This is a genomic window from Lacipirellulaceae bacterium (genome assembly GCA_040218535.1).
Classification (GTDB): Bacteria; Planctomycetota; Planctomycetia; order Pirellulales; family Lacipirellulaceae; genus Adhaeretor.
Genome location: JAVJRG010000005.1, coordinates 288,358 through 519,043 on the forward strand (window position 1 = coordinate 288,358; position 230,686 = coordinate 519,043).

At 55.7% G+C, this 230,686-nt stretch carries 185 protein-coding genes and 3 tRNA genes (1 of these 188 cut by a window edge); 110 read left to right on the forward strand and 78 right to left on the reverse strand.

Translation table 11 applies throughout. The annotated features are described in order from the left end of the window. Both RIB44_01385 and RIB44_01390 read left to right on the forward strand, forming a co-directional pair. On the forward strand, window positions 1–1,039 hold the 3' portion of the coding sequence (locus RIB44_01385; protein MEQ8615224.1) for a hypothetical protein. The gene continues 467 nt to the left of window position 1, outside the view; 1,039 of the gene's 1,506 nt are visible here — the last part of the coding sequence; the start codon falls outside the window, past its left edge; the stop codon is at window positions 1,037–1,039. A 190-nt stretch (window positions 1,040–1,229) separates the two neighbouring features. After that, entirely contained in the window at window positions 1,230–2,159 is a 930-nt protein-coding gene (locus tag RIB44_01390) for a lipase family protein (protein ID MEQ8615225.1), read from the forward strand. Window positions 2,160–2,166: 7 nt separating this feature from the next. Here the strand turns inward: RIB44_01390 and ppk1 are convergent, their stop codons facing one another. The 5 genes from ppk1 to leuS all read right to left on the reverse strand — a co-directional run bounded on the left by ppk1 (window position 2,167) and on the right by leuS (window position 9,870). Continuing rightward, window positions 2,167–4,368 (reverse strand): polyphosphate kinase 1, encoded by a 2,202-nt coding sequence (gene ppk1, locus RIB44_01395; protein ID MEQ8615226.1) that lies wholly within the window; start codon window positions 4,366–4,368, stop codon window positions 2,167–2,169. Window positions 4,369–4,569: 201 nt separating this feature from the next. Further along, the gene (locus RIB44_01400; GenBank protein MEQ8615227.1) at window positions 4,570–4,881 is read right to left on the reverse strand and encodes a Dabb family protein; all 312 of its coding nucleotides are present in this window, start codon (window positions 4,879–4,881) and stop codon (window positions 4,570–4,572) included. A 45-nt stretch (window positions 4,882–4,926) separates the two neighbouring features. After that, a complete protein-coding gene (locus RIB44_01405) occupies window positions 4,927–5,664 on the reverse strand; it encodes a toxin-antitoxin system YwqK family antitoxin (protein ID MEQ8615228.1) in 738 nt (245 codons plus the stop codon). 225 nt (window positions 5,665–5,889) lie between these two features. After that, the gene (locus RIB44_01410) at window positions 5,890–7,179 is read right to left on the reverse strand and encodes a glucose-1-phosphate adenylyltransferase (GenBank protein MEQ8615229.1); all 1,290 of its coding nucleotides are present in this window, start codon (window positions 7,177–7,179) and stop codon (window positions 5,890–5,892) included. A 42-nt stretch (window positions 7,180–7,221) separates the two neighbouring features. Next, complete coding sequence (gene leuS, locus RIB44_01415) at window positions 7,222–9,870, reverse strand: leucine--tRNA ligase (GenBank protein ID MEQ8615230.1); 2,649 nt, start codon at window positions 9,868–9,870, stop codon at window positions 7,222–7,224. 260 nt (window positions 9,871–10,130) lie between these two features. Here leuS and RIB44_01420 point away from each other — a divergent pair, with 260 nt between their 5' ends. The 3 genes from RIB44_01420 to RIB44_01430 all read left to right on the forward strand — a co-directional run bounded on the left by RIB44_01420 (window position 10,131) and on the right by RIB44_01430 (window position 14,566). Beyond that, window positions 10,131–11,438 carry a homoserine dehydrogenase gene (locus RIB44_01420; protein MEQ8615231.1) on the forward strand — a complete coding sequence of 436 codons (1,308 nt, stop codon included), beginning with the start codon at window positions 10,131–10,133 and terminating at the stop codon, window positions 11,436–11,438. A gap of 44 nt (window positions 11,439–11,482) precedes the next feature. Beyond that, window positions 11,483–12,715: a cofactor-independent phosphoglycerate mutase gene (locus RIB44_01425; protein MEQ8615232.1), complete on the forward strand. Its 1,233-nt coding sequence runs from the start codon at window positions 11,483–11,485 to the stop codon at window positions 12,713–12,715. Between the two features lie 69 nt (window positions 12,716–12,784). Further along, a complete protein-coding gene (locus RIB44_01430) occupies window positions 12,785–14,566 on the forward strand; it encodes an aspartate kinase (GenBank protein MEQ8615233.1) in 1,782 nt (593 codons plus the stop codon). A gap of 51 nt (window positions 14,567–14,617) precedes the next feature. Here RIB44_01430 and RIB44_01435 read toward each other — a convergent pair whose 3' ends face one another. From RIB44_01435 to RIB44_01455, 5 genes are all read right to left on the reverse strand, one after another. Next, window positions 14,618–15,022: a bifunctional nuclease family protein gene (locus RIB44_01435; GenBank protein ID MEQ8615234.1), complete on the reverse strand. Its 405-nt coding sequence runs from the start codon at window positions 15,020–15,022 to the stop codon at window positions 14,618–14,620. Window positions 15,023–15,350: 328 nt separating this feature from the next. Next, window positions 15,351–17,021: an SPFH domain-containing protein gene (locus RIB44_01440; GenBank protein ID MEQ8615235.1), complete on the reverse strand. Its 1,671-nt coding sequence runs from the start codon at window positions 17,019–17,021 to the stop codon at window positions 15,351–15,353. A gap of 148 nt (window positions 17,022–17,169) precedes the next feature. Then, the gene (locus RIB44_01445) at window positions 17,170–17,862 is read right to left on the reverse strand and encodes a hypothetical protein (GenBank protein ID MEQ8615236.1); all 693 of its coding nucleotides are present in this window, start codon (window positions 17,860–17,862) and stop codon (window positions 17,170–17,172) included. A 122-nt stretch (window positions 17,863–17,984) separates the two neighbouring features. Continuing rightward, window positions 17,985–18,485, reverse strand: a complete 501-nt coding sequence (locus tag RIB44_01450; protein MEQ8615237.1) for a hypothetical protein — start codon at window positions 18,483–18,485, stop codon at window positions 17,985–17,987. A gap of 253 nt (window positions 18,486–18,738) precedes the next feature. Further along, window positions 18,739–19,581 carry an IS1 family transposase gene (locus RIB44_01455; protein MEQ8615238.1) on the reverse strand — a complete coding sequence of 281 codons (843 nt, stop codon included), beginning with the start codon at window positions 19,579–19,581 and terminating at the stop codon, window positions 18,739–18,741. Between the two features lie 96 nt (window positions 19,582–19,677). Between RIB44_01455 and RIB44_01460 the strand changes: the two genes are divergently transcribed. Continuing rightward, window positions 19,678–20,730: a P63C domain-containing protein gene (locus RIB44_01460; GenBank protein MEQ8615239.1), complete on the forward strand. Its 1,053-nt coding sequence runs from the start codon at window positions 19,678–19,680 to the stop codon at window positions 20,728–20,730. On the opposite strand, the gene RIB44_01465 is transcribed toward RIB44_01460, so the two are convergent. The 5 genes from RIB44_01465 to cimA form a co-directional block, all read right to left on the reverse strand. Then, a complete protein-coding gene (locus RIB44_01465; GenBank protein MEQ8615240.1) occupies window positions 20,723–20,929 on the reverse strand; it encodes a hypothetical protein in 207 nt (68 codons plus the stop codon). The genes RIB44_01460 and RIB44_01465 overlap by 8 nt on opposite strands. Before the next feature lie 238 nt (window positions 20,930–21,167). Then, on the reverse strand, window positions 21,168–23,567 hold the full coding sequence (locus tag RIB44_01470; GenBank protein MEQ8615241.1) for an SHD1 domain-containing protein: 2,400 nt from the start codon (window positions 23,565–23,567) through the stop codon (window positions 21,168–21,170). Window positions 23,568–23,593: 26 nt separating this feature from the next. Next, the gene (locus RIB44_01475; GenBank protein ID MEQ8615242.1) at window positions 23,594–25,210 is read right to left on the reverse strand and encodes a hypothetical protein; all 1,617 of its coding nucleotides are present in this window, start codon (window positions 25,208–25,210) and stop codon (window positions 23,594–23,596) included. 210 nt (window positions 25,211–25,420) lie between these two features. Continuing rightward, window positions 25,421–28,618 (reverse strand): valine--tRNA ligase, encoded by a 3,198-nt coding sequence (locus RIB44_01480; GenBank protein MEQ8615243.1) that lies wholly within the window; start codon window positions 28,616–28,618, stop codon window positions 25,421–25,423. A 149-nt stretch (window positions 28,619–28,767) separates the two neighbouring features. Then, on the reverse strand, window positions 28,768–30,333 hold the full coding sequence (cimA, locus tag RIB44_01485) for a citramalate synthase (protein ID MEQ8615244.1): 1,566 nt from the start codon (window positions 30,331–30,333) through the stop codon (window positions 28,768–28,770). Between the two features lie 288 nt (window positions 30,334–30,621). Between cimA and RIB44_01490 the strand changes: the two genes are divergently transcribed. Further along, window positions 30,622–32,226, forward strand: coding sequence for an SPFH domain-containing protein (locus RIB44_01490; protein ID MEQ8615245.1), 1,605 nt, complete (start codon window positions 30,622–30,624; stop codon window positions 32,224–32,226). Window positions 32,227–32,382: 156 nt separating this feature from the next. On the opposite strand, the gene RIB44_01495 is transcribed toward RIB44_01490, so the two are convergent. The 7 genes from RIB44_01495 to truB all read right to left on the reverse strand — a co-directional run bounded on the left by RIB44_01495 (window position 32,383) and on the right by truB (window position 42,708). Further along, window positions 32,383–33,102 carry a DUF1080 domain-containing protein gene (locus tag RIB44_01495; protein ID MEQ8615246.1) on the reverse strand — a complete coding sequence of 240 codons (720 nt, stop codon included), beginning with the start codon at window positions 33,100–33,102 and terminating at the stop codon, window positions 32,383–32,385. 54 nt (window positions 33,103–33,156) lie between these two features. After that, a complete protein-coding gene (locus RIB44_01500; protein ID MEQ8615247.1) occupies window positions 33,157–34,695 on the reverse strand; it encodes an aldehyde dehydrogenase family protein in 1,539 nt (512 codons plus the stop codon). Next, window positions 34,692–35,864 (reverse strand): saccharopine dehydrogenase C-terminal domain-containing protein, encoded by a 1,173-nt coding sequence (locus RIB44_01505; protein MEQ8615248.1) that lies wholly within the window; start codon window positions 35,862–35,864, stop codon window positions 34,692–34,694. Before RIB44_01505 ends, RIB44_01500 begins: the two co-directional genes overlap by 4 nt. Window positions 35,865–35,891: 27 nt before the next feature. Beyond that, window positions 35,892–36,704, reverse strand: coding sequence for a DUF1338 domain-containing protein (locus RIB44_01510; GenBank protein MEQ8615249.1), 813 nt, complete (start codon window positions 36,702–36,704; stop codon window positions 35,892–35,894). A 43-nt stretch (window positions 36,705–36,747) separates the two neighbouring features. Then, window positions 36,748–37,677 (reverse strand): protein kinase, encoded by a 930-nt coding sequence (locus RIB44_01515; GenBank protein MEQ8615250.1) that lies wholly within the window; start codon window positions 37,675–37,677, stop codon window positions 36,748–36,750. Between the two features lie 474 nt (window positions 37,678–38,151). Further along, a complete protein-coding gene (locus RIB44_01520; GenBank protein MEQ8615251.1) occupies window positions 38,152–41,454 on the reverse strand; it encodes a DNA translocase FtsK 4TM domain-containing protein in 3,303 nt (1,100 codons plus the stop codon). 378 nt (window positions 41,455–41,832) lie between these two features. Next, window positions 41,833–42,708, reverse strand: coding sequence for a tRNA pseudouridine(55) synthase TruB (gene truB / locus RIB44_01525; GenBank protein MEQ8615252.1), 876 nt, complete (start codon window positions 42,706–42,708; stop codon window positions 41,833–41,835). 185 nt (window positions 42,709–42,893) lie between these two features. Between truB and rsmG the strand changes: the two genes are divergently transcribed. The 3 genes from rsmG (at window position 42,894) to RIB44_01540 (ending at window position 45,167) form a co-directional block, all read left to right on the forward strand. Further along, window positions 42,894–43,571, forward strand: a complete 678-nt coding sequence (gene rsmG, locus RIB44_01530) for a 16S rRNA (guanine(527)-N(7))-methyltransferase RsmG (protein MEQ8615253.1) — start codon at window positions 42,894–42,896, stop codon at window positions 43,569–43,571. Between the two features lie 113 nt (window positions 43,572–43,684). Beyond that, window positions 43,685–44,050 carry a DUF3467 domain-containing protein gene (locus RIB44_01535; protein MEQ8615254.1) on the forward strand — a complete coding sequence of 122 codons (366 nt, stop codon included), beginning with the start codon at window positions 43,685–43,687 and terminating at the stop codon, window positions 44,048–44,050. 172 nt (window positions 44,051–44,222) lie between these two features. After that, window positions 44,223–45,167 (forward strand): hypothetical protein, encoded by a 945-nt coding sequence (locus tag RIB44_01540; protein MEQ8615255.1) that lies wholly within the window; start codon window positions 44,223–44,225, stop codon window positions 45,165–45,167. A 104-nt stretch (window positions 45,168–45,271) separates the two neighbouring features. Here the strand turns inward: RIB44_01540 and RIB44_01545 are convergent, their stop codons facing one another. Continuing rightward, window positions 45,272–45,610, reverse strand: a complete 339-nt coding sequence (locus RIB44_01545; protein ID MEQ8615256.1) for a tetratricopeptide repeat protein — start codon at window positions 45,608–45,610, stop codon at window positions 45,272–45,274. A gap of 293 nt (window positions 45,611–45,903) precedes the next feature. Between RIB44_01545 and lpxA the strand changes: the two genes are divergently transcribed. Continuing rightward, a complete protein-coding gene (gene lpxA, locus RIB44_01550; protein MEQ8615257.1) occupies window positions 45,904–46,755 on the forward strand; it encodes an acyl-ACP--UDP-N-acetylglucosamine O-acyltransferase in 852 nt (283 codons plus the stop codon). A gap of 35 nt (window positions 46,756–46,790) precedes the next feature. Here lpxA and RIB44_01555 read toward each other — a convergent pair whose 3' ends face one another. Continuing rightward, window positions 46,791–47,507: a hypothetical protein gene (locus tag RIB44_01555; GenBank protein ID MEQ8615258.1), complete on the reverse strand. Its 717-nt coding sequence runs from the start codon at window positions 47,505–47,507 to the stop codon at window positions 46,791–46,793. A gap of 28 nt (window positions 47,508–47,535) precedes the next feature. Continuing rightward, the gene (gene ppdK, locus RIB44_01560) at window positions 47,536–50,205 is read right to left on the reverse strand and encodes a pyruvate, phosphate dikinase (protein ID MEQ8615259.1); all 2,670 of its coding nucleotides are present in this window, start codon (window positions 50,203–50,205) and stop codon (window positions 47,536–47,538) included. A 221-nt stretch (window positions 50,206–50,426) separates the two neighbouring features. Between ppdK and RIB44_01565 the strand changes: the two genes are divergently transcribed. The 4 genes from RIB44_01565 to RIB44_01580 all read left to right on the forward strand — a co-directional run bounded on the left by RIB44_01565 (window position 50,427) and on the right by RIB44_01580 (window position 52,182). Then, window positions 50,427–51,011 carry a CPBP family intramembrane glutamic endopeptidase gene (locus tag RIB44_01565; protein ID MEQ8615260.1) on the forward strand — a complete coding sequence of 195 codons (585 nt, stop codon included), beginning with the start codon at window positions 50,427–50,429 and terminating at the stop codon, window positions 51,009–51,011. A 167-nt stretch (window positions 51,012–51,178) separates the two neighbouring features. Then, entirely contained in the window at window positions 51,179–51,553 is a 375-nt protein-coding gene (locus tag RIB44_01570) for a hypothetical protein (protein ID MEQ8615261.1), read from the forward strand. A gap of 39 nt (window positions 51,554–51,592) precedes the next feature. After that, on the forward strand, window positions 51,593–51,961 hold the full coding sequence (locus RIB44_01575) for a hypothetical protein (protein MEQ8615262.1): 369 nt from the start codon (window positions 51,593–51,595) through the stop codon (window positions 51,959–51,961). Beyond that, a complete protein-coding gene (locus tag RIB44_01580) occupies window positions 51,958–52,182 on the forward strand; it encodes a hypothetical protein (protein MEQ8615263.1) in 225 nt (74 codons plus the stop codon). The genes RIB44_01575 and RIB44_01580 overlap by 4 nt, the downstream gene beginning before the upstream one ends. A 221-nt stretch (window positions 52,183–52,403) precedes the next feature. On the opposite strand, the gene RIB44_01585 is transcribed toward RIB44_01580, so the two are convergent. Then, complete coding sequence (locus tag RIB44_01585) at window positions 52,404–53,894, reverse strand: MATE family efflux transporter (GenBank protein MEQ8615264.1); 1,491 nt, start codon at window positions 53,892–53,894, stop codon at window positions 52,404–52,406. A gap of 437 nt (window positions 53,895–54,331) precedes the next feature. On the opposite strand from RIB44_01585, the gene RIB44_01590 reads away from it, so the two are divergent. Next, window positions 54,332–55,393 carry a hypothetical protein gene (locus RIB44_01590; protein MEQ8615265.1) on the forward strand — a complete coding sequence of 354 codons (1,062 nt, stop codon included), beginning with the start codon at window positions 54,332–54,334 and terminating at the stop codon, window positions 55,391–55,393. 227 nt (window positions 55,394–55,620) lie between these two features. Here the strand turns inward: RIB44_01590 and RIB44_01595 are convergent, their stop codons facing one another. Continuing rightward, window positions 55,621–57,150 carry a hypothetical protein gene (locus RIB44_01595; GenBank protein ID MEQ8615266.1) on the reverse strand — a complete coding sequence of 510 codons (1,530 nt, stop codon included), beginning with the start codon at window positions 57,148–57,150 and terminating at the stop codon, window positions 55,621–55,623. A gap of 456 nt (window positions 57,151–57,606) precedes the next feature. Here RIB44_01595 and RIB44_01600 point away from each other — a divergent pair, with 456 nt between their 5' ends. The 9 genes from RIB44_01600 (at window position 57,607) to RIB44_01640 (ending at window position 66,915) form a co-directional block, all read left to right on the forward strand. After that, window positions 57,607–58,293 carry a redox-sensing transcriptional repressor Rex gene (locus tag RIB44_01600; protein ID MEQ8615267.1) on the forward strand — a complete coding sequence of 229 codons (687 nt, stop codon included), beginning with the start codon at window positions 57,607–57,609 and terminating at the stop codon, window positions 58,291–58,293. Between the two features lie 100 nt (window positions 58,294–58,393). Next, a tRNA-Gln gene (locus tag RIB44_01605) sits at window positions 58,394–58,465 on the forward strand. A gap of 61 nt (window positions 58,466–58,526) precedes the next feature. Continuing rightward, entirely contained in the window at window positions 58,527–59,522 is a 996-nt protein-coding gene (locus RIB44_01610) for a 3'(2'),5'-bisphosphate nucleotidase (protein ID MEQ8615268.1), read from the forward strand. Window positions 59,523–59,699: 177 nt separating this feature from the next. Continuing rightward, window positions 59,700–60,482, forward strand: coding sequence for a 30S ribosomal protein S2 (rpsB, locus tag RIB44_01615; GenBank protein MEQ8615269.1), 783 nt, complete (start codon window positions 59,700–59,702; stop codon window positions 60,480–60,482). Between the two features lie 151 nt (window positions 60,483–60,633). Beyond that, window positions 60,634–61,500 (forward strand): translation elongation factor Ts, encoded by an 867-nt coding sequence (tsf, locus tag RIB44_01620; GenBank protein MEQ8615270.1) that lies wholly within the window; start codon window positions 60,634–60,636, stop codon window positions 61,498–61,500. A gap of 230 nt (window positions 61,501–61,730) precedes the next feature. Beyond that, window positions 61,731–62,465, forward strand: coding sequence for a UMP kinase (gene pyrH / locus RIB44_01625; GenBank protein MEQ8615271.1), 735 nt, complete (start codon window positions 61,731–61,733; stop codon window positions 62,463–62,465). Window positions 62,466–62,765: 300 nt separating this feature from the next. After that, window positions 62,766–63,326 (forward strand): ribosome recycling factor, encoded by a 561-nt coding sequence (gene frr, locus RIB44_01630; GenBank protein MEQ8615272.1) that lies wholly within the window; start codon window positions 62,766–62,768, stop codon window positions 63,324–63,326. 251 nt (window positions 63,327–63,577) lie between these two features. Continuing rightward, window positions 63,578–65,509, forward strand: coding sequence for a peptidylprolyl isomerase (locus tag RIB44_01635; protein MEQ8615273.1), 1,932 nt, complete (start codon window positions 63,578–63,580; stop codon window positions 65,507–65,509). Window positions 65,510–65,691: 182 nt separating this feature from the next. Further along, on the forward strand, window positions 65,692–66,915 hold the full coding sequence (locus RIB44_01640; GenBank protein ID MEQ8615274.1) for an aminotransferase class I/II-fold pyridoxal phosphate-dependent enzyme: 1,224 nt from the start codon (window positions 65,692–65,694) through the stop codon (window positions 66,913–66,915). A gap of 14 nt (window positions 66,916–66,929) precedes the next feature. On the opposite strand, the gene RIB44_01645 is transcribed toward RIB44_01640, so the two are convergent. From RIB44_01645 to RIB44_01665, 5 genes are all read right to left on the reverse strand, one after another. Next, a complete protein-coding gene (locus RIB44_01645; GenBank protein ID MEQ8615275.1) occupies window positions 66,930–67,919 on the reverse strand; it encodes a sigma-54 dependent transcriptional regulator in 990 nt (329 codons plus the stop codon). Window positions 67,920–68,179: 260 nt separating this feature from the next. Further along, window positions 68,180–69,031, reverse strand: a complete 852-nt coding sequence (locus tag RIB44_01650) for a PEP-CTERM sorting domain-containing protein (protein ID MEQ8615276.1) — start codon at window positions 69,029–69,031, stop codon at window positions 68,180–68,182. 146 nt (window positions 69,032–69,177) lie between these two features. Next, window positions 69,178–69,948, reverse strand: a complete 771-nt coding sequence (locus RIB44_01655; protein ID MEQ8615277.1) for a PEP-CTERM sorting domain-containing protein — start codon at window positions 69,946–69,948, stop codon at window positions 69,178–69,180. Between the two features lie 109 nt (window positions 69,949–70,057). Continuing rightward, window positions 70,058–70,882 (reverse strand): PEP-CTERM sorting domain-containing protein, encoded by an 825-nt coding sequence (locus RIB44_01660; protein MEQ8615278.1) that lies wholly within the window; start codon window positions 70,880–70,882, stop codon window positions 70,058–70,060. 289 nt (window positions 70,883–71,171) lie between these two features. After that, window positions 71,172–71,693, reverse strand: coding sequence for a response regulator (locus RIB44_01665; protein MEQ8615279.1), 522 nt, complete (start codon window positions 71,691–71,693; stop codon window positions 71,172–71,174). A gap of 515 nt (window positions 71,694–72,208) precedes the next feature. Between RIB44_01665 and RIB44_01670 the strand changes: the two genes are divergently transcribed. The 4 genes from RIB44_01670 (at window position 72,209) to carA (ending at window position 76,678) form a co-directional block, all read left to right on the forward strand. Next, a complete protein-coding gene (locus RIB44_01670; GenBank protein ID MEQ8615280.1) occupies window positions 72,209–72,628 on the forward strand; it encodes a GntR family transcriptional regulator in 420 nt (139 codons plus the stop codon). After that, window positions 72,625–73,587, forward strand: coding sequence for an ABC transporter ATP-binding protein (locus RIB44_01675; GenBank protein ID MEQ8615281.1), 963 nt, complete (start codon window positions 72,625–72,627; stop codon window positions 73,585–73,587). The genes RIB44_01670 and RIB44_01675 overlap by 4 nt, the downstream gene beginning before the upstream one ends. Before the next feature lie 19 nt (window positions 73,588–73,606). After that, window positions 73,607–75,166, forward strand: a complete 1,560-nt coding sequence (locus RIB44_01680) for a hypothetical protein (GenBank protein MEQ8615282.1) — start codon at window positions 73,607–73,609, stop codon at window positions 75,164–75,166. A gap of 396 nt (window positions 75,167–75,562) precedes the next feature. Then, window positions 75,563–76,678 (forward strand): glutamine-hydrolyzing carbamoyl-phosphate synthase small subunit, encoded by a 1,116-nt coding sequence (gene carA / locus RIB44_01685; protein ID MEQ8615283.1) that lies wholly within the window; start codon window positions 75,563–75,565, stop codon window positions 76,676–76,678. 88 nt (window positions 76,679–76,766) lie between these two features. Here carA and RIB44_01690 read toward each other — a convergent pair whose 3' ends face one another. Further along, a complete protein-coding gene (locus RIB44_01690; GenBank protein MEQ8615284.1) occupies window positions 76,767–79,079 on the reverse strand; it encodes a VIT domain-containing protein in 2,313 nt (770 codons plus the stop codon). A gap of 205 nt (window positions 79,080–79,284) precedes the next feature. Here RIB44_01690 and RIB44_01695 point away from each other — a divergent pair, with 205 nt between their 5' ends. From RIB44_01695 to RIB44_01755, 13 genes are all read left to right on the forward strand, one after another. Next, window positions 79,285–80,595 carry an adenylosuccinate synthase gene (locus RIB44_01695; protein ID MEQ8615285.1) on the forward strand — a complete coding sequence of 437 codons (1,311 nt, stop codon included), beginning with the start codon at window positions 79,285–79,287 and terminating at the stop codon, window positions 80,593–80,595. Between the two features lie 34 nt (window positions 80,596–80,629). Further along, window positions 80,630–81,436: an isoprenyl transferase gene (locus tag RIB44_01700; GenBank protein ID MEQ8615286.1), complete on the forward strand. Its 807-nt coding sequence runs from the start codon at window positions 80,630–80,632 to the stop codon at window positions 81,434–81,436. Between the two features lie 9 nt (window positions 81,437–81,445). Continuing rightward, on the forward strand, window positions 81,446–82,375 hold the full coding sequence (locus RIB44_01705) for a phosphatidate cytidylyltransferase (protein MEQ8615287.1): 930 nt from the start codon (window positions 81,446–81,448) through the stop codon (window positions 82,373–82,375). 285 nt (window positions 82,376–82,660) lie between these two features. Continuing rightward, entirely contained in the window at window positions 82,661–83,596 is a 936-nt protein-coding gene (locus RIB44_01710) for a PhoH family protein (GenBank protein ID MEQ8615288.1), read from the forward strand. 116 nt (window positions 83,597–83,712) lie between these two features. Beyond that, window positions 83,713–85,983: an HDIG domain-containing protein gene (locus tag RIB44_01715; GenBank protein MEQ8615289.1), complete on the forward strand. Its 2,271-nt coding sequence runs from the start codon at window positions 83,713–83,715 to the stop codon at window positions 85,981–85,983. 55 nt (window positions 85,984–86,038) lie between these two features. After that, complete coding sequence (ybeY, locus tag RIB44_01720) at window positions 86,039–86,635, forward strand: rRNA maturation RNase YbeY (protein MEQ8615290.1); 597 nt, start codon at window positions 86,039–86,041, stop codon at window positions 86,633–86,635. Further along, the gene (locus tag RIB44_01725) at window positions 86,632–87,930 is read left to right on the forward strand and encodes a hemolysin family protein (GenBank protein ID MEQ8615291.1); all 1,299 of its coding nucleotides are present in this window, start codon (window positions 86,632–86,634) and stop codon (window positions 87,928–87,930) included. Before ybeY ends, RIB44_01725 begins: the two co-directional genes overlap by 4 nt. Before the next feature lie 223 nt (window positions 87,931–88,153). Then, window positions 88,154–89,533, forward strand: coding sequence for an outer membrane protein assembly factor BamD (gene bamD / locus RIB44_01730; protein ID MEQ8615292.1), 1,380 nt, complete (start codon window positions 88,154–88,156; stop codon window positions 89,531–89,533). After that, the gene (gene lptE / locus RIB44_01735) at window positions 89,511–90,047 is read left to right on the forward strand and encodes an LPS assembly lipoprotein LptE (GenBank protein MEQ8615293.1); all 537 of its coding nucleotides are present in this window, start codon (window positions 89,511–89,513) and stop codon (window positions 90,045–90,047) included. The genes bamD and lptE overlap by 23 nt, the downstream gene beginning before the upstream one ends. Window positions 90,048–90,065: 18 nt before the next feature. Beyond that, window positions 90,066–90,944: a dihydropteroate synthase gene (gene folP, locus RIB44_01740; protein MEQ8615294.1), complete on the forward strand. Its 879-nt coding sequence runs from the start codon at window positions 90,066–90,068 to the stop codon at window positions 90,942–90,944. 146 nt (window positions 90,945–91,090) lie between these two features. Next, a complete protein-coding gene (locus RIB44_01745; GenBank protein ID MEQ8615295.1) occupies window positions 91,091–92,395 on the forward strand; it encodes a glutamate-5-semialdehyde dehydrogenase in 1,305 nt (434 codons plus the stop codon). 39 nt (window positions 92,396–92,434) lie between these two features. Next, complete coding sequence (fliM, locus tag RIB44_01750) at window positions 92,435–93,469, forward strand: flagellar motor switch protein FliM (protein MEQ8615296.1); 1,035 nt, start codon at window positions 92,435–92,437, stop codon at window positions 93,467–93,469. Between the two features lie 360 nt (window positions 93,470–93,829). After that, window positions 93,830–94,222: a hypothetical protein gene (locus tag RIB44_01755; GenBank protein ID MEQ8615297.1), complete on the forward strand. Its 393-nt coding sequence runs from the start codon at window positions 93,830–93,832 to the stop codon at window positions 94,220–94,222. An 83-nt stretch (window positions 94,223–94,305) separates the two neighbouring features. Here RIB44_01755 and RIB44_01760 read toward each other — a convergent pair whose 3' ends face one another. Then, window positions 94,306–96,192 carry a carbon starvation protein A gene (locus RIB44_01760; protein ID MEQ8615298.1) on the reverse strand — a complete coding sequence of 629 codons (1,887 nt, stop codon included), beginning with the start codon at window positions 96,190–96,192 and terminating at the stop codon, window positions 94,306–94,308. A 133-nt stretch (window positions 96,193–96,325) separates the two neighbouring features. Here RIB44_01760 and RIB44_01765 point away from each other — a divergent pair, with 133 nt between their 5' ends. From RIB44_01765 to asnS, 3 genes are all read left to right on the forward strand, one after another. Further along, the gene (locus RIB44_01765; protein ID MEQ8615299.1) at window positions 96,326–97,375 is read left to right on the forward strand and encodes a thioredoxin-disulfide reductase; all 1,050 of its coding nucleotides are present in this window, start codon (window positions 96,326–96,328) and stop codon (window positions 97,373–97,375) included. A gap of 87 nt (window positions 97,376–97,462) precedes the next feature. Beyond that, window positions 97,463–99,205, forward strand: coding sequence for a divalent metal cation transporter (locus RIB44_01770; GenBank protein MEQ8615300.1), 1,743 nt, complete (start codon window positions 97,463–97,465; stop codon window positions 99,203–99,205). 71 nt (window positions 99,206–99,276) lie between these two features. Next, the gene (asnS, locus tag RIB44_01775) at window positions 99,277–100,683 is read left to right on the forward strand and encodes an asparagine--tRNA ligase (GenBank protein MEQ8615301.1); all 1,407 of its coding nucleotides are present in this window, start codon (window positions 99,277–99,279) and stop codon (window positions 100,681–100,683) included. A 55-nt stretch (window positions 100,684–100,738) separates the two neighbouring features. Here asnS and RIB44_01780 read toward each other — a convergent pair whose 3' ends face one another. Beyond that, the gene (locus RIB44_01780; protein ID MEQ8615302.1) at window positions 100,739–101,656 is read right to left on the reverse strand and encodes a rhomboid family intramembrane serine protease; all 918 of its coding nucleotides are present in this window, start codon (window positions 101,654–101,656) and stop codon (window positions 100,739–100,741) included. A gap of 97 nt (window positions 101,657–101,753) precedes the next feature. After that, complete coding sequence (locus RIB44_01785; GenBank protein MEQ8615303.1) at window positions 101,754–102,125, reverse strand: hypothetical protein; 372 nt, start codon at window positions 102,123–102,125, stop codon at window positions 101,754–101,756. Window positions 102,126–102,417: 292 nt separating this feature from the next. Between RIB44_01785 and RIB44_01790 the strand changes: the two genes are divergently transcribed. After that, window positions 102,418–102,780 carry a hypothetical protein gene (locus RIB44_01790; GenBank protein ID MEQ8615304.1) on the forward strand — a complete coding sequence of 121 codons (363 nt, stop codon included), beginning with the start codon at window positions 102,418–102,420 and terminating at the stop codon, window positions 102,778–102,780. A gap of 17 nt (window positions 102,781–102,797) precedes the next feature. On the opposite strand, the gene RIB44_01795 is transcribed toward RIB44_01790, so the two are convergent. After that, window positions 102,798–103,292 (reverse strand): RNA methyltransferase, encoded by a 495-nt coding sequence (locus RIB44_01795; GenBank protein ID MEQ8615305.1) that lies wholly within the window; start codon window positions 103,290–103,292, stop codon window positions 102,798–102,800. Between the two features lie 122 nt (window positions 103,293–103,414). Between RIB44_01795 and RIB44_01800 the strand changes: the two genes are divergently transcribed. From RIB44_01800 to RIB44_01810, 3 genes are read left to right on the forward strand one after another with little or no spacing between them, the layout of a single operon-like run. Next, window positions 103,415–105,331 carry a peptide ABC transporter substrate-binding protein gene (locus RIB44_01800; GenBank protein ID MEQ8615306.1) on the forward strand — a complete coding sequence of 639 codons (1,917 nt, stop codon included), beginning with the start codon at window positions 103,415–103,417 and terminating at the stop codon, window positions 105,329–105,331. Next, window positions 105,331–106,248 (forward strand): ABC transporter permease, encoded by a 918-nt coding sequence (locus RIB44_01805; GenBank protein ID MEQ8615307.1) that lies wholly within the window; start codon window positions 105,331–105,333, stop codon window positions 106,246–106,248. Before RIB44_01800 ends, RIB44_01805 begins: the two co-directional genes overlap by 1 nt. A 21-nt stretch (window positions 106,249–106,269) precedes the next feature. Continuing rightward, window positions 106,270–107,511 carry an ABC transporter permease subunit gene (locus tag RIB44_01810; GenBank protein ID MEQ8615308.1) on the forward strand — a complete coding sequence of 414 codons (1,242 nt, stop codon included), beginning with the start codon at window positions 106,270–106,272 and terminating at the stop codon, window positions 107,509–107,511. Between the two features lie 71 nt (window positions 107,512–107,582). Here RIB44_01810 and RIB44_01815 read toward each other — a convergent pair whose 3' ends face one another. The 3 genes from RIB44_01815 to RIB44_01825 all read right to left on the reverse strand — a co-directional run bounded on the left by RIB44_01815 (window position 107,583) and on the right by RIB44_01825 (window position 111,143). Continuing rightward, on the reverse strand, window positions 107,583–108,899 hold the full coding sequence (locus tag RIB44_01815; protein MEQ8615309.1) for an amidohydrolase: 1,317 nt from the start codon (window positions 108,897–108,899) through the stop codon (window positions 107,583–107,585). A gap of 171 nt (window positions 108,900–109,070) precedes the next feature. Beyond that, complete coding sequence (locus RIB44_01820) at window positions 109,071–109,706, reverse strand: non-canonical purine NTP pyrophosphatase (GenBank protein MEQ8615310.1); 636 nt, start codon at window positions 109,704–109,706, stop codon at window positions 109,071–109,073. Between the two features lie 210 nt (window positions 109,707–109,916). After that, on the reverse strand, window positions 109,917–111,143 hold the full coding sequence (locus RIB44_01825; GenBank protein ID MEQ8615311.1) for a hypothetical protein: 1,227 nt from the start codon (window positions 111,141–111,143) through the stop codon (window positions 109,917–109,919). Window positions 111,144–111,483: 340 nt separating this feature from the next. Between RIB44_01825 and sppA the strand changes: the two genes are divergently transcribed. Continuing rightward, on the forward strand, window positions 111,484–113,334 hold the full coding sequence (gene sppA, locus RIB44_01830; protein ID MEQ8615312.1) for a signal peptide peptidase SppA: 1,851 nt from the start codon (window positions 111,484–111,486) through the stop codon (window positions 113,332–113,334). Window positions 113,335–113,407: 73 nt separating this feature from the next. On the opposite strand, the gene serS is transcribed toward sppA, so the two are convergent. Continuing rightward, window positions 113,408–114,691 carry a serine--tRNA ligase gene (gene serS / locus RIB44_01835; GenBank protein MEQ8615313.1) on the reverse strand — a complete coding sequence of 428 codons (1,284 nt, stop codon included), beginning with the start codon at window positions 114,689–114,691 and terminating at the stop codon, window positions 113,408–113,410. 47 nt (window positions 114,692–114,738) lie between these two features. Next, entirely contained in the window at window positions 114,739–116,115 is a 1,377-nt protein-coding gene (locus RIB44_01840) for a dipeptidase (GenBank protein MEQ8615314.1), read from the reverse strand. A 200-nt stretch (window positions 116,116–116,315) separates the two neighbouring features. Here RIB44_01840 and RIB44_01845 point away from each other — a divergent pair, with 200 nt between their 5' ends. Together RIB44_01845 and mtaB are read left to right on the forward strand one after the other, a co-directional pair. Beyond that, complete coding sequence (locus RIB44_01845; protein ID MEQ8615315.1) at window positions 116,316–116,687, forward strand: ATP-dependent Clp protease adaptor ClpS; 372 nt, start codon at window positions 116,316–116,318, stop codon at window positions 116,685–116,687. Between the two features lie 11 nt (window positions 116,688–116,698). Beyond that, window positions 116,699–117,967, forward strand: a complete 1,269-nt coding sequence (gene mtaB / locus RIB44_01850) for a tRNA (N(6)-L-threonylcarbamoyladenosine(37)-C(2))-methylthiotransferase MtaB (GenBank protein ID MEQ8615316.1) — start codon at window positions 116,699–116,701, stop codon at window positions 117,965–117,967. Here the strand turns inward: mtaB and glmM are convergent. Further along, window positions 117,964–119,325 carry a phosphoglucosamine mutase gene (gene glmM / locus RIB44_01855; protein ID MEQ8615317.1) on the reverse strand — a complete coding sequence of 454 codons (1,362 nt, stop codon included), beginning with the start codon at window positions 119,323–119,325 and terminating at the stop codon, window positions 117,964–117,966. The genes mtaB and glmM overlap by 4 nt on opposite strands. 55 nt (window positions 119,326–119,380) lie before the next feature. On the opposite strand from glmM, the gene RIB44_01860 reads away from it, so the two are divergent. Both RIB44_01860 and RIB44_01865 read left to right on the forward strand, forming a co-directional pair. Next, complete coding sequence (locus RIB44_01860; GenBank protein MEQ8615318.1) at window positions 119,381–120,544, forward strand: FAD:protein FMN transferase; 1,164 nt, start codon at window positions 119,381–119,383, stop codon at window positions 120,542–120,544. 151 nt (window positions 120,545–120,695) lie between these two features. Further along, window positions 120,696–121,376, forward strand: a complete 681-nt coding sequence (locus RIB44_01865) for a DedA family protein (GenBank protein ID MEQ8615319.1) — start codon at window positions 120,696–120,698, stop codon at window positions 121,374–121,376. 33 nt (window positions 121,377–121,409) lie between these two features. On the opposite strand, the gene RIB44_01870 is transcribed toward RIB44_01865, so the two are convergent. Both RIB44_01870 and RIB44_01875 read right to left on the reverse strand, forming a co-directional pair. Further along, window positions 121,410–123,008: a DUF1598 domain-containing protein gene (locus tag RIB44_01870; protein ID MEQ8615320.1), complete on the reverse strand. Its 1,599-nt coding sequence runs from the start codon at window positions 123,006–123,008 to the stop codon at window positions 121,410–121,412. A gap of 404 nt (window positions 123,009–123,412) precedes the next feature. Then, on the reverse strand, window positions 123,413–123,841 hold the full coding sequence (locus RIB44_01875; protein ID MEQ8615321.1) for a hypothetical protein: 429 nt from the start codon (window positions 123,839–123,841) through the stop codon (window positions 123,413–123,415). Window positions 123,842–124,445: 604 nt separating this feature from the next. On the opposite strand from RIB44_01875, the gene RIB44_01880 reads away from it, so the two are divergent. Then, complete coding sequence (locus RIB44_01880; protein ID MEQ8615322.1) at window positions 124,446–124,766, forward strand: Hpt domain-containing protein; 321 nt, start codon at window positions 124,446–124,448, stop codon at window positions 124,764–124,766. Window positions 124,767–124,853: 87 nt separating this feature from the next. Here RIB44_01880 and RIB44_01885 read toward each other — a convergent pair whose 3' ends face one another. After that, the gene (locus tag RIB44_01885; GenBank protein ID MEQ8615323.1) at window positions 124,854–125,051 is read right to left on the reverse strand and encodes a hypothetical protein; all 198 of its coding nucleotides are present in this window, start codon (window positions 125,049–125,051) and stop codon (window positions 124,854–124,856) included. Between the two features lie 371 nt (window positions 125,052–125,422). Here RIB44_01885 and RIB44_01890 point away from each other — a divergent pair, with 371 nt between their 5' ends. Beyond that, on the forward strand, window positions 125,423–125,905 hold the full coding sequence (locus RIB44_01890) for a type II toxin-antitoxin system VapC family toxin (protein ID MEQ8615324.1): 483 nt from the start codon (window positions 125,423–125,425) through the stop codon (window positions 125,903–125,905). Then, a complete protein-coding gene (locus tag RIB44_01895) occupies window positions 125,895–126,071 on the forward strand; it encodes a hypothetical protein (protein ID MEQ8615325.1) in 177 nt (58 codons plus the stop codon). The genes RIB44_01890 and RIB44_01895 overlap by 11 nt, the downstream gene beginning before the upstream one ends. Here RIB44_01895 and pgk read toward each other — a convergent pair. Next, window positions 126,061–127,461 carry a phosphoglycerate kinase gene (gene pgk / locus RIB44_01900; GenBank protein ID MEQ8615326.1) on the reverse strand — a complete coding sequence of 467 codons (1,401 nt, stop codon included), beginning with the start codon at window positions 127,459–127,461 and terminating at the stop codon, window positions 126,061–126,063. The two genes, RIB44_01895 and pgk, sit on opposite strands and share 11 nt — an antisense overlap. Before the next feature lie 178 nt (window positions 127,462–127,639). Beyond that, window positions 127,640–129,100, reverse strand: a complete 1,461-nt coding sequence (locus RIB44_01905) for a redoxin domain-containing protein (GenBank protein ID MEQ8615327.1) — start codon at window positions 129,098–129,100, stop codon at window positions 127,640–127,642. 231 nt (window positions 129,101–129,331) lie between these two features. Between RIB44_01905 and RIB44_01910 the strand changes: the two genes are divergently transcribed. Together RIB44_01910 and RIB44_01915 are read left to right on the forward strand one after the other, a co-directional pair. Beyond that, complete coding sequence (locus RIB44_01910) at window positions 129,332–130,576, forward strand: lactate racemase domain-containing protein (protein MEQ8615328.1); 1,245 nt, start codon at window positions 129,332–129,334, stop codon at window positions 130,574–130,576. A gap of 44 nt (window positions 130,577–130,620) precedes the next feature. Then, complete coding sequence (locus RIB44_01915) at window positions 130,621–131,475, forward strand: glycine cleavage T C-terminal barrel domain-containing protein (protein MEQ8615329.1); 855 nt, start codon at window positions 130,621–130,623, stop codon at window positions 131,473–131,475. A gap of 98 nt (window positions 131,476–131,573) precedes the next feature. Here RIB44_01915 and RIB44_01920 read toward each other — a convergent pair whose 3' ends face one another. The 3 genes from RIB44_01920 to RIB44_01930 form a co-directional block, all read right to left on the reverse strand. Next, on the reverse strand, window positions 131,574–132,056 hold the full coding sequence (locus RIB44_01920; GenBank protein ID MEQ8615330.1) for a hypothetical protein: 483 nt from the start codon (window positions 132,054–132,056) through the stop codon (window positions 131,574–131,576). A 79-nt stretch (window positions 132,057–132,135) separates the two neighbouring features. Continuing rightward, window positions 132,136–133,824, reverse strand: a complete 1,689-nt coding sequence (locus RIB44_01925) for an HD-GYP domain-containing protein (GenBank protein ID MEQ8615331.1) — start codon at window positions 133,822–133,824, stop codon at window positions 132,136–132,138. A 267-nt stretch (window positions 133,825–134,091) separates the two neighbouring features. Beyond that, a complete protein-coding gene (locus tag RIB44_01930; GenBank protein MEQ8615332.1) occupies window positions 134,092–135,138 on the reverse strand; it encodes a hypothetical protein in 1,047 nt (348 codons plus the stop codon). A 158-nt stretch (window positions 135,139–135,296) separates the two neighbouring features. Here RIB44_01930 and RIB44_01935 point away from each other — a divergent pair, with 158 nt between their 5' ends. Further along, complete coding sequence (locus tag RIB44_01935; protein MEQ8615333.1) at window positions 135,297–135,845, forward strand: NUDIX hydrolase; 549 nt, start codon at window positions 135,297–135,299, stop codon at window positions 135,843–135,845. 730 nt (window positions 135,846–136,575) lie between these two features. Here the strand turns inward: RIB44_01935 and RIB44_01940 are convergent. Further along, window positions 136,576–137,592 (reverse strand): sugar nucleotide-binding protein, encoded by a 1,017-nt coding sequence (locus tag RIB44_01940; protein ID MEQ8615334.1) that lies wholly within the window; start codon window positions 137,590–137,592, stop codon window positions 136,576–136,578. 233 nt (window positions 137,593–137,825) lie between these two features. Between RIB44_01940 and RIB44_01945 the strand changes: the two genes are divergently transcribed. Genes RIB44_01945 through RIB44_01955 form a run of 3 tightly spaced genes read left to right on the forward strand, consistent with a single transcriptional unit; the run spans window position 137,826 to window position 141,480 of the window. Further along, window positions 137,826–139,145, forward strand: coding sequence for a glycosyltransferase family 2 protein (locus tag RIB44_01945; GenBank protein MEQ8615335.1), 1,320 nt, complete (start codon window positions 137,826–137,828; stop codon window positions 139,143–139,145). A gap of 2 nt (window positions 139,146–139,147) precedes the next feature. Next, on the forward strand, window positions 139,148–139,864 hold the full coding sequence (locus tag RIB44_01950; protein ID MEQ8615336.1) for a class I SAM-dependent methyltransferase: 717 nt from the start codon (window positions 139,148–139,150) through the stop codon (window positions 139,862–139,864). After that, complete coding sequence (locus RIB44_01955; protein MEQ8615337.1) at window positions 139,861–141,480, forward strand: hypothetical protein; 1,620 nt, start codon at window positions 139,861–139,863, stop codon at window positions 141,478–141,480. Before RIB44_01950 ends, RIB44_01955 begins: the two co-directional genes overlap by 4 nt. A gap of 50 nt (window positions 141,481–141,530) precedes the next feature. Here RIB44_01955 and kdsB read toward each other — a convergent pair whose 3' ends face one another. Further along, window positions 141,531–142,292, reverse strand: a complete 762-nt coding sequence (gene kdsB / locus RIB44_01960; protein ID MEQ8615338.1) for a 3-deoxy-manno-octulosonate cytidylyltransferase — start codon at window positions 142,290–142,292, stop codon at window positions 141,531–141,533. Between the two features lie 272 nt (window positions 142,293–142,564). Here kdsB and glmS point away from each other — a divergent pair, with 272 nt between their 5' ends. The 3 genes from glmS to RIB44_01975 all read left to right on the forward strand — a co-directional run bounded on the left by glmS (window position 142,565) and on the right by RIB44_01975 (window position 146,557). Next, window positions 142,565–144,430 carry a glutamine--fructose-6-phosphate transaminase (isomerizing) gene (gene glmS, locus RIB44_01965; protein ID MEQ8615339.1) on the forward strand — a complete coding sequence of 622 codons (1,866 nt, stop codon included), beginning with the start codon at window positions 142,565–142,567 and terminating at the stop codon, window positions 144,428–144,430. A 91-nt stretch (window positions 144,431–144,521) separates the two neighbouring features. Next, window positions 144,522–145,253 carry a polyprenol monophosphomannose synthase gene (locus RIB44_01970; protein ID MEQ8615340.1) on the forward strand — a complete coding sequence of 244 codons (732 nt, stop codon included), beginning with the start codon at window positions 144,522–144,524 and terminating at the stop codon, window positions 145,251–145,253. 17 nt (window positions 145,254–145,270) lie between these two features. Then, window positions 145,271–146,557 carry an alpha/beta hydrolase-fold protein gene (locus RIB44_01975; protein MEQ8615341.1) on the forward strand — a complete coding sequence of 429 codons (1,287 nt, stop codon included), beginning with the start codon at window positions 145,271–145,273 and terminating at the stop codon, window positions 146,555–146,557. Here the strand turns inward: RIB44_01975 and RIB44_01980 are convergent. Then, window positions 146,511–147,098 carry a hypothetical protein gene (locus RIB44_01980; protein ID MEQ8615342.1) on the reverse strand — a complete coding sequence of 196 codons (588 nt, stop codon included), beginning with the start codon at window positions 147,096–147,098 and terminating at the stop codon, window positions 146,511–146,513. The genes RIB44_01975 and RIB44_01980 overlap by 47 nt on opposite strands. 198 nt (window positions 147,099–147,296) lie before the next feature. Here RIB44_01980 and RIB44_01985 point away from each other — a divergent pair, with 198 nt between their 5' ends. Continuing rightward, window positions 147,297–148,529, forward strand: a complete 1,233-nt coding sequence (locus tag RIB44_01985; protein ID MEQ8615343.1) for an ATP-dependent 6-phosphofructokinase — start codon at window positions 147,297–147,299, stop codon at window positions 148,527–148,529. 54 nt (window positions 148,530–148,583) lie between these two features. Further along, window positions 148,584–149,447: a hypothetical protein gene (locus RIB44_01990; GenBank protein ID MEQ8615344.1), complete on the forward strand. Its 864-nt coding sequence runs from the start codon at window positions 148,584–148,586 to the stop codon at window positions 149,445–149,447. Here RIB44_01990 and acs read toward each other — a convergent pair. Beyond that, entirely contained in the window at window positions 149,444–151,411 is a 1,968-nt protein-coding gene (gene acs, locus RIB44_01995; protein ID MEQ8615345.1) for an acetate--CoA ligase, read from the reverse strand. The genes RIB44_01990 and acs overlap by 4 nt on opposite strands. Before the next feature lie 185 nt (window positions 151,412–151,596). Between acs and RIB44_02000 the strand changes: the two genes are divergently transcribed. The 9 genes from RIB44_02000 (at window position 151,597) to RIB44_02040 (ending at window position 161,136) form a co-directional block, all read left to right on the forward strand. After that, window positions 151,597–154,089, forward strand: a complete 2,493-nt coding sequence (locus RIB44_02000) for a DUF1553 domain-containing protein (protein MEQ8615346.1) — start codon at window positions 151,597–151,599, stop codon at window positions 154,087–154,089. A 118-nt stretch (window positions 154,090–154,207) separates the two neighbouring features. Further along, window positions 154,208–155,611: a DUF1501 domain-containing protein gene (locus tag RIB44_02005; protein ID MEQ8615347.1), complete on the forward strand. Its 1,404-nt coding sequence runs from the start codon at window positions 154,208–154,210 to the stop codon at window positions 155,609–155,611. A gap of 71 nt (window positions 155,612–155,682) precedes the next feature. Next, on the forward strand, window positions 155,683–156,381 hold the full coding sequence (locus tag RIB44_02010) for a pirin family protein (GenBank protein MEQ8615348.1): 699 nt from the start codon (window positions 155,683–155,685) through the stop codon (window positions 156,379–156,381). A gap of 14 nt (window positions 156,382–156,395) precedes the next feature. Next, window positions 156,396–156,806 (forward strand): DoxX family protein, encoded by a 411-nt coding sequence (locus tag RIB44_02015; protein ID MEQ8615349.1) that lies wholly within the window; start codon window positions 156,396–156,398, stop codon window positions 156,804–156,806. Window positions 156,807–156,987: 181 nt separating this feature from the next. After that, window positions 156,988–157,734: an SDR family oxidoreductase gene (locus RIB44_02020; GenBank protein MEQ8615350.1), complete on the forward strand. Its 747-nt coding sequence runs from the start codon at window positions 156,988–156,990 to the stop codon at window positions 157,732–157,734. A gap of 49 nt (window positions 157,735–157,783) precedes the next feature. Continuing rightward, window positions 157,784–158,005, forward strand: coding sequence for a DUF2945 domain-containing protein (locus tag RIB44_02025; protein ID MEQ8615351.1), 222 nt, complete (start codon window positions 157,784–157,786; stop codon window positions 158,003–158,005). Window positions 158,006–158,012: 7 nt separating this feature from the next. Continuing rightward, entirely contained in the window at window positions 158,013–158,858 is an 846-nt protein-coding gene (locus RIB44_02030) for a fumarylacetoacetate hydrolase family protein (GenBank protein ID MEQ8615352.1), read from the forward strand. Between the two features lie 144 nt (window positions 158,859–159,002). Continuing rightward, window positions 159,003–160,226 carry a nucleotidyltransferase gene (locus RIB44_02035; protein ID MEQ8615353.1) on the forward strand — a complete coding sequence of 408 codons (1,224 nt, stop codon included), beginning with the start codon at window positions 159,003–159,005 and terminating at the stop codon, window positions 160,224–160,226. A 421-nt stretch (window positions 160,227–160,647) separates the two neighbouring features. After that, a complete protein-coding gene (locus RIB44_02040) occupies window positions 160,648–161,136 on the forward strand; it encodes a hypothetical protein (GenBank protein ID MEQ8615354.1) in 489 nt (162 codons plus the stop codon). 35 nt (window positions 161,137–161,171) lie between these two features. Here RIB44_02040 and RIB44_02045 read toward each other — a convergent pair. The 3 genes from RIB44_02045 to RIB44_02055 all read right to left on the reverse strand — a co-directional run bounded on the left by RIB44_02045 (window position 161,172) and on the right by RIB44_02055 (window position 164,054). Beyond that, window positions 161,172–161,245 (reverse strand) — tRNA-Ile (locus RIB44_02045). Between the two features lie 87 nt (window positions 161,246–161,332). After that, window positions 161,333–162,268: an SDR family oxidoreductase gene (locus tag RIB44_02050; protein ID MEQ8615355.1), complete on the reverse strand. Its 936-nt coding sequence runs from the start codon at window positions 162,266–162,268 to the stop codon at window positions 161,333–161,335. A gap of 55 nt (window positions 162,269–162,323) precedes the next feature. After that, a complete protein-coding gene (locus tag RIB44_02055; protein ID MEQ8615356.1) occupies window positions 162,324–164,054 on the reverse strand; it encodes an AAA family ATPase in 1,731 nt (576 codons plus the stop codon). A gap of 229 nt (window positions 164,055–164,283) precedes the next feature. On the opposite strand from RIB44_02055, the gene RIB44_02060 reads away from it, so the two are divergent. From RIB44_02060 to RIB44_02080, 5 genes are all read left to right on the forward strand, one after another. Beyond that, window positions 164,284–164,964: a phosphoribosylanthranilate isomerase gene (locus RIB44_02060; GenBank protein ID MEQ8615357.1), complete on the forward strand. Its 681-nt coding sequence runs from the start codon at window positions 164,284–164,286 to the stop codon at window positions 164,962–164,964. Window positions 164,965–165,225: 261 nt separating this feature from the next. Next, window positions 165,226–166,587 carry an adenosylhomocysteinase gene (ahcY, locus tag RIB44_02065; protein MEQ8615358.1) on the forward strand — a complete coding sequence of 454 codons (1,362 nt, stop codon included), beginning with the start codon at window positions 165,226–165,228 and terminating at the stop codon, window positions 166,585–166,587. A gap of 180 nt (window positions 166,588–166,767) precedes the next feature. Beyond that, the gene (locus tag RIB44_02070) at window positions 166,768–168,084 is read left to right on the forward strand and encodes a hypothetical protein (protein MEQ8615359.1); all 1,317 of its coding nucleotides are present in this window, start codon (window positions 166,768–166,770) and stop codon (window positions 168,082–168,084) included. Between the two features lie 177 nt (window positions 168,085–168,261). Beyond that, window positions 168,262–169,038, forward strand: a complete 777-nt coding sequence (locus RIB44_02075) for a PEP-CTERM sorting domain-containing protein (GenBank protein ID MEQ8615360.1) — start codon at window positions 168,262–168,264, stop codon at window positions 169,036–169,038. A 191-nt stretch (window positions 169,039–169,229) separates the two neighbouring features. Next, on the forward strand, window positions 169,230–170,582 hold the full coding sequence (locus tag RIB44_02080; protein ID MEQ8615361.1) for a DUF1015 domain-containing protein: 1,353 nt from the start codon (window positions 169,230–169,232) through the stop codon (window positions 170,580–170,582). Between the two features lie 205 nt (window positions 170,583–170,787). Here RIB44_02080 and RIB44_02085 read toward each other — a convergent pair whose 3' ends face one another. After that, window positions 170,788–171,765, reverse strand: coding sequence for a hypothetical protein (locus tag RIB44_02085; GenBank protein MEQ8615362.1), 978 nt, complete (start codon window positions 171,763–171,765; stop codon window positions 170,788–170,790). A gap of 199 nt (window positions 171,766–171,964) precedes the next feature. On the opposite strand from RIB44_02085, the gene RIB44_02090 reads away from it, so the two are divergent. From RIB44_02090 to RIB44_02115, 6 genes are all read left to right on the forward strand, one after another. Further along, window positions 171,965–172,711: a ParA family protein gene (locus tag RIB44_02090; GenBank protein MEQ8615363.1), complete on the forward strand. Its 747-nt coding sequence runs from the start codon at window positions 171,965–171,967 to the stop codon at window positions 172,709–172,711. Beyond that, window positions 172,704–173,744 carry a ParB/RepB/Spo0J family partition protein gene (locus tag RIB44_02095; GenBank protein MEQ8615364.1) on the forward strand — a complete coding sequence of 347 codons (1,041 nt, stop codon included), beginning with the start codon at window positions 172,704–172,706 and terminating at the stop codon, window positions 173,742–173,744. The genes RIB44_02090 and RIB44_02095 overlap by 8 nt, the downstream gene beginning before the upstream one ends. 185 nt (window positions 173,745–173,929) lie before the next feature. Next, window positions 173,930–174,004 (forward strand) — tRNA-Pro (locus tag RIB44_02100). 126 nt (window positions 174,005–174,130) lie between these two features. Continuing rightward, a complete protein-coding gene (locus RIB44_02105) occupies window positions 174,131–175,882 on the forward strand; it encodes a choice-of-anchor Q domain-containing protein (protein ID MEQ8615365.1) in 1,752 nt (583 codons plus the stop codon). 181 nt (window positions 175,883–176,063) lie between these two features. Next, window positions 176,064–177,077, forward strand: a complete 1,014-nt coding sequence (locus tag RIB44_02110; GenBank protein ID MEQ8615366.1) for a DUF1559 domain-containing protein — start codon at window positions 176,064–176,066, stop codon at window positions 177,075–177,077. 256 nt (window positions 177,078–177,333) lie between these two features. Beyond that, window positions 177,334–178,833: an FMN-binding glutamate synthase family protein gene (locus tag RIB44_02115; protein ID MEQ8615367.1), complete on the forward strand. Its 1,500-nt coding sequence runs from the start codon at window positions 177,334–177,336 to the stop codon at window positions 178,831–178,833. A gap of 127 nt (window positions 178,834–178,960) precedes the next feature. On the opposite strand, the gene RIB44_02120 is transcribed toward RIB44_02115, so the two are convergent. The 5 genes from RIB44_02120 to RIB44_02140 form a co-directional block, all read right to left on the reverse strand. Further along, entirely contained in the window at window positions 178,961–179,365 is a 405-nt protein-coding gene (locus tag RIB44_02120) for a CARDB domain-containing protein (GenBank protein ID MEQ8615368.1), read from the reverse strand. Between the two features lie 195 nt (window positions 179,366–179,560). Beyond that, entirely contained in the window at window positions 179,561–179,830 is a 270-nt protein-coding gene (locus RIB44_02125; GenBank protein MEQ8615369.1) for a hypothetical protein, read from the reverse strand. A gap of 173 nt (window positions 179,831–180,003) precedes the next feature. Then, window positions 180,004–181,086: an alkene reductase gene (locus RIB44_02130; GenBank protein MEQ8615370.1), complete on the reverse strand. Its 1,083-nt coding sequence runs from the start codon at window positions 181,084–181,086 to the stop codon at window positions 180,004–180,006. Window positions 181,087–181,169: 83 nt separating this feature from the next. Beyond that, window positions 181,170–181,649, reverse strand: a complete 480-nt coding sequence (locus RIB44_02135) for a flavin reductase family protein (GenBank protein MEQ8615371.1) — start codon at window positions 181,647–181,649, stop codon at window positions 181,170–181,172. A gap of 20 nt (window positions 181,650–181,669) precedes the next feature. Further along, window positions 181,670–182,014, reverse strand: coding sequence for an MTH1187 family thiamine-binding protein (locus RIB44_02140; protein MEQ8615372.1), 345 nt, complete (start codon window positions 182,012–182,014; stop codon window positions 181,670–181,672). Between the two features lie 250 nt (window positions 182,015–182,264). Here RIB44_02140 and RIB44_02145 point away from each other — a divergent pair, with 250 nt between their 5' ends. The 5 genes from RIB44_02145 to RIB44_02165 all read left to right on the forward strand — a co-directional run bounded on the left by RIB44_02145 (window position 182,265) and on the right by RIB44_02165 (window position 186,803). Further along, the gene (locus RIB44_02145; GenBank protein ID MEQ8615373.1) at window positions 182,265–183,392 is read left to right on the forward strand and encodes a DUF1207 domain-containing protein; all 1,128 of its coding nucleotides are present in this window, start codon (window positions 182,265–182,267) and stop codon (window positions 183,390–183,392) included. 287 nt (window positions 183,393–183,679) lie between these two features. Next, window positions 183,680–184,318 carry a methyltransferase domain-containing protein gene (locus RIB44_02150; GenBank protein ID MEQ8615374.1) on the forward strand — a complete coding sequence of 213 codons (639 nt, stop codon included), beginning with the start codon at window positions 183,680–183,682 and terminating at the stop codon, window positions 184,316–184,318. Next, window positions 184,315–185,367, forward strand: coding sequence for a tRNA (adenosine(37)-N6)-threonylcarbamoyltransferase complex transferase subunit TsaD (tsaD, locus tag RIB44_02155; protein ID MEQ8615375.1), 1,053 nt, complete (start codon window positions 184,315–184,317; stop codon window positions 185,365–185,367). The genes RIB44_02150 and tsaD overlap by 4 nt, the downstream gene beginning before the upstream one ends. A gap of 63 nt (window positions 185,368–185,430) precedes the next feature. Beyond that, a complete protein-coding gene (locus RIB44_02160) occupies window positions 185,431–185,898 on the forward strand; it encodes a hypothetical protein (protein MEQ8615376.1) in 468 nt (155 codons plus the stop codon). Window positions 185,899–186,098: 200 nt separating this feature from the next. Further along, on the forward strand, window positions 186,099–186,803 hold the full coding sequence (locus tag RIB44_02165) for a hypothetical protein (protein MEQ8615377.1): 705 nt from the start codon (window positions 186,099–186,101) through the stop codon (window positions 186,801–186,803). Between the two features lie 89 nt (window positions 186,804–186,892). Here the strand turns inward: RIB44_02165 and RIB44_02170 are convergent, their stop codons facing one another. The 4 genes from RIB44_02170 to RIB44_02185 form a co-directional block, all read right to left on the reverse strand. Continuing rightward, window positions 186,893–187,657, reverse strand: coding sequence for a flagellin (locus tag RIB44_02170; GenBank protein MEQ8615378.1), 765 nt, complete (start codon window positions 187,655–187,657; stop codon window positions 186,893–186,895). Window positions 187,658–187,982: 325 nt separating this feature from the next. After that, the gene (locus RIB44_02175) at window positions 187,983–188,561 is read right to left on the reverse strand and encodes a hypothetical protein (protein ID MEQ8615379.1); all 579 of its coding nucleotides are present in this window, start codon (window positions 188,559–188,561) and stop codon (window positions 187,983–187,985) included. Window positions 188,562–189,053: 492 nt separating this feature from the next. Further along, window positions 189,054–190,238: a trypsin-like peptidase domain-containing protein gene (locus tag RIB44_02180; GenBank protein ID MEQ8615380.1), complete on the reverse strand. Its 1,185-nt coding sequence runs from the start codon at window positions 190,236–190,238 to the stop codon at window positions 189,054–189,056. 162 nt (window positions 190,239–190,400) lie between these two features. Beyond that, a complete protein-coding gene (locus RIB44_02185; protein MEQ8615381.1) occupies window positions 190,401–192,368 on the reverse strand; it encodes an SLC13 family permease in 1,968 nt (655 codons plus the stop codon). A gap of 667 nt (window positions 192,369–193,035) precedes the next feature. Here RIB44_02185 and RIB44_02190 point away from each other — a divergent pair. Then, the gene (locus RIB44_02190) at window positions 193,036–197,205 is read left to right on the forward strand and encodes a VWA domain-containing protein (GenBank protein MEQ8615382.1); all 4,170 of its coding nucleotides are present in this window, start codon (window positions 193,036–193,038) and stop codon (window positions 197,203–197,205) included. A 16-nt stretch (window positions 197,206–197,221) separates the two neighbouring features. Here RIB44_02190 and rph read toward each other — a convergent pair whose 3' ends face one another. The 4 genes from rph to argB form a co-directional block, all read right to left on the reverse strand. Further along, the gene (gene rph, locus RIB44_02195; GenBank protein ID MEQ8615383.1) at window positions 197,222–197,938 is read right to left on the reverse strand and encodes a ribonuclease PH; all 717 of its coding nucleotides are present in this window, start codon (window positions 197,936–197,938) and stop codon (window positions 197,222–197,224) included. 60 nt (window positions 197,939–197,998) lie between these two features. Beyond that, the gene (gene argF, locus RIB44_02200) at window positions 197,999–198,916 is read right to left on the reverse strand and encodes an ornithine carbamoyltransferase (GenBank protein ID MEQ8615384.1); all 918 of its coding nucleotides are present in this window, start codon (window positions 198,914–198,916) and stop codon (window positions 197,999–198,001) included. Window positions 198,917–199,068: 152 nt separating this feature from the next. Then, window positions 199,069–200,283: an aspartate aminotransferase family protein gene (locus RIB44_02205; GenBank protein ID MEQ8615385.1), complete on the reverse strand. Its 1,215-nt coding sequence runs from the start codon at window positions 200,281–200,283 to the stop codon at window positions 199,069–199,071. Window positions 200,284–200,346: 63 nt separating this feature from the next. After that, the gene (argB, locus tag RIB44_02210; protein MEQ8615386.1) at window positions 200,347–201,252 is read right to left on the reverse strand and encodes an acetylglutamate kinase; all 906 of its coding nucleotides are present in this window, start codon (window positions 201,250–201,252) and stop codon (window positions 200,347–200,349) included. A 183-nt stretch (window positions 201,253–201,435) separates the two neighbouring features. On the opposite strand from argB, the gene RIB44_02215 reads away from it, so the two are divergent. The 10 genes from RIB44_02215 (at window position 201,436) to RIB44_02260 (ending at window position 215,720) form a co-directional block, all read left to right on the forward strand. Next, the gene (locus tag RIB44_02215; GenBank protein ID MEQ8615387.1) at window positions 201,436–202,200 is read left to right on the forward strand and encodes an NTP transferase domain-containing protein; all 765 of its coding nucleotides are present in this window, start codon (window positions 201,436–201,438) and stop codon (window positions 202,198–202,200) included. A 66-nt stretch (window positions 202,201–202,266) separates the two neighbouring features. Next, window positions 202,267–203,211: a ribose-phosphate pyrophosphokinase gene (locus RIB44_02220; GenBank protein MEQ8615388.1), complete on the forward strand. Its 945-nt coding sequence runs from the start codon at window positions 202,267–202,269 to the stop codon at window positions 203,209–203,211. 187 nt (window positions 203,212–203,398) lie between these two features. After that, window positions 203,399–204,034: a 50S ribosomal protein L25 gene (locus tag RIB44_02225; protein MEQ8615389.1), complete on the forward strand. Its 636-nt coding sequence runs from the start codon at window positions 203,399–203,401 to the stop codon at window positions 204,032–204,034. A gap of 96 nt (window positions 204,035–204,130) precedes the next feature. Beyond that, window positions 204,131–204,700 carry an aminoacyl-tRNA hydrolase gene (pth, locus tag RIB44_02230; GenBank protein MEQ8615390.1) on the forward strand — a complete coding sequence of 190 codons (570 nt, stop codon included), beginning with the start codon at window positions 204,131–204,133 and terminating at the stop codon, window positions 204,698–204,700. Window positions 204,701–204,748: 48 nt separating this feature from the next. Continuing rightward, window positions 204,749–205,144, forward strand: a complete 396-nt coding sequence (gene rpsF / locus RIB44_02235; protein ID MEQ8615391.1) for a 30S ribosomal protein S6 — start codon at window positions 204,749–204,751, stop codon at window positions 205,142–205,144. Window positions 205,145–205,190: 46 nt separating this feature from the next. Next, on the forward strand, window positions 205,191–205,655 hold the full coding sequence (ssb, locus tag RIB44_02240; protein ID MEQ8615392.1) for a single-stranded DNA-binding protein: 465 nt from the start codon (window positions 205,191–205,193) through the stop codon (window positions 205,653–205,655). 58 nt (window positions 205,656–205,713) lie between these two features. Then, window positions 205,714–206,250 carry a 50S ribosomal protein L9 gene (rplI, locus tag RIB44_02245; GenBank protein MEQ8615393.1) on the forward strand — a complete coding sequence of 179 codons (537 nt, stop codon included), beginning with the start codon at window positions 205,714–205,716 and terminating at the stop codon, window positions 206,248–206,250. Between the two features lie 199 nt (window positions 206,251–206,449). After that, window positions 206,450–207,886, forward strand: coding sequence for a replicative DNA helicase (dnaB, locus tag RIB44_02250; GenBank protein ID MEQ8615394.1), 1,437 nt, complete (start codon window positions 206,450–206,452; stop codon window positions 207,884–207,886). A gap of 310 nt (window positions 207,887–208,196) precedes the next feature. Further along, window positions 208,197–212,351, forward strand: a complete 4,155-nt coding sequence (locus RIB44_02255; protein ID MEQ8615395.1) for a hypothetical protein — start codon at window positions 208,197–208,199, stop codon at window positions 212,349–212,351. A 165-nt stretch (window positions 212,352–212,516) separates the two neighbouring features. Then, a complete protein-coding gene (locus tag RIB44_02260) occupies window positions 212,517–215,720 on the forward strand; it encodes a BamA/TamA family outer membrane protein (GenBank protein MEQ8615396.1) in 3,204 nt (1,067 codons plus the stop codon). An 83-nt stretch (window positions 215,721–215,803) separates the two neighbouring features. Here RIB44_02260 and RIB44_02265 read toward each other — a convergent pair whose 3' ends face one another. The 3 genes from RIB44_02265 to RIB44_02275 all read right to left on the reverse strand — a co-directional run bounded on the left by RIB44_02265 (window position 215,804) and on the right by RIB44_02275 (window position 220,089). Beyond that, complete coding sequence (locus tag RIB44_02265) at window positions 215,804–216,664, reverse strand: RNA polymerase sigma factor RpoD/SigA (GenBank protein ID MEQ8615397.1); 861 nt, start codon at window positions 216,662–216,664, stop codon at window positions 215,804–215,806. A 532-nt stretch (window positions 216,665–217,196) separates the two neighbouring features. Next, entirely contained in the window at window positions 217,197–219,116 is a 1,920-nt protein-coding gene (locus RIB44_02270) for a 30S ribosomal protein S1 (protein MEQ8615398.1), read from the reverse strand. Window positions 219,117–219,606: 490 nt separating this feature from the next. Continuing rightward, window positions 219,607–220,089: a hypothetical protein gene (locus RIB44_02275; GenBank protein ID MEQ8615399.1), complete on the reverse strand. Its 483-nt coding sequence runs from the start codon at window positions 220,087–220,089 to the stop codon at window positions 219,607–219,609. Window positions 220,090–220,498: 409 nt separating this feature from the next. Between RIB44_02275 and RIB44_02280 the strand changes: the two genes are divergently transcribed. The 4 genes from RIB44_02280 to RIB44_02295 all read left to right on the forward strand — a co-directional run bounded on the left by RIB44_02280 (window position 220,499) and on the right by RIB44_02295 (window position 225,507). Beyond that, a complete protein-coding gene (locus RIB44_02280; GenBank protein MEQ8615400.1) occupies window positions 220,499–221,209 on the forward strand; it encodes a hypothetical protein in 711 nt (236 codons plus the stop codon). 19 nt (window positions 221,210–221,228) lie between these two features. Beyond that, complete coding sequence (locus tag RIB44_02285) at window positions 221,229–223,256, forward strand: S8 family serine peptidase (protein ID MEQ8615401.1); 2,028 nt, start codon at window positions 221,229–221,231, stop codon at window positions 223,254–223,256. A 428-nt stretch (window positions 223,257–223,684) separates the two neighbouring features. Then, window positions 223,685–224,710, forward strand: a complete 1,026-nt coding sequence (locus RIB44_02290; GenBank protein ID MEQ8615402.1) for a hypothetical protein — start codon at window positions 223,685–223,687, stop codon at window positions 224,708–224,710. 164 nt (window positions 224,711–224,874) lie between these two features. Next, the gene (locus RIB44_02295) at window positions 224,875–225,507 is read left to right on the forward strand and encodes a PEP-CTERM sorting domain-containing protein (protein MEQ8615403.1); all 633 of its coding nucleotides are present in this window, start codon (window positions 224,875–224,877) and stop codon (window positions 225,505–225,507) included. A gap of 54 nt (window positions 225,508–225,561) precedes the next feature. Here the strand turns inward: RIB44_02295 and RIB44_02300 are convergent, their stop codons facing one another. Continuing rightward, window positions 225,562–225,921, reverse strand: a complete 360-nt coding sequence (locus RIB44_02300) for a carbonic anhydrase (protein MEQ8615404.1) — start codon at window positions 225,919–225,921, stop codon at window positions 225,562–225,564. Between the two features lie 534 nt (window positions 225,922–226,455). After that, window positions 226,456–227,010 carry a hypothetical protein gene (locus RIB44_02305; GenBank protein ID MEQ8615405.1) on the reverse strand — a complete coding sequence of 185 codons (555 nt, stop codon included), beginning with the start codon at window positions 227,008–227,010 and terminating at the stop codon, window positions 226,456–226,458. 243 nt (window positions 227,011–227,253) lie between these two features. On the opposite strand from RIB44_02305, the gene RIB44_02310 reads away from it, so the two are divergent. Together RIB44_02310 and RIB44_02315 are read left to right on the forward strand one after the other, a co-directional pair. After that, complete coding sequence (locus RIB44_02310; protein ID MEQ8615406.1) at window positions 227,254–228,756, forward strand: hypothetical protein; 1,503 nt, start codon at window positions 227,254–227,256, stop codon at window positions 228,754–228,756. 144 nt (window positions 228,757–228,900) lie between these two features. Then, window positions 228,901–229,518, forward strand: a complete 618-nt coding sequence (locus RIB44_02315; GenBank protein MEQ8615407.1) for a hypothetical protein — start codon at window positions 228,901–228,903, stop codon at window positions 229,516–229,518. Between the two features lie 800 nt (window positions 229,519–230,318). On the opposite strand, the gene RIB44_02320 is transcribed toward RIB44_02315, so the two are convergent. Next, complete coding sequence (locus RIB44_02320; GenBank protein MEQ8615408.1) at window positions 230,319–230,684, reverse strand: hypothetical protein; 366 nt, start codon at window positions 230,682–230,684, stop codon at window positions 230,319–230,321. Window positions 230,685–230,686 lie beyond the last annotated feature (2 nt).

Genomic DNA, 230,686 nt, shown 5'->3' on the forward strand with positions numbered 1-230,686 from the left:
AGTCACGATGGAATGGACTGAACGTGGCAGGAAGAAGTCTCAGAAAGTGCCCAAGGGATTTCAAGCCGTCACTGAGACCGTGCCCTCATGCGGTCCTTGGGCGGAATATGATCGCAGTAAGACCGGCGGGCTGCTGACACTGGAAACGAACTTAAGGAACCCCAGTGATCCCACCGATGTCGATGGCCCTTACGTCGTGGGCGATGCCACGGCTTGGTTGCTGCCAGTTTGGCTGGCTGAGGACAGGCTCTCCGCCATCATGGTCATTGATCGGTATTCACAGGGTTTTGGAAAAAACGCGAATGAGTTTCAAGGACGCTTGCCGGATCGAAAGCGCTTCCCCGGGAAGCTTGGCTACGGTCGCTGGTGCGAACACATTTACCATCATGCATTGAATTGTGGAATCTACCTTGCACCAGCCGCGGGTAGCGGTAGCGGGGCTAATGGTAATGCGATCGGAGCCAATCGTACCTACGTCCAACTAGAAGATTATCAAGGGCAAGCGGTTGACGAGCAATTCGACAAAGAGAGTTGGCTTAACATGTTCTATCAAGGGCGTGTGTTCGTCACGAATGGTCCGCTCCTCCGCACAATGGTTGATGGAGATCCTCCAGGGAACGTCACCGTTCTCTCGAAAGGAGAACAGCGAGACTTTCAGATAGCCCTCAACTTGGCCTTCTACGAGGCCACTCAAGTCGAATACCTAGAAATCCTCAAAAACGGCAAAGCGATCCACCAGGTTCGTCTTGACGAATTGGCAAAGCAAAAGGGCCGGCTCCCGAAAGTTCCCTTTGACGATAGTGGCTGGTTCGCCGTACGGGCGGTGACCAATAATACGGAGTTCTACCAGTACGCCCACACGGGGCCCTACTTCGTTGAGAAGGATTCGAAGCCACTAGTCCAGCGGGAGAGCGTGCAATTCTTCATCGATTGGCTCGACGCCGCCGAGGAGGAGTTTGCCGGTGATGAACCGACGCTAGCAAAGATCGAATCGGCTAGGCCGTTCTGGACCGAGTTGCTCAAGCAAGCGAGGCCTTAATCGTGTCATTCCGACGGGAGGCTCGCCGACCGAGGAATCCGGATTGGGAGCTTGAGAGAGTTTAGGCTAGATTTCTCGGTCGCTGTCGCTCGGTCGAAATGACATGCGGGCGAACGGATTTTCAACTCGCACACAACTTCCTATAATCGCCGTTCGACTCATCTGAATTGGCTATCGGAGGTTGTGAACGATGGAACTGAAGTCGCCCGCACGCGAAGTGGAGTTGAGCGATGTCCCGGCGGAAGCCGTCGCAGAGCTTCCGCATCTGTGGAAGTCGCAACCTCTTGAGGAACCAATCGAGAGTTTGACACTGCTTGAGAAGTCACTCTTGTTCGCAGAACTTTCAGACATCGCCTACTACCAAAACGATGTCGTCGTGAAGCTCGCCGAACTAATCGGCATGCCGCGGGTTCGTTACTTTGAGTCAGACGGCGCGCAGGCTTATCTGTTTTCCAACGAATACGATGCGGTGATCGTCTTTCGCGGCACGGAAGCCGACGATTGGAACGACATCAAGGCCGACCTGAATGCCCTAAGTGCAGTCGCCGAAACAGTAGGTCGCGTGCATCGGGGCTTTAAGCAGGAGGTCGACGATCTTTGGCCACAGCTCGAAGAAGAATTGGTCAACAACGCGAAAACCCTCTGGATGACGGGCCACTCCTTGGGTGGGGCGATGGCAACGATAAGCGCCGGGCGGTGCAAGCTCTCCCACATTGAGTCCGATCCAGCAGGGCTGTTCACCTATGGCTCCCCTCGCGTCGGTAACAAGCGGTATGTGAACTATTACAACCTCGATCATTATCGCTGGGTCAACAACAGCGACATCGTCACTCGCACGCCCCCAGCATGGATGGGCTATCGCCATACCGGACGGATGCTTTACTTCAACGCCCGTGGCAAGCTGAAACGAATCTCCGGCTGGGCACTCACGGCTGATCGCCTCCGGGGAACTTTCAGGGGGCTGCTGAAGTTCAAGTTCGACCCGCTCACCGATCATTTACAGACGGCCTACATCGATCAGATTCACGCTTTGGTGGAAGAAGAAAAGCAGGGGGTCGATGTCTTCGCCAAGGCGGAGCCGTTGCTGAAGAGGGCCGTTCGACGCGTGAGCGGAAACTAAAGAAAAATTAGCGGGCCTTACTTGTTGATTTTTTCTTGGAAGGTTTCGAGCGACGTTTCTTCTTCTCCGTAGCCTTCCCATTGGCAAGCGGCGCTTCGCTTGCGTTGCCCTTTGAGGCGTCAAGCAGCAAGTCGCGTTGAGCACGGTACTCAGGTTGCTTACCCTCGGAGGTGGCACGCACATAAGATCCGTCGGACTGAAGGATGCGCGCTCGTGTGTTGTCGCGAAGATAGGAGGGAATGATTTCCTCGACCACCCGCTTCCTCAATTCGGGCGCTTCGATCGGGAACATCACTTCGACCCGACGCTCAAAATTGCGCGGCATCCAGTCGGCGCTTGCCATGTAGACTTCTGCTTTCGCACCCTCGCCAAAAACGAATACCCGACTATGTTCGAGGAATCGGTCAACGATGCTGCGGACGCGAATATTTTCGGATATTCCGCGGAGGCCGGGTCTCAGGCAACAGATGCCACGGATGACTAAGTCGATTGGCACTCCCGCTTCGCTCGCTCGGTAGAGGGCTTCGATCGTGTTGCGATCGACGAGAGAATTGAGCTTCGCAAAGATGCGTGCTGATTTGTTCTCTTTGGCACGGGCCGTTTGTTCGTCGATCAACTCCAGCGTGCGTTGATGGAGCTTCTGGGGAGCGACGACCAGCTTCTGCCACTGGTGTCCCTGGGAATAACCGGTCAGGAAATTAAACAAAGCCGTGGCATCGTCGGCGATCTGTTTGTTGGAGGTGAAGAGAGCCGTATCTGTATAAAGCGCAGCGGTCGAAGGATTGTAGTTGCCGGTACTGAGATGAACGTAGCGACGGACTTTCTTGTTCTCCTGCCGTACCACCATGGACGCCTTGCAATGGGTCTTCAAGTCCATGAAGCCGTAAACGACGTGCACTCCGGCACGCTCCATGATACGCGACCAACTGATGTTGTTGGCTTCATCAAACCGCGCTTTCAGCTCGACCAGGGCCGTCACATGCTTGCCGTTTTCTGCCGCCTGAATCAACGCCCGCACAATCGGACTATCGCCGCTGGTGCGATAGAGCGTTTGCTTGATGGCCAACACGTGCGGATCCTCGGCAGCAACTTGCACGAATTGCACGACGGGGTCGAACGAATCAAACGGGTGGTGCAGCAGAATGTCGCGTTCGGCGATTTCGGCGAAAAGGTCTTTCGTCGGCTCAAGTCCCGAGGGAATACGTGCCTCGAAGGGGGGCTCTCTCAGTTCTTCTTTGCCGGGAACGCTTACCAACTCCCAAAGGCAAGTCATGTCGAGCGGACCCTCGACGACATACACTTCCTGGTAGGGACGCCCATCGACCTCAACGCCTTGATGCAGAACTTCTTGCTCGGTGATCATAGAGCGGAGTTCGCTGGTTGCTCCTTTGGCGATCTCCAACCGCACGGCTTCGCTGTGTTGCCGTGCTCGCAAACGCGATTCAATGGCGCGGAGCATGTCGTCCCCCTCTTCATCAAGAAGGTCGACGTCCATGTCCCGCGTCACGCGGAAGGTTGTATGCTGCGAAATCTTATAGCCGCCAAAGAGCTCCGGCAGTTTTGAAGCCAAGACATCTTCAAGCAGCACAAAGGTCGTCTCGCCTGGATCGCCGACAGGAACAAAACGAGGCAGCACTTGGGGAAGTTGAACCACAGCGGCCATGTTTGCCGGCCCTAGTCCGCTCACGCGTTCTAACGTCGCCGCCAGGTAAACTCCCCGATTATGGAAACGGGGGCTGGGGTGGCTGGGATCGATCGCCATCGGAGTGAGGATCGGAAACGCGCGTTTCTGGAAGAAATCAGCAACGGCCTTTTTTTGAGGCTTGTTCAGCTCTTCTATCTGAAGAATTCGGATGCCCTCCTGCGCTAAGCCGGGCAGGACCACTTCGTTCCAACAGTCGCACTGATCGTCGATGAGTTGCTGGGTGCGCTCTGAAATCTTTTGTAACTGTTCAATGGGAGAGTACCCATCAGCAGCCACATCCTGAGCCGCCACACCCCCGAAAGCCTGTTCTCGAAGCCCCGCCACCCTCACCATGAAGAACTCATCAAGGTTCGAGCTAAAGATCGCCAGGAATTTTAGGCGGTCGAGTAGTGGATTCGTCGTATCCTGTGCCTCCTCCAGGACACGCTTATTGAACTCCAGCCAACTCAACTCACGGTTGATGAAGTGCTCAGGCTGAAACGTCTTTTGCGAAGTGGTGACCATGAGTCGAAAATGCGAGCAATGCTTCGTCCGAGAGGGGCGAATTCCAAACGTAGCGGTTACGACGATTAAGCGGAGATAGTGAACTACGAAAGTATATCTTACCAGAGATTCCAGCGCGAGAATCTGGCTGAGAATAGGAACCCAAAATCCCGAGTCGTGCTGCACAGCGCGAGAAACGCGGTTCTACGGCTTCCGCAGCCACTAGCCAAGGACGTCGAAGACGCGCACCTGGCTCCAATTTGCCGCCTGCTCGGCTAAGAACTGCTTGTGGCGGTCAGAGACCTGATAGGTGTCGTGAGCGGCTTCACTCTCGAAGACGGCAACCACGGCGACATCGAAGTCGCGATCGTTGACCGGGCGATCGTACTTTTCTGCCAGTGTCCCGATCGTGCAATGCGTGCAGCCTGGGTGGCCGGTGAGAAACTCATTGCAAGCCGCCAGAAACTGATCCCGACTTTCAGGAGAGCGGTCCTTTAGAGTGAAGTAGACAGAGTGTGTGAGTGGTTCGGACATGACAGGCGGGGAGTGAAAGAAGGCAGAACTGAAACGCGAGACGGATTACTGAAGGAGCTTCCCTTCATCGTAGTTGCGGACGGTCGGGTTTCCCTCTTCATCCCAGTAAGTCATCTTGCCGTGACGTTTGCCATTCTTGAAATTCACTTCAACGAGCTTTCGTCCTGATTCGTCCCATTCCGTAAGGGTCCCTTCCGGCTGGTTGTCAATGTAACTGCCGCGTTGTCGCTCTTGTCCGTTCTTGTAGTAGGCGACACGTTCGCCCGACAGCTTTCCCTCTTTCAGATTGAACTGGATCTTGATCTGCTTGCCGTCAGGAAAATACGTGATCCACTGGCCGTCTCGAACACCGTTCTTGTAGGTTTTTTTCGCCGTGAGCTTCCCCTTTTCGTTATAGACCTTCCAGGTTCCATCGGGCTTTCCCTTGTTGAAGGTCACTTTTTTGCACTGCTCACCGTTCTCGTGCCAGTAGGTCCACTCACCGTGGTGGATTCCCATTTTGAAGGTGCCCTGCGCGAACTTGTTGCCGTTGCGATAGTACTCCGTGTAGTCGCCATCGTTGATGATCTCGTCGTTGGACATCCGCACATAGTCGCTTTCGGAATGGACGGTACCATCGGAGTATTTGGTGGCTTGGTCCTGATAGCGACGGACTTCCTTGGGAGGAGGCTCCGGCCGCCCCTCATCCAGGAGAATTCGCTCTTCCTGGGCGAAAGAAGGAAGCGCAATAAAGACCGTGCAGAGAGAAACGGCGAGGATTACAAGCGAAATAGCGTTTTTCATGGCGAGAAACGATAAAAAGGACCAAGAGATTGTTGAGTTACTATTGAGTATCGCCGGAATCGCAACGAAGGCAAGTCCGCAGGGAGTCTTCCATAGACGCGCAACCGTAGGATGGCCACTCTTGGCCGTCATGGGGATTGTCGCTAGGCGATAGATTTTCAATAAACTGGCAGGAGTGCCCGTCCTACGAGTTGGTTGGATCGTCGCTGCTAAACCGACGGCACGCTAACTCTGCCACCCCTCAAGAAAATGGGCATCTTTACAGGCTACGAGAATGCCGTCGCGGATTGAACAGAACTCGCCCGCCTCGCCCTCGTCGACATTATGCCGATTGACGAGCTGTGCCCCCGGACCGATGCGACAGTTCTTATCGATAATCGCCCCATCGATCACAGCGCCGTCGCCGATGCCGATCGGCGGCAGATTGTCAGCCTTACCTGCCGCCAAACGCACGGGAGATTCGTAATAGTCGGCCCCCATGAGCACCGAATTCTTGATCACCACATCGCGGCCAATCCGGCATCGCAGCCCGATGACACTGTTCTCAATCTTCGCCCCCGGTTCAATCACGCAACCGTCCGCCACCAAGCTATTGTCGATGGAGGCTCCGTCGATGCGGGTAGGGGGCAGATATCGCGCCCGAGTGTAAACGGGGGCCGTCGCGCTATTCAAATCGAAAGGCGGATTCTTCTGGCAGAGCTGCAAGTTGGTGTCGTAGAAAGAGCGAATCGTTCCGATGTCTTCCCAGTAACCATCGAAGGGGTGCAGCTGAACTCTCCGTTTACCAATCGAAGAAGGGAACACTTCCTTGCCAAAGTCCTTGTGATTAGTCTCTTCGAGCGCTTCGATGAGCGTATCTCGCTTAAAGAGATAAATTCCCATACTGGCGAGGCAATCGCGGCCGTGGCTTTCGATGCCTTGCTTTTCGATCCAACCCGCGTCCATCCGCACCTGATCGATCTCTTCGGTGGTCTTGGGTTTTTCCACGAATCCAGTGACTTCGCCCGTGCCATCGACTTTCATCACGCCCAAACCTTGGGCCTCGTGATCGTAGACCGGCTTGGCGGCAATCGTGACATCAGCGCCTGAATCTCGATGTGTTTGCACCATCTTCCTGAAATCCATCCGGTAGAGTTGGTCGCCGGAGAGAATCAAGACTTCGTCGATCCCTGGCTGCGTGAGGTAACGCATGTTCTTTCGGACAGCGTCGGCCGTGCCCTGGAACCAATCGGTCCCTTCGGTCATGGTCTGCTGAGCCGCCAAAGCGCGTACGTAGCCACCGCTGAAGTGATCGAACGAGTACGTGCTGCTGATATGACGATGCAAGCTGACGGAGAGGAACTGCGTGAGCACATAGATGCGATTCAGGTCGCTGTTGATGCAGTTCGAGAGCGGGATGTCGATCAGGCGATACTTCCCTGCGAGCGGAACGGCTGGTTTCGAGCGAAACTCAGTGAGCGGTCGGAGTCGTGATCCCTGCCCACCCCCTAAAACCACAGCGACCACGTTACGCATACGTTCGTTCCTTTCGATTTTCTGAGAGAAGAGTGGGGACCGTTAGCCCTTGACCACAATATTAACCATCCGGCCCGGCACCACCACTATTTTCACGATATTTTTTTCGCCGATAAACTCTTGGACTTTCGGTTCTGCCAGTGCCGCGGACTCAATGGTTTGATTGTCGGCACCGGCGGCAACCTGAATCTTTGCCCGAACCTTACCACCGATCTGAACGGGAATCTCGACCGTCGATTCCACGAGAATGCTCTCATCGAACTGCGGCCAAGGCTCATAGGCAAGCGTCTGCTCGTGCCCCAGCAATTGCCAAAGTTCCTCGGCGATGTGAGGGGCAAATGGTGAGAGCAACAGCATGAACGGTTCGACGCAAGCCTTGGGGCGCGACTCCTGCTTCGTGAAGAAGTTCACGAACTCCATCATCCGGGCAATCGCCGTGTTGAAGGAGAGCTTCTCAATGTCCTCGGTGACGGCTTTGATCGTCTTGTGAAGCGTTTTGAGTTGTTCCTCAGTCGGATCAGCTTCAGTGAGTTGTTCGTTGAGCTGTGGCGACTCCGCTCGCTCATCGACGATCATCCGCCAAGCTCGTCCAAGGAAATTGTAGACGCCGTTCACGCCTTCCATATTCCAAGGTTTGGTTTCCGTGAGCGGCCCCATAAACATCTCGTAAAGCCGCAAGGAGTCCGCACCGTATTCGCTTACCACGTCATCCGGGTTGATGACGTTGCCGCGGCTCTTGGACATCTTCTCGTTGTTCTCACCAAGGATCATTCCCTGGTTGACCAGCTTCTGGAACGGTTCAGCCGTACTGACCACGCCCCGGTCATAAAGCACCTTGTGCCAGAAGCGGGCGTACAAAAGATGCAACACGGCATGTTCCGCACCGCCGACGTACAGGTCGACCGGCATCCAAGCCTTTTCGATTTTTGGATCAATCGCGGCCTTGTCGTTCTTCGGGTCGAGGAACCGTAAATAGTACCAGCAACTCCCTGCCCACTGTGGCATGGTGTTCGTTTCCCGTTTGTAACGCTTGCCGTCGATCTCAACGAACAGCCATTCGTCAGGCGCTTTGTCCAGCGGCGGCTCGGGGCGACCGTGTGGCTTGAAATCCTCAAGGTGTGGAAGATCGACCGGCAGTTGGTCCTCGGGCACGGGGATCACGTTGCCCGTTTTGTTTCCCGCGTCGTCAAGTTCATGCAAGATCGGGAACGGCTCACCCCAGAACCGTTGGCGGCTAAAGAGCCAGTCGCGGAGTTTGTAGTTGACGGCTTCCTTAGCTAAGCCGCGAGCGGCTAGGTGCTCGGTAATTTTCGTTTTGAATTCAGCGGTCGGGGTTCCTTCAAACTCGCCGGAATTGACCGCGGTGCCAAGCCCTGAGAAGACTTCCTCGCCTGCGAGCACTTTCTCGCGATCTACTTCTGCGCTTGCGTCTTCGCCAGGATCAACGACGCACTTGATCGAAGTCCCAAACTGCTGCGCAAACTCAAAGTCTCGCTCATCATGCGCCGGCACCGCCATAATCGCACCCGTGCCGTAGCTGATGAGTACGTAGTCAGCGATCCAAATCGGTACCTTCTCACCATTGACGGGGTTAATCGCGTGGGAGCCCGTGAACACGCCAGTCTTTTCCTTAGCAAGCTCCGTGCGATCAAGGTCGCTCTTGAGTGCCGCCTGCTGAACATAATTCTGAACGGCCTCAGAATTCTCCTCTGTGGTGAGTTTCTCCACGAAAGGGTGTTCAGGAGCAATCACCATGTAGGTCGCTCCATAAAGCGTGTCGGGCCGCGTTGTGTAAACGCGCAGCGTGTTTTCATCCGGCTTTGTGGGGAACATTCCACCGGGACGCTGAAGCGACCCGGCCTGAGCGGATTCCAAAAGGAAATCGACTTCTGCTCCTGTGCTTCTTCCGATCCAGTTCTTCTGGAGTGCTTTTACACCCGGGGACCAATCGAGCCCTTCGAGATCGTTCTCCAGCCGATCGCCATAAGCCGTGATCCGCATCATCCATTGACGCAAGGCGCGACGTTCCACGGGGTGACCGCCCCGTTCACTCTTGCCGTCGATTACTTCTTCATTGGCGAGCACCGTCCCTAGGGCAGGGCACCAGTTCACCGGAGCATCGCTTTGGTAGGCGAGCCGTTGCTCATCGACCCACTGTTTGGCGGCGTCCTCGCCGAGCGATTTCACGTCGTCGGGAATGACCAGTTCTGAGATCGGTCGCCCCCGTTGCTGCTCGTGGTCAAACCACGTGTCGTAGATTTGCAAGAAAATCCACTGCGTCCAGCGGAAGTAATCGACATCAGTGGTGGCGATTTCCCGCGACCAGTCGTAGCTGAACCCCAGAGACTTCAACTGACGCCGGAACGTGGCGATGTTCTTCTCGGTCTGCACCCGCGGGTGCTCACCCGTCTTGATGGCGTGTTCTTCCGCAGGCAGTCCGAACGAGTCAAACCCCATCGGGTGGACCACCGCCTTCCCCTGCATCCGCGCCGCCCGGCAAACGATATCAGTGGCCGTGTAGCCCTCAGGATGCCCCACGTGGAGCCCATCGCCGCTGGGGTAGGGAAACATATCCAGAGCGTATAATGTCTCCGCTTGCGGCTTAGCCGTGACTTCCTGGGAGAAGGTCTGGTGTTCCTCCCAATAGCGTTGCCAACGAGGCTCGATTTCGGCGGGGTTATATCGGGGCATTGTGAAAGGATGAAGGTAGAGGGATGAAAGATGATGTTCCAACCGGGACCGCGAGCCAGGGCGTCCCCGCCCCGTTCGGCCTACAAGACAAGCATCCTACTCCCCGACAGCAACAGCGCAAACCACCGCGGCAGTTGACCTTGGGCCGTTGACCACCGGATTGGACGCCAATTACGATGGTAGGTTCGCCTCGGCTTGCCAAAGCCAAATATGGACCGCCTTTCCCGACCAGAAGAACCCGGCCCTGCCCGATCAGAAACATGCCCGATCTAGAAAAAACCAAAGTCGCGATAATCGGTTTGGGAACCGTCGGCAGCGGCGTGGCGAGGCTACTGCTCGACCACGGCGATCGCACCGCTCGGCACGCTGGCAGGGTCCTCTGGCTCGAAAAAGCGGTCGTCCGCGATTTGAAGAAGCCTCGCGATTGCGATCTACCGGAGACGGTCGCCCTCACCGACCAAATCGAAGCGGTCGTCAATGATCCGAACATCCAAGTCGTCGCCCAACTCATCGGCGGCTTGGAGCCCGCTCGCACGATCATGCTGCAGCTCCTCGAAAGTGGCAAAGACATCGTCACCGCTAACAAAGCGTTGTTGGCTGAACACGGAGCGGAGCTGTTCGACCGTGCCCGCGAACTGGGCCGCTCGATTGCCTTCGAGGCGTCGGTCGCCGGCGGTATCCCCATCATCGCCAATGTCAGCCAGTGCCTCTCCGCCAATCAGATCACTTCGCTGCACGGCATCCTCAACGGCACCAGTAACTTCATCCTCAGCAAGATGCACGAGGATGGGGCGAGCTACGAAGAAGTCTTGCCCGAAGCACAACGCCTTGGCTACGCGGAAGCCGATCCGACGATGGATGTCGACGGTTCTGACGCAGCACAGAAGTTGGCGATTCTCGCTCATCTCGCCTTTGGTGCCCGGGTTCACTGGAAAGAGATTCCCCGCACCGGCATCGATACCCTCGATTTGGCCGATGTCCGCTACGCCGAAGAGATGGGCTACAAAATCAAACTGCTGGCCGTGGCCGATTTGGTCGACGAAGGCCTGGAACTTCACGTCTCACCGACGTTAGTTCGCACTGGCAGCCCGCTCGCTGAAGTCGGCGGACCGATGAATGCCGTCCGCGTTGACGGCGATGCCGTGGGGCGTGTGATGTTCTACGGCCCAGGAGCTGGGCAAATGCCGACAGCTTCGGCAGTTGTTGCTGATCTGATCGATACGGCGGTGGGGCGCACCGAACTGACGTTCAAGACGCTCGAACTCTGGTCGAACCGCCAGGCAAGAGTGGACGCGAGCGACTACGCGAATGCTCGCGGAAGGTTTTATTTGCGAGCAACCGTCGAGGATCACCCGGGCGTCCTCTCAGAAGTGACCTCGGCACTCGGAACGGAAGACATCTCGATCGCCTCGGTCCTCCAACACGAACCGCTAGCTGGCGAGGATGTCATCCCGCTCGTAATCATGACCCACGAAACGACTGAAGGAGCGGCAGCCAAAGCCTGCGCGACGATCGACCAACTCAAAGCCGTCCGCGGCGAAACGGTTCGCATGTGGGTTCGTGATTGAGCCGTACTCAAAGCAGAGAACGATACAGCTTAGAAGGCAATTCCATGAAATACGCCATCATCATCCCCGACGGTGCCGCCGACGAGCCGCAAGAGGCGCTCGACGGCAAGACGCCCCTCGAAGCCGCCAAGACCCCTGCGATGGATGCGCTCGTGGCCGAAGGCGTGATCGCCAGCGCTTGCCACACGCCGCACTCGCTCCCTGCTGGTTCCGAAGTTGGGAACATGAGCCTCTTAGGCTACGACCCACTGAAAAATTTTACGGGCCGTGCCCCCATCGAAGCAGCTGCCCAAGGGATCGAGCTTGGCCCCAACGATTGGGCGATTCGCTGCAACCTAGTCACCATCGAAGACCAAATGATGCGCGACTTCACGGCAGGTCACATTGATGATGAAGCAGGGGCCGCCCTCCTGGCGACTTTGCAAGAGGAAGTCGCCAGCGATGAGAAATACGCAGGGGCATTGGAGTTCATCCCTGGAGTCAGCTACCGTAACCTGCTGATTTGGCGCGGGGAAGCGCTAGATCCCCCCTTCACGATGGACATGAAGCACACGCCGCCACACGATCTGACGGACAAGTCGGTCATCAACGACTTTCCACGTGGTCCCGGAAGCGATGTGCTGGTCGAGCTCATGGAAGCCTCGCAGCAAGTGTTCGGCAACCATCCGGTGAACGCTGCCCGTGTTGCTGCTGACAAGCTCCCAGCAACGAACGTCTGGCTCTGGGGCATCGGACTCGCCCCCAAACTGGCACCTTTTACCGAGGCTTACGGACCACGCGGTGCCATGATCACGGCAGTTGACCTGCTTCGTGGCTTGGCGAATCTGGTCGGCTGGCAGAACATCAATGTCCCGGGGGCCACCGGCTACCTCGACACCGATTACGCCGCCAAAGGGAAGTACGCGATCGACGCCCTCGACGAGCATGATCTCATCTGTGTCCACGTCGAAGCACCCGACGAAGCCTCACACGAGGGACGCTGCGACGAGAAAGTCAAAGCGATCGAAGAAATCGACACGCACGTCGTCGGTCCTTTGGTAGAAGCGTTGAAATCAAGAGCCAGTGATGTTGATGATGGCTGGCGAGTGATGATCTCCCCCGATCACCCCACGTTCCTCAGCACCAAAACCCACACTCACGGAAACGTCCCCGTGGCGATGGCTGGCAAAGGAATCGAGGCAGACAGGTTCACGTCATATGGCGACACGAATGCCGCGAACTCCGAGCTGGCATTCGAGAAAGGTTGGCGGTTGATGGAATGGTTTATAAAAAAATGACGAAATCCGAATGACGAATGACGAAATTTCTGTTCGTCATTTGTCATTCGTCATTCAGGAATTCTTTAGATGTCTTTAATCGTTCAAAAGTTCGGCGGCACGAGCGTCGCCAATAGTGAGAAAATTGTCGAAGCGGCACGCAAGGCCGTGCGGGCTCAGCAGCAAGGCCATCAAGTGGTGATGGTCGTCAGCGCGATGGGTAAGAATACCGACGCGTTGGTGGAACTCGCGGGCGAAATCACCAGCACGCCAGCGGCTCGCGAAATGGACATGCTCCTCTCCACTGGCGAGCAGGTGAGCGTCGCCCTCATGGCCATGGCCATTCACGAGCTGGGCAGCGAAGCAGTCAGCCTCACTGGAGGGCAGATTGGCATCAAGACTGATAGTTCGCACACGCGGGCTCGTATCCAGTCGATTACTACCGAGAGAATGCAGAAGCACTTGGACGACGGCAAAATCGTAATCGCCGCCGGTTTCCAAGGCATCGACGACGACCTGAACATCACCACGCTTGGCCGCGGTGGAAGCGATACCACAGCCGTGGCTCTCGCTGCCGTGTTAGGTGCCGAAGCCTGCGAGATTTACACCGATGTGGACGGTGTCTTCACGACCGACCCTCGGGTGGTGGCGCAAGCTCGCAAGATGGATCGGGTCAGCCATGACGAAATGCTCGAGATGGCCAGCCTCGGTGCCGGCGTGATGCACAGCCGTTCGATTGAGTTCGGCAAGAAGTTTTCCGTGCCCATCCACGTCCGCAACAGCGGCAGCTTTAGTGATGAACCTGGCACCGTCATCGGCCCGCTCCCTGAGAGTGCTGACCGAGCCGTCAGCGGCGCGGCACTTACCAAAGACGAGGCCCGCATTACCGTCGCCGGTGTGCCCGACCGTCCGGGGCTCATGCATCAACTTTTTGCAGCCATCGCCGAAGAAAGCATCGCCGTGGACATGGTCGTGCAAGATGTCGGTCATGACGGCAAGGCCGACATCGCATTTACCGTACTCGAAGGAGAACTTGCGACAACACTGAAGGCAGTCGAAGAGTTTGTGGCCGAATTCCCGGAAGCCGAAGTCACGCACGAGGCGAACCTCTCCAAGGTTTCGGTCGTTGGTCTCGGCATGGCTACCCAAACCGGTGTAGCCGACCGCATGTTCCGAGCGTTAGCTGATGCAGAGATTAACCTGAAGGCGATCACGACAAGCCAAATCAAAATTTCGGCCCTCGTGGAACGCTCGAAAGGGCTTGAAGCTCTTCGCGCGGTGCATAGCGAGTTCGAGCTTGATCGGGCCCCGGAGTCACGCTCTCGATTTGATGACGAATCCAAAACCGTTGCGAAAGCCGATGCGATCGACATTGTATCGCGGCTGCAACGCATGGAAGACCTCACGATCGAAGATGTGCAGCTCGACGATACGCAAGGTCGCGTGACGATCTCCGGCGTCGCCGACAAGCCAGGTATTGCTGCTGAGATCTTCGAAGCCGTCGCTGCTCAGTCACTGCTGGTCGATATGATCGTCCAGGGCACGGGAACCGATGGCCTGGCGAATATCAGCTTCACTGTGCCTAGTGATTCAGTCGCAGCCGCGGTTGAAGTCGCGACTAAGGTTGCCAAACTGCACGATTGCGGCCCTGTCACTAGCGAAAAGCAAATCGCCATCCTCAGCGTCTTCGGCATTGGTATCCGCACCCATGTGGGCGTGGGCGTGCGTATGTTCGAGGCCCTGGCCAGCGCAGGGATCAACGTCGATATGATCAACACAAGCGAAGTTCGCGTGAACGTCGTCGTCGACGCCGACAAAGGCGAAACCGGCTTGAAGGCGTTGCAGGAAGCCTTCGCAGACGTGATTTGCTAGAGTCACCTATTCAGCCGCAGAGCTCGCTCCGCGCTGTTAGCGATACTCGAGTCACTCCCCCGCCACATCGTGCAGCACATCTTCGCTCACATAAATGGGAAGCTGCGGATCACAAGTCACCGCCACGGTGATCGCGTCGCTGGGGCGGGCGTCGATTTCGATGAGCTCTCCTTCGTGCCGTACGCGTAGCACGGCATAGTAAGTGTGTTCACGAAGTTCGCTGATGATCACATCTTGGAACTCGCCCCCCAGAGCTTCGACCGCTCCGACCAGCAGATCATGAGTCAACGGACGGGCCGAAGGTTCGTGCTTCACACGACGGTCAATACTGGTCGCCTCGAACACGCCGATGAGAATCGGAAACGTTCGGTCCCCGTCGATCTCTTTCAGATAAATGACTTGCTCGGGATTAATCTCGCTAATAATGATGCGAGCAAGCTCCATCGCAACGGGCATGGCGGGGGCGTCCTTGAGGCTGACAACTAGATGAACAAACTGAGCAGCCTATATTATAGCAAGCAGAGTAAGCCGAGGAACGAGGCATACCTAATTGCCTAGCCACGGATGACACGGATTCCACAGATAAAAGAAAACAGGAGGAAACGGAGATCACAGAGAAACGCTTGTTCTAGCGACTCTGCTTCCTCCGTTTCCTCCTGTTTAGAAATCCTTGCGATCCGTGTCATCCGTGGCTAAAAAATCTGGCCAGTCACTTCTCTGTTCCCAACTCGAGTACAGACCAGATTCCTCGGTCGGCGAGCCTCCCGTCGGAATGACAGAAGGGTCAGACTTCCTGCACCGGATTCTCACTCGCCGGCCGATCCTCACTAGGGACGGTCGTCGCCCGTGAGCCGTTGCTTTCGGCTTTCGCCTTGCCGCCGGTCGTTTCTTCGCCCGCGAGCTTTGCGAGACTCTCGGGGATTTCAATGCCACCGATGTCACGCATCACCTGCATCATCGGGGGCAGCGTGCCGGCCATCTTATTGAGGAAGTCTCCGGTATTGCTGCGGCCATTCGCGCCGCCGTTCTCCCAGACAACCACCTTATCGAACTTGATGTTGCTGATCGCCTTCGCACTGCTTTCGGCGAGATTGTCGAGATGCTCAAGCATCATCAGCTGGAACGCTTCCTTAGCACCGCCGCAGGCCTCGACGATTTGCTTCAGGCCGTCACCCTTCTTGGCGAGGATTTCGTACTGGCCACGGGCTTCCGCTTCCAACTTGGCGTAGATCGCCTTCGCTTGGCCTTCCGCTTCGAGTCGTCGCTTCTCAGCCTCGGCTTCCGCGTCGACCAAGATTTTCGCCTTTTGAGCGATCGCCGGAGCTTCGACTTTCGCCCGTTGTTCCGCCTCGATCCGCTCTGCTTCCGCAAGGGCCGCTTTGGCCATCGCACGGTTTTGAATTTCGATAACCGCGGCTTCCGCCTCACGCTTGCGCGCTTCACCCTTCTCGTAAGCTTCCGCTTTTTCAACGAGCAACGTCGCTTGCGATGCGGCGATCTTCGCTTCGGCGATGTTTTCACCGTCGACCGCCTTCGCGTTGGCATCGGCAACGGAGATACGCATTGTTTGCTCCGCTTCCTTCACCTGCATTTCACGAGCGAAGGCCGCTTGTTGCTCACCAACGGTTTGTTCTTTCTCCAGTTCGGCCACGCGAACCGCTTGTTCACGCTGAGCTTCGCGAGTACCGATCTCTCGTGCTTTCGTGGCGTTGGCCACTTGCACGGCCTTTTCCTTCTCAGCGTCGGCAACGCGGATTTCACCTTGCTTCTCTTCGTCGGCCACGTCACCACGGGCTTGTTGAATCGCCTGCGAAGCGGCCTTTTGGCCGATTGCGTCGATGTAGCCGCTTTCGTCGGTGATATCCGTGATGTTCACGTTGATCAGCACGAGGCCGATCTTCGAAAGCTCCGGCTCGACCGACTGCTGAATATGCTGCAGGAACGCATCGCGGTCACGGTTGATATCCTCGATGCCCATCGAAGCGACCACTTGCCGCAACTGACCGAAGATGATTTCTTCCGCCTGTTGGCGAATCTCTTGCGTGCTAAGGTCCAACAAGCGAATCGCCGCGTTGGTCATCACATCCGGTTGCGTACCGACCGCGACCGTGAACACACTGGGCACGTTCACGCGGATGTTCTCAATCGAAAGAGCACCACGCAGGGGGATCTCGATCTGAATCGGTTCCAGACTCAGGTAGCGGTAGTCTTGAATCAACGGCCAAATAAACGCCGCACCGCCGTGGACCGTTTTCGCGGCCTGTCCCTTGGCTGTCTTACCGAAGACGACCAGCACTTGGTTACTGGAGCAGCGCTTATAGTTCTTCACCAAAAGGATGATGAACGACAGCAACAAGATCGCCGTGGCGACGATGATCCCGATCACCAAGACGGGCGTTGGTATGCCGAAGAAATCTGCGAGCGGCAGCGAGCTTATTCTGATAGGGAGGTTCATAGCTTGGTCTCTCCAAAAAAGGGGAGTAATGCTCCGGTACTGAACCCCAGGCTTACGCCTGGGGCTAGAGGGATATATGAGTGGTGGAATCGTACTCCGACAACCACTCTAGCCCCTAGCGCAAGCTAGGGGTTAGCATCTGAAGGAACTAAACAGCCGCCATGCTCTCGGCGCGGCGGACTTCCAAAGTGTCGCCGCTGGTGACGGAAATCACTTCTACCGCGTCACCGGTCTTGAGGGGTTCAGCATCTGCCGTGACCGCCTTGAACTCGACGATCCGGTTTTGCATGGATAACTGTACCTTACCCATGCCGCCCTGAGCGGCAGGAATGGGCACATAAACGGTGGCCGATTGGCCCACAGCGTTAGAGATATCCTCATTGCCCGAGCTGTCGAGTTTGGTGATCGACTGCATCAGGTAGAAAGTCCCATACATGGCGGCAAATCCGCCCGCTAAGGCGATCAAGATCGAAGGCGCAGGGCCTATTTCCGCGGATCGGGCGGCAGCGCCGGTCATGCCGAAAAAAGCGATTGCAGCGACCATGGTTCGGAACGAAACGATCTTGAACACACCTGAACTATCAGGGTGTGAAACATCGGGGTCGTCCGCTTCGGACCAATGGGTTTGGTGATCGCCATCGACGTCCCCACCGTCAGCGTCTCCCAAGTCTCCGGATACGTCTCCGCCAGTGTCAAAGTCCGCGCCGACTTCTGCGTCGGCTGAGAAATCACCCGCACCGTCGACTTCATCCCCGGCGAGCCCCATCACAGTAAGGGCAAACTGGCACACCATGACGGTGCCACCCACGACGGCAGTGATCAGAAAAATCGTGTTCAACATGGCAGCAACCCTCCAACGTAAGAGAAACGAAGAGCCGCACTTTTATACCTTATTCGAGTGTCGGTTCGCGAGTAATTCGCCCGCGGGCAGTGGTTCACTTTGAATCAGATTTTTTTGAACCCTTACTTTATTCCATCAACACTGATATTTGACGGGCGAGGATCAACGTAGAAAATGCCGTGAGATTCCAGTCGGTGCATTGCCCCCGCCACTTTGCCCCAATGAACGTCAAACCTTTCCCGCCACTCCGCATAGGCATTACTTCGCATTTGAGGATCACGCCAATACGGGGGCGGTGAGTCGATATACACTTTACCAAAGTCAAGAATGTAGGGCGGCTGAACGATTTCCATCTCAATAATCATTAGCTGGTCATCGAAGCCAATAAGCCTTGGTACAGCGAATACTCCAATCCGATCAACTTCTCCAGCGGCCAACCTCCTGTAGCTCGTGAGTTCGACATCGTAATTTTCTTTGCGGTGAACAGCCTTTATTGCAGAATCTTTACTCCTCCATACCGTGCCGTCGCTGCCATAGCCTAATTTTTTGTTTTTCGATACAATGCGACCGTGAGCATTTGCGTAATCTTGTACTCGCTCGAATAACTTAGAATCATTTAACATGTTTACTACCAACAGTTATTCAGCCGAAGTAACACTGAAGCTCTTGGTGGGTGGCACTTCGATAGCATTATCTCACGTCGGCCCAAGCGAAATGGTAGTGCGTGAACTTGCTCAGCCTGTAGAACCGTGTGATGCGATGATCCAAGTAACCGTAGATGGTAAGCAATCATCAAAATCGGTTTTCCTTCCTCACGGAATAGATACTTCTGGCCAACGAGTGAAATACCTGTAATCAAATCGCTTTCGACGCACTTCACCTTGAAGGCGATGGCAAGTAATCCGAGAGCCGCTCGCCTAGCTTCTTTTCCTCAGCTTCGATCATATCCACCAAGTCCCGCACGGTGAGGGCTTTGTTGGCGATGCCAGAAGCTACGGCAGGGGTGGTTTTCAAAGTTTGGTGCTTACGAATGAAGTTGTAGTAGAAGTAGTGCAAGGCTACCGCGTGTTCGTGGTTCTCGATTTTCTTGCTGAATCCGTTGGTCAATCGCGTGTATCGTCGCATCGACATCCGCATGGTGAGATTCTGGCGCTCCACGTAGCTTGTGCTAATGTGGTCTGGATCGGGAGAACCGGCCTCTACGTTCTTCTTGCAGCCGATGCAGACTCCAGGGCTGTAACGCTTGTGACCTTCTGCATCCTCGCCATAAATCTTGACTAACTTGGCGTAGTCTACTGAACCCGCGAAAGCACCCTCTATCGCGTCGGTGTAGAGGTGAAGTCCGTCGCTAGTGACCTGAGCACGACCGGCAAGCCGCTTGGCTACGTCATTGCAGAACTGTCCAGCGTGTTCACTATCACGCAGTCCAACCAAGTAGCTAATGCAGAGCTTGGAATCCGCGTCGATGGCAGTCCAAGTCCACACGCTGCCGAAGCCCTGAGCGCCGTTCTCCTTGGCCTTGTCCTTGCAGCCGCAGAAGCACCAGATTTCGTCAAGCTGGACTCGTTTCGATTGCAGCTCACGAACCGCGATGTTGTGCCACTGGGCACAGAACGTACCAGCATCGGCTAGTAATCGCAGGATTGTGACCTTAGAGCAGCCAACCATGCGAGCGGTAGCGTTAATTGAATTACCCTCGACTAGTGCCGAGAGGATCATGGTTCGCTTTTCGGAGCTTAGCTTTCTCATTCTTTCCCTGCCTTTATGCTTGACTGCTACGCATGTTATACCATAGGGTATGCGTAGCAGGCAAGCATGGCACACCATAATTACCAGGAGTTTTTGAAAATGGCGAAATTCGCATCTAGCGAGGCTGGGAAAAAGGGCGGTCAGGCCCGCGCTAAGAAGCTCAGCAAATCACAGAGATCTGTTGCTGCTCGAAGGGCGGCGTTGGCTCGATGGAGCAAGGAAGGTAAAGAGTTGCCCCAGGCGACGCATGAGGGCGTACTGCATATAGGGGATGCTGAGATTAGCTGCTATGTCCTGGCAAATGGAGAGAGAGTGATGTCTACCAGAGGCATCATGAAAGGGCTTGGTAGGGTGTGGAGAGGCCGAAAATACCCTGGGACCCAATTGCCAGTTTTTTTGGAGGCAAAGAACCTAAAACCCTTTATTTCAGAGGATTTGATCGCGGGACCTAACATGGTCAAATTCCTGACTCCGGGGAAGGACCCGTTCGTTGCCGAAGGTTACCATGCCGAGTTAATGCCTGCTATATGCGACACTTACTTGAAAGCAAGAGAAGCCGGTGTCCTGACGCCATCTCAAGTCAAGGTTGCGGCTCAGGCAGAAATACTAATGCGTGGCTTTGCCCACGTTGGGATTATTGCTCTTGTAGATGAGGCGACAGGCTACCAGCGCGATCGCTCGCGTGATGAGTTGGCTAAAATACTCGAAGCGTTTGTCGCTAAAGAGATTCAGAAGTGGCTAAAGACGTTTGACCTGGAATTCTATGAGCTAATCTGTGAAATTCGGGACGAACCAATATCTAGGGCTAAGAAGCGTCCGCAGTATTTCGGCAAGCTAACCAACAACTTGATTTATCAGCGATTGGCACCAGGCGTCTTGGATGAACTTGAGCGATTGAATCCCACGAACGCAAAAGGCCAAAGAAAGCGAAAACACTTTCAGCACTTGACGCCTGATATGGGACACCCAAAGCTAAAGGAGCATCTGGCAGGCGTAACTACCGCAATGAAGATGGCTAAGCTGCAAGGCTTGAAGTGGTCTGAGTTTCTCAAGCTACTCGATAAGACGCATCCCAAATGGCAATCAATGCCACTATTTGACAATTTAGAATCTAAGTAGATGCTCCAGCCTCATGCCCGGCCTCAAACGCAGCCCTGAGCAGCGTCATGCCGCGTTCGTCCACATTTTGAACCCCAGACGACCATTGTTCCCATGCTTCCTCAAGGTCCGCAGGAAGCTCGCTGGATGCTGTACTTTGGGCCACAACGCGAGCGGCGTTCAGGTTGGGATCGGGAGTTAATTCATTGTCCTTAGCCATGCTCCTATTGTAACATCCACCGCAAAGCTGGCGATGGGCGGCTAGATTTCAAAGTGAACCACTACCCGCCCGCGGGGCGGGGATATTGCCGAGAAAACGGCGAGAAAATGCGGGCGCGATTATGGAATAGGGTGGCTGGGGACGAGAGTAGCGAGCCCCCAGTCGTTGGGTTTGCCTCGTTGATTTGCTGGGGACTCGCTACGCTCGTCCCCAGCCACCCTAAGAGTCCTCACCAGCCTCAACGTATTCCGGTCGCACTAATCTCCGAGCTACGCTGATTCATCTTGTCCGCAGGCAGAATCCGCCCTGGGATGCCCTGCCCGAAGTAACCAGCTGACGGCGCCATGACACGTTGGACCGCTTGGTTGGTGTTCTCGCCTTTCTGCATCCTTAGGTGATGCGGAGGCCCTTGAGTGCGGCGGCGTTGCCAAACGACTTGGCCATCGATTTGTAGTTCCAGTGTGTAAAGCCGTTCAGTCACAGAGACCTTATCCGGCTTGCTGCGACGCAAGCCCACATGAAAATCCTCGTAGAGCATTTCGCGACGTTCGCCAGGCTCGGTACGCGCGACCAATACAGCCGATGCGTTTTCGCCGATGACATAGCCCGCATCTTCGAGATCGCGGCGGAGTTTCTCCTCAACTTCCTGGCGGACACTGCGGGCACCGCTAGCCAAGTTGTCTATCAGTTCGAACTCCAAAGAGATCGCGTCTCCTGATTTGAGTACCACTTCGTCGTCGGAGATCGATTTCACGCCGACGTGTGGAAGGCGTAACGGCAAAAGGACTTGGTTGTTCCCCGAACCCAACAGATACCAGTTGATACCTGCGGCATGAGCCGTCTTGCTGGCTGAGTGCTTATACTTCCAGACGGTCATTTGGCTGGGGACATGCACTAAGTTCCCTCCGCCCAAGAGTAAATGCTCGTTGTCCGTCCAGGCGATCGTGCTACCGCTATCGGGAACATAAAGCGTATCGAACACCTCGCCCGTTTCGAGGTTCATCAGGTCAACCTGATTCCCGTCGAGTCCTGCGAGCAGTTGCCCAGAGGGATCGAAAGCAAGCGCTTTGTGCCGTCGTCCCTGTGGGAGTGCCACCTGTTGCAGGGGCTCACCCGTGGCAGCATCAAGAATGTAGACGGCTTTTGAATCGGCAATAGCGAACTGATTCAGCCCAGGGCTCAGCGCACCGCTGCTCATGCCATTGAGCGTTAGCGTGTAGATCGCTCGGGCGGATTCGACTTCCCAGACGGTGATTGTTTGACGACCGACGGTTGCTAAGAGATTGTCGTTAATCCACGTCAGATCTTGGATGTCTTTGAAGAACTCCTCCTTGAAGGGACGCCAACTGATGGCGTGCGAGAGTCCGTTAGAGCCAAGGTTGTAAATGTCGACCGTTTTCTTGTCGTGGCTCTTCCCCTCGGTCACTGCCGCGATGCGAATCCCCGAGGGAGACATCGTCGCCAGCTTGAAACCCGCAGGCAGGTCGGTAATCTCCTGGACTTTGCCGGTCCCCAAATTGCAGATCTGAATACGCGCTTCCTTTGAGTGAACCCCGGAGCCTCCCATACGCGAGACGAGCGCGAACTCGCCGTTGGGCGACACGGTAAAGCTCTCAATGTCCTCAAAAAAGCCTTTCTTGCCGCCAAGTCGCATTGCCCGCAGACGGCGAGACGATCCAGAATCGAGACCTGGGTCCGGAATGAAAGAGCCGCTAGTCTGGGTGCCCAGGACGACTTGCTCGACGCTGGAAAAGTCCGCCTTGGAGAGTACTTGGCCACTAGCGCTGCGTGCGACGGCATTCGGGTCGGCGCGAATCATCCGTAGCGAGCGACTGTTTCGCGAGACGCTGTCGATATCATCTTCGCCGTCGAACATCACCTTCAGCCAGTGACCATCCGCGCTGATGACGGTGCCTCGCTTCAATTCCCCAAAGCTCTCGACCTCGATGATATCGCCCTTCAAGTACTCTCCCGGTTCGCGCTTCACTGGCGCTGCCGCGAACTCCATGTCGATCGAGCTATTGCCAAACGGGTTATCCGGATCGGAGTCCCCGAGGCTGACTCCTTGGGACAGGCGCTTCACTTCTTCCTGATCTCGCTCGCTCAGCTTGTCCAGCGGAAAGGAAATCACCTTGTTGTCCTCTCTTCGCAAACGGACCTTCCCGTCGACGAGTTCCATGAATGTGGCTCGGATCTTATGCTTGCCCGTGGAATCGACCCAGGTACGCGGTTTGGGTTTGTCTTCCTTAGCAGCATTGCCGCTTCCGAAAGTGACACTCCGCTCAGTGGTCGTATTGCCGTTATTCGTTCGTGTGCTGTAGCTATAAGAAAAGCTGCGACTGTTACCGTTCTTACTGCCTGAGGTCGTGCCGCCTCCCGATTGGCCCTTCACGAGATCACGCACATAGCGTTGATCGTCCTTGCTGAGCTTAGAGAGCGGTACCTTGACCGTCGTTCCATCAGACTTCCTTAGCTCCACCTTGCCGTTGGCATATTCCAGAAACTCCGCTTCCACTTTTTGCTTCCCTGACTTATCACTCCACGTGCGAGCCTGAGTACCTGGCACGAAGAGTAGGCACAAGACGAGCGCGCCGGCAAGTCGAAGTGAAGTCACAGGCAGTTGGTTGTGTCGCAGCATCGAATCAATCCTGTAGTTCAAGACAATTAATTCCTGGCGGTCTGCTTCTCACGCTCACGAATAATTGCAAACGATCGCACAGCCGCTTCACTTACTTCTCTGGTTCCTGATTTGCGAGCTAGCCGCAGCGCCTTGAAGCACTTCTCCGTGCCGACTTTCCCGAGCAATTCAACGGCCGCCAAGCTAACTTTAGCATCCTGGTTTGGGGCCGCCTTGATGAGTGCGTCTTCAGCGACGGGGCCCATGTTGCGGAGGCTTTTCACCGCTTGGTCGTGGCTGGTGCGATTGCCGAGGAACTTCACAACCGCGTCGGCACCCTTGGCATGAGGGTGCTCGCCAAGTCCTACGAAAATTGCTTCCTCTGGACGATTGCTATCCTGCTCGAGCAACTTGATCAGCAGCGGCACGCTGTGCCGTCCACCCCAGTGCACCATACCTTTGACGCCGTCAGCTTTCCGCCGGCGGTCTTCAAAGGCCATTTTTTTGAAGCCTTTGGCGATCCGCTTTTTTAACTCGATGTCTTTGATCGCTTCAGTATCAAAAGTGAGCAGCGTCTTGATCGCTTCGTCGCGATGGCGGGCTTCTTCATCCTCGAACAAGCCGACCAGCGTTTCGTGGTAGTCCGGAGCACTCGGCTCGGCTCGGCGATTCTGATGCGCAATAGCCGCCTCTCTGGCCAGTCGTTCCTCCTCGCGCTTCGCTTGTGCCATGGCGCGTTCTTGCTCACGCTTCTGACGAGCCTCGTCCTGTTTCCTTAGCCGCTCTGCTTGCTCCTCAGCCAGTTTCTTCTCTTCTGCTTCACGTTCCGCCTGCATGCGTGCTTGAACCTCAGGGGAGGTCAGGTCTTCTCCCTGGCCGGCGATTGTTATTTCTTGGCCTAGATCGAGTGTGATCTCTCCCTTCTCAGGGACTTTCTCGGTAATTGTGCCAAAGGTTAGCGATGCCACAAACTCGTCGTAGCTTTCCACCGGGCCGTAGGCCATGAGATGACCACCGTAGTTCTCAGGATCAGGCGCGTCGACGATCCTCCCTTCGCCGCCATTCGTTGCCTTCAGCTTCTGTTTCACTTCCTCGATCTTCGCGGGACTCGTATTCTGTAGCGTTAGCTCAACAATTTTCGAGGGACCGATGTTTTCGTACATGTCGGCCAAGTCTCTCGAAAATGTCAGGATCGACGCATCGCCACCCGCGAGTCCCGCTTCGACTTGCGTTTCTGCCAGCGCGAGCAGCATCTTGCACGAATGCAGCCGCATCTCGTCCCAGAACTCACTCGGCAGCCCACGCAGGATGTCGAGCCGAGCCCCTTGAATGGCGAACCTTCCCTGTACTTTGGCCAGATCGCGTTCGAGCTTGTTGATCGTGAACTTCTCTCCCCGCGTTTGTCCGTACTTCTTTTCGTGCTCCAACACCTCCTTGAGCGAGTCGATCATCTCTTGAAAGACACCGCCGAGTTCATCTTTGGCCTTGAGGGCTGAGGGCTCGTCTTTGACCGATTCCAAGAGATCAGCGGCGGCTTCAAAAGCCTTGAGCATCCGCTTTGCTTTACTCACGCCCCCACCGCAACCTGCAAGCAAGACGATGAGACAGGCGAATAGCAGAAATCCTTTGTTTCGTTGGCGGCATTTCGCTTTTGAAGATTTCATCATTGATAACCACAGAACTGATTAGCAGGATTAGAAACGGCGGGACGTCACCATTGCCAGCGAGGGCATTGCCGGCGAATGCGGCAAACCATCACCACGCTAGTCTATCACGACGGCCGGGGATTTGCACTTTTCAGCACGACGCAGCAGGGACCCACGGCCCCGAATTCTAATGCCTGCATCAGGTACTACCGGAAGAATGAGAAAAGGTTACAGCTTCGCCAGCGAACTCTCGACCGCCGCCAATTGCTGTTCGACCTCAGCCAGCTTTTCCCGCTGCTGCTGCACGACTTCCGCGGGGGCACGGCTGACGAAGTTCTCGTTATTCAGCTTGCCTGAGAGGCTTCCGATAAACTTGGTGAGCTTGTCGCGCTCGCCGGAGAGCCGTTTCTTTTCCGCCTCGACGTCGATAAAGGCGCTTACGTCAACGTAAACCTCAACGCCCGCCTGCTTGCCCGAGAGTGCCACGCTGGCCGAAGTTTCCGGCGGAGCGGCGTCCGGCCCAAGTGTCACACCCGTGGCACGGGCCATCTGCGTGAAATAAGGCTGCATCGCCGTCAGCCGGGCTGCTTGCTCGGCATCGCACTTCACGCTGAACTCAATCGCTTCCTTCTGCGGCACGTTTTGACGCGTGCGAATCTCACGCACAGCACTCAACACTGCCTGGAAGTCAGAGAACTGCTCGGCGATTGATTCGTCAATGTGCGAAACCTGCGCCTCAGGCCAAGGGGCGATGCAGACGCTCTCGGCGGTCGCCTCTCCCAGAGCCGCTGCCGTCAGGCCGCGGGTAGGCGCCACTTCCCCCAACAACTGCCAAACCTCTTCGGTCAAGAAGGGAATGAAAGGATGCAACAACCTGAGCAAGTTATCAAGCACAGCGGCAAGCACCCGCTGAGCCACGGCCCGCTGTTCAGGCACCGCAAACCGTGCTTTGGTCATCTCCACATAGAAGCTGCAGAACTCATCCCAAGCGAAGTCATAGAGCGCTCGCGATGCATCGGAAAAGCGGTAGTTCGCCAAGTCGTCGGTCACTTGCTGGGTGACCGTTGCCAATCGTGAGAGCAACCAACGATCTTCGAGCAGCAAGTCCTCATTGCCAACGGCTGCAGGTTCATAACCATCAAGATTCATCAGCGCAAATCGCGAGGCGTTCCACAGCTTGTTGCAGAAGTTGCGGCCCAGCTCAAACCGTTCGCTAGTGACCGCCCCGCGCTTGTGGGCCTTCTCCTCATCGGTCTGCGCCCATTGGGTGCTGAACGATGCGCCGCACTTGTCACACTCGACGACCGGCAGTGTGCGGTTCTTTTTCGTCTGCTTGAGATGCTCCTCGCAGTGCGGGCAAACAAACTCGACCGGCATCCGCACGTCTTGCGTTTCGGTCGTCAGATAAGCAATCCCGAACCGCAACGCGTCCGCTCCAAAGCGATCAATCACATCGAGCGGATCGACCCCATTGCCCTTCGACTTCGACATGGTTTCGCCATACCCGTCGAGAATCTTCGGGTGGATGTAAACTTCAGGGAACGGCACGCCGCCCATGTTGTACTCACCCATGAGTACCATCCGCGCGACCCACAGCGTAATGATGTCGCGCGAAGTCACCAGCGTGCTGGTTGGGTAGAAGGCCTTCAAGTCGTCGGTCTCGTCGGGCCAGCCGAGTGTTGAGAAGGGCCAAAGGGCGGAACTGAACCAGGTGTCGAGGACGTCGTCTTCGTGGAAAAAGCCACAAGATTCGAGCACAGATCTTGCCGATCCGACCTCATCGTTCTTGAGACACACTTGGAGATGAACATTTTCAACGCTTCTGAACTCGGGAATCTGTGCTTTACCATCTACTACTACAATTAGGATCCCGTTGATAGAGAAACACAGGTTAGAAGCTTCGATTTCCGGAGTGAGCGCTTGAACCAGTTCTATTAGCGTTGACCAATCTTTACTGGCGTTTCTATTCCAGGTAGCGCTCCAAACCGGAATCCGATGCCCCCACCAGAGTTGCCGTCCAATCGGCCAGTCGCGTTTCTCCCCAAGCCAGTCGAGATAACTCTTGCCATACCGCTCAGGAACAATCCTCGTGCGTCCCTCGGTCACGGCATCCATTGCTGACTGGGCTAGCTCGTCCATCTTGACAAACCACTGATCCGCCAAGTACGGCTCGATCGGCGTCTTGCTGCGGTCGCTGTGGGCGAGGTCGATTTCGCGGTCTTCGACATCGGTTTCTGGGTCGTGGAAACCATCCTCGGCCAGCGCGTTGCTCACTGCTTCGCGAGCCTTTTTCATTGTCAGGCCACGGAACTGCTCGGGCACACTATCCGCCAGCGTCCCGTCGGGGTTCATGATGTTGATCGTGCCGATGTGCTCGTTGCGTTGCCAAACCTCGTAGTCGTTCGCATCATGCGCGGGCGTGATCTTCACGCAGCCCGAACCTAGTTCCGGCTTCGCCCATTCGTCGGCAATGAGAGGGATCTCACGATCAGTCAAAGGCAGTTTCAACTTGACGCCGCGCTGGGCCATGTCGCGGAGCGTTTCAAGCTCCGCTAACTTGCTGCTGATGCGTTCAGCCAGAGCGTCAAGCTGCGCCTGAACCGCCTCCTTTTCTTTCTCCGGCGAAGAAGCAAGCTTGGCCTCTAGTTCTGTTTGCGTCTTCGCCAGCGCCGCCTTCGGGTCAGGGTGCACGGCAACCGCCGTATCACCTAGCATCGTCTCGGGCCGTGTGGTGGCAATCGTGACGAACTCAGGTTCGCCCTGTTTGGGGTCAATCACGGGATAGCGAAAGTGCCAGAAGTGCCCTTTGATCTGCGTGTGATACACCTCGTCGTCGGAAACGGCCGTCTGCAAGAACGGGTCCCAGTTCACCAGCCGCTTGCCACGGTAAATCTTGCCATCGGCGAACAGTTTGAAGAATGTCTCCCGCACGGCCCGCGCACATTGATCGTCGAGCGTGAACCGCGTTCGCTCCCAATCGCAACTCGCCCCAAGCTGCTTGAGCTGCCCAATGATCCGCTTTTCGTACTGCTCTTTCCACTTCCAAATCCGCTCGACGAGTCCCTCGCGCCCACCAATCTCGGGACTATGCCGCGTAAGCCCTTCTTCTTCCTTGAGTCGCCGCTCGACCACCGCCTGCGTGGCGATCCCCGCGTGATCGGTCCCCGGCTGCCAGAGGACCTCAAAGCCGGCCATCCGCTTCTGCCGCACAAGAATATCTTGCAACGTGTTGTTAAGCGCATGCCCCAAGTGCAACGCTCCGGTCACATTCGGCGGCGGAATCACGACGGAGTATGGTCGCTTTTCCCCCGAGAGAACCTTCTGCGGGTCCGCATGGAAGTAGCCCTGCTGCTCCCAATGGGCATACCACTTCTCTTGAGCGGCTTTGTGGTCGTATTGCGAAGGGAGTTGGCTGAAGTCGGTCATGGGGGGAGGAAGTATACAGTGTTCAGTTTTCAGTGTTCAGTTCGCAAGCCGGGAGCGTCAGAGCCCGGATAGCCTCTCGGAGAGAAAAGCGTTCTGGCTTATCGCGGAGCAAGCGCGGCGGCAAAACTCCATTCATCACTCCGCACTCATCATTGATCACTTCGACAAAGCTTGTACTCGATCGAGTCCACCAGCGCTGCCCAGCTTGCTTCGATCACGTTCTCATGCACGCCGACCGTGCCCCAGGCTTCGTTGTCGTCGCGAGACTCGATCACCACACGGACGCTGGCCGCGGTAGCCGCTTCGCTGTTGATGACGCGGACTTTGTAGTCGACCAGATGCATTTCATTAAGCTGCGGGAAGTGGCCGTTCAGCGCTTTCCGAAGTGCCGCATCCAAGGCGTTCACCGGGCCGTCCCCTTCGGCCACTTCGTGACGAACTTCGTCGTTAATCTTTAGCTTGACCGTCGCTTCTGTCACCGGCGTGCCGTCGGGATGGCGGTCGACATCAATGTGGTACTTAATCAGCTCGAAGTGCGGTTCGTGCGTGCCGGCCAGTTTCTTGAGTAAGATTTCGAACGACGCCTCGGCGGCCTCGAATTGGTAGCCTTGGTTTTCCAGCTCGACGACCTCTTTGAGGACGCGGCTCATCAGGTCTTTGTCCTGGTCGAGCTTCAGCTTCTCAGCGAGAGCCAGGATGTTCGAGCGGCCCGACAATTCGCTTACGAGTACGCGACGTTCGTTCCCCACGGATGCCGGTTCGATGTGTTCGTAGCTGCTGGCAGCCTTGGCAATCGCGTGGACGTGCATCCCACCTTTGTGGGCGAACGCACTTTGCCCAACAAATGGCTGTCCGTTGCGGGGCAGCATGTTGGCGATTTCGTAAACGTAACGTGACAGCTCGGTCAGTCTCTCTACTCCGCTACCGCCGAGCGCCTGATAGCCTTCTTTCTTGAGCGCAAGATTCGCCACAACGGAAATAAGATCGGCGTTGCCGCACCGTTCGCCGAAGCCGTTGATTGTGCCCTGCACGTGCTCCGCTCCCGCGTCGATTGCAGAGAGCGAGTTCGCCACCGCTAGTTCACTATCGTTGTGCGTGTGAATACCCAGCGGCTTGTCAACTTTCGCCGCAGCTTCTTTCGTGATCTCTGCAACTTCCTCCGGCAAGCTCCCGCCGTTGGTGTCGCACATAACGATGATCGACGCCCCCGCTTCTGCCGCGGCTTGAATCGTCTGCGGTGCGTAGTCGGCGTTCGCTTTCCAGCCGTCAAAGAAATGCTCCGCGTCGTAGATCACCTCTTTGCCCTCGGAGACGAAAAACTCAACCGTCTCGCGAATCATCGCCAGGTTCTCTTCGAGCGAAACACCGAGAACCTCGGTGGCATGAAAGTCAGAAGTCTTACCAACGATCGTCACCACGGGCGTTTCCGCTGCCATCAGGGCCAGCATCCCCGGATCGTCCTTCGCCATCACGCCTCGCCGTCGCGTCATGCCGAAGGCACACAGCTTCGCGTTGTTCTTGAGTGGTTTCTCATGCAACCGCTTGAAGAAATCCGCATCCTTGGGATTGGAAAGCGGATAGCCCCCTTCGATAAAATCGAAACCCAGCTCATCAAGCCGCCGAGCAATGAGCACCTTGTCCTCCAACGAAAAGCTCACCCCCTCGCCCTGGGCCCCATCGCGGAGCGTTGTATCGTAGATTTGGATGGTTTTCATCAATTTCTCTGGACGTGACCGTGGCTGGAACTCAGGCGCGAATCTCTGATTTTAGTTGGATTCGACAACTATTTGAAGGCGAGGCTTCTTGCTACTACTCGAAGCCAAATATGGCCAATAAACGCGGTCTGCAAGCGAATAACCCACACAATAGGAACCCTGGAGAGGCCCAGAGGTTCGACCCTGGAGTAGTTGCCACTTGGAATAAGCTACACTCTCGAGCTGGAAACTCCCCGCACTACGCTCATTAGCGAGCGTCCCTCGAGTATTAAGAAAGCGATTAAGAAAATGGTTTCTTCGACGATTCTGTTCATCGGTATTGTATTGGCAGGCCTGCTCGTTGCCGGCGCGTTTCAAGCCAAGAATCGGTCCGTCAGGGCAATAGGTATAGGCGCGGCGTTTGTGGTGTTGATGTTGTCCTTCGTTTTGGCTTCTTTCCGGCACGTCGGTGAAGATTCCATTGGCGTTGTGAGCAAGAGCATTGGTTTGAAATCACTTCCGCCAGGACAGATCATTGCCACCGATGGAGAAAAAGGACCACAGGCAGAGATTCTTCCTCCAGGCTGGCAGCCTTGGTACTGGCCTTTCATCTACGATATCGAGATGTACCCAGTCGTCGAAATTGAACAGGGACAAGTTGGCATGCTGACCGCTTCGGACGGGAAGCCGCTTCCGCCGGGGATGACCTACGCTCCCGAGTGGTCGCCGGAGACGCGTAAGCAGATGCTCACCGATGCTCGCTATTTCTTGACCGAAGGTGGCGGGCACAAAGGGCCACAAACCTCGGTGCTTAAGCCGGGGCTTCATCGCTTCAATCCGAAGTTGTTCAAAATGGAGCCTGCTCCGTTGCTGACGATCGGTAAGACAGAAGTCGGTGTGGTGAAATCAAACGTCGGCGATGCAGTCACGGACCGCGATCCCGAACTGGAGCGGGGCCAAGATCGCCTTGTCAGTAAAGGCCAACGTGGAATCTGGCGCAGTCCTTTGGAGCCAGGGCAGTTCTACGAGTACAGCCATTCAAAGGCTTACGAGGTGGAGAAAGTCTCAACCCAAGAGAAGATCGTTCACTACACAGCCAGTCAGGGGCAACGCTCTGACAGTAGTGAGGAACGTGAAATCATGGTTCGTACATCCGATGGTTTTACCTTCCCCGTTGATGTTCGAATCGCCTATGTGATCGAACCGCGTAACGCGCCATTGCTGGTTGCATCCGTAGGCGACGACCAAGAGGGGCTGAGACGCGTGATGAATTCCAAGGTCCGTTCGATCTTTCGCAACAACGCTGAAGATGTGAAGGCACTGAGTTACGTCCAACAACGTTCCGAACAAGAGTCGCAATCCCGCGATGCCCTCCAGGAAGAATTATCCAAAATTGGTGTTACGATTACCGATGTGGCTATTGGCGACGTTGGCGATGAGAAGACTCTTGGCCAACTCTTAAAAACACAGACGGACCGAGAAATCGCTCTTCAGGAGCAGGAAACCTTTCGAGAACAGCAGCGGGCTGCCGAGCAAGAGAAAGAGCTAACCCGTACGAAGCAAGAAGCCCAAGAAGAAATGCGTTTGGCCACTGCGAAATATGAAGTCCAAATTGCCGAGCAAGACAAGGAAAAGCAAATCATCGCCGCGGGGGCGGAGGCGGAAGCCGTGAAGATCAAGGCCGAAGCTCAAGCCGCTGCTTACAAGCAAATCGCTGAGCAAATCGGCAGCGGCAACGCGGCAATGATCGAACTGCTAAAGATCATAGGTGAGCGGAACATCTCGATCACGCCTCGCGTGATGGTCGTCGGCGAAGCCAACGGCAAGAGCGGCGACGCCCAAACCACGGCTCTGATTGGCACGATGCTCGACACAATGGTGAGCGAAGCTCCGAAGCCCAAAGCAGGCAGATGATTTTTTGTCAACGAATTGCGCGAATCACACGAATCGGTCTCGTGGTGTCCGAGCGACGTGTCCATCGGTGGCAATAAATCATACTTGAATTTTCTGCACGCTTCTTGCCATACTTCGCAGGCTTGTGTTGAGAAGACTCAGGCCTGGAGGACCTAGCTACTCTTTGAGCGTCACCAACTCATCCGCAGGACTCCGCACAGCGATCAGCCCGCGGAAGTGGAACTCTTGCTGGACCTTGTTGTTGTGCAACTGGAGGCCCAGGGGGCAGATTCTCAGGCGGCTGGGCTCTTCGGTGTAGTCGCAGACCAGTTGTCCGTTGCTGACGATGCGAATGCGATTTCCATTGACCAACATTTCCAGCTGGTTCCACTCGCCGAGCTTCTCATAAGGAGCTACATGAATCGGGTCCTTCTGTCCTGGTGGGGCAATGCGTCCTCGTCCGCCTGCATCGTAGATTCCCCAATCTTGGCAGAACATCAGCAGAGGCCCGTGAAAGCCAAACTTATTTCGCGGTGTCGATATCCTCTTTCCAAGTGCCGCGACTGCTGAGTGCATGATGTGGAAATCCTTACCCACCGATTGCTTAACTTCGAGCAGAAGTCGGAAGTTGCGAAATGAATCTTTCGTAAACAAGTAGGTACTCATCGGCACAACAACTCCTGGCGGATTGTGCGCCCTGATCGCACCGTCGTTAACGGAAAACAGCTCGAAGTTCCCCTCCCACCCGTCAAGATTCTTGCCGTTAAACAACGAGATCGCTTCTTCGCCCGCGGGAAGTTTCACCGACGCTGCCCAGTCGGCGGTCTCCTTCGCTTCGGTCAGGCAACTGAGGGATGCCGCAAAAAATAAAGAAACGAACGACGCGCGAAAGAACATGGCGAAGATTTCCGGTGGGGGGAGAGATCGAAAGATTAGGCCGCGAAACGAGTCCTAATCATTGCCGAACTCAATCCCCTGAGCAAGCGGCAAGGCCGAGCCGTAGTTGATCGTCGCCGTTGACCGTCGCATGTACTGCTTCCAGGAGTCGGAACCGCTCTCACGGCCGCCGCCGGTGTCTTTCTCGCCGCCGAACGCACCGCCAATTTCGGCACCGCTCGTGCCGATGTTCACACCGACCAGACCGCAGTCGCTGCCTGTGGCACTGATGAAGCGGTGTGCTTCGCGCACGTCTCCGGTGAAGATTGAGGAGGAAAGTCCCTGTGGCACCGCGTTGTGCATTTCGATTGCTTCATCGAGTGAATCGTAGTCAATCAAGTAAGTCAGAGGAGCGAAGGTTTCCTCGAGCATGATTTCGGTTTGCTTGGGCATCAGCATCAGAGCCGGCTCGACGTAAGTTCCGCCTGCGGGAACGCCCTCGGTACGCGGTTCACCTCCGCAGATCAGCTTGCCACCCTGCCCTTTCGCAGCTTCGATGCTCGCCTGCATTTTTTCGAGCGCTGCCGCACTGACCAGTGGCCCGACGAGCGTTCCCTCGTCACGTGGGTCTCCAATGGGGAGCGACGCGTAGGCGGACTGCAAGCGATCGCTGAGCTTGTCGACTAGATCGCGATGGACGATCAGCCGCCGCAGACTCGTACAACGCTGCCCGCACGTTCCGACTGCGGCAAACACGATCGCGCGGACCGCCAGTTCCAAATCCGCCGACGGGGCAACGATCATCGCATTGTTGCCGCCCAATTCTAAGAGGCTGCGGCCAAGCCGCGCGCCGACGACCTCCGCCACGGTACGGCCCATCCGTGTGGAGCCAGTTGCGGAGATCAGCGGAAGCCTCGAATCAGCAGCCAGTGCTTTGCCAATTTCCGCATCGCCGATGACGACGCTTGAAAGTGCATCGGGTGCCCCGTCAAAGTTCTCTGCCACACGTCGGACCATTTCATGGCAAGCCAGTGCGGTGAGCGGCGTCTGTTCCGAAGGTTTCCAAACCACGGTGTCGCCGCAGACGAGCGCGATCATCGTGTTCCACGCCCAGACGGCAGCCGGAAAGTTGAACGCAGAAATTACACCGATCGGGCCCAACGGTTGGTACTGTTCGATGAGGTGATGCTCGGGCCGTTCACTGGCAATCGTGTTGCCGTAGAGTTGGCGAGAGAGTCCCACGGCAAATTCGCAAACATCGACCCACTCCTGGATTTCGCCCTCAGCCTCCGGCATGATCTTGCCTGCCTCCAGGCAAACCAACTCAGCGAGTTCGGTTTTGTGTTGACGAACCAAGTCGCCAACCTGACGAACTAGCTCACCGCGTCGCGGAGCCGGGACGCTTCGCCAAACGCGGAACGACTCTTGGGCCGCGGCAATAGCGCTATCGAGCTGATCGGAGGAACTGCTCGAAACGGGCAAGGTCGGTTTACCGTCAATCGGAGAGTTGGGATGTAGCAACTCCCCTGAGCCCGCAGTCGCCCTGCCGCCGATCACGCAACCTGGAGCGGCATCGGCAATCAGATCCGGAAGAAGTTTGGACGTGACGTTCATGTCGTAGTTCCCAGCCCCGTTGTTAGGTCAGCCGCCAACTTTCGAGCCGCGGCAATCGGTTCGCGCACTTGCTTGGCCGACTCGTAAGGCTTACCGAATTCATTATCCAAAAAGTCGGCAAGCTTGACATCTTCTTGGCGTACGAAGCCACTTTTTGGCAGTTGGCCGTTTACGTGCAGATCAAGCACGGCACACAGACTGGTCGCGGTGGTTATCTGAATCGAACTCGCGGGCTTACCACAAAGCTCGCCATGGTAGATCTTCCGCGCGTCGGCGACTTGCTCGTAATGCCCGTCGCGCCAGCCCGTAACTGTGCAGAAGGTTAGGACGACATCCTGATTCGTGAGCGGCACGGCCTGCTCGAGTAATTCCTTGAGCAGATCACGCCGCCCGTCGAGACGAAGACCTTGTAGCAGGAATGTCATCAAGTACTGATGGCCAATGTAGCGAACCGTTTTGTAATCAAGATCAGCGACCTGCCCAGCGAGCGTTTCGGTGAGCGTCCCCAGGCCGCCAGACGTGTTGAACGCTTCGTAGTCAACACCATCGAGGGCAAAATGTTCGAGCCCCTCCATCGGCTGCAGTTCGATGCGTTCTCCATTGCGAATGGCCTCGCAAGGATTGCAATACTCGTTGATCAGACCGTCAGTGCTCCATGTGAGGTTGTACTTCAGAAGGTTCGTTGGGTAGAGCGGCAACGCCCCCACGCGCATCTTCACCCGGTCAAGCTTTTCAAAGCCTTGGCAGAGATCATGGGCCAGGATACCGATAAACCCAGGCGCCAGACCACACTGCGGCATAAAGATTTGCCCGTCGGCTGACTTGTCGGCAATCTCCCGCACGGCTTTGGTCGTGGCGACATCTTCAGTGAGGTCGAAGTAGCTGACACCCGCCTCCAAAGCTGCCCGCGCGATTCCCTCGTTCTGGTCAAAAGGGCAGGCGGAAAGCACGGCCCGCGAACCACTGATGGCTTTGACGACCTTGTCCTGCTTGGTGACGTCGACGACGGCCGTCTCGACGGGGGTCTCTTTTTTAAGTCGCTCAAGAGCCTGTTCCGACAGATCGCCAACGAGGACTTCGTAGCGTCCTGAGTGATGGAGGATACGCGCGACCGCGCCGCCGATTTTACCAGCGCCCAGGATCGTGACTTTCGTTTTCGCTGAACTCAAAAGGCTTCCTCTTATTGTTTCCGGCTCTTATTTCTGAGCTTCTTTCGTGTCGGTTGATTCAAAGATTTTGTCCGCACTTGCCGCCACGAAGCCTTGGAACAGGTTGCCGTCGGCATCCGGGTAACGCTTGGCGAACTCGTAGTAGCAGGTCGGTACGGCAAGCTCGCCGCCATCGGCGAATGGCATCGGCAGTTGGTCGGCCATGGTGGAGCCCTGCTCAAGCAACACCGCGGGCGAGCCCTTCACTCTGCCGCCAGAATCATTCACGGCAAGGCCGAGCGATTCGACGACCTTCAGGACGTCTTCCACCTCGGTATGCTTCTCAAGACCGTTCACGCTTATGGTGAAATGATTCGGACGGATACCGACCGTTGTGAGCCATGCGGCGTACTCACTTTCCGCGAGCAGCGTTTCATATTCGTCGAAGGAGATCGGCTCCCACAGCCGCCCGGCCCAAAGCACGTCGGGGCTGTCTACGCGACTGGCATCAACTTGAGCCGCGCACTTCTGCAAAACCTCTTGTGCAGCAGGCGAGAGCTGATCGACCATTAGCTCGGAAAGAAAAATCCGTGGAAAGTCGGGCTGTGGCGGCAAGTAGCCAAACGCTTTGAGTTTCTTGGCGGGAAACTCGTACGGCTCAAATCGCTGGTAACCGAGAGCCAGGATATGTGGTTCTAGTTTCTCGAGGCCGATTGGCTCGAGCGCCAAAGTACGAAAGGCGACATGGTCGTTGAGAACGGTCTCGCCGCGTTCCTCAAAAGCAGCCTTGATCCGAGCCGCTTGGGGCGTCATCGCAACGTAATCGTCCCAGAGGGCCGCGAAGAACTGGTCGATATTCATTGTTGATTCCCATAGTTCATTGAATGTCAATTTAAGAGTAGTGCTAGAAGATACGTCCCTCTAGTGCATTTGATCTTTCCGCAGCAGTAATAAATAAGCCGCTACATACCGCCAGAGCATCGCGTACTGATATTCGTTTTTCCGGATTGAACTCCAGCATATTTTTAATGAGGTCTGCGATCTGAGGGCCAAGCATTCCAGGTACAAATCTGAGTTTTTCAAGTTCAACCTTGGAAAGATGCTGATTGTTGGCGGCCCTCTTCTGGGGGTTTCGTCCCGTGAATAATTGTGCCAAAGCCAAGCCCATCTGAAAAACGTCGCTAGCTACTGAGAGTTGAGATTCTCCCTTGGCATATTCAACGAGGTCGGGTGTTCTGTGGAAGAATGGCATCCCTGGGCCTACACTTTGCTTCATGAACTCACCTGCTTGCTCGTCCGCACTTTGGTCACTTACGAGTTTCATGAGCCCGAAGTCGCCTAGAACACAGGAGCGGCCTTTCACAAATATATTCTTTGGCTTGATATCGCGATGGACAACCTGGTCATCGAGTTCTGACAAATAGTTTAGCGAGGACAACAACTGCAGAGAGAAGCTAAGCTTTTCAACCAAACTGGAATTGTTGCTTCGGATAACATCCAGAAGCGTTCGTGGCAAGTACTCTGCTACAACGAAAGGACAATCGTCTTGGTATAGCCCCTCGTCGAACACTCGCATTACGCAAGGATGCTCGCAAGTTCTCAGAAACCCAACTTCTTTGAGGAAAGCATCGCGCCTTTCTGGTTTGGATACTCGACGAAAAATCTTCAGTGCGAATGTCGTTCCCTCGTTAGATCCATTTGTAGCAAGCATAAGGTAGGTTACTGCTGCCCCGCCTTTGCCAAGGAACTGTAGATTGCTATACCAAGTTCCAGAGTTGGATTCTATTGTCTCTTTGAACTCAAGCTTCAATTGGTCCTTTTCGATCTCGTTCATTAGTCACCGGCAAGAAGTTAAGAAGAGGGACCGTGTTCATAGAGCAAGTCCATTGAACCATTTGTATTCTCGCAAACGCAGGAACGAGAGTTACCTATCGATAGCAACATGGAAAAAAGGCGAGCTGGGGTTCGAGAGATCATATCCCCAAACGAGTTTTCCCGAATGAAACAATCTGTGCCACGCATCAAGTACTCTCTGCTGGTCTTCGATGTCACTAATCGATAGCTTCTTCTGGACTTCTCGCAGTACGACACTTTCTTGCGAGAATCCAGGTCCTCTATCGGCACATTCTTTCGCGACGTCGAACAATACTTTGTCTAGATTTAGGGTGGTCATTGATTTAGCTTTCTGCTCGAAAATCACTGATGCAGAGACCATGCAACGGCACTATCAATACATTTAGATTCTAAGCTGATTGTGGCTGAGAACAAGCTCGCGATACAGAAGTCCATAGTTAATCGCCATTGCAGCTTACTCCTCGTCTTCGTATTCCCACTCCTCATCCTCTGCCAGCTCGCCATCGTCTTCCTCTTCGTAATCGTACTCCTCATCCTCGTCCGCATCGAGTTCGTCCTCTTCTTCAGATTCGTCGTCCTCGTATTCCCACTCTTCATCCTCAGAGAGCTCAACGTCGTCGTCTTCGTCGTACCACTCCTCGCTGGCTTCGGACTCTTCTTCAGGGTCTTCAAGCGAGTCGTCTTCTTCGTACTCGTACTCTTCCTCGTCATCGGAAGACTCGTCCTCGGTGGGTTCGCACCTCTCGAGTTCGTCCTCCTCATCCTCCAACGCTTCTTCCTCTATCTCGTCGGAGGCTTCCTCATCAATCTCCTCTTCAACGATTGCAGCAGCTTCCGATTCATCTTCCTCCGCTTCGCTTGCCGCGTCGACTTCCAACTGCGCAGAAGAATTTAGTTCTTGCGCACTTTCATCCACGGCATCTTCTTCAAGAACGCTTTCTTCAGGCTGGCCATCGGCAGCCAATTCCTCCTCAATGGTCTCTTCGATATCGGTAATCGCAGAATCAATCGCCTCAGGATTCAGTTCACCGACCTCATCCTCCCACGGTGCAATCGCCGAAGCCGACTTCGCCACCGGGGCAGCAAGCATCGCTGTGGCCGCGGTTGCGGGTTCGGTTACGGCGGGCTCGGTCGCGCCGAAGCTCTTCTCAGTAGCCGGTCCATCCAAGCGAATCCGCCTTCCGCTTGTCGGTTTCGCCGTGGGCAGTTTCTCCAGGTCACTCGGCTCATCGACGTTCGCTGGCGGTGTGATCTTCGTAGGCCGGGGTGGCTTCGGCGGAACCGTCACCGCGGTGACAGGCTCATCGGGATCGACCTCGGGCTCTTCCTCGCCATTGCGGGCGAGCCAATCGGCCATCGTCATGGTGACTTCACGGGCCTTCGCACCGTTGTAGGCAGCGACGATTCCATCCTCGGCCATGAAGTCGATCAGCCGTGCCGCGCGACCGTAGCCAATGCTCAAGCAGCGTTGCAGCAACGAAACACTGCCGCGCTGCTCGCGGATGACGATTTCCACCGCTTCATTGTAAAGTTCATCGCGATCGTCCGCGGGCCCACCCGCGGAGGCAGCTTCTTGCTCCTCTTTGGTCTTCAACTCGATCAGTTCTTTGGCGAACTGTGGCGAGTCGGTCCCCACGAAGTCCGTGATGTCAGTGATCTCGTCGTCGGAAAGGAACGTCCCCTGCCCACGCAGCAGGGTACTCGTCCCTGGGGAGAGGAACAGCATGTCGCCGTTGCCAAGCAGCTTGTCGGCACCGTTCGCATCGAGCACCACTTGGCTATCGGTACGGCTGGCAACTTGGAAGGCAATCCGCGCGGGCAAGTTACTCTTGATCAGACCGGTGATCACATCGACGGTTGGCTTTTGCGTCGCGAGAATTAAGTGAATACCAACCGCCCGGCTCTTCTGTGCCAGACGAATGATGTGGTCCTGGACCTCTTTGCCGCAGGTCATGATCAAGTCGGCCATTTCGTCCGCCACGATCACGATGTAAGGCAAGCTCTTGGGAATCTGTTCCCACTCAGCATCGCTCCGTGGCTGCATACGGTCGCGCAGTTCTTCCTCGCTCAACTCGTTATAGACGGAAATCTGTCGCACGCCCGCTTTGGCGAGCAGCTCATAACGCTCTTCCATCTTGTCGACCGACCAGGCGAGGATCGCTTCCGCCTTGCGCATGTCGGTTACCACCGGGTGCATCAGGTGCGGCAGTTTCTTGTAGCCGGAAAGCTCGACCATCTTCGGGTCGATCATCAGCATCCGCACTTCATCAGGTCCGCGACTCATGAGCATCGAGACGATGATCGAGTTCAAGCAGACACTCTTACCGGTGCCCGTGCGACCCGCGATCAGCAAGTGAGGTAGCTTGGCAAGGTCCACGACCATCGGATTACCGGTGACATCTTTGCCCAGGTAGATGGGGATCTTCATCCGTCGTGCTTTACCGTTGGCTTCCTCGATCACCTCACGCATACGGACGACTTGGCGCGTGTCGTTGGGGACTTCGATCCCGACGGAGTTCTTACCCGGCAGCGGCGCGACGATACGCACACCCGGCACGCGCAGCGCGACGGCAATATCGTCCGCGAGGTTCATGATCTTCGCTAAACGCAGGCCAGCCTCGAGTTCCAGTTCATACTGCGCAATGACCGGCCCTGTTTCGATCTCGACGACTTTCACGTTGAAGCCGAAGTTCGCGAATGTTTTCTCGAGAACCTTCGCCCGACGGCGGACCTCTCGTTCGTAGTCCTCGTAGCAAACGTCTTCCGCTTCGAGCAGCAAATCGAGCGGCGGAAGCTGGTAGTCGAGATCGTCGACCCCTTGATGATCGGCCGCTTCAAGCTGTTCGATGATTTCCGTCCGCTCGTCGCGCTTGGTATTGGGGTTCTTGATCCGCAACGCGCCGGCCAGTTTTTCTTTTAGTCCACTCGCAACCGCAGCAGCCCCTGTTGCTACTTCTGCCGCGGGGTTTGCCGGGGTTTCTTCTTTGGGTGCGGGCGTTTTGATCGTTAACGGCTCAGGATCGGCTTCTTCCTCCTCTTCGTCCTCCCACTCGGCGTCCTCCTCGTCTTCTTCCTCGTAATCATACTCCTCATCTTCGCCCTCGGCTTCCTCTTCGTACTCGTATTCTGCCTCCTCGTCGTCCTCGAGTTCTGCAATATCGTCGAGGTCCGTCTTGCGTCGGTTCGAGCCTAGCGACGCAACCCGTCCGCCGATGCGACCAACCTTCACGAGCCCAGCCCCGCCGACAGCGGTGGTGGTTGTTGCGAACCGCAAGAGGAAGTAATCGGTCGAAAGCAGGATGCCGGCCAGCAGCACAGCGAAGGCGAGAATGTAGGCACCGAAGGAAGCGAAGTGCGATTCCAACAGCGCGTGCCCCATCGCCCCGACATAACCTCCTGCGCCAATTTCTGGGCCGGGAGTCGAGTTCGGCAAGGCCATCGTCGCCAGCGTGGCGACCGCAATCAACGATGCGGTCCATCCGAACCCACGAAGCACCGGCTGATCCACAGCACGGCGAAATATCAAGATCAGCGCCGTCACTGCCAACGAAGCCGCCACATAGATGGCTGCGTAGCCGACGCTGCTAAACAAATAGTGCGCGACATAAGCACCGGCGGCACCACACGCGTTGCTAATCGTTTCCTTGGGTGGAAAAACGAGCGTACTGGGCGGATCGGTGGCGTCATAAGTCCACAGCGCTGTCCCCACCAACGCGGCGACCACGAGCAGCAAGAGCGAGAATAGATCGAGCTTCAAGCTCCGATTTTCGAACATAGGCGACAATCAGGGGGCTGAGGATACGCTTCGGTCAAACAGAGTAAGAACCCACGCAGCAAGCCTTCGCTGGCGGCTCTCTTATTGGGCGCATCCGTGCCCAGCTAAATTGTCCCTAAAGACTCACGAGTCCAGTCCAGAGCCTTATCAAGAACTTCGGCCACCGGGCGTCCGCTAGCTTAGAAGTCGCTGGGCGTGCGACACGCTTTACGTGGTAGCGCAAATGCGTGTAATCGTGCGAACTGGAATGAACGCTACAAGCGAATCGCAGCCTAGAACCCCACAGCTTGCGCTGGTGGCTAGCGGTTCCATGGTTTCCAGTTCTAGCCCCCAGCGCGAGCTGCGGGGTTAAACTCCCAGTCACGAAGGCTTCAGAAAGTTCCGCGTCGCACGATACCGCCCATTACCGAGAGTTTTGAGCAGTGCGACCAATTCTCCCTGAGAGTTCACTGCCGCTACTTCGTCTATTTCGCCCAGCGAAACGTCTGATTTGATCTCTCGACCATGCGAGATCTCTTGCCACTCTTTCTCACCCAGAGTCAGCCGCGGAATTGCTTCGACCGCTCTGATTGCAGGCAAAAGGTGTGTTTCTAAGGTAGACGGTTCGATCGCATCGGTCGCTAAAGATTCCTCAACCCGAAAACTCCCAATCGCCGTCCTCTCTAGCCCGCTCATCACTGCTTTCGTGCCCAAAGCTTCAGCCAGATCGCGTCCAATGCTTCTTACGTAGGTCCCGCTGCCGCAATGGATGGTCAACTGAAGTTCGGGGTACTCAAATCCATCAACGGTGATTTCGTAGATCTCAACGGGCCGCGCTGCCAACTCGACCTGCTTCCCTTCGCGAGCCAACTTGTAAGCGCGTTGTCCTTGCTGCTTGATCGCCGAGTAGGCAGGCGGTCGTTGTTGGATCGTGCCAATGAAGGTAGGAAGTACCGCCTCAATCTGCTCAATCGTCGGAATCGGCACATCGGCATAGTTTGTGATTTCCGTTTCGACATCGTCGCTTGGGCTCGACTGCCCGAGCAAGAATATCCCGCGATAAGTCTTTGGCATCTGTTGAACGTACTGAATCAGGCGCGTCGCTCCGCCAAGGCACACCACCAGCACGCCCGTCGCAAGTGGGTCAAGCGTCCCCGCATGTCCTGCTTTCACAGGTTTGACGATCCTCTGCACGCGGTTCACCACGTCGCGCGAAGTGCAACCTGCCGGTTTGTTGATATTGAGAATGCCGAACATAAGAACTTCTGAGCCGAGAAGCGTCAGCTCTCGGGTTAAAACTTGGTTGCGCTGTCACCCGAGAGCTGACGCTCCTCGGCTCAAGCGTGATGCCGATGAGAGCGACTCTAGCGAGAGAGTTTTATTTGCGCGATAATATATGTTGCTGTTCCCATCTCGTATCGCCCTTGATCGAACACTGAAGTTTGTCAGAAAACCCTACCACCGACCAGCCGACGCCCGACCCCGAGTTCCAAAAGCTCACCGAGGCGCTTGCGCACTTTGAGATCGAACTCGAGCCCAGCCAAGTCGAACTGCTCGACCGTTACCGTGAAGTCCTTTGGCGAACCAACGAAACGATGAACCTCACGCGGCACACCACGCTGGCAAAGTTTGTCGGGCGCGATGTGGTCGATAGCCTGGAACTCGCCAAGCATATCGAGCAAGGCAATCGAGTGTTGGACGTTGGCTCTGGTGGCGGCGTGCCCGGTTTGGTAATCGCCATTTGCCGACCGGATCTGAAGGTTAGCGTTTGCGAGTCGACACAAAAGAAAGCCAAGGCACTATTTGCGATGGTCGAAGAGTTGGGCCTCTCCGTCCCGGTGCTCGCCTGTCGCGCGGAAGAAGCACTTGAACTCTCAACCTACAACACACTCACAGCACGGGCCGTTGCGCCGATGGCGAAGCTTCTCTACTGGTTCAACCTGCACTGGGACGCCTTCGAGGAGCTACTGCTAATCAAAGGGCGAAGCTGGGTCGAGGAGCGAGCTGAAGCACGCCATCGTGGGTTCATGAAACCCTTGGAACTTCGCAAACTGAGCGAATACCCCATGCTGGGTGGCGGCGAGAGCGTTATTCTGAAGCTGTGGCGTAAAGAACAGTAGTCACTTGGGGTTTAGCCGCTAAAATCATGGTTTGCGCGGAGCCGAAAGCCCGCCAATCGGGGCCAAAAATTAGAACCGCAACTACTTCAAAACCGGAACACAAGGACTTACCCATGGCCGACGAAAAGAAAGAAACTGAAGCAGCCGCCCCCGCTGAGGGAAAACCTCAAGAGCAGCAACGCGTTCAAGTCGACGATTCCGGGGCGGCTTGCTCTTACGCCAACTTTTGCCGCGTGACCGGCACGCCCGAAGAGTTGATTGTCGATTTTGGCCTCAACTCTCAGCCTTTCGGCGTGCCGTCTGAGCCCGTTCAGATCACTCAGCGGATCGTCACAAATTACTATACAGCCAAGCGGATGCTTCACGCTTTACACCTCTCCGTGCAGCGTCACGAGCAAGCCTTCGGCAAGCTCGAAACAGACGTACAGAAACGCGTTGTGGCTCAGCCAGGGCAACAAGCGGCTCCACAGCAGTCTTAGTTTTTTGAAGAATCCTGAAGTTCTGCCAGGATTCTCCGGTATTTCCTTGCATTTGAGCGTGCCTCAGATAGCTTAGCGGTATTGCGAAACTGCTTTCGCAATACCGCACTTCCTTGGTGGCAGTTTCACACACTGTCCTCACAGCAGTCATCTTCGAACCTCCGAGCGCCTGATGCTTTTCCGTTTTGCTTGTTTCTTTGCAGCCTTAACACTGGCTGCTTTTTCCGCACCTTCAGCATCAGCTTACGTTCCCAACGAATACCAGGCGAACTATGACGAGGGCTACCAATTTGGCTTTGACAAAGGCCATGAAGTTGGGTGGGGCAAAGGCTATGACAGCGGCGTAACCGACGGGACGGCAGACGGTGAAGAAGCTGGCTTCGATGATGGCTGGGACACCGCGTATCAACCGGCCTACGACGCCGTCTACAGCGGTGCCTACGAGGTCGGTGCCGCCGAGAGCTACGTCGTAAACTTTGCTGCTGGTTTTCTCGAAGGCTTCAAAGAGGGTGAGGCTTACACCGAGTATTTGAATTCGAGCGCTACCAACAGCATACGCAACGTAGCCTTTACAAACTTGTTCGGGTCTGGGTCACTTTATGTAGCGAACCCAGGGTATGGTAGCTGGCCAGGTTCTTCCTCCATCACAATCTATAGTGGCGTCAACATCTACGACTACAATCTCGTCGCACTAGAGTACGATTGGACAGCCTACTGGTACGACGAAGGCTACGACGCCGGCTATGACGAAGGCGTCGAGGTTGGCGAAGTCGAAGGCTACGACGCGGCCTACCAGCCCGCCTTCGATGTTGCTTACGAAGCTGCCTTCATTGAGGGCGAAGTCGAAGGAGCCGAGCAAGGCGAAATCGACGGCATCGATGACGGCTACGACGATGGCTGGGATTCGACAGCAACTCTGGGCGAAGACGATGGCTTCATCTACGGCTTCGCTTTCCAACAGGCGGGCGGATCACTCGAAGACTTGGGACTCAGCCAGCAGCAGATTGCTGCTCTGGAAAGTTACAATACACTGACGAGTGTCCCTGAACCAACGACCGGCCTGCTGGCCCTTGGACTATTCGCCAGTTGTTGTCTCGTCCGAAGAAAGCACGCCTAGCAGCAACTAAAGCGTGTGTCTGCGGCCTGATTTCGCCGCTGGACTCGTCCAGCGTTGAAGACCCTTACTAATTGAGTACAACGCGAATTCAGAAACCTGCCGCGCTATCCCTGGCTCAGGATGCGGCTCTTCTCCATCGCATCCTCAGCCTTCTGGATGTAACTCATTTCGTTCGTCCCAGCGTAGGCGCGCTGATAAGTGACGCTCATCGCTGTGAAGCTAAACGGATCCTCCGGGGCAAGCTCGGTGACCTTCTCCGCATGAGCGATCGCCTCGTCATGCTTTCCCTGCCGCTGTAGCACCACGGCCAAAGCCGAGTGAGCCAGCGTATAGTTCTCATCGATCCCAAGTGCCTCGTTAAGCTTCTCGACGGCTCCATCCAGGTTGCCTTCGTTCTTCAGCTTGTCGGCTTCGTCATAAAGTTGGGTCAGTTGGTCACTCATCGGATCGCTCTTTCTGTCTTTCGCTTGGGTTACTTCTGGGTCAGAAACCAGTTTAAAACAATGGTGCTAGCTGCGACCAGTGCCGAAAGCTGAGGATTCGCATCTCGACGAAATTCACTACTGCTAGCACTTTGGGGAATCGTTTTGTTAAGTAACCGCGCGGAAATGCTACCAATCACTAACCCCGCATAACCGGACTGACCGATACCACACGTAGCAAGAGTAACTGCCTCCCGCGGCAGTTGCCCAACTTTTTGCTACCGCAGCAACTCCTCAGCGAAGGACCCAGCATCGTGTCGATCCATCCGACAGCGTTAGTCAGCCCACATGCTCAAGTGCACAGCGGCGTAGAAATCGGCCCCTTTTCGATCGTGGAAGCCGGGGCGGTTGTCGGACAAGATTCCAAACTGGCTGCTCATGTGACGATCAAGCAGGGCGTGACGATCGGCCGCGAGTGCCAGATTCACGAGAATGTGGTCGTCGGCGGACTCGCCCAACATACCAATCCGCCGGGTGAACCTGGGAATGTGATTGTGGGAGAACGGTGCACGCTGCGAGAGAACGTCACCATTCATCGCCCGCTGCACACCGTCAGCGAAACTCGGCTCGGCAACGATTGCTTCCTGATGGCCGGAGCCCACGTCGCGCACGATTGTGTGGTTGGCAGCAATGTCATCCTGACGAATAACGTCCTCCTGGGAGGCCACGTTCATGTGGGCGACCGTGCTTGCCTCGGCGGAGCGGTTGCCGTGCATCAGCATTGTCGGGTTGGTCGCCTTGCGATGATCGGCGGTTGTGCTCGCGTCGTCCAAGACGTTCCACCGTTCGTTCTCACCGACGGAGAAACGGCTCTCATTGTTGGACTGAATCGAATTGGCCTCCGCCGCGCCGGTTTTGATCGCCATGACGTGAGTAGCCTCAAGGAAGCGTATCGTCTGATCTACCGTGAAGGCTTGTCTTTCGAGGAGATGATCGAAGCTGTCGAAGAGAAGTTCGCCGGCACCCCCGCCGCGGAGTTCGCTGAGTTCTTCAGCCACAGCCGCCGCGGTTTCGTCCAAGAACGCCGCAGCCCACCGCGGGCAGCGATCCGCCTGCATCCGGCAGCGGAAAAAGAATCGGTGGAAGGGAAAAGGCTTGCAGGCTAGTGGTGCTGAATACCAGTTCAAAGTTCGACTGGCTATTATGAGCCGGTAGTCTTTTTCGCTTCGCCGCGTTTGATGGGGGCCTTGATCTGCTTTTTCGCTGGGAAATACTTCATGAGCTCTTCTGTGTGAGTCGATTCCTCACCGTCAATTATCTCTTTCGAGGAATACTTCACGAGTCCCCAGCCGGGAGCGAAGTAAAGCGTTGACGCATATTCGCCCTCAGTTATCCGATAAACCACGCAGCGAAAATTTCCCGCGGGCACCTTCACTTGCTTGTCGGTGCCAAGGCACTCGACTTGCGTCGGCTCTTCCGCTTCCTCGTCCGCGCGATAGGTCCACTTTTGGCCCGCCTTGGGATTCGACTTGAAGACCAAAAACTGACGATCCAGCTTAGGTGCGTTTGCATCTTCGTCCAAAAGGATTGTTGCTTCGTGCTGGCCCTGTTTGTCGTTACGTAGCCAGAGAGAGTAGTCACCCTCTTCGTACTGATACCAAACCTGCTCGCCTAGCAAGTAAACGCCACGCACGATCGAGACGCTTGCAGAGATCTCTTCCTCAGCCCCGGGTTGCTTGTCCGTCACTCGGTAAACCCAACGGCTGCCGAGCGCCATCGGAAAAAGCGAAGCCGAGGACAATCGCTTGTCCTCGGCTTTAGGTGTGCTTTTCGATTCCTTTGCCTGTGCGCTATCTGAGGGAAACGCACCGATGAGCAGAGCTACCGAAACGAACCCACACACAACAGCGTTCTTCATCGAATCTCTCGCAGGCTAAACTTTTCGTTTAAGCACTCAGCGCCGCTTGGGCAGCTGCCAAGCGGGCAATCGGCACGCGGAACGGGCTGCAGCTCACGTAGTTCAGACCAACGCTTTGGCAGAACTGGATGCTCTCGGGGTCGCCGCCATGCTCGCCGCAGATGCCGCACTTGAGGTTCTTCTTCGCCTCGCGGCCCTTCTTCACGCCCATTTCGACCAACTGGCCCACGCCCGTCGAGTCGAGGGTCTGGAACGGATCACGCGGCAGGATTTCTTCGCTCAAGTAGTCCGGCAGGAACGTGTTGATGTCGTCACGGCTGTAGCCGAACGTCATCTGCGTCAGGTCGTTCGTGCCGAAGCTGAAGAAGTCAGCATGCTCGCCAACTTGGTCAGCGGTCAAAGCGGCACGAGGAATCTCGATCATCGTGCCGACCAGGATCTTCAAGTCGCCTTTACTCTTCTTCGCTTCCTGAGTCTCCTTGATGACTTCCTTCACACGGTCGCTCAGCAATTTCAGCTCAGCGGCAGTGCCAACCAGCGGAATCATGATCTCCGCTTGAGCATCAATGTTCTTGCCTTTGCATGCGATGACCGCTTCGGTGATCGCTTGCACTTGCATATCCAAAATCTCTGGATAGGTAACCGCCAAACGGCAACCACGATGGCCCAGCATTGGGTTTGCTTCGTGAAGTGCCGCGACGCGGCTGCTGATTTCGTTGGCCTTCACGCCCATCCGCTTGGCCAAATCTTGTTGGCTCTTGGCATCGTGCGGCAGGAACTCGTGCAGCGGTGGATCCAGCAAACGAATCGTAACCGGCAAGCCCTTCATCGCGGTGAAGATGCCAATGAAGTCCTTGCGTTGGACCGGCAGCAACTTCTTGAGCGCCTTCTTGCGGTCTGCTTCGTTCGTGGCGAGGATCATCTCACGCATCGCCATGATGCGATCGCCCTCGAAGAACATGTGTTCGGTACGGCAAAGTCCGATACCTTGTGCCCCGAACTCGCGAGCCTTCTTCGCGTCAGCCGGTGTGTCGGCGTTCGTGCGGACGAGCATCTTGCGGTACTTGTCGGCCCAGCCCATTACCGTGGCGAAATCGCCGGAAAGTTTTGGCGTCTGAGTGTCGACTTCACCGGGCATCACTTCGCCGGTCGAGCCGTCGATCGAAAGCGTGTCCTTGTGGGTGAACTTCTTGCCGTTCACCTTGATGGTTCGCTTCTTCTCGTCGATCTCGATTTCACCCGCACCGGCAACGCAGCAACGTCCCCAACCACGGGCGACCACAGCCGCGTGGCTGGTCATGCCGCCCGTGCTAGTGAGAATACCAGCGGCCGAGTGCATGCCGTCGATGTCTTCAGGGTTGGTTTCCTTGCGTACGAGCAGCACCTTCTCACCTGCGTGAGTCCGCTCGACGGCCTCCTCCGCGGTGAAGGCGAGCTTGCCAACGGCGGCACCTGGTGAGGCCGGCAAACCGCGAGTGAGGATTTCGGCCTTCTTCTTGGCTGCGGGGCTGAAGCTCGGGAGCAACAATTGCGTCAAGTCGCCCGCTGGGATGCGTAGGACAGCCGTCTTCTCGTTGATCAGCTTCTCCTTGACCATGTCGCAGGCAATCTTCACGGCTGCTGCACCGGTACGCTTACCGTTGCGAGTCTGCAGCATGTAGAGCTTGCCTTTCTCGATGGTGAACTCGATGTCCTGCACGTCCTTGTAGTGCTTCTCGAGCTTGTTCTTGATCTTCAGCAGCTCCTCGTAGACCTTCTTGTTCCACTTGGTCATTTGCTTCACGGGCTGTGGAGTTCGAATGCCGGCAACCACGTCTTCGCCCTGGGCGTTGATGAGGAACTCGCCGTAGAACTCGTTCTTGCCGGTCGACGGATCACGCGTGAACGCGACGCCCGTGCCCGAGTCTTCGCCCATGTTTCCGAAGACCATCGATTGCACGTTGACCGCGGTGCCGAGCAAGCCGGTGATGTTCTCCACCTGGCGATAGCGAACCGCACGCGACTGCATCCAGCTCTTGAAGACCGCTTCAATGGCCAGCTCCAATTGATCAACCGGGTCTTGCGGGAAAGGCTTGCCGTAATGCTTCTTGAAGACCTTCTTGTACTCTGCACAAAGCTTGACCATGCCTTCGGTCGGCACGTCGGTGTCTTCCTTCGCACCGTACTGCTTCTTAATCTTGTCGAAGGCGACTTCAAAGTGATGGTGATCGACATCGCAAACGACGTCGCCATACATGTTGATCAGGCGACGGTAGGCGTCGTAAGCGAAACGCTCGTTGCCGGTGGCGTTGGAGAGTCCAACGACCGATTCGTCGTTGAGGCCCAAGTTAAGAATCGTGTTCATCATGCCCGGCATTGAAACGGCTGCACCGGAGCGAACCGAAACCAACAGCGGCTCTTTATTGTCGCCGAACTTTTTGCCCAGCTCCTTCTCCAGCGTCTTGATGTTCTTGCGAACTGCATCCATCAATCCCGCGGGCAGCTTCTTCTTGTTCTTGTAGTAAAGGTCACAAACTTCGGTGGTGAGCGTGAAACCTGGAGGGACCGGCAGTCCGATGCTGGTCATCTCAGCCAGGTTGGCTCCTTTGCCGCCCAGCAACTGCTTATCTTTGCCGTTGCCTTCGGTCTTGGTCGAACCGAAGTAGTAGGTCATCTTAGGGGCACGACTAGGTTTCTTGTTTGTGGCTTTCTTAGCCATGACGGAGTTACCTTCCAAAAAACAGGGGCAAGTTTGTGTATTACTAGCTATGTTCTAATAGTGAGGCGACGCCCGGTCATAAGGAACCAAGAACCGTCGCAAAAGGGATGCTGTAGAGAGCCCGCGTGGGCCGAAAATCGAACCAGATACCGTATCTGCCCTAGGCGGAATCGTCAACCGGGCGACCAGCCAAGTACGCCTGTAACGCCGTGAAACAAGACATGTCGAGCCGCCCTCCGAACTCCACATCCGACGGTACAGGCAACGTCGCACCGGTGGGGATCGTCTTCGAGCTTGCTCTCGGCCTGGCTGGGGCACTGCTAGCCAAATGGTACGGCTTGCCGATCCGCGAGTGGCTTACTCCTGAATCTGGGGATCTCGTGCGCGGCGTGCTGGCGACCCTTCCGATGCTCGCCCTGTTTGCCGCCACGATGGTGATCGCCTGGGGGCCGCTGGTCCGTCTCCGCGAGCGAGTTCAGGGCTTCGTGAGCGAGCTGTTTGCCGAGTCGAACTTGCCCCAACTAGCCGCCCTGGCCCTGGCCGCCGGCGTCGGCGAAGAAATCCTCTTCCGCGGAGCCATCCAACCCATCGTCGCCGAGTGGACCAGTCCCGTGCTGGCTCTCGTCATCGCCAGCTTCCTCTTCGGCGCCGTCCACGCGGCGACCCCAACGTACTTCATCGTGGCGACGTTGGTGGGGATGTATCTCGGCTGGTTGTTTCAGCAGTGGGAAGATCTCAGCGCGCCGATCATTGCCCACGGGTTGTATGACTTTGTAGCGCTGTGGTGGTTGAGGAGTAAGACGTAGCGTGGGCTGTGCCAATTTAATTACTTAGCAGAGTTCGGAGTTTCAGCTGAGGCACTTTGCCTAGTCCGCCCACCGCAATGGGTTTATATTGGATTCTCCTTAATAAGCCAGCTTATCTTGGAAATTTCCAACTAATAACGATTTATCCGACTGGGAGACAAAGCTAGATGGCAACCGCGAATGTACCAACCGAAACCGATCCCAACGTTGAGCGTTGGCTGCGTCTCGGCATTCCTGCATTCGGACTTGTTCTGCTGTCTAGCTTTCCACTATGGCACATTATTTTCGTTCCGGTAATCCTGTTGATGGCGTTCTTCATCCAGCTACAGGTTTTCCACACGCGTTCGCTTGCAAAGTCGTTTTGGATGTCGACGTATTTGCGCGGAGACAGTCCCATTCGCGAAAAATTACAGCATTCACCATTTATCCACTGGCTATCTTGGATGGTTGCGTTCCCTCTTGCGCTCATTACTTACATCACCCTTTACGGATACGATTGGCTTGACTGCATTGCGATTGCGTTTGCAATCTGGGGCGCGTGAGAACTTCACTCGCTCATTTCCAAGCCCATCGACTCAAACTTGAATGACGATTTGCTTGAACTAGCCCATCTAAAAGTCTATTACTGGATCGCGATTATCTGCACACTCGGATGCTTGGCGACAATCAGCATTGCTAAAGGCTTTAGCACGGACTACTCTGGATATTCAAGCAACTCAATAGCAACCCAAGTGATCGAGGAAATCAAACACCCGGTCGATTTTGTACAGCATTGTAGTCGGACAATTAGGTTTTCCGAATTGCAACTTTTAAGGATTCGCGACATCGTTGGCCTCCCCTACGGGTGGGTGCTCTACATGTTTTTTCTGATCCCAAATGCTTTGCCAGCATTCGGGCTTGTTACGCTTTTTGAGGGCGTTGGGCGTTCGCTCGACGAAACACCAGAATGAAAATTGCTGTCCTTGGGCTGGCTTGTATGTTGCTTGCGCAGCAAGACGGATGTGCCCCCGTCGATGACGTAAAAAAAGCAGCTGAGTACAAACGTCAAGCTGACGAAGCGATTGCTGCTGCCCGCAAAGCCGAGGCAGAGGCACGCCAAGCTGCGGAGACTGCAAAAAATGAGCTAAACTCCGAGCGTGAGGCACTTCGCCGACTTTATACGGAAGACTAGAACGGCGGATAACAATGCGTTGTACCGGAGCCGCCGGGCCTAGCGTTTTCGGCAATGGAAAATCTATCGCGGCGGCCCAGTGAACGCTTCCGTTAGTTACCTCAGTTTCATCGTGCATGACACAAAAAGCCTCGCACTCGTTCAGCAATCCTGCTAACCCTGGTCTCTGCAGCGGCCCAAAGCTGCAAAGACATCCAACGGTCAATCTTAGAGTGCCCAAACTATAGTTCGTTGCCCATAACAATCGGCACTTCTTCCATAGCGGCTCCCTCGAGCGAAAAGTCGCTGTGCTCCTCCGCTGTAGTGCCCACTCTTTGCTGCTCAATCACCCGCATCTTTCGCCACTGCCCCTGAATAAACCGCCGGAAGAAGATGATCCCTAAGCACCAGATCCACACCGTCACGGCGATCCACGATTCGTAGATACCCAGTTTGAGCACGTCGATCGTCAACCAACTGATGAGGGCGAGCAAGCTGGCCATTACCAGGCTGACGCGCAGGATGAAGCGTGTGTCGCCAGCGCCTTTCAGGGCGGACGAAAACACAATCAGCATCGCATCGAACAGGTTGTAAGCCGCCACGAAGCAGAGCAGGTTGGCGGCCATTGTGCGTAGCTCGGGCGAGACTTTCTTATCCCCTTCGAAAAAGCCCATCAAGAAAACGTCGGGCGTGAGGACATAGAACACCGACAGGATCGCGATGTAACCCACGCCGATGTGCAGCGAGGTCCAAGTCGCCCGCGTAGCCAAATCTTCACGGTTTTCGCCCAATCGCTGACCGACCAAAATGCTAGCCGCCATGCCGAAGCCGAACACTGGCATGAAGGCTAGCGTGCTGACGCTGAAAGCCATCGTCGTCGCTTCGGCTTCCAGCGTGCCGAGCTTTCCGATGAGCAGGATGAAGATCGTAAAGCCCATGACGTCGAGCAGCATTTGCGCCCCGCATGGTCCGCCGTAGTAGGCCAGTCGTCCGAACAGTTCTCGGTCAAAGCGATAGCCGCTGAGCGTATTGAACTGCTGGCGATTCTGCCGCTTGAGCATGAGTAAGAAGTAGATGGCCACCTTCAGCCACAACGAAACGACCGTCGCCCAGCCGGCGCCGGCAATGCCCAAAGCGGGAAAGCCCGCGTAGCCAAAGATCCACAGATAGTCGAGCAATAAGTTCACCGCAACGACCGTTGTGTCAACGTACATGACGACACGGGTTTTTCCTCGTCCGCTGTAGAAGCAGGAGAGTGCCGTGGCGACCACCATGCCGGGCCCGCCAAAGCAGAGGATTTGAAAGTACTCGATTTCCTGCGTCAGGATTTCTTCGCTATGGCCCGCCAAGCCAAACAGCCAGGGTGCAAACGGATAGACGGCTGCCGCTAGTAGGAAGGATGTCAACGCAAACCAGAAGCTCTGCCAGACCGAAGCACCGATCCGCAACGGCTGCCCGTCGCCAAAGTATTGGGAGACGAAGGTGTTCGCGTAGCTGCAGATTCCCAGATGGAAGCAGAAGACAACAAACCAACTGGTCCCGGCAAAAAAAGCGGCTGCCATGGCAGCCCCGGAAACCTGAAACAGAAACATGCGGTCGATGAAAGTCATCACCGTCCACGAGAGACTGGAGACGACCAGCGGCATCGCCACCACGAGCACCTCGCGCCCTCCGCAAGCACGCGACCACCAAGTGCCAGCATCCTGCTGTGATTCAGAGTTGATGGAGGACATTGGGAGGCCTGTTCCGAGAGATCCGTCCAGGAAGGGGGGAGTTGCCCATCGTAGCCGATTGTTGGAGGCAACCGCGAGCGCTGACCCCAAGACACGCGACGAAGGATTAAGTTCACCCTAATGACGATCTGGTCGCTACGATTGATTCCTCGCGAAAATGGCCGCCGATTTCGCTAAAATAAGAAGTCTTAGCCACAAGTCCGTGGCGACGACACACGCGGCGAACCCGAAAGCAGCTCTTTCGACAGTACCGGACTTTTGCTTTTGCTCGCGCTAAGTCCTCGGAGCCGAGTCAATTGATGCACCGTAAATTGTTTTATCGTAATGGCTTGTGTCAATCCACTTGCTGGTCGGTCGGAGGGTTTTGCTCACGAAAAACGAAGCGAGCAAAAGAGCAAAACCTCTTCTTGTAGAGCCTGCAAGGTAATCAACAAGCGATGAAGATGACGGATGCCCGACAACACGATTGGCTTCTCGACCGGCTCCGCCGCGTTCACGATTGCATGCGAGATCGCGTCTTGGCAGCCTTTGAGTCGCATGGCAGTGGTGTGCTTAGCGAGATGGATAGCCAGACTGCCGCGCTAGAGGCGGGAGCGGGCGATGTTGTGTTCCCCATTGATCGGGTGAGCGAGGAGGAGCTCATCAAATTACTAGAGGAAGAAGTCGCCGCCAAAGTTCCCATTGTCGTCGTTTGCGAAGGGCTTCCTGGAAATGGTGTCATGACCCTCCCCAGCGGAACGAAAGAGAGCGAAGCGAAGTGGCGAATCATCGTCGACCCGATCGACGGCACGCGGGGGCTGATGTATCAGAAACGACCTGGGTGGATTCTCACAGGAGTGGCTCCAAACAAAGGACCGGATACGACGTTGGCCGACATCGAGCTGGCCCTGATGACCGAGATCCCACTGCTCAAGCAGCACCTAAGCGACCAGCTTTGGGCTCGCCGAGGTGAAGGAGTCGCGGGAATCAGATGGCAACGGCTAAATGGGCAAGCCACACTGCTTGCGGTTTCGCCGTCCCAAGCGACCACCATCCGCCAAGGCTTCGCCACCGTGTGCCGTTTCTTCCCAGGCGTTCGCGACGTCTTGGCGGCAATCGACGATGAGCTGATCGCTCGACTTCTCGGTAATCAACGCACCGACGAAGCCCGGGCCTTCGAGGACCAATACGCCTGCACAGGTGGACAAATCTACGGGCTGGCGACCGGCCAAGACCGCTTCGTCGCTGATCTACGTCCACTAATGCAACCGATCGCCGACGAGCGAAATCAGGGGTTAGGACATTGCTGCCACCCCTACGACATCTGCACGGCACTCATCGCTGAAGAGGCGGGCGTTGTAGTAAGAAGCCCGAGTGGAGAGAAGCTCAGCATTCCTCTCGACACAGAATCGAAGGTCGCGTGGGTTGGCTATGCAAATGATGATCTGCACAAGAGCATTGAACCTGAGCTGATCGCGATTCTAAATCAACGCAACCTCATTAAGAATCCTGGGCCGTGAAGCGTAAGCTCTCGGGTCGAAGAGTGAGAGAGCTTCCGCCCGAGAGCTGACGCTACTCGGCTCTGAAATTTCCAGAATCCAAGGGGAGGGAACAATTCATGCAAAAAAAAACAGCGGCTCGATCCGCTTTCGCAAATCGAGCCGCTGAGGGCTTTCAAGTTTTTTGACCAGGCTCACTTCGTCACAAAGGAAGCGCGGGGCCTAGCTAAACCATTCTTGCGGCAAACTTAGTTGCAGCAGGAAGGGCAGCAAACGTTGACGGGTACCTGCTCGCAAACGATGCGGGGAACGCAACGAGTGACGGTGTAAGGTACCTTGCGGCAAACAGTCTTGCAGCACTGAACGGTCTTCTGTTCGCAGACAGGCTTGCATACGGTGTAGCAAACTGTCTTGGTGCGGCACTCAGGAACCATCTTGCACACCTTGTAGCAGCAAGTCTTGGTTTCTGGGACCATCTTGCAAACTTTGTAGCAGCAGGTCTTGGTGCGGCACTCAGGGACCATGCGGCATACCTTGTAGCAGCAAGTCTTGGTCTCTGGGACCATCTTGCAAACCTTGTAGCAGCAGGTCTTGGTGCGGCACTCAGGAACCATGCGGCAAACCTTGTAGCAGCAGGTCTTGGTTTCAGGAACCATCTTGCAAACTTTGTAGCAGCAAGTTTTGGTCTCTGGGACCATCTTGCAAACCTTGTAGCAGCAAGTCTTGGTGCGGCACTCAGGAACCATGCGGCAAACCTTGTAGTTGCAAGTCTTGGTTTCAGGAACCATCTTGCAAACCTTGTAGCAAACCGTGCGGGTGCGTGGCTCGCAAACGGTCTTGCAGCATTGGATTTCCTTTGTGATGCACTCAGGTACCCAAACTCGCTTGCAGCAAGTTTTGTCTGGGCCTTTGCAAGTCAGAGTCTTGCAAGGACCAGGGCAGTAGACGCAGCGGCATTGAGCTGGGTCGTACTGAAGCGTACCTGCTTCACGAACGGTCTTCGTGTAGGTCTTACCAGGAACGGTGTAGGATTGGTTTTCCCAGTGGCCGGATTGAACCTGGATGGTCTTCGTGTAAGGAACTTGCACGCGAACGTGGTAGGTTTCCTCACGCTGACGGGTTTCCCAAACGGGCTTGTTGACCGTGTACGTGCGAGTCTTGGTTTCCCAGACAGGCTTCATGACGGTGTACTGCACCTCACGTTGGCGAGTTTCCCAAACAGGCTTGCACACAGTGTAGGTGCGCTGCTTGGTCTCCCAAACGGGCTTGCAGACCGTGTAGGTGCGCGTCTTGGTTTCCCAAACTGGCTTGCAAACGGTGTAGTTTACTTGGCGAGTTTTGGTTTCCCAGACAGGCTTGCACACGGTGTAAGTGCGAGTCTTGGTTTCCCAAACTGGCTTGCACACGGTGTACTGTACTTCCTTCTGGCGTGTTTCCCAGACAGGCTTGCACACGGTGTAAGTGCGAGTCTTGGTTTCCCAGACAGGCTTGTGCACAGTGTATTGAACCTCGCGGGTGCGTTGCTCAGGAACCATGCGTGTGACGTTAATCACCTTGTTCTCGACGACTTGATCGTAGACCGTCTTGTACTTGGTGATCGTTTTTTGTTCGTAAACTTTTTTACGAACCGTTTTCATGCAGGTGTGGCTTTGCTGCTGATAGCTGCAAGGCACACAACCGTTGTATCGGGCAGCTCCACAGTACCCCGCATCCGCCGCCGTTTGCAGCAGAGCGAGAGCACAGAGTGCGAGAGCCGATACTCCTAGCTTTGCTCTCATTGCTCGTCTCCTTTGGTTGAGTCCTAAAACTCGGTGTGAAAATGAATCGCCTGGTCAAAACGGGTAAGATGACCCGTCCTAAATTGATTCGGACTGCATAGAGCCCCTGCCTTAGCTAGAACGTGTGGTTTTCCTGCATCATCCAAGGCTTCATGCTTGCACAATCGCTACCACCGGCGCGACGCATGTTGCCCAAACGAAACACTCAACGAGAGGAGCTGCGGAAGATGTCGCTGAGAGGAGCACTAGCGGTTTTGCCGAGCTTGCAGTTTGGAGTGATCGCGGCGAGCACTTTGTTCACTTGGGCAGCTCGCGAATGATCGTAAATCCTTACACAGCAAAGAGAATCGCTATTTCCGGCAGGTGCGAAATAGCTTGCTGGGGAGTGGCACCTCGTATAGAGTGGAATCAGCCTCGGCATTCCTATTTCTTGCTGTTCAGCTGTCAATCACAGGCATGAGTTCTTCCAAAGTCACGCCAACCTCAGTCTCCGTACCTGAAGCGGTCGTCAACCGTTTGAGCCTCTACCTGCGCGAACTGCAACACGTCGTGGCAGCGGGCAAACCGACGACCAGTAGTAGTCAGCTCGGGCGTCGATTGGGATTCACCGACGCCCAGGTCCGGAAAGACTTGGCCCACTTTGGGCACTTCGGTCATCCGGGGATCGGCTATCGCTGTGAGGAGCTCATCGAAGCTATCCGTTGTATTCTTGGCACCGACCGTCAGTGGCAGGTGGCCTTGGTGGGTGTTGGTAACCTCGGTCGAGCGTTGTTGGGTTATCGTGGTTTCGATCCGCAGGGATTCGAGATTGTCGCAGCCTTCGATGCAGAGCCTGAGAAGGTGGGGAAAGAGATCGAGTCCGTGCCGATCTACGACATCTCCAAGCTCGCAGAGGTCGTTGCCGAGAAGGACATCGAGCTTGGCATGGTGGCCGTCCCGGCGAAATTCGCTCAGGAAGTCGCCGACAAGTTGGTCAATGCCGGGATCACAGGCATCGTCAACTTCGCTCCCGTAACACTCAAAGTTCCAGATGGGGTTAGTAAAGTAGGCGTTGATTTGGCTCGTGAGCTGGAGCAGGTCACCTTCGCAGTGGCTAATCGCCTGCGGGGCCAACTTGAGGCTCCTGTCGCAGATCCTGGATAATGCTCTCGTTTTGAGGGATACTTAGGTTAATCGGATAGGCCTATTCTCGGCTCTTACGAATACGTACACTAGGCTCTATGGGATAGCTAATCCCTACCACTACCCCGTGGTGTAATCGGTAACACTGCAGGTTTTGATCCTGCCATTCTAGGTTCAAGTCCTAGCGGGGTAGCTTGCCGCTTGCGACCTAGCCGCAAGCGGCTTTTTTAATGCCTGCTCAGTTCTGAATTCCAATGTTTGATTCCCACGAAGCCCGCTTTGCCGTTTCTGCAGTTCGCGAAGCAGCCCAGATCGCTCGCCGAGTCCAAAATGAGCTCGTCGTTGAGGCGATCTCCAAAGACGACAAATCACCTGTGACCGTTGCTGACTTTGCCTCGCAAGCGGTCGTCGCCAAAAGGCTTTCCGACGCATTGCCCGGTGAAGTCCTCATTGGCGAAGAGTCTGCCGCGGCTCTACGGACTCCTGAGGGCAGGGCGACGCTGGAGCAAATCACTCACTTCGTCCGACACGCCATTCCCGACGCAACGCCTGAGCAGGTTTGCGACTGGATCGATCTTGGCGCTGTTGAAACACCGCCGCCTCGTTATTGGACGCTCGACCCAGTTGATGGAACGAAAGGCTTCCTCCGCGGCGACCAGTACGCCGTCGCCTTTGCTCAGGTCAACGACGGGAAAGTACAGATTGGTGTTCTTGGATGCCCAGAGCTGGAGGAAGCGAATCGGCCCTCCAAGGGTGGCGAAGGCTGCGTATTGCTTGCTGTCCGAGGGCAGGGCACCGCGATGCAACCGCTCAATCAAACAAACGGCGCAGAGTGGTCGAAGCTCGCGGTCAGTGACCATGGCGACCAGGCGGACGCTCGCCTACTTTGTTCTGTCGAAAAGGCTCACACGGACACCGGCGGAATCGGGCTTCTCGTCAAGACGTTGGCGATCACCGCAGACCCAGTGCCGATGGACAGTCAAGCCAAGTATGCTGTGCTGGCCTCAGGAGCGGGCGACGTGAACTTGCGACTTATCTCGCCGAAGATGCCAGACTACAAGGAAAAGGTCTGGGACCAAGCGGCAGGCTCACTCGTTGTTGAAGAGGCAGGCGGACGAGTGACTGATCTGGATGGCCAGCCGCTCGATTTCTCTCAGGGGCGAACTCTGGCCTCAAATCGCGGAGTTCTGGCGACGAACGGAAAGCTCCACGAGGCACTGCTTGCGGGCCTGAAAGAGATTGGTGCTTAGTCCTGCCTCCGGATTGACCCTTCTTCAGCCCCACGATACATTGAGGGGCTACCCCGAAAGCGATCGGCCCGCCTTGGGGGCTTTCAGTTCCAACAAGGCCGAACCCACACGAACGTCGGACGCCCAACGCTCTTCCCAAGAGCCGACGGACTTAGCCGGTGTGCCTAAGGAGTTTCCATGTCATCTGAATTAGTCAAACAGCTCGTTGAGTCGGGCGTCCACTTCGGTCACCGCAGCAGCCGGTGGAACCCGAAGATGCGACCCTACATTTACGCCCGTCGCAACCTCATTCACATCATCGATGTCCGCGAAACGATTCGCGGCCTTCTGCGAGCTAAGAAGTATCTGGCCGACGTCGCCTCGCGAAACAGCCTGATCCTGTTTGTAGGCACCAAGCGACAGGCTCGCGACAGCATTCAAAAGGCGGCAGAAAAGTGCGGCATGCCTTACGTGGCTGATCGTTGGCTCGGCGGCACGTTGACCAACTTCCGTACGATTCGCGATCGTCTTGGTCGATTGGAAGAGCTGGAAGCAACGCTCGAAGGCGAAGCAATCAACAGCTACTCCAAGAAGATGCAGTCCACGCTGAATCGCGAGTATCGCAAGATCTATCGCAACCTCAACGGCATGCGAACAATGACCCGCTTGCCGGAATGCCTCGTCGTGATTGATCCGAAGAAGGAAAAGAACGCGGTCAAAGAGGCTCGCAAGCTAGGCATCGCCACCGTGGCGTTGACGGATACCGATTGCGACCCCGACATGGTCGATCTGCCGATTCCCGGCAACGACGACAGCATGCGATCGATTGAACTCGTCCTCAGCATGCTTTCCGATGCCATCGCTGGCGGCAAGGTCGACGCTGACATCGCTAGCCAACAACAAGCTGAAGGCAAAGACGTAAAGCCGGCCCCGGCTCCAGCTGCCGAAGAGAAGGCCGCAGGAGAGCCAGCGACGGCTTAGTGCCTATCCCAATATCCCCTCTCCCGCTTGCGGGAGAGGGCTAGGGTGAGGGCAGGAAAAATGTTTTGGGATAGGCACTTAGGTCCCAAGACTGAAAACTTAAAACTGAACACTGATAACTGAAAACTAAGAATTTGGAGCATTGAGATCGATGGCCGAGATCACCGCGGCAATGGTTAAGAAACTGCGTGACGAGACGCAGTTGCCCATGATGGAATGTAAGAAAGCACTCAACGAGAGCGGCGGCGACATGGAAGCCGCCAAGCAGGCACTTCGTGAAGCGGGCAAGAAGTTCATGGGTAAGAGACAAGATCGCACGACCGAAGAAGGGCGCATTGGCGTCTACGCTTCAGTCGATGGCGGTGTTGGCGCGATCGTTGAACTTCAATGTGAGTCGGCCCCTGTCGCCGGCAACGAGGAGTTCATTCAACTCGCCAACGACCTCGCCCAACAACTAGCCACCGGGCCGGGTGCTTCAGCCCCCGAAGAGCTTTGGAGCCAGCCTTCCCCAAGCCAATCGGGCAAGACGCTCGAAGACCACCGCGATGAGATCCAGAACAAGATCCGCGAAGTCTTCCGCCTCGCTCGTATGGAGCGAATCGACGCTTCCTGCGGCGGTTTCGTGCACATGGCGAAGATCGGCGTACTCGTTCAAGTGGAAGGCGGCAACGACGAGTTGGCAAAGGATGTTGCCCTGCACGTCGCCGCGATGAATCCCAAGGCGGCGACCAAGGAGGAACTCGACCCAGCGGCAGTCGAAGCCGAGCGTGAGCTACAAAAAGAACGTGCTCGCGGCGAAGGCAAGCCCGAAAACATCATCGAGAAGATGATCGAGGGTCGGATGCGTAATTACTACGCGGAGAACGTGCTCGAAGAGCAAGCCTTCGTGAAGGATGAGAGTACAACCGTCGGGAAGCACGCCTCAGGCGGCGGCATGAAAATCGTCAAGTTCCTCCGTTGGGAACTGGGCGAGACCTCGAAAGAGGAAGAAGCCGAGCCTGCCGCCGCGGCTAGCTAGAGCCGACGCCAACTAGTATTTTCAAAGCCCTATGCCAGTCACTTCTGGCGTAGGGCTTTTTCATTAGGCCTTCTCTTCTCGTCGGTCGTCGATCAGAATTACTCGCGTTGGAAGAATTCCCCCTAGCCGCGACCAAACTTGGTCGCCGGAGCTTCTAGGTGGGACCCGGTGACCGCGAAGAAATCAAAAACTGCGGTCGCGGCTATTCAGCCCCTCAAAGACGCAACCCCATGCCCGACGCCACGCCTCCCGGCCCCTACAAGCGAGTGATCCTCAAACTCTCTGGCGAGAGCTTTGCCAAGAAGGGTGAGCGGGGGATCGACATGGAAGAGGTCGTCCACATCGCGACGCAGACATTTCGTGCGAAAGAGTTGGGCGTCGAAATTGCCATCGTGATCGGTGGCGGCAATATTCTTCGCGGTGCTCAGTTCACCGCTGGCAATAGCAGCATCCACGAGGCAACCGCTCACTACATGGGAATGCTCGCTACGGTGATCAATGGGCTCGCACTGCAAGATGCCTTGGAATCGGTCGGCTGTGAGACGCGACTCATGAGCGCGATCAAAATGGACGGCGTCGCCGAGCCCTTTATCCGCCGTCGGGCTAAGCGTCACCTTGAGAAAGGGCGCATCGTCATACTTGCCGGCGGAACGGGAGCGCCCTTTGTGACGACCGATACCGCAGCCGCCCAGAAGGCTCTCGAATTGGAAGCAGACATCCTTCTCAAAGCGACCCGCGTCGACGGTGTCTACACGGCTGACCCTGAAAAGGATGACAGTGCGACGCTCTACAAGGATTTGAAGTACGCCGATGTTCAGCAGCAAAACCTACGCGTGATGGACCCCACGGCGATCGCCCACTGCATGGAACACAACCTGCCGATCATGGTGTTCAACTACCGCGAAGATGGCAACATCGAACGAGCCGTCCGTGGTGAAACGCTCGGGACGCGAGTAACGAGCTAAATCGCAACTGTTACCACAATGATTTTGAACCACAGAGGGCACGGAGCTCACGGAGAGGTGATTAGAATTGAGTGCTAGCTAAGGCCGGAAGAACTCAACTAGCAATTGATTCCGGGAGCCATTCTTTTCGAAGTAACGAATTGCAAGCAGAAGAATAGAGCCAGCTAAAAACCAAACTTGAATAGATTTAGGTATGCAAACTTATTGCACGGCATGAAGATTAAGAAGCGGACAAACTACCCTCCGTGTTCTCCGTGCCCTCTGTGGTTCAAAAAAGGAACTCAAGCAAAGGACTCCATCATGAGCCCCGATGAAATTCTCCTCGACTCCGAAGATCGCATGGAAAAGGCGATCGTTAAATTCAAGAACGACCTCACTGGTATCCGCACCGGCCGTGCGAATCCCGGTTTGGTGGATTCCTTACGCGTGGATGTTTATGGTTCGCCGACGCCGATCAAGCAGATTGCTTCAGTCAGTGCCCCCGAACCGCAACAACTGGTGATTCGCCCGTTTGATCCTTCGACGATCAAGGATATCGAGAAAGGCATCATCGCCAGCGATTTGGGGCTAGCCCCGAACAACGATGGCAAGGTGATTCGACTGAATATCCCGGCCCTTAGCACCGAGGTCCGCAAGAGCATGGTCAGCCGCACCAAGGAACTGGCCGAGGAAACACGCATCTCGATCCGCAACATCCGTCGCGACGGCAACAAGCACGCTGATCAAGCGGAAAAGGATAAGGAACTAAACGAGGACGACTGCAAGAAGCTCAAGGAAGAGATTCAAGAGTTGACCAAGAAGTTTGAGACCCAAGTCAACGACGCGGCGAAGGCGAAAGAAGCCGAGGTGATGGACGAGTAGTTTAGTTTTCAGTTGCCAGTGTTCAGTTTTCAGTGTGTTTGTATTGCTGAAAACTGACAACTGAACACTGAGAACTTGCAAACTGCTAGCACTCAGCAAACCTCTCTTGCAGATTTTACAATCGGGGCTCTATACTCTTCGCCCGACCCCGTTTTTAGGTTTCTTCGGAGACGTTTTCTCCGAGAACCACGCGACTCAAGGAATGAGCTCGCGTCGACCCAACTTTCCGCGTGTTTATGGAGAAACACACGATGAGTCTTTCGTCCCCGCAGACTGAAGTCGCAGTCAATCCCGTTTGGAAACGCCGTCTGGCGATGCTCGCCAGCCTTGGCGGAATCCTTGGCCTCGCCCTCTTGGTACGGACCACTGACGGCAACAAGCCTGTCGAAGCGGCACAGCGAGTCGCGCCTCCGGCCAGTAGTGCTTCAACTGAACAGGCACCGACCAAGCCGCAGCCTCCGCAGCATGACGTGATGGCGATCGTTAATGGCCAGGATATCAGCCGCAAGGAGCTCACCGACGAATGTGTCCAACGGCACGGAAAGAAGGTTCTTGAGAGCCTTGTCAACAAGCAGTTGATCATGAATCACTGCCAAAAGCGGAATATCACGGTCACCAGTGCGGAGATTGCCGCCGAAGTTGATCGCATGGCGAGTCGTTTCCAACTTGGCCGCGAGCAATGGCTAGCCATGTTGGAAAAAGAGCGTGGTGTCTCAGCTCAGGAGTACGCACGCGACATCGTGTGGCCAACCCTTGCCCTCCGCAAGCTTGCCGCGAAAGATCTGACGGTCACTGAAGAAGAAAAGAAACTCGCTTACGAACGCGAGTATGGTGAGAAGGTCAGTGCTCGCTTGATTGCCGTTCGCGATGCGAATCTCGCACGCAAGATTCACAAGCAGGTGACAGCAGATCCTGAGTCGTTCGCTCGTTTGGCGATCGAAAACTCCGTTGACATCAACAGTGCCAGCATCGGCGGGCTCATCCAACCGATTGCTCGTCACGTGGGTGACAAGTCGATTGAGAACGAAGCATTTGCATTGAGAGAGGGTCAAGTTTCTTCGATCATCCAAGTCGCTGATCAGTTCGTGATCCTGAAATGCGAAGGGCGGATTCCGGCTCGCAAAGTGACGGAGAAGGAATTCGAGTCGCGCGTCGTTGAACGCATCAAGGACGAGAAGCTTCGCGAGGTTGCCTCGGGACTTTTCGCTCAGTTGCAAAAAGCAGCGACGGTTCAAAACGTCTACAACGACCCCAAATTGCGTGAGCAGATGCCCGGCGTAGTGGCGACTGTCAATGGTGACCGCATCACCATGAAGCAGCTCGGCGCCGAGTGTCTCATGCGTCATGGTGAAGAGGTCGTTGAAGGTTTGATTTCGCGGACGATGCTCACCCAGCATCTCAATCGCGAAGGAATCAAGGTGACTCAAGCAGATATCAAAGCGGAGACTCGTCATGCGGCTGAACTGGCTGGCGTGGTGAACGACGCCGGCGAAGCGGATCTTGCCAAGTGGGTCGAACTGGTGACCAAACAGCAGGGACTCACCGAAGAGCAGTACTTCCGCGACAGCGTCTGGCCTTCTGCCGCACTGAAGAAGCTCACCGAGAAGGAAATCCAGGTTACCCAGGAAGACATTCGTAAGGGTTACGAAGCCAACTACGGCGAGCGAGTCCGCTGCCGTGCGATTGTCATGGGCAATATGCGACGTGCTCAAGAAGTTTGGGACAAGGCTCGTCAAAACCAATCGCTCGAGTACTTCGGCGACCTGGCACAAGAGTACTCCATTGAGCCCACGAGCAAAGCGTTGCGTGGCGAGGTTCCACCGATTCAGAAGAATGGCGGGCAGCCTGATCTCGAAGAGGTTGCTTTCGATCTGGCACCCGGGCAACTCTCGGGCATCGTTCAGCTCGGCGACAAGTATGTGATCTTACGGTGCGAAGGCCGGACTGAGCGGATCGAAGTCGACGAAGCGAAAGTCCGCGAGATTCTGCATCGCGACATCTACGAGAAAAAGCTGCGGATCGCCATGAGCAAAAAGTTCGAGCAAATCCACGACAACTCGCGGATCGACAACTACTTGGCCGCCACCAGCACTTCACCGCAAGCGAAGGGCCAGGAAGCGAAAGGCCAGCAGGCGAAGGTGCATCGCGACACGGCCGTCAAGCAGACTAGCTCACGGTTCTAAAGTGGACTTCCGCACTCATGAGAAATACCTAGCCCCTGGCGCAAGCCAGGGGTTTTTTCGTTGTCAGCTTCCCTACTTCGCTGAACCTTTGGCGGCTACAATAAGTCTTACGAGAGCACGCGGAGCAAGCTCCGCGGCTAACTGCCCACTCTAATCCCACGCCAGAGGCGTGGGCTACGAAAATGTCTGATGCGTTCCAAGTTGAAGTTGCCCAGCGTGTGAATCGTTTGCCGCCCTATTTGTTTGGGCGGATCAACAAGATGATTTACGATAAACGCGTCGCCGGGGACGATGTGATCGAACTGGGCATGGGCAACCCGAGCGACCCGCCGCAGGATATGGTCATCGAGAAACTCGTCGAGGCGGCTCGCGACCCGCGGAACCATCGCTACAGCAAGAGCAACGGCATCGCGAATCTCCGCCGCGAAGTGGGGGCGAAGTACTTCAAGAAGTATGGCGTGCATGTTGACCCTGAGGATGAGATCATCACCTGCCTAGGCAGCAAGGAGGGCTTCTCGCACATGTGCCTCGCACTAATGGGGCCCGGCGACACGGCGATCGTCCCTGCCCCCTATTTCCCCGTGCACGTTTACGCGGTGGCACTGGCTTCAGGGAATGTCATATCGCTGGACGTTGCCAACAGCGACAAGTTTCTTTCCGACATTGCTTACACGTGTGAGACGCTTTACCCGAAGCCGAAGCTGCTGATCCTGTGCTATCCCCACAACCCTTCGAGCGTGGTGGTCGAGCAGGAGTTTTATGACGAGGTCGTCAAACTCGCCAAGAAGTACAACCTGATGGTAATCTCCGACTTCGCTTACGCAGACGTGGCTTTTGATGGCTACCAGCCGCCTAGTTTTCTGGCGAGCGAAGGTGCCAAGGAAGTCGGCGTCGAGTTCACGACGATGAGCAAAGGCTACAACATGGCCGGCTGGCGGGTTGGTTTTTGTGCAGGTAATCGTCAGATGATTAACGCCTTGGGGACGATCAAAGGCTACTACGACTATGGCATGTTCCAGGCGATCCAAATCTCTGCAATCGTCGCCCTCCGTCACACCGATGCCGCCGTCGAAGAACAATCAAAGATCTACCAGAGCCGTCGCGATGCCCTGTGTGACGGCCTCGTTCGGCTCGGCTGGGAAGACGCCCGGCCCAAGGCCGGCATGTTCGTCTGGCAGCCCATCCCTGAGCCGTGGCGGTCGAAGATGAGCACGATGGATTTCGCCATGATGCTGCTCGAAAAGGGAAACGTCGCCGTCAGCCCCGGCAGCGGCTTCGGCCCCGCGGGCGAAGGCTTCCTGCGAATGAGCCTCGTCGAGAACGAGGAACGCCTCCGTCAAGCGGTGCGACAGATCAAGGCGTGCTTGAAAGACGTAGGCAGCGAGCAGGCAGTGGGGAGTGCCTAGTGGTGCCTTAGTTACTAGGCGATCTGCTCGCGGAGATCGTATTTCTCAATTTTTCTAGCGAGCCGTTTCCGATCGATTCCCAGCATGCGTGCTGCTGCGCTTTGATTGAAGAAGGTCTCCTTGAGCGTTTTCTTGATGTGTTCCTCTTCAACCCGATCAAGTGTTTTCCACTGGGCGTCAGGGACTTTGGAATCGGTTGGCTCCGTGGGTGATGCCGTCTCGTTGGTGGTAGGACTCGGCTTGAGAAGCTTGCGAATCTCGCTGCTCGTGATCTCTGAGGATCTCGAAGCTAGCGCAACACGCTCCATGAGATTCTGCAGTTCGCGAACGTTGCCGGGCCATTCGTACAGCTCAAGGGCTTTGATTGCTTCGGTCGACAGTGATCGACGCGGCAGACCGTTCTCGACACAAGCTTTATTGAGCATGTGTGAGGCGAGCGGTGCGATGTCTTCAGGCCGCTCTTGGAGAGCGAGCGTCGGGATCTCGATGACGTTCAGACGATAGTAGAGATCAAGGCGAAATCGCCCGGCCGCCACCTCTTTCTCGAGGTCGCGATTAGTGGCAGCGACAATACGGGTATCAATCGCAACGGGCTGATGACTGCCGACGGGCGTTACTTCTCGGTCTTGCAGCACGCGAAGCAATTTGGCTTGAAGGTCGAGGTCCAGCTCGCCAATTTCGTCAAGGAAAAGAGTTCCGCCCTCTGCGGCTCGAAAACAGCCGAGGGACTCGTAATCGGCACCCGTGAAAGCCCCCTTGAGGTGCCCGAACAATTGGCTGTCAAAAAGAGTATGCGGTATCGCAGCACAGTTGACTGGTACAAACGGGCCCTCGGAGCGTGGGCTTTGCTCGTGCAGCGCTCGCGCAATCAGTTCCTTACCAGTGCCGCTGGGGCCTGAGATCAGCACGGTTGCCCGGAAAGGGGCTGCTTCCGCAATGGTTTGGTGGGTAGCCACACGCCAGGGAGAATCCCCAATAAGTGGTCTATTGTCGGTAAAAATCACTAGCAGGCCCAGAGAACGGCATGGCGGGGGGGCCTTGGAAAGTTGTTACATACGGCCCACCGTAGATTAGGCAGAGTACAGAAGTATTGAAAGCATTTTTCTGCGCGAAAAACTCTTCTTATTTTACCCAAAGATCCCAAGTGTAAGTCTGCTAAGCGGTTAGCGGGCTCAGTTTTGTGATTGGCGCAACGAAAAAGTGTGGGGCGGCCGTCGCCTACCCCACACTCGGCTTCCCACGCCAGATTATCTGCATAGGAGGTTTAGCGACGGCGGCGGGTCACCATCGCTAGACTGCCGAGCCCCAAAAGGGCGAGGCTCGTGGGCTCGGGTATTGCTTGGAAGTCGAACGTCTCGTTATATCCACCAGGGACACTGAGCGAGACTTTGTCGAAGTAGCCAACCTGGCCTTGGTTGAATGTCCCTACGCCGACGCTGATTCCAACAACTTGAGCGTTCGGAAAGTCGGCAGGATCGTTCGCCGCGAAAAGCGAAGCCCATTCTCCCAGTGAGCGAATCGGAGGACCGCCAGCGGTATTCGCTTCACCGAAACCGCCGGTCCACCACCAGCCACCGGTTCCCGTCCCGTCGGTCGAGCCAGTTGTGCTGTCGATTGAGACGCTTTGCCAGGCGTCAGCCGGTACGATCGAAGAACCGCCGCTTGGCTGGTTCCAGGTTGGCTCGTACACAAGCGTGCCGAAATTGTCACCAGTACCACCGGCAGCAAACAGGGTAAGCTTGATCGATGGGGCCGCTGAGGCATTCCCGCTTGCGACTGTTTGCTTGTAATAGTCGTAGCCAATCTGCCCGGTCGTAAGCACGTCCGCTGCCAGGCCGAAGTTGCCGAACGTTCCGACTTCCGCTTTATCGCCATTATTAAAATCAGTGGTGAGCAGGGCGGCTCCGGTTGGCAGGGGTTGGTTCGTTTCCAGGTCTCCGCCCAGGCCCGTCAGATCAGGGATGCTGGCCGTTCCTGCTCCTCGCATATCTGAAAGGTACCATTCGCCGGGCGTGGTGGTGACGGGCAGGGGAAGGAACTCTCGGATGACCGCGGCATTAGCTACGGAAGAGGTGAGTAGTGCGAGAGTCAAAATGGCTAGTAGGTTGCGTTTCATGAGTCTAATACTCCTCGGTTAAGTGCCGAGCCAGCAGGCATGGGAGGCGTGTTGATCGGCTCGTTTGAAGGGGGAGAGTCTTGTGCTTCAATTAGAGAGAAAGTGTCCACGGCTGAGGCTCGACAGCCTCAGCCGTGAACCAAGAGTTACGCACGACGTCGGCGGCCACATGCCACGCCGAGAAGGGCCAACCCGCCCAGGGCGAAGGTGGCTGGCTCGGGGACGGCATTCACGATGATCGAGCTACTGGCAACGGCAACGGAACCATCGAAGGCCGTCAGTGAGATCGTGTATTCGCCGTTGACGGTTGGATCGAAGCCAGCGATGAACCAGTGAGGTTTCCACGAGTTCTGGGCAACATTGTTGTTGGCGATCAGCGTCGCATAGTCTCCTGCGTTGGCCGCAATGCTGTCGGTGGCAGAGGTCGTGCTGTTGTCACCGATCGAGTGGTCCCAGAGCACTGCCCCTGTTCCGGGGTTGAAGCCGTTGATCGGATCGAAAGTAATCAACGACGTGCCAGGGCCTGGGTCGGAGTCGAGCGACAGTTCGTAAGTCAGATCGTCCAGGTCGTAGCTTGAAGTGCCGTCCGCGTTGCTGTTAACGGACCACTCGAACGACCACTCAGCAGTAGGAAACGATTGCGTCGGGGCGACACCGCTCTTGAAGGTGTAAGTTCCATCGCCATTGCTGTTGAAAGTGTTTTCTGGGGCACCAACCGCGTTGTGGCGGAGCTTTGCCCGGAGGCCCAATTCAACACCGTTATCGGTATCAACGGTAAAGCCTCCATTAGCATTGCCAGAGCCGAAGATTACGTCGGGAGTGACGTTCTGATCGAACGAGGTGACCGCTGAGGCGGAGCCTCCGAGAGCAACGGCAATAACTGCGGAGAGAACAAGTTTGGTAAGTTTCTTAGTCATGAGTCTTTTTCCTGCGGTCTAAGGCCGCTGTTAGGATGGTGTGGGAAGATCAATACTTGAATAATCAGAAGTAATGGCAATCGCCTGTAAGCCCTTGCCTATCTGAGGGCTACTGCTTGCGGCGACGACCGAGGGCAAGCCCGCATACGCCAAGTCCGGCCAACGCAAGGGCTGTAGGCTCAGGGATAACTGAGAGTGTGTGCCCATCGACGTTGATGCCGCCGGAAACGCTGATGTCAGTGAACCAGCCATAGCGGTTGCCTCCAACCTCCGTGGCGATGACATCGGAACCATCGTTGCGAGTTTCCGTGAAGAGCAACGCTCCGCCGGAATCACGAAGATTGAGGTCGACGGCCAAGGTTCCGTCACCTGCGTCGCGAAAGACGTGCTCTAGCGTGTACCATCCTGTTGTGAGAATGGAATAATTGTCGATAGTTTCTAAGTCTTCTCGTGGAGCAAAGTTTGTGTTGTTGCTTCCGCCGACAAGAAGATCTCCTGACGAAGTGTCTTTTGTGACATGGAAGACGAAGTCACGTTGATGATCACCGTCAGACCCGTTCGCAGCGACGGAGTAGTCAAAGCCTTCACCGTTAGCCCAATTTGTATCGAGGTAGACATCGATCGACGCGGTAAAGCCTCCCGTCCAGGTGTCGCGATAACCGTCGAAACGAGTAAATGGCCCAGTGCCTCCCGCATCGTCTGCAAAAAGCCCGTGGAAAGAACCTTCATTGGATGCAATGCCACCCGTTCCCGAGGGGACACGTGACGCGTCACCAAAACCTGCGAAATCATCATCGTCTAGCCACCCCGCGGTGTCGGTTTCGAAGCCTTGTGACCAAACTTCAATCGCGTTGGCTTCTGTGCTGTTTGCTACAGCCACCAAGATGGCACAGCTGACAGCTAGTTTCAGGATTTGAATTGGTTGTTTCTTCATGAGACTAATTCTCCTTCTGGCGTAGTAATTACAGACCGTACCCGTGGGAAGGTGCGGGCTGAGGGAATCGGAGTCGCTCGATAGGGCAACTTCGAACAAGAAAGTGTGAGAATAGCTGCCGCAGTCGAGTTGGGGTGCGACTGCGGCAGCCAAGACTTTTTTCTGGCGTGCGACAAGCCTCCCTTTGGGCCTGGGGTGTTTGTCGCAAGAACTCTTTAGGCACGCCTGGTGTTGGGAATCGGATTGCGTGCCAAGGTCTCGCCGTCGCGAAACCGTTTGTGTGAGGGGATCATTCCATAGGCACTTCTCCTGTTACTGAAGTTGAGGGGTGGGGGGAATCGGGGATCATGTTCGTTGGCAGCCGTGGCTGGCAGAGTTCCGCCAACCAGCCGGGCTGAAGTGGTTTGCAAAAGTAAAGAGTGGCACCTGAGCAACGCGCCTTGATTTCGTTCTCAGGAGCGTAGCGATCGCTGATCACATAGCCTGGAACGCCAGGCCAACGATCAACAAGCATCGACCGCAACTCGAAGCCTGACAGGTCAGGAAGATCAGCGTTGACGATGAAGCAGAGCGGTGCCGCATAGCGCGGAATGCGAAGTGCCTCGGTCGCCGTGTTGAAGACTTGCAGCTTGACATCGCCGTCGCTCATTCCGGAGTCAACTTGTTCATACTGGCTCGCATCGCGATCGATGACGTAGATTGCAGAGTAGCGAAGCGGTGTGACGCTCGTGGCTTGGAAGGAATCGCTTGGGTGATTCATTCGACCTTCAAGCGAGTCGCTGGTGATCGTGTTGTTGTGTAAGTAAACCATGACGCTGCTATTTCTTTTCCGCCTTTGTTGTTTCATGTTCCCGCCGATGCTGACGATCAGGGAACTTGCATGAGAGAAAAGCGAAGCGTGTGCCAAACTTTGTGTTCGTAGTGAGCCGAAGTGCGTAAGTACCGTGCTTCGCGACGTTTGTGTCGAAAGAAAGTTAAGCAACGGCTTTTATCAGAGACCGCGACGAGAAAAACGCATGGGATGTTTCATCCCGGAGCGGGGCGGAACGACCCAGTGCTGATTGGGCCGTTTCGGGGCGCTGATGTCATCCGATGAGCATCCACTTAGCCGCGAGCTAACAGCTCGCCGGGAAATTACTCGCTACGTTGCCTTGCCGAAGTACTCCGGCAGCCTGTTAGGCTGCGGCTGGCTACTCTTTCTTCGGCGGAGACGTCGCTCCGCGGCTCTTTGAGCGATCGCTATTCCGAAATCTGCTTGACACGCCGCAACTGGTGTTATACAACAGTATTCACTTGAGCTTTGTCCTTTGTTTCAAGGCATTTGCCATGTTTCTACGAATCGAAAAAGGCTCGGCGGTGCCGATCTCGCAGCAGATTGAGCAGCAGATCGCTACCCGATGTGCGGCAGGCTCGCTGCGGCCCGGGGAGCGGCTGCCGTCGGTGCGGGAACTGGCTCGCGACCTGAGCGTGAATCAAAACACAGTGCTTCGCGTGTACGAACGGTTGGTCCGCGACTCGATCCTGGAAATGCGGCAAGGGCAGGGCACTTTCGTCGCGGCGGATGCTCAGGCAAAGGCCGCCTCGGGGCATCGCGAACGACTCGTCGAAGAGCTCCGCCAACTCGCCCGTCAGGCGTTGGGTCTGGGGCTCTCGGATGAAGAGCTTCACGAACTGTTGCGGCAAGCTCTTGAGCAAGTCCGCACCTCGAATCACGCCCCTCTTACGACCGCGGAGAATCCGTCATGAATGAACCTACCGTAAGTGAAGCAACCACCGACAGCCGATTCGCCATTGAGTTGCAAGGCATCACCAAGTCGTTCCGCAAGAAGTCAGTCCTTACGGGTGAGTCCTTCCAAGTTGAACGCGGCAAGACGTTTGCATTTCTAGGGCGTAACGGTGCGGGCAAAACGACGACCATTCGGATGCTGCTCGGCTTGCTGAAACATGATAGCGGCACGATGCGGGTGCTGGACTACGATCCGGCAACGCAGCCTTTGGAAGTCCGCCAACGCGTCGGTTACTTGGCCGAAGACCAACAAATGTACGGCTGGATGACCGTCAATGAAATCCTGGGTTTCATCGCCCCGTTCTATACCGCCTGGGATCACGACCTGGCGTTGAAGTACGTCCGCGAGTTCGATCTGCCGCTGTCGCAGAAAATCAAGACGCTTTCCAAGGGACAGAACGTGCGGCTCGGTTTGGTGTTGGCACTGGCCCATCGACCAGAGCTGGTCATCCTCGACGATCCCGCGTTGGGCCTCGACCCGGTCATGCGGCGGCAATTCAATCGCGATCTGATTTCGCATCTGCAAGGCGAAGGGCGGACGGTTTTCTACAGTTCGCACTTGCTGTACGAGGTTGAACCGGTCGCCGACGAAGTAGCCATCCTGCACGAGGGCCGCATCCTCCGGCAGGCGGATACCGAAACGCTTCGCCGCGACGTGAAGCAGTTCGTGCTCCGCAACGAGTTACTCCCGCGGGTGCGGGATGAGTTCGCACTGCTCGATGCTGAGTCCCACGGCGAGGAAACGGCGGTCACTGTGGAAAACGCCGCCGCGGTGACGGCGCTGCTGGAGCGAGAGGGTATTGAGCATCGCCGTGTGGATTTGAACCTGGATGAAATCTTCGGGGCGTACGTGGCGGGACGGCCGCAGTTGAATGGGGCAACGCCTGAAGCACGAGAAGCCGTGACCCACTATCCGTAGGGAACATTGGAGAACCACCATGAACACTTGGCGATCTCTACTTTTGAAAGAATGGCGTGAGCAACGTGCCGTGGGTCTGGCGATTCTGGCGGTGTTGGTTTTGGTTCCGCTGCTTACTTCCCTCGCAGACTGGGGCGGCCTGCATTTTGGTATTTACTTCACGACGATCCTGACGATGCCAATGTTCGCCGTATTCGTAGGCATGGGAATCGCCTCGGGCGAACATTCTCGGGGCACGATTCACTTTCTACGAGCCTTGCCTGCTACGACACGCAGAGCGGCAACGGTGAAATTGATCGCTGGCCTGTTCACGCTCTGGGTTCCCATCCTCGTTGTGACCGCGATCTATGCGGTATTGATCGAGTTTGAGCTGGAGCCGAATAGCAAGTTCGACGATTTTGGCTTTGCAAGAGCATGGGGGATCGCGAGCACCATTGTCTCGATTGGAGTTGCAAGCCTGCTGCTCGCCTCCAGCATACTGATATGGACGGTTGCAGCCGGAGCAAATCGCAAGGACGAAATCAGTGCAGGTGCGATGGCCATCGTTACCATCGTGGCTGCTTACGGGACACTCTTGGGGTTTCTTTGGTTGCTCACGAAGGTATACTCCGATCCAAGCTACATGCAACGTAATAGTTGGTTGCATCCATTGATTGCAGGTCTTCCGGGAATGTGTGCATTTACGAGTGACCCCAACGGAGCAACGAGCCTGGGCGGAGAATCGTGGTTTGGGTATTTTGCTCCCTATCTAATCGTCGCGCTGCTTAGTCATGCCCTCTTGATAGGAGTCTTCGTCGAAAGGTACGGGCGTGAATCTAATAGAGTTTGGACCTTACCCCTGCAACGGCCCGAGAACAAGCAGCTTGACTGGCTTTCTCCGCCGCAGCGGTCAGCTTTCAGAGCCGTTGTGTGGAAGGCTCTTCGAGAGGTTTCACCGCTTCTGCTCGCAGGAATCGTCATCACCCTGGGAATCGCCTTGATCGTTCAGATCAGCCAACCAACGATCGATTGGAGAGATGTCACCTTTGGGCTGTGGGGTTACATTGGCGGTTTCGTGTCAATCGCGTTAGGAATTGGCGTATTTCGCGAGGACCTAGAGCCCGGCTTACATAACTTCTGGCGTTCACGACCCGCCTCGGTAGGCGGTTGGTACTGGACTAAGTTCGGTTTGGCGACCGGTTTGCTCATTATGTTAGGCGTTGCCATAGGGTGGCTAGGCGTCGAATATCGCTTGGATCGAGCGGAGCGAATCCCTTTGGACGATTTTGACGGCTGGAAACAACTATTTTGGGCATGGGGGCCGTCAGCCGGGGTGATTCTGTTTCACGCCGGTCTCTATGTCGGAGCAGCACTGCTGATGATTCTCGTTCGCCGCCCCATCTTTGCCGCCGTGATGGACGTGGGATTGCTGGCCGGCCTCGCATTCGCTTCCGAATACGTGTTCCGCTGGATCGGCCCCACAGAGGCGAACGCCGTCCTCATCGGCATCCCACTGGTCCTGCTCTGCATGGCAGGAGCAGCGATTCTCGCGGGGCACGCGTTCAAGAAGAACTGGAGCCTTGAGAGTTGGCTGGGCTGAGAGTTTTCAGTTGCCAGGGTTCAGTTTTCAGTACTCGCGTGCTAACGGAACTCAAAAAGCTCAACATCAAAGACCGAAAACTGAACACTTCAAACTGAAAACTCCATCGAAAAAGGGCCTCTGCTCGCCAAAGCAAAGGCCCTTCATTCGGGAATATTCGCTGACCGAACCGTTGTTCCCGTTGCCGCGAACGGCTTGTGGGAAAGCAACCCTTGTCGGAGACCCTCAGCGGTACTTGTTGCATCGGTTGTTCACGCCGAAGGCTTGAGAGGTTCGAGGCGAGAGGCCAGAGGCGAGTGACTCACAAAGACGTTAGGGGTTGTGTGAACGACACTCTCTGAGAAAATCTAAACATTAAATGCTCACCCCCAGCCTCTCACCTCTCGCCCCTTACCAATGATCGCTAAACTCGCACTTGAAGATGGAACTGTTTACACCGGCACGTCGATTGGTGCCGAAGGGGAAGTGGACGGTGAGGTCTGCTTCAATACGTCGATGACTGGGTATCAGGAAATCCTCACGGACCCGAGCTATCGTGGCCAGATCGTCACGATGACCTACCCGCAGATCGGCAACTATGGCGTCAACGAGGAAGACCTGGAGAGCGAGAAGCCGCATCTGGCCGGGTTTATCGTGCGAGAGCATAGCCGCGTGGCGAGCAACTTCCGCAGTGAAGGGTCGCTGGCCGATTATCTCAAGGAGTGGGGAGTGGTGGCGATCGAGTCGATCGATACGCGGGCTCTCGTGCGGCGGATTCGCTCCGCGGGGGCGATGCGAGGCGTGCTTTCGACGACCGATCTGGATGACGAGAGCTTGGTCGCCAAGGCGAAGGCAAGCCCTGGGCTCGTGGGGCGCGATCTCGTGCAGGAAGTCACCCCTGAAATGCCTTGCGAGTGGCAGGAGCCGGTGAGCGAGTGGACTCACTTGAACGAAGAGGGGCGCGAGGCGGGAGGCGAGAAGAATATTGTCGCGCTCGACTTCGGCATGAAGTGGAACATCCCTCGCCACCTCTACAACCAAGGTTGCCAGGTGACCGTGTTGCCAGGGACTTCCTCTTCGGAAGAGGTGCTCGCACAGAAGCCCGATGGCATATTCCTATCCAATGGGCCGGGCGACCCGGAACCGCTGACGCAAGCCGTGGAGACGATTCAAGGCGTTCTCGGCAAGGCTCCCGTATTTGGGATTTGTCTCGGGCATCAACTGCTGTCGCTCGCCTGCGGAGCAAAGACCTTCAAGATGAAGTTCGGGCATCGGGGCGGCAATCAACCGGTACAACGTCTTGAAGATAGCACCGTGGAAATCACCTCGCAGAATCATGGCTTCGCGGTTGACGAAGAATCGCTGCCCGATTGCCTCGAAGTCACGCACCGCAGCTTAAACGACGGCACGATCGAGGGTGTGCGGCATAAGGAGTACGACGCCTTTAGCGTGCAATACCACCCTGAGGCCTCAGCCGGACCGCATGACAGTCACTACCTATTTGGGGAGTTTCTGGCGAAGGTGAAGGGCTAAAGAACCCCTAGCTTGCGCTAGGGGCTAGGGATCGCACAATTGAGTTCACTAACGATTAGCCCCTAGCGCAAGCTAGGGGTTGAATCTCTCACCACGCGTACACCACGCCCTCAAGCTTCACGACCACTTCGTCCTCAATTGCGAGGTAGGGCGTTGCTCGTTTGCCCAGACGCTTGGCCAGCTCGAAGTACTCGGGGCTGAAACGTTCGACCGTGGTTGCTTTCTTCTCCTCTTCTTCCGTGACCGTGGAATCGACCCACCGCTCGCCACGGCGGAAGAAGGTCTTTCTTCCGAGCGAGAAGACATTGTTGGCGATCCGTTGGCGGTTGGTTTTCGCGTCGTAGTAGACCGTGCCCCGACCGCCAGCGGCGAAGAGATCGTCGACATCTGCTTCGTCGAATTCGCCACCATATTCTCCACCGAAGCCACCTCCGCCACCTCCGTAGCCGCCATAAGCTGGTGCCGCCTTGGCGTTCTTGAAGCGGCCCTTTGCGGCACGCTGGTTCACGCCAAATTGATCGGAGACTGCTTCGAGTTCGACTAAGCTTTCTTCCGCCCGAGAGAAGTTGCCGCTGATGTCTCTCGCATCGCTGTTCTCATCCGCGAGGAACGAAGTGTAGGGCGTGAGGATGCCATGTTCGGTGGCGAGGGCAACGAGTTCGTCGATGAGTTCAGGGTTCTTGCCGTGCAAATCAATCTCGTCGATGATCTCGCCCACACGACGAGTTGCCCAAAGCTTAGCGACGAAGCTGTTCGAGTCGTCATTGCTTGCTTTGACGAGTTCCGCCGGGAACTCGATGGTCTTGGCTTCCCCAGCGAGCTTTCCGCTAAGCGAAACGCGTGCTGCACCACCGGTAAGGTAACGACCAACAATCACGGTTTGGTCACCAGCGAACAGGTCGAATCTACCGGAAGGGTACAGGCGATTGATGTTTGCGTTACTTTCATTGCTTGCCCCGTCGGTCTCGATAGTAAGCATCACGTCGGTCATGACGGGGGTGCCGATGCGGTTGTAGAGCTTGCTGACCGCGGCTTCGATGTCTTCGTTGGGACGAACGTACTCGCTTTGGCCGTGGTTTTCCGCGGAGAGCTTATCCAACAGGCGGCTATTCACGTCGTAGCCCACGCCGAATGAGAACACTCGGGCACGTGCTTGGTTTGCGGTTGCTGCGTGTTGGGCAATCTTCGCCTCGTTCTGCTCGCCAACGGTAGGCAAGCCGTCGGTGAGGAAGATGACGTAGCTCGGGCGTTGCTTGTCATTCAGCATCTCGAGTGAAGTCGTCAGAGCCCCGTCGATGTTCGTGCTACCGCCAGCGAAGAGTCCATTGACGAAGCCAAGGGCCTCATCACGCGTTGTGTTGCTGAACTTCTCTAGCTCAGGTCGGAACGTGCTGATGTTGCTGTCATAAGCGACGATGTTGAACAAGTCTCCTTCTCGCAGATTATTCAGCACGAACTTGAGAGCCTCACGTGCTTGTTCGATTTTCTTGCCACTCATACTCCCTGAGCGATCAACGACGAAGACGACCGTCTTGGGAGTGGCCTTCGCGTCGTCGGCTTGTTGAAGTTTCGGGCTGGCGAGCAGAAGGAAGTAGCCGGGTTGGTTTTCGTCAGGTTTGTAGCTGAGCAGGCTCGCCCCCACGTCGTCAGTGGCGCTGTCGAAGAACAGCCGAAAGTCAGACGAGGGGATCACGTTCTCTTGTTCGAGGGTGACCACCGCTTGCTTCTCGCCGGTGCGGTCGACCTTCACTTCGTGTGTGCCAGAGTAAATGTTGGTGAGCGAAGTCTTGCTGTTAATCGCCACGCGAATCTTCAACCTGTCCAAAGGCTTCGCCGTGTACTTGGCGGTGCTGAGCGGAAAGAGAAAATCGGTCAGCCCATGCGACGCGCGGCAAAGCTGTGTGTAGCGGAGCGTGACAGTGCGTTTTTCTCCTGGCGGGATTGGGAAGACGCTGGTTTGGAACATCCCCGTGCCGATCCATTCCAGCAGAGCCGGATCTTTGTTGCTGCGAACGATCCGCTCGTACCGTTCGCGTGCTTCATCTTTGGAAAGCAGCTCGGCCTGATACTCCTTGTTGCCCACCATCAGCGTGAGCGAATCAATCGCCCCGTCGTAAGGCAATGGGAACAAGAAGCTCGTTTCAAGTTGTGTTTTGCCTGTGTTCACGAAGGTCTGGGAAACCTGCACGGTGGCGATCTGCCCTTTGAGCGAGGCGTTGACTTCGATTGCTTCGATTTTGTAGCTCGCTGTCGGGGTCTCCGGCCTGGGGAATGGTCTAGGCAAGCGGAAGTTGGCGTCGGCGCGGGCATCGACTAGTAGGCCTTGAGCTTGGGAGATCGAAGGCAAGAGAAGCAGTGCGAGGTAGCACAACAGTGACGCAAATTGAAGATGACGCGGCATGAGGGGGCTCCTGTTCCGGGAGTGGGCGTAAGCTTTGGGGTTCAAAAAGCTCTGACGAGGGCATTTTGCAGAAAGTTCCATGAAAGTTCTCTGCGCTCCGCTGCTACGACGATCCCTTGCCCTGCCCACTGCCCCCTGCCGACTTCTTCCGCTACAATCTTGCGTTTGTCTGGAATTTTGGACGCTTACCGGAGGAACGCCACCGATGGCGGGGACTTGTATTATTGGCTTGCAGTGGGGCGACGAGGCGAAGGGGAAGATCGTCGATTTGCTCACGCCCCAGCATGAGTGCGTCGTTCGCTACCAGGGTGGCGCGAATGCCGGGCACACTGTCGTCGATGGCGACAACGTCTACAAGCTCTCGCTGTTGCCTAGCGGAGTGCTGACCCCAGGGGTGACTTGCGTGATTGCTGGCGGGGTGGTGCTGAACCCAGCCAAAGCGATCGAGGAACTCGACGAGCTGGCTAGCCGCAACGTCGAGGATAGCGACAACTTGAAGATCAGCGACCGCGTGCATGTGATCTTCCCGTGGCACTTCGCTGAAGATGCCGCGATGAACAAAGACACCTCCGACGGTGAGAACATCGGCACGACGGGCCGTGGGATCGGCCCCTGCTATCGCGATAAGGTGGGACGCAGCTACGCGATTCGCCTGGGCGATATGTACCGCGAGACGTTTGCTGACCAAGTTCGGCACAACACAAAGGTCAAGAACGGCATCCTCGCGGCAATGGTCGAAGGCGATGAGTTCACACCGCTTGATGCGGAAGCGATCATCCAGGAGTACAGCGGTTACGCAGAGCGGCTGAAACCATACGTTGCGGACACCACGGACTACTTGCTTAACGTAGCCGAGAGTGGCAAGAAGATTCTCTTTGAGGGAGCCCAAGGGGCGCTCTTGGATGTCGATCACGGCACGTATCCGTTCGTGACCAGCAGCAACAGCAGCGGTGTGGGCGTCGCGAGCGGTTCAGGTGTGCCGGCGAAGCATGTTGATAAGGTGATCGGCATCGTGAAGGCTTATACCACACGAGTAGGTGGCGGTCCGTTCCCAACGGAGCAGGACAACGACATCGGCCAACGCATCCGCGATCAAGGCAACGAGTACGGCACCGTCACGAAGCGTCCCCGTCGCTGCGGGTGGCTCGATGCGGTGGCGGTTCGCTATACGGCACGACTCAGCGGTGTCGACACAGTCTGCCTGATGTTGCTCGACGTACTTAGTGGATTCGAGGAGCTTAAAATCTGCACGGCCTACAAGCTCGACGGCGAGGAAACACAACGCTTCCCCGCCCACGTCGACGACTTGCGACGTGTGGAACCCGTCTACGAAACGGTGCCCGGTTGGAGTGAGGACGTCACAGCCGCTCGCAGCATGGACGATCTGCCAGAGAACGCTCTCGCGTATATTGATCGTGTCAGCCAGATCATCGGTTTGCCCATCGAAATGGTTTCGGTGGGACCGGATCGTGCTCAGACGATTGAAGTGAAGTCGGCAGTGGGCAGTGGGCAGTAGGCAGTGTTCGGTGGAAGTGCGACAGGAAAGCTTCATGCTTGAAGAACGTGAAACGCAAGACACGCTCAATCCGGCTGGCGAACGTGTACTGCCCCCTTCCGACTGCCCCCTGCCCACTCTCTTAGCCGAAACGCCCCGTGAGCGTTGGCCAAAGCACATTGCCATGATCATGGATGGCAATGGACGCTGGGCCCAGCGGCAAGGCTTACCTCGCATTGAGGGGCATCGTCGGGGGGTGGCGAGCGTGCGATGCGTTAGCGAAGAGTGTTCGCGATTAGGGATGGAGCAGCTCACGCTCTACTGTCTCTCCAGCGAAAACTGGAAACGTCCGCAGCAGGAAATCGATTTTCTCATGCACCTGCTGGAACAGTACATGATCGAAGAGCGGTCGACGATCATGGAAAACAATTTAAGGGTACGGATGATAGGGCGCCGAGAGAACATCCCAGCGCAAGTGCTGACCGAACTCGACAAGACGGTTGAACTAAGCAGTACCAACGACGGTATGTGGCTCAACCTGGCGATCAACTACGGAGGACGACGGGAACTGGTTGATGCGGTTCGCAAGATCGCGGAAGAGGTTTCCGCCCAGCGGCTTGCCTCCGACGCGATTGACGAAGAGGTAGTTAGCGAGAATCTTTACACGGCAGGACTGGACGATCCCGATTTACTGGTTCGTACTGCCGGGGAAATGCGGATCAGCAACTTTTTACTTTGGCAGATCAGCTACGCCGAGATTTGGGTGACGGAGCGTTGTTGGCCCGAGTTCGACGAAGCCGCACTGCATGAAGCGATCGTCAGTTTCGCGTCGCGAAATCGCAAGTTTGGGGGCTTAAGTTAAACTTCCCTCATGCTTCGTTGGCGTATCCCTCTCGCTGTTCTTTTTATCGCGATTCTTGCGGCACTCGGCTACGCGGATGCTCAGGCGGCGCGGCCCGGGATTTACTTGGCCCCGTTGGCGGTGTTGCTTGCCGGGCTGGCGACTGGTGAAATGCTCAGGCTGTTTCGAGCAGGCCTTGGGCCAGGGTGCTTAAGCACCCCTGGCCTGGACTCTGGCAAAGTCTATTACTTTGCGACACTTCTTCCAGTGTTGACTTCGTGTGCTCCGCTCGCGTGGAAGGAGTACCCTGAGGACTGCCCCGTGGGTCGGCTCGGTTGGTTGGCTTTGGGCTTGCTAGCCGGTTTGCTTGTGATCGTGCTCAGAGAAATGAAAAGCTTTCAGGCCGAAGGTCAGTCGATCACTCGGTTGGCACTGGGTTCGCTTTGCGTGTTATATGTCGGTGGGCTCTTCGGAATGATCGTGCAATTGCGACTGATCTCTGGAACTGAGGCCCTGCCCGGTGGCAAGCGAGGGTTGGTGGCATTGCTTTCGATGATTGCCATTGTGAAGGCGAGTGACATCGGGCAATACACTTTTGGACGACTTTTGGGCAAGCACAAGCTGGCCCCTGCATTGAGTCCCGGCAAGACATGGGAAGGAGCACTGGGTGGGGTTGCCACAGCAATCGCCGTAGCCACTTTAGGTCGCGAGCCATCCTTGATAACCAAAGCGACCCCCGTGGAAACGGTCGCCTTGGTTCCCTTGGCTCTCTATGCTAGCTCCCTCGCGGTGGCGGGGATTTTGGGCGATTTGGCCGAGTCGCTCCTTAAGCGTGCCGCGGGAGTCAAGGATTCTAGCGATTGGCTCCCCGGCTTCGGCGGGATCCTCGACCTGGTGGACTCGCTGCTTTTTGCAGCTCCAGTGGCCTATGTCTTCTGGGCGAGCGGGCTGTTCGTGTAAGAAACCCCGAGCCGTCAGGTGTAAGCCGACGGGTTATACTCTCTCACGCTTCTACCCGCCGGCTTACGCCTGACGGCTCGGGGAAGAGAAAAGGTTCGCTCAAACTCTATAAACGTCACAACCCTAACCCCTGCAAGTCTTTACACATCGGCTTCGGTTCAGGGGTGGCTTCTGGCTTGCTCGGTCAGTTATATTTTCAGATAGCTCCGGGGTACGGCGTCTCCTGGCCCTGCGGAGCATTTTTTATCCCCCAGTGGCCAACGCCAGAGTGCTTTGGCCCACCTTATGATTGAAGCATCGATTCCGGTCGGCAAAGCCGAAGACATGGTCCAACTCCTTGGGATGAAGGACCAGCATCTACGCAAGATTCGCAAAGCGATCCCCGCGAAGATCACCACCCGCGACGGAAAAATCCTTGTACAGGGGGACGAGGATTCGGTCATTCTGGCCACCGGCGTCTTTGAGAACCTGCGTTCCTACCTCACCAAGCACGGGGCTCTCAATAGCGAGCAAGTCGACGTCATCCTTGCTCAGGTGACCAACGGTCATACGGAGAGTTTTTCCGAGCCGATAGGCATCGACAACGGCAGGAAAATCAAACCTCGCACACCTGGGCAAGCGGCTTACTTGCAGGCGATTCGCGAGAACGACTTGGTATTCTGCACAGGACCTGCAGGCACGGGGAAAACTTACCTGGCGGTCGCCGCCGCCGTCGAAGGATTGAAGTCTCAGCAGGTACGGAAAATTGTACTGGTACGACCAGCCGTCGAAGCGGGTGAGAGCCTTGGCTTTCTACCTGGCGACATGCAAGCCAAGATCAACCCTTACCTAAGACCGTTGCTCGACGCCTTGCGTGAGATGATGGATCACGAGCAAATGCGTCGTGCTATGGAAGAGGACGTCATCGAAGTCATTCCGTTGGCCTACATGCGTGGGCGGACGCTCAACCGCGCGTTCATCATTATGGACGAAGCGCAGAATACCACGATCTCGCAGATGAAGATGTTCCTCACTCGCATGGGCGAGGGTTCCAAGGTTGTTGTTTCAGGCGACACCTCACAGATCGACTTGCCCACGTCAGCCAAGAGTGGCTTGATTGACGCCGTGCGTCGCTTGAGCGGAATCCGCGGCTCCTCAACCGTCACACTGACGGGTTCAGATATTGTGCGTCATCGGTTGGTTCAAGAGATCGTGCGTGCCTACGAGGAGGGAGGCAGTTAGGTTGATAGGTAGTTAGGTGATAGGGAATTAGTGATTACTTTCGAAGAAACCCCAGCGCGTTTGTAAAGCAACCACCAAGCCCTATTAACCTAATCCCCTAATAGCTAAGCCCTACTATGAGCAACGGCAACACTCAAAAACGAACCCGCCAGCAGCGCGTTGCAGCAGTTGAGCTTCAACCGGGGGTCTGGCGTACCCTTTGGTCGAATCTTCAGCGCGGCGGGGTTTTGCTGCGCATTGGTTTGGCTGCTGGGGCCGCTTTGTTCTTGTGGGCTTTCACGCAAAGCTGGGATCCGCCCTTTGAGTATCAAAAGGGTGAAATCCCTCAACGTGATCTGGTCGCGCGGACTGATTTCGAACAGCTTGATGAGAAAGCGACCGAGGAAGCGAAAGAGAAGGCACGAAAGCTGGCAGTTGCCATCTTCAATCAAGACCCGGCGCCTCTGGAACAGATGCGTGCCCAACTAGTCGGAGAGATCACGAAGCTACTTGCTGCCAAGTCATGGGAAGAAGTTGACTCGAACCTGTGGGCGGAGTTTCAGCCACCTCTAGCCCCAGGGACTCCTGACCCGACCGACGAACAGCGTGTCGCTCAATTCGAGCGATTTCAAGAGGCGTTCAGCGAAGAAGGGGCCATCGATAAGTTTGCCGAGGAACTGGCCGCTGTGATGGCACCTTTTGAGCAGTGGGGTCTGCTTGAGCCATTGCCTGCCGAGTGGGATGCCAACTTTGAGAAGATCGAGGTTCGCACCAAGGACAGCGAGTCGTTCGGTGCTCAGAAGGAAGTTTCCGAAGTTCTCATTGAGAACGTCGCCGCGAAATTGCAGCAATCACTCAATGAGCGGCTTAGTTCGTTGGAACTTGCTCAGAAAGTTTTCGCCTGGCTCCGTCCGCGGCTAAAGCCGACGCTTGTTGTTGACCATGATGCGACGCATCTGGCACAAGACGAGATGGCAGAGAACGAACCGCCGGTCACCAAGCCTTACCGAGCTGGTGAGGATGTTCTGGCCACCGCGGGAGAACCGCTCTCCGAAGACGCCATGAAGCTCCTGGAGTTGGAGTACCAGCAACAAAGCTCAGATCGCACTTTTGCTGAAAGGCTGCAACGATCCGTTTCGATCTTAGGAATGTTCGTTGCGCTCTACACACTATGCGCTGTGTATATCTATGCTCGAGAGCCAAAAATTATCAACGAGCTTTTGCGTTTGGTGACGCTCCTCTCACTAGTGGTGATTACCGTAGCTTTGGCAAAGATCATCAATCAGTACAGTTCAGCAGTTGATGTGCTGCCGTTGCTTCTGTGCGGGATGACCTTGGCCATTGCTTATGGACAGGAGCTTTCACTGCTGATCTCAGCGTGTATCGCGCTGATTATTGTGTTGACGAACGGTCACGATTTCCCACAAGCATTAGTGCTGACGGCGACGACCGCAGGCGCTATTCTGGTTCTGAAGCAGGTGCGCACCCGTAGCAAGCTACTGCTGGTTGGTTTTACCGCTGCTGTTGTTGGCTTTCTGACAACCTTAGGCGTTGGCACCCTCTATGGTCGTCCCCTGCCGTTGCTACTCGAAGAAGGGGGGCACTTGGCCCTTTGGTCGGTGATTGCGGGTTCGCTCATGACCGTCTTGCTGCCAGCGGTCGAAAGAGCCTTCAATGTGCTGACCGATATGCGTCTGTTCGAGCTTGGCGATCCGGCATTACCTCTTCTGCAAGAGCTCGTTCGCCGTGCCCCAGGCACGTACAACCATTCGATTACCGTTGCTTCGCTGGCGGAATCGGCCGCGGAAGCGATCGGTGCGCGTGGGTTGCTCGTTCGCGTGGGTGCTTACTATCACGACATCGGCAAAATGCTCAAGCCGGGATACTTTATTGAGAACCAAGGCCAGGGCGACAACCGGCACGATTCGCTGATGCCGGCGATGAGTACCTTGGTGATCATCGCCCACGTCAAAGACGGCGCTGACCTCGCGCGGCAGAACAACATCCCGGAGGCGTTGATTGACTTTATCCAGCAACATCACGGAACGACTTTGGTCGAGTACTTCTACCGACAGGCGAACGAGCAGCGTGAGAAGGAAGATCCCGAAGGGAGCGAAGTTGATGAGAGTTCATTCCGCTATCCCGGGCCCCGTCCACAAACGCGGGAAGCGGGCGTTCTCATGCTTGCAGACGCTGTCGAAAGTGCTAGCCGAGTGTTGAAAGAGCCCACGCCGTCGCGAATTGAGAGCTTGGTCGAAGACCTGACGATGAAGCGGCTGCTCGATGGTCAGTTTGACGAATCAGGTCTGACGCTGGAAGAAGTGCGCAAAGTTGGCGAAAGTTTGGTAAAATCACTGACAGCGAAATACCATGGGCGAGTCAAGTACCCCGACCAAGTGACCGCTTAATCGCTAGCCGCTGGTTGGGGCAATCGATTTCGTCAGGCGAACTTTTTGGAAAATAATGACACCGCGAACTTCGGAACTCATCGACAACACTCAAGTCGCTTCTGGCGATGATTCGGAGCCTCCGGGGGCAGGTTCTGCTTCCGGAGTAGATTCTGTCGAGATCGCGATATCGAACGAGCAAGCCTTGCTCACCATCGACGAAGAGGCGGTAAGACGAGCAGTGCGTCAGGTCCTCTCTGCTGGCAACGAACCCTCCGCTACGATCAGCGTAGCAATCGTAGATGACGCTACGATGCGCCCGCTGAATAAGCAGTTTCTCGAACACGATTACACGACCGACGTTCTGAGTTTTGCACTGAACGAAGCCGAGGAGCCGCTCTCGGGTGAGTTGATCGTCAACGCTGAATACGCGGCAAGAGAAGCTGTGGAGATCGGCTGGTCAGCAGAGGAAGAGTTTTTGCTCTACGTAATTCATGGAATGTTGCATTTGATAGGCTATTGCGATAAGTCGGACGAGTCAGCTATCAAGATGCGCGCCGCTGAGAAACAGATCCTTATTAAACTTGGCATTCAGACGAGTACTTCAGACTCGCGCTGGGCGGACGGCGGGCAAGCGAAACTCTCTGGTCGGAAAGGAACGACGCACTCGTGACCCTTGCGGTGTTGTTTTGGACGAGCCTGACGGCGTTTTTCGCAGCGATGCTAACCAACCTTGGTTATCGCACGCTCAAGGAATTTTCACGGCACGACCTTGAGGAAATCTGCCAACGCAATGAGCGCCACGAACGTCTGGGCCAGATCTTGCGCCTGCATGAGAATGTAGCGATCGGTGTCGAGACACTGTCGGCCTTGTTTACTGCCCTGGCAATCGTAGCTGGTGCCGCTTGTGCGACGATGCGGTGGCAGCTCCAGCCAGATGCCTCTTGGCAGAATCTCTATGGGATTGCAGCTGGGCTTGGGCTGGTGCTTGTGGCAGCGCGTACTTGGGGGCCTTGGGCTCTGTCACGTGTTTTCGCCGCTCGGTTTCTGTTCAACACGTGGCCGCTCTGGCGTGCACTGGCTGTGGTTGCCACGCCGCTTTCCTTCATTGCCAAGCTGCTGGATACGATCCTGCATCGTCTCGTTGGCCAAACCCCACAAGTGATCGATGAGCAGGCGATCGAAGAAGAAATCAGAACGATCGTCAGCGAAGGTCATCGTGAAGGGCTCTTGGAAGACGATGCACGTGAAATGATCGAAGGAGTCATTGAGCTGGGTGAGGATGACGTTTCGCAGATCATGACCCCTCGGACGGACATGCACATGGTGTCCATCAATCTGCCGTGGGACGAAGTGATTGAGGATGTCATCGAGGCGGCTCACACACGGGTGCCCGTCTACGGCGAGAATCGTGACGACATCGTGGGGATTCTCTACAGCAAGGATCTGCTGCCGGAGCTGTCGAAGCCAGACCAAGCAGATCGGCTGCCAATCGTCGAGATTCTCAGGAAGCCTGTGTTCGTTCCCGAGACGAAGCGTGTTGACGATCTCTTACAGATGTTCCAGCAATTGCGGACTCATATCGCAGTGGTTCTTGACGAGTATGGGGGCGTCTCCGGGTTGGTCACGATCGAAGACGTGCTCGAAGAGATCGTCGGCGAAATTGTCGACGAGTACGATCCAGAGCAAGTGGAGGAAATCCAACGGATCGATGTCGACATCTGCGAAGCCCTTGGACGTGCCCATGTCGACGAGATCAACGTGATGATGGGCTTGGAACTGCCGGAGGATGGCGATTTTGATACCATCGGTGGGTTCGTGTTCACGGAACTGGGCCGCGTTCCTCAGCAGGGCGAGTCGGTGATTTGGCAAAACCAGGTAAGAGTCAGCGTCTTGGAAGTTTCCAAACGTCGGATCGAACGCGTAAAGATCGAGCGGCTCACCTCAGGTCAGCTTGAGATCGCTTAGAATCCCACTTCTTCAACTCTCCCTTAGCCGCGGAGCTACGTCTCCGCCGGGAGTTTGCTAGCAGCGTTCCGGCGGAGGCGTAGCTCCGCGGCTAGGGACCACGTGCTCGACTTCTCTCTTGACGTTAGCCAGCGCAGCTTCCTACAGTCTCGCGACTTAGGTTCCACTTTGTGCGCAGACTCTCCCCGAGCGTCATGCGTCGTTCCTCCGATTTTCTACCGCTATGCCGCGAATTACAGCAATTCTTCTCGCAATCGTTGTCGCTCCAGGCTGCGCTTCGTTGGGTGTGCCAACGCCAAGCCTTCCCACGTTCGCGGGCGAGGGAGCGCCTCCGGGCACTGCCGAATGGTGGAAGAAGAACAAGAAAAAAGCGGAATTCGTTCCTGGCGAAGGATATCGCGTTGCAGGTACGGAAGGCTTCTACGATCAGGAAGGACGACCCATTCGGACGCGCGTCGCCAAGCAGGTGAAACCGAAAGAGGGTGGCCTGCTCGCAGATGTGAAACTCAGCGACACATTTCAAGACTTGAAAACCCAAGTCGGCATGGGCCCGGACGAACGGATTGCCCGCACCTCTTATGCTCAAGGTGAGCAACTATTCCGTGAGGAAAAGTACAACGAGGCGGCCAAGCATTTCAAGGAAACGATTGCCCGGGCTCCCGGATCGCAGCTCCAGCAGGATGCGAAGTTCCAACTGGCAGAAAGCTATTTCTTTGCAGAGAGTTACCCGAAGGCGAACGATGCCTACGAGCAGCTCATCCAGGACCATCCCAACTCTCCTCACTTAGACAAAGTGATCCGCCGCCAGTTCGACCTGGCCCGCTATTGGGAGGCACACCACAACTACGATCCTAACTGGGTGACGACGCCGAACTTGTTCGATAAGCGACGCCCACTGTTCGACACTCTCGGGCGAGCGATCAAGAACTACGAGAACATTCGCCTGAACGATCCGACTGGGCCGCTAGCGGACGATGCCGTCATGGCGACAGCCAATTCGTACTTCCTCAGGGGCCGCTATGTCGATGCGGATTACCATTACGATTTGATCCGAAAAGAGTTTCCGCGGAGCGAGCATCAATACGAAGCTCACCTGCTTGGCTTGGAATGTAAGCTGCGCCGCTACCAGGGTTCCGACTATGGCGGTCGGCCATTGCAGGAAGCGGAAAAGCTCGCCAAGCAACTCCGACGTCAGTTCGGCGGACAGCTTGACGAAGAGCAGCGTGGCAGATTACGAGAGCGTGAGGCTCGCCTACGGCAATTGATGGCCGTACGCGATTACGATCTGGCTCAGTACCACGAGGGAAAGAAAGAGTACGGAGCGGCTAAGTTCTACTACCAGCAAATCGCCCGAGACCATCCTCGAACGGAGGCGGCAGAAAAATCGATCGAGCGCTTGGCTGAGTTGAAGGATAAGCCCGACGTTCCAAAAGAGCCGCTCCACTCGATCATGGAGTTGCTTCCCCAAAATGCGGAGCGGACTTCGATTGCACAGATACCGTTGCTTGAAGAGCAGCCGAAGTTGCAAGACGACTCGCAGATTCAGATGGCCACTCGGACCACCAACGAGGAGCAGTCCGATGCTGGTACGATTCAGCGGTAAATTCGTGCTGTTGGTCCTGCTTGGTAGTAGCCTCTCCACGGGCTGTGCTTCGTACCGTGTGGGGGCTCAGTCGCTGTATGCTCCTGACATCGCAACGGTTTATGTGCCGATCATCGAGTCGGACAGCTTTCGGCGAGACTTGGGTGAGCGACTGACCGAGGCGGTGATCAAAGAGATCGAGTCGAAAACTCCTTTCAAGGTAGTTGGTTCGCCCGATGCGGATAGCGTTCTCTCGGTGCGCCTGGTGGGCGACCGGAAGCGGGTAACCATCGAGAATCAGAATGATGATCCGCGTTCGATCGAGATCAACATGGCAGTGCAGGTCACCTGGTTGAACCGCCGGCGTATTCCCATCCAGCCCGTCGCAACCGTGCCGCTCCCCCCGGAAATGTTGCCAGTCAATCAGACGGGAACGCTCATTCCCGAAGTAGGCCAATCAGTGGCCTCCGCACAGCAGCTTTCAATCCAGCGACTGGCGGAGCGTATCGTTTCGACGATGGAAGAACCCTGGTAACCGTGCTAGGCTCAGGGGATGGACCTGACTGGCAAAGATGCTCATCGAGCAACTGTTTGGCAACTGCGTACGCGCAGCCTCACATTCGGCGAACTGCCCCTATTGATGGGGATCGTGAACGTAACTCCAGACAGCTTCTCTGACGGCGGCCGATTTCTGGGCGTCGAGTCAGCAGTGAACCAGGGGCTCAAGCTCGTAGCCGAGGGAGCTGACATTCTCGACATCGGGGGAGAAAGTACGCGACCCTACTCGACCCAAGTAGAGTTGCAGGAAGAGTTAAATCGAGTTCTGCCTGTAATTGAACAACTTGCGAAGGAAACCAAAGTTCCGATTTCGATTGATACTAGCAAAGCAACCGTCGCTCGGGAGGCGATAGCACGCGGGGCGGAGATCATTAACGACGTCACCGGCCTGGAAGGAGACCCAGAGATGGTCTCCGTTGCTGTTGAATCCAACGCCGGGGTTTGTGCCATGCACATGCAAGGCACGCCGCAGACGATGCAGGACGATCCTCGTTACGATGACATTGTCGAAGAGATCGGAGCGTATCTCGCACAGCGGCGTGATGCGCTGCTTGCCGCGGGGCTCAAGCGAGAGCGAATCTGTCTCGACCCAGGAATTGGGTTCGGAAAGACGCACCAACACAACCTCACGCTGATGGCCAGGTGCGAGGCGTTTCACAGGCTGGGGTGTCCGTTGCTCGTGGGGCACTCGCGGAAAGGGTTCTTGGCCAAGGTCATAGGAGACTCAGAGACCGATCGGGCCTCTGCGACCGCCGGATCAGCCATCGCTTTGGCACGTCAGGGGGTACAGGTGATTCGAGTCCATGATGTTCGTGTTGTCCGCGAAACTCTGCTAGCTCACCATGCCTGTGAAAGCGGAAATCTGCCAGAATGAGGCGTCGCTAGCAGCCCTCTCTGACAGCTAAGCGACGTTGACGCAAGCTGCTGTTCGAACGATACTTAGTGGGCTATTTTGCCTATTTCCGACGGCTCCGTGAGCCGCCCTATGTCATGCCCCTCTGATCGACCTCGCTGAAATCCATGTCGCTAGCAACTGAGAGAACCATCGATACTCCGGAGATTGCAACCACCGATCTGGCTACCTACTGCGAAGAAGTTGCGCAAAGAGCCAAAGCCGCCTCTCGAGCATTAGCTCAGCTTCCCGGCGAAGTGAAGAATACTTGGCTGAAGCGTTCCGCGGAGCTCCTGCGAACCAACTTGGAACCCCTGGCGGCCGCCAACGCGATTGATCTGAATGCAGCGCCAGAGTTCGGCCTTACCAAAGCACAAATTGATCGGTTGCGACTCACCCCAGAGCGAATCGAGTCGATAGCCGTTGCTCTCGAGCAGATCGCACAGTTGCCTGAGCCAATCGGCGAGGTGATTAGTTCGACTGTCCGCCCGAATGGCTTGCGTATCGACAAGACACGCGTACCGCTGGGTGTCGTGTTCTTCATTTACGAATCGCGACCGAACGTCACAGCGGATGCAGCGGCGATCTGCGCTAAAGCTGGTAACGCAGTGATCCTTCGTGGTGGCAAAGAAGCGATGCAATCTAGTCGAGCGATTGTGGTGCTCCTGCAAAAGGCAGCCCGCGAAGTCGGTTTTCCTGCTGATGCTGTGCAGTTGGTTTCCACAACGGATCGTGCCGCTGTTGGTCATTTTCTAGGTCTTTCAGAACTAATTGACGTCGCCATCCCTCGCGGTGGTGAAGGTCTCATCCGGCGGGTGGCGGCAGAGGCAACAATGCCAGTCATCAAGCACTACGACGGCAATTGCCACGTCTATGTGGATGCTACCGCCGATTTGGAGATGGCCGAGCAGATTGTCGTGAACTCGAAGTGCCAGCGCATGGGAGTCTGTAACGCAGCCGAATCGCTACTTGTCCACGCCGATGTCGCTAGTGAATTTCTGCCGAAGATCGACAAGTCGTTGGCGGATGAAGATGTTGAAATCCGTGGCGATGAGCGCAGTTGCGAACTCATCAGCCGTGCTGTTGCTGCCTCGGACGAAGACTACGGTGCTGAGTTTCTTGGCCCCATCATTTCGCTCAAGGTGGTGGCTTCTGCGAGAGAAGCGATCGAACATATCAATCGTTACGGATCGCACCACACGGATGCGGTGGTGACGGAAGATTTGAAGGTTGCCACGAAGTTCGCCAACGAGGTTGATAGTGCGGCAGTCGTGGTGAACGCTAGTACTCGTTTCAACGACGGTGGCGAGTTCGGATTGGGGGCGGAAATAGGAATTAGCACCGATAAGTTTCATGCCCGCGGCCCCTGCGGAGTCGATGAACTCACCAGCTACAAGTATGTTGTCAATGGATCAGGTCAGGTGAGGAGTTAGCCCCAACCTGCCGCTGATGAAACGCAAAGGAGTGCGTGGATGTCCGACGATACCCTAAGCCAGGAAGAGATGGATAGCCTGCTCGGGGGAGGCGATGCGCCCGGCGAATCCGACGAATCGGGAACTCCGGCACCACGACGCCAGAAAGTGACCGTCTACGACTTCAAGCGTCCTGAACGCGTCGGCAAAGAGCAGATGCGTGCCCTCCAGACAATGCACGAGGGCTTCGGGCGTAATTTTGGAGCCTCACTCTCGGCACTGTTACGGACGATTGTTGAGGTGAAACTCACGAGCGTCGACCAGCTCACCTATAGTGAATTCGTTTTCAGTCTTGAGAATCCAACCTGCTTTAATCTGGTCAATGCCGAGCCGCTTGAAGGGCAACTCATTCTCGACCTGAACCCTTCGATTCTCTTTCCGATTATCGATCGCATGCTGGGTGGCAGTGCGAATTCCCCACCGCCTGCCAGGCGACCGCTTACCGAAATCGAGTTGCGCCTTGTCTCGAAGATTACGAATCTCTTCCTGCGTGAAATGCAGAACGCTTGGGAGAATGTTCTTGAACTCAACTTGAGCGTGGATCGCGTTGAGAGCAATCCGCAGCTCGTGCAGATCATCCCCGCGAACGAAGTGATCGTACTCGTGAGCTTCGAACTAACCGTTGGCAGTACACGGGGGATGATCAATTTATGTATCCCTTTCAATTCGATTGAGCGGATCAGTAGCAAGCTCTCCTCGAATAGCTGGGTCAGCTACAGCCGACGCCCACCCACGGCTGAGTCGATGCAGCAGATTAGCGACCACTTGGCTGAAGCTCCCGTCGAGGTAGTCGTAGAGATGGCCAGAACCAAGATTACGACGGCTGATCTGCTCGGGCTACAAGTTGGCGACATCGTTGCTAGCGAAAAAGATGTCAACGAGCCGCTACTTGTTTCTGTTGAAGGAGCGCCGAAGTTCCACGCATCTCCCGGCCAACTCAAGGGTCGCAAGGCGATTCAGGTCGTTTCGGAGTTTCAACCAGAACACGTTCAGGTGAAACCCACGCAAGCTCAGCCTGCGGCAGAAACTACCTAGCCCGTGAAATTTATCAGCTTCGCACCTCGCAAGTTTGCCAGCAGTTGTCGACAAAATTTGACATCTGCTCGTGACTGCTTAACAATAAAAGAAAGCAGCTCGCCTGAGATTACCTTGTTGGGGCGAGTCGCTCCTCGACGGTCGACTTTTCTTTTTCCGTCGAGATCGGATTGAGTAAGAGCGCAATCGCATCTGTTCTGGTGCTCGTTCGCTAGGGCAATGCTTACCGAGACACGATGGGTTCGCACCCGCTGAGGTGCCTGTGCGGAAGTCGGTCCAGAGGATAGTTCCTCGTATCTTCTAGCCGATGAGACGCCAGGGCTCCAGCGACTCAGTTCCGATTGTTGAGGAGCCGTATCGATGGGAATTGCGATCAAGTGCCCCCACGGGCACAAGTTCAAGGTGAAGGATAAGTACGCTGGCAAAAAGGGGCTGTGCCCCTACTGCAAAGGCCAGGTTTTTGTCCGTGTCCCGACGCTTGAGGAAGCGGAGAGCCTCGAAGAACGCATCAGCCGTGCCGCTTCTGCCGAGCGAGTTGCGAATTCTCACGAGGGATCGTTAGGTGATTCTTCGATTTTCGACGACATGCCGAAGATGTCTGGCAGTGGCGGTTCGAGTGCCGGAAGTGGATTAAGCGGTAGCCTCGTCGGATCTTCGGCCGTGCGGCATAACATTAATTGTTCTTGCGGGGAGTCGGTCCCCATGTGGTTCGCCAAGTGCCCGAAGTGTGGAGTGTTCCTCGACAGTTTGTAGCCCACAAATACAAGCACGAAGCGCAAGCGAGTGAATATGTCGGAATACGATTCACTCGCTTGCGCTTCGTGCTTGTATTGGATTCAGCAACTTCTGCCGCCGGCCATCTGCGTGCCTGACCTTGTGGGCAACGGAGGCAGAGCTTCTTCGAGAACATCTTTCGCTTTAGGCCACGCGACCCATGCTTCAGCGAGCATCCACGCTTGAAGTCCCAAGATGGCGGTCCCGAAACCCACCAGCAGATAATTGCCACGCTGCCACCAGCCAGTGTCTCCGTTGAACATGTTCCAGAGCATCGCCCAAGCAGGCATGGTGAACATGAGCACCATAGGAATTGCAATAAACGCCACCGGCTTGCCGCGCCGCCAGAGATAGAACGCAGTGACCAACATCGCAAGTCCTGCAAGAAGTTGGTTCGTCGCGCCAAACAGCGGCCAGAGAATCATTCCGCCTGAACCCGGTCCAATCGGGCCCTTGATCATGGCAACAGCCAACCCGCAAGCGACGGCTGTGAAGGTCGCGACGTACATGTTGGTTAGCGGTTTGATCTGAAGCGAACTGCCAAGCTCTTGAATCACGTAACGTTGTAGGCGCGTGGCTGTATCGAGCGTGGTGGCTGCGAAACATGCCACCAATACGGCAATCACTGCCAGTGAGAACTTCAGTGGGATCCCTAATGCAGCTAAGAAGTTCGCACCACCTTCGACAAAGGCTCCGACTTTCTGGGGAAGACGATGATTTGCCCAGCCTCCGATAGTTTTCTTCGTGCCGTCAGCTGTGACTACCTCGGTGATTTTCGCTTGGTACTTACTCTCCCAGGCGGCTCGCCCGGTGAGTTGTGCGTCGCCGCTAGTCACTCCCATACCAAGTCCCGCACAACAGGCGAGAATTACTAGTACGGCAAGGGCACCTTCGAGCAGCATCCCGCCGACAGCGACGTACTGGGCGTCGGGTTCGCAGGCGACTTGCTTGCTTGTGGTGCCGGAACTAACTAGGCAATGAAAGCCGCTGACTGCTCCGCAAGCGATCGTCACAAACAAAAAGGGAAAAATCGGGGGGGCATCTGCAGGGATTTCTTCCGCGATTGCCGGCGTGCTCTCTCGAAGGTCCGCCTGCCCCGTGAGTGCCGCCACGGCGAGACCTCCCACAAGTAACGCGAGTGCAACGAAAAGTTGGTGACTGTTGATATAATCGCGCGGTTGCAGCAGCACCCAGACAGGAAGGACTGATGCGATAAAGCAGTAGACCATTAGTAGCGCTGTCCACAGTACCACCGGGTTGAACCTACTCACATCCAATCCGGTCAACCCTGCGAGCTGCGACGGCCACTCCGAGGGGAGAGTCAGCGGCAAACGATACGCTCCCCAGTAGACGGCTGCGTACAGAATCACCAACGCAATCAGCGACGGCAACAGTAGCCCGCCACCGCGACGATGCCAGTAACCAATCGCGACGGCAAGTGGCATCGCGATCCAAACGCTCAAGACCGATTCCGGGTAGAGCTTGAAGATCGAAGCGATCACCAGTCCAAAGATGGCTAGCACGATCGTCAACGCCAGAAATAGGACCGTGAGGAACAGGATTTTCGCCCTAGGAGAAATGATGCGACCGGCGATTTCGCCAACGGTTTGCCCACGATTGCGAAGGCTGACGACCAACGCCCCAAAGTCGTGCACTGCACCGATGAAAATCGAACCAATCAGCACCCACAGCAGGGCCGGCAGCCAGCCCCAGAAGACGGCAATCGCTGGTCCGACAATGGGGCCGGTTCCGGCGATGCTCGTAAAATGATGGCCGAAGACGACCTGCTTTTTTGTCGGGACGAAATCGACATCATCGTTGAGCTGAACGCTAGGAGCTTCTGCGTCGGGATCGAGTGCGAAGAGTTTCCGAGCCAGCCAACGACCGTACGTGTGATAGGCCAGCAAGAAGCCAGCGAAGGAGCCAACTGCGACGAGGAGAGTGAACATGGGCTTAATAATAATCGGTCAGACACCTCGCGGTAATACCTCGTTTACGCTTGCAGGCTGCCGCTCTATAATTCCCGCTTAGATTCGCCACCAAATATCAAGCTGAGAAGCCTAGCAGCGAGGAACTTCAGAAGTGCCCGAACATGTCGTCATCATTGGTAGCGGTCCCGCCGGTTGGTGTGCGGCCATCTATGCCGCGCGAGCAAGCTTAAAACCGCTAGTGTTTGAAGGAGCCGTCACGGAGGAGAATCGCCAGGATGGCACGCTGCCTTTGGGGCAACTGGCGCTGACCACGGAAGTCGAGAATTATCCCGGCTTCCCTGCTGGTGATTTAAGCTCGTACTTGAAGAGCTCGCTCGATGAGCAGCATCACTATCTTGCCGACATGCACCAAAAAGAAGGAGCCAGCGGCCCCGAGCTAATGCACCTGATGCGTCAGCAAGCGGCGAACTTTGGCACCCGCATCGAAACGGAAGACATCGTCGAAGTTGATTTCGAGAACCGGCCTTTCAAGTTGAAGTCTTCTGGCGGGAAAGAAGTCGAAGCCCACGCGGTAATCATCGCCACGGGTGCTCGTGCGAATTACCTAGGGCTCCCATCCGAAGATGCCTATAAAAATCGAGGCATCAGCGCTTGTGCCGTTTGTGATGGGGCGCTTCCCCGGTTCCGCAACAACCCACTGGTCGTCGTTGGTGGAGGTGACTCGGCTTGTGAGGAAGCGGACTATCTCGCAAAGTTCGCCAGCAAGGTTTATCAGGTGCATCGTCGCGATGAACTGCGGGCCTCCAAAGTCATGGCTGATCGCGTGTTGGAGAACGAAAAGATCGAGCTCGTTTGGAATAGCGAAGTGGACGAGGTCCTCGGCACCGACGACGATGGCGTCACCGGAGTCCGGGTGAAGTCGACCGTCGATGATTCGACACGCGAACTGGAAGCTTCCGGTATGTTCCTTGCCATCGGTCACACGCCGAACACGCGGTTTCTCGAAGGCAAGTTGGAGATGAACGATAAACATTACCTCAAGTGGACCGTTCCCTTCCGCACGAATACAAGCGTCGAAGGCGTTTTTGCCGCCGGTGACGTGGCTGACGACTACTACCGCCAGGCAGTAACCGCAGCCGGGACAGGCTGCATGGCGGCGCTCGATGCCGAGCGTTGGTTGGGGGCCCAAGGGATTTCGTAAGTCGTTCTGCTCGACAGATTCTCACTTTTCATTTCGCTGCGGTGCTCGCACCGCGTTCACTTCTCATCACGATCAGGCGGTTTGCGAATGTCACAAGATTCCCCCACGAGCCCAACCGTCGAACGCGATCGCCAAATGCTGATCGAGGTCCAGCAAAAAGGCTTCTTCGGTAAGCTGGGAACCTACACTCGACTTTCAGGCCCAGGTTGGTTGCAAAGCGCGATTACCCTCGGCGGTGGTTCTCTTTCCGGGGCGCTGTTCCTAGGCGTCTTGGGCGGAACCAGCATGTTGTGGCTGCAGCTCGTGGCCATTGTGATGGGCGTGATTATGCTCTCGGCGATTAGCTACGTCACGCTTTCGACGGAGCAGCGGCCGTTTCAGTTGATTAACCAACATGTGAACCCGGTCCTTGGTTGGGGTTGGCTGGTCGCCACGAGCTTGGCGAATATGCTCTGGTGCATGCCGCAGTTTAGTCTTTGCTATGAAGCATTGGAGCAAAACCTGGCACCCAGTATGGTTGGTTCGACGACGAGCGCAAAGTTGATCGTCTCAGCCATTCTCCTCCTCGTCACTTCGATTGTTTTGGGATTCAATCTCAAAGGGGGCACGACCGCCAAAGTCTTCGACATTTTCCTGAAAGCATTGATCGGGGCCATCGTCCTGTGTTTCTTTGGGGTTGTGATTTACTTGGGTCGCGAAGACCTGCTCGATTGGTCGACGATCTTCTCGGGCTTCGTGCCCGACTTCTCCCAGTGGCAAGATGCGACGGGGGACATGAAAACGCTTCTGGCCGACTTGCCTGAGAAATCCCAAGAGTTTTGGCGAACACGCTTGGCTCGCGAGCAACGGGCTGTGATGATCGGGGCGGCTGCTACCGCGGTGGGGATCAACATGACGTTCCTGTTGCCTTATTCCATGCTACAGCGGGGGTGGGGTAAGAATTTCCGCGGCCTGGCCCGTTTCGATCTCTCAACCGGCATGGCGATACCCTACGTCGTGGTTACCGGCTGTGTGGTGATTGCTTCCGCTCACGCCTTTCACGCGAAAGCCGATAAGGAGTTGCTCTCCGACGATCCGGCGGTTGTCCAAACCAGCGAAGTTCTCAAGCAGGCTCAAGGCAACTTGATCGCCCGAGTCGAACCCGAATTCGCCGGCAAGAAGCTTGAAGACTTGGAAGAATCGGAGCAGCAAGAAGTGTTGGAGCGAATCGCCGCTTTGCCCGAGGCTGAGAAGCGGATTGCCGCTTCATTCGATAAACGCAACGCGTTCAAACTCAGCAAGGCACTCGCGCCTCTGCTGGGAGAAGACAATGCGAACCTTGTTTTTGGGCTAGGAATCTTTGGAATGGGATTCTCAACCATCATCATTCTGATGATGATCAACGGCTTCGTTTTCTGCGAAGCACTCAATCAGCCCCGAAGCGGTTCGGTGATGTTAATCGGCTGTTTGGTCGCAGGCCTTGCCGGGGCCGCATGGCCGCTCGTTTGGGAAGGCCCTTCCAAGCTTTGGCTGGCAATTCTCGTGTCGAGCTTCGGAATGATTTTGCTGCCGATTGCCTACGTAACGTTCTTTATGTTGATGAACAACAAAGAGGTTCTCGGTGACGATCGACCGCAAGGTGGGTGGCGATTGGTCTGGAATCTCTTGATGGGCGTTTCCGTGCTGGGCGCAATCGTCGCGGCAGCCACAGCCGTTTATGACAAGATTACTGATCATAGCTCACCGAAGACTGAGCTTGCAGGTAAGCTCGTCCTAGCGTTGCTGGTGGGTTATCTCATCGCTGTGGCAATTGGGTTTGTGACGAAAGCAAAGCAATCGAAGGCACCTTAAACCCGACAGCTTACGCTTGACGGCTCTTGCAAAATGAGCCGTGAGGCGTAAGCCCACGGGTAGAAGCTCTCATGAACAAACTCTCCGTCAAGCAAGCCCGACAAGCCGAGTCCATTGGCCAACAAGCGACCTTGCAAGGTTGGATTCGCACCCGTCGGGACTCCAAAGGTGGGTTCAGTTTTCTTGAGCTCAACGATGGAAGCTGTCTTGCGAACATCCAGGTTATTGCCGATGGAGATTTGACGAATTACGAGTCAGAGATCAAGCAGCTCACTGCCGGTTGCAGCGTCACTGTCCACGGCGAAGTGAAAGAGTCTGGCGGTAAAGGGCAGGCCACGGAGTTGCTTGCCAAAGAACTGATCGTCCACGGCTGGGCCGATCCGCAAGAGTTTCCGCTCCAGAAGAAGCGTCACTCGTTTGAGAAGCTGCGAGAGTGGGCACATCTACGGCCGCGGACGAACACGTTCGGCGCGGTGATGCGGGTGAGGAATCGGATCTGTCATTCGATCCACGAGTTTTTTCAGGAGCGAGATTTTCTCTACACGCACACCCCCATCATTACTGCCAGTGATTGTGAAGGGGCGGGGGAGATGTTTCGCGTGTCGACGATCGATCCGGCTAAGCCACCGGTGGCTGAGGATGGGACCATCGACTACACGCAGGATTTCTTTGATCGGCCAAGCTACCTGACTGTTTCGGGGCAGCTTGAAGGGGAAATCTATGCGACGGCCTTGGGGAAGATCTACACGTTTGGACCCACGTTTCGCGCTGAGAATTCTAACACCTCCCGCCACCTGGCTGAGTTCTGGATGGTCGAGCCAGAAATGGCTTTCTATGAGCTAGCCGACAACATGGACCTCGCCGAGGCGTTCCTTAAGCGCATCGTTGAAGACGTCCGCAAGGATTGCGAAGAGGACCTGCAGTTCTTTCAGGATCGGATCGACAAGACCGTTCACGAGTCGCTCGCCACAGTCGCAGAGAAGCCCTTTGAGCGAGTTAGCTACACCGAGGCAATCGATCTGCTCACGAGTTCCGGTGAGAATTTCGAGTATAAGATCGAGTGGGGTGTCGATCTTCAAGCGGAGCACGAGCGTTTTCTAACCGAGCAGCACTTCAAATCCCCCGTCATACTTTTTGATTATCCGTCTAGCATCAAACCGTTCTACATGCGGGTGAACGACGACACGTCTGAAGAGCGACGGACCGTGCGGGCGATGGATGTGTTGGTGCCGCGCGTGGGCGAGATTATCGGTGGCAGCCAACGCGAAGAACGACTCGACGTGCTTGAGGCTCGCATGGCTGAGCAGTCACTCAACGCGGAGGACTACTGGTGGTACCTCGACCTGCGACGCTACGGCACGGTCCCGCATTCAGGTTTCGGGCTGGGGCTAGAGCGTATGGTGCAGTTCGTCACCGGCATGGCGAACATTCGCGACGTGATTCCATTCCCAAGAACGCCGGGGAATGCGGACTTCTGAGTCGAAAGCTCTGTAGGGAACGCCACAGAGGGCGTTCCTTACAGCGTTCTCTGGCTCAAACCAGCACCGCTCCCGCATACACAAATCGCCCACACTCTGGATTACCACAGCGGGCGACGCCTGGGGTAATGCGGTGATGCTCTTCGAGCGACGCAGTACAGTACGGGCAATCGTCGGGAAGAGAACTGCCGTCGCCAGCGACGTCGTGCTCAGCAAACTCGTAGCGGTCGCCTTCGATTAAGAACTTTTCCTTTTCGTCTTCTGCGGTGTTCTTGAACGTCAGCGTGCCGTCGCGGTCCTTAACCAACTGAATATCAAGTTGATTTCGGACGATGACCGCTGTAACAGCGCCGGCTGCAAAGCCGCCGATATGCGCGTACCAGGCCACTCCCCCGCCTTCACCATCATCGAGCGTCGAATTCCAAAGTTGGAGGTAGAACCAGGCGCCACCGTATAAGAAGGCGGGCACATTGACGGTCCAGAACTTGAAGAAGAAAAAGAAGACGGTTTTGATTTTTGCGTCCGCACCATAGAGCACCGTGTACGCGCCCATCAGGCCGGCAATGGCACCGCTTGCACCCACGAGCGGGATATCGCTCCCCCATTCCATTGCCGCGTGAAGCATTCCTGCAGCTAAGCCCCAGAGAACATAAAACAGCGTAAGAGTCGCAGTTCCCAGTCCGTTCTCAAGCGAACAGGAGAACGCCCAGAGGACGATCATGTTTCCGATGATGTGAGAGAACCCACCGTGGAGGAACATGTGCGTGAACAGGCCGATGAAACGCCCGTCCGCTAAGTCTTCAGGAACCAATCCCCAAGCGTCGATGAAGTCGAGCGCGGGCTTGATGGTAGTCGGGTTCTCAAAGATGAGCCTCATCTGGAAGATAAACACCGCCAGATTAGCAAACAGCAACACGCCCGGGAGGATCGGGAGCGATTTCTTATCGATGTTGTCGCCGATGGGGATCAGCACGGGCGGAATCCAGCTAAAGTCGAAAACAGAAAGCTGTCTCAAATGAGAGACGAGCTTCTGCCTTTATTTAGCTTATAAACCGCCGCTTTGCGGCCACTTATTGCCAGAATCGAGCGATGACCGCTACCACCGGCGCAATCGCTACGCAGGCCGCGAAGACAGCAAGGCCCATCGGCGGGGCATTGCGACGAACCTTGTAGACAATCACCAGCAACACGAGGCAGATCAGGCCAACCAGTGCCCCTCCAGAGAGCATCAGTTCCTTGAAAATTGGCATCTTCTTCGAGTCGGGGTGGGCCGAAAGATACCACGACGCCAGCATCGTGCAGAGGACGCTCACCAGGGTCATCGTGAGCGAAACCATCCAAGCGACGGTCACCGCGACACTACCGCGGGTTTCGTCGGGATCAAAAGGCTGCGGTTGCGGCCGTTTGCGTTGCTTTTTCGCCACCTCTTGCTCCGTACTCACCGAAGATTCGATACAAACGGACCCTCTCGGTAATGCTTACCGCAACTCAGAGGCTGAGGTATCCGATTTCTTCCTGAGTCAAATTCGTGAGCTACGTTTTTGTAGCATACCCGCCGGCTCTTTTTATGTGCTGAGGGCAATGCCGACTCATCGAAACGAACTTCTCCCGAAAGAATCATCGTAAGCCAGTTGCCCCGGCACTACCAGTGCGTGGACTCGCGGCAAAATCATGACCTCAAGGTGCTGGAAAATGCCCTTGGTTCTTTTACCTCTTCAAAAGTAGATTGATGCTATGCCTCCTCGTCGCTTCGAACACTCTTCGCACGCTACGAATGACTCTGAACAACCTTACGATGAACGAAATCGTCAGCCATCGGTCGTTCTAGGTGTCAAAGACCAATCGGTAAAGGCGATGCTTGAGTATCTCGACGACGTCGTCTTCGCAGCTATTCGCGGCGACGAGCCTTCGATCGAAGAGGCTCGCCAACTCTGGCCTCAGATCGTCAAGGCTTTGCCTTGGCAAGAGATCGAACCATCGCGCGAGCAGTATCTGCGCTACGCGGTTGAAACTTCGCGCAAGATTCAAGACACCGAAGGTTCACGTCCCGAGTCAACACTGGCGGCTATCGAAATCATTTCACTCCTCACCCGCTGAGCCCGCCCGCTTGCGGCTTAGCCGTTAGGCCACTGCCGACAGTACTCATAGAGCGCCATCGCCGTGGCGGTCGCTGCGTTATAGCTGAACGGCAACCCCCAGACGGGGATCTCGACGACGTCGTCCAGCAGTTCCAAGGCGTCTTCGGTCAGCCCGGTCCGTTCGTTCCCGATAACCAAGGCGGTGCGACGCTCGAACGAGTAGTGATGGATGTCTGAAGAGTCAGTCGTCTGCTCAAGCCCCACAAGACGGTAACTCTCTTCTCGCAGCGAACGCAGGACCGGCGGTAAAGTACGGCGGCTTTCAATCTCGATTTCATCTGCGCCATCTCGAGCGATTTTCTTGTCGAGTTTTGTGTTCCCGGTAGTGATGATTCTTGTCAGCCCGCAGCAACTGGCGGCTCGGACGATGCGCGAAAGGTTCACATTGCTCCGTAATGGGGCACAGACCACGATTAACTCTCGCGGTTGTTCTAAAGTCCGGGGCGGCTTGTGGCGTTGGTGCTCAAACATTTCGGCTTCAACGGAGATCGGCAAGAAACGTGGTAGGTAGCGGTTGGAGGAAACCCTGGTAAAAGGTTAAGCTAGGTTCTTCTCACAAGGATGTATTTGATCGAGCGAGTCTCCCGAACGCCATGCCCCGATCCCGGTTTCCGCTGATTCCGCTGTTGATTGCTGTGGCGGTCGTTTTCGGGCTGGGCTGGGCTTTCCGCGGCGAGGAGCTTCCGCCTGCCGACTTTACGTTCGTCAATAATTCCGAGGTGAAGGGTATCGATCCGGCCAAAGTGAACGGATCGCCTGAGGGGAACATTGTCCGTTCCCTCTTCGAAGGGCTGACTCGTTGGGACCCAGCGACACTCGCACCCATTCCAGGGGTTGCCGAGCGTTGGGACGTTTCCGAGGACGGGCTCGTCTACACTTTCCATCTTCGCGACGATGCCCGGTGGTCGGACGGTTCGGTTGTCACTGCAGGGGACATGGTTTACTCGCTCCGACGCTTACTCGGTCCGAGGAGTATCGCTGAGTATGCCTACCTCGCCTGGTGCATCAAGAATGCACGTCGCTATAGCGTGGCAGGAAGCGGGCTTCGCATAGGCGACCCTGTCGAGGTCGAACTGAATCTGCCGGTCAACGCCGTGAATTCGTTAAGAGGAGAAGTCCTACGAGGCAAGCTCGTTGAGATTGAAGATCTAGGAGACGACGAAAAAGCCCTTGTTGTCGAACACGACGGCCAGCAGACTCGCTATGTGCCGATTGACGACATTGAAGCAAGTCGCACGGAACCTCCTGCGAATAGCCAATGGTGTCGACAAGTCTTGCTCGATTTCAATGAGGTGGGCGTCAAAGAAGTTGACTCTCGCACTCTGCGCATCACGTTAGAAGCTCCCACGGCTTATTTCTTGAAGCTCGTCGGCTACTATCCCTTTTCTCCGGTGAAGAAGGAGTGCGTTGAAAAGTATGGTACCCCCGATTGGACCAAACCCGAGAATCTGGTTTGCAACGGGGCTTACACGATCGGATTCCGTCGTATTCGCGACCGACTGCGTCTCGTAAGGAACGAGCATTATTGGGATCGTGAGAATGTCCAGCTTGGGATCGTCGATGCTCTGCCAGTCGAAGCACGAACCACTGCGGTGAATCTCTACCTGACAGGCGAGGTTGATTGGATCATCACCGTACCGACCCCGTCGTTGAAGGTCATGTTGCAGGAAGACCCGCCTCGCAACGACCTGAATCCCTCCCCTTTCTTGGGTGTGTATTACTACATGCTCAACACGAATCGGAAGCCGCTTGATGATTTGCGAGTTCGCCGAGCGTTATCGCTGGCACTCGATCGGGAACAAATCACTTCAAAGCTACTAGCGGCGGGGGAGGTCCCTGCATTAAGCCTCGTTCCCCCCGGCATCGACGGATACACGGCGCAGGAAACGCAGGCCAAGAATGTTGAGCTAGCAAAGAAGTTGCTCGCTGAAGCAGGTTTTCCGGAAGGCCGAGGATTCCCTCCGTTGGACATCCTCTACAACACGGACGAAGCCCATCAATCAATTGCAGAACTAATTCGCAAGCAGTGGCAACGCGAGCTGGGCATCAACCTTTCAACCCGTAATGAAGAGTGGGCAAGCTATCAGTCGAGCGTCCAAAACTCACGGTACAACGTGGCACGACGGGCCTGGATCGGGGACTACACAGACCCCAACACGTTCCTTGATATGTTCGTCACTGGCGGAGAGCAAAACAACACGGGATGGGGTAATGAAGAGTATGATCGTTTGATTGCCGAAGCGAGTCGAGAGACAGACCCCAGCAGTCGGATGAAGTTGTTCGAGCAGGCTGAGCAACTGTTAATGGAAGAATTGCCCATCCTGCCCATCTATTTCTACGTCTCGAAGAACATGGTGAAACCTTATGTGCGGGGGTTCTACAATAACTTGCAAGATGTCCATCCGCTGTCGGCTATCTGGATTGACGAGGAGTTGAAACAGCGGTACGAGACTGGAAAATCAGTTAGCCCCAACGAGTTTATAGGCATAACCGTGGAGGAGCGGCCATGATGGCAATGTCTTTCCGCCGGTTGCTCTGGCTCTTTCTCACATTGTGGGTTGTGTTCACGATCTCGTTCTTTCTCATGAGAGCCGTCCCTGGTGGGCCGCTTTCTAGTGAACGCAATCTCGATCCTGAGATCGAGCGGATCATCAAGAAGCGGTACAACCTCGATAAGCCGCTCTGGCAGCAGTACTTGATTGAGCTGGGCAACTATGCTCGCGGCGACCTGGGGCATAGTTACCGCATGGCCGACTTCTCAGTGGCTGAGGTGATACGGCAAGGTCTGCCTATTTCATTAAGCTTAGGGAGCTTAGCCCTGGGGTTCGCCTTGCTATTAGGTTTGACTGCAGGAATTGCGTCGGCCGTTTATCGAGGGACGAGCATCGACACGAGTATGATGCTCGTTGCCACGGCAGGGATTGCGCTGCCAAACTTTGTGATCGCGGGAGTTTGCATCATTCTGTTTGTGTTCGCGTTTCCACTATTTCCGGCGGCAGGGTGGGGTAGCTGGCGCCACATGCTGTTGCCAGCCTTCTGTCTTGGCTTACCTTACGCGGCTTCCGTCTCGCGGATTGCCCGCACCAGTATGTTGGATGTGTTATCCCAAGACTACATTCGGACCGCCCACGCTAAAGGCACGCCGCCCTTGCGTGTTATTCTGGTGCATGCCTTGCGAAGCGCATTACTTCCGGTGGTGTCGTACTTGGGCCCTGCGATCGCAGGTATTCTGACCGGGTCCTTAGTGATTGAACGGGTCTTTGCCATTCCTGGGTTGGGGACTCACTTTGTCGAGGCCGCTCTGCAGCGAGACTTCACGCTTGCCATGGGTATGGTGATGCTCTACACGGTGCTCCTTTACACGATGAACTGGCTGGTCGATTTATCTTACGCTTATTTGAACCCACGCATTCAAACAGCGAGCTGATTTCGGAGAAGCGAAGCATCTATGGAATCGCAATCAGCCGGAAACTCGCTGGGAAAGGATGCGTGGCGTAAGCTCCGTCGCAGTCGGGCGGCAATGCTTTCGTTGGGGTGGCTGGTGCTGATTTGCGTACTCGCGGCAATTACTCCACTATTGCCATTGCAGCCTCCCGATGCGGTCAACATGGCCCTTCAATACGAAGAGCCGATAGCGACTCCAGTTTGGCTTGATGACTTTAAGCTCGACACTGAAGCGATTAACGAAACCCCCACGGAGGTAGAGCGACTCGAAAACGAACTCGTCAAACTAGAAACTGCTGTTCAGCAAGCCGAGGTAGATTTCGAGCGTGTCTCCGTCGATTCGGCTGAGTACGAGGCTGCGGAGCAGAAGTACGAAGAGGCCTACCAGAAAGCACGTCAGAAACATGCCGAGATTGAGGATGTCATCCAGGAGCCCTATCGTAAACAAGGCTTTGCGCCGCTGAATCCACTCAGTCGTTGGTTGGTCCGGGTCCGTTATCAACTTTTTGGTGAGAGAAGTTTGAACTCCAATTGCGGCCGCGACGAGTTGGGGCGAGATGTTCTCTCACGGGTTTTCTGGGGGGCGCGTGTTTCATTGGTCGTTGGATTAGTTGCTACTTTTGTCTCGTTAGTCATTGGCGTGACCTATGGCGCAGTCGCTGGGTATTTTGGCGGCTGGGTGGATGATGCGATGATGCGTTTTGTCGATGTTCTCTACTCGGTGCCGTTCATCTTCGTGGTAATTTTTATTCTCACGATCTTGGGAGAGGAGAGCATCGCACGTGAGCTTGCCTACTGGGGAATCGGCAGAATTACGGTCTTCTTTGTGGTGGTGGGAGCGATCTACTGGTTGACCATGTCTCGCGTGGTGCGGGGGCAAGTGATCAGCTTGAAGAACGAAGCGTTTGTCGAAGCCGCACGCTCATTGGGGGCGGGGCATACCCGAATCATCTTCCGGCACCTACTGCCCAATGTCTTTAGCGTCGTGCTGGTCTATCTGACGCTGACAATCCCGAAGGTCATGCTCTTCGAGGCGTTTCTTTCCTTCCTGGGTTTAGGAGTGCAACCGCCCAATGTTTCCTGGGGACTGCTGGCTAACGAAGGAATCAAAGTCATTTCGCCAGTGAAGATCTACTGGTGGCTGATTCTGTTCCCGAGTCTTGCACTGGGAAGCACGCTGTTGGCGCTTAATGTCCTTGGGGATAGCCTCCGGGACGCGCTCGATCCAAAGTTGCGGAAGGAGTAATCGAGCGTTAGCCGTCGGGCTTGCTCGACGCGTGGCTTAACGGTCGTCCCAGCGCCGACCAAGGTCGGCGGCTAACTTCCTGGTTGAATATCCTCTTCGCGACCTAGCAACTCCAAGCTCCCAGCGACCAAAGCTTTGACCCCCGTGCGGATCGTCGGTTCGGGATCGGGATAGTACTTGGCCGAATGAAGCGAAGGTGGCGGCGTTCCATCCTCTTTGAACTTGTCGAGCCGTTCCTGCGTGACTGAGCCAATGCTCATCATCAAGATTGGCACACCAGCGCGTCCGTAGCGACCGAAGTCCTCGCCGCCCATAGAGGGCTCAGCCTCGCGAACATTGTCGGCGCCGATTGCTTTGGCAATCGCTGGCAGCACGCGTTCGCCGAGATCAGGGTCGTTCCACAGTGAGGGCGTGCCTTCGCTCACCTCAATCTCCGGATCGGGTGCGTCCGCGCTCTGAGCTGCGGCGAGGGTCTTACGCTTGATCGCCTCGATTAACTGTTTTCGGGTCGCAGGAGCGTAACTGCGAACGGTTAGTTCCAACTTACATTGATCGCTGATGACGTTGTGTTTTGTGCCTCCTTTGATAGAACCCACCGTGATGACCGCCGGTTCGATCGGCTTCACCTCGCGACTGACGATGGTTTGGAGATCAAGGACCAAACGAGCAGCAATCACGACCGGATCGATGGTCGTATGCGGATAGGCTCCGTGACCGCCGCGTCCTTTGACCGTGATATCAACGCTATCGACGTTCGCCAGCGCGTAGCCTGTCTTGCAATACAGTGTACCGGTCGGTTTGTCGGCTGCAACGTGCAGAGCCAAGGCGTAATCAGGTCGGGGGAAGCGAACGAACAGACCATCATCCAGCATCGACATCGCTCCCGCACCGCGTTCCTCAGCGGGCTGGAAGATCGCCATGAGCGTTCCCGTCCACTCTTGCCTGTGACTGGACAAGTAGCGAAGCGTCCCGACAAGATTGGTCATATGCATGTCGTGCCCACAGGCGTGCATCACACCAACGGTAGCCCCGCGTTGGTCTTTCGTGCGAACCTTCGAGGCGTAGGAGACTCCGGTCTCTTCGACCACCGGCAATGCGTCCATATCAGCACGGAGCATTAGCGTTGGGCCTTTGCCGTTTTTCAAAACACCCACGACACCGTGCCCGCCGACTTTGGCTGTTGTTTTAAAGCCCAGCGTGTTCAACTCTTCAACCATTCGCTTGGCAGTTTGCTCTTCCATCAAAGAAAGTTCTGGCAACTGGTGGAGCGATTTGTAAAGCTGGGTAAGTTCGGCGGCTTCTTCTGCGAGCCATTCTTCCGGCGACGCCCCGGTTGCCTGTAGGGTTGGAGCAGTTGCAATGACCAATGCCACAAGCAGTTGCGCCATTCGATAGAAATTCAACGAATGAGATTTCGCCAAAATGTTGACAAAAGGCTTTGCAACGCCGCAGTTCGGCAGTAGACTTCGTGCATTCATAGAAGCTCGCTCTAGTTCATTTGGCCGCCCTCGCAACATCATCCCGCTTGCGAGGCGGCCTTTTTCGTTGGGCGGTCAACATCAACCGCGTTGAATAGCTAGATTCGATTCCTGATTCTTGATCCGCAGCAACTCGGGAACGATTGCCCGCATGGCACGTGCTCGGTGGCTGATCATTCGTTTGAAGTTTGGTCCCAACTCTCCAAAGGTCCGGTGCATCTCCAAGACTTCGAAGAGCGGATCGTAGCCGAAGCCGTTTGTTCCTGAGGGCTTCGTGCGGATTCGTCCGCGACATTGGCCCCACGTCTCCGCAACGATCTGGCCTGCGGGGTTGGCTATGGCTACATGGCAGTAGTAGCGGCCGGTTCGTTTCACGAGCGGCAACTGGCCGAGTTCTTCAATCAAATGAGCGTTGTTCTCTTCGTCGGTTGCTTCGGGACCGGCGTAACGGGCGGAATAGATTCCTGGACGTCCTTCTAAAGCGTCGACTTCCAAGCCGCTGTCGTCTGCCAGTACCCAACAGTTCAGATGTTGGGCTTGCTCGATTGCTTTTTTCTGCGCGTTTGCAGCAAAGCTATCGCCGTCTTCCACGACTTCGTGAACTGTCTCGTAGTCGGCCAAAGTGCGGATTTCAAAACCGTGTGGGCCGAGCAGTTCGACGAGCTCGCGGCCCTTTTTGACGTTGGTCGTGCCAATCGTTAGTGGGAACGAAGACATTGCTGACTTATTGCGAAGTGGAAATGATGCTGAAAGATTCTAGCATCATACCACGAAGCCCGGCTCAGCGAAGCCTCGGCAAGCAAAGTAGCCCTGTCGCTCCGCGACAGGAATCGCGGCAACACCAAGAAGGCTGTGGTATTGACTTCGTATGGGTGCGGCTGCTGAGCTTCTGCAATTCCTATCGCGGAGCGATAGGGCTACCGTCGACTAGCGACGAGCATACGCCGCACTAATGGCGGCACGCTGAGGGACAACGATTGGAGTCGGCTGGATGTCGAACGGTAATCCCACGAATCGTTTGGGGTGGAAACCGTTTGCGACCTGACCCTCAGTAAACTGACGAGCGAATTGTGCCTTCACGCGTTGTTCGTTTAGCAGGTCTTCCTTCGCCGGACGGTTGAAGAAGTTGTGTGGCTTGGCGGCTCCGAAAGTGTCGACGACTTTCTGCGCGTCGGGCGTCGCGGGTGCAATTCTTCCGTCTGGAAACTGGTGCATTTTGTCAAAGGAACCTACTGTCACATAGCTCTCGTACTTGTCATGAAACTCGTAGGCTTCCCAACCACGGCTCCGGAGGGCGTGTGTCAGTCGTTGTGCTTTCTCCGCACCGGTGACCAGTGGATCGTCCTTTTTGGCGCGACGTGTCTTCGTAGATTTCACATCCACGGGCTTTTCGAGCGACGACCGGCCACGGAAGGTGGCCACCTTAATACTGAACTTCCCAGGGCAGTCGAGCAGCGAGTGTTTCACGCCTTGGTTCCACTTCGCAATGCTTTCATCAATCCCCTGCGGGACGAAGTACTCCTTGGGAAGAAGGAGATTGCGAGTCAGGAAAGCATGGCCCATCGGGCCCTTACTAACGGGCTTTTCATTTTGCTGGCTTAAGTAGTTGGAGACCTTCTCACGGAATCCAGCCAAGCTCTGATGCGACTGGATGCTTTCGCCGGTTAGGGTTTCAGGACGCATGGTCTTGATGCGCGAGAGCAGTTCTTGGGCTTCTGGGTCGTCGATGCCTGAGAACTCACCAACAAGCACTGCATGTTCAATGACGGAATCGCCTCGGTTGTAGCGACGGCGAATTGGTGCACCGTAATGATCCAGCCCACGACCCGGATCGTCTTTCTGCTCGAATGTCATCCCGTAATAGTAGGCGGGCAGGTTGAAGTCTCTGCGGAGCTCGAAGACCAGATCGCGAGCCTGTCTTTCGCCTTCTACTCCTGAGAAAGAGCATGCTAGGATCAGCCAGGGGCCGTTCTGTTGCTCGAGCGAATAGTCGACGCCTTGCTCAGCGGGCACTTTTTTCTGAGGCATCAACTTCTTCCAAAGCGGCGCTGCCTGGCAAACCGTGTTGGCACCGAGAAACCCTGCGAAGAGACCTAGAGTCAATACGAGGGAAAGGTTTTTTCGAAGTGCGACCTTACGAGCGAGAGCAGTCATGGCGAATTCGTACCGTGATTGTTGCTAGCCGCCAGCCATCAAGACAGGCGTGGGATACCCAGTAGTTTGGCGAGAAAACTAGCAAACTGCGGTCGGCCTTACCAGACTGATCTAAGGACATGATAAGGGCGAATTGCTGTGTGAAATCGCCGAATTTTTCCACAAGATCGAGTGCCTAGCCGCGAACAAACGATCTATTAGCACGGTATAATCTGATACCGAGCGCGGTTTCCCCAGACCGTGGCCTACAAAATGCCGGGAATGGTTCTCAAATTTCAAACTCGAGGTCTTATAAACAAAGTGGCGGCCTCATCTCACGATTCCTCAAAGGGTGCAAGAAATGATGAAATCTCTGACAAGAAGCAAGTTGCTAGCACTGATGACTGCGTTAGTCCTGACGGGGGGAATTCCCTCAGACGTGGCTTTGGCGAAGGAATCGAACCAAAAGGACTCGACCAAGAAGCAGGAAGAAAAAAAGACTGAGAAGCCGCCCAAGAAAGTTCGGATGGCTCATATCGCCATCAAAGGTGAATTACCAGAGTCTCCCGGGCAGATGTCGCTGTTTGGTGACCTGGGAGTCGATCTTCGTAAGACGATCGCACGCATCGAGAAGGCCGCCGAAGACGATTCGATCGATGGCATCATTCTAGAAATCCACAACGGCGTCGGACGTGGCAAACTGAACGAGTTACGTGCGGCGATCAAGAGAGCTCAGGCTGGTGGTAAGAAAGTTTATGCCCACCTTGAGGCGGCCCAGGGAACCCAGTACCTGCTAGCAGCCGCTTGCGACGAGATCGTCATGCCGTCGTCAGGTGTTGTTTTGGTGACAGGCATTCGTGGCGAGTTCGCGTTCTATAAAGACATGCTGGCCAAGCTAGGTGTCGAAGCGGACATGATCCACGTTGGCGAATATAAGGGTGCCGCGGAATCGCTCATGCGAGACAGCCTGAGCGAACCAGTCCGTGAGAACCTCACCGCGATGATCGACGACTTGTACGACCAAATGGTCGCTGGCATTGCTGCTGATCGTCACATCACTGTGGAAGCGGCTCGCAAAACCATCGATCAGGGACTTCTTACTGCTGAAGCGGCCAAGGAGGCAGGGCTAATTGATCGTTTGGAATACGCCGATGAGTTCCGCGCTCGTCTGAAAGACGAGTACAAAGCGGACAAGCTGGTCTATGTGATCAACTATGCGAAAAAGAAGATCGATACCGACTTTTCAGGCCCGATGGGCATGATGAAGTTGTTCCAAGCCATGATGGGCGGAAACTCCAAGAAGAGCGCCTCGGGGCCAAAGATCGCCATTGTTTACGCTGTCGGACCGATCATGTCCGGCAAAAGCGAAAATGATCCCTTTGGCGGACAGACCATGGGTTCGACGACAATCGTCAAAGCCATTAACGATGCGGCTGCCGATGACAACGTGAAGGCAATCGTCCTGCGAGTGAACAGCCCTGGCGGTTCCGCTTTGGCGAGCGACCTCATTTGGCGTGCGACTCAAGCGACCGACAAGCCAGTTGTCGCAAGCATGGGCGATGTCGCTGCCAGCGGTGGCTATTACATTTCGATGGGTGCCGACAAGATTTTTGCTGAACCGGGCACCGTGACTGGTTCCATTGGCGTTGTCGGTGGCAAGATCGCCATGGGGGGACTCTACGACAAGATCGGAATGGATACCGAATCGATCAGCCGCGGCGAAAACAGCGGCATTTTCTCGTCGACCGAGAAGTTCACCGAAAGCGAACGCGACGCCGTTGAATCGATGATGAAGCGAACTTACGAGCAGTTCACAACCAAAGCCGCGGAAGGACGTGGCATGGAAGTCGATGCCCTCGAGAAGCTCGCCAAGGGCCAAGTCTACACAGGTCGTGTTGCCAAGAAGATTGGCTTAGTTGATGAACTCGGCACGCTCAAAGATGCCGTCCAAGAAGCGAAGAAGCTGGCTGGCATTAGCGCGGATGACGACGTTCAAATGAAAGTCCTTCCGAAGCCAGAAAATCCGTTCGATGCAATCTTTGGCGTCGACACGGATGCACCACGCGAAGCGAGTCTTGAGTTGCAGCTCATTGATCGGCTACTTGGCAAAACCGGCGGACTCACCAGCCGCTTACGTCAAGCCTTCCAGCTTCAGCGGGTTTTCCGTGAGCCCGTTGCGGCAATGATGCCGTATACGATTGAGATTGAATAGAATTGTTGCTAACTAGCAGAAAGAGTAATCATGTAGCCAGGGACCTCGCGTCCCTGGCTATTTTTCTTGGTAGTTAGTTACCGCCACCAATCCGCTCTTTGCCCACCCATTTCTGCAGCACCTCTGGCACGATGATCGAGCCATCGGCCTGCTGGCAATTCTCTAGGATGGCGATGATTGCCCGACTGATCGCCACGGCGGTGCCGTTGAGGGTGTGGACAAACTTGGTGCCCTTTTCGCCTTTGGTCTTGTAGCGAATATTCAGACGACGGGCCTGGTAGTCGAGGCAGTTGCTCGTGCTGGTCACTTCACCGTATTCGCCCGATTCGCCACGCCCTGGCATCCAAGCTTCCAGATCAAACTTGCGGTAGGCGGGCCCGCCCAAATCCTTGCTGGCGATGTCGAGTACCTTGTAGGGAATACCCAGTCCATCGAAGATCTGGCATTCGAGATCGCACAGGTAGTTATGCATATCTTCGCTTTGCTCAGGCTTTGAGAAGGCGAACATCTCGACCTTCGTGAATTGATGCACACGGTAAAGGCCACGTGACGCACGCCCGGCAGCTCCCGCTTCGGTACGGAAGCAGTGGCTAATGCCGCACAGCTTGATGGGGAGGTCTTCCTCGTCGATCACCTGATCGGCATAAAGGCCGCCGAGCGTGATTTCTGCGGTCGCGACAAGATTCAAGTCATTGTTCTCGATCGAGTAGATCTGAGTTTCCGGTCCGCGAGGGATGAACCCGACGCCGGCGACGATCTCCCCGCGTGCAAGGTCAGGCGTAATCGTCGGGATGAACCCTTCGCCCACGAGTAACTCCATCGCGTACTGCTGGAGAGCCATTTCCAGGAGGGCTCCCTCATTGCGAAGGAAGTAAAACCCATGTCCAGCGACACGTGCGCCACCCTCGAGGTCGAGCAGATCGTGCTGCTCGCCAAGCTCGACGTGATCGAGGACAGGAAAACCGAGTGACCGTACCTGCGTGGCACCATGGCGAAGTTCGCGGCTGGCGTCTTCATCACCAATGGGCGTTTCCTCATGGGTGAGGTTGGGCATGCTGCGATAAATGGCTCCCGCTTCGGCGGCAATGCGGTCAAGCTCGGTCTGCTTGCTGTCCTTCGCCTCGCGTAGCTGACGGCCTTCGTTCTTCCGTTGCTCTCGCTCCGCGTCGTCCTTGGCTCTGCCGATCGACTTGCTGACGACGTTCGCTTGCCGTGCGAGCTCTTCGATTTCTTGCTGTAGTCCACGACACTCGTTTTCGAGTGACACGAAGCGAGCCACATCCGCCTTGACGCCGCGGTTGTCGCAGTTTTTCTGGACAAGTTCAGCGTTCTCAAGAATGAATCGTTTGTCGAGCATTTGGTAGTGTTTGTTAGAGGTTAATTCGTTACCGAAATGAACTGACGTTAGGTCGATACCTGCGCCAGCCGATCCCACAACGCGACACTTGCCCTTGTGCCTCGGTGGTAATCTTCTAGGGAGAATTTTTCATTAGGACTGTGGAGATTATCGTCGTTCTGCCCCCAGCCTAACAACAGCACATCTGCTTCAAGAGATTCCGCGAAGGCGTTCACAATCGGGATGGAGCCACCCTCGCGAATGAACACGGGTCGGTTGCCGAAGCCCGTTTCTATTGCCTCAGCAGCGGCTTGTAGGTAGGGGCTCTCCAGCGGCATCACAACACCCGGCGCGCCGTGATGCACGTCGAGTTCCATCTTGATTCCCTCAGGAAGTAGCTCCTCAAGTCGCTGACGTAAGCCGGCGGTTATTTTCTGCGGGTCTTGGTTGGGTACGAGCCGGAAGCTGATCTTTGCCGAAGCCTTCGCTGGAAGGACGGTCTTTGCTCCTTCCCCTTGATAGCCACTGGTGATGCCGTGGACATCAAACGAAGGGCGTGCCCAGCGGCGTTCAAGCGTGGTGAAGCCTGCTTCCCCGGCTAGTTTTTCGACTTGCAATTGTGACTTGAATTCCGCTTCATCGAATGGCAGGTTGGCGAACTCTTGACGCTCAGCCTCGGTAAGCTCGGCAACGTCATCATACATCCCGGGGACGTTGATCCGTCCCTCGTCATCGATTAAACCCGCCAGCATTTTCGAGAGCGCAATTGCCGGATTCGCGACGGCACCCCCAAATACGCCCGAGTGTAAATCTTGGCTGGGGCCCGTCAGGTGGATCTCATAATAAGCAATGCCACGCAGCCCGTAGGTAATGGCGGGTACGCCGGGAGCGAACTGGCTTGTATCGCTAATCACGACGCAATCGCAAGCGAGCTTTTCCTTATTCTCAGCAAGAAATTTTTCGAGGTGTTCGCTGCCGACTTCTTCTTCGCCTTCGATCAACAGTTTGACTTGCAGTGGCAGTTTCTCCCCCGCCTCTAACCAAGCAGCGATGCTGTTCACGTGCGTGAGCATCTGCCCTTTGTCGTCAGTGGCACCGCGGGCGAAGACCTTGCCATCGCGGATGTCGGGCTCGAAGGGCGGGGTGATCCACAAGTCGAGCGGATCGGGCGGCTGGACGTCGTAATGTCCGTAAACTAGCGCTACCGGCTTGCCCGGCACAGGTGGCGACTCCGCGTAAACCAGGGGATGGCCGGGGGTTTCGATCGTTTCGGTGGCTAGCCCAAGCTTCTCAAAGCGCTCGACCAACCATTGTGAGGCCTTCCGCACTTCATCTTTATAGGCAGGATCCGCACTGATACTAGCGATACGCAGCAGTTCACACAGATCGTCTTGGTAACGCTGTTGGTCTTGGTCAGCTTGCTCGAGGGCGGCTTCGACGGGCATTGCCGGATAACTCTGTCGATTTTTGCGGCTTGTTGGCTAATCGTTAAGCAAACGACTGAAGAGGTTGGCCTCGACAGCTTTGCTCATAACAGGATGAGCCAATATAATACCGTGCGGTCAGTTCCACTACGGGTGCCCCCCATTGCAGAGAAACCCTACTTCAGAAACCCTTCCCCACAGCTAGCTCAGACAAGAAGTTTATGGCAAGTTTCGACCCCTTCAGCCCCGATGAATCCGAACCCGACGATGCCGGGACAGCGGTCGTCGTCCCTGAGAAGCAGAGAGCTGAGAAAAAGCAGCGCCAGCGGCAGCCGAAGTACAACGTCCTCCTGTGGGATTCGGACGATCATACCTTTGAGTACGTTGAGAAGATGCTCCGAGAGCTGTTTGGGCACGAGCATGAAAAGTGTGTTGAGATCGCCAAGCATGTGGACGAAGAGGGCAGGGCGGTTGTGTTGACCACAACTCTAGAACATGCCGAGTTAAAACGCGATCAGATTCATGCTTATGGCAAGGATGAAGAGCAGGGAACCACTGGATCGATGTGGTCGACGATCGAACCAGTTGAATGAGAAACCGTGGAATGAAATTACGTACACATACGCTAGGTTGCAAAGTCAACCAATACGAGACCGAGTACATACGTGAGGGCCTTCAATCGATCGGCTACAACGATGCCGAGGGTGACGAGCCGGCCGACCTCTGCATCGTCAACACATGTACGGTCACAAACGAGGGGGATTCAAAGAGCCGCCAGATTATCCGGCGCATGGCCCGTGACAATCCGGCCTCGAAAATTGTCGTCATGGGTTGCTATGCGACGCGTGCCCCCGAGGAAGTGGCGGCTCTACCAAATGTCACCGAAGTGCTGACCGATAAGCGAGAGCTTCCGGACTTGCTTGGGCGTTTTGGCGTGACCGATGTTCCCACGGGAATCTCAGGATTTGCTCGCCGTCATCGCGCCTACGTGAAAGTGCAAGATGGCTGCATGTTGCGTTGCAGTTTTTGTATTATCCCTCACGTCCGCCCGGAGCTTGCGAGCCGACCGCAGCAAGAGATTCTCGACGAGGTGCGGCGGTTAGTTGATGGGGGACATCGCGAAGTCGTGCTGACGGGAATTCACCTTGGTCATTACGGGGTGGATTGGAACAGAAGCCTCCCGAAAGAAGAGTGGACGCGGCTTTCCCATCTCGTCCGAGCGATTGCCGAGCTGCCCGGCGATTTTCGCGTGCGACTTTCAAGTATCGAAGCAACGGAAGTGACGCGCGAGTTGATCTCCGTGATGCAAGACTTCCCCGAGAAGGTCTGCCCGCACCTGCACGTTTCCATGCAAAGTGGCAGCGATAGCGTCCTGCGACGGATGCGCCGCCGTTGGGGTAGCAAGCGGTTTATCGACCGTTGTCAGATGCTCAAAGAAGCTCTCGACCGTCCGGCGATCACAACCGACATCATCGTCGGCTTCCCTGGCGAAACCGACGATGAGTTCGCCGAAACTTGTGAAACGGCCCGCCAAGTGGGCTTTTCAAAGATCCACATTTTCCCCTTCAGCGCCCGCCGCGGCACGCCCGCCGCCGACTTGCCAGGGCAGTTGCCAAAGAAGCTCAAGCAAGAACGCGGGCGCGAACTGGCTGCGGTCGAAGCGGAGCTAAGGGACGAGTACTATCGCTCGCTCGAAGGGATGGTGCTGCGAGTTCTCGTGGAGAACGAGGAGCAAGATCGCAGTGTGGTATCGGGGACGTCGTGTCGTTATGCGACGGTGGAATTTCCTAGTCAGCGAACAAAGGTCGGCGATTTCGTCCACGTGGTCGCAGGCGGGAGTTGTGACGGCATAATCGATGGCGGACAATCCTAGCCGATCACCTCAGCGGCCGCCTCGCACAACTCTTTCGCTTCTCCTTGCGAGGGCGCCTCCGCAATCGCTCGGACGATTGGCTCCGTGTTACTCGCCCGTACGAGTAGCCATTTGTTCGGCCAATCGAGCCGTAGTCCGTCCATGCGGTCGGAATTCGCTTCGCTGAAGTGCTGTTCAAGCTTGTCGAGTGCTGCCGGGACTTCGTCGGATGGCAGGCTGATCTTCGTCTTGTGAATGGCGTATTGAGGCAATTCATCGGCGAGCGCACTGATCGGTAGGTTGCGATTCGCCATCGCATCCAGAAGAAGTGCCATCCCCACAAAGCTATCGCGAACAAGCACCACACGCGGGTCGATCACACCGCCGTTCCCTTCGCCACCGAGCACAGCGTTTGAGGAGTTCATTTCGTCAACAACATTCGCTTCGCCAACCTTCGAGCGGGAGAAGGACACTCCATACTTGCCCGCCAGGTCTTCGCTCATGCGGCTAGTCGAGCAATTCGTGACGATGGGGCCTGGGTTGCGTCGTAGCTCGTGATCGACGCAGATGGCTAGCGTTTTCTCCTCGCCAAGGTATCGTCCTGTTTCGTCCAGCACCGCCAATCGGTCGGCGTCGGGGTCCTGGCAGAAGCCGATGACGGCGCTATGCTGCATCATCGCCTGTGGCAAGGTTGCCAGGTTGTCTGCCGTTGGCTCTGGCGGGTGAGCGAAGTGTCCATTTGGCTGGCCGCCCATAACAGCTACTTCGCAGCCTAGGTGTTCCAGCAGGACACGCCCCAAGACGCTCCCTGAGCCATGATTAGCGTCTAGGAGAACATTGAACTGCTTTGAGCGTATTCGCTCAACATCGCAAATTTTGCAGATCAACTCCAAGTGCGCTGACGTGGTGTCTTCGATTGTGGAAATGGCTCCGATTTCCTTGTAGGTTTTCCATGCCTGGGGTGCTGAAGCACCCCGGCCAGAAGCCTTGTATTGATCCAAAACCTTTTGTCCCTCGTCAGCGGGGATCACCCGACCCTCGGCATTGAACAACTTCAGCCCGTTGTATTCCGGCGGGTTGTGGCTTGCAGAAATCTGCACTCCGCCCACGGCACCGAGGGATTTTACGAGAACCCCAGTCGTAGGAGTCGCGGCCACATCGCCATCGAGCACGTCACAGCCAGCGGCCGAGAGCGTTCCGCGGACTAATTCAGCCACCATCGACCCAGTGGTTCGCCCGTCCCGTGTCAAGACGACCGATCCCTTGGGAAGGGTCGCGGCAAAGGCACTGACATACCGGGTGACGACGTCAGGAGTGAGCGACTCGCCCACGATTCCACGTAGCCCAGAGACGCTAATAATCGGTTCGGAAACACTCATGCGATTCTTCCTTTGCTAACCATGCCGCTTGCGGTTTAGCCGTTATACTGAACCCATGCCGAAAGAGAAACCGACATCAGAAAACTCCCAAAGCGAGTCGAGCGTCGCTTCTCGCCGAGAGTTCCTCAAAGGCAGGGCCGCCCTCTCCGCTCTGGCGGATAAAGCACGCGAAATGGCCGATGCGGCGACCGCTTCTTTTGAGGCAGCGTCAGGCAACCGCTCGGTATCGTCTCAGCAATCGCAAAAAGTTGCTCTGCTGGAGATCACCCGCCGTGCGATGGCGTGTGATTTTCAAGTGCAGTACCACGCCGCTGATGGTCCTCGCTTCACTTCGACAATGCTTGAGGTCATGGAGTCGTTGGAGCCGCTCGAGGCACAGTTGACGATCTACCGTGAAACGAGCGAAGTCCTCGACATCAATGCCTACGCCGCAAGTGCTCCCATCGAAGTTGAGCCGCGGTTGTTCCAGCTATTTCAACTCGCTGCTTGGCTGCACTCGGAAACGCAGGGGGCATTTGACATGACTAGCGGACCGCTTTCTCGTGCTTGGGGATTCTTAAAGCGGGAGGGAGGGTTGCCGGAGGAGCATGAGATTGCCGACGCATTGGGCAATGTTGATGCAACAGCGATCGAACTGAACGATCTGGAGAAGACGGTCCACTTCACGAAGCCGCACCTTGAGATCAATTTCAACTCGATCGGCAAAGGTTATGCACTCGATCGACTAGCGGAACAACTGGCGAGAAAAAAAATCGATAATTACCTATGGCACGGGGGGCGTAGTAGTGTACTGGCTCGTGGTCGGAACTTCTCCGATCAGCACGACGCTTGGAGCGTGGGAATTCGCGATCCCTTGAAGCCTGAAGAACGGCTGGGGGAGATTCATCTCCGCAATCAAGCACTCGGGACGGCTGGCTCGGGGACGCAATTCTTCGAGCATGAAGGCCATCGCTACGGTCATCTGATCGATCCCCGCACAGGTTGGCCCGCGGAAGGCGTCTACACGGCGACCGCCGTTGCTGAGACCGCGGCAGAGGCTGATGCGCTAGCGACAGCCTTCTATGTGCTGGGGCCAGGAGGAACGGCAGAATACTGCGCCGCCCATCCGGAAGTAGCGGCCCTGCTAGTGTGCCCCCCTTTCAGCGAGGAAGGTGAGCAGGAAGTCGAAATCCACGCTTTCAACCTGGATGAAGGCGTTTGGACGCGTCTCTCCAGCTAGCTGTGCCTTGCGAATTTCCCCTACCCTGTCATAGTACAGGTCACGCCGGTGGTGGCGGCTCCTCCGCGCGGTGAGAGAAAACTTTCTGCCAACATTCTCGTGGGCCGAAACGTAGAATGTCGAGTTCCCCGTTCCTCGTTGATCTGCAGCCGTGCTTGCATCGCTTTTTCATCCTGGCAGTTACTTAGGCATCATCGTCTTCCTGGTGCTTACCGGATGTGGCATGCCTATCCCTGAAGAAGTGGCGATTGTCATCGCCGGGGTGCTCAGTGCCCAAGGGAAATTGGAGCCCGAGCTGGCCTTTGCAGCGTGCCTGTTTGGTGCTTTGCTCGGGGACGCAGTCATGTACTCGATCGGTTACCACTTCGGCCACACGTTGATGCAGAAGCATCCGAAGCTCTCCAAATGGCTGGGGGCAAGCCGCGAGGCGGAATTCGAGGAGGCTGTCACACAGCACGGCTTTAAAGTGCTGCTGCTCTCGCGTTTCATGGTGGGAGTCCGCGGCCCCGTCTATCTAGCTGCAGGAACGGTTCGCATGCCGTTTCGCCGCTTTCTGATGTGGGACCTGGTTTGTGCGACCCTGGTGGTCGGCGTTTTCTTTGGAATCGCCTACGTCTGGGGCGAGCCAATTGCCCAGATGTTAAAAGAGGCTGAGTGGTATTTCACCCTTACCGTACTCCTGGTGGTTGGCATTGCCATTCTGGTATTCATGCGACGGCATCGCAAACGCATCGTCGAAGAAATGGACGAAATGCTCGACGAATGCGAAGGAAACGTGAGCCAGGAAAACTCCGACCGCGAGCCGCAAGACGAGCAACGCGAAGCGTCCTGAGTACCCGCCGCTCGTCGGCTTAGCCGTTCCCAACTAATCCCACCACCAATTGATTCCAGCGTCATCGGGACGTTCAGCAAGCTCCGCCAGCGAGCCGCTCGACTCAGCCTGCACGTTCACACGCTTGCCAGCGTCGATCCAGACGCCACCGCTAACACCGGCGATGATATGCTTCCGTCGGATAACACGGTGATTGATGACGGTCTCCACCGCTTGGGGAGTTTTAACCGCTGGCAGGCCCATCCGCCGTCCGTCGACGAACACCGTGGGTGTCCAGCCGATTTGCTCCACGAGTCCCTGGGAGCGGATCACCTCGAGCGTCATCGACAGCTCAAAAAGTCGTTCTAGCTCTGCATAAAGAGGATACTTATCGGCCAGTGTCGAGTAATGCTTGGTAAACGACTCGGCAAACCGCCGATTCAACTCGTCCGACTGCCCCGTGTGAACCCGTTGCCCACGGGCAGCGAGCAGTTCGTTCTCGCTAAGCACCTGGACACAGGTGTCAGGCAGCATGAAGACGTTGTTCTCTTGGTCAGCGAGAATATCGCTCTCCTTTAGAGAAAACCACCAGCGGAGAATGCTCATCGGCGGAGCCGTTCCGTCTGCCGCGAGCTTGACAGTATCCAGATAGCTTTCGACTCCCGGCACGCCTTCGGCAAGACCCATGCCGACGAGTTTCATATGATAGTCAGCCAGCAAGAGCAACCGAGCAACGCGCGAGTTTGGCTCAACGTGATAAAACTCGACATCTTGTTCGCCCAAACTATCACGCAGCCCCTTGAGCCAATCACCACGCCCCCCAGCCGCTAGCGGCTTAGCCCCAGTTTGCGCCAAATAGGCTTGCGTCTTCGCCAGCGCTTCCTGTCGCGGAACAATCGAACACCCCAGTGGTTTCCCACGATAAGCGACCTCTCGACGCCAGAGCGAAAGCAGATCGTCCAACCGCACGACGGGCCGCCCTGACTCTGCATTGACCAATCGCCCACCCTCATCAATCTGCCAGTCGCCCGCGGGACCAGCGACGACCACGTCGCCAACTTTGTTTTCTTCCGTTGGTGGGTACGTGATCACGTACTGAACTCGCTCAAGCCCAGCAAGTGTAAGCATCGACTCCTCCAACGGAAGCTTCTCACGCTGGCGGCGTGCAATCTCTGCCTCCAGTCTTGGGAGCGAGACGAAGCGAAGCTCGCTTTTCTGCCGTGGGTCTGCTTCGGAAGCAGACGGTTCTCTTGGCGATGGTGGCCTCCTCACCGATACGCTCGCAAGCAGGGCTTTCGTCTTCGCCGGCGAAAACTTCAAGCTACCCCGCGCATCGACCCAAACGCCATTGATGTTGAACGGCGCGATGCTTCCTTCACCAGTACCGTTGTCCTCCCAGGAGTCGGGCTCAACGGTCGATTGGATGAGATCAATTAGGGTGTCGAAGTCTGCGTTAGCCGCACCGCCCGCGTTATTACCGCCGAGAAGATTTCCTCCGAAGTTGTTGTTCTGTACGCCACCTGGGCCGGCATTGGCTGGGGGGATTCCTTGTTGGAGTCCCCCAGGCTGAGCATACGACGTGCTGGTGAGAAGTAGAGCGAGTACGATGGCGCTGCAGCCGCGCACCATTCCACAGAAGGATAAAGGCTTCATGACGAGGGTTCTCCACTGTTCCGAAGTAAGCGAGGTTCCAGACCCGCCTACGATACCCTCAATATTGCGGAGTTGCCGTCAGGTGTCCAGCAGAAGCCAATTTCAAGGGTGGTTAGCGTCTTGGCAGCTCTTTCTAAGCCACGAATTAAACGAATAACACGATTACTTTGTGTTTGAATAGATGCTGCTTTGCGTGCTTGAAAACGTAGTAGGAATTCCTATTCGTGCTATTCGTTCAATTCGTGGTTCAATTCTTACGCATGCGGTTCCGGCTGTAAGGCGCAAAAAAAAGACGACCCACACGCTGATGACGCGTGTCGGTCGTCTTAGTCGTTTAACGTCTTGAGAACCCTGCCCGTTCTCTTTGGGCTACTAGCACTGGGGCATTTTGCTAGTCAATTAGTTCAACTGGGGCAACTTGTTGAACTAATCTCAGTTGCAGCCACAGCTAGGGGCAGCACATCCGCAGCTTGGCTCGCAAGCAGCAGCGCAACCGCAGCTTGCTTCGCAGCAAGGAGCACAGCAGCACTTTGCAGCCTTGCGGGCAGCACGGCGAGCGCGAATACGATCGCACAGGCTTGGCTTGCAGCAGCATGTCTCGCAGCAAGGAGCAGCGCAACCGCAGGAAGGCTCGCAACCGCAGTCAGAAGCACATCCGCAGCTTGGCTCACAAGCAGCAGCACAACCGCAGGAAGGCTCACATGCCGAAGCGCAACCACAGCTTGGCTCGCAGCAGCTTGAGGCACAGCAGCAGTTACGGGCAGCACGGCGGGCAGCCATACGAGCACGCAACCGAGCGCAGAGACCTTGACGCTTGCAGCAGCAAGGATCACAGCAGCTTACTTCACAGCCACAATCAGTGGCACATCCACAGCTTGGTTCACAAGCAGCAGCGCAACCGCAGCTTGGCTCACAGGCCGAAGCACAGCCGCAGCTAGGCTCACAGCCGCAACCGCCACCGAACAGGCCAAACGCACTTGCGTTGGTAGCGCTGCTCATCGCGATCACGAGGCCGAGGCCCAGCGTCGAAACTAGATTCTTCATCGGGTAACTCCTTAAGGAAGGGGGAAACTGTGTTGCCATCGTTGGCATGCCTTGCGTCTCGCCTGCGCCTAGTTGGGGGAGTGCGCCAGAACGATCATCGCAACGCAAGAGCAGCCAGCCACGACGGCTAACGCTCCATTGGATATGGGGAGGAATCGTCACCCTAAAGAGAAAACCTTCACCACATTTGCCTTTTTGCCCTACCGGTAAGGTTGCCCAAGTCACCCTGTAACGATTGTGCGAATCGCAGCGAGTTGGCCTCTAGGTTTCGCCGCGGGGCTTGCCCCGCGCTTGCTGAGAGTTCACGCCAAGCGCGGAGCAAGCTCCGCGGCGAAACGTGCAGGAGTGACCTATATTTCTCTTATCCTTCAATTGAAATGCAGCGATGCCGCCATGAACGCCATCTACTCCCAATTTGCCAACGATCCCGACCTCGGCAGCATCGTCGTCGACTACGTCGAGCGACTCCTCCCCGAGCGTCTCGCCGCCGTTGAGCGAAGCGCCGCTGACTGCGATCTGGAAACCCTCCAGAGAGAAGTTCACCGCCTGAAGGGTTCGAGCGCCTGTTACGGTTTTGCCGAAGTCAGCGAATGCGCCGGCCAGATCGAGCGGGCGTGCTTGGAGGAGGAGCAGTTTGAGGAGCTGCTGCGGCAGACGGAGGCGTTGTTGCAGTTGTGTCAACGGGTAGTAGCTCGGCCCTCCAGGGCTGAGTAGAGACCCGTTTGAAGTGCCGACTCAGCCAGTTTGGCTCAGCGAGCGAGCAGTGCCAAGCCGCCCACGGATCAGGCCGGAGGCACCGATCTACGATGTACCCGTCGGTTCGGTTTTGCCTACCGCTGCATGTGTCACGCGTTTTGGTTCACGCGAAACCGTTGCCCTGCCGGACTCTTTCTGCCGCCGTCTAATGTCTTCAGCCATTGCTTTCAAGTCGTAGTTGAACTTCGCGGCGTACTCATCGCGATGCTTGCGGATTTCGTCAATGACGGGATCGGAATACATGGCTGAAGCTTGGCTATTTGTTCAACGGCTCGCCCGTGATTCGGGATCGGATCGAGTTTATAATGCAAACTGCTGGAAACGCACATTCAAGTACCAGGAAGACTATAAAAGCGGCCAACATGCTATTCGAAATGGCTGAACCATACTTTGGTACAATGAAACCGCCCATGATTGAAGAGCTTGCACCAATTAGTGGAATCGGCGAGGGTCCTCGATCAGTGAAGTAGATTAAATTACGACAAGCCAAAGCAAAATTGATTGTGCAACACAGAGAAGCGGGAATCACGAGGAACGAAGCTGCAACCCAGCGGATTAGTTCGACACTTTCCATTTGAGGTGTTCTTTCAGCATCAAGGCGTGAACCTGTTCTCATGGAAACAGTTTACCTAGAAACAACTGTCGTCGGTAGCATTGCAGGGCGCATCCATCCGCATCCTGACATGGCAGCGCGTCAACGGAAGACCCGGCTTTGGTGGAAATCTGCCTCATCACAGTACCATGTGGTGATCTCGCAGCTTGTGATTGATGAATGTTCAGCTGGCGACCCGTCAGCGGCTCAAGAACGGTTGGACGAAGTGTCTCACCTTCCCAAGCTTGAGATTGCCGATGACTCGCATGATCTCGCGAACGCACTAATGCTAGGTGGGGCAATTCCAGAAAGCGAACCACGCGATGCCTTGCACATCGCCATCGCGGCAACCAACGGTGTAGAATATCTTGTGACGTGGAATTTCAAGCATATTGCCAACGCGACATTGAGACAACGGATTTGCGACGTGTGTCTCGCCAACGGTTTTGAACCGCCTGTGATTTGCACCCCCGAAGAACTCGGAGGAATGACCGATGACGCTTAAAACACCAACCGAAGACATTCGCGACGCCCGCAAACGGCTTGCTGCTAAATTTGACAACGATCTGGCTCGTATCGTTGAGGATCTGCGAGAGCAGCAGCGCAATTCGGGCTACGAGTACATTACGCTGCCGCCTCGACGTCCTAAGAATACCAAAGCTACGCAGTAGCGGCATTCTTCACCGCAGCCGCCCGCAGCGCTGCCAGATACGGCACCGGCTCGTTCCCCAACGCATTGAGGACCGTCCCGCCCGCGGTGAACACGTGCGTCACCCAACTTTCGTCGCCGTAGCGGTCGAGGGCTTTGCCGCCTTCGCCGCCGCCGACGTAGACTTTCACGCCGCCGTCGGTCATGGTTTTTAGTTCTTTGATGAACTTCTTCGTACCCTCCTCGAAGCGTGGGTCTTCGAACATGCCGAACACGCCGTTGTGGAAGGCGACGGCTCCGCCGGGGTTTTGCTCGACGAACTCGGCGACCTTTTCGCTGAAAAGCTCGCTACTCTTGGGGCCGATATCGAACTGTTGATCTTCGGGCTCGAGCTTTACCTTGACGGAGCCATCTTCGATCACCGAATCGCACGGCACCACGAACGTGATGCCCTTCTCGCGGCCTTCGCTGACCATTTGTTTTGCTTGTTCGACGCGGTCGTCGGGAATGAAGTACGGCTTGTCACTGTGGGCCGGGTCTTCGGCAGCGCCTATGCAGACCGGGTTGCCGTCGAGTTGGCCGATCGCCTTTCGCAGGGCCATCGCGAGGGAACCTGCCGCGAAGACGCGTTTGATTGAGCCGCGGCTGATCATCGCTTCCAGGTCGTCGAGCTTGTCAATCTTCAAGCCGCTGAACACGACGAGCTGCGTCTTCAGGCAATCGTTCATCGGCCCTTCGAACTCGCTGGCGAGGTACTTGCCAAGGGCAACGCGATCCATCGCTGCGGGGACGATGGTACTAGAGGAGTCCATCGAGCCTGCCGACAACGCTTCGTTCACGTACACGCGGGCGACCTTCTCAGCCATTTCGTTGGCGAACTGCGCGAGCGGTTCAGCCAGCTTCGCAGCATCCGCAGGCTCTGCTTTCCAAAGCAGACGTTCGATGTCGTAAGCACGCGTATTTTCCAGCAACAGCACTGAGCCGTTATCTGCCGCGGCGATTTGCTCTTTCACGGCAGGCGAAACTTCCCGCGAGCTGTCGTCAAACCAATCCTTCACCAGCGGTACGTCGGTTTCCAGAAGTTCGCCTAGTCGCTTCGCGACTTTCTCTAGCGAACCTTCCGGCTTGCGCCCGATGTGCCCGAAGAGGACTAGCTTCCAGCCCTTGGTGCGTCCGTAGTTGAGCGTCTCGACCATCGAGCGCAGGCGAATGTCGCCTTCGCCGATTTTCTCACCCGGCTTGGCATCAACATCGGCACGCACCAGAACCGGCGTTCCTGCCGGAAGGTCCTCGAGCGATTCGAGTCGTGGGATCTCGGCGAGGTAATCGTTCAGGTCGAGATCAGGATTCGCCTGGCGACCGGCGAGAAGCGTTTCAATCCAGGATTGCATTTCTTGTTGCGTGACGGCCATCGTTTCTTCCTCGCTCTTTATGTTTCGTGTGTATTTCGCCACCGAGCTTGCTCAGTGCTATTGACGACAAAGATTAGAACCACGATGACACAACGAGCACGACGTAACCTACTGATCGTCGTGCTCGTTGTGTCATCGTGGTTCTATAATATCGGAACCGGTGTAATTTGTCTGCGGGCTACTCGTCGGCAGTTCCTTCTGATTCTTCAGAGTCGGGGCTGCCAATCGTCACCGCGTCGAGACGTTTTTCGTGGTCTTTGAGCACTTGCTCATACTCTTCCTTTTCCTTCTTTGCCAAATCTTCACCATCGAGCGTCGCCTTAATGACGGAGATCAACTCGTCGGGCGTGCGATGGGCACCGATGCGGATGTACTGCAGGCGGCCCTCTTTGTCGAGCAGCAGCGTCGTTGGACTGACACGCACCTTCAAGTTGATGTACGCACTCGAAGTGGTGTCACGCAGGATGGGCATCTCGGTGCCCCATTGCTTGAGCGTCTTTTCGATCGTCTCGTTGGCCACACTCGCCCGATCAGTGTTCACCGCATAGAAGGCGACGTCCTCGTCCTTTAGTTCCTGATAGACCTCTTCAAGCACAGGCGTTTGCGTCTTGCAGTTGGGGCAGGCAAGGAACCAAACGTCGAGCAGCGTTGGCTTGCCTTTCAGCGTGTCGCGCGTGACCTTCTTGCCGTCGAACGTCTGGAACTCGAAGTCTTTCACTTGCTCACCCAAGAAGTCCGGCGGGCCAACCGGTGGAGGCGGCACAAATTGGGAAACACGACGTGCCTCTTCCGGCACATTCATCTCGAAAGCACTCTCATTAATGGCTACGTCCAAGGCTTGGTCGGTATAGCTCACCCAAAACTTCGAAGCGGTCAGCGGATAGCGAGCCGCAACCGGGTCGTAGAGGTTGCCCATCGGGAGTTCCATCCGATGTAGAAAATAGGTTTCCGCGTCGATCCACAAGACGCGCTGTCCCGCGGGTGATTCGTAGGCAACGCGGTAGCAATCACGACCGTCGAGTTTCTCTCTCCCTAAACGCGAGGGTTTTCCATCACCGACAAAGAATGGGGCTGTCTCCTCAGGACTTTCTCCGTTTGGTTCGTTCCCCAAGAGCATTGTGAATTGCGGGTGATTCTCGCCCTCGGGGAGAACGCTCTCCAAGGCTTCCCGTAGCTGCGGCTCTGGGGCTAAGTTGCTAGGCGTCAGTTCCTCGGGAGCCTCGGCTTCAAAGACTTGGTTGGGGAAGTAGCCGGTTGCTGCTCGATAGATCTCTCCATCGCAGACCAAGTTCAGCTGGGTGCCGTCTGGTACGGCATCAGACATGGCTTCGTACGAATACCGCAGTCGATTCGGCCTTCTGAACGCCATCGAGAGAATCTCGTGCGAGACTTCATGCTCGACCCCCTCACCCTTCACAACGTAGTACTGGACAGTTTCCGCATTGCACGAGAAAGACTTGGCGGCCCCGTAAACCTCTCGCATTTTCTTAACGACTTCTGCAGCAGGCGGCCCGGTGAGCCTTTTTTTCCCTTTCGAGCTTGCTGGTCCCGAGCTTGGGCCTTGCGTGCAGCCACTCGCTGAAATGGCTATTAAAGTGAGCCAATAACCGAATGCCTGACGAAATCGTTGGGAAGTCATAAATGGCTGTCCTTAACCGGAGGATCTCATGGAGGTGGCTCGATGTTGCACCGCTCGTCACGTGCGCCAGGCCTTGACCCACGATGGCCATACTGCGTCCAATAGTGCCTGGGTTCGATGAAGATAGCGCAACCCAGAAGCTACCAAAACGTGCCGTACCGGCAAAGTGTCGACGCTTATCGTCTCTTTGCCCAGACTACCAGAATCTAGGATTGCTTAGAAAGCATGAGTGTGAAGTTTCAATTTGGAGAGCAACAAGCGGTCGAACTGGCCAACGATCCGCGTGCGATTCTTGGGCCAAGCTCGGATGAGGTGGTTGCTGACCTGGCTGCTGAGGTTCGCCTTCGCCTTGCAGCGCCACTCGATTTTCCGCCCTTAGCAGCCACGACCGTCCCTGGGGACACGGCCGCCATCGCACTTGGCCGTGGTGTGCCTCAGCCGGAACAAGTCGTATTGGGCGCGATCGCCGCGCTACTTGATGCGGGGGTCGAGCCAACCGACATTGCGGTTGTTTCGTGCGAGAAGTTTGCCGCTGAACGCGACCTTGCCCAAGGAATTGATTCTCTCGGGGCAAGCGGCGTGAAGTTCGTTCTGCACGAACCAGAGCAAGAAGAGTCGACGGCGATGGTTGGCGTCATGCGCGATGATGAGCCGCTACGATTCAACTGCGCGTTGGCCGAGGCCGATTTCGTCTTGCCGATTGGCACGACAGAACCAACGCGGCAAGTTTTTGAGGATGCAGAGCCGACGCCAACCAGTAAATTCGCCAGCCTCTATCCCCACTTTTCTGATGAGGCGACACAGACCCGGTTTCAGAAGACCAACAAGAAGCTGGCCCCCAAGTCACGTCGTAAGCTTTTCGATCAACAAGAGGAAGCGGGTTGGCTGTTGGGAGTACTCAGTACGATCCAGATTATCCCCGGTCGCGACAATCAAGTCTCTGCCGTGGTCGTAGGGGAAGCTGGGAAAGCGGCCGAGGCAGCTGCGTCCGCGATGCAGACGATCTGGTCACCGGTGTGTGAGGAGACGGCTGACCTGGTTGTCGCCGCGATGCCAGGGAGTCCCACCCAACAAACCTGGGAGAATCTCGACCACGCACTCGCTGCGGCAGAGCGGGTCGTTTCCCCGAGTGGTTCGATCGCTTTGCTATGTGAGATTAACGAAAAGGCCCGCGGCTCGCTTCGTCGACTCCGCGACGCGGATGACTTGGCGGAAGTCGAGCGGAAGTTAATGCGAGACGAAGACCCCACGGCGGGGATCGCCTTGCGGTTGGTCCAGGCGATTGCCCGTGGGCCAGTCTATTTGATGAGCAAACTCCCCAAGGGAGAAGTTGAATCCCTAGGGATGACACCCATTGCGAGCGAGGCAGAACTGAAGCGGCTGATCGGCAATCACGAAAGTACGATCGTCATCGAAGAGGCCCACCGCCTCGTGCCGCAGGTTTCCATAGCCTCAGTATCAGCCGCCGGGCGTTAGCCCCTGGTTCTGTTGCATCATGTACGCAATCAGAGAACGACTCAATGCTTTCCGACGAAGCTATTCAAGACTATCACGCTCTCACCGAAGGCATAGGGCGTGTAGAACTAACGAATTGGACCACGATCAGTCTTACCGGTGACGATCGTTCGAGCTTTCTGCACAACCTTTGCACGAACGACATCAAGAGCTTGCAGCCCGGCGATCAATGCGAAGCGTTCCTGACTGACGTGAAAGGCAAGATCGTCGCACATGTGTTGGTATTCGCTTTCGAGGATCGATTGCAATTGCTGAGCGTGCCCGATCAGGGGGAGTTAATCGTCCAACATCTGGATCGCTATCTCATTCGTGAGAAGGTTGAACTTGCCGACGAGAGTAACGGTATGAATTGGTCCGTGGTTACTGATTCACTCTCAGAGAGTTTCCAGTCTCCATTCTTGGGTGTGCCTGCTTGCATCGTTAGTAAGGTCCCAGATTCTCATGCGAATCTACGCGTCTGCAGCGATGAAGCCTTCGATGCGTTGCGCCTTGAAGCCGGTTGGCCACTCTTCGGCATCGATTTCGACAACACGAACCTTCCTCAAGAGGTGTGCCGAGACGAGCGGGCCATCCACTTCAACAAGGGTTGCTATCTCGGCCAAGAGACGATCGCGCGGATCGACGCTCTCGGGCATGTGAATCAAGAGTTGACCCAAGTCAAACTTTCCGGCGATGTGCCGGCATCGCTACCCGCGGATGTGTTTATCGGCGAGAAGAAGGTCGGCCAAGTCACCTCGGCGAGCTACTCGCCGAAGTATGAGTCGGTAATCGGGCTGGCGATGCTTCGGCGCGAGGCGAAAATGTCGAACGCAGACGAGATGGTGTGCGAAGGTGCTGCCATGGCAATACTCGCCCCATAATTCTTCGATTCTGAGCCGCTAGGCGTCAGGCGAGCGGGTTGACCTGTGTGATAGTTTTCACTTCCGCAACCCGACGGCTAACGCCTGTCGGCTCCGGGTTATCTAACGCGGGCCGAATTCGCAAACACAACTTCGTTGAAGCTCTCCAGCCAGAATCGCAGTTTGTTGAGGGCTTCACCATCCTCGGGAACCTGGCCTTCGACCTTGAAGGTAGCCGCAGTGATTGAGCTGTTAAGATTGCTCAATCGACTCTGCAGTTCATTCGAGAAGTCGGACTGGAATTCCGCCGAGACCTCTAGTCGCTGTAGCTTCACGGCCCCGCTAGAAGTATCGCGAATAAGCTTCCGCAGCTGACCGTTGGCACACTCATAGAGCGCATCTTGAAAAAAAGCCCGCCGCAGCTCTTTCTCGCCATTGAAGTGATAGGCAGGGTCTTCGTCGAAGTAGAGACTTAACGCTTCTCCACGAAAGCCCGCGAAGATTGGCACATCGGGAGCGTCTTCGCAAAGCAGCTTGATGCGAGGCGAGAGCGCGACGGCATCTCGCAATAAGTCTTCACGCTTGTGTGTCTGGCGGGCCATGATGAAAAAGAGACAGGATTTACAGGATGAACAAGATAATTGGAGGTAATCCAGTTCATCCTGTAAATCCTGTCTCTAGCTAGCCTGCGTGAACTTCTTCGGGCAGCTTGCCCTCGTCGGAGATCTCTCGGATTTGCTCGCGGACTGTGAAAAACGCGTCGACCACTTGCTTATCCCATTGCTGACCAGCACCTTTGCGAAGGATCGCGTCGAGTTTTTCCTCGGGCATGCCCTTCCGGTAAGGTCGATCGCTGCCCATAGCGTCGTACGCGTCGGCCACGGCTACGATCCGTGCCATCAGCGGAATTTCCTCGCCTGCGAGCTGGTGCGGATAGCCGGTGCCGTCCCACGATTCGTGGTGATGAAGCACCAGCGGCAGAATCGCATCCATTCGACTAACACCTTTGAGAATGTCGTAGCCGAATTGCGGATGCAGCTTAATGTGTTCGAATTCCTCGTCGGTCAGTCGTCCCGGCTTGTTGAGGACGTTGTCGTCGATGCCAATCTTACCGATGTCGTGCAGAAGTCCGCCAAGGTAGATCGTCTCAATGTCTTTCTTCGGAAGCCCCATCTGTTCAGCCAAGCAAACCGACACGCGGGCCACGCGATCACTGTGACCTGAGGTGTAACGGTCTTTCGCATCAATCGCTGAGGTCAAAGCGTGTACGGCGCTGGCGAATAGTTGTTCCTGCTCGCGGAACCTCCGCAAGTCGCTGCTGTAGACGCTGAGGATCGTGCCAATGCTGGCAAGCAATTGGGATTCGACCGAGCCAAACTCATCAAGTTCCGCTCGCTCCGATCCGCAGTGATTCAATGCAAGAAGCCAGCCCTGCTGTCGATCTGATTGACTTAGCGGAACGCAGATCAATTCTCTAACCGTCGGGTAGAACCAAGTAGGCAGCGAAGTTTCAGACCGTGAGAGCACGAGTGAACGATTAGCGATCTTTGGTTCGAGACGATGAACGAACTCGCTGAGTTCTGAAGTAGCGATCGGGCACTCGCCTGCCGTCAGCACGCCTACCGAATCACCAAGCTGGAGCTCATAACTTTGCGCATCGGAAGACTGACGAGCTACAACGGCTAGACACTGTGCCGGAACTGCATCGATGAGCCACTCTAAAGCGTTCTGCCAGAGGGTTGCTTCGTCTCGCGCCGTGTGGAGTTGGCCGGTTAGTCGGTGGAGCAGTTCTAGCTCGACGTACGTTTCGTTGGCATGCGTGATCGCCTCATCCCGTTCGCTCTCGAGGTTTTGCAGACGATGCTGTCCGAGCAAATTTTCGAGAACGATTCCACCCACCTGCAGCAATTGGCGGGGCGTCCAGACTTCCATGCTTCTGGATGCAGCATACGCCCGCGATCCGTCGAGTCCGAAGACATGCGCTGCCGAGGCAATGCTGGCTTCCTCTTCAACGGAGTCGGTCAGGAACAACCCCGTCGCCACGAACTGTTCGCCGCATCCGAGACGAACCAATGGTATCGCAAGTAACGCCAGCGGAGAGTGCTCTTCGATGATTTCCGGCGTGCCACGTCGAGCGACTTCGCCGAGCATCGTGAGGTGGTTGTAGACCTCGCAGTTGAGCTCTGTCGACGCAGAGTGAACGAGTTCGCTGGACTCGATATTCACCAGAGAGAACGAGCGTCCGAAGATCTCTCTTAGTCGTTGAAGACCTTCTTCCAAGCGTTCGGGGAGCGCGTAGCCCTCACCTCCAACCGCTGGAGTAGCGGTTGTTGTTTCGGGCGCAGTGGCGTCAAGTCGAGCCGTGGACACTTCGTAGTGGAGGGGTGAACGCTTCGGTGGGAATCTATTTGTGGCGGGACCGTTCCCGGCTCGAAGCATCGAGTGGGTAACGGCGGGGGCGGTGGGTGCGCAGCAGTCGGGCCTTGGTAGGACGCCGGATTGCTACCACTACAAAAATGAAGCCCGCTTCGCGATAAACGAACGCTGGCTCAGCGAAATGTGGAGAGCCGTTCCGGTTGCAACCGGATCACAACGGCTGTAGCGATTAAGCCATCTAAGCGGTAGCCACTTCACCGATTAAGACAGTGCGTCGTCCGAGGGACGACGCTCGCGATAGCGACGGCTGGCACGCTTGAGAACCGCTTGGTCTTCGTCGGACAGGCGCTCGAAGCCGACTTCATTGAGTCTCGCCAAGATGTCGTCCACACGGGCGTCTTCCTTGTTCTCACGCTCGCGCTTTTTGCGGTCGAGCGCTTCTTGCTGTTTCTCTTGCAGATGTTCGACAAGTACGACTGCGCGATCGTCTTCCAACCAATCGGCGTTGATCCATTGCTCGTCATCGGAGTCGAGTTCATCAATTGCAATGCCCTGATCGTAACGATGCTGCCGGGCCATGCGGTTTGCACCGTAAAGCAGAATGGTAGCCAGCACGGAGAGCGGGAACCACGCAGGAACAAGTCCGACGACCAGTTTGTCACGCAGGAAAACGGCCAGCACAAAGCAGGCTCCTGAAGCACCCAGCGCAATGTGCGACATCGCCGCCGTTGCCGAGGTTCGCCCGATGAGCGGCCACAGCAAGCCGTGCAGCAGATCGGCCCCATCGCACGGATAGACGGGAAGCATGTTCACGAGAATCAGGCAGCAATTGACCCACACCATCAATTGAGCGGCCAAGTGCAAGCTGCTGGTGCTAGGCATCAGTTGCGGATCAACGGGCGAAAGCAATGGCAACACATCGGTCTGTCCGTGAGCTACCAAGGCACAGGCACTGGCAACCAACAGCCCGAGATAAGTCAGCGGTCCAATCAGCGCAGACACCAGATGAGCTGGCGGATCGGTAGGAAGGTGCGGCCGCGACCAGCCGCCAGTGGGCCCTAGAACCACGAGGCTGGTGTGACCGCCGACTCGCTGCACGACGATAAAGCGTAGTAGCTCATGCAGGCAAACACTCAGCACCAAGGCGGTGCTAGCGAGTAGGGCCGTGCGGACCGGGATGGCCGCGGAGAGTTCCGCGCTGAGCATGGCCGTCAGGACAATCAGCGGAAGGTACAGATGGACCCTCAACTCAACGCCTTGCCAGCGCCCCAGGCTTAAACTCCAACTGCCTGCCGCGTTCCCATTCATGAATTGAATGACCCGAAAAGAGACGCTTTACCTGTTCCAATAAGACCCCGCCAAGATAGTCTCTATCCTACCCGTCCCGTCAGAAATGGCAAACCGAAGTCGCCGTAAATGGTGGGAAACTGGGCAAGGCGTCTTAACAATTCCACGAGAGCTATGCCGTGTCAGAACCGCACCCCGAACGCCTGCTGCTGGAAACCGCCCGCTTCCGCGTCGTCGAGCGTTACCAGCCGACCCGCGAGGGCGAGCCCGACGCGGTCCGTCAGGTCGTGCTGCACCCGGGGGCCGCGGTGATTCTGCCCCTGCTCGATGATGGCCGCATCTGCCTGATTCGCAATCTGCGAGTAGCGGTCGGAAAAGAACTGATCGAACTCCCCGCCGGCACCCTCGATCCCGGCGAGCCACCCCTGGAAACCGCCCAGCGAGAACTCCAAGAGGAAACCGGCTACACGGCCGAGCACTGGCGGGAACTGCCTGGCTTCTTCATGTCTCCAGGGATCCTAAACGAACGCATGCACGTCTTCGTTGCCGAGGGTCTCACCGCGGGCCATCACGCTCGCGAAGCGGGGGAGCAGATCGAGAATTCGTTGGTCGATGCCGACGAAGCGATCGCGATGGTCCGCCGGGGAGAGATTGAGGATGCGAAGAGCGTGGCGACGTTGTTGATGTGGAATCTTCAAGCATCCCTAAAAAGTTCGTCGCTGGATTAGTCGAGGGCTCGCTTCGCTCAGCACGCAACGCGCAGCTCACTGCAGTCTTTCGGATTATGTGTCAAGTTTTAGTGCGGATCTAATTGACCCTAAGTCAGCAACGAAGTCATCGAAGTTGGAAGGCCAACAGGCTCTGGGCAAACTGACGCATACGAAATAGTTATTCTCATTGTATATCTCGCAAACCATTCGGCACAAATTCAAAGTGCCAACTAGTTCGCGAGGCAACGAATTGACCGTGTCCTCGATGCTGTATATTGAGAACCAGTCTCTTGGGCTATCTTCAAATAACTCACTAAGTGCTGTTGCAGTACGTTTCGCGCGTCTCCAATCGAACCAATTTAGCGAGCGCTTCAAGTGAAAGTCGTAAATGGGGGTGCCTGAAATCTTTGAAACGTAGCAGAACGCAGACTCCAGGTGCGGGTTCAGGGCGTTGCTAGAATCGAATAAAAACACCCACTCAGATTCATCCTTTTCGAACAACGGACATAGAGGAGTTCCACTGTGCGATTCACTGAACAAGGCTGGATAGAAGGGTAGTTGAGATATTGTTTCGCCCCCTTCTTCTTTAGTCCAGGTTGGTGACGGGAAGTGCATGCTGAAACGCTCCTCAAGCTCCTGCAATCCAGCTTTTGCAGCTCGTTTCACGAAAACCCATAAGGAGATTAGGAAGATCGTCACAAAGAGAAACGCTTTCAAGTCATCAGACATCGCGAAACTCGAACATGGGTTATTGATTGACCTTCTTTATACTGCGAGGATTTCGATACAACCTCTCCGCCAGCAACTCCGGCGACCCTTCAAACCCCTCCCGCTCATAATGCCACTCCCGATGAGTCGGAACAAACTCCGCATCCAGCGGCCAAGGATCGAACGGATTTCTTCCCAAAGCTTCGGCGAGCTTCGACGAATCCATCGTCACGTTGCCAGCACGCGGTGGCATCGGGCCGGCTTCGAGTCTTGGGCAGCCTTGAAGTAACTCAGGATCGTAGCCGCCGACGCGGTTGACGATTTGGGCGATTTCGTAGAGCGAAAGGTTCCGCGGTCCGCCGGCGTGGTAGAGGCCGAATAGGTCGCTGGCCAAAACTTCTTCGTAGACGCGGTTCAAGCAGTCGGTGTACGCGGGCGTGCGGACTTCGTCGTAGTAGAGTGTTGCCGGGCGGTTTTTGGCGAAGCGGGATTGAATCCAATCAATGGCCCCCGCGTGGCCGTTGAAGCTGATGCCCATCGGGAGCGAAATCCGTAACGTCGCCGCCGCGGGGAGCCAATCGGCGACTAGCTGCTCCGCCGAAACCATCGTCTTGCCGTAGACGGTCACCGGGTCGGGCGTGTCGGTTTCCTCGTAGCGATGCTGCGAACGATCGACGTCCATGTCCACGCCGGCGTACACGAGATCGACCGAAGTGTGAACCATGCGGACGCCCCGATCGGCGACGATGGCTGCAAGGTTGATCAGCCCTTCGACATTCGTGCGCCAGGCGAGCCGCGAATCGAGTTCGCAAGCCTTAAGCGCGCAGTTGCCAGCGCAGTTCAACACGGCTTGGAATTCGTACTTGTCGAATAGCCGGAGCAACTGGTCGCGATCTTCCGCATCGCAAGCGACGATGTTCGGGCCGCTCAGCGGCCAGTTGTCTGCCTGCCGGATGCCCACAACCTGACCAGGATAGCGAGCGGCGAAGTAATCGAGCACATTGTACCCCGCTACGCCGGCGACGCCGGTGATGAGCAAGGGTAGGGGAGGAGACACGCGATTCATACCACTATTTGAACCACAACGACACGACGGGCACAACGGACCATATTAAAGCAGACTTGCGTCGTGCTCGTCGTGTCGTTGTGGTTTCTTCCAGCACTTGAACCGATTTTGGGGATTATGCAGCTCGTGAGTCGCTCCCGGCGCGGACTCTTTTTATGAGGTAGAGTTTAACCCCGAAATAGAGTCCCCCTCCCCAACTCCCCCCGCTTAAAGACAAGCTCCCCATGTCGGAACTCCCCCTCACGGTCGCTGCGCCGGCCAAATCTGCGCCGCTTGTGCGTGACGATCAGCGGGCGATGCTTGATCGCCTCAACGCTGCCGATCGAGCGATTCGAGAATGTCTCGACAGCTTTACGCCCGAAAACAATTCGGAGCAATCGGTCGAGCAGCTCGAACTCACGGTCGTCATGCCTTGCTTGAACGAGGCGGACACGCTGGCCACCTGCATCGAAAAAGCACAACGGGCCATGCGCGAGCACGACATCACCGGCGAAGTGTTGATCGCCGACAATGGCAGTTCCGACGGCTCGCTGGAGATTGCCGCTGAACTAGGTGCAAGAGTCGTTAACGTCGCCGAAAAAGGTTACGGCAATGCACTTCGTGGCGGGATCAGCGCTGCCCGCGGCAAGTATGTCATCATGGGCGATGCGGACGACAGTTACGACTTTCTGGAGATCCCCAAGTTCGTCGACAAACTCCGTGAGGGCCACAATCTGGTGCAAGGTTGTCGGCTTCCTTCGGGCGGAGGAACGGTCCTGCCAGGCGCGATGCCGGTGACGCATCGTTGGATTGGCAATCCGATGTTCTCGCGACTTGTGCGGACGATGTTCAAAGCGCCGATTCACGACGTCTACTGCGGACTGCGAGGATTTACGAAAGAGCATTACGATCGTCTCGACCTCCGAGCCAGCGGGATGGAGTTCGCCACGGAGATGATCATCAAGAGCAGCCTCTTTGAAACCGACATTGCTGAAGTGCCGACCACATTGCATCCTGATGGGAGAAAAGCCCACGCCCCGCATTTGCGAACCATCCGCGATGGCTGGCGTACCCTAAGGTTCTTCCTGATGTACAGCCCCCGCTGGTTGTTCCTGATGCCAGGTTTAGGACTGATGCTCATGGGAGTGTTGGGCTACGCACTAGCGATACCCGGCGTCCAGGTTCTCGGTGCGACACTCGATGCCCACACGTTGTTGGTGGCGAGTCTTTTCGTGCTTAGCGGTTTCCAACTCGTACAATTTGCAGCCTTCGCAAAGACTTTTGCCGTATCGGAAGGTCTCGTACCCTTCGACAAACGGCTGGAACGTTACAGCAAGATATTCAGCCTTGAACGCTGCTTGGCAGCGGGAAGTGTTGCCTTGGTCGCAGGGACCGGCTTACTCATCGGCGCGACAAGTCGCTGGCAAGCGGTTGGCTTTGGCGCCTTGGACTACGCCAGCACGATGCGCTGGGTTATTCCCGGGGTGACGCTCGCCGCGCTTGGCTTCCAAACGATTTTCGCGAGCTTCTTTATCAGTATTTTGAGAATGGCCCGACGCGATTGACGATGTCCCTTGCAGTAGTTCAACAAGCCGAGTTCGATGCTTACTCGCAAGAGTATGAAGCCGCGCTATCGCAGGGGCTGAAGTATTCTGGCGAAGGGCCGGGCTATTTCGCGCGCAAGCGGATCGAGTGGACCGCGCGGTTGCTAGAACGTTGCGAGGGTCAGTCAGCCCAAGTCCTGGACTTTGGCTGCGGAGTTGGGCTCGCCACTGAGGAACTTAACCGTGCGTTTGGTGAATTAGATTTATGGGGCTACGACCCTTCAATTCAGGCCATTGCCAGAGCGACGCAGCAGTTTGGTGGTGCGAACGCTCGCTTCACCGCGGATGAAACGGAGTTGCCCGCGGGAACGATCGATCTCGCCTACACGAATGGTGTCTTCCATCACATTCCTCCCGCCGCACGTGCCAATGCACTGCGGATTGTCCACAATTCGCTCAAACCGGGCGGTTGGTTCGCCTTTTGGGAGAACAACCCATGGAACCCGGGCACGCGTTTCGTGATGAGCCGCGTCCCGTTCGATCGTGACGCGGTGACCATTACCCCGCCGGAAGCACGAGGGCTCTTGCGAGAGGCGGGCTTCGAGATCGAGCGGACCGACGCCTGGTTCATCTTTCCCAAGAGTCTCGCTTGGTTGCGACCGTTGGAATCGCTCGTGCATCGCTTGCCGTTGGGCGGACAGTATCTCGTGTTGGCGCGGAAGGCTGAGGAGGCGTCATGAACAAGTCGCTCCAAAGCAGGAACTCTGAGCGTCACGAGAGTTATCTCCAGCGATTGATCCAGAATCACGCGCTGGCCGCGGCATCACTTGCAGGAATGACATTGCTGCTTGGAATGGCTGTCTCCCTGGCCCGTTGGCCAACTCCAACAGTCCACGATGAGTTCGCTTACCTGTTGGCGGCGGATACGTTTTCTGAAGGGAGGCTTGCGAACCCGCCTCATCCGATGTGGCGGCACTTCGAAACCTTTCATGTGATTCAACACCCAACCTACGCCGCCAAGTATCCGCCAGGGCAAGGTCTGCTACTCGCCGCTGGCCAACTTCTAACGGGTTGGCCATTGGCTGGGGTTTGGTTTTCGTCGGCGCTGGCGGTTGTCTGTTGCTACTGGATGCTGCTTGGTTGGACCTCGCGCGTGTGGGCGTTTGTCGGCGGGCTAATCTGTACGACGCACACGGGGTTGCAACTCATCTGGGGCCAGTCGTATTGGGGTGGTGCGTTGGCAATGGCAGGCGGGGCGTTGGTCATTGGCGGAGCGATGCGCATGACGCACCGCCGTAAGGCTTTAGACGCTGTCGCAATGGCCACGGGTGCCGCTCTGCTGGCAGTCACTCGACCCTTTGAAGGATTTGTTTTGTGTCTCGTCGTCGGTGCTTGGGTTCTTGATAATTGGCTGAAGCAGAAAGGAATTAGTTGGAAGCAGACGCTTCGACGGTCGGTCTTGCCAGTTACTGTTGGACTAGCCGGACTTGTAGTGGGACTTGCCTCCTACAACTTTGCTGTCACCGGTAGCGTGACGACGATGCCGTATTCATTGCATGAAAGTGTTTACGGACGGGCTCCGCTTTTCCTTTGGCAAACTCCAGCCGATGAGCGGCAGTACCAGCATCAGGAACTTGCCGTGTTTCATGACTTCTGGTCGATGGATTGGTTCGCTAAGCAACAGTCAATCGCCGGGCTGTTTAAGAAAAAAATGATAATGCTAGGACACGTCGTGAAACTCTATTTTCCAGTCGTTTTGGCCGTGCCGTTGCTGCTGCTCAAGCCTTGGAGACTTGGACGCGTACGCGGTTTGGTCGCTGTCTTGCTTATCGCTTGGCTCGCAACGCAAGTTACCGTGTGGAACTTCCCCCACTACGTAGCTCCACTCGCTCCGTTATTCGTCCTGCTCATGGTTTGGGGCCTCAGGCGGCTCGACATCTTCGCCCCGCGTTGGTTGCCGCGGCATGCCTTATCAGCAAGTCTAATAGCACTTCACGTTTTTACGTTTGCTAACGTGACCAATAACTACGCAAGCATGGGGCAAGAGGGTTGGCAGTGGGAGCGAAATCGCATTGCCAAGCAATTGTCGGCGGACGATCAGCGGCACTTAGTGATTGTAAAGTACGAACCAGGGCACCACGTTTATCACGAGTGGGTCTATAACAGAGCGGACATCGATTCGTCAAAGATCGTTTGGGCGCGCTCGATGAGCCCAAAGCAAAATGCTGAGCTTGTCGACTACTTCCGAGGTCGCAAGGCTTGGTATCTGAAGGCTGATCGAAAAGAGCCCGAGCTCCAGCCTTATTCTCAAGAAATCATCACGTTAGCCGTCGAGCTTGCTCGGCGTGCGGAATAAGTCGAGGCCGAGCGCCGACCAAGGTCGGCGGCTAACTTTCCTGATGAGTGTTACGCAGCACGGCAACGCTCCACGAACGCTGCATAGTCAGCCGGCGTATCGATTCCTTGGGCAGCCGAGTCAACGGTGGCGACGAGAATCTCATCCCCCTGCTGCAGGATGCGTAGCTGCTCGAGCTTTTCGATTTGCTCCAGGCGACATGGTGGAGTCTCTGCAAGCCGTAGCAGTGGCCAGCGTCGATAACCGTAGATGCCAACGTGCTGATGGAACTGCGGCGGCTCGGCAGCGAGTAGTCTCTCGTCCCATTCCCTTGGATGGGGAATCGGAGAACGGCTGAAGTAGAGGGCCTGACCCCGCGAATCAAAAACAACTTTGACGCACGCCGGGTCTTCTAACGCCTCTCGACTCCTAATGGGGGTCGCCAGCGTTGCCACGCCTGCCTTCGTGTTCGCTTCTAAAACGTCGAATAACTTATCGATGTCCGCGGGGTTGATCTCGGGTTCGTCGGCTTGCAAGTTTACGATAATCTCGGCTGACGGCAATCGATTCACGACTTCGGCCACGCGGTCGGTACCACTGGTGTGGTCCGGGCTCGTCATCACCACACTGGCACCAAATCGCCGTGCTTCTTCGGCCAGTTTCTCATCATCGACGGCAATGATCACTAGGTCCGGCTGACGCGCTCGGCAGGCGGCTTCGTAAGTGTACTGAAGGATTGTTTTGCCGGTTTCCCGGAGCAGCAGTTTTTCCGGCAGACGCGTTGAGTGTCTACGAGCAGGGATGACGAGTACTTTGCGGGCGGTAGCATTCATGACGTAGCTCGGTGGCAAGACGAATCTTTTATGCGAAAGTTCCCTATGTTGGGACGAGACGAACCGTACAAGATTCGCCCAGTAGCGAGAAGATCAATCAGACACTCTCAAAGCTACTAATCCCTTAGCCCCTAGCGCAAGCTAGGGGTTCAAAGCGTCTTTCCGCAGGCGCAACCAGCTGCCACATCGCGATAGCCCTAACCAAAGCCAAGTGATAGACTTACAGCAGAAGCTCCTTTGTGTCCTGCAGTCCCTAGAAGGTATCAAGCTCGATGTGCGGCATCGTTGGTTATATCGGCCCCAAACCGGCCGCCAGTTTTCTGCTGTCAGGTCTGCGGCGACTTGAATATCGTGGCTACGATAGCTCGGGAATCGTCACGATCGAGGACGGCGAACTGTCCGTGGAAAAGTCTGCCGGACGTGTGGAGCAACTCGCTTCATTGCTAAAGAAGAGCGATCCACAAGGGAGCGTCGGCGTCGGTCATACTCGTTGGGCAACGCACGGCCCGGCGACCGACGAGAATGCCCATCCGCATCTCGGCGGCGGGCAAGTGTTGGCCCTCGTGCACAACGGTGTCATCGAGAATTTCCGCACACTCAAACAGGTACTGATCGAAAAGGGATACGAGTTCCATACCGGTACCGACACTGAAGTGGTGGCTCAACTCGTCGCCTACGAGTTGGAGAATCTTTCGCCAGAGATCGACGGCAAGCTCGATCCCTACGCGCCCTTGGTAGCTGCGGTGCAAGCTGCCTTAGCTCAACTGACGGGGACTTATGGCCTAGCGATCGTTTTCCGCGATTGGCCCGATGCGATTATCGTTGCCCGCTTGGGTAGTCCGTTGGTAATCGGGGTCGGTGACGGCGAGCATTACATCGCCAGCGACGGCTCGCCGCTGGTTGGGCGCACTGATCGAATCGTCTATCTGGCCGATAACGAACTTGCGGTCGTAACGGCGAACACCATTCGCGTTATTCATCGCGACCAAGGCGACATCCGCCACGACGTGAAACTGCTCGATGTCGAGTCGAACGAGGTCGAGCTTGGCGAGTATCCGCATTACATGCTCAAAGAGATTTATGAGCAGCCCGAGACGGTACGCAACGCGATGCGGGGGCGACTCGATCGCGACGCGGCCACGGCGGTGTTTGGCGGCTTGAATCTCTCGCCGCAGAAACTCCGCCGCATGGACCGATTCGTGCTAACCGCTTGCGGCACAAGTTGGCATTCCTCTTTAGTTGGCGAGTACATGATCGAGGCGCTCGCTCGCATTCCTGTTGAAGTGCAGTACGCCAGCGAGCTTCGCTATCGAAATCCGCCGCTGACTCCACAGACTTTGCTGTTCGCGCTCACCCAAAGCGGCGAGACGATCGACACTTTAGCGGCTTTACGCGAAATGAAACGCAAAGGCCACCCCACGATGGCTATCTGTAATGTTGTCGGTAGCACGATCGCTCGTGAAGCTGACGGAGGCATTTATCTTCACGCGGGCCCGGAAATCGGCGTCGCTTCGACCAAAGCTTATACTTCGCAATGTGTGGTGATGGCACTGCTCGCCCTGTACTTTGGTCGCTTGCATCACCTCAGTTACGAGGCCGGGCTGCGAATCATCGATGACCTGGAGGCATTGCCCGATCAGATCGATACGGCTCTTGGGACAAACAACGATGCTCGTCGGATCGCGGGTAAGTACGCAGAGTGCGACAACTTCTTGTATCTCGGTCGGCAATACAATTTCCCCACAGCGCTCGAGGGTGCGTTAAAACTCAAGGAAATCAGCTACATTCACGCCGAAGGTTACCCAGCCGCAGAGATGAAGCACGGCCCGATCGCCTTGGTCGACGAAAACACGCCGAGCGTATTCATCGTCCCTCGCGGAGGTGTCTACGATAAAGTCCTAGCCAATGTCGAAGAAATCAAAGCGCGTGGAGGCCCGGTGATCGCTGTTGTTGATGACGGAGATGATCGCGTCGCTGAGCTTGCTGACGACGTGATCGTCATGCCAACCGTCGCCGATTTTCTACAGCCCATTGTGGCGGCAGTTCCTCTACAACTTCTTGCTTATCACATTGCGGTCCTGCGTGGCTGTGACGTGGACAAGCCGCGTAATTTGGCAAAGAGCGTGACGGTCGAGTGATCTTGAATACCATGCAATCCCTAACCGCGGGCTAACAGCTTGCCGGTACGCTCCGGCGACTTGTTAAGTCGCGGCTATCGAATTCTCTGCGATGGAAATTCTCTCCTCGACACTCGTTGCCATCTGCACCTTCAACGAGCGAGAGAACCTGCCATCGCTCGTCGAGGCTATTCGCAAAGAGTTACCAGATGCCGATATCCTGATCGTTGATGACAACTCTCCTGACGGAACTGGTACTTGGTGCGACGAGCAAGCCGCCCAGTACGATTGGTTCTCTGTGCTGCATCGCGAAGGCAAGTTGGGTCTCGGCACGGCCTCGTGGCTTGCTTTACAGACGGGAGTCGAGAGAAACTACGACTGCATCATCACGATGGACGCCGATTGGAGCCATCCGCCCGAGGCTATGTCTCGCATGATTGAGGTTGGGAGTAAGGCGGACGTGGTGATTGGTTCCCGTTACTGCCCTGGAGGAAAAATCGATGGCTGGCCCTACTCTCGTTATCTGGTGAGTCGAATGGTAAATGCGGCAACACGCCTGTCGCTTGGCTTGCCCGCCCGTGACTGTAGCACGGCCTATCGGCTTTATCGTGTTGATTCGCTACGTCAGCTCGACTTCACGAAACTAAAGGCGACCGGCTATTCGTATCTCGAAGAAATCCTCTGGCAACTCATCCGTAATGGTGCAACAGTAAAGGAAGTGCCCATCACGTTTTCTGAGCGTCGGGCAGGGGCCTCGAAAGTGACTTTTGGAGAAGCGGTCGGAAAGGCCAGGACTCTGTTTTCACTTGCTTGGCGACGACTGACCGGCCACTCGAAAGCGTGACTGCGGAGCCGAAGTAGATGAAGTCGAACCAAATAAGCCTCCAAACTTCAACGCGTGCGATCTATTCGGCAATCTCTATTGGCCTATTCTTAGTTGCCGGATTGGCAAGACATGAAGCAGTTCACGCGGAGGAGATCCAACTAGAATTCCAGATGACTTCCCCTGAACTTGCGAAAGACACTGACGTTTACATCACCGGCAGCGTTCCTGGACTAGGGAACTGGAATCCCGGTAGCAAGAAAATGAAGTATGTTGGCGAGCACGTTTGGCAGTTTCGTCTGAAGTTGAGTAAGACGCAGGATCTCGAATACAAGTACACCTTGGGCAAATGGTCGAGAGAGGGTGCGGACGAGAAGGGGAATCCGCTGCCGAACTTCACATACTACGCAGATCGTTCGGCCACGATCAAAGACCGAGTCGATAACTGGACATCAAAATCGAAGAGAGAGGTTAGTGGCCAGATCACGGGCACGGTGAAGTACCATCGTCAACTCTCGGGAAAAGACATTCGTCCCCGCGATGTGGTCGTCTGGCTACCTCCCGAGTACGACACTTCGAAAGACTGTTATCCTGTCCTTTACATGCACGATGGTCAGAATCTCTTCGATCCGAAGACCAGCTCATTCGGGGTGGACTGGCAAGTTGACGAAACGTGCACCCGCTTGATTGAAACGAAGATCATCGGGCCAATCATCGTTGTTGGTATTTACAACACCCCTGAACGCAGTCGAGAGTATCTTCCTGGCGAGAAAGGGAATGCCTACACGCGGTTCGTTGCCAGCGAAGTTAAGACGCTTATCGACAAAGAGTATCGCACCATGCCGAGCCGCAAATTTACTTGGGTCGGTGGTTCATCTGCAGGCGGGATAGGTGCCTTTCGCATGGTTTGGGAGAGTCCAGAAGTCTTCTCCAAAGCGATTTGCATGTCACCGGCTTTTAAGTTTGAAAAATCTCCCGGCGAAGTGGTGGTCGACTATGTCGCTACCGTCTTGAAAACGGAGCAACCGCCTGAGGGTGTGGCCTTCTATATCGACAATGGTGGCGTTGGATTGGAAACCCGATTGCAACCCGGTGTCGACGCCATGATCGAAGCTCTGGAACAGAAGGGGTTCCAACGAGAGAAAAACCTCAGGTATCTCTTCTCGAAAGAAGCTCCTCACTCAGAATCAGCCTGGGCGAAGCGATTCCCACAAGCGATTGAGTTCCTCTTCCATGCTCCGCCAAGATCGAAGTCGCATGGCAAACGTGCCCAAGAACTCACCCCGAGAGCTGAAAGATCAGATCAAGACCAATCGTCAAGATGAGCAGCTCCTCTTGTTCGGGACTTAGTTGTTTATCTTTCGGTATGTTGAGCAGTGGACGGATCCAATTCGGCACTTCCATTCCAAAATCGTCGGCGATCGCCTTAAAAGCTGTTGGTAGGTGTTCTTGTCCAGTTGCGTCTCGTGATTTATCTCGCCACTGACTGACGGATTCTTGTAATTTGCTTGGTAGGGGAATGTTTCCATTCTCATCGGGCTCAGCTCCTAGCTTGGCAGCCATTTTTTTGAGCTTGTTCATATACTTTGAGACGACTTGGTCTGGGGCAGTCGTCGGATCCTGCAAAACGATTAGCTTGCGCATCTCTGCCCGCATAGCAGGGGTGAAGCCCAATATCGTAGGCTCGCTGTCGGCGACCGTTACTTCCTTCGCTGGGGTCTTTCCTTCAGACTTCTCGGCAGAGGTTTCCTCCGGGGATTCCACCTCTTGAGAGCTCTCTGCTTCCGAACTTCCTGGGAACTCAGGCGAACTGCACCCCGACGCAATCAATAAAGCTGCAGCGAACAAGAATGCGTGGCCTTGCATTGGTCTTCCCTTTGAACACGATGAAGAGGACGAGCTTATTGAAGAGACGGCGCCGAGATCGTACATCGCGAACGATTGTGCCAGTGATCGCGATTCTAACGGCAAAACCAACTCCAGGAAAGCAATCGGGCGGCCGATCTGCAACCTATTCTTACGAATCAGGTTGATTGCCAACAATTTCAAGAGAGGTCGGTAGAGATGAGCAAAGGACGAATTGGGATTCTCACAAGCGGGGGCGATTGCCCAGGGCTTAACGCAGTCATTCGTGGCGTCGTCAAGGCTTCTGAGCAACTCGACTATGAGTGTGTTGGCTTTCTGAAAGGTTACGAAGGTCTTTACGACCCCGTCCGCTACATCAACCTCACGTGCAAGAACACGACCGGCATTCTCAACGAGGGCGGTACGATACTCGGTTCGACGAACAAGGGCCGTTTCGCGGCTACCGTCGGTGTTGATGATCGTGTCGATCTCGACCCTGAGTTGCTCGAAGGCGTGAAGACAACGATCAATCAGCTTGACATCAAAGGTTTGGTATGTGTTGGTGGTGATGGCTCTCTTGCCGTAGCGGAGCAGTTCCACGAATTTGGTATCCCCGTTGTTGGTGTGCCCAAGACCATCGACAATGATCTCTCGGCGACAGCCTTCACCTTTGGTTTCGATAGTGCGATTCAATGCGCCACCGAAGCTCTTGATCGGCTCCACACCACGGCCGCCAGTCACGAACGCATCATGGTACTCGAAGTGATGGGTCGCCACGCCGGTTGGATCGCCCTTCATGCCGGAATTGCTGGCGGCGCCAATGCGATTCTGATTCCAGAAATCAACTGGAACTACGAAGACGTCTGCCACAAGATTCTCGATCGCGAAAGCCGCGGCCATCGTTTCTCGTTGATTGTTGTCGCCGAAGGGGCTGAACTTCCTGAGGGGGGACTTGTTGGCAAGCAGCAAGCAGGCGCCCAAGCCAAACTCGGCGGCATCGGGCAGGTCGTAGCGCAGGAAATCGAACACCGTCTGCATCGGGAGACACGCGTCGCCGTTTTGGGTCACTTACAACGGGGCGGATCGCCGACCACTTTCGATCGAGTTTTGGCAACGCAGTACGGAGCTCACGCTGTGCGGCTTGTTGTTGAAAAACAATTCGGACACATGGTCTGCTACAACCCACCTGAGATTTCCAGCGTGCCGATCATCGAGGCGGTCAATCAACTTCGTACGGTTAATCCCAACGGATCGGCCGTCCAGGCAGCACGCGCTTTAGGGATCACCTTTGGCGATCTGCCCATTGACGCCAGCCCGTTTGCCAGCGTGCTAGGAAATGTCGAGCACATGGTGGATAGCGACGATGCCGCCACGGCAGAGGATGTGGAACTCGACGCGGAATTCACCCTCGAAATGGCAGAGGCTGCCGCCGAGGAAGCCCTGGCAGAGTGATTCCACACATCTGCTTGCTTTTGATGGGCTTCCATTGCGTATAATCTAGACGTAATGGAAGGCACTGGAACGAGAGAATCCGAGCAAGACGAATTCCAGCCGTGGGGCAATTGGGAGCCTACGGAGTCGGCGTGGCCCCAGCAGTTAGTTCTTCCGCTATTGCTTGCCTTAGCGTGGCTGCTTTTCGAGCTCACCGCCAACGCGACGCTTTGCGTCTTCGTGGCGTGCTTGAAATTCGGCTGGCAGGACTTTCGCACTGCTATCTGGCTCCGTCGGACCGATCCAGTACGGGCGCGTGGAAAGTCTGGCTTTTGGTTCTACCTAAGTTCGGGCATTTGGAAGACCGCCATCGTCCCTATCTTGGCGGTATTCATCATTGGTCTTCTTTGGGGATTATTCGCCAGCCGTGCGTTTGGTGCCAACGAGGCAATTCTCCGGCAGATACACGCCGCGATGAGAGTCGGCGTCGGAGCTTCAGCCATTCTTGTGATCGTTGTCGGCATCGCCTCACTAACTACCTGGAAGAACAACTTACGGATGTGGGTGCATCACGATTTGCACCATTCACGTCGCGAGAATGTTTGGCCGCCTGAATGGCCCTATCCGCTTTGGAAGCACGACAATCGTGGAAGAGCGATTCTCGCCACGGCACTAATCGTTCTGACGATTACGCTTCCTGCCGTGTTGTTTCCCTTCGCCGTAATGCTTGCCCCTGGCGCTGAGATAACCGTCGTTTTGGGAATCGTTTTCGGCGTGCCAATTGGAGCCGCGTTTGCGTACGCACTGCTACGCGAACGAATCTTTGCAATCACCCCCGAGCAGTGTTGGCCCGAGTCGCACATTACGACGCCTGAAGACATTGCGCAGGAGGCGGTGTTGGAAGCACTAACGACACACGATCCGAATCTTTACGGCTAATCCTCATCGCGCAGTTTTGCCAACGCGGCATAGTCCTCGAGTGTGGTCGTGTCGCCAACGATTTCTTTCCCTGCCGCGATATCCTTCAGCAATCGTCGCATGATCTTTCCACTGCGTGTCTTCGGTAACGCGTTGGTAAAACGAATGTCATCTGGCTGTGCAAGCGCACCGATTTCGGTCCGCACGTGCTGCTTCAACTCGTTGCGGAGTTCATCATTCGGTTCCGCATCGGTGAGTGTGACGAATACGGCAACTGCCTCCCCTTTCAGTTCATGAGGCCTGCCTACAGCAGCCGCCTCAGCGACTTTCGGGTGGCTTACCAAGGCGCTTTCGATCTCGATCGTACTGAGCCGATGTCCCGAGACATTCAGCACGTCATCAATTCGACCCATAATCCAGTAGTAGCCATCCTCGTCGCGACGAGCATTGTCGCCGGCTAGATATTTTCCTGGGACTTTGCTCCAGTAAACTTCCCGATAGCGATCCATATCGCCCCAGATGCCGCGGAGCATCCCCGGCCAAGGGTGTGCGATTGTCAGCCAGCCCCCTTGGTTCTCGCCAACCTCGTTGCCATCTTCATCGACGATCTGGGGAATAATCCCGGGCAAGGGCTTCGTGCAGCTACCGGGCTTCGTGGGAATCGCCCCCGGGAGCGGGCTCATCATGATGCCGCCGGTTTCCGTCTGCCACCACGTATCGACGATTGGGCATTGCTCGTTGCCGATCTTTTCGTGGTACCACATCCAAGCTTCAGGGTTGATGCCTTCGCCGACGGTTCCTAACAGACGCAAGCTGGAAAGGTCGTGCTTTTCAACGTGATGATCGCCCCACTTGATGAAAGCGCGAATCGCCGTCGGTGCCGTGTAGAACGTGGTCACCTTGTATTTTTCGACGATTGCCCAGAAACGGCTTTCGTCAGGGAAGTTCGGCGCGCCTTCATAGACCACGCAGGTCGCACCCGCCGCAAGTGGTCCATAGGTGAGATAAGAGTGCCCGGTGATCCAGCCGCAATCGGCCGTGCACCAGAAGACGTCTTCGCCTTTGTGATCGAAAACCCACTGGAAGCTTTTCTTCGCATAAAGGTTGTAGCCGGCGGTCGTGTGTTTGATTCCTTTGGGCTTCCCAGTGGAACCGCTTGTGTAAAGAATGAAAAGCGGCGTCTCGCTGTCGAGCGGGGTCGCCGGGCAATCGTCGGAGGCTTGCTCGGTCAAATCATGCCACCAATGATCGCGTCCTTCTTGCATTGTCACCTCATCGCCGACCCGTTTCAGTACGATGCAAGTTTCAACGCTCGGCGACTTGGCGAGGGCCTCATCGACAATCGACTTCAGCGGCAACGTCTTGCCCCTTCGCCAAGCGGCGTCAGATGTGAGTTGCACCTTTGCTTGGGCGTCGTTGTTGCGGTCTGCAATCGCCTCGGCAGAGAATCCGGCAAAGATCACCGAGTGAATAGCTCCAATCCGTGCACATGCGAGCATCGCGATGGGCAGTTCAGGCGTCATCGGCATGTAGATCGAGACGACGTCTCCTTGCTCGACGCCGACGCTCTTCAGGACGTTTGCAAAGCGGCAAACTTCCTTGTGCAATTCCGTGTAGGTGAGCGTCTGTGTGTCACCAGGTTCGCCCTCCCACAGGATCGCCGTTCGGTCCCCGTGGCCCTGTTCGAGGTTGCGATCAAGGCAGTTGTAACTGACGTTCGTCTTGCCGCCGACAAACCACTCCGCCACGCAACTCTGTTCATTCCAATTCAGCGTTTCACCAAAAGGCTCGAACCAGTGCAGCTCTTTCTTGGCAAGCTCTGCCCAAAAAGCTTGTGGGTCAGCTGCTGCTTCATCCCAGATGCTCTGGTAATCATTCATCGACTTTAGGCAAGCTTTGGCCGAAAAGTCCGCTGGTGGCGGGAACAAGCGGCTTTCCTGCATGACTGTGTCGATTTGCTTGTTTGCATCGGGAGAGGTCGACATCCTAGGGTTCCTCGGAAGAGAAGAATCGGAATGAATAGTGCAGTTATTGTGACGTAGTTCAATTGTCGACGCAACCAACAGAACTCGTTGCCTGACAAGTGGTTAGCTTGTTTGCAGTGGATGTTCAAACTGTGTTACAATAAAAGTCCCGCCTCGCACATTCCTACTCCGGCCTTCTGGATGCCATGCGACTCCCGATACTCATTTGCTGTATCGCTCTTGTAGCTCAAAGCTGCTCGGATGCAGCAGAGCTTACTTCGTCGCCGGAGAAAGAACTCTTCTTTGAAAACAAGATACGTCCGCTGCTGGCCGAGCATTGTTGGGATTGCCATAACGCCGATTTGGCTGAGTCTCGTTTGCGGCTCGATAACTTGCAGGCCATCCTCGACGGTGGGGATCGTGGGCCGGCCTTAATACCAGGTGATGCCAAAAATAGCCTGTTGATTCACGCGGTGAATCACAGCGAAGCCGAACTGCAAATGCCTGAGGGTGACAAGCTTTCAGCAAGAGAAATCAAGGACCTGGCAAAGTGGATCAACGAGGGCGCCATTTGGCCAGGACAGAAGGCTGAACTGCGAGGTCCCCGCAAGAAAGACGGGCCGCTGTTTACCGAAGCGGAGAAGAACTTCTGGGCCTTCACACCGCCAAGCGAACCTGAGTTCCCCGCCGTTCTCGACGAGGCTTGGGCGAAGTCGCCGATCGATCGATTTGTTCTCTCGAAACTCGAAGCGGCTGGGCTCAAGCCAGCTCCGCCAGCAGACAAACGGTCGTTAATCCGCCGCGCGTACTTTGATCTTATTGGATTGCCTCCGACCCCTGAGCAAGTCCAGTCGTTCCTGGATGACGAATCTCCTGAGGCTTTCGAAAAAGTCGTCGAAGAGTTACTAGCTTCTCCTCGCTACGGCGAACGCTGGGGTCGCCACTGGTTGGATGTCGCCCGCTACGCGGATAGCAATGGGCTCGATGAAAACTGGGCGTTCGAGCATATCTACAAATATCGCGACTGGGTGATCGATGCTTTTAACGAGGATCTTCCCTACGACACGTTCGTCACTCACCAACTCGCGGGCGACCTCATCAAGCAGAAGCCCGATGAGACACGCGACGACTATCTCTATCGCGTTTCCGCGGCCGGATTCTTGTCGCTTGGGCCGAAGATGATCGCCGACGACGATCCCAAGAAAAAGAAAATGGACATCGTCGATGAACAGCTCAATACGGTCGGTCAAACCTTCATGGCGATGACGATTGGTTGCGCCCGATGCCACGATCACAAGTTCGACCCGATCCCAGCCTGGGACTACTACGCGATGGCGGGCATCTTTAAGTCGACGCGGACGATGCAACATTTGAAAGTGGTTGCGCCGGTGTGGCTGCATGAGGTCAAACCCGAGGGGTACGACGACAAGCTGAAAGCCTTTAATAAAACGCATGAACCAATCGTCAAGGCTCGAGATGATTTCTGGATCGAACACGCAAAGAAGTCGTTCTTGGCGGACGACATTGTTCCTGATGAAGTGAAACGGCGAGCTTTCAACAACGGTAAATTTAAACTTCCCAATAAGCCCCAACAGTGGGTGCCGAAGGAGCAAAGAAAACGCTGGCGAGAGTTAGAGAAGGCCGTCAAAGAAAGTGAGAACTCTCGCCCCAAGAAAATAACCGTGATGGCTCCCACCGAAGGCAAGCCTGAAGACCTGAAGGTGAGCCTCCGTGGTAATTATCTGACGCAGGGCGCACAGACCAAGCGACAGTTCCTCCGCATCATTGAAGGCGAAGAGCCGAAGCCAATCGAAACGAAGCAGAGCGGTCGGTTGGAACTTGCTGAGTGGCTCACTACGCCAGACCACCCGCTCACTTCGCGTGTCATGGTCAATCGGATCTGGCGTTGGCGGTTTGGAACAGGGATTGTCGCCACAACGGATAATTTTGGTCGTCTTGGCGAACGTCCCTCGCATCCTGAACTTCTCGATTGGTTGGCCATAAAGTTCGTTGAGGATGGCTGGTCAATCAAAGCGATGCACCGCCGCATGATGCTCAGTTCGACTTACCAGATGAGTACGCAGCACAATCCGGCTGCGACGGACATTGATCCAGAGAATCGTCTCCTGCACCGGTTCCCCAGAAAGCGTCTCGAAGCAGAAGCGATCCGCGACACCATTTTGTTTGTCAGCGATAACATCGACTTCACGATGCACGGTTCGCTCATGCCGCTGAAGGATCGGGCCTATGTGACGGGGACCGGTTCGAACACGCATAGCTACGACAACGACCGTCGTAGCGTCTATCAACCGATTTACCGTAGTGCTGTCTACGATGTGCTGACCGCGTTCGATTTCCCCGATCCGGCGACGCCTAACGGGGACCGCCAAGAATCAGTCATCGCCCCTCAGGCACTCGTGATGATGAACAGTCCGTTAGTGGCTAAGAACATGCGTCGCATCGCGGAGCGGCTGCTCGAAGAGTTCTCAGAAACCGAGCCTCGTATCGAGAGCCTCTACCAAAGGGCACTCTCACGGCCTCCAACCGACAATGAACTTGGCATGCTACGTGACTTCATCAATCAAGCAGTACAGCAAAACAAGACCGAAGGAATGAATCCCGAAGAAGCGATCCTTAACGCCTGGCAAAGTGTCGCGCGTATCGTTATTTCCTCAAACGAATTCCTCTACCTGAATTGATGGGCGACGCTAGTTTTTTTAGCCAAGGATTGCACGTATAAACTCTTGATTCATCCGTGTCATCCGTGCAATCCGTGGCCAGAATTAACCATAAGCCAACTTGCAAACCTCAAACCCTATGAACAACCACTGGATCACCAACGGCCAACTCTCACGTCGTGACATGCTGCGCACTAGTAGTGCGGGGTTCGGTTCTTTGGCGTTGGCAGGACTACTGTCGAGCGAAGCCTCGGCCGGATCGGCGATCCCCGAGCCCTTGTTCGCCCCGCGAGCCAAGCGGGTGATCTTTATGTTCATGCACGGCGGGCCCTCGCAGGTCGATACGTTCGACTACAAGCCCGAACTGCAGCGCAATCACGATCAGCCGTTCGGCTACGATCTGCCGCGGGTGACTTCGTCGAAGACCGGCAACCTGATGGCCAGCCCATTCAAGTTCCGCCAGTACGGCGAGAGCGGCATCCACGTCAGCGAAATCTTTCCGCATGTCGCAAGCTGCGTCGATGACATCTGCTTCATCAACTCGATGCATTGCAGTAACTCGCGGCATGGTTCGGCCTTGCTGGAACTTCACACCGGCAGCGACACCTTCATTCGTCCCAGCATGGGGAGTTGGATTTCCTACGGCCTGGGGACCGAGAACCAAAATCTCCCCGGATTTATTACGATCTGCCCGACGCTCGGTCACGGCGGTTCGAATGCTTGGAGTAGCGCCTTTCTGCCCGCTCATCATGCCGGCACGCCCATCGGTTTTTCCAGCACGCGAGCCAAAGAAGCAAAGATTCGCTACATCAAGAACCACGACCACCAGCCGCTCACCCTACAGCGGCAAGAACTCGACGTCCTTCAACAGCTCAATCGAGAGCATCTCTCGCGCAGCGGCGGCGATCAGAATTTGGAAAGCCGTATCGAATCCTTCGAGTTGGCGTTCCGGATGCAAACCACGGCACCAGAGGTACAGGATCTATCCGGCGAAACGGAAGCGACCAAACGCATGTACGGCATGGACCGGAAGGAGACGGAAAACTTCGGCACCCAGTGCCTTCTGGCACGACGTTTCGCTGAAGCAGGAGTCCGCTTTGTCCAGGTCACGCACAGCTATAAGTGGGACGCCCACGGCAACTGTGAGCCCAACCATCGCAAGAACGCGAAGGAAGTCGATCAGCCAATTGCGGCCCTGATTCAAGATCTCAAGCAGCGAGGGCTACTCGAAGACACGCTCGTTGTTTGGGGAGGCGAGTTTGGTCGAACGCCAACCACGCAGGGCTCCAATGGCCGCGATCACAATAACGTCGGCTATACCATGTTTCTCGCAGGTGGTGGCGTCAAGGGTGGTGTTCGTTACGGAGCGACCGACGAGTTCGGCTACTTTGCTGCCCGTGACAAGGTTCATCTTCACGATCTACACGCGACGATTTTGCATCTGATGGGGCTCGATCACGAGAAGCTCACTTACAAATTCGCCGGCCGCGATTTCCGCCTGACTGACGTACATGGGCGGGTGGTTCACGAACTGTTCAGCTAGTGGAATGGTTGAGACTGAGGGCTCGCTCAACACGCCCCCAGCCACCCAGAGCAAAGACTTACAGTAAGACCATGATCCAACTTCGCAAAGCATCTGAGCGAGGTCACGCCAACCACGGCTGGCTCGACACTTATCACACATTCTCCTTCGCTTCCTACTACGACCCCGAGCATGTCGGGTTTCGCACGCTGCGGGTGATGAACGAAGATCGCGTCGCTGCGGGGGCCGGCTTTGGCACGCATGCTCACGACAACATGGAGATCGTCTCCTACGTTCTCGAAGGGGCGCTCGAGCACAAAGACTCACTCGGCAACGGTGAAGTGCTCCGACCGGGCGAGTTCCAGCGAATTTCAGCCGGCACCGGCATTACGCATAGCGAATTCAATCCCTCTTCCGACTCGCCGACGCACTTCTATCAGATCTGGCTATTGCCCGACGAGCAAGATTTATCGCCAAGCTATGAGCAAAAGCAATTCGCCGACGAGCAACTAGCAGACAACTTGCGTCTGGTTGCCTCGCCCGACGGCGGTGAAGGTTCTCTCACGATTCATCAAGACGTGCGAATCTATCTCTCTCGCCTCTCGCCCGACAGCGCAGTAAGCTACAACCTTGCAGAAAATCGTCATGCCTGGCTGCAAGTGCTCCGCGGCAGTGTCAAGCTGAACGAGCTAGCCATGCAAACCAGCGACGGTGCGGCCGTGAGCGACGAGCCTCAACTCCGCATCACCGCCCAAGAGCAAGCAGAGATTATCCTCTTCGATTTGAATTGACCAAAGGACAACGCATGACGCTTCGTGAGAAATTCACTTCCTTGGGACTTCTGATCCTCCGTCTCGCCTTCGGCTTGATGATGCTCAAGCACGGCATCGACAAGATGCAGATATTCGATACTTTGGCGGAGAAGTTTGCCGACCCGATTGGAATGGGACCTCGCACGAGCCTCATCGCGGCGATCGGAGCCGAAGTTGGTTGTTCACTGCTACTAATCGTTGGGCTGGCCACGCGAATCGCTTGCCTGCCACTCGCTTTCACGATGATCATCGCACTGTTTGTCGTCCACGGCGGGGATCCTTGGCAGAAGAAAGAACTGGCAGCCGCGTATCTAGCGGTTTACGTTGTTTTGTTCTTCACGGGCCCAGGACAATTCGCCATTGATCATTACCTTCTGAAAAAGAAAAACGAGCCCGACTTCTAGATGCGGTCATGTCGGTTAATCGACAGTGGGTAAAAGCGGGTGGCTTGACGCTGAGAGAAAGCTCGGATGTCGCCTTTCCGCTGAAAGGTTAGCATTTTGACACTTGCATAAGCTTGCTCTATCAGCGAAACAGAGGGAGTGTCAGGCGTCTCACTTCAGTAATATCAACAGGAGTAGTACCATGGCACGCTTTTCAGAGAAATCTTTTGTTATTACCGGGGGCTCCGGTGGGATTGGTAAGGCGACTGCCAAACTGGTTGCCAGCGAAGGGGGGCAAGTTTTCGTCACGGGCACGAACCAGCAGAAGCTGGACGATGCGCAACAGAAAATCGGAGGACTGATCGCCCTGAAAAACGACGCCGGCGATCCGGCCGCTGCCGAAGCACTGGCTGAGGCTGTTAAAGAACACTTCGGGCAGGTTGATGGCATCTTCCTCAACGCGGGTTACGGCGCTTTCGTGCCTCACACAGAAGTGAGTGCCGAGCAGTTCGACGAGCAATACTCCGTCAACGTGCGTGGTCCGATACTTCACGCCAAGGTTCTCAGCCCTTTGCTTCGCGACGGCGGCTCAATCCTCCTCAATACTTCAGTGGCACAAGACCTCGGGATGGAAGGCGGTGTTCTTTACAACTCTACCAAAGGAGCTTTGCGTACCGTGACGCGAGTGCTGGCACGTGAACTGGCGGAACGAAAAGTGCGCGTCAATGCCGTCAGTCCAGGACCGATCGGCAGCGACTTTTTCGATCGCACCGGAATGTCCGACGAGCAGCAGGAAGAAATGACAGAGCAAATCCGCTCGCAAGTTCCACTAGGCCGCTTTGGTGAACCTGAAGAAATCGCCCACGCAGCCGCCTTTCTACTCTCTGACGCAGCCTCTTACATCACCGGTGCCGAACTCACCGTAGACGGTGGGATGACGCAGATGTGATCGCAAAGACTGGAGCTTATGCACAATTAACGCGTAAAGGAGTTCAAGCATGTCGGATAAGTATCAAGTCGGCACCAAGGTTAAATGGAAATGGGGCAACGGGTGGGGGCATGGGAAAGTTGAGGAGTCTTTCACTGAAAAGGTAACTCGCAGTTTCGACGGCTCAGAAGTTACCCGCGACGCCAGTGAAGATGAGCCCGCTTATCTGATTGAGCAGGAGGATGGGGACCAACTTCTGAAGTCGCACTCCGAAGTTCAGAAAGATTCGTAGCGCTGATATGAAGTTGGTACGTTTCGGAGAACGCGGGAGTGAGCGGCCAGGTCTGCTGGATCAAGCATGGAAGATTCGCTCCCTTGAGGAGGAAGTTGTAGACCTAGGCGGCGAGACGCTCGCGCCTCAATCGTTGAAGCGTTTGGCAAATCTGAACACCGAGGATTTGCCTCTCGTCGAGAACGCAAGGCTCGGCCCTTGCGTCGCCGGCGTCGGGAAGATCATCTGCATTGGCAAGAACTACGCCGATCACGCCGCGGAAACGGGTGCAACCGTTCCCACCGAACCGAAGATCTTCATGAAGGCGACCAGTGCCATCACGGGTCCAAACGACGAGGTAGTCACCCCACGGGGTTCCAAGCAAACCGACTGGGAAGTCGAACTCGCCGTGGTGATCGGTAAGCAAGCAAAGTACGTTTCCGAGGCGGAGGCTCTCGACTACGTCGCCGGTTATTGCGTGATGAACGACGTCTCCGAACGTTCCTACCAAAAGGAGCGTGCCGGCCAATGGACGAAAGGCAAAAGCTGCGACACGTTCGCCCCGCTCGGCCCTTGGCTGGTCACTAAGGACGAAATTCCTGATCCGCAGAACCTAAACCTGTGGCTGGAAGTCGACGGCCAGCGGCGACAAGAGAGCAATACTCAGCACATGGTCTTCGGCGTCGCGTTTCTGGTGAGTTATTTGAGCCAGTTCATGTCGCTGCTGCCGGGCGACATCATCTCCACGGGCACGCCTTCAGGCGTCGGGCTCGGCATGACTCCTCCGACGTTTCTGAAGCCAGGCCAAACGATGCGGCTAAGCGTCGAGAGCCTGGGAGTGCAAGAACTACGCGTCGTAGCCGGGCCTTCCTAAAGAAGCGATCATTCGTAGTTTCGCCGCGGTGCTCACACCGCGCTCTGCCCTTTCACTAAGCTCAAATTCTTGTGGGTTTATTGTTCTTGTCCAAAATTCATCGCCGAGACTGGAATGTGAACAATTGTTCAGTATACTTCCAGCATGATTGGTCATGTCGATGCCGATTGTTTTTACGTCTCCGCGGAACGAGTCCGCCACCGGCATTTGCTTGGGATGCCGGTGGGGGTGCTTGGGAATCACGGTGCGTGCATTATTGCCAAAAGCTACGAGATGAAAGCTGCCGGGGTTGGTACCGGGGTACCGATTTGGGATGCCGTCAAGCTTTGCCCTGAGGGTGTGTATGTAAAACGCGACTTTCGCTGGTACGAAGTCCTCTCTCGCATGATGCTCGACGTCGTGAAGCGACACAGCCCGCGCGTTGAGTTCTACTCGATTGACGAATCGTTCTTCACCTCAGGAAATGCAACCGCCAGCGACGCCAAGGCCTTGCGAACTGCCTTGTGGCAAGAAGTCGGTGTGCCCGTCAGCGTGGGGATAGCGCCGACCAAAACCCTCGCCAAGCTCATTAGCGATTCGGTCAAGCCGTTTGGCTATGGGGCGATCACTACCGACAGTGAACGACGCGAGCTTCTCGAAGGTTTACCAGTTACAGAAATTACAGGCATCGCTAAACGCTCAGGAAGAAAACTGGCTCGCCATGGGATTCTCACCTGCGATCAACTCGCGTCAGCCGATCGTGCCTTCGTCCGTTGGCTGCTCACCAAAAAGGGAGAAGACCTTTGGTGGGAACTCAACGGCACGCCGGTGCTGCACGTAGAAATCGCTCGGCCAGTACACAAGTTCGTCAGCCGTGGCGGTTCGATTGGTCGGGCGAGTTGCGACCGTGATCGCGTTGCTGCCTTCGTGGTGCGGAATGTCGAGCGACTCGTCGAGGCACTCGAGCACTACAAGCTGGTCTGCGATCAACTGACCCTGTCACTCTTGTTCCGCCACCACCCAGAACGAGCCCAACGTGTGAGTCTCTTGGGCAGCACCAATGCCGTGGAGCCTCTCCGCCAGGCGGCACTCTGGCTCTTGCCCCAGGTCTGGCAACCGCGGGAGGCTGCTGTCAACTACATGCATGTGATCGCTGGGAAGCTGAGGTCGCAGAATAAAGCCCAACGCAGCCTGTTCGATCAGCCGCACGTCAGCAACCAACGGCTTGTACAGCGCGCCCAGTCGCTGACCACGCTCATCGAGCAAGTTAATGCTGATGTCGGACGGTTCGCCCTCCGCAGCGGTATGACGACGCCCCTTAAGGACGTGCACGCCGACCCAGCCAACGACTATGATATCTGTGACATCGCTGGGAAGACGTGTTTTTGAACTTCACTGTTGATTTACTTTGGATCGATCAAAACCAAAACCATGATTCCAATACCAATCAAATAAGATATGGGAATTAGTACAAGCCAAGTTCCTCGACTGTACCCCATCTTGTTTTCATGACTTTCCATACGTTTGATTCTCTTGAAGATTCGAAAAGCGTATTTATGCCCTGGGACTAGAACTACAAGAAGGATAGATAGTGCAACACACTTCTCGAGGAAAGAAGAAGTGTTGTCCATCACAATAGGGATGGGAGTGAGCGTAAGGATACCAAGAATAGCGAATGGTCCGAAACAGAAGGCTGCAAGCAGATTTCCCACAATAGCACCTCACCGAAGCAAAACGAAATCGACTCGTATCGTATTTGCTAAAGGCAAGCGCCGTCAACGCGTTTAGAAACTCAACCCATCAGTGATTTATGTGTAAAGGTATCTCCATCCTCAAAGCCCGTTTGAAACAAGAACTGTTCGACGAGTACGAACTGGCCAAACGGATTGTCGCTCGTGGCGAAGACGATAGCGTCAGTGAGCAGCAACCCGAGTTGCACTTCATGTTCACCGACGCAGTCGTGATGCTGCCCGTGGAGTTCGAGGGCCAAACGCACATCATGGAGTGGGGCAACCGCGGCGGGAAAACGCCCAAGCTGCCTAAAACGGGTTGGTGCCGTCAGGAAAGCTTCGACGCCGGCAAATGGAAATGGCTTCACCCCGAACCCTGCATTATCCCAGCCAACTTCGGCCTGGAGAAAGGTGTTTGGTTCCACATCGAAGAGGGCATCCGCGGCATCGTCGTCCGCGACCAACAAAAACGCCCGCACGTGTACATGCTCACCCAACAAGCGAGCGTCTACTATGAAAACATGACCCGACACGAACGGATGCCGGTGCTGGTTGATCAGGTGATTTGAATCGTTTTGCTACGGAAAATTCAATGGTAAAGTAGTAGGCCCGGAGGGACTCGAACCCCCGACCAAGGGATTATGAGTCCCCTGCTCTAACCAACTGAGCTACGGGCCCTGGGTAGGCGATAGGTGTCTAGGCGATAGGCTGTAGGGTTGAGAATAGCAGACGAGCCCGACAGCCTACCGCCTAACAACCTAAAGCCTACGCAACACTGCGATAGTATTCAATGCTCAGGTCGAGGCCCGCTTGGAAATCGATCTGCGGCTCGTAACCAAGATCGCGTCGGGCAGCGCTGATGTCGGCCATGCTTTCCATCACGTCGCCGGCTCGCGCCGGCTGGAATTCAGGCTCTAGGTTCGTGCCCAAAGAATTGTTGATCGCGGTAATAAGGTCCAGCAGATCCGTTTGGCGTCCGCAGCCGATGTTGAAGACTTGGCCCGCAACGCCGTCGGCTTCTGCGGCGAGTAGGTTGGCGGCAACCACGTCACCCACATAGACAAAGTCGCGTGACTGGCGTCCGTTGCCGAAAACGATCGGTTGCTTGCCGGCGATCATCCGTGTGACGAACTTTGGGATCACCGCAGAGTATTCCCCCTCAGGGTCTTGCCGCGGGCCGAAGACATTAAAGTAGCGAAGGGCGACAGTTTGCATGCCGTAGCTCTCGGCGAACGCTTTGAGGAACATCTCGCTGGCGACTTTTCCTGCAGCATATGGAGAGAGCGGCGTCGCCGGGTCGCTCTCCCGTTTGGCAGCGGTCGGTTGGTCGCCGTAGCACGCGCTGCTGGCGGCAAACACGAACCTCTTCACTCCCGCTTGTCGTGCCGCGTCGAGCAGCATGACTGTGCCGGTCACACATTGTTGAAATGAGAGCATCGGCTCCGAGACGCTTCGCGGCACGGAGGCTAATGCAGCCTGATGGAAGACAACGTCTACTCCACGAACAGCGCGATGAAGGTCGTCCTCGGAGAGCAAATCGGCATCAAAAACTTCCACGGACTTGGTAATGTGCTCTAGATTCTCCTGCTTGCCCGTCGAGAAATTATCGAGCACACGCACTCGATCACCACGCTCCACTAAAGTGGTCGCGATATGCGATCCAATAAACCCGGCACCGCCAGTGACAAGAGTGATTGACATAATGAGCCAGCCCTCGCGGCTTAGCCGCAAAGAAATCCTAGTCTTAAGAAAGAGCTCAGCTTCCAGCCTCCAGCGTACTAAACAAACGTCGAAACTGTCGCCCGGGAACAATCTCAACAGCACCGCGTCCATCGTCTTCAAGCACAAGCAACTTGCTTGGGGCTGCGCCTGCGACGGGCGTCAGAACTGGTTCGGCAAATTCCAGGTCGATACTTTCTGCGTGAGCTTCCTCAACCGTGTCTTTGACGATGGTCACAGTCGAAGCAAGTTCGCTGACAGCTACAGGAGCGATTTCTTCGATGACTTCTTCATCAAGTTCATCGAGTTCCGTTGGCTCAATCACCTCAAGCGGCTCCGAGTCAATTGTCTCGTCGTCAAAGACTACGGTGGCGAGCGATGGTCTTGCTTCGATTGTTGCCGTCTGCGAAGTTGCTGCGAAAGTGTCCAACTCTTGAGCGAACTCTAGGTCCATGAAGTTCATGACGTCCGGCGCGAAAGCGAGCATGCTGGGCTCAAAGTCACCAAATTGATCGATGACGATTTCTTCCTCGTCGAATCCGTCGCCAAATGGATCATCGAAGGTGTCCGGTTCTGAGGTCGACTCGTCAGCAGTAGAGTAAGGTTCAGCAATCGTCGAGTCGCTCGAGAAATCAAACGCCGCCTCACTGCTGCCAAGTTCACCAAGCTCGGCGAGCAGCCGCTCTGTCGCATCGATCGTTGCGTCAGTTGAAACCTCCAAGGTCCGTTCTTCCACGCGAGAGAAAGGAATGGAGGCGGGCATCGCCTCTTCGTCGGTTCCGATAATGGAGGCCTCGCTAGTTTCCTCTTCTTCACCCCCAAACTCGAACACGTTGGCTTCACCTAGACCTTCGCCGGCAGGCTCAACCGAGCTTTCAATCTCAATGTCAGAAGGAGGTTGTGATGAAGTCACGACGGCGAGGGGTTCCTCTTGGACATTCCAAGGGGCGGGCAGTTGTTGAATCTGAGCCCAAGCCGCTTGCACAGCCGCGGCGCTGATCGGCAGCGTGGAGGTTTGCTCAGCAGACCAAGCTAGTTGGTCGCCGAGTTGGTTGACGAGACGAGGAATCCCATCGGTTGCGGCAAACATCGCTTCGAGGGCGTCCTGCGTAAAGTAATCGTCAGGATTGCCACCGGCGGCATTCACTTGCGAGCGAATGTATCCGATGGTTTCTTCTCTTCCGAAAGGAGCTAGGTAGCATCGCACTGCCAGCCTTTGGCTAAGTGCTTCTAGCTCAGGCTCGGCAAGTCGCTCTTCCAGAGCGGGTCCGCCCACGAGCACAAGATCAACAAGTGGGATGCCTGCCTGAGCGACATTGGTGAGGACGCGCAACTCTTCCAGCAACCTCACGGGCAAAGATTCCGCCTCGTCAACAAGCAATAGCAAACGAGAAGGAACACCAGCAGAACTTGCCTGCGACTGCAGATGGGTAAGAATGGAAAGTCGTAACTCGCCTTCAGTCAAATCACGAAAGGGCAACCCAAGCTGAAAGAGAATCATCTGCAGTAGAGCGCGACGAGTGCAAAGCTGCGCCCCGGCGAGAGTGATCACCGGACGCTCGGAAGCAAACTGTGCCGCGAGAACTTCGAGCAGCATCGATTTTCCCAGGCCCGCACCGGCGATAACCAAGGAGACACCTGAACTACGTTCAATGTTTTGGGTCAGGCGCAAGCGAGCATCTTCGATCACACTGGCTGGAAAGTATCGCTGAGCCGCAGGCGCAGAAAGAAACGGACGACTCTTGGTCTTTTGGGTTCGCGCTGGCATGGATCACTACTTCCTGGGTAAACGGCCTTCGCTCAATTGCGGGTGTCGACGCGAGAACGGGAGCGCCTACGTGGTTTTGAATCGGCAACCTAGGTAAGCTATCTCCAGACCGATGCAGCACTTTCAATGATCGGTGGCAGGTGGACGCATGTGCACATGTGGCTTGTCTCTGTCGTCCATCGAATAAAATCAGTCGTCAATTCAACCTCAACGATCTCGACGCCCCGCAATGTTTAGAATCAAGGTTTGTGGAATTACCGATCCCGAAGACGCCCAGGCTGCCGTTGAAGCGGGTGCTGACGCGATCGGACTGAATTTCTATCACCGCAGCCCACGAGTCGTCAGCGTGGACCGCGCAATTGAAATCGTCCATGAAGAAAACCTGATCGCCCAACGAGTCGGCGTGTTTGTGAATACGCCAGCTGACGAAGTGAATCGGGTCGCCAGGGCGGTCGGACTGGCTTGGGTGCAGTTGCACGGTGACGAGCCGCCTGAGTATCTGACGGAGATCTCCCCAGAATTCGACCTCATTCGTGTTCACAGGCTCGATTCGAGTGACGATCCAACGAGTTCGATTGTCGAGGATATCGAGGCTTGCCAAGCAGCCGGGCGCACTCCCGATGCCGTCTTGGTCGATGCTCGTACCACAGACGAGTATGGAGGGACTGGCAAGACAGTGGATTGGGCAGCCCTGGTGGATCACAGAGTCTGGCTCGGCGAGATTCCACTCATCCTTGCCGGAGGACTCAGGCCCGACAATGTGGATGAGGCGATCGCCACGGTGAGGCCTGCCGCGGTGGATACCGCTAGCGGAGTGGAATCTTCTCCCGGTCGAAAGGACGCTACGAAAATGCAGACTTTCGTCAGCACAGCGAAAGAAGCTTTCGAAGATGCTGCCCGGACTGGGTAGCCCTAACTGGGTGGCATTTATACGTCGGCTGTTAGCGAAGCTGGCGGTTGCCGGTTTTCTTTTTGTGACCTATACTTTAGCTTCACACCCAGGGTTAACGGAGCCCCGTTGCCTCGGTCGGGCGGCCCGACGTTTCCCGTCGCAACTAGCTTACGACCGCGTTTTAACCCGTTCTTGGCGTCTGCAAGTGTTGCCTCACAATCTTGCATCCTCACGCCGACCACATCTAACTACAGTAGACACTGTCAGGAGAGTGCCATCGTGGCTCAAGCAGAAGTAACACAATTACCGTACAAGGTCGTGACCGTCCCCGAGCAAGAGTTCGAGAAACTCGCCGAATTCGGTCGCAAAGAAATTGAGATCGCCGAAAACGAAATGCCAGGCCTGATGGCTTTGCGTGAGAAGTACGGCAAAGACAAACCGCTGACAGGGGCCCGCATTGCCGGCTGCCTGCACATGACGATTCAGACGGCGGTTCTCATTGAGACGCTCGTCGAGCTCGGTGCCGAAGTCACCTGGAGTAGTTGCAACATCTTCAGCACTCAGGATCACGCCGCCTGTGCGATTGCTAAGGCGGGAATTCCTGTCTTCGCTTGGAAGGGCATGAGCGAGGAAGAATTCGACTGGTGCATCGAGCAAACGCTCACGGCGTTCCCCTCGGGCGAACCGCTGAACATGATCCTCGACGATGGGGGCGACCTCACGGCAATGGTGCACGACAAGTTCCCCGAACTTCTCGGCAACATTAAGGGCCTCAGTGAAGAGACCACGGCAGGTATCCATCGCCTGGAAGTCCTCAACAAAGAAGGCCGTTTGTCCGTTCCCGCGATCAACGTGAATGACAGCGCCACGAAGAGCAAGTTCGACAATCTGTACGGTTGCCGTGAATCGCTCGCCGACGGTGTGAAGCGGGCCACTGATGTGATGCTCGCCGGCAAGGTCGCCGTTGTCTGCGGCTACGGCGACGTTGGCAAAGGTTGTGCCCACAGCCTACAGCGCTACGGTTGCCGTGTACTAGTCACGGAGATTGATCCCATCAACGCGTTGCAAGCTGCGATGGAAGGCTTCGAAGTCGTCACGATGGATGAAGCCTGCAAAGAAGGCCGACTATTCGTTACGACCACCGGCAATAAGGACATCATCCTTGGTGATCACATGAAGCAAATGGCCGAAGACGCCATTCTCTGCAACATTGGCCACTTCGACACGGAAATCGACATCGCCTGGCTCGAAGGCGAAGTCGCCGCTGGGCGGGCTACCCGCTCGGAGATCAAGCCTTCGAACGTCGGTGCCGTGGATCGTTACACGTTTAACGACAGCGGTCGCTCGATCATCGTGTTGGCCAAAGGTCGCTTGGTAAACCTCGGCTGTGCAACAGGTCATCCTAGCTTCGTGATGAGTACCTCGTTTACGAACCAGGTTCTTGCCCAACTTGAACTCTGGCAAAACACAGGTGACTACGAGAACAAGGTCTACCTGATGCCCAAGCGTCTCGACGAAGAAGTCGCTCGCCTGCACCTCGACAAGCTTGGCGTGAAGCTCACCAAGCTCACCCAAGAGCAAGCCGACTACATCGGCGTGCCAGTTGAAGGACCTTACAAGAGCGAGCACTATCGCTATTAGGGAATACGCAACAATTCGAACCAACGATCAGCCCCCGGCGCAAGCCGGGGGTTCTTTTTTACGCAACGTAGACTTTCTTGTGTCTCAGTAGGCGATTCGAATCAAGAATTTGAAAACATGTTAGCAGTCTGATAGTCTTTCCTCTTCTGGATATAGTTACATGGTTTTCCGAGGTATCGTGTGAAAAGAATCCTCTTAGGATTAGCAATCCTGTACTCCAGCTATAGCTTGGCTCCTTTGCAAAAAGCCTTCTCTTGCGGCTGCAACAATACGGATCCGGAATTTGAAAGCTCGTACCAGCTTTCGTACACATTTCGTGCGGTCGAGCCAAAGCCATTTGACTATTTTGGGTCGGCATTGGTGATTGAAGATGGCGTCGTAGCCATCAAACGCGATTCAGGCTACTTCGATGGCGACGGTTTCAGCAGTACAGTCATCTTTGAACAACAAGGGAAGCATTTCTGGCGACCAGTAGAGAAGTTCGACTTTGACGCTGGCGGGACTGAGGGGAATCCGTTTTTCGGGCAAGAGTTGGCGATTGACGGCGGAGAGATCGTCGTCGGTTATTCCCATACCTACACCGATGCGCGCTCGCGCCCTCTGCAGTTTATCGCGAAAGAACAGAACGGTTGGGAACGCACTACTAGCGGCATCGATTTCCGAACTTTTCCCGAGCGAGCGCGAGGGGGCAACCGCTTAGCAGGGCGATCCGTGGACATCTCTGGCGACTGGGCTATCGCCGAAGAAACAAACGCCATTCGAACAGATGGAAGCGTAGGAGTTGCACGCGTGTATCATCGGTCAGAAGCGGGCCAGTGGCTGGAAATAGCGAATCTCTTCCCAGAGTCCGGTCGCGATATTTCCATTACGACGGTCGCCATCGACGGCACGACAGCAGCACTCGTGGATCGAACGATTAACGATGGAGGGCTATACTTCTTCGAGCGTCAATCCGATGGGCAATGGGTTGAAACCCAAAGCTTTCCTCAGAACCTGGCGAATAGCAGAGGATACTTTTCAAGAGTCGTAGAAATCGACGGAGACACCGCCGTGACGCGTGACGAAGGCTCAGGCATCGTTAGCATCTATGAGCGCGAGGCCGGTGTCTGGGATCTGGTGCACGAGGTAGACTCTTCCACACCACAGTTCGTGATCACCGGAGGCGTCGCTCTCGAAGGCGATTTGGTTGCGTACACGGAAGGTACGTCGGAGGCGGGGCGAGATCCTTATCGCGTGAAATTGCTGCGGCGTCAGCAGGATGGCACCTGGGACTACGAGGGGACGATCTCTCATCCCGATCCTTTCAGTCGACAGATCTTTGGTGCTGACCTCGACTTTGACCAGGGACGACTGCTGATTTCAGGAGGCGCCGCACGTGACTGGCGTTCTTATGTGCCACCAGGAGCAGCATATCTCTATACTCCTATTCCCGAGCCCGCCTCTCTCATGCTGCTCTTCTTGGCGGGGCTTGCCTCGACCGCTCGATCTAGAAACTAGTCGCCAGAGATTTCCGCAAAAACGGCGTAAGCATCTCTCGCCTTGTTCGCCCAACAAGTGCGAACGAATTGCCTCCAGCTCAAGACGGGGTTTTTTTATTGCACTCTGTTCCGATCAAGGGTAGCTTGAGTATTCGATGTGACGGCGTGTTGGAAATGACCTAGTGGGAGTAAGCTAATGAAGGCAAATCAACTCACGGACCAAAGTGCTATTCAGCCGGCAATCTTTTTGCTAGCTATTTGTACGCTATCTGCTCCTTTAGCAGTCGCCTCCGAAATCAATGTGCCATCAGACCCCGCCCCGGCTTCGCTGAACGGAACAGAAATACTGAATCTATTTGATGGAGGCTCACTTGGCGATTTCTTCATTCTCAATGACCAGAGCGTATTGAACGTTCAAGGCGGGACGATCGGATATGGAATCTACGCCACGGGTTCCAGCACGATTAATGTCTTCGCTGGAGATGCCGGTTCGACTGAGTATGCAACCGAAATCAATAGTGCGGCAACGATCAACTTCTTTGGCGGCAAACTCGGCGACTTTGGATTCCTCGATAGCATTACGAATCTCTTTGGCGGTGATGCGGGAATGAATGCTACGATCACCGGGCAAGTCAATTGGCACGGTGGTCTCTTGCAGTCAAATTTCCTCGGCACGGAGACAGGCGAGCTGAACGTCTACGGGCGTTCGTTTGAAATCGACGGCGTGCCTCTCGACTCTCTGGAAGAAGGAGTCCCTTTCAGCGTCACAGGTCGCGGCATCGAAATTAGCGGAACTCTCGAAAGTCATGAGCCGTTTGTCTTTCGGTTGGACGCTTCGCCCACGAACTCTCTCACACCGGGATTTGTGTCGCCAGGTTTTGCAACGAACCTAATCCTGTTCGTTCCTGAGCCAAGTTCTGTCGCCTTGCTGGTGGCAGCTGTCTTCGGAGTCTCAGCCCGCAGGAGAAGCTGAGGCTCGCCGGCTACCGGATGAGCCAGCCGTGAGTTGCTTGTGAAGGTTTGAAGAATCTCGCAGCCGCCAGCCCAAGCTGGCGGTTTTTTTGTGCGCCCGGTTCGCATACACTGCACGCCAAGCAAGCGCCCGACGTGGCCACAATTGACACGGTATTCCCCTTTCAGCTCTCTACTTTCCCCTTTCTCAAAATGCCCAACATCTCCGCCTTCCGCGGCATCCGTTACGATCTCGGTCACGTTGGATCTCTCTCGGACGTGATCGCCCCTCCCTACGATGTCATCGATCCTGAGCTTCAGGACGAGCTCTACAAGAAGCACCCGGCCAACTCGGTGCGGCTGATTCTCAACCGTGATGAGCCCGGGGACGACGATAACTCGAATCGGTACACGCGTGCCGCGAAGTTTCTCAAACAGTGGCTGCAAGAGAAGGTGCTGTTCGTCGAGAGCGATCCGGCGATCTACGTATATCATCAGGAGTTCGAGGAACGTGGCGAGACGTTCACCCGCCGCGGATTCATGTGCCGCACAAGGTTGGAGCGTTTCGGCGAGGGCGACATCCACCCCCACGAGGAGACCCACGGCGGGGCGAAAGCGGACCGGCTGAAACTTTGGAAGCATTGCAAGGCAAACCTCAGCCAGATTTTCGGTCTCTATCCTGACGAGGAGAACACGGCCCAGAATCTGCTCGAAGCGGCTATCGTCGGCGTGACTCCGTTGGAAGCGACCGACCACCTAGGCGTGAAGCATCGCCTCTGGCCGGTGACGGATACTGAGGTGATCACCCAAGTCACGGCAGCCATGGGAGGCCGTCCGGTCTACATTGCCGATGGTCATCACCGTTACGAGACCGCCTGTAACTACCGAGACGAACTCGCTGAGGAGAATGCCGGTTCACTCGACAGCGAACATCCGGCCAACTTCGTGCTGATGATGTGCGTCTCGATGAACGATCCCGGCATGCTCGTCCTGCCAACGCACCGACTGTTCCGCGGCGTCCCCGCGATGACTTCTGGGCAGTTGATCGAGAAGCTCGGCGATCACTTTATCTGCGAGCCCGCCGGCGAGGGGCCAGATCGAGCCATCTCGCTCTGGGAAGAGATCGAAACGGAAGACTCCCAGTCCACGCTCGGCCTTTACACCGCCGAGGACGAAAAGTGGACCCTCGTGCGTCTGACCGACGCCGGCCGCGTAAAAATGGCCAAAGTCGCCGCCGACCAATGCGACGCCTGGCAGGGCCTCGGGGTGAGCCTGCTGCACAAACTGATCGTCGAAACACTACTCGGTCAAGCAGATCTTCCCGCCCCAAAATACGTCCGCACGCTCGACGAAGTCCCCACCGGCCTCAAAGAGGGGGACTCCGCCGGTCGCGATCTCACGGGCCAAGAAGGGAGTGGCGGCCGGTTTGAACTCGGCGCTCTCGTGATGCCCGCCACCCTGGAACACATCCGCGCGATCAGCAACGCCGGCGAACGCATGCCTGCCAAGAGCACCTTCTTCTACCCGAAGCTGCTCAGCGGGTTAGTTTTGAATCCGCTGGAGTAAAGTAAAACCACGCTCCGCGTGGTTAGCGCAGCCAGTGAGCGAATTCTGCTCAGACGGTCAACTGGCGAGGTAGTTCTCGCCGCAACCAGCTTCTGACCACGGGGACCGTGGTTTTAATATGTTCCACGTGAAACGATTCACGCGGTTTGCGTGAGATACGTGTTTCACGTGAAACGCGTTGGTTGGGTTGAATGGGAGGTTTGTTTCACGTGGAACGGGAATTTGCTAAAAGCAATCGCTCCACCAGGATCGTCCCCCCCAGCCAGCCCGACCCTACAAGGCAAACCGTTACCTGGGCTTCGCTCAGGCCCAACTGCGAGACCAGTGCCGACAGCACCGCCACAATGGTGGTCAGCATGAACAACTGCCGCAGGCGAAAGTGCCTTTGTTGATCGACTACTTTTGGCTTGAAAATCCGCTGCGTTTTCTGATTGCTCATCTTTCGCACGGAGCACACCGCAAGCGTTTGGCCCAACAGAATTGCGATTGCCGTGGCGACAAAGTACGCTCGTGTTTCCTGGGCCAATTCTGAGTAGAGAATCCCACAGGCAACAAGTCCGGTACCGCCTCCCACCAGAGAGCCAACCGCAAAGCCGCCCGGGCGGAACCCGCTCAACATCAGCATGAGGGCAACGGCCACCATCAGCAGCGCTGCTAGGAACGAGGTCAACAGAAAACCGCCTGCTGCTGCGCAGGTTGCGGAGCCGAGGATGCTGAGTGGTTGGCCATCGAACAAAATCGCCAGCGTCGCCATAACAGGGGGGTAAAGGGTCCCTGCTGCTACGGTCCCTAACCACCCTGAGATGAGATGATCCCCTGTTCGCTCTTCGGTGATTCCGGTAAGGAGATTTCGAATCCGGGGATCATGCGACAGAGAGAGTTGCTCGTAGAGCGTTTTCTGTGATTCACTTTCGCTCTGGATTTGTTCGTCAATTTCACGCATCGCTCGTTTCCGTTGTCGACCAAGCCGACGTGCCAGCACGGCCGTTCCGAACGCTAGGAGCAAAAGGAACCCTACTGCCATGTTCGTACGAGCAACCAAAGCTGCTAGCAAGGCCACGCAAGTTGTAAGTAGCAACAGCCATCGAATAGAAAACTGCCACGGCAACTCCTTGGGATGAGTCGCACGGTACTCGTCGAGCAAGGCACGCTCGTCATCAGTTAGTGGCTTCAAGTTCGGCATAGCTACCGAATTCTACCTTATCCAGCCCCCAGAAGTGGCGTTCCGGGCAAACGCCCACCTCCCTACAATCCGCTCGAAAAAGCAGGCCTCTGCTAGCAGGTTTTCGCGAGAGCCAATTTTCAGATATCACAGTGCTCGCGGGCTACAGTCAATTCACGAGTATTCCACTTTCTCCTTTCACCTTTCTACTCTCTCACGCATGTCTCGAGTCATCTGTATAGCGAATCAGAAAGGCGGCGTCGGCAAGACGACCACCGCCCTGAACATCGCTTGCGGCTTAGCCATCTCGGGCAAGAAAACCCTCCTCGCCGATCTCGACCCGCAGTGTAACGCCACCACGGGCCTCGGGCATGAACCGGACGAGCGGCACGCCCTCGTCGATACGAAACCCCTTCGCGAGTCCTTCCGCGAAACCTACTTGGAGAATCTCTCGCTGCTTCCCGGCGCTCGCAGCTTTGAAGATGTCGACGCCCTGGCGAACTCATCCGACACGCGATCGCGGATGCTAGCGGCCCACCTTGCGGGCAGCTTGGGTTCGTTCGACACGGTACTGATTGATTGCCCACCTTCGCTAGGCCCCCTCACTCGCACGGCATTGACCAGCGCGACCGAAGTTTTAATGCCGATTCAATGCGAGTATTTCGCCATGGAGGGATTAACCCAGATGATCGGCATAATCAGGCAAACGATGGAGCGGCCCGAAAGCCGATTAGAGTTTGGGGGAATCTTGCTCACCATGTACGACGCGGCGTTGGAACTCACCGCCGAGGTCGATCGCGAGGTGCGGGAGTTCTTCGGCGAGATTGTTTTTCATACCGTGATTCCACGAGACGTCGCCGTCAGCGAAGCGCCAAGTCATGGCCGCAGCGTGATGGATTACGCACCCCGTTCGCGGGGCGCTCGGGCGTACGTCGAGCTTTGTCAGGAGGTGCTGGAACGTGTCTAACCAACGACGACTAGGACGAGGATTGGAAGCCCTATTGGGCCGCACCTTTGAGACGCCTGCTGAAGAGGCAACCGAAACAAGCCAAGTAGAAGCGGCAACCGCGCACGAAGCCCACGTCGAAGACAGTGTGCAATATAGTAGTCAGACGGAATCGGTTGGGGCACCGGTTCCTTCCGTAGATCTCACCCGCAGCGACGACGGTCAGCAGTGGCTTGAAGTCAACTCGGTGAATCGCAATCCGTACCAACCACGGACGACTTTCGATGAAGCAGAGATAGCCGACCTCTGCGACAGCATCCGCACCCACGGTTTCCTCGCGCCGATTGTCGTCCGACCTTCCGAGGGTGGTTACCAACTGATCGCCGGCGAGCGCCGTTTGCGTGCCGCCCAGATGGCCGGTTGGGAGCGCGTCCCCGTGCAAGTTCGCCACGTCGACGATCGTCAAATGGCCGAGCTAGCCATTGTCGAGAACATCCAGCGGAAAGATCTCAACGCGATTGAAAAAGGTACGTCGTTTCAACAGTACCTAGAGAAGTACCACTGCACGCAGGAAGAACTCGCCAGCCGAGTGAACGTCGATCGCTCGACGGTCGCCAACCTCATTCGTTTGTTGGAACTCCCAGCGGCGGTCAAAACACTGATCGAGAAAAGCGAAATCTCCGCCGGCCACGGTCGTGCCTTATTACCATTAGGCGACGAAGTTGAGCAGACGAACTTTGCTAAACGAATCGTCAAAGAAACGCTTTCCGTTCGCGCTACTGAGCAAGCCGTTAGCGACTTCATCCGTGGCGAGGGTGGCGACCTACTCTCAGTGGTCGATGCCGACGGCAAAACCAAGACGACCAAGCTGCAACCGGGTGCCCAGCAAAAGGCGCTCGAGGAAGAGTTCAAGCTCGCTCTCGGCACCAAGGTTGATCTCAAGCAAAACGCCAAAGGCAAAGGCAAGATCACCATCCACTTTGCGAGCGCCGAAGAATTCGACCGCCTGCGAACTTTGCTCACCGGCAGCGAGTCTGCGAGTGAGGCAGCGTAAAACCACGGTCCCCGTGGTTTGACAATTCAAGACGCTATTATTTTCTCTCGCAGCTAACCACGGGGACCGTGGTTTTACTGGGTGTCCAAACGAACAGTCAGCCCCTTGCTGCGGACCGCGTTTGTAACTAAGCTTTAAGATTCTCAGCAATTGCTGACCCCGACCTACCGGGGACAGCTTTTTGACGGGGCGTAGCTCAGCCTGGCTAGAGCGCCTGCTTTGGGAGCAGGAGGTCGCACGTTCGAATCGTGTCGCCCCGACTGATTGCCGCTTGTCGGCTAAGCCGTAAGGCTTTCTCTTTCTCACCACAATTCTTGGTGATTCCCCCGGTCGTCGTTTAGAATCGAAGCAACGCGCTCGTACTAGACCAAACCTCCAAAGTCGCAATGCACTCCTCGAATCCTCACCCAAGCAAGCGACTCAAGTTCGAGCCCCTCGAAGACCGTCGCCTGTTAGCTGTGTTCACGGTCAGCAACCTCTCCGACGGCCCGGTCACCGCCGCGGGTGATTTGCCGGGCAGTTTGCGTCAGGCGATTTTCGATGCGAATGCGTTGCCGGGGGATGATGAGATTGAGTTTGCCTTAGAAATCGACGGCCCTGGAATTATTCAGCTGTCGGCTGGGGAATTGGAAATCACTGAGGGGCTCACCATCAGCGGGCCCGGACAAGAGTGGCTGACGATTGATGCCCAGCGAAGTTCTAGAGTTATCAATATCACCGCAATTCAGGGTGACTTCTATATCGGGAGTATGACACTAAAGAACGGATTGACCACATCGGAGAATACTGTCGATCCGCTGGGCTTCCTTACGACTGCCAATGGTGGAGCGATTCGCTTTATCGGAGAAGGTCAGTTGACAGTCGATGATGCAACATTGACTGAAAACGAAGTATCTGAGAGCGATACCCTCGGAGGAGCGATTTATTCTGGGTCAGGAAAGCTGGTCGTCACAAGAACTACGGTAAAGCAGAGTGTGGCTGGAAGAGTGGCAGGCGGAATCTATTCTGGTACCGCAATTGGTGAACCAGGAGAGAACATAGTTCGAAGCGGTAAGTTGGAAGTTTCGCAGAGCACGATAAGTGAGAACAGTAGTCTATCTGGGGATGGCAGCGGAGGCGGTATTTTCTCTCAAGGCAATTTGAAACTTGTCGAAAGCACGGTTAGTGGTAATGTGACCCGAGGTATTTTCGGTGGAGGCGGAATAGGCTCTGCATCTTCAGTAGAGGTGGTGAGATCAACCATCATAAATAATCATGCCCCGTTTGCCAGCCCAAGTTTCTTTGGGGGAGGATTGGGCACCCAGAGTTCGACTCTGATAGAAAGCTCAGTCATTGCGGGCAACACATCGCATGGTCAAGCCCATGACTTGAATGCTCAAGATCCCTCCATCAACTACAGCCTCATCGGCGACACCACCGGCTCTGGCATCACCGCCACCTCCGGCACCGGCAACCTCCTCAACATCGACCCCCTCCTCGGCCCCCTCGCCGACAACGGTGGCCCCACTCAAACGCACGCCCTGCTCCCCGGCAGCCCGGCGATTGATGCGGGAGATATTGGCATTGTTGATCCACCCATGTACGACCAGCGCGGGGCGCCGTTCAATCGCATTGTTGATGGCAATGTGCCTGCTGATGTGGTGATTGATCTTGGTGCTTACGAAGCCCAGGGTGTTCCCTCGGCAGACTTCAATACGGATAACGCGCTCGACGGCTTCGACTTTCTCACGTGGCAAAGCGGTTTTGGAATGGCCAACGCAACCCCAGCCGAGGGCGATAGCGACTTCGACACCGATGTTGATGTGAGTGACTTGGCTGCGTGGCAGCTTACCTATGGCCAGGGCACTTCCAGCAGTGTCCAAGCGGCAACCGAAGGGCCTTCTTCACCCGACCCGGCTCTCGCCATCGCAGCGGCCTTGGCGGTTGAGGTATTCGAGGACGAGGAACTCCTTGCTTTGCCAGAGCATTACCTTCCCGTGACCTTTGCACCTATTGCTGGGGTCAGCAGCGGCCCTGCGGGCAATTCTTCTCCTGATTCTGGACGGCCGATTAGTCGCTCCTCCGCCACCCGCGGTGGGGTTGAGGTCGACCCGCTTGAACTGAAATGGGACGCGGTTCGTCGCCAGTTCTGGAAATAGCAGGGCGGTCTCGTTTTCCCTACGCTGCCAGTCTCTGTCTGATCCTTCCGGCTTTCTCTCAGAAAGGGTTGCATAAGCAGCGAAAAACGGTCATCATCTACGAAAGCTGCATATTGCAGACAACATGCAATGCAGCTCTTGTCTCAGAAACTCTCATCGACAAACCCGGAGAAGCAGTCCCATGCGGTCACGCCACGCTCACCTCCAGCAAAGTTCATTCGTTGTCCGCCGTCATCTGGGCTTTACGCTCGTCGAATTGCTCGTCGTGATCGCAATCATCGGTGTGCTCATTGGGCTGTTGCTCCCGGCGGTGCAAGCCGCGCGGGAATCGGCCCGACGGATGCAATGCACAAACAACATGAAGCAAATGATGTTGGCCACGCTCAACTACGAAGAGGCTCGCGATATCTTGCCGCCGGGTTCAGTATTCCGAGATCATGTTCCCCCGTACGTTCATCGACGCCCGGGCATCCTTGTGCGAATTCTTCCTTACGCGGAAAACCCAACCTTGCACAACCTCATTGATCCCGAGGGAGATGAGCCGACCGACACGAAGCAACTCGCCGATGGAACTTATCTGGCAGAGTTCGTCGTCGATATGTACGTCTGCCCCAGCGATACGGGTGACTTAGTACGCTTGGGCCGTAGCTCGAATACGCCACGTGCACGGACCAACTATGCTGCGTCTTATGGTTCGATGCCGAAGACAGGCACTGCTCCCTATTGTGTGTGTCCTCAAGATATAAGAAATGAGTTTAATGCTTTTGCCATAGGTGTTCCTTCCAGCGACCTGTCGCAATACTCAGGTCCATTTACTCGTCAGCAGCATCCGACCAAGCTCGTCCAAATCACCGACGGCTTATCGAATACCATCTTCTTCGGAGAGGCTAGGCCCGATTGTTCCGACCATATCCAGGAAGGTTGGGCAGGCCATAACAACGGTAGCGGGTTAGTCTCAACAGTTATTCCTATCAACTACGACACCTGCAATCACGACGACGACCCGGTGCCTGGTCAACATAAGAAGTGCAACTGGGCCACCGAACTCGGGTTCCGTTCCGCACACCCCGGCGGTGCCAACTTTGCCCTCGGCGACGGCAGTGTGCATTTCTTTTCCGAGGATCTTGACCACCAGACCTACCAGTTCCTTGGCGACAAAGCCGACGGACAGGTCATTCCGGGTGATGTCTTCTGAGGCACCCCAATTGTTGCCAAGCTAACAACGCTTAGGGCGAGCGGCCGCTAAGGGTTCGCGCACGTGCTGTGCATTAGCGGGCAAAGATTATTTCAGTCCTGCTTACCCTCATTCTCATAATCGTGACGATTGGAATAATCGTTACTTGAGGTGCAGCGATTTCCCTGTCTAGCCGTCTTGAGCCTTCGACAGAAGGCTACACTTTTCAGGCTGCGGGTGTGGCCAAAGTTAGATCTTGGCACGAAAGGCGGCAGGTATGTGGTGGGCAGTCGGGCTGGTTGTGGTAGTGCTCCTAGCGTGGGCGTTGCATGATATTTTGCAGAAGAAGCATAGCATTCTTCACAATTTTCCCATCGTAGGCCACTTCCGTTATTGGATTGAGCATATCGGTCCGGAACTGCGGCAGTACATCGTTACCAGCGATAACGAAGAACGCCCCTTCAGTCGGGCACAGCGTCGCTGGGTTTACGCTTCTTCCAAGGGTGAGAACAACTATTTTGGCTTTGGGACAAGTCTCGACCTCGAAGAGCATCCCAATCATCTGGTTATCAAGCACAGCCCGTTTCCATTGGCAGACCCACGCCCAGGGGACGAAGACTTCGACCCAAACTACGCCATTACCTCGCGAAAAATTCTTGGCGCCCATCGTGGTCGAAGGCATGCGTTTCGACCCGAGTCGATCGTCAACATCTCCGGCATGAGCTTCGGCGCTTTGAGCGGACCGGCTGTTGAGGCGATCAACCGTGGTTGCCAGTTGGCAGGCGCTTTGCACAACACAGGTGAGGGCGGCGTCTCGCCGCATCATCAACATGGAGGCGACCTTGTTTGGCAAATCGGGACTGGCTACTTCGGCTGCCGCGATGAACATGGGAACTTTTCGCTCGAACGCCTGATCGAGGCAGTCGACAAGCACCCGGTCCGTGCGATCGAGATCAAACTCAGCCAAGGTGCAAAGCCGGGCGTCGGCGGTATGCTGCCGGCAGAGAAAATCACGCCGGAGATTTCTGCGATCCGAGGCATTCCGATGGGGAAAGACTGTGCAAGTCCACCATCCCATCGGGAGTTCAACAGCGTGGATAGCATGTTGGATTTCGTTGAACTGATTGCGCAATCCACCGGCTTGCCAGTGGGTATCAAGAGTGCCGTGGGGGAACTTGATTTCTGGAATAATCTGGCCGAGCAAATGGCGACCACCGACCGTGGCGTTGATTTTATCACCATCGATGGTGGTGAAGGCGGCACCGGTGCCGCTCCAAGGGTGTTTTCCGATCATGTGGCCCTGCCGTTCAAGCACGGCATGAGTCGAGTCTATCGCGAGTTTGCCCGCCAAGGATTGCAGGACGACGTGACCTTCATCGGCTCAGGAAAACTCGGCTTCCCCGAACAGGCACTGTTGGCCTTCGGGATGGGCTGCGATCTGATTGCCGTCGCTCGTGAAGCGATGCTTTCGATCGGCTGCATCCAAGCCCAACGCTGCCACACAGGTTTCTGCCCTGCGGGCGTTGCGACGCAGAACAAATGGCTGATGGCAGGACTCGATCCGCAGCTCAAATCAGCGAGGCTCGCAAACTATTTGGTGTCGCTCCGCAAAGAGCTGCTAAGATTATCTCGCGCGTGCGGAGTCAGTCACCCGGCGGAGATTACGCTTGAGCATTTTGAACTTTTGGGCAAAGGGATGGAAACCCAATCAGCCGTCGAAGCATTCGGCTATCAAGAAGTCACTGTAGGTGAAATGCAGAAAGCTGTGAACGCCTAGCATTTGATGCTCGAAAGCTGCGTAATCTCTGCTTGCTTAACGTAGTCTTATTCCGCGTCAATCTCTAAAAAAGGGACCCGACCAAGCTGGTCGGATCCCCGGGGAGAGGTGGCTTCCAGTTCTAGCTTCAGTGTCTCGAAACGACGTTGTTATTACGTTCGTTCGACTCTTGCACCCTGTTGCCAGGGTCAACCATGGCCCGAACCAGGATGGCTTGTCCTGGTGTCGGCGGAACAAAGATCGAACGTCTCGTTTGGTTCGATTTTAAGGGAGCGACGCGCAGGTTTTTAGTTGCCAGCAACTGTCGATTCTGTGCGTTGTAGATCACTACGGAAATAGTTGTTTGTGGCGACATGGCAAAGCCGCGATTGGTTACGGGGATGGCGAATCCTTGACCGACGGGCTTGATTCGCCCAATGGCATAGTCGACTTTTGGTAGTTGCTGATTGAGCCCTGACTCGGCAGCGTTTGCTTGTTGCAGACTGACAGTTGCTAGGGCTAGTCCCAGCGCGATTGAAGTGATTCGTTGCATCATTCTTCTCCGTTCAATAGTGGGGATTTAGCGAGCCGGGCCTCTGGCCGGTCTCGGGTGGAATGTTTCTACCCACTTAAGCGAACGCAAAACGCAGATGTTACTGGATAATCGTGACTATTTCCCTTCGACTTTTGTCGTTGTCCTAGTCAGCTACTTACAAGAACTAATCATGAGTTAGTAAGTAGCCGTGACCTATCCTGCGCTCTGGACAGAACGTGAGTACGCCCTGCCGAGTTCCATCGGCTCAGTGACGAAGAGTTCGGTATAGCCGCAGGTGCCGCAGACGTTCGCTTTGAGCGAGAAACCAACGACGCCCTTGAAAATCCGCGCGGTCGGATTTGTCTCAACTTCGACTTTGAGATCGCTTGCCGCCGAAAGCCAGCATTCCTCAAGTGTCCGGTCAACGACGCGAACCCCCTCCAGCATGTTCTGATCGTGGCACTTCGCACATGAATAACCCATCACTAGCCTCCGAAACGAAAGGGTGAACGCTCGGCACACCGACTGTGCTGAGACAGACCCTATCGTAGGAAGAACTTGTTACCCGGGTGTTACCAAGATGTTTCCGCGACATCCTATTTTCTGGATTCGCTATGGTTCAATGCGGGTGCCCAATGATTAGATCCCTGGTCGATTCACTGGTGGGTAGGAAAGTCACTGTAGCCTTTCGCCCCTGTCGGCGAGTACCAATCGCTCATCTCCGCCATCGGCGCGAGCGGCCAATCGTTTTGGAAACGTTCGACAAGATCGGGGTTACTAATGTAGGGACGGCCAAAGGAAATAAGATCAGCCTCATGGCTCTCGATCCGCAACTCCGCGTCCTTCTTTTCATAGCCGCAATTGCCCATCAGTGGACCGGTGAAGACTTGGCGGAACTCGCCGAGCGTCATCGCTTCGCCCAAGTCATGGAAGCCAAAGCCTAGCCCGTCCATGATGTGCAAGTAAGCGAGTCCATAGCCGTCCAATTCTTTTGCGGCGTATGTGAATTGCTCACGATAATCTTGCGAGCCCATGTCGTTGTACGCGCCGTTGGGCGAAAGTCGCACGCCGACTTTACTGGGGAGCCAGGCTTTCGAGACCGCTTCGACCACTTCACGCAAGAAAAGAAAGCGATTTTCGATGCTGCCGCCGTACTGATCCTCACGGTGGTTGGTCTTCGACTGCAAGAATGTGTCGAGGAGGTAACCATTGGCCGAGTGGACTTCCACGCCATCGAAGCCAGCATCGCGGGCGCGCTTGGTTGCCGTCGCGTAGTCATCAACAATGCCCGGAATCTCGTCGGTTTCCAACGCCCGCGGCGTCTCGTGCGGCTTCTTGCCCTCAGGCGTGTGAATATACTCTTCGTTGATCGCGATCGCCGAGGGCGCCACCGCAGGTTGGCCACCGTGAAAAGCACTATGCGAAGCGCGACCACAGTGCCACAACTGCAAGAAAATCCTACCGCCCGCCTCGTGAACGCGTTCAACGACCATCTTCCATCCCGCTTGCATCTCGTCGGTGTACATCCCGGCGGACTCGTTCCAACCGTTGGCCTGTGGGCTAATGGTTGTGGCTTCGGTGAGAATCAGCCCAGCCGAGGCACGTTGCGAATAGTAGTCGGCCATCACCTCGTTAGGAATACGATCCTTGCCTGCACGCGCACGAGTCATCGGGGCCATCACAACGCGGTTGGGCAGTTCTAGTCCGCGGAGATCGAAGGGAGTGAACAGTTGGCTCATGGAAAGGTATCTCCTTACGTTACCAAGTTTTTAAGTAGCTACACCGCCCAAAGTAGCCTTGAGAATTTCCGTGTCGTCGCACGCTAGTAGTGCGAACCGTTCTTGCGAATATGGACCATCGGGTCGCCCTCATTCGCGAGCTTGCCGCCAGTCACTTCGCCAAGGAAGATGCGATGGTCCCCTGAATCAACATGCCCAGCGGGCGTGCACTCAAGATAGCCCAATGCGTCGGTAAGAGCAGGCACGCCATTAGTAGCTTCAGTGGTAGCAACTCCCTCGAAGGCCGGCTCGCCCGGTTCAAAGCCTTTGCCGAAGTGAGCAAGAAACTGCTTTTGTGATTCGCCAACCAAGTTCAAGACGAAGGGTTGCCCTCCGGTCAACCAATCACAAACGTAACGGCCTTGCTTGACGGCAACGCTGATCATGGGAGGTTCGAATCCGGCTTGCATCACCCAACTGGCAAGCATCCCCGTGGCTTGGTCGCCTTTGCCTGCGGTTAAGATAAATATTCCGCTGGGTACGCGGCCCAGTGCTTGCATTACTGCTTCGTTGGCTTCACTCATCGATTCCGATCAATCGCTTTCTAGTTAATTGCTTTCTTGACTTCTCGCCCCAAGTGACTTTCAACACGCTCCACTTTCTCCTTTAACCGCCCCGAGCGATCTTTGCGGTAGTCGAGCTTTGCAGAACAAGTTACCCGATCAGAAACCTGTGACATCAGTTCGATGCATTGCTGCACAATGTTCAGGACTTCCGGCAATTCACCCTCGATAATGGTCCCCATCGAGTGCAGTTCGTAGTCGAGTCCTGAGCGATCAATTAGGTCGACACAGCGGGCCACATGCTGACTAACGCCCTCGCCGGTACCCATCGGGACAATGCTGAGTTCTAGAAGAACCATCGGGTTGCTGCCAAAGTGGTGAGACATTACAAGCACGCAGCGCAAGCAAGTGAATGGTATTCTTAGTGAGTATTCACTTGCGTGCGCTGCGTGCTTGTATTGTATGCCCCTACTAATGCTTGTCGAGGCAACGCTAGCACTTCCAGTGTTTTTCCGAGGATCGATCTACATCGGGACGAGCAATTTAGCTACCCTCCGCTAGCATTTCTGTTTTTGCATCACTGGTACGACCTCACTCTCTACCCGCAATTTGTGTTTCGTTTCGATGAGTCGTCTCGTGCGTTCGGTCCTACTGTTATCGGTGTTTGCGTTTTTCGCGTGTCTTAGACCAACGTGTACTGCGTTCGCTCAAGAGCAAGCGACCTGGCAGCCCTATCGCACGATTGATACCACCTCGGTCGAACCAATCGCCAGTGAGTTCGAGACACCCACCGAATCGATTTCACAAGTCGAACTGGCGACCATTCATCAAGTCAGCCAGCAAATCGGCGGTTCCCCAGTTGGTGAGACGGCCCCCGTCTTCTTACCTCCACCATCGCAAAGCGTCGAACTATTCCCGCAGACGGCGGTCCCATACGAGGGAAACGCCTTTGTTTGCGATCCCTACCCAAACCAATTTGCTGCGAATCAGCCGTGGCGATTTCAGTTGCTTCCCGACGGAGTGATCTGGAACTCCTACATGGCCGGCGTCCGCGAGTCGAGAATCTCGGGCGTCGTCTATGGTGATCAAGGTGGCGCAGCGTTACTTGATGTTACGCTCGGCGGACGGATGGCGATTTTTCGCAACGGAACCGTTGGCCCCTCCCCGCGCACTGGTCGGCCCGAAGGATGGGAGTTCCAAATCGAAGGCGCCGCCCTGCCACGTTTGAACTTGGACGAAAACTGGGATCTTGAATCGGTCGACTTCCGCTTTGGCATGCCGCTCATTTATGCTCGTGAGAATTGGCAGTGGAAGTTCTCCTACTATCACTTGAGTGCCCATCTGGGTGACGAGTTCGCGATCCGCGAAATGGCTCTTGGCCAACGTATCAACTATAGCCGCGACGTTTTGGTGTTGGGACTTTCGTACTACACCTCACCCGCATGGCGGTGGTACGCTGAGGGGGGCTGGGCTTTCTACACCGATGGCGGTTCCGAGCCTTTCGAGTTTCAGTTTGGCGTCGACATCGCGCAGCCAGGACCAACAGGAACTGCCGGAACGCCGTTCGCTGCCTTCAATGGCCACCTTCGCGAAGAAGTCGATTTCGGCGGCAACTTTGTCGCCCAAGCGGGCTGGCTCTGGCGAGGCGACACCGGCCGCACCTTGCGGATTGGTGGTCACTACCACAATGGCAAGTCGAGCCAATTCGAGTTCTTCAACCAATTCGAACAACAAATCGGCGGCGGCATCTGGGCTGACTTCTAGTGCATAGTGTGATTGTCTCGCGCAGAGACGCGGAGACGCAGAGAAGAAAAAAATAGCCGCAGATGAACGCTGATAAACGCGGATGAGATTCTCAGTACTGATAGCTCGGTATCTGAATTCCCAGATAGGTAATGCCTAGATTTCTTGATCAAAAACTTTTGTTTGAAAATCCGCGTTTATCTGTGTTCATCCGCGGCCAATCTTGTTGCTCTGCGTCTCCGCGTCTCTGCGCGAGACTTAATACTTGGCACTAGGATTTGAACCAACATCGGTTGTAGAATAGCCGGATGTCCAAACGTCCCAACGACTACCGTCTCTTCTGGCAGGAGTTCCGCCGCACGTTTCAAAGCACCGGTGCGGTGCTACCGAGCGGTCCCGCGTTGTGTCGGGCTTTGGCGGCCCACGTCCCTGCTGAAGGCAGCAGGAGAATCCTCGAGGTCGGCCCCGGCACGGGGGTAGTTACCACGAAGATCGCTCAGCAGATGGGTCCTGCCGACACGCTCGATATCGTGGAACTGAACGAACGATTCGTCGAGCGTCTGCAGCAGCGCATGGACGAAGAGGAGCAGTTCGCCGACGTGCGAAAACGCGTTCGCATCCATCAGATGCCCGTCCAAGAGTTCAAGACTGAGGAGCCCTTTGACGCCATCGTCTCGGGTTTGCCTCTGAATAACTTCCCTGTTGATCTAGTAAACGAAATCCTCAGTCATTTCGAACGCCTAGCCGCTGAGAACGCGACGATCAGCTTTTTTGAGTACGTCGGTGTTCGTAAAGCAAAGTCGTTATTCGCCAGACAGCCCGAGCGTTTGCGACTGGCCGGTATCGAGAAATCCATTAGTGACATCTGCGGTCGTCTGCGTTTCGATCGTCAATGCGTCATGGCGAATGTCCCGCCCGCGTGGGTTCATCACTTGCGGACGTCATGACTAAGTTGGCAAAACTCCTCACCATCGAATCAACGTGCGACGAAACTGCCGCCGCCGTGATTGATGGCGAGCGGAACGTCCTCTCGTCGGTTATTGCCACTCAGGAGGAACTGCACGAACGCTTCGGGGGCGTCGTCCCGGAGATCGCCTCGCGGGCGCACATCGAACGCATCTTGCCGGTGATCGACACAGCGCTAAAGAAAGCAGAAACGAGTCTCCAAGAACTCGATGCCGTTGCCGTGGCGAACGGGCCGGGCCTTGCCGGTTCGCTGCTCGTCGGTTTGATGGCGGCCAAGTCGCTTAGTCTCGCTTTGAATAAGCCATTGATCGCCGTCGATCACCTGCAAGCCCACATCTACGCCTGCCGGATGGATGCTGGCCGTGACATTTTTCCTTGCGTGGGCATGATCGTCAGCGGCGGGCATTCGAGCCTCTACCGCTGCGACTCACCGCTCGAGTTCACTACGCTGGGCGGAACGATTGACGATGCGGCCGGCGAAGCCTTCGATAAAGTCGCCAGTATGTTGGGCCTCGGCTTCCCCGGTGGCCCGGCGATGCAACGTGCCGCCGAAGGGGGCGACGCCACGCGTTTCAAACTGCCCAGGCCGTTGCTCAGTGATAAGGACCGTCTCGAATTCAGCTTTAGCGGCTTGAAGACCGCCGTGCGGTACAAGCTGTTCGGCCCCGCTAATCCTGTCGACGTAGAAAAACTCGACGCCGGGCTTATCGAAGGTGGGCTAGTCGCCGACATGGCCGCCAGCGTGCAACAAGCGATCATCGATTGCCTGTTAGGGAAAGCCTTGCTTGCGGTCGAAAAAACCGGCCTGGACACACTCTGCGTCGGCGGCGGCGTCGCCGCGAATGGCCCCTTCCGGGATCAACTCACGGAGTTGGCAGAACGTGAAGGTATCGAGCTCCACATCGCCCCCCGCTCCCTCTGCACCGACAACGCCGCGATGGGGGCGATTGCCGTTGAGCGATTCAACGCGGGATTGTTTGAGGGGTTGGACTTGGATATTTCGCCGGGGCTAAGGCGGCCTGGGAAGTGAAACAAAACACAGAGCGTGAAGTGCAACTCATGCGACTCAGAATAATTCCAGGTGTTTATTGAGATGGGCCATTCTATTTCAGCCTTAGTCTGTAAACCATCAGCCGGGATTGAAAGGTTGGTCGACTACGACCTAACTCACATCCCGGTTGGCAATTTCGTCATAGTGCCTCTGGATGCTTACCATAGTGACAGTTGGACTGAGCGGTTAGGGCTAGGATTCCGTTCAGGGAAAACGAAAATCATTCTCGACAATAGTCTTGTTCACCACATTGCTGAGTTCGCGGCGACAGATGAATACGCGATTATCGAAACCGATTGCTTCGGAGGTGTTGGAGATCAAATAGCGGCCGTCTATCGCAGCGGGCAAGAATCACCGTTGTGGGCGTCGGAACGTGTTTCTGCAGGTGCGATCAATCATGCGCTAAGAATGATCGGCGTAAAGAAACGCTTCGGTAAAGATGAGTTCAACACTTTAGGTCTAGGAAATTATAGGAGATTTGATGAGTACTTCGAAGACTATTGGGACTAGTCGAACGGCTTAGCACGGGGTTGTTAGAAGAGTTGGACTTAGAAATCTCACCCGGGTTGCGGTGGCCTTCCTCCCAAAGGTGACAGGCCTTGGGGTAGCTTTTGAAAACGAATCTCGCGAATTGCTGAGAGTTTCACCACGAGTCTGCGGTTGAAAACTTAGGGGAGTTGCGATTCAGGCAAAACACGAGGACCGATGTCGTGGCCATTTTTTCCTTCCACCTTGCTCGCACAGAGATTCGAACTGCATTGGGGGCTTTGTATAGCCCGCTGCAACGGCATCAGTTTCCCGGGCTCAATCATGCCGAGTGTTTGGCAATGATGAAGTTGGGGGCGTCCATTCTCTCGCCAGCTCGTATGCAGCTGCATAACCTAGCGATGTTTGCGTCGTGGGAGAGCGACACGGCAATCGACAAGTTCCTTGCAAACTCGAAGTTGGGGAAGGAGCTTGCGAGCGGTTGGCACGTTCGCATGGAGTTCACTCGACGCTGGGGAAAAGTAAGCGAGTTTCAGGGGCTTCCCAAGTCGATTGGAGCTCAAGATCCGGCAGCCCCCGTTGTTGCCGTGACGCTGGCAAGAATGAGGCTTCCTCAAGTGCCGCGATTTATCCGATGGGGGAAGCCGGTCGAAACGCTTGTCCGTGACCATCCGGGAATAACCCTCGCACTCGCCGCGATGAGACTCCCTCGCACGGTCTCGACGTTTACGATCTGGAAATCGCAGCAAGAAATGACCGACATGGTCCATGGACGAAGTAGCGTGCCTAGCCCACGACGCCACACTGACGCAATGGTCGAACGAGAGCGGAAAGACTTCCACTTCGAATTCACCACACTCAGATTTCGACCGCTAGCTGAGTACGGAGAATGGCAAGGGCGGTCGAAGATCGTTCCCGGGGTGAGCTGATCGGTTCCCAAAAGTTCAATGTGAGGATGTTGGAGAAGTTGGACTTTGATATCTTGCCGGGGTTCAAACGGCCTGAAAAGTGAAGTCTACTAGGATTTGATTTCTATGCCATCAAGCAGTGACTCCAACTGTTCCCTTAGCTCGTTCGTTGAAAACGTAAGAGCCTCAGCAGCTGCTCTGGAGAGAATCTGTCCTTGGACGAAGTTGGCAGACTCCTGGGCAAAGTCGGCATCCTCGATTTGGCTTAGCGCCTCCGTCGTAATCACGATTTGATTCTCACGAATACGGTCGAAAGTGTCTAGTTGAGTACGCTCGTAAGCGGCTATCGCTGCACGAGTGCGATTCAAGCTGGAAGTCTTGCTTTCGACCAGCGTGGCTGCGAATTCGATATCACCGTCTACGACATTCGCTGAGCCACCCGTTCGCAATTCTCCAAGAGAACCAGAGTTACCAACTCGGTCGGACCCGGAAGCAACCCGATCAATCGCATCCAGCGAAGCATCGATTTCCTGCTGGATCGCTTGACGTTGAGAATCGGTGATCAGTCCATCACTTGCTGAAACGAGTTTGCCTCGGATGTCCGTAGCGATGCTTTGAATCGCCGCAAGCTTCGACTGGTTCTGATGCAGGTTCGATCGTTCAGTTTGCGAAGTTCGAGATTCAGCCCTCAGCTCGACGAGGTCTCCACGGAGGCCTTCGGCAACAATGAAACCCGAGGGGTCATCGCTCGCACGATTAATGCGTTTTCCAGTGCTGAGCCGCTCCAGCGACCTCGCAACCTGCGCATTTGTGCGTTCGATCTGACGCACGAATGCGTTGGTTCTTCCGACCGATTGCGTACCAATGGCTGACACGAAGCACCGTCTTGGGTGTTGTGTATTACGGAGAGGGCTATGGGAATCTAATTCATGAAATCGACTGCAGTTTCATGATTTTCCTAGAAAAATACCGGAGAGCTACCGCTTTGGGAGCCGAAGCTCCGGCTCCAGATCGGTTTGTATTGCTTATCCGAGTTCTCCCATTGAAGAAGCTAAATCGTAGTCTATTGATCACTCTGGAGATTGCTCCTGTTCTTGGGAAACATCGACGAAGTTCAGCCGTGCCAGACAAGAAAAAACGCGGTCGCAAGCCCCACAAGGCTCACGACCGCGATCGGAGAAACTCAGTTGTCCTTCGAGCTTAGAATCCAGCGTTACGCTGACAGCTTGGGCAGTAGCCCGGCGTCGAGACGGCAGGAGTGCTCATTGGAATCGTCGTAGCGGGTTGCACGTAGTTCGAAGACGATTGAACTGGGGTGCTGACCTCGCCGCGGAAGTACGTGGTGTACGGCTGGGTCATCTGACGTACGAGCTCACCCTTCTTGTAGGTGTTGAGCGCCAACTTCCATTGGTTGGCGTCGATGTCGCCGCGATTCTTGTAAAGAATCTTTTGGCCAGTCTTGTCAATGATCGTCGTGTGAGGAAGCTCGGTCGCACCGAAGACCTTAGCGACTTTCTTGCCGTAGTCGGTGCTGACGTCAACGTGGCAGAGCTGGTAAGCGGCCAAGAGGTCGTCATTCATCCCTTTACCCTCAAGCAGGGCTTCATCGACTTGGGCGTCGGTCTTGGTGGAATCATCAAGTACCACTAGCAGTGGGCGATCGTCAGCGCGTGTGGCGGAGAGAGCTTTGCCATAGTCGGTTTGCCAGTCAGCGGCATCGCCGGGGGCGGCAACAACAGCACTCAAAGCCAGGGTAGCGGCAGCCAATACACTCATCATCTCTTAAGCTCCATGATTCGGACTTTGTTTAAGCTCGTTCTACCTCGTCTGCCGACGACCTTCGAGAAACGTCGGCAAGGTTCAAACTGGCCTACAACAAGCCTAGTAGGTAGTTACAGAAAGAAGCGAAGCGTCGGCCATTGTTGGCGGAACGATTCAGTGCGTCCTTGCTGGGGATCTACCGTCGGTGGGATCAATTGGGTGGGATTCTCGAAGGGTTCTCTCTGATGCATTTCACGTGAAGAACCCGTGAAGCTTCGCATCAGGGCCGAATCCTAACGCATTGAGTCATGCTTGCAAGGATTTGATTGCTCGGCAAAGCGCGAGGATTGCTGCGGAAATCCGTAGGGCCAGATGGCATTTCGACGAAGCGAAGCGTCGTTAGTCGCTGTAATGAAACAAGTTAAGCCGCTCTTCCAAAGATTTCTCCGAAGCGGCGATGGCCTTTCCAGCTTTACCTAGCTTGCGCGGATTTTTCCTTGAAAATCCGTTTCAACTTGCGTCGAGGGTGACACGTACGTCGATCTGCTTCCCGTCACGCAGCACCGTGAGCGTGACCACGTCAGACGGTTTGTGTTCAAGAATCTTATCACGGAACTGTGCGCCCGTTTCGACCGGCTCGCCATTGATCGCGAGAATTCGATCCGCGTACTCGCGATCAATCGTCTCCGACTTGTAAATAAAGTTGCCTTGCTTGGTGGTCTTTACGACCCGGCGAAACGCACGGAGTCCGGCCTCTTCGGCGGCACCGTTGGGTTTGAGTTGAACAATGGCCAGTCCCGAGTCCGTTTCCATAACGGTGACAATCCCTGAGTCCGCACGCACTACGCGTCCATGCTCAATGAGTTCTGGCAGTAAGATGCGAATCCGATCGATTGGGATCGCAAACCCAACGCCAGCGTTCTGACCGGTCCTTGTGGCGATCGCTACGCACATGCCGATCATCTCTGAGCGAGTATTCAGCAAAGGTCCGCCCGAGTTGCCGGGGTTCATGGCTGCATCGGTTTGGATGAGCGCCTTCATATCAACGTTGGGAATCCGGCTAGGCAGGTTGCGATTTAGGCTGGAAATGATGCCGGTCGTCAGCGTGCCGTCCCAACCAAAAGGGTTCCCCAAGGCAAACACTCGTTGGCCCACGCGCAGGTTGTCGCTGGTGCCCATGGTGATGGGAACAAGTTCATCCGCAGGAGCATCGATTTTCAATACTGCGACGTCGTGCTCCTTGTCGTGCCCAATCAGCTTTGCCGGGTAGGCGTTGTTCGAGGCCAAGGTGACTTCAATGTCTCGCACACCATCGACAACGTGATAGTTGGTAATGATGTGGCCTTCACGATCGAGAATAGCCCCAGAGCCCGACCCTTCTGATTCCAAAGCCCGCCGCATGAAATGGTCGACGTGGATGGTCTTCGTGTCAATGTTGACGACGCTCTGATTCGCCGTTTCGTAGACCGAGATATTCGTCTGCTCTTCCGCCGTGTAGATCTCCCGGCCAGAAAGCCGCTGCGACCGATTGCCACGATCGAACAAAGCCCGGCGAGTCTCACGCTGCGTCGTCGCCGGCTGAGCGGCAGCCGAGGGCAAAAGCTGGGGCTCAGTCTCGCGGTTAAGATTCACACCGATGACGATCCCGACGAGGAGGATTCCTAAGATGGCAGAAAGACTCAGTGCTCGTGACATGGCGATTGATTAAGAATGCTTGGTAATCGACGACTAAATTTTCTACGTTTGTCGCGGAGCCAGGTTCGTTTGACGGGATTTACAGGATCACCAGGATTCGAAAACATCCTGTTCATCATGGCTGGGTTCCTAGTGTTGGCCCGTCAAATTATAAGTTCTTGGTCAAGGACGAGCGAGCGGCCAGAACACGCTGATCAGAACAAGTGCCGAGACCGTCGTCAGCAGCGCCAATGGGAGACCTACCTTCAGATAGTCCCGCGGTTGGTAGCCGCCAGGGCCCATGACCATAAGATTCGTTTGGTAGCCAATCGGCGTGGCGAAGCTCAGGCTGGCGGCCATCGTCACCGCGATGATGAAGGGACGCGGGTCGCAATTCGCAGCAATGGCCACTTTGATGGCGACAGTGATCATGATGCTCGCCACGGCTACGTTGGTGATCAGTTCCGTAAAGATCTGCGAGACGACATAAACGATTGCCAGTAGCACAATCGGTTGCCAGGCACTCGAAAAGCCGATCCCTTTCACGCCCCAAACCAGCAGGTCGGCAAGCCACGCCGCGGCACCACTCTTGTGGAGCGCTTTCCCGAGACCGATTGCCGCACCGATCGTGAGCAAAACTTGCAGATCGATCGCCGACCTCGCTTCGGAAGTCGTCAGGCAACGAGTCACGACCATCGCTAGCACGATCGTCAACGCAGCGATTGCCTGAACCCCTTTCGTGAAGTTGCCAAAGGGAATGGTGTCTGGGAAAAGGCTGCTGACCGTCAGCCACACGATCAGGCCCAAGAACAACAGCACGGCCAGCAATGCTCGGTCGTGTCGTCGCGCTGTGGTACCGTCAACACGGCTCACCAAGTAAAAGTCGCGACTGTTACGGTGGTCGTCAACGAATTGCGTACGCGTTTGTAGGAGCAGCGTATCGCCCACCTCTAGCCGGATCGTGCCGATCTTGTTGGTGAGCCTTTCACCGTTACGATGCACTGCCACAACAGCAGCGTTGTACCGTTTGCGGAATTCGCTCTCGCGTACTGTCAGGCCAATCAGCGGCGAGGTTCGCGAGAGGACCACTTCGGTCAATTGACGGTGTACTCGATCAGCCGGCTTGTGCTCGAACCCATCGTCAGCCGCGGGGACCAAGCCGGGGATACGCTCTAGATCAGCAATGGTCGTTACCACGCCGCTGAACACCAAGTGGTCTCCGGCGCGGATTCGATCCCGCGGGGTGACCGGAGTAATCGTTTCGTCGGTGCGGTCGATTTCGATGAGAAATAACCCCGGCAGGTTCCGCAGTCCCGCTTCCTGGACGCTCTTTCCGATCAACGGGCAATTGGGCTGAACGTTCATCTCGACCAAGTATTCCCGACGCCGCTCGCCGAAGCGTTCAACCAGATCTGCCCGATTGGGAAGTAGTCGCGGTGCGATTAGTAGCATGTAGACCGCCCCGATGAGCGCGAGCGGCAAACCGACCGAAGTCATCTCAAAGAACCGCAACTCGCCGATTCGCTCCGCAGCCCAAGCGGGGTAGGCGTGCTCGCCCAACTGTTTGCCGAGTCCCGCCAACTCGCCGTTGATGACAAGTGTCGTACTCGTACCGATCAGCGTGCAGACGCCGCCCAGAATCGTCAGGTAGCTCAATGGGATGAGCAGTCGCGAGGGAGAAACACTCCGCCGTCGGCACCAATCAACAACTACGGGAGCGAGCATTGCCACCAAAGGAGTATTCAAAACAAAAGCTGACGACGGCAGCACCGCCGCTGTCAATCGCGCCAAAGCACCACGCTCAGACTTGACGTTGTCGAGCAAACGACTGCTCAGCCAGTCGAGCGCTCCAGTATTTCGAAGTCCCGCTGAAGCGGCGAACAAAGCGCCGATCATAATCACCGCCTTGCTGGCGAAACCCATGAGCGCCTCGTCGGGGCTGAGAACTCCCGTCAGCGTGACCACCACCAAGCCACCAAGAAACAAAAGGTCGACCGGCGTGCGACTCTTCCGCTGCATTCCCAAAAACACCGCGACGGTCGTAGCGAGCGCGATCTTACCATGCAGCGTTAGTTGCACGCCGTCGGCGTCACCAGCAAGAGGTGCGGCATCCGCCAACAGAGGCATCAGAGATGAGAGATCAGGCTGCATGTGGAAGGGACATTTAATCCCACGCTAGAGTTCTGTAGTCACGTTCGTCAGAACGTGGGGATACTTCGCTCAGGTGAATCGCTTGCCTCAATTGATCTACCATCAGGGGACGGAGGCTACGGAGTAAATGAGCAGAATTGAACGATTGTCATCGAAAGGGCCGCACTAATCGAATGGGTTTTTCGTCACATAGGAGCACTCAGCTTCAAACCTCTTCTAAGGGACGTCGGGCAGTCTCGGAAAAAAACTCCTCAACTGCAACCGCAACTCCAATAATGCCATTGGTTTGGGTTTGATCCGCCAGTGCCTGACTCGGGTGGCCCCGGGCTGACTTCGTATTGTAAGCTGTGTGCCGATTAGCCGGATTGGAACGGCAAATGCAGCGCTGAGGTGGGGGTTTGCGCTGGTGTCAGTCCAGCGTGCGGGCCCTAAACGGATTAAGTGGAACTGGTTTCCATGAAGCCCAGGCTCGAAAACGGGACTTTCTTGTGGAAGCCCTGCTGAGATCAGCTTAAACTAGGTATAGCTGGGGGTTTAGCTCGATTGCGCTAATCCTCGGTCCTGTGAACAATCAAGAAAGACTAAAGACATCTTCGGCGTTGCTCGATCTGCCGCTCCGGAACACGGTAGGCGACTACGCATACAGTTTATTAGTGGGAGCGCTTTGATGCGTACTTCTCGAACGATTCAGGCCGAAGCCAAACATTACTCAGGCATGCGAAACATGGTGATGATGAAACTTAGAAAATCCGCAAGCTTAGCGAAGACGGCTGCTTTACTCGCCGTCGTCGTTCTCGTCGGAGCCTCCTCCGCTTCTGCAGACGATGCGTCTCGATTGATCACCTACGAGAAGGATGGCAAGACCTCCTATGCTCTAAGCGTCGTTCCGACTGGCAAAGTCGCGACGCCAGAGTCGACCGACGTGGTTGTTCTGTTCGACACTTCTGCGAGTCAAACAGGCCCGTTCCGCGTGAAAGCCCTCGCCGCTTTGCAGTCGTTACTCGCTGACCTACGACCTAGCGACCGCGTCGAACTGATTGCCGTTGATCTGGGTGCCAAGCGACTCACCGCTGATTTCGTCGCCGGCAACAGTGCTGACATGGAGGAAGCCCTTGCCGATCTACAAGAGCACACCCCGATGGGTTCGACCGATTTGCAGTTAGCCTTCGAGGCCGCTGCCGAGCGGTTTGATGCCGCAAGATCGAAGAACCGCAGTGTCGTCTATATTGGTGACGGTATCAGTGTGGCGAATTTGCTCGACTCCTCAACGCTCGGCGAGGTCGTTAACTCGCTCAAAGAGAATCGCATCCCAGTAAGCAGCTACGCGATTGGCCCCAAGACCGATGCCCAGTTGCTTGCTGTGCTCGCTAACCACACCGGCGGCAACCTGTACGTTGCTGAGCCAATTGTTTGGCAGAATGAAGCTGAGCAAATCTCCGATGAACGTGCCCGGCTGGAGAACCTCCGCAAAGCACAATCGGTCGGCAAGCAGATGGCCGCTTGGACGCAAGCTGCTGTGTTGTGGCCGACGAGCGTACAGATGGCAGATGAGTTGGGAGAAACCTATCCGGAAACCTTCCCACCGCTTCGCTCTGATCGTGACACGATTCTCTTAGGTCGAACCGGCGAGTCGCTTGGCGACAAGCTAGCGATCTCGTTAACGGTTGAAGGACCAAACAGCCAACAAAGCTTCCAATGGGAATTCACCCCCGAAGCTCCGCATAATGATCGTGCTTTCCTTGGCGAGCTAACGAACATCGCGAGCCGTGATCGGGGCCTGACGCTTCCTACCGTCGGTTCTGCCGGTCTCACCGAGTCCGCACGGATGATCGGCGCCCAGGTCGATGCTCTCACGATGCTCGCTGAGCGGGCCATCGCCTCAGGCGACCGTAAAGGTGCTAGCCAGATCGTGCAGACGGTTCTGCAAGCCGACCCCGGCAATGTGCGTGCTCGTACTGTCCAAAACGTTGTTGAAAACGAGGAACTTTTCTTCGACCAGCCCATCGAAGGCGAAATCATTCAGGGCCAGCCGATTGAAGGTCAAGTTGTTGAGGGAACAGTCATCGAAGGAGCAGCGCCCGTCGAAGGTGAGATTATCCTCACCCGACCCGCTCCCATTCAGGGTGCTGTCGTCGCCGAAGAGGGTTTGCTTGACCGCGTTGGTAGCGATGGGTCGTTCCTTGACCAAGTTGAGCAGGAGCGGAGCGTCTTCGCTAATCTGCTCGCAAAAGAAATTCAAGTCACTGTGCAGAATGCTAGGGACTCGATGAGTACCAGTCCCGATCTAGTGATCCAGGACTTGAAGCTAAATCTGGATCGTGTGAAGCGTGTCAAAGACATCGACGAAGCACGTCGGGCGGAACTTCTCGACAAGCTGAATATCGCTCTTCAAGAAGCGATTCGACAATCTGACATTCAGGCAGAACTCGACCGTCAGACCGAGGAGCGCATTGCCTCAGCACGCGAGCGCGAGTTGCTCAACAGCAGACTTTTTCGAAGGATCGAACGCGAAAAGCAACTGATGAATCGATTCAACGCTCTAATGGATGAACGCAAGTATGTGGAAGCGGGCGAAGTCGCCACGATCATGGCGGAAATTGACCCTGATGCCTTGGTTCCTCAGCAAGCGACCCTATGGGCTCGCCACAAGCGACATCACTACCTGCAGCAGGTTGCCCGAGCGGCTCGTCACCAGGCGGCGTTCGACACGATGTACCAGATCGAGCTTTCCCACATTCCATTCCCGGATAACCCGCCGATCATCTACCCCGAAGCAGACGTTTGGGAAGACCTAACCAACCGTCGTAAGAAATTCGCCGCTGTGGACCTCGGTTCACAGGGAGAAGCGGAACAACGTATTCAGGAGGCACTACGTACACCGCTGAAACTGCCTCTGGATTACGTGGAAATTCCCCTCAATCAGATCATCCAGGCGATCGCCGACGATTACAACATTCCTATCGTGTTCGATCGTCAAGCACTCGAAGCACTGGCGATTAGTGAAGAGACAGAAATCACGGTGAACTTGCGGAACATCACGCTCCGTTCGGCGATGGAAATCATGCTTCGCCAAGTCGAAGACCTCACCTACATCATCGACAACGAAGTGATGATGATCACTTCCGAAGACGAAGCCCAACAGCGACTCACCGTCAAAGCCTACCCCGTAGCTGACCTCGTCCTGCCGATTATCAACCTACCAATCGGTGGTGGTGGCCTTGGCGGCGGCGGTGGTGGCGGTCTCGGTGGCGGCGGTGGTGGTGGCCTCGGCGGCGGTGGCGGCGGCCTTGGTGGCGGCGGTGGCGGCTTCGGCGGCGGCGGTGGCGGCCTTGGTGGCGGCGGCGGTGGCGGCGGTTTCTTTGCCGTTCCGGATGACCTCTCGAAGACTTCCCTCGATATCTCTGAGACCGCGGCAGCTCCTGCCGAAGCGGATTCTTCCGAAGAAGACGCTCCCAGCGTTGTTGGGATTTCGATCGACAACAGCGTCGCTCCGGAGAAATTCTGGAACGATTACTTCGCAAATAACCAACCAAGCCCAGATGTTTTGCGTCAGGCCGTCCGCCGACTGATGAAGCGCGGCCACTCGAATCACGTTGTGGCACTCATCGAAGCTGCCCTTCGCAACGGTCAGCCACTCCCTTGGATGTATGAATCTCTTGGGATCGCTATGGAGCTCGAAGGGGCTCCCAAGGAGCAGATCGAACGCGCGATCATGAGCGCTTGCGACTTCAGCAACAGCCCTGACGAATTGATGCTGATTGCCCGCTACCTTTCACACTTGGAGCTCGACCATCGGGCATTCCAGGTCTACCGACAGGTCGTGAAGGCTTCCCCTCTGCATGACGAAGCCTATGCACTCGGCCTGCGTGCTGCCCAACGAGCCAAAGATACCGAGGCGATTCGTTGGTTCACGATTCAGGTCTTAGAGCGAGCTTGGACGAACGAGCAAGCCATCGTGCGCACGACCGCCTTTCGTATCGCGAAGGCAACGCTCGATGAGATGCAAGCTGCTGGTGACATGGATGCCTATCGAAAATACGAACAGCAGCTCAACAACGCTTTGGTCCGCGACTGCGTCGTGCAGGTCTCCTGGTCGGGCGAAGCGGATATTGATGTCTACGTAGAAGAGCCGGGTGGAACCATTTGCTCGCTCCGCGACCCACGCACTTCCGGCGGTGGAGTTTGCCTGGGCGACACCTACGCCAGCGACCAACAGTCCGAAGACAAGGGGACTGCCAGTTTCAAGGAAAGCTACATTTGCCCCCGTGGTTTTAATGGTGACTACAAGGTTCGTATCCGTAAAGTCTGGGGGGAGATCGTCGCCGGCAAAGTGACGGTCGACGTCTACCGCAACTACCGCAGTAAGAATGAACAACACGAACGGCAACATATCGAGGTTGGCGAAGACGACGCAATGGTTGTCTTCAAACTCGATTCGGGCCGTCGCACCGATCCGATCCAAGAGCAACAATTAGTAGCCGCGGTGAATCGCCAAGAAGCAATTAGCAGAGCGGTACTTGCTCAGCAAATCAATTCGCTTGCCGATACGTCCGCTTTACCTGGCGGACGACTTGGGGACCGCCGCCTCGATTTGAGGCGTCGTCTCGGCTTGGCACGCGGCGGAGCAGTTGGCTTCCAGCCGGTGATCCAAACTCTCACCGAGGGTACGCAAATGCAGGCAACCGCCGTAATTTCTGCTGATCGCCGTTACGTTCGGATTACCGCTTCACCATCGTTCACCGGGATTGGTAACGTCACAACCTTTACGTTTGCTGGTGCCGCCGAAGCTGTTGAAGAGGAGGATGGGGGTGATGGTGATGGCGCGGCCGCCCCTTAATTCACTTGACAAGCAACTAGCTAGCCAGCGCCTGCTCCTGCAACTCACTGAGTCCACGCGTCCCTGTTTGCGCCAGCGAAATCATGCTTTGTAGCTGGTTGGCATCGAATGTCGCTTCTTCACCTGTGCCTTGTAGCTCAACAAAGCGACCGCCCCCCGTCATCACGACATTCATGTCGACCGAAGCGGCAAAGTCTTCGTGGTAATCGAGATCGAGCACAGCTTGGCCGTCCACTATCCCGACACTCACTGCAACGATGCTTTCCTTGATGGGTGAGTCCTCAATCGAGGTGAACTCATCCAAAGACAGCAACGCCTGAGCAAGTGCCACATAGCCCCCGGTAATGGCCGCAGTGCGAGTTCCGCCGTCGGCTTCCAGCACTTCGCAGTCCACGGTTACGCTTCGCTCACCTAGGGCGTTCAGATCGACCGCCGCACGTAAGCTACGACCTATCAGTCGTTGGATCTCGGTCGTTCTTCCATCAACCTTTGCCCGCTCGCGTCGCTTACGCGGCGAGACACTGCTTGGCAGCATGTTGTACTCGGCAGTAATCCAGCCCTTTCCTTCCCCTTTCATCCAGGGAGGCACGTCCTCCTCAATGCTAGCCGTGCATAGGAGCGTTGTCTTACCAGCGCGAATCAGCACACGGCCTTGAGCGGCTCCAAAAGGGGCTGGTTCAATCGACCATTCGCGAAGTTGATTCTCAGCACGGCCATAATGGCGAGTCGGCATGGTTCAATAATTCCTAAGTAAACAGTTCGATGAGAGACTTCTCGGAGCCAGTCGAAAGAATCAGCCCTGGACCCCCAGCAACCAAGCCAAAACGCCCTTTTGCACATGCATTCGATTGGCTGCTTGTTCGACGATAACGCTGCTCGGAGAGTCCATCACCGCATCGGTCACTTCTTGACCACGCTTAGCTGGCAGGCAGTGCATGAAGACCGCCTCGTTAGGAGCGCTGCTCATGAGTTGTTCATTGACTTGGTAGTCGGCAAAATCTTTAATCCGTTGTTCTTGTTCCGCTTCCTGCCCCATGCTGGCCCACACATCCGTGTACACGGCAGAAGCACCTGCCACGGCTGCTTGAGGATCGTCCGTGCAAGAGAAATCTGAGCTGTTGAACATGGTCTGCAGCTCGGTAGTTTCCTCAGGCGAAAACGCATAATTCGCCGGGCAAGCGACCGCGAAGTCGACCCCAAGTTTCGCACAGGCGAAAGCCAAACTACGGGCGACGTTATTCGCATCACCCACCCAGGTCAGTTTTGCTCCCTCAAGCGTTCCGAATTGTTCACGCATCGTGAAGAGGTCGGCCAACGCTTGGCACGGGTGGGAATAATCGGTGAGCCCATTGATCACCGAGCATGCGGAGTGCTCAGCCACCGCCTCGACCGTTGCATGCGCCTTCGCACGGACAACGATTACGTCGACCATGGCGCTCAAGACGTGCGTAAAGTCAGCGATACTCTCGCGTTTGCCAAAGCCAGCATCCTCCCCCAGCATCATGCTCGTCCCGCCCAGATGGGCCATCCCCGCTTGGAAGCTGACCCGCGTCCGCAACGACTGCTTCTCGAAAAGCATCGCCATCACACGGCCCGGCAGCAAGGGTTCGCGAACCCCTTCCTGAAACTTCGACTTTAGGTCCGCGCTGAGCGCAAAAATCGTCTGGATATGCTCAGTGGAAACGTTTTTCAGGGTAACTAAATGTCGCATGGCGTTTTCTATCGTTGTTTAAGAGCTCAGTCCTCAGCGTGATCGCAAGCTTGAATTAGGAACACGGATTGCACGGATGACACAGATCGGTTTTTGATAATATCCGTGTTATCCGTGCAATCCGTGTCAGAAAACTCAGGTCCAAAATTCAATTAAACTTCAAACCCTTGCAATGCGTCCGCCAAGATTTCACACCCCTCATTGAGTAGCTCGTCAGTGAGCGTCATCGCGGGAAGCAGCCGTACGACATTGCCCTGGGTGACGTTGATCAGCAGCTGTCGATCCATACAAGCCTGCACAACCGGAGTGGCATCCACGGCCAGCTCGATTCCGATCATCAGACCACAGACACGCAGTTCGGAAACATGGGGTAGCGCTTCGACGAGCGGAGAAAGCTTTTCTTCAAACTGCGCACCTAGAGTTTTTGCTCGCTCCAGCAATCCGTCCTGCTCGATCGTTTCGAGCGTGGCGATTCCTGCGACGGCTGCCAACGGATTGCCGCCGAAAGTCGCCGCGTGCATCCCGGGTCGCAGACTCGGCGCGATCTCCGCAGTGGTGAGCATCGCACCCCCGGCAACTCCGCCGCACAAGCTCTTCGCCAGCGTCATCACGTCGGGCGTCACGCCGAAATTCTGATAGGCAAACCATTCGCCCGTTCGGCCGCAGCCGGCTTGGACTTCGTCAAACATCAACAACAAGTCGTGCTCGTCGGCCAAGTCACGTAGGCCTTGGAGGAAGCCTTCGGGTGGAAGTCGAATCCCGCCTTCGCCTTGGATCGGCTCGACAAGAATGGCTGCCGTTTCGTCGTCGATCTTCGCCGCCGCCCGCTCCAAGTCGCCGAACGGAGCATAAACAAAACCGGCCGCCATGGGACCGATGTCTTCGTGATACTTTGGCTGAGCCGTGGCACTGACGGCGCCGAAGGTCCTTCCATGAAAACCACCTTCGAACGTGATAATCTTGTATTTCCCCGCTGGCGTATGCAGCCGCGCGAGTTTGATAGCCGCCTCGTTAGCCTCCGCTCCTGAATTGCAGAAAAAAGCCTTGCCGCCGAAGCTGTGGTCGCTGAGCAGTTTCGCCCATCGGCCCTGGGCTTCAATGTGCCATGTATTGGGCACGTGAATGAGTTCAGCCGCTTGCTTTTGTACGGCCTCAACCACTTTAGGCGGGCAATGGCCCAATAGGTTGCAGCCCCAGCCTGGGAAGAAATCGAGGTACCGTTTGCCTTGATCATCCCAGACATACGACCCTTCGCCGCGAGTAAGCGTCACCGGAAACCGTCGATAGTTCGGTACGACATACTGATCGAACAGGTTGGCAGTCTCGGGCGACATGCCCGTGGCGTCTGATGCGGCGACGGCGGTCATGAGTGTCTCGACGAATGAAAAAGGAAGGTTGCGGTAATCAATGCGGCAAGGACAGCCTAAGTGCTAGGCAGGTTCAGAGACAAGCTCGGTTCCTACGCCTAAATTCGTGAAGATTTCCAGTAGCAAGGAATGTCGCACACGCCCATCAATGATGTGAATCTTCTTGACGCCCTTGCGAAGCGTTTCCAGACAGGCTTCGACCTTCGGGATCATCCCCGAGGCGATGCTTCCATCGGCGATCAGCTCTTCTGCTTGTGAGGCCGTCAATGAGTGGACGAGCGAATCGGGATCGTCCTTATCGAGTCGTACGCCATTCACGTCACTCAGGAAAACCAGCTTCTCTGCTCCCACCGACTGGGCCACAGCCGTCGCTGCAGTGTCTGCGTTGACGTTGAGCCGCTGCCCATCCTCGGTCTCACACATTGAGGGAATCACCGGTACTTGCCCGGCATAGCAGAGGTTCTCAAGCGTGTCGCGATCTACTTTGGTCACTCGTCCGACGAATCCCAGGTCCACGTCCTCGCCTGCTTCACCCTGCAGCTTTAAAGGTTCGCCATACAAGACGTTGTTGTTTGTCTCGCCAACGAAATTCAACGGCATGGCGCGACCGCCGAAATCTTCGATCCGCTGTGCGATATGCTCGTTAATCTCCCCGGCTAACACTTTCTCAACGATTGCCAGCGTTTCAGGATCCGTGTAACGACGCCCTTGGATGAACCGCGGCTCGATCTTTGCTTCCTCCATCGCTCGGCTAATCGCAGCGCCGCCACCGTGAACCACGATCGGCCTCATGCCAACCGATTCCATGAAAACGATGTCCACGAGCAAGTGCCGCAACGCCTCGGGATCCTCCATGACGCTACCACCTAGCTTGATGACCGTCGTCTTCTCGCGAAAACGGCGAATCCACCCCATCGCTTCGATGAGGACGTCGGCTTTTTCGATGGCAGCTTGTTGAGTTTCGACCATGGCGGGTTGTAATGGCTGACTATCGGTCACTAGGGGCAATCCCACATTCTATGCCTCGAGGAACATGGGTGAAAGGTCTCAAGCCACTTGATCAGTTACTTGACAGATCCAGACCCTGGCTACTTCTCGCAGTCTTTGGCAGAATAAGGTCTCGTTCTTCGAACCACCCATCGGCTCGCCAGCATGTCTCCTCCCGCTCGCTCAGAAGTTGACCCCGTTGCCGTTGTCCTTGCCGCCGGCAAGGGGACTCGCATGAAGTCAGAGCTTCCCAAGGTGCTGGTTCCGGTCTGTCAGCGACCGATGATCCGCTACGTCGTCGAGGCACTAAAGCAAGCTGGAGTTCAGCGGATCGTGGTCGTCGTGGGCTATAAGCAGGAGTTGGTACGCGAGGAATTGGCCGACGTGCCAGCCCTGGAGTTCGGAGTCCAAGACGAGCAGTTAGGTACCGGTCACGCCGTGATGATGTGCCGCGAACAGTTGGCCGCTTCCCACGGTCCTGTCATTGTGGTTGCTGGCGACTCGCCGATGCTGCAGGCAAGTTCCGTGGAGGCCTTAATTACGGCCTACCGCCAGGACAACGCCGCTTGCCTCATTGGGACAGTCAGCAAAGACGATCCGACCGGGTTTGGTCGCATTGTGCGAAACTCAGCGAACGAGTTCGTCGGCATCGTCGAAGAGAAGGATGCCACTGACGAGCAGCGCGCAATTAACGAAGTGAACGTCAGCACTTACTTATTCCATGCCCCCGATCTGCTGCACTCCCTCGACCAGCTCTCCGACGACAACGCCCAAAGCGAATACTACATTACTGACTGCCCTGGGATCCTTCTCAAGGAAGGAAAGTCCGTCGACGCCTTGCCAGTCCTCCAACCCTGCGAGGCCCTAAGCATCAACAGCATGGAAGACCTCGCCGAGGTCGAGAAAACCATGCAAACAGGAAGTGTTTGAGTCTGCAACAACACGTCATGCTGAGTTCCTAAACCCTAATTCCTATTCCCAACTCCCTCACCCCGCATGACCGACTTCAAACTTATCAGCGGAAACGCCAATCTGGCTCTGAGTCAACGCATCGCGGAGTACTTGGGCGTCCCGCTAAGCAAGATCTCGCTCAGCTCGTTTCCTGACGGCGAAATCTCCTGCAAGATCGAGGAGGACGTTCGCGGGCGTGACGTCTACCTCCTTCAGCCGACTTGTCCGCCGGTCAACGACAACATCATGCAGCTGCTGGTGATGATCGACAGTTGCAAACGGGCCAGTGCGGAACGTGTGACAGCCGTCTTGCCCTACTTCGGCTATGCCCGCCAAGACCGCAAGGATGAAGGCCGCGTCCCCATTACGGCGAAGCTGATTGCCAACATGATCACCCGCGCGGGGGCCGATCGCGTGCTGACGATGGACCTTCACGCCGCCCAGATTCAGGGTTTTTTCGACGTGCCGGTCGATCACCTCTATGCTGCTCCAGTGCTGAACGAACACTTTCTCAACCTTGGGTTACCCAAAGAAGACATCGTGATCGTTAGCCCCGATGAGGGCAGCATCAAGCGGGCTCTCGGCCACGCCAAACGGATCGGCGGCCCCGTGGCGATTGTGGATAAGCGTCGCACCAGCGCTGAGGAAACGGTGCAAGAGAACATCATTGGCGGCCCAGTTGACGGAAAGATCGTGCTCATGTTCGACGACATGATTAGCACGGCGGGCTCGATTTGCGGTGCGGCAAAAATCATTCGAGAACGTGGTGCCAAGGAAATCCACGTTGCCACCACCCACGCCGTCCTCTGCGGCCCGGCGGTCGAGCGGCTTCGTGACGCAGACCTTGCGAGCATCGTCTGTACGGATTCGATCCCCCTCCGCGAGGACCAGATCCTCCCCCAGACAAAAGTCCTCACCGTCGCCCCGCTATTGGGCGAAGCTATCAAGCGGATTCACCGGAATGAATCCGTAAGCCGGTTATTCCAGTAAGGTGCCCATTTTGAGGCCCTTGCGAGGCCCAGAATTCCACTTATCAGGGCTTGAAATCCGGCAGAAAACCTCGACAATTGCGAGATTCCAGGAAGATCATTCTCGACCACCGTGCCCCAGCGACTTGTCGCTTAGCCGTGTGGCGTGCATAAGTACTAAAGAAGCGGAAGAAGCCCCCGAGGAATCCATGGCCGAGACCATCGAAGTCAAAAAGCGAGAAAAGACTGGCAAGCTGCACAACCGCCGCTTGCGTGTTGAAGGGCTCGTCCCAGCAGTGCTTTACGGCCATGGCGAAGACCCCGAGCACTTGATCGTCCCCGCCGACCAGCTCCGTGCAACGCTCCGGCACAATGCCCAGGTGGTGCAGTTGAAGGGAGCCTCCGATGGCCAAGCCCTGTTGCAAGACATCCAGTGGGACGTCTTCCAGCAGCACATCTTGCACGTCGATCTCCTGCGGGTCGTTAAAGGCGAACGCATCACGGTCACGGTTCCCGTCCACACGCACGGGACGGCACCGGGTGAGAACGATGGCGGCATCATCGATCAGGTCTTGCACGAGGTTGAGATTGAAACTGCTCCCGCGTTCATTCCTGAGCACCTGACGGCAGAGCTCAATGAGCTTCAGTTGCATGACGGTGTCTATGTGAAAGACTTGCAGGGCTTACCCGACGAAGCCGATTTTCTCACCGATAAGGAAGAGTTGGTGGTTCACTGCGTCGAGCCAGCCGCACCTGTCGAAGAAGAAGAGGCCGTCGGTGCCGCAGCGGCTGAGCCAGAAGTCATTGGCGAGAGCGACAAGGAAGAAGAAGCCAGCGAGGGCTAACACTGCCCGTTTTTTGATACGTAAAGAAAGTTGATTTAGCCGCGGTGCTCGCACCGCGCTGAAACCAGAATCAAGCGAAATGCCGCGAGTCACCAGATGAAGCTGGTCGTCGGCCTTGGGAACCCGGGGCGAAAGTACACGGGAACCCGCCATAACATAGGTTGGGAAGTTCTGGCTCGGCTTGCCGAAGCCACGACTGCTCAGCCGGCAGGAAATAAGTTTGAAGGTGAACTGAGGGAAGCGATTGTCGACGGCGAGAAGTTGTTGATTCTTGCCCCTCATACTTATATGAATCTCAGTGGCCGTAGCGTGAAACAGGCCATGAGCTTCTATAAGCTAGAGAATGAAGAGTTGCTGGTCGTCTGCGACGACTTCAACATCCCTGTTGGAGAGTTGCGAATGCGTACCAGCGGACGTGATGGTGGTCAAAAGGGTTTGGCTGACATCGCGGCCCAACTGAAATCAACCGATTATGCCCGCCTTCGGGTAGGGATCGGTCCGGTGCCTGAAGGCTGGGCCGCCCCTGATTTCGTGTTGGGAAAGTTTGCCAAGAAAGAGCAAGAAGAAATCGAAATACAAACGCGTCGAGCCGCCGACGCCATCCAACTTTGGATCGCCGAAGGCCCCACCGCCGCGATGAATCGCTACAACGGAAAACAAAAATAGCCGCACTTCGGCTGAGCCGCAAAAAGAATCGTTTCGAGGAGAGACACATTGGCTGACAAGACAGCAACTTACGAAGGCCTATTCATTTTCGACGCCAATCGCTACGCGCGTGATCGCGACGCTCTGGCCAAGGAAGTCGAGGCAGCAATCACCGAGGCTGGCGGCAAGGTCGAGGTCAGCCGTCTGTGGGAAGAGCGTCGCCTCGCGTATCCCATCAACGGACAACGCAAAGGCGCCTACTGGCTCATCTACTTCGAGCTTCCCACGCAGAAGGTGGGCGAACTCACTCGCGTGTGTGAACTGAACGACTCGATCCTTCGCCAACTGTTCGTGCGACTACCAGATGCACTGGTTGAACCCATCCTTGAGCATGTTCGCGGTGGTGGTGAGCCTACCATTGCCAGCGAAGAAGGCGAGCCGGCCGAAGCGGCTGCCGCCGAGTAAACAAGTTTCCACTGCTAAACGTCACCCCTGACGTGGAGTCATAACCATGGCAAGTTTTAATCGTGTGGTGTTGGTGGGCAATCTCACTCGCGACCCCGAACTGCGACACATCCCCAGCGGAATGGCCGTCTCGGATATCGGTCTTGCCGTGAACGACCGAGTGAAGCGAAATAACGAGTGGGTCGACGAGACGACCTTCGTAGACATCACCCTTTGGGGGCGTACTGCGGAAGTTTGCAATGAGTATCTCAGCAAAGGCTCGCCGGTTCTCATCGAAGGCCGTCTCAAACTTGATACCTGGGAAAAAGACGGCCAGAAGCGAAGTAAGCTGAAAGTCATCGGCGAGCGGATGCAGATGCTCGGCGGACGCGATGGTGGTGGCGGAGGTCGCAGTCGCGGCAGCTCCCAAAGTACTTCCTCGGGCGACTCCTACGATAGCTACGGGAGCAACGACAGCTACGATGCTCCGCCCGCCCGTTCAGCACCCCCTGAAGATGACATTCCGTTCTAGTTACCCCCTCAGGGCTGCAATCTAAAGTCAACAATCCTATATCAGCAATCTCAACGCCATGACCTCACAAACCAAAAAGAAAAAACGTCGTCTCCCGAAAGGCATCAAGCGGCTTCCTAAGGGTGATCATGGCGGTATCGAATTGTTGCTGATCCACCGAGTGGAGAGCCTAGGCGAGCAGGGCGACGTTGTTCAAGTTCGTCCTGGCTACGCGAACAACTATTTGCTTCCGCAAGGCTTGGCTACCTTAGCGAGCGACCATCACAAGCGGATGGTTGAGAAGCACAAGGCCAAGCTGCAAGCGATCGAAAAGGCCCGCCAAGCCGACCTTCGCAAGCAAGCTGCGGAAATTGCGAAGCAGAGCATTACGATTGAGGCCAACGCGACCGAAGACGGACACCTCTACGGAAGCGTTGGAGCTCCAGAGATTGTCGCAGCCCTCAAGAAGAGCGATATTTCCCTCAACGCCGATCAGATTCGCCTGGAAGGCCCGCTCAAGGAACTCGGCCTCTATACCGTCAAGTTCCGCCTAGCAAGCGAGGTCGAAGGCGAACTCAAGGTTTGGGTGGTACCACAAGTCGGTGCAGACGACTGATTGTGGCCGATCAGACGAGATCAACACAAAACGCACGGCTCCCTCATCGGAAGTCGTGCGTTTCTCATTCTCAAACGCTAAATTGAATAGCTGGGGACGCCAAATAGCCGTCGAGCTACGCCTCTACCGGCCTTATCAGCAGATCTCTTTTTTATTTGCAGACATGCGTCGATTAATTCACAAGTGAAGGACCACAACCATGGCATCCTCAAATGGCTATAACGGCAATGGTCGTCAGCAACAGCCAGCCGCCTCGCCAATCGACCGTCAGCTCCCTGCTGATTTAGACGCGGAACGGGCCGTCCTAGGCAGTATCCTGTTGCTGCCCGAAGTCTTCGACGAAGTCGCTCTCGTCATTCGCCCACTGGATTTCTACGACGATGCGAATCGGCGAATCTATGAGCACCTCGTCGCCATGCACGATGACGGGCAACGGATCGACCCCATGCTGCTGGTCGATCGCCTTCGCAAGGCAGACATCTATGAAGCGGTTGGCGGAGCCGCTTATCTGGCTGAGGTCGGCAAGCAAGTTCCCACGGCAGCCCACGCGGAATACTACGCACGGATCGTCGCTGATAAGTCCGTGCTGCGTTCGCTCATTCACGCCAGCACGGACATTCTCCACGAAGCCTACGATCCGTCCGTTGAGACTCGCCAGCAACTCGCGAAAGCGGAAGAAAAAGTCTTCGCAATACTTGAAGACCGCGGGGCAGGGCAGGTCAACGCGATTTCCGACGTGCTGCAAGAGTCGCTTGATCGGCTCGATGCGCGGATGGATCAGCACCACGCGTTTGGCGGAGTCGAAACCGGATTCGACGATTTCGATCAACTCACCGGTGGGTTACAGAACTCGGAACTCATCATCCTGGCCGCACGCCCCAGTATGGGGAAAACGGCACTCGCGATGAATATGACCGAGCATGCCGTGATGCAAGGCAACATTCCCACACTGTTCGTCAGCTTGGAAATGGCCGCCCTCGAACTGGGCGACCGGCTTCTTTGCGGCATTGCTGAAGTGAATGGTAACCGCCTCCGCAACGGAACGATCAGCACCGAGGAGCGTCGGCAACTGGTGGAAGCTGCCGCCAAAGTGAGCCAAGCCCCACTATTCATCGACGATTCACCCAGCCGCACCATGACGGAAATCAGCGCGAACGCCCGCCGGCTTAAGCGGCGTCACGGCCTGGGGCTAATCGTCATCGATTACCTACAACTCATTGAGCCTGACAACGCCCGCGATCCGAGACAAGAGCAAGTCTCGAAGATCGCCCGGCGCTTGAAGGGCCTAGCCCGCGAGCTTGACGTGCCGGTACTTTGCCTTGCCCAACTCAACCGCCAAGTCGAATCCACCCGCGACAACAAGCCTCAGTTGAGTCACCTCCGCGAGTCGGGAGCCATTGAGCAAGACGCCGATGTCGTGATGTTCGTCCACCGCGACGAGTATTATCAAACCAATGAAGAAGATCGCGAGGCGGTCCGCGGTGAAGCCGACCTTCTCATTCGCAAGCAACGAAGCGGCCCAACCGGCGACGTGAAACTCACCTGGGTCCACGAATTCACCCGCTTCCGCAACTTCTCGCACAAGGCCTATGCGGAGTTTCAGGACTTTGGCACACCGCCCGAGGCTAGTTTTTGAGCAGCTAGCTAACACCACAGCAACCCTAAGCCCTTCTTTCTCGCCCTCCGTCGCTCAATGTTTAGTTCTCCTGAAAGGGATTCCGTGGTCAAAACTCACGTATTGCTGCGGTGCCAATAAGCGAAATTGCATCCCTACAAAGGCTGCTCTGCGTCTTGCCGCAAGAAAAAAATGCGGTATCTTAAGCGCAAGGAATTGCAAAAATCCCGTGAGAGCGGATGCAATTTTCGGAACCAGTCTCGGCAAATTGGCCTATTTCAGCTTTTTCGCCAACGCACTTTCGACTGAACTTCCTAGGAGGGGAATTCTCATGCAGCTGACTAATCGTCTAAGCAGCTTCTTACTTGGATTTTTGGCTCTGTTCTTCTGCTCGACGTTGACGCAGGCTCAAATCGACACCACCTGGACCGGTGCTGGTGACGGAGTCAGTTGGAACGATCCGGTGAATTGGTCAGCAGGGGTTCCTGATACGCCGGGCAACTTCAACGCCATCATCGACAGCGATAACCTGAGTAATGCTGCAGTCATGACGGCCATTAGCGACGTCATAGTGATCGATAGCTTGACCGTCGACTCGGGTGACGTGCTTACCATCCGTGATAACAACGATTTCTCGATCGCCACTGAGGTGAGTCGACCTGACAGCGGGGCAATTATAAACAATGGCCTAATCGAGCTTTTCACCAACGGCAACATTACCGACTTGATCGTCCGAGACGAAGTCTCACTCTCAGGCACCGGTACGTTGCGTATCGGTGGAGCCAATAGCAATAGCCGAATCGTCGACAACAGCGGCGCGAACGGACACCTCACCAACAGTAGCACCATTGAGGGTTTCGGGCAGATAGGCGTCAATACCTTGCAAATCACCAACTTGGCTGGCGGGCTTATTGATGCCAACAATGCTGGTGGGGCAGCACTAACCGTGGACCCCAACGCCGGCGGAGGGGTGACCAACCAAGGTACGTTGCGAGGCTCCGCTGGTGGTAATCTGATTCTCACCAGCGGAAACTTCGCGAACACCGGCGGAGTGATTGAAGCCTTGGATGCTTCTTTGGTAACGCTCCAAGGTTCTGCAACCTTAACTGGCGGTACGTTGCAAACGACCGGGACCGGGGTTGTTCGCGTATTCAATAGCAACATTGCCACGCTTAACGATCTCACGATCATCGGAAATTTTCAGCAACTCGATAATTCCGATCTTTTGATCAACGGCACGATCGATAATCAGTCCAGCGATTTCACAATCACGACTGCGGGCAATCTCACCGACGTCATCATTCCAACTTCGGCGACACTTTCTGGTGGCGGTACCGTGACTCTCGGAGGAGCCAATAATAATGCTCGCATCGTCGACAATGGTGGTGGCAACAGCGTGCTAACCAATGCAAACCACACGATTCAGGGCAGAGGCCAAATCGGCGCAAACACGCTCGAAATTATTAATCAGGCCGGTGGTCTAATTAACGCGAACGACAGTAGCGGCACGCTCGTCGTCGACCCGAATGCAAGTGGCGGTCTGACGAATCAAGGAACCATGCGTGCTTCTGCTGGAGCGAATCTCATTCTCCAGGCGGGTAACTTCAACAATGCTGGGGGAGTTGTCGAAGCTCTTGACGCGTCAAAAACCACACTTACCGGATCGGCCAACGTTACTGGTGGTACTCTGCAGACCAGCGGTACAGGAGTCATTGAAGTTCCCGGCAGTACGAATGCCACACTCGACGGCGTCACGCTCGTCGGGTCCTTTCAAATGCTCAACAATAGCGACCTAATTCTCGGTGCCACGCTGATCAATCAGTCGAACAATTTCACGGTCAATAACCTCGGAAATCTTACAGACATTGTTATTCCAACTGCCTCGGTCCTCTCTGGTGGTGGAACGGTCACGCTCGCGGGCTCAACCAATAGCAGCCGTATCACCGATAATAGCGGCTCGAATGGCGTCTTCACAAACGTTGATAATACGCTGGAAGGCCGAGGCCAGATCGGTGCAAACACACTACAGATCATCAATCAAGTAGGCGGGTTAATTGACGCAAATAGTACCGGCAATACATTGACCCTCGACCCGAACGCTGCTGGCGGTTTGCAAAACCAAGGGACATTGCGCGCTACCAATGGTGGGATTCTGGTATTTGCTGCCGGCGAGTTCACGAACACCGGTGCGACGATTGAAGCGACGGGGGCCGGTTCCGAAGTGCGAATGACAAACAACGCTGTGATCACAGGCGGAACCCTTCGCAGTAGCAGCGGCGGACTTGTCCGTGTGAACGCAAGCACCAATGTTTTCCTCGTGGATGCCCTTCTCGAAGGAACTCTCCAGGCTGACAACAATTCTGACTTGGGCATCAGCGGTACGATCACGAATAACGCTACTATCACGATGGCGTCCCTAGGCAACAACACCGATGTCCAAGTCCAAGCCAGTGGTGCCACGCTGACAGGTAGTGGCAAAGTGGTACTCACCAGTACTGGCGGTAACGCCGCTGGCATCGACGGCATTAGCAACGCAGTCCTCACCCACGGATCTGCTCACTCGATTGAAGGGCAGGGGGCTATCGGCAGAAACGCGATTGGCATCGTCAACGATGGATTGATCGACGCTAACGTCAACGGACAATTCCTCACGATTGATCCGGATGCGGTCACTGGAATGGATAACAATTCCACCCTGCGTGCGTCGAATGGCGGTTTGCTGCTACTAACGGGCAACGCAGGCGGAGTGTTTACAAACGAAGGGGGAACCATCGAAGCGACGGGAGCGGATTCTGAGGTCCGATTAATCACCACGGCTAGCATCAATGGTGGAACTGTCCGCGGTTTTGATGGTGGTTTGGTACGCGTGAATTCCAGTCAGAACGTATTCTTCAATGATGTCACGTTCGAAGGAGCCATCCAGAGCGACAACAACTCTGACTTTGGTATCAGCGGCACCATAACCAACAACGGCACCATCACGATGGCCTCGGCTGGTAATAATACCGATGTCGAAGTTCAAGCTGGTGGTGTCACGCTAACTGGGACTGGGAAAGTCGTGTTGACGACGACGAGTAGTAACAACGCAGGAATCAACGGCGTTGGCAATTCCGTTTTGACGAACTCGGCAACGCATACGATTGAAGGGCAGGGCTTCATTGGGAGAAACACGATTGGTGTTGTTAATCAGGGGCTCATTAACGCGAATGTGGCCGGGCAATCCTTGACGCTTGACCCCGATGCTGTCAACGGTCTCAATAACACAGGGTCCATCCAGGCAACCAGCGGTAGTCTTGTGATTCTGACAGGCAATGCTGGTGGCGAATTCGTCAACGCGGGCGGAATCATCGAAGCGGTCGGTGCCGGTTCAGAGGTGCTGCTAACCACGAATGCCTCAGTGCTCGGCGGTACCGTGCGAAGCACCGGAGGAGGAATCGTCCGTGGTAGTACTAGTCAGAACTATTTCTTTACCGATGTCACTATCGAGGGACAAATTGAGGCTGCCAATAACTCTGATTTTGGCGTCAGCGGTACCATCACAAATACTGGGACGATTACGCTCGCCTCGACCTTCAATGCGACTGATTTGGAAGTACAAGCCGGAGGGGCGACACTGACCGGAGGGGGGACGCTCGCATTTCAGGGCAATAATCCAGGAATCAACGCGATTGCTAATGCCACACTGACAAACATGGATAATACGATCCAAGGCGAAGGAAGAATTGACTCGCCGCTCGTCAATAATGGTAGTCTTGTGGGCACTTCCGCGACCGAGATCATCGAAGTGAACAGTCGCCTCAGCGGCGATGGGGCTTTAGAAAATGTGCGAATCGACAATGTCCATGCTCCTGGAGACGGTGCCTCTGGCTTCGCAACCGCGAGTGTTCCCGTTGGTGGCGAGTACACGATCGCCAATTCGGGCGAACTGCACTTTCAGATTGGCGGTACGTCGATTGGTGAGTTCGACCAGCTCGATTCTACTGGAACGCTCAACCTGGATGGTGATTTGCTCATCACCTTCACAGATATCGGCAACGGCTACGTGCCGGCTGCCGGCGATCAGTTTACGATTATTCAATCGACTTCCGCTCTGATTGGAGCATTTGACAACATTTTCCTGGCGGAATCTGGTGGCGGACTTTCGGTCGAATGGGAACCGATCGACTTTTCAGACCCGAACAAGATCGTACTCGAAATCGCTAGCACGAACTTCTTTGCTGCTGACTATGACGAGGATGGCGATGTCGACGCTGACGACTTGGTTGTCTGGCAAGGCGACTACGGCACTTTCCCAGCGGCTCACACCGATGGCGATGGGGATGGCAGCTTAGTTGCAGATGGGGGAGATTTGCTAATTTGGCAACTGCAAGAAGGAATCGGAACAGACAGCATCAGCTCCACCAGCGCTATACCCGAACCAACGGCGCTGGCCCTGATGCTAGCGTTCACCCTCTCAACGACGCTCTCATCAAGCCGAAAACGCTAGTAAGCATAAAGCCCGCCGCTTGCGGCTTAGCCGCGAGCGGTCTTGTTCGTTTTTACGCAATCGGCTATTTCTTCGCGGTCCTAATAGCAGAGGACTTCTGCGCGCGGGCTATCACTTCGCGTTGCAGGAGCATAATCCGCCCTTTTAGAGAAGCTCGAATTGCTCATGCTGCTCCCTCGACGAACGATCATCTGTGCCCTGCTTTCCCTAATGGTTGTGGCGGTCCAAGGCCTTGCCCTCGCGCAGACTGGCGAACTCCTTCCGCCTCCGCGTACTGTCGGCCAGGCTTCCGAGACATTGCCTACTAGCGGTTCATTAGAGAATCAGCCCAATGATTCTGAGACTATCGAAGAACAAGTCGTCGATGTGCGAATCGTTGGCAACGATACCATCGAGGCCGCACAAATTGCGGCGAATATCACAACACGGGTTGGCAGACCTTTCGATCGCAGCGTCTTGCAGCGCGACGTTCGACGATTAGCGAACCTGGGATGGTTTGTCGATGTGAAGCCGCTCTCGAAAAAGACTCCGCAGGGTCGAATTGTGATTTTTGAAGTGACCGAACGCCCGACAACTCGTTACGTGACTTACCTTGGCAACGAAAAGATCAGCGACAAGAAACTTAAGAAGCAAACCAATCTGGAAATCGGTGGCGCGGTCGATCCCTTCGCCGTTGAGGAAGGCCGGCGCAAGCTGCGCGATTATTACCAAGGCCAAGGGTACAACAACGCACAAGTGACGATCATTGAAGGGACGAAAGCGACTGACAAGGGCGTCGTTTATCTCATCAACGAAGGCGTTTCAGAACGCATCTGGAAAGTCGAGTTCGCCGGCAACGAATTCGTGAGCGATGGTCGCTTGAAGACTCTCATTAAGTCGAAGCCGCCGTTGTTGAAACTCTTCAAAGGGTTCCTCGATCGAGGGAAGATCGATAACGACGTTGAGCAACTAACCGCCTATTACCGAGCTTTTGGCTTCTTTCAAGCACGCGTTGGTCGCAAGCTCGATTACAACGAGAAAGGCAACTGGGTAACGCTGAAGTTCGTGATCAACGAGGGTCCGCGGTACAAGGTGCGGAATGTCCGATTCATCGGCAACACAAAATTTGATCCCGAGGCCATGGCGAGCAACGCGAAGCTCATCGGCGGCCAGGAATTTGAACAGTCCAAGATGCAAAAGGATGCTCTCTGGTTGCAAGAACTCTACGGCAGCCACGGTTATGTCTTCGCGGATATTCAGCCCGAAACGATTTTCCTGGAGCAACCCGGCGAAGTCGATCTTGTTTACAACATTGAAGAGGGTGGGCAGTTCCGTGTCGGTCGTGTGTTTGTAAACATCGGCGGCGATACTCCTCACTCGCGGCGACAAATTGCGCTCAATCGTCTCTCACTCCGTCCGGGCGATATCATGGACATTCGCGAACTCAAAGCGAGCGAACGTCGCCTCGTTGCCAGCGGCCTGCTGGAAACCGACGCGGCGACAGGCGTGCGACCGAAGATCACCTATCGAATTCCCGACGACGCCGAATTTGGCTTAGCTGAGGGTTCCAGCGATACCTTCCGTGGGCAGTCTCCTGAGCCCGTCGGCCCGCCCGTCTTGCCACCTCCAGGTGCTTCACACTTGGCAACTCCGCAGCCGCTTCAGCCTCAAACTCTCAGACGTCAGATGGCTCGGAAGATACCGGGTCGTGATGACATCGAAATTCACATTCACTGCCATGATGAGCAGCATCTCAGGCGTTGGCTAGATAGTGAAGCGAATCCTGAAAAGCAGTCGGTTGAATCCACTGCCAGTGCCGTTACTTTCCGAGGACAGAGCCCCGAGCCGGTGATCACTGACACGATGCAACTGCTCGAACACCGTGCCGCCCAAATGCGTCATCAGCGACTCGCTCTGCTACAGCCGACCCAACAACCCGCCCAACACCCTTGGCCGCGGCGGCAAGTCGCCCATCGGCCTGCCTCGCCCTATCAACGCATCCAGCCGGCAACTGTGCGAGGCCAAAGCCCCCAAGGGGTTCAGCAGGCCTACGCACAGGTAAACGCTCAGCCCAGCACACAGCCAACGTATGGCTTGCCGCCGGGCGGACAAGTCATCCAAGCAGGTGGACATGGTCCACAGCAGGCGAATCTCGCTCAGGGTGGCGTGCAACCCGTGCAGTATTCACCGCAACTCCAACCCCCGGCAGGTTCGATCGCGCCGACTCCGCTGAACACCCAGGGGCCACTTTTAGGATCTCAGATTTTCCCCGATGGGCGTTATGGTGCGCTTGGGGCACCTTATCCTCAGGAAGTCGTCGACATTTACATCAACGGTAACGAGACCCAAACCGGACGACTCATGCTTGGCGTGGGTGTGAACTCCGATGCTGGCGTTGTTGGTAACATCGTGATCGATGAGCGGAACTTCAACTGGCGGCGACCTCCGCGTAGCTTTGACGACATTCGCAACGGCTATGCCTTTCGTGGCGACGGTCAGCGGTTCCGGATTGATGCTTCACCCGGTAGCGAAGTGAACCGCTATCTCGTGAGTTTTCAGGATCCTTACATTTTCGATCGTCCCATTAGCTTGGGACTTAGTGCCTCGTACTTTGATCGCCGTTATCGGAACTGGGATGAGCAACGCCTCGGTGGTCGGATTTCGCTTGGTCGTCAGTGGGTAGAGCGTGATCTTTCCGCGACGATTTCTTACCGTGGCGAGAACGTCAACATTCATGACATTAGTAATCCGGCTCAACCTGACTTGGCTGCAGCGGTTGGCGATAACTCGCTGCATGGTTTTCGGCTGAGCGTGATTAACGATACTCGCGATAGTGCGTTCCTGCCGACGCAGGGTCACTACATCGAACTTGCCGGCGAGCAGGTGATCGGCTCCTTCGATTACCCCCGGGTCACGGCTGAGTTGCGTGAGCATCTCCTATTGTTCGAGCGCCCTGACCATTCAGGCCGTCACGTGCTGAGCTACAGCACCAACTTTGGCTACACGGGAACACAGACACCGATCTACGAACACTTCTTTGCAGGTGGTTTCGCCACGATGCGTGGTTTTGACTTCCGCGGAGCTTCGCCAATCGACGTGGCCAACGGCAATGTCGAAGTGGGTGGTCACTTCCAGTGGCTAAACTCGTTCCAGTACCTTTTCCCGATTACCGCCGACGAGATGCTGCATGGCGTCGCGTTCGTCGACTTTGGTACGGTCGAGCCGGATATCGAAATCAACGATTTCCGTGTTGCTCCTGGTGTGGGTCTGCGAATCACTGTCCCCGCGATGGGACCTGCCCCAATCGCGTTGGACTTTGCGTTCCCAGTGGCCAAAGCAGACTTCGACGATACGCAAGTGTTTAGCTTTAGTCTTGGGTTCTCACGGTAATCTTGAGCCGAGAAGCGTTAGCTCTCGGGTCCATGATGAATGTACAACCCGAGAGCTGACGCTTCTCGGCTCCTTTGATGTTGTTAGTTTTGCGGTGCCACCAGTGGCATGTCGTTCTCGATGCTGTCAGCCATACGGTTGAGTGCTTCGGTCTCGATCTGGCGGACCCGTTCCCTTGTGAGGCCGAGCTTTTCGCCGATCTCTTTGAGCGTCTTGGGCTCGTAGCCGTTGAGGCCGAACCGCATCCGCAGGACCGTTGCCTCACGTTGGTCCATGGTGCCCAGCATTTGCAATACATGGCGAAGGCTGTCGCTCTCGACGAGTTGCTCGTCGGGGCTCTGCTGACGCTCGTCCATCACCATGTCGCCCAACGACCAACCCGCTTCGGCCTGGTCGGTTTGTGGGGTGGCGTTGTAGATTTTGATGGCCTTCTTGATGATGGGGAGTTTCTTCTTGGGCAGGCCGAGGATGCGGGCGATCTCCTCGGGCGTGGGGGTGCGATCGAGTTCTTCGGTCAGTCGTGCATTAGCACGTCGCCACTTGCTGAGCAGCTCGACCATGTAGGCCGGGATGCGGATCGTTTTGCCGGTGTTGATCAGAGCTCGCTTGATTGACTGCTTAATCCAGTAACTGGCATAAGTGCTGAATCGCGTGCCCATCGTTGGGTCGAACCCTTCGACCGCTCGCAGCAAGCCGAGGTTGCCTTCCTCGATCAGGTCTTGCAGGCTCAATCCTTTGCCGGAATATCCGCGGGCGATGTTCACCACGAGACGCAGGTTCGCACGCACCATGCGATCGCGTGCCGCGAGATCGCCTTGGCCGATCGCGGTGGCGAGGTCTTTCTCCTCCTGGGCGTTGAGGAGTGCCGTCTCGTTGATTTCGCGGAGGTAGGTTTCCAGCGGGCTTTGAACCGACGAGCGGCGGGACTTGGTTTTCGTTGGCATAGGTTGGATACCGATTTCTGCGTTTGCCGAAGGTTTCGGATCGCGGCCTTCACCGGGGCTTGGTGAAGTGGATCGGACGAGTGCTTCGAGCTATTGCTGGGTTAGTTAAGTGAGAATCCAACGCGACCAGTGGCACGGCATCCTTGCTGCGTGGCGCGATGATGATTCTTTGAGTGGGGACTCTTTGGGTGTGGATTCTCTGGGGTGGGCTGGGGTTGTGGTACTTTCTCGGGGGTCAGCGCGGTGCGAGCACCGTGGCTAAACAGGGTTGGTTTGGGGGCGTGCTTCCTGCGCCTGGCCAAACTTTTGCCTTGCAAGGTAAGCATCGTCGTGGCGGTGCTAGCGTCTGTACGCACTGGCAAAGGTTTCCCTGTGCAACGTCTGTTCGGTGAAAACCGGAGGTACCAATTACATCGACCCCGCGGGTTGTGCCCGCGGGGTCGTTGTCGGTGCTGTGGTTGTGGCTTCCAGCCGCAGCTTTGCGTTTCTGATTGTTCGAAACTGGGGCAGGATGCCCCAGCCACGTTGGTTGTTAGGCTTCGCTCTTGGCGGCTTCTTCCTCGGCGGGAGCTTCCGCTTCGCTGCTGTCAGAGGACTCTTCTTCAGCTGGGGCCTCGGCTTCAGCCGGCTTTTCTTCTTCCGCGGCTGAATCGTCGGCGGCTGGCGAATCTTCTGCTGAAGGCTGCGCCATCTTGAAGAGTGGTCCCGAGTCGCCACCCATGCCGCCCTTGAGGTCGGCGGGTGCTTCTCGTGCGGCGGCCTCTTCTTCGGCGGCGCGAATCTCGTCTTCTTCGGCCCACTCAACGCGTTTGCGAGAGAGTCCGATTTTGCGATCTTCGGTATCGACACGAAGGATTTTTACTTCGAGCTCATCGCCGACGCTCACCACGTCCTGCGGGTTCTCAACCTTGTCGTCGGAAAGCTCGGAGATGTGGAGCAAACCTTCGAGGCCATCTTCCAACCCGACGAACACGCCGAAGTTGGTGATTTTCGTGACCTTGCCGGTGACAAGCTGACCCTGCTGGAAGCGATCGGGGATGTCCGAGGACCAAGGATCTTCGTCGAGTTGCTTGAGTCCCAAGGCAATACGACGACGTTCTTGGTCGACCGAAAGCACTTTGCACTCGATCTCTTCGCCCTTCTCGACCACTTCGCTGGGGTGACTGATCTTGCGCGTCCACGACATGTCGCTGACGTGCAGCAGGCCGTCGATGCCCTCTTCGATTTCGATGAAGGCACCGTAATTGGTGAGGTTGCGAACCTTGCCTTTGACCATCGCACCGGTGGGATACTTGTCGGCGACTTTCTCCCAAGGATTGCTTTGGGTTTGCTTCATGCCGAGGGAAATCTCTTGCTTGCCCTCATCGATCCGCAGCACGATGACTTCGATCTCGTCGTCGATGCTGACGATCTCCGACGGATGGCTGATGCGTTTGGTCCACGACATTTCGCTGATATGCACGAGGCCTTCGATGCCATCTTCCAGTTTGACGAAGGCACCGTAGCTCATCACGTTGACGACTGTGCCCTTGACCTTTTCGGACACCGGGTACTTCTCGGCGACGTTTTCCCATGGGCTCTTTTGCTTCTGCTTGAGTCCGAGGGCGATCTTCTCTTTGTCGTAGTCGATGTTCAGGATCACGACTTCCAGTTCGTCGTCGATCTTGACCATCTCGCTGGGGTGATTGATGCGGCCCCAGCTCATGTCGGTGATGTGGAGTAGGCCATCGATGCCGCCGAGGTCGACGAACGCACCAAAGTCGGCGATGTTCTTGACCACACCAGTGGCACGATCGTTGACTTCCAGCTTCTTGAGCAGTTCGGCCTTCTTTTCCGCACGTTGACTTTCGATCAGGCTGCGGCGGCTGACCACGATGTTGCGGCGGGCTTCGTCGATCTTGAGGACCATGCACTCGATCGTCTTGCCGATGAACTCGCCAATGTCGTGCGGACGACGGATGTCGACCTGGCTGGCGGGCAGGAAGACGTTGACGCCGATATCGACCAGCAGGCCGCCTTTGATTTTGCGGGTGACTTCGCCGGAGACAACATCCCCTTCGTGGACGGTCTCCATGACCTTCATCCACTTCTCGATCTTCTCAGCCTTGTTCTTGCTGAGAACGATCATCCCCCGGTCGTCGGTGCGACCTTGGGCGTCTTCGACATCTTCGACCAGAACGCGAATCTTTTCGCCAACTTGGGGAGGCTCGATCTCTTCCCCTTCGACTTCAGGTTCCCATTCGCTCTTGGGAATCAGTCCTTCACTCTTGTAGCCGACGTCGACAAGGACGAACTCCTCATCGATACGGATGATGGTGCCTTCAACAATTTGATTGACATCGACATCTTCGCCGCCGAGCCAGCTAATGTCGTCTGGCGACATTTCGCCAATTGCTGCTTCCCAATCTTCTTCTGATACGTCGAATTCGCGGATTAAGTTACGGTTGACCATGGGGAAAGGGGGACCTGCGTGGAGGAGTATTCGCAGTGTTGACTCTAGATAAGCGAGTTACGTCTCGCCCGGTTCGAGTCGGCAGTGGGCAGTGGGCAGTGGGCAGTCTTGTTCGATGAATGATCGAGACTGCTTACTGCCTACTGCCTACTGCTCACTTGCCGAAGTTCCTCGTTGGTTAAAGTATTGCCAGTCGTCGTTGCCTTCACGTGAAGACACTCCTCGAAAATCCGACTGAGCGAAGCCCGGCAGTTTACCACAGGGGCGGCTGGTGGGCAATTGGTTTAAGTTGTTTTGTGGGCATCGTTTAGGTGACGTGTTTAGTGGCTCCAGGCCGGGCCTTTGGCTTTTGCTTCAAGCGTTTTTCTGAGCAAAAGTGGGGGTGCCATTCAAGCGGTGATGGGCATGGAACCACTTGTTTTCTAGTGTTTGCTGGTGGCTGCTGTCGTGCTGCGTGAGGCACTTTTGCTTAGCAAAACAATCGTCAGACTCACGATACTGCCGGGTCGAGCGGCGGTAGCAGTGCCAGGAGACGCAGTCGGATTTGCTCGAGTTGGGTTTTGTCTTCACATTCCTCCAGCAGAACGCTGACCGCATCCTCAAGCACTTTGAAAATGTCTGCCGGGGCATAGGTGTCTGGCTTGCGACGGGCAAACTGCTCGGGGTGGGTTCGTTCAAGCAGCCAAGCGGCAGCTCGCCAATTGGTTTTTGCCGCTGTGCGGAGTGCTTGCAGGGGAAGCAACTCGGCGGTGGAATTTGCCTCGCGGAGTTGCTTGGCAAACTCCTCATCGCGTTGTGCCTCGCGCTGCACGGTCCAGATCGAGCAGCCAACATGCCGCGCCGCCGCATCGAGCCCGGCCCCCACGGCAATCATTGCACAAAGGGAACGACGTTTGTCGTGATCGGCCAAAATACGTGGCCGTCCGTCGTTGATAGGTGGCGGTAGCTCGGGGCGGGGTTTTGGTAGGGCCATTGGTTCTCCTCCACAGGTTTGAAGATCGCACCCTAAGTTGCGGACGCGAGAACCGTTCATTTTAGTGGGAGGGGTGGCCTAATTTCTTGTGTGAAATTTTGGCTAGTTGCGGCATGGCTTTTCTTTTGAATAGCTAGCAAATCGGTTTGGTGCGAAGACGCCGCTGTGTTCTTTGCAATGTTTGCTTGGGTTCTGTGAATTGGGTAGAACGAAACGTATGAGAACAACGACCATCATTTTCTTACTTGCTTCCAGTTTTCCGCTGTTTACTGTTTCCGCTGAACCTCCCTAGGCTCAGCCGGAAACAAGCCAGATTTAAATGTTTTGTAGAGCAGTGAAGCCGTTTGGATATATGCTGAACCAAGATTGTTTCATCTGGAATAAGTAACAGAGTAAAAAGGCAATAGCGATGAACAAACTTGTCTGTAACCGCCGCGCATGGTTAGTGACAGCGTTTGGAGCAGTGCTCACAAAGTCTTCCTTGGCTTCTGAATCAGAGGCTCCCTCGCCAAAGTGCGAAGGGCTTCCATTGGAGGAAGCACCTAACGGTCGTGAGGCAGCAACTGTAATTATCCCTCTCAAAAGTGCTTGGGCCTACAAGGTGCCTGGCACGAAAGATATTCGTCAGGTTGATAAGAGCCAACGTGCTGAAACGGAGAAGAAAGTTGAGGAGATAAGGGACAAACTTGTTGTCACTCCAAGACGCTTAAAAGCTAGGCCAGCGTTCGTTGTCCCTGGAGTCGATTCTACTGCATTTGAGAATGCTTATTTATCTTTCTTAAAGCCTCAAAATGTGGTCGACAAATTCACAACTGCAACCGCTTTGACATTGGTCGTCTTTTCTAAGCGGTCGTCTCGCTACTTTTATCTCGATGAAGTCAAGAGAATCGGAAGCAAGATTCATGTTAGCTACCACTACATTTCACACCCTGGGTTATCCGTCACAGAACATTTCGCATTAGTACCACTTGGAAAACTAGAAGCTGGAACCTACCAAGTGCTTTTAGCCCCATCGAAGAAAAAGAAAGAGTTCGAAGATGGCCGTCGCGTATCCCACCCCGATAAGGAGCAAAGAAAGGTGATACTTTCGGAGTCGTTTGAGTTTACTGTCACTCCCTGAAAGAGTAGACGAGGTTTCCATGAAGACTTATATGCTTAGCGTTTTGCTGTTGGCCATTTATTTTGTGGATGTTGCTTCTGGAGGTTCGGACTCGATTAGCAGCAATGGCGTGAACGCGATAGGACTAACTCAATTTGATGGTGTGCCGCTTGATGGAAGAAACATCATCGTCGGGCAAGTTGAAGACGTACGCCCTGGATTACCAGGCAAAGATGACGAAACAAATTTCAACACTCAAGTAATTCCCAACATGGTCGTTAAACGAGAAGGGTCTAGTCTTGCAGATGATGAATTAGCAACAGACCCGCATGCTACTCAAGTAGCAAGTGTGCTCATATCCACGGACACGGTAGACAGTAACAACAACGGAATTACCCCTGTTGGAATTGTCCCTATGGCTCAGCTTAAAGCGTCAGCCTACGGGAACCCAGCCTTTATCAGCGAGTACGATGCTGCTTTGCTCTCAACACAGTGGGTAGCCACTAATGGTGCTAAGGTCATCAACCATAGCTGGTCTACTGAACTGCCAAGCCCAGTAGCAACGGAATCGGACGGAAACTCTCAGCTAACACTCGGGATGGACTGGATTGCGAATCGCTACAACATCCTCAACGTACAAGCCGGTGACCAAGAAGCATTGACGGGAGGTACGGGTAGACCAGTTCCAATTGACAACTTCAATGGTATTACCGTTGCAAGGTCAGCAAGGGATTCAAGTGGAGTATTTCGCGATGTTTCTAATGGGAATTTCCAACCACTTGATGCTGGAATTAGAACGTACACCGATATTCTCGCTCCAGGTGTACTGGTGGAAACTGCCGAGGTAAACGACAGCCCTATTCCAGCGAACAATCCAACCTTAGGGGAGCAACGACTTACAGGAACCAGTTATGCAGCCCCTCATGTCACTGGAACGGCAGTGATGTTACAGCAGTATGCCGCCGAACGATTTACGGCAGGAGCAGATGGGTGGACCAGCACGACCAGCGTTACAGGTGCTGTTGAACAAACTGCAATTCGCCACGAAGTTCTTAAGGCTGTAATTATGAATTCGGCTGATAAGCTGAAGGATGACGAATCCGTAATGTATCCAGGAACAAACGACCTTATTCCCGAAGGCCGACTCTTAGGCATGGAACGTACCGTGCGAAAAAAAGACAACTCAACTTGGTTCGACTCGATTGCATATGACGAAACAGCCTTCGCAGGCATCGGCACGGCTTACGCAGTTGATGAAGAAATGGGAGCTGGTCACCTCAATACAAAACGTGCTTTGCAGCAATTCATTCCAGGAGAACATGAGGAATTTGGGATCAGTGGTGAAACAGTACCCCTCATCGGTTGGGACTTCGGAACAACTACGGGTACCGCATTTACTGATTACGCACGATATCGATTCAACGAAGACTTAGAAGAAGGACACTTCATATCAGCTACTTTAGCCTGGGACAGGATAGTCGAGTTTGAAACCGACAATGGAACCGTCAATGAATTTGATGAGAACGACGAATTCGCTCCTTACACAGACGACCCCGAGTTTCGTCCTGCGGACTCGCAAGTAAATGACCTTGAGCTGTACTTGATGCCAGCCTTTGCGGGAAATCTTGGTCAAGCTGTTGCACTCTCATCTAATGACACAGGAGCAACTGTCGAACATCTTTTCTTTGAGATACCCGAAGATGGTGCTTATGAACTATGGGTTCGGCAGCAAGACGCTGATGTGGGCAATAGTCAAGATTTTGGGCTAGCTTGGTGGTACGGACTCGCACCCGATCTTCCGGACCCTGGAGCCACCAGCGACTTCGATGGCGATGGGGACATTGACGGTGCGGACCTCGCTCAGTGGCAGGGCGACTACGGTCTGAATGCTGACAGCGACGTGAATAATGATGGCAGTAGCGATGGGCTCGACTTCTTGGCTTGGCAGCGGGAGTTTACCGGGCCTTCCTCAACGGCAAGCGGAAGCCCTGTGCCGGAGCCGAGTTCTTTGCTGCTGCTAGGTTGCATCGGTATGCTGGGCTCACTGCGGTTTTCGCGAGTTGCTTGATCTTCTAGGTTAAGTCGGCTTGATGTGGTGAGTTCCGACGAAACGTGACGTTTGACCGAAGTCTATTCGCCGGGTGCCACTGGCTCTGCCAGTGGGGAGTGTTTAGGTAGAACAACGGCTTCGAAAATGGTGTTATCTCGTAAATGCAAAATGGGCCGCACCTCGCTAGTCCCTTGCAGTCCGTCCCTGAGTTCAAGATTGACCTAGTCCAAAGCCTGCCTCAAACTCTGCTGATCGGCCATTCGTTTCACGGACAAGGCACTGGCGGAGCCAGTGGCACTCAGATTTCGGCAGTGATACCCGGCGCGACGTGCGGAGCACCAACAAAAACGCTTTTAGGGGAAACCTATTCGCTCTGGTGATGCGTTTTCAGTTACGCTGGTAGTCCTATGCGGACGATTTTCCCACTGATGCTGCCTTGTCTTTTCATGGCGAGCCAAACCGCTACGGCGCAACTCCCCACCGCCACGGGTCGGCAGATCGCCATGAGTCAGACAGCTTGGAAGTTGTTTGTTCCTGATACTTATCAGCATCGGCCCGCGGATGTTGCTGATTTGTTGATTCACTTTCATGGCAATCCTCAGACGATTTGGAACAACGCGGAGTACGCGAAGCTCAATGCGGTGGTCGTGACCGTGAACTACAACGGGTTGTCGAGCGCGTACTCGGGGCCTTTTTCTGACCGTGAATTGTTTGGGGCGCTGCTTGGCGAGGCATTGGATAAGTTACGGTCCGATGAGGATTTTCCCACGAGCTTAGCTTGGGATCGGGTTGCTGTTTCGTCATTCAGTGCCGGTTATGGTGCTGTGCGGGAGATTCTCAAGAACGAAGCCTACGTGAGCGAGATCGACGTTTTGCTGGCGGCAGACTCGCTGTATGCGACGACCGCTAAGGATGGCACGCCGTTGGATTCGCAGATGGCCGGCTTCAAGGCTTTCGCCAGCATGGCGCAAGGCGGCGAGAAGACATTCGTGTTTACTCACTCGCAGGTGTTGACGCACACTTACGAGAACACCATCGAGACGGGCGATGAACTGCTCGAGCATTTGGGGATCGCTGCAAGTCGCGTGAAAACGAAAGGGCTAGGCACGCTGCAGTTCTACCGACATGCCCAAAGCGGCAACTTCCAGCTTTGGGGAGCGAGAGGTGACGATGGGGATGCTCATCTCGAGCATCTGCGCTACATCGGCGAGTTCCTGCCGCTGCTTTCACTTGCCCAGTTACCAACGACTTCGGGTGAAAACGAGGTGGACGGTCAGGTCAGCGGCGACGAGTTCTTAGCGTGGCAGCAAAGGAAGTCTTCCGATCCAAATACGATCGGCAATATAGATAAGCGTCTGGAAAGATACGAAGATGGTACTTCGGCTGCCGTCGTGATTTCCTTCGGGCTGATAGCCATCGTGTTTATCGGGTTTTGTCTCTACCTACTTCGCAGACGCGGCGGGAAGAATTGAGGTGCGGATTGAGGGTTTTGGCGAGGATTTCTACAACGGTGAGCAGATTGCATTTCTTTCTCAATTACTTTGCCCAACGAAGCTGGTTCGAGTAGGCTATTTCAAGCCCAGACACGCCATCACGTTATTCGGCGTGTTATTGCTCGCAATCATGGAGTCCGCTAATGCATTCTTTTTTCAATCGCTCGTTTCTCATCACACTGTTCATGTTTGGGTGCTCAATAGAACAGAGTTTTGGGCAACATGTCACACTTGCTTTCGAAGGTGAGGTCGAGTCGTTCTCTAATGAGCTGCAGGGGTTTTTTCAAGTCGGCCAACCGTTGCGGGGAAATTACACTTACGATTTGGCGACTCCCGGTACGCCGCTTATGAACGCTGGGACTAAGTACGACGAAGCCGTCACTTCACTGCGCGCCCGATTTGCCAACGGATATTTTGTTGAGGAAGGGGGCGACGACGACCTTTTTACGAATGATGGGCCTCCCACGAATGATGTCTTTTCGGTGTTCTCGACGAATCCAGACGCAGAACCCGTGATCGGTTTGCCGCTGGGAGCTTTCATTCTTAGCTTGATCGACACAAGTTCGACCGTCTTCACGAATGAGGACCTGCCGTCGATCGCGCCGGACTTGGCTTCTTTCGATTTTAGAGATGGCCGTTTGATCTTTTTGGACCCAGGCAATGGCAACAAAGTCGTCCAGTTCTCAATTACCGCACTGCGAACGGTCCCTGAGCCAACCGGTCTGGTACTTCTGTCGCTTGCCGGGGGATTCTTCGCCTGCTGGAGAAAGCGTTAGCGGGCGGAGTTCTTCGAAAGTTAGCGCACCAGAAACGACGCGTTGTCAGACTCCCTAGGGTCGGTCGAAAAACTCTACGGCCCCTCGGTCGAGATCGTAGTAGGCTCCGACGACTTTCAACTTGCCTTGCTTTTGGGGCTCGAGCATGATCGGGTCGGACTCGTTGCGTAAGCGGTCGACGACGCGGCGGACGTTTTCGTGAACGGCGTCGTCGAGATTGATTTTCCCCTGCTTGTCCCGGACACCCAACGCGGCAGGCAGGATGGGATGGATCATATCGTCAATTGCCCCCGGGAAGCGGGCGTCCTCTTCGATGACTTTTCGAGCGGCGTCGACGGCACCGCAGCTTTCGTGACCCATTACCACCACGAGCGGGACCTTGAGCACGGCAACGGCATACTCGATGGAACCCATCGCGGCTGTCTGAACAAGTGACGTAAGCGCAAAACGGAGATTGCCCTTTGGCTAATTCAAGCCGTCGCTTTGTGCCCATCGGTGGGTTTGAATCTTTCCCGTCGAGAAAGGCGTTGTTCCCGTCGATCAGGAATTGCAAGGCCTCGTCGGGGGTGAGCGTGGTGTATCCGTCTTTGGTTGGGACTGGTCGGAAGGCGTTCGTTTCTCCGCCCTCTTGTGCCATCGCGGTGGTGGCGAGTGAAGCGGCCCCGGCGGCAATCATGTGTCGTCTCGTGATGTTCGGCATGGGTCGTGTTCCGTTGGAAGGACGAAGGTGCAGATAACAACTGACAGATTCTAGCCTCTTGGACCTCGAGTAACCGCAGTATCAACCATTGATTAACGTCGGGAATGATTCGACGAGGGAATCGTATTCTCGACTAACGACTGTTTCGCATGCTCGGATTGGAACGACATTTCAGATTGTCGTCAGCTTCATTGAGACTTATTGCACAAGACGCTGGTCAACCTGGTCTCAGATGCGTTTCACGCATTCTACTTGTCGTCTTCCAGCGAGATTGATTCCGAATCTTCGCTCGGTTCGAGGCGTGCCATCGGAGTCGGATCGGTCGTGGGTTCGACGTGGGTGAGGTCGCGCGCTTGGTAGAAGTTGGGAATCAGTTTCTCGTTGTGCTCGACCTGGTAGGTAAGTGCGCGAAGTTTGTCGTCCCAGTGCATCTCGCGGATGACGGCGGTGCAGGGGGTGTTGGCCATGCCGCGGGAGAGGACTTCGACCCAGTCGCCGATTTCGTAGCCTTCGCTTTGCACTTCTTTCCACAGGACGTGGCGAACCCGTAGGGTGTGATTGCCGTAGACGAGCAGGTCGAATTCGCCGGGCTTTTGTTCCCGTCGAAAGACGCGATTGCTGGGGATCAGCGAGCGGGCGAGTTCGACTTCTTCTGGATGGAGCCAGGCGTTTCCGTCCTCGGGCCACCATGGGTAATAACCGTAGCGGGGTTCTTCCCGTGCGGTGAGCTGGTTGGGGGGCTCTACGCGGGGCAGTTCATCGCCTGCCATTTGGAATTCGTCGTTGTGGTCGCTGGTTTCCATGATCGGTGCTATCCGTAAGAGCGAGCCCCCTACTCGCTATTCTAACGATAATCGTCACGACCGACCAACTGCCGGTACGCTTCGTAATGGTCAAATTGCGTGAGACCTGCCAAGAAGGAGGTACACTTATCGAATGACTTGCGAGCTTTCTTGCCCCCTCACCTAATCTCTCCCCCCAAGGGGCGAGGGACGTAGGAAGCTCGCTTCTTTGGTCTCAAAACCGCCAGCGGTCAAAACCTCCCCATGAATCTTCACGACTTGCTTGAACATCACGGCTTAAGTGCCAATCCGTTTGCCGATGAGGATGCGCAGACAGACCCGGTCTTTCAGGGGCGTTGTCGCACGAGCGTGTTCCACCCGAACTGGGATAAAATCTATGGCGACCCGACCAGTCCTGCGACGTCGATTGTGTTTGGCGAAAAGGGTGCCGGCAAAACAGCGATGCGGTTGCAAATTGTCAGCCAGATTCGTGAGCACAACCAGTCGGATGCCGCGTCGAAGTTGTTCGTTATTGAGTATGACGACTTCAATCCGTTTCTCGATCGATTTGCTGATCGGCTGAGCAGTCGAAAGCGACGACAACCTGAGAAGGTGCTCGCGGAGTGGAAGCTTTGGGATCACATGGACTCGATCCTGTCGCTGGGCGTGACCGACGTGGTTGATTCGGTGCTCGGCTCGCGGCGTAACGGTAACAACGGACAAGACGCGAATTTGCTGCCGGACGATGTCGCCAAGCGGTTGGATCGTTTTCAAAAACGCGACCTGTTGCTACTTGCGGCATGCTATGACAATTCTCTCACCGAGACTTTCCAATCGCGGTGGTATCGGTTGCGTAAGAAGCTGGGATATTATCCCTGGCAAAGTTGGTTCATTCGCGGAATTGGCGTCGCTGTAAAAACTGCCGCTATTGGCGTGATGGCGTACACACGCAACTACGGCTGGTTGACGTCGGTTTGGTTCTGGCTGGTGATCGCACTGGGCTGGGCGCCGTGGCTTGCCCAAGTTTGGCGGTGGTGGATGCAGGCGTGGGGCGTAAGCAAGCACTTACGCTCTGTGAATCGCGACATTCACCCGTTGCGTCAGGTACTGATGCAGTTCTCAGGCAAAGACATCAACGGCCAGCCTTTACCGAGCAAGTACCGTACAGACGACCGTTACGAGTTGCTCTACAAGTTCCAAGGCGTTCTGCAAGCTCTGGGATACTCAGGCGTAGTCGTGCTGGTCGATCGCGTTGACGAGCCGCATCTGACGGGCGGCGCTTTGCCTAAGATGAAAGCTTTTGTCTGGCCGATGCTCGACAACAAGTTCCTGAAGCAGCCGGGTTTCGGCCTGAAGCTGCTACTGCCTGCCGAACTCTCCGAGTTCGCTTTGAATGAGAACCGCGACTTCTTCCAGCGGGCAAGGCTTGACAAGCAGAACATGGTTCCTTCGCTCGAATGGACGGGCCAGTCGTTGTACGACTTGGCGAACGCACGAGTCGCGGCCTGTGCGGAGCAAGAATCGAAGAAGCCGCGTCTGCAGGATTTGTTTGAGGAGTCAATTGACGAGCGGCGGCTGATTGATGCGTTTGCCACGCTGCGGGTGCCACGTCATCTGTTCAAGTTTCTGTACCGTTTGATGGTCGCCCACTGTCAGTCGCATGTGGACACGGACCCGGCTTGGCAAGTGCCGTTGTCGACCTTTGAGACGCAGCTAGCAATCTACCAGCGCGACCAAAAAGCGGTCGATGAGACGCTAGCAGGTTAGTCGCCCGGTCGCGGAGCGAAAGGCTACGAACCTCAGAGCTAGTATCTCGGCTTGACCGGCGGTTGGTCATTTGCCACACTCCCGCCCCGCTACTGCCCTAGCGGATTATGACTTGGTCGACCAACGGATTGGAGATCCCCCGCAATGTTGTTTCCATTGAATCATCACTCAGCGATCGCATTTGCCCCCCTGCTAGCTGCGAGCCTGCTGGTGGGCTGTGGCGACTCGGGTTCGACGGCTCCGGCCGCGCAGTCTTCGACGAGCACATCGGCGACATCAGCAGCTGGAAAGGCTGCTACTAGCACACCGACCGATCCAACGGAGCGTGTTGTGCATGAGTTTCTCGATGCGCTGCGAAAAGGAAAAACCGATGCCGCCAACTCGCATCTCACACCTGTAGCGCTCGAGCTTTTGCAACAGAGTGACAGCTGCATTGTGATGCCGGCCAGCGAAACGGCTCAGTTTCGTGTTGGCAAAGTGGAGAAGCACGACTCGGAGCGGGCCACCGTGGACGCCGTTTGGTCAGATCTCGATGTCGATGGCAATCGCGTGGATGAGGTGATGCTATGGGCATTGCGATTGGTTGAAGGTCGTTGGAGAGTCTCCGGGATGGTGGCCGATCCTAATGGCGAGAATCCGGTAATCTGTGACTTCGAGAATCCTGCGGAATATGGGCAACCTACGCAGAACGGTGCTCCTGATATTTCGCGTCAGGCCAAGCAGGAGGCTGCTGATCCATTTCAACAGGGTGTGGTGCGATAGCATCATGCTCCGTTAGCCTCGTCGTAACCCGTTGCCAAATAGCGTCTTAGTACATTAGCCCCTGATTCTTTTGAATCGGGGGCTTTTCTTATTGTCAGGTTGATTTTCGATATTTTGTGCAATCTGCCCTTTAGCCGTTTGATCGACCGTGTCGGAACGTGCTAGGTTGTTTGAAGAGCGTCCGTTCAATTCTACGTGAATTGCCTGCCTTGACGGAGCGGCCACTTGACACCCTATGCAAGCATGATAGGTTTGTCGCCTAAGTTTCCTGATGCTCAAAGTCAGCCTACTTTCCACGGTATTTCGCCGTATTGAGAATGGCATGATCCTACCTGTGAGCCAGTGCAAGTTAAGTCGAGACAGAAATCGCCCCTGAGGGCTCGTTGAATTCATAATCTTTCCAGCTTGTTTGATGGAATCGAACCAGTGGGATGCAGCGGGTAGGTGGCGCTTCACATAAGCTATCGAGAAGAGTTGCTATCGAGAAATTTAAGCCCTGATCACGCCAACCGTCGCGTCGATTGGTGCCCGTAGAAAACAGACGGTAACTGTGTCCGAGAGTCCGTTCTCTCGAGACGTACCTTAGAGTGGGAGATTTAAGATGAATCGTGTTGTCATTTGGACAGCTGCCCTGATGGTTGCTGTCGTCGGTTTCGCCCTGATGGGCGAAGAGAAGGCAGAAGCTGGTTTGTTTGGTGGTCGCAAGTGCGGTAAGCCCGCCTGCTGCGAGCCTGCTCCAGATCCATGCGAGTGCGGTGGTCGTCAAGGTTTGTTCGCGAAGCTGAAGGCACGTCGTGCTGCTAAGAAGGCTGCTTGCTGCTGCCCAGAGCCAACTTGCTGCCCTGAGCCAGTTTGCTGCCCAGCTCCAGCACCAACGTGCTGCCCCGAGCCAGAGCCATGCTGCCCAGCACCAGCTCCAGCTTGCTGCGAGCCAGCTCCTTCCTGTGGTTGCGAAGCTGCTCCTTCTTGCGGTTGCGAAGCAGCCGCACCAGCTTGCGGATGTGCCGCTGCTGCTCCTGCTGCTCCAGCATGTGGATGTGGTGCCGCTCCTGTCGTGATGCAGGCTTCAGCTGTTGTTGAAGGTTGCAGCACTTGCGCTGGTGCCGCTCCTGTAGAAGTCGCTGCTCCTGCAGAGGCTGCTGCTGAGCCAGCCGCTGAAGATGCACCA

Coding starts and splice junctions, on each gene's coding strand:
- RIB44_01390 (MEQ8615225.1), top strand. CDS start 1,230: ATGGAACTGAAGTCGCCCGCACGCGAAGTGGAGTTGAGCGATGTCCCG.
- ppk1 (MEQ8615226.1), bottom strand. CDS start 4,368: ATGGTCACCACTTCGCAAAAGACGTTTCAGCCTGAGCACTTCATCAAC.
- RIB44_01400 (MEQ8615227.1), bottom strand. CDS start 4,881: ATGTCCGAACCACTCACACACTCTGTCTACTTCACTCTAAAGGACCGC.
- RIB44_01405 (MEQ8615228.1), bottom strand. CDS start 5,664: ATGAAAAACGCTATTTCGCTTGTAATCCTCGCCGTTTCTCTCTGCACG.
- RIB44_01410 (MEQ8615229.1), bottom strand. CDS start 7,179: ATGCGTAACGTGGTCGCTGTGGTTTTAGGGGGTGGGCAGGGATCACGA.
- leuS (MEQ8615230.1), bottom strand. CDS start 9,870: ATGCCCCGATATAACCCCGCCGAAATCGAGCCTCGTTGGCAACGCTAT.
- RIB44_01420 (MEQ8615231.1), top strand. CDS start 10,131: ATGCCCGATCTAGAAAAAACCAAAGTCGCGATAATCGGTTTGGGAACC.
- RIB44_01425 (MEQ8615232.1), top strand. CDS start 11,483: ATGAAATACGCCATCATCATCCCCGACGGTGCCGCCGACGAGCCGCAA.
- RIB44_01430 (MEQ8615233.1), top strand. CDS start 12,785: ATGTCTTTAATCGTTCAAAAGTTCGGCGGCACGAGCGTCGCCAATAGT.
- RIB44_01435 (MEQ8615234.1), bottom strand. CDS start 15,022: ATGCCCGTTGCGATGGAGCTTGCTCGCATCATTATTAGCGAGATTAAT.
- RIB44_01440 (MEQ8615235.1), bottom strand. CDS start 17,021: ATGAACCTCCCTATCAGAATAAGCTCGCTGCCGCTCGCAGATTTCTTC.
- RIB44_01445 (MEQ8615236.1), bottom strand. CDS start 17,862: ATGTTGAACACGATTTTTCTGATCACTGCCGTCGTGGGTGGCACCGTC.
- RIB44_01450 (MEQ8615237.1), bottom strand. CDS start 18,485: ATGTTAAATGATTCTAAGTTATTCGAGCGAGTACAAGATTACGCAAAT.
- RIB44_01455 (MEQ8615238.1), bottom strand. CDS start 19,581: ATGATCCTCTCGGCACTAGTCGAGGGTAATTCAATTAACGCTACCGCT.
- RIB44_01460 (MEQ8615239.1), top strand. CDS start 19,678: ATGGCACACCATAATTACCAGGAGTTTTTGAAAATGGCGAAATTCGCA.
- RIB44_01465 (MEQ8615240.1), bottom strand. CDS start 20,929: ATGGCTAAGGACAATGAATTAACTCCCGATCCCAACCTGAACGCCGCT.
- RIB44_01470 (MEQ8615241.1), bottom strand. CDS start 23,567: ATGCTGCGACACAACCAACTGCCTGTGACTTCACTTCGACTTGCCGGC.
- RIB44_01475 (MEQ8615242.1), bottom strand. CDS start 25,210: ATGAAATCTTCAAAAGCGAAATGCCGCCAACGAAACAAAGGATTTCTG.
- RIB44_01480 (MEQ8615243.1), bottom strand. CDS start 28,618: ATGACCGACTTCAGCCAACTCCCTTCGCAATACGACCACAAAGCCGCT.
- cimA (MEQ8615244.1), bottom strand. CDS start 30,333: ATGAAAACCATCCAAATCTACGATACAACGCTCCGCGATGGGGCCCAG.
- RIB44_01490 (MEQ8615245.1), top strand. CDS start 30,622: ATGGTTTCTTCGACGATTCTGTTCATCGGTATTGTATTGGCAGGCCTG.
- RIB44_01495 (MEQ8615246.1), bottom strand. CDS start 33,102: ATGTTCTTTCGCGCGTCGTTCGTTTCTTTATTTTTTGCGGCATCCCTC.
- RIB44_01500 (MEQ8615247.1), bottom strand. CDS start 34,695: ATGAACGTCACGTCCAAACTTCTTCCGGATCTGATTGCCGATGCCGCT.
- RIB44_01510 (MEQ8615249.1), bottom strand. CDS start 36,704: ATGAATATCGACCAGTTCTTCGCGGCCCTCTGGGACGATTACGTTGCG.
- RIB44_01515 (MEQ8615250.1), bottom strand. CDS start 37,677: ATGAACGAGATCGAAAAGGACCAATTGAAGCTTGAGTTCAAAGAGACA.
- truB (MEQ8615252.1), bottom strand. CDS start 42,708: ATGTTCGGCATTCTCAATATCAACAAACCGGCAGGTTGCACTTCGCGC.
- RIB44_01535 (MEQ8615254.1), top strand. CDS start 43,685: ATGGCCGACGAAAAGAAAGAAACTGAAGCAGCCGCCCCCGCTGAGGGA.
- RIB44_01540 (MEQ8615255.1), top strand. CDS start 44,223: ATGCTTTTCCGTTTTGCTTGTTTCTTTGCAGCCTTAACACTGGCTGCT.
- RIB44_01545 (MEQ8615256.1), bottom strand. CDS start 45,610: ATGAGTGACCAACTGACCCAACTTTATGACGAAGCCGACAAGCTGAAG.
- RIB44_01555 (MEQ8615258.1), bottom strand. CDS start 47,507: ATGAAGAACGCTGTTGTGTGTGGGTTCGTTTCGGTAGCTCTGCTCATC.
- ppdK (MEQ8615259.1), bottom strand. CDS start 50,205: ATGGCTAAGAAAGCCACAAACAAGAAACCTAGTCGTGCCCCTAAGATG.
- RIB44_01565 (MEQ8615260.1), top strand. CDS start 50,427: ATGTCGAGCCGCCCTCCGAACTCCACATCCGACGGTACAGGCAACGTC.
- RIB44_01570 (MEQ8615261.1), top strand. CDS start 51,179: ATGGCAACCGCGAATGTACCAACCGAAACCGATCCCAACGTTGAGCGT.
- RIB44_01580 (MEQ8615263.1), top strand. CDS start 51,958: ATGAAAATTGCTGTCCTTGGGCTGGCTTGTATGTTGCTTGCGCAGCAA.
- RIB44_01585 (MEQ8615264.1), bottom strand. CDS start 53,894: ATGTCCTCCATCAACTCTGAATCACAGCAGGATGCTGGCACTTGGTGG.
- RIB44_01590 (MEQ8615265.1), top strand. CDS start 54,332: ATGAAGATGACGGATGCCCGACAACACGATTGGCTTCTCGACCGGCTC.
- RIB44_01595 (MEQ8615266.1), bottom strand. CDS start 57,150: ATGAGAGCAAAGCTAGGAGTATCGGCTCTCGCACTCTGTGCTCTCGCT.
- RIB44_01600 (MEQ8615267.1), top strand. CDS start 57,607: ATGAGTTCTTCCAAAGTCACGCCAACCTCAGTCTCCGTACCTGAAGCG.
- RIB44_01610 (MEQ8615268.1), top strand. CDS start 58,527: ATGTTTGATTCCCACGAAGCCCGCTTTGCCGTTTCTGCAGTTCGCGAA.
- rpsB (MEQ8615269.1), top strand. CDS start 59,700: ATGTCATCTGAATTAGTCAAACAGCTCGTTGAGTCGGGCGTCCACTTC.
- tsf (MEQ8615270.1), top strand. CDS start 60,634: ATGGCCGAGATCACCGCGGCAATGGTTAAGAAACTGCGTGACGAGACG.
- pyrH (MEQ8615271.1), top strand. CDS start 61,731: ATGCCCGACGCCACGCCTCCCGGCCCCTACAAGCGAGTGATCCTCAAA.
- frr (MEQ8615272.1), top strand. CDS start 62,766: ATGAGCCCCGATGAAATTCTCCTCGACTCCGAAGATCGCATGGAAAAG.
- RIB44_01635 (MEQ8615273.1), top strand. CDS start 63,578: ATGAGTCTTTCGTCCCCGCAGACTGAAGTCGCAGTCAATCCCGTTTGG.
- RIB44_01640 (MEQ8615274.1), top strand. CDS start 65,692: ATGTCTGATGCGTTCCAAGTTGAAGTTGCCCAGCGTGTGAATCGTTTG.
- RIB44_01650 (MEQ8615276.1), bottom strand. CDS start 69,031: ATGAAACGCAACCTACTAGCCATTTTGACTCTCGCACTACTCACCTCT.
- RIB44_01655 (MEQ8615277.1), bottom strand. CDS start 69,948: ATGACTAAGAAACTTACCAAACTTGTTCTCTCCGCAGTTATTGCCGTT.
- RIB44_01660 (MEQ8615278.1), bottom strand. CDS start 70,882: ATGAAGAAACAACCAATTCAAATCCTGAAACTAGCTGTCAGCTGTGCC.
- RIB44_01665 (MEQ8615279.1), bottom strand. CDS start 71,693: ATGGTTTACTTACACAACAACACGATCACCAGCGACTCGCTTGAAGGT.
- RIB44_01670 (MEQ8615280.1), top strand. CDS start 72,209: ATGTTTCTACGAATCGAAAAAGGCTCGGCGGTGCCGATCTCGCAGCAG.
- RIB44_01675 (MEQ8615281.1), top strand. CDS start 72,625: ATGAATGAACCTACCGTAAGTGAAGCAACCACCGACAGCCGATTCGCC.
- RIB44_01680 (MEQ8615282.1), top strand. CDS start 73,607: ATGAACACTTGGCGATCTCTACTTTTGAAAGAATGGCGTGAGCAACGT.
- carA (MEQ8615283.1), top strand. CDS start 75,563: ATGATCGCTAAACTCGCACTTGAAGATGGAACTGTTTACACCGGCACG.
- RIB44_01690 (MEQ8615284.1), bottom strand. CDS start 79,079: ATGCCGCGTCATCTTCAATTTGCGTCACTGTTGTGCTACCTCGCACTG.
- RIB44_01695 (MEQ8615285.1), top strand. CDS start 79,285: ATGGCGGGGACTTGTATTATTGGCTTGCAGTGGGGCGACGAGGCGAAG.
- RIB44_01700 (MEQ8615286.1), top strand. CDS start 80,630: ATGCTTGAAGAACGTGAAACGCAAGACACGCTCAATCCGGCTGGCGAA.
- RIB44_01705 (MEQ8615287.1), top strand. CDS start 81,446: ATGCTTCGTTGGCGTATCCCTCTCGCTGTTCTTTTTATCGCGATTCTT.
- RIB44_01710 (MEQ8615288.1), top strand. CDS start 82,661: ATGATTGAAGCATCGATTCCGGTCGGCAAAGCCGAAGACATGGTCCAA.
- RIB44_01715 (MEQ8615289.1), top strand. CDS start 83,713: ATGAGCAACGGCAACACTCAAAAACGAACCCGCCAGCAGCGCGTTGCA.
- ybeY (MEQ8615290.1), top strand. CDS start 86,039: ATGACACCGCGAACTTCGGAACTCATCGACAACACTCAAGTCGCTTCT.
- bamD (MEQ8615292.1), top strand. CDS start 88,154: ATGCCGCGAATTACAGCAATTCTTCTCGCAATCGTTGTCGCTCCAGGC.
- lptE (MEQ8615293.1), top strand. CDS start 89,511: ATGCTGGTACGATTCAGCGGTAAATTCGTGCTGTTGGTCCTGCTTGGT.
- folP (MEQ8615294.1), top strand. CDS start 90,066: ATGGACCTGACTGGCAAAGATGCTCATCGAGCAACTGTTTGGCAACTG.
- RIB44_01745 (MEQ8615295.1), top strand. CDS start 91,091: ATGTCGCTAGCAACTGAGAGAACCATCGATACTCCGGAGATTGCAACC.
- fliM (MEQ8615296.1), top strand. CDS start 92,435: ATGTCCGACGATACCCTAAGCCAGGAAGAGATGGATAGCCTGCTCGGG.
- RIB44_01755 (MEQ8615297.1), top strand. CDS start 93,830: ATGGGAATTGCGATCAAGTGCCCCCACGGGCACAAGTTCAAGGTGAAG.
- RIB44_01760 (MEQ8615298.1), bottom strand. CDS start 96,192: ATGTTCACTCTCCTCGTCGCAGTTGGCTCCTTCGCTGGCTTCTTGCTG.
- RIB44_01770 (MEQ8615300.1), top strand. CDS start 97,463: ATGTCACAAGATTCCCCCACGAGCCCAACCGTCGAACGCGATCGCCAA.
- asnS (MEQ8615301.1), top strand. CDS start 99,277: ATGAACAAACTCTCCGTCAAGCAAGCCCGACAAGCCGAGTCCATTGGC.
- RIB44_01790 (MEQ8615304.1), top strand. CDS start 102,418: ATGCCTCCTCGTCGCTTCGAACACTCTTCGCACGCTACGAATGACTCT.
- RIB44_01795 (MEQ8615305.1), bottom strand. CDS start 103,292: ATGTTTGAGCACCAACGCCACAAGCCGCCCCGGACTTTAGAACAACCG.
- RIB44_01800 (MEQ8615306.1), top strand. CDS start 103,415: ATGCCCCGATCCCGGTTTCCGCTGATTCCGCTGTTGATTGCTGTGGCG.
- RIB44_01805 (MEQ8615307.1), top strand. CDS start 105,331: ATGGCAATGTCTTTCCGCCGGTTGCTCTGGCTCTTTCTCACATTGTGG.
- RIB44_01810 (MEQ8615308.1), top strand. CDS start 106,270: ATGGAATCGCAATCAGCCGGAAACTCGCTGGGAAAGGATGCGTGGCGT.
- RIB44_01815 (MEQ8615309.1), bottom strand. CDS start 108,899: ATGGCGCAACTGCTTGTGGCATTGGTCATTGCAACTGCTCCAACCCTA.
- RIB44_01820 (MEQ8615310.1), bottom strand. CDS start 109,706: ATGTCTTCGTTCCCACTAACGATTGGCACGACCAACGTCAAAAAGGGC.
- RIB44_01825 (MEQ8615311.1), bottom strand. CDS start 111,143: ATGACTGCTCTCGCTCGTAAGGTCGCACTTCGAAAAAACCTTTCCCTC.
- sppA (MEQ8615312.1), top strand. CDS start 111,484: ATGATGAAATCTCTGACAAGAAGCAAGTTGCTAGCACTGATGACTGCG.
- serS (MEQ8615313.1), bottom strand. CDS start 114,691: ATGCTCGACAAACGATTCATTCTTGAGAACGCTGAACTTGTCCAGAAA.
- RIB44_01840 (MEQ8615314.1), bottom strand. CDS start 116,115: ATGCCCGTCGAAGCCGCCCTCGAGCAAGCTGACCAAGACCAACAGCGT.
- RIB44_01845 (MEQ8615315.1), top strand. CDS start 116,316: ATGGCAAGTTTCGACCCCTTCAGCCCCGATGAATCCGAACCCGACGAT.
- mtaB (MEQ8615316.1), top strand. CDS start 116,699: ATGAAATTACGTACACATACGCTAGGTTGCAAAGTCAACCAATACGAG.
- glmM (MEQ8615317.1), bottom strand. CDS start 119,325: ATGAGTGTTTCCGAACCGATTATTAGCGTCTCTGGGCTACGTGGAATC.
- RIB44_01860 (MEQ8615318.1), top strand. CDS start 119,381: ATGCCGAAAGAGAAACCGACATCAGAAAACTCCCAAAGCGAGTCGAGC.
- RIB44_01870 (MEQ8615320.1), bottom strand. CDS start 123,008: ATGAAGCCTTTATCCTTCTGTGGAATGGTGCGCGGCTGCAGCGCCATC.
- RIB44_01880 (MEQ8615322.1), top strand. CDS start 124,446: ATGAACGCCATCTACTCCCAATTTGCCAACGATCCCGACCTCGGCAGC.
- RIB44_01885 (MEQ8615323.1), bottom strand. CDS start 125,051: ATGTATTCCGATCCCGTCATTGACGAAATCCGCAAGCATCGCGATGAG.
- RIB44_01890 (MEQ8615324.1), top strand. CDS start 125,423: ATGGAAACAGTTTACCTAGAAACAACTGTCGTCGGTAGCATTGCAGGG.
- RIB44_01895 (MEQ8615325.1), top strand. CDS start 125,895: ATGACGCTTAAAACACCAACCGAAGACATTCGCGACGCCCGCAAACGG.
- pgk (MEQ8615326.1), bottom strand. CDS start 127,461: ATGGCCGTCACGCAACAAGAAATGCAATCCTGGATTGAAACGCTTCTC.
- RIB44_01905 (MEQ8615327.1), bottom strand. CDS start 129,100: ATGACTTCCCAACGATTTCGTCAGGCATTCGGTTATTGGCTCACTTTA.
- RIB44_01915 (MEQ8615329.1), top strand. CDS start 130,621: ATGCTTTCCGACGAAGCTATTCAAGACTATCACGCTCTCACCGAAGGC.
- RIB44_01920 (MEQ8615330.1), bottom strand. CDS start 132,056: ATGGCCCGCCAGACACACAAGCGTGAAGACTTATTGCGAGATGCCGTC.
- RIB44_01930 (MEQ8615332.1), bottom strand. CDS start 135,138: ATGAATGGGAACGCGGCAGGCAGTTGGAGTTTAAGCCTGGGGCGCTGG.
- RIB44_01945 (MEQ8615335.1), top strand. CDS start 137,826: ATGTCGGAACTCCCCCTCACGGTCGCTGCGCCGGCCAAATCTGCGCCG.
- RIB44_01950 (MEQ8615336.1), top strand. CDS start 139,148: ATGTCCCTTGCAGTAGTTCAACAAGCCGAGTTCGATGCTTACTCGCAA.
- RIB44_01955 (MEQ8615337.1), top strand. CDS start 139,861: ATGAACAAGTCGCTCCAAAGCAGGAACTCTGAGCGTCACGAGAGTTAT.
- kdsB (MEQ8615338.1), bottom strand. CDS start 142,292: ATGAATGCTACCGCCCGCAAAGTACTCGTCATCCCTGCTCGTAGACAC.
- glmS (MEQ8615339.1), top strand. CDS start 142,565: ATGTGCGGCATCGTTGGTTATATCGGCCCCAAACCGGCCGCCAGTTTT.
- RIB44_01970 (MEQ8615340.1), top strand. CDS start 144,522: ATGGAAATTCTCTCCTCGACACTCGTTGCCATCTGCACCTTCAACGAG.
- RIB44_01975 (MEQ8615341.1), top strand. CDS start 145,271: ATGAAGTCGAACCAAATAAGCCTCCAAACTTCAACGCGTGCGATCTAT.
- RIB44_01980 (MEQ8615342.1), bottom strand. CDS start 147,098: ATGCAAGGCCACGCATTCTTGTTCGCTGCAGCTTTATTGATTGCGTCG.
- RIB44_01985 (MEQ8615343.1), top strand. CDS start 147,297: ATGAGCAAAGGACGAATTGGGATTCTCACAAGCGGGGGCGATTGCCCA.
- RIB44_01990 (MEQ8615344.1), top strand. CDS start 148,584: ATGGAAGGCACTGGAACGAGAGAATCCGAGCAAGACGAATTCCAGCCG.
- acs (MEQ8615345.1), bottom strand. CDS start 151,411: ATGTCGACCTCTCCCGATGCAAACAAGCAAATCGACACAGTCATGCAG.
- RIB44_02000 (MEQ8615346.1), top strand. CDS start 151,597: ATGCGACTCCCGATACTCATTTGCTGTATCGCTCTTGTAGCTCAAAGC.
- RIB44_02005 (MEQ8615347.1), top strand. CDS start 154,208: ATGAACAACCACTGGATCACCAACGGCCAACTCTCACGTCGTGACATG.
- RIB44_02010 (MEQ8615348.1), top strand. CDS start 155,683: ATGATCCAACTTCGCAAAGCATCTGAGCGAGGTCACGCCAACCACGGC.
- RIB44_02015 (MEQ8615349.1), top strand. CDS start 156,396: ATGACGCTTCGTGAGAAATTCACTTCCTTGGGACTTCTGATCCTCCGT.
- RIB44_02020 (MEQ8615350.1), top strand. CDS start 156,988: ATGGCACGCTTTTCAGAGAAATCTTTTGTTATTACCGGGGGCTCCGGT.
- RIB44_02025 (MEQ8615351.1), top strand. CDS start 157,784: ATGTCGGATAAGTATCAAGTCGGCACCAAGGTTAAATGGAAATGGGGC.
- RIB44_02030 (MEQ8615352.1), top strand. CDS start 158,013: ATGAAGTTGGTACGTTTCGGAGAACGCGGGAGTGAGCGGCCAGGTCTG.
- RIB44_02035 (MEQ8615353.1), top strand. CDS start 159,003: ATGATTGGTCATGTCGATGCCGATTGTTTTTACGTCTCCGCGGAACGA.
- RIB44_02040 (MEQ8615354.1), top strand. CDS start 160,648: ATGTGTAAAGGTATCTCCATCCTCAAAGCCCGTTTGAAACAAGAACTG.
- RIB44_02050 (MEQ8615355.1), bottom strand. CDS start 162,268: ATGTCAATCACTCTTGTCACTGGCGGTGCCGGGTTTATTGGATCGCAT.
- RIB44_02055 (MEQ8615356.1), bottom strand. CDS start 164,054: ATGCCAGCGCGAACCCAAAAGACCAAGAGTCGTCCGTTTCTTTCTGCG.
- RIB44_02060 (MEQ8615357.1), top strand. CDS start 164,284: ATGTTTAGAATCAAGGTTTGTGGAATTACCGATCCCGAAGACGCCCAG.
- RIB44_02075 (MEQ8615360.1), top strand. CDS start 168,262: ATGAAGGCAAATCAACTCACGGACCAAAGTGCTATTCAGCCGGCAATC.
- RIB44_02080 (MEQ8615361.1), top strand. CDS start 169,230: ATGCCCAACATCTCCGCCTTCCGCGGCATCCGTTACGATCTCGGTCAC.
- RIB44_02085 (MEQ8615362.1), bottom strand. CDS start 171,765: ATGCCGAACTTGAAGCCACTAACTGATGACGAGCGTGCCTTGCTCGAC.
- RIB44_02090 (MEQ8615363.1), top strand. CDS start 171,965: ATGTCTCGAGTCATCTGTATAGCGAATCAGAAAGGCGGCGTCGGCAAG.
- RIB44_02105 (MEQ8615365.1), top strand. CDS start 174,131: ATGCACTCCTCGAATCCTCACCCAAGCAAGCGACTCAAGTTCGAGCCC.
- RIB44_02110 (MEQ8615366.1), top strand. CDS start 176,064: ATGCGGTCACGCCACGCTCACCTCCAGCAAAGTTCATTCGTTGTCCGC.
- RIB44_02115 (MEQ8615367.1), top strand. CDS start 177,334: ATGTGGTGGGCAGTCGGGCTGGTTGTGGTAGTGCTCCTAGCGTGGGCG.
- RIB44_02120 (MEQ8615368.1), bottom strand. CDS start 179,365: ATGCAACGAATCACTTCAATCGCGCTGGGACTAGCCCTAGCAACTGTC.
- RIB44_02125 (MEQ8615369.1), bottom strand. CDS start 179,830: ATGGGTTATTCATGTGCGAAGTGCCACGATCAGAACATGCTGGAGGGG.
- RIB44_02130 (MEQ8615370.1), bottom strand. CDS start 181,086: ATGAGCCAACTGTTCACTCCCTTCGATCTCCGCGGACTAGAACTGCCC.
- RIB44_02135 (MEQ8615371.1), bottom strand. CDS start 181,649: ATGAGTGAAGCCAACGAAGCAGTAATGCAAGCACTGGGCCGCGTACCC.
- RIB44_02140 (MEQ8615372.1), bottom strand. CDS start 182,014: ATGTCTCACCACTTTGGCAGCAACCCGATGGTTCTTCTAGAACTCAGC.
- RIB44_02150 (MEQ8615374.1), top strand. CDS start 183,680: ATGTCCAAACGTCCCAACGACTACCGTCTCTTCTGGCAGGAGTTCCGC.
- tsaD (MEQ8615375.1), top strand. CDS start 184,315: ATGACTAAGTTGGCAAAACTCCTCACCATCGAATCAACGTGCGACGAA.
- RIB44_02160 (MEQ8615376.1), top strand. CDS start 185,431: ATGGGCCATTCTATTTCAGCCTTAGTCTGTAAACCATCAGCCGGGATT.
- RIB44_02175 (MEQ8615379.1), bottom strand. CDS start 188,561: ATGATGAGTGTATTGGCTGCCGCTACCCTGGCTTTGAGTGCTGTTGTT.
- RIB44_02180 (MEQ8615380.1), bottom strand. CDS start 190,238: ATGTCACGAGCACTGAGTCTTTCTGCCATCTTAGGAATCCTCCTCGTC.
- RIB44_02185 (MEQ8615381.1), bottom strand. CDS start 192,368: ATGCAGCCTGATCTCTCATCTCTGATGCCTCTGTTGGCGGATGCCGCA.
- RIB44_02190 (MEQ8615382.1), top strand. CDS start 193,036: ATGCGTACTTCTCGAACGATTCAGGCCGAAGCCAAACATTACTCAGGC.
- rph (MEQ8615383.1), bottom strand. CDS start 197,938: ATGCCGACTCGCCATTATGGCCGTGCTGAGAATCAACTTCGCGAATGG.
- argF (MEQ8615384.1), bottom strand. CDS start 198,916: ATGCGACATTTAGTTACCCTGAAAAACGTTTCCACTGAGCATATCCAG.
- RIB44_02205 (MEQ8615385.1), bottom strand. CDS start 200,283: ATGACCGCCGTCGCCGCATCAGACGCCACGGGCATGTCGCCCGAGACT.
- argB (MEQ8615386.1), bottom strand. CDS start 201,252: ATGGTCGAAACTCAACAAGCTGCCATCGAAAAAGCCGACGTCCTCATC.
- RIB44_02215 (MEQ8615387.1), top strand. CDS start 201,436: ATGTCTCCTCCCGCTCGCTCAGAAGTTGACCCCGTTGCCGTTGTCCTT.
- RIB44_02220 (MEQ8615388.1), top strand. CDS start 202,267: ATGACCGACTTCAAACTTATCAGCGGAAACGCCAATCTGGCTCTGAGT.
- RIB44_02225 (MEQ8615389.1), top strand. CDS start 203,399: ATGGCCGAGACCATCGAAGTCAAAAAGCGAGAAAAGACTGGCAAGCTG.
- pth (MEQ8615390.1), top strand. CDS start 204,131: ATGAAGCTGGTCGTCGGCCTTGGGAACCCGGGGCGAAAGTACACGGGA.
- ssb (MEQ8615392.1), top strand. CDS start 205,191: ATGGCAAGTTTTAATCGTGTGGTGTTGGTGGGCAATCTCACTCGCGAC.
- rplI (MEQ8615393.1), top strand. CDS start 205,714: ATGACCTCACAAACCAAAAAGAAAAAACGTCGTCTCCCGAAAGGCATC.
- dnaB (MEQ8615394.1), top strand. CDS start 206,450: ATGGCATCCTCAAATGGCTATAACGGCAATGGTCGTCAGCAACAGCCA.
- RIB44_02255 (MEQ8615395.1), top strand. CDS start 208,197: ATGCAGCTGACTAATCGTCTAAGCAGCTTCTTACTTGGATTTTTGGCT.
- RIB44_02260 (MEQ8615396.1), top strand. CDS start 212,517: ATGCTGCTCCCTCGACGAACGATCATCTGTGCCCTGCTTTCCCTAATG.
- RIB44_02265 (MEQ8615397.1), bottom strand. CDS start 216,664: ATGCCAACGAAAACCAAGTCCCGCCGCTCGTCGGTTCAAAGCCCGCTG.
- RIB44_02270 (MEQ8615398.1), bottom strand. CDS start 219,116: ATGGTCAACCGTAACTTAATCCGCGAATTCGACGTATCAGAAGAAGAT.
- RIB44_02275 (MEQ8615399.1), bottom strand. CDS start 220,089: ATGGCCCTACCAAAACCCCGCCCCGAGCTACCGCCACCTATCAACGAC.
- RIB44_02280 (MEQ8615400.1), top strand. CDS start 220,499: ATGAACAAACTTGTCTGTAACCGCCGCGCATGGTTAGTGACAGCGTTT.
- RIB44_02285 (MEQ8615401.1), top strand. CDS start 221,229: ATGAAGACTTATATGCTTAGCGTTTTGCTGTTGGCCATTTATTTTGTG.
- RIB44_02290 (MEQ8615402.1), top strand. CDS start 223,685: ATGGCGAGCCAAACCGCTACGGCGCAACTCCCCACCGCCACGGGTCGG.
- RIB44_02295 (MEQ8615403.1), top strand. CDS start 224,875: ATGCATTCTTTTTTCAATCGCTCGTTTCTCATCACACTGTTCATGTTT.
- RIB44_02300 (MEQ8615404.1), bottom strand. CDS start 225,921: ATGGGTTCCATCGAGTATGCCGTTGCCGTGCTCAAGGTCCCGCTCGTG.
- RIB44_02305 (MEQ8615405.1), bottom strand. CDS start 227,010: ATGGAAACCAGCGACCACAACGACGAATTCCAAATGGCAGGCGATGAA.
- RIB44_02310 (MEQ8615406.1), top strand. CDS start 227,254: ATGAATCTTCACGACTTGCTTGAACATCACGGCTTAAGTGCCAATCCG.
- RIB44_02315 (MEQ8615407.1), top strand. CDS start 228,901: ATGTTGTTTCCATTGAATCATCACTCAGCGATCGCATTTGCCCCCCTG.